Annotated in this window: 189 protein-coding genes, 14 tRNA genes, 1 pseudogene and 1 riboswitch (1 of these 205 running past the window's edge); of the genes and pseudogenes, 45 read left to right on the top strand and 159 right to left on the bottom strand. The window is 44.7% G+C overall.

Annotated elements, in window-relative coordinates; all coding sequences use genetic code 11:
• The 8 genes from sufD to coaD form a co-directional block, all read right to left on the bottom strand.
• Positions 1-974, bottom strand: the 5' portion of a protein-coding gene (gene sufD / locus HXT30_RS01280; RefSeq protein WP_422111641.1) for a Fe-S cluster assembly protein SufD. Its footprint begins 349 nt before the window's first position; 974 of the gene's 1,323 nt are visible here — the first part of the coding sequence; it begins with the start codon at positions 972-974; its stop codon lies off the left edge, out of view.
• Positions 974-2,548, bottom strand: coding sequence for a Fe-S cluster assembly protein SufB (gene sufB / locus HXT30_RS01275; protein ID WP_415705218.1), 1,575 nt, complete (start codon positions 2,546-2,548; stop codon positions 974-976). Before sufB ends, sufD begins: the two co-directional genes overlap by 1 nt.
• Positions 2,549-2,655: 107 nt before the next feature.
• Positions 2,656-3,804, bottom strand: coding sequence for a tyrosine recombinase XerC (locus HXT30_RS01270; RefSeq protein WP_422111640.1), 1,149 nt, complete (start codon positions 3,802-3,804; stop codon positions 2,656-2,658).
• Positions 3,805-3,846: 42 nt separating this feature from the next.
• Positions 3,847-4,809: a ribonuclease III gene (gene rnc, locus HXT30_RS01265; protein WP_422111639.1), complete on the bottom strand. Its 963-nt coding sequence runs from the start codon at positions 4,807-4,809 to the stop codon at positions 3,847-3,849.
• A 147-nt stretch (positions 4,810-4,956) separates the two neighbouring features.
• Positions 4,957-5,151, bottom strand: coding sequence for a 50S ribosomal protein L32 (rpmF, locus tag HXT30_RS01260; protein WP_004113441.1), 195 nt, complete (start codon positions 5,149-5,151; stop codon positions 4,957-4,959).
• Between the two features lie 451 nt (positions 5,152-5,602).
• The gene (locus HXT30_RS01255) at positions 5,603-6,250 is read right to left on the bottom strand and encodes a YceD family protein (RefSeq protein WP_422111638.1); all 648 of its coding nucleotides are present in this window, start codon (positions 6,248-6,250) and stop codon (positions 5,603-5,605) included.
• Between the two features lies 1 nt (position 6,251).
• A complete protein-coding gene (locus HXT30_RS01250; RefSeq protein ID WP_422111637.1) occupies positions 6,252-7,184 on the bottom strand; it encodes a hypothetical protein in 933 nt (310 codons plus the stop codon).
• A gap of 156 nt (positions 7,185-7,340) precedes the next feature.
• Positions 7,341-7,895 (bottom strand): pantetheine-phosphate adenylyltransferase, encoded by a 555-nt coding sequence (gene coaD / locus HXT30_RS01245; protein ID WP_422111636.1) that lies wholly within the window; start codon positions 7,893-7,895, stop codon positions 7,341-7,343.
• 505 nt (positions 7,896-8,400) lie between these two features.
• Here coaD and HXT30_RS01240 point away from each other — a divergent pair.
• The gene (locus HXT30_RS01240) at positions 8,401-8,748 is read left to right on the top strand and encodes a DUF3039 domain-containing protein (protein WP_422111635.1); all 348 of its coding nucleotides are present in this window, start codon (positions 8,401-8,403) and stop codon (positions 8,746-8,748) included.
• 47 nt (positions 8,749-8,795) lie between these two features.
• Here HXT30_RS01240 and HXT30_RS01235 read toward each other — a convergent pair whose 3' ends face one another.
• Complete coding sequence (locus HXT30_RS01235) at positions 8,796-10,202, bottom strand: nicotinate phosphoribosyltransferase (protein ID WP_422111634.1); 1,407 nt, start codon at positions 10,200-10,202, stop codon at positions 8,796-8,798.
• Between the two features lie 176 nt (positions 10,203-10,378).
• On the opposite strand from HXT30_RS01235, the gene cysS reads away from it, so the two are divergent.
• The 7 genes from cysS (at position 10,379) to trmD (ending at position 17,614) form a co-directional block, all read left to right on the top strand.
• Entirely contained in the window at positions 10,379-11,965 is a 1,587-nt protein-coding gene (gene cysS / locus HXT30_RS01230) for a cysteine--tRNA ligase (RefSeq protein WP_422111633.1), read from the top strand.
• Between the two features lie 50 nt (positions 11,966-12,015).
• Complete coding sequence (ffh, locus tag HXT30_RS01225; RefSeq protein WP_422111632.1) at positions 12,016-13,719, top strand: signal recognition particle protein; 1,704 nt, start codon at positions 12,016-12,018, stop codon at positions 13,717-13,719.
• A 22-nt stretch (positions 13,720-13,741) separates the two neighbouring features.
• Positions 13,742-14,824 (top strand): endonuclease/exonuclease/phosphatase family protein, encoded by a 1,083-nt coding sequence (locus HXT30_RS01220; RefSeq protein ID WP_422111631.1) that lies wholly within the window; start codon positions 13,742-13,744, stop codon positions 14,822-14,824.
• A gap of 595 nt (positions 14,825-15,419) precedes the next feature.
• The gene (rpsP, locus tag HXT30_RS01215; RefSeq protein ID WP_016636229.1) at positions 15,420-15,893 is read left to right on the top strand and encodes a 30S ribosomal protein S16; all 474 of its coding nucleotides are present in this window, start codon (positions 15,420-15,422) and stop codon (positions 15,891-15,893) included.
• A gap of 2 nt (positions 15,894-15,895) precedes the next feature.
• Positions 15,896-16,129 carry an RNA-binding protein gene (locus HXT30_RS01210; RefSeq protein WP_016636230.1) on the top strand — a complete coding sequence of 78 codons (234 nt, stop codon included), beginning with the start codon at positions 15,896-15,898 and terminating at the stop codon, positions 16,127-16,129.
• A gap of 8 nt (positions 16,130-16,137) precedes the next feature.
• The gene (gene rimM / locus HXT30_RS01205; protein ID WP_415680743.1) at positions 16,138-16,722 is read left to right on the top strand and encodes a ribosome maturation factor RimM; all 585 of its coding nucleotides are present in this window, start codon (positions 16,138-16,140) and stop codon (positions 16,720-16,722) included.
• Positions 16,723-16,753: 31 nt separating this feature from the next.
• Complete coding sequence (gene trmD / locus HXT30_RS01200) at positions 16,754-17,614, top strand: tRNA (guanosine(37)-N1)-methyltransferase TrmD (RefSeq protein ID WP_422111630.1); 861 nt, start codon at positions 16,754-16,756, stop codon at positions 17,612-17,614.
• Positions 17,615-17,964: 350 nt separating this feature from the next.
• Here the strand turns inward: trmD and rsmD are convergent, their stop codons facing one another.
• A complete protein-coding gene (gene rsmD, locus HXT30_RS01195) occupies positions 17,965-18,546 on the bottom strand; it encodes a 16S rRNA (guanine(966)-N(2))-methyltransferase RsmD (protein WP_422111629.1) in 582 nt (193 codons plus the stop codon).
• A 242-nt stretch (positions 18,547-18,788) separates the two neighbouring features.
• On the opposite strand from rsmD, the gene HXT30_RS01190 reads away from it, so the two are divergent.
• The gene (locus HXT30_RS01190) at positions 18,789-19,736 is read left to right on the top strand and encodes a nucleoside hydrolase (RefSeq protein ID WP_004131838.1); all 948 of its coding nucleotides are present in this window, start codon (positions 18,789-18,791) and stop codon (positions 19,734-19,736) included.
• A gap of 123 nt (positions 19,737-19,859) precedes the next feature.
• The gene (locus HXT30_RS01185; protein ID WP_020758532.1) at positions 19,860-21,281 is read left to right on the top strand and encodes an MFS transporter; all 1,422 of its coding nucleotides are present in this window, start codon (positions 19,860-19,862) and stop codon (positions 21,279-21,281) included.
• A 221-nt stretch (positions 21,282-21,502) separates the two neighbouring features.
• On the opposite strand, the gene HXT30_RS01180 is transcribed toward HXT30_RS01185, so the two are convergent.
• The 14 genes from HXT30_RS01180 to HXT30_RS01115 all read right to left on the bottom strand — a co-directional run bounded on the left by HXT30_RS01180 (position 21,503) and on the right by HXT30_RS01115 (position 37,207).
• Positions 21,503-22,651 (bottom strand): PfkB family carbohydrate kinase, encoded by a 1,149-nt coding sequence (locus HXT30_RS01180; RefSeq protein ID WP_020757721.1) that lies wholly within the window; start codon positions 22,649-22,651, stop codon positions 21,503-21,505.
• Positions 22,652-22,759: 108 nt separating this feature from the next.
• Entirely contained in the window at positions 22,760-25,174 is a 2,415-nt protein-coding gene (locus tag HXT30_RS01175) for an ATP-dependent DNA helicase RecG (RefSeq protein WP_422111628.1), read from the bottom strand.
• Positions 25,175-25,527: 353 nt separating this feature from the next.
• Positions 25,528-25,722, bottom strand: coding sequence for a 50S ribosomal protein L28 (gene rpmB / locus HXT30_RS01170; protein WP_004105392.1), 195 nt, complete (start codon positions 25,720-25,722; stop codon positions 25,528-25,530).
• A gap of 142 nt (positions 25,723-25,864) precedes the next feature.
• Positions 25,865-28,336, bottom strand: coding sequence for a type 2 isopentenyl-diphosphate Delta-isomerase (gene fni, locus HXT30_RS01165; RefSeq protein WP_422111627.1), 2,472 nt, complete (start codon positions 28,334-28,336; stop codon positions 25,865-25,867).
• Complete coding sequence (gene mvaD / locus HXT30_RS01160) at positions 28,329-29,459, bottom strand: diphosphomevalonate decarboxylase (protein WP_422111626.1); 1,131 nt, start codon at positions 29,457-29,459, stop codon at positions 28,329-28,331. Before mvaD ends, fni begins: the two co-directional genes overlap by 8 nt.
• 32 nt (positions 29,460-29,491) lie before the next feature.
• Positions 29,492-30,637 (bottom strand): mevalonate kinase, encoded by a 1,146-nt coding sequence (gene mvk / locus HXT30_RS01155; protein ID WP_422111625.1) that lies wholly within the window; start codon positions 30,635-30,637, stop codon positions 29,492-29,494.
• 525 nt (positions 30,638-31,162) lie between these two features.
• A complete protein-coding gene (rplI, locus tag HXT30_RS01150) occupies positions 31,163-31,609 on the bottom strand; it encodes a 50S ribosomal protein L9 (RefSeq protein ID WP_004112972.1) in 447 nt (148 codons plus the stop codon).
• A gap of 16 nt (positions 31,610-31,625) precedes the next feature.
• On the bottom strand, positions 31,626-31,874 hold the full coding sequence (gene rpsR / locus HXT30_RS01145) for a 30S ribosomal protein S18 (RefSeq protein WP_004105399.1): 249 nt from the start codon (positions 31,872-31,874) through the stop codon (positions 31,626-31,628).
• A 199-nt stretch (positions 31,875-32,073) separates the two neighbouring features.
• Positions 32,074-32,715 (bottom strand): single-stranded DNA-binding protein, encoded by a 642-nt coding sequence (gene ssb / locus HXT30_RS01140; RefSeq protein ID WP_004131823.1) that lies wholly within the window; start codon positions 32,713-32,715, stop codon positions 32,074-32,076.
• Positions 32,716-32,832: 117 nt separating this feature from the next.
• Positions 32,833-33,129 (bottom strand): 30S ribosomal protein S6, encoded by a 297-nt coding sequence (rpsF, locus tag HXT30_RS01135; RefSeq protein WP_004131822.1) that lies wholly within the window; start codon positions 33,127-33,129, stop codon positions 32,833-32,835.
• A 195-nt stretch (positions 33,130-33,324) separates the two neighbouring features.
• A complete protein-coding gene (locus HXT30_RS01130) occupies positions 33,325-34,341 on the bottom strand; it encodes a ribose-phosphate diphosphokinase (RefSeq protein WP_016794614.1) in 1,017 nt (338 codons plus the stop codon).
• A 67-nt stretch (positions 34,342-34,408) separates the two neighbouring features.
• Positions 34,409-35,431, bottom strand: coding sequence for a ribokinase (locus HXT30_RS01125; protein ID WP_422111624.1), 1,023 nt, complete (start codon positions 35,429-35,431; stop codon positions 34,409-34,411).
• 98 nt (positions 35,432-35,529) lie between these two features.
• On the bottom strand, positions 35,530-36,894 hold the full coding sequence (locus tag HXT30_RS01120; protein ID WP_422111623.1) for a PFL family protein: 1,365 nt from the start codon (positions 36,892-36,894) through the stop codon (positions 35,530-35,532).
• 19 nt (positions 36,895-36,913) lie between these two features.
• A complete protein-coding gene (locus tag HXT30_RS01115) occupies positions 36,914-37,207 on the bottom strand; it encodes an ACT domain-containing protein (protein WP_004131818.1) in 294 nt (97 codons plus the stop codon).
• Positions 37,208-37,668: 461 nt separating this feature from the next.
• Here HXT30_RS01115 and HXT30_RS01110 point away from each other — a divergent pair.
• Positions 37,669-46,609 (top strand): annotated as a pseudogene (locus HXT30_RS01110) (Rib/alpha-like domain-containing protein).
• Positions 46,610-47,041: 432 nt separating this feature from the next.
• On the opposite strand, the gene HXT30_RS01105 reads toward HXT30_RS01110, so the two are convergent.
• The 10 genes from HXT30_RS01105 to HXT30_RS01060 all read right to left on the bottom strand — a co-directional run bounded on the left by HXT30_RS01105 (position 47,042) and on the right by HXT30_RS01060 (position 54,171).
• A tRNA-Val gene (locus HXT30_RS01105) sits at positions 47,042-47,114 on the bottom strand.
• Between the two features lie 40 nt (positions 47,115-47,154).
• Positions 47,155-47,226: transfer RNA gene (locus tag HXT30_RS01100), tRNA-Val, on the bottom strand.
• A 31-nt stretch (positions 47,227-47,257) separates the two neighbouring features.
• Positions 47,258-47,328, bottom strand: a tRNA-Cys gene (locus tag HXT30_RS01095).
• A gap of 27 nt (positions 47,329-47,355) precedes the next feature.
• A tRNA-Gly gene (locus tag HXT30_RS01090) sits at positions 47,356-47,428 on the bottom strand.
• A 118-nt stretch (positions 47,429-47,546) separates the two neighbouring features.
• Positions 47,547-48,485, bottom strand: a complete 939-nt coding sequence (locus HXT30_RS01085) for an acyltransferase domain-containing protein (protein WP_016829317.1) — start codon at positions 48,483-48,485, stop codon at positions 47,547-47,549.
• A 42-nt stretch (positions 48,486-48,527) separates the two neighbouring features.
• Positions 48,528-50,054, bottom strand: a complete 1,527-nt coding sequence (locus HXT30_RS01080) for a DUF4127 family protein (RefSeq protein ID WP_016829315.1) — start codon at positions 50,052-50,054, stop codon at positions 48,528-48,530.
• A gap of 1 nt (position 50,055) precedes the next feature.
• Complete coding sequence (locus tag HXT30_RS01075) at positions 50,056-50,898, bottom strand: carbohydrate ABC transporter permease (protein ID WP_422111622.1); 843 nt, start codon at positions 50,896-50,898, stop codon at positions 50,056-50,058.
• Complete coding sequence (locus HXT30_RS01070; RefSeq protein ID WP_421778588.1) at positions 50,888-51,859, bottom strand: carbohydrate ABC transporter permease; 972 nt, start codon at positions 51,857-51,859, stop codon at positions 50,888-50,890. Before HXT30_RS01070 ends, HXT30_RS01075 begins: the two co-directional genes overlap by 11 nt.
• The gene (locus HXT30_RS01065) at positions 51,859-53,142 is read right to left on the bottom strand and encodes an ABC transporter substrate-binding protein (protein ID WP_016785565.1); all 1,284 of its coding nucleotides are present in this window, start codon (positions 53,140-53,142) and stop codon (positions 51,859-51,861) included. Before HXT30_RS01065 ends, HXT30_RS01070 begins: the two co-directional genes overlap by 1 nt.
• Before the next feature lie 75 nt (positions 53,143-53,217).
• Positions 53,218-54,171 (bottom strand): ROK family protein, encoded by a 954-nt coding sequence (locus tag HXT30_RS01060; RefSeq protein ID WP_422111621.1) that lies wholly within the window; start codon positions 54,169-54,171, stop codon positions 53,218-53,220.
• Positions 54,172-54,449: 278 nt separating this feature from the next.
• Here HXT30_RS01060 and HXT30_RS01055 point away from each other — a divergent pair, with 278 nt between their 5' ends.
• The 3 genes from HXT30_RS01055 to HXT30_RS01045 all read left to right on the top strand — a co-directional run bounded on the left by HXT30_RS01055 (position 54,450) and on the right by HXT30_RS01045 (position 58,979).
• On the top strand, positions 54,450-55,589 hold the full coding sequence (locus HXT30_RS01055; protein WP_016635536.1) for an ROK family protein: 1,140 nt from the start codon (positions 54,450-54,452) through the stop codon (positions 55,587-55,589).
• A gap of 99 nt (positions 55,590-55,688) precedes the next feature.
• Positions 55,689-57,719 carry a family 20 glycosylhydrolase gene (locus tag HXT30_RS01050; RefSeq protein WP_422111620.1) on the top strand — a complete coding sequence of 677 codons (2,031 nt, stop codon included), beginning with the start codon at positions 55,689-55,691 and terminating at the stop codon, positions 57,717-57,719.
• A 75-nt stretch (positions 57,720-57,794) separates the two neighbouring features.
• Complete coding sequence (locus HXT30_RS01045) at positions 57,795-58,979, top strand: GDSL family lipase (protein WP_422111619.1); 1,185 nt, start codon at positions 57,795-57,797, stop codon at positions 58,977-58,979.
• Positions 58,980-59,343: 364 nt separating this feature from the next.
• Here HXT30_RS01045 and HXT30_RS01040 read toward each other — a convergent pair whose 3' ends face one another.
• The 5 genes from HXT30_RS01040 to trxA all read right to left on the bottom strand — a co-directional run bounded on the left by HXT30_RS01040 (position 59,344) and on the right by trxA (position 66,213).
• Positions 59,344-60,534, bottom strand: a complete 1,191-nt coding sequence (locus HXT30_RS01040) for a hypothetical protein (RefSeq protein ID WP_422111618.1) — start codon at positions 60,532-60,534, stop codon at positions 59,344-59,346.
• Positions 60,535-61,387: 853 nt separating this feature from the next.
• Positions 61,388-62,179: a DeoR/GlpR family DNA-binding transcription regulator gene (locus tag HXT30_RS01035; RefSeq protein ID WP_016636371.1), complete on the bottom strand. Its 792-nt coding sequence runs from the start codon at positions 62,177-62,179 to the stop codon at positions 61,388-61,390.
• 511 nt (positions 62,180-62,690) lie between these two features.
• Positions 62,691-64,349, bottom strand: coding sequence for an MDR family MFS transporter (locus HXT30_RS01030; RefSeq protein ID WP_415701618.1), 1,659 nt, complete (start codon positions 64,347-64,349; stop codon positions 62,691-62,693).
• A gap of 227 nt (positions 64,350-64,576) precedes the next feature.
• Positions 64,577-65,581: a G5 domain-containing protein gene (locus tag HXT30_RS01025; RefSeq protein ID WP_415701616.1), complete on the bottom strand. Its 1,005-nt coding sequence runs from the start codon at positions 65,579-65,581 to the stop codon at positions 64,577-64,579.
• Positions 65,582-65,835: 254 nt separating this feature from the next.
• Entirely contained in the window at positions 65,836-66,213 is a 378-nt protein-coding gene (trxA, locus tag HXT30_RS01020; protein ID WP_415701615.1) for a thioredoxin, read from the bottom strand.
• A gap of 118 nt (positions 66,214-66,331) precedes the next feature.
• Between trxA and serS the strand changes: the two genes are divergently transcribed.
• On the top strand, positions 66,332-67,618 hold the full coding sequence (gene serS, locus HXT30_RS01015; protein ID WP_004131752.1) for a serine--tRNA ligase: 1,287 nt from the start codon (positions 66,332-66,334) through the stop codon (positions 67,616-67,618).
• Positions 67,619-67,784: 166 nt separating this feature from the next.
• Here serS and HXT30_RS01010 read toward each other — a convergent pair whose 3' ends face one another.
• The 9 genes from HXT30_RS01010 to pgi form a co-directional block, all read right to left on the bottom strand.
• Positions 67,785-68,558, bottom strand: coding sequence for an HNH endonuclease family protein (locus HXT30_RS01010; protein WP_116438229.1), 774 nt, complete (start codon positions 68,556-68,558; stop codon positions 67,785-67,787).
• Positions 68,542-71,115 (bottom strand): ABC transporter ATP-binding protein, encoded by a 2,574-nt coding sequence (locus HXT30_RS01005; RefSeq protein WP_422111617.1) that lies wholly within the window; start codon positions 71,113-71,115, stop codon positions 68,542-68,544. Before HXT30_RS01005 ends, HXT30_RS01010 begins: the two co-directional genes overlap by 17 nt.
• A 330-nt stretch (positions 71,116-71,445) precedes the next feature.
• Positions 71,446-72,129 (bottom strand): ribonuclease HII, encoded by a 684-nt coding sequence (locus tag HXT30_RS01000; protein ID WP_016636363.1) that lies wholly within the window; start codon positions 72,127-72,129, stop codon positions 71,446-71,448.
• Positions 72,130-72,216: 87 nt separating this feature from the next.
• Positions 72,217-73,170 (bottom strand): signal peptidase I, encoded by a 954-nt coding sequence (gene lepB, locus HXT30_RS00995; protein ID WP_016636362.1) that lies wholly within the window; start codon positions 73,168-73,170, stop codon positions 72,217-72,219.
• Positions 73,171-73,205: 35 nt separating this feature from the next.
• Positions 73,206-73,574, bottom strand: a complete 369-nt coding sequence (gene rplS, locus HXT30_RS00990) for a 50S ribosomal protein L19 (protein WP_004127473.1) — start codon at positions 73,572-73,574, stop codon at positions 73,206-73,208.
• 257 nt (positions 73,575-73,831) lie between these two features.
• Positions 73,832-75,364: a nitrate/sulfonate/bicarbonate ABC transporter ATP-binding protein gene (locus HXT30_RS00985; RefSeq protein WP_422111616.1), complete on the bottom strand. Its 1,533-nt coding sequence runs from the start codon at positions 75,362-75,364 to the stop codon at positions 73,832-73,834.
• A gap of 138 nt (positions 75,365-75,502) precedes the next feature.
• Positions 75,503-77,251 (bottom strand): ABC transporter permease, encoded by a 1,749-nt coding sequence (locus tag HXT30_RS00980; RefSeq protein ID WP_422111615.1) that lies wholly within the window; start codon positions 77,249-77,251, stop codon positions 75,503-75,505.
• 106 nt (positions 77,252-77,357) lie between these two features.
• Positions 77,358-77,501, bottom strand: a complete 144-nt coding sequence (locus tag HXT30_RS00975; RefSeq protein ID WP_162861482.1) for a hypothetical protein — start codon at positions 77,499-77,501, stop codon at positions 77,358-77,360.
• 113 nt (positions 77,502-77,614) lie between these two features.
• A riboswitch (M-box (ykoK) riboswitch) is annotated at positions 77,615-77,775 on the bottom strand.
• A gap of 507 nt (positions 77,776-78,282) precedes the next feature.
• Positions 78,283-79,977, bottom strand: coding sequence for a glucose-6-phosphate isomerase (gene pgi / locus HXT30_RS00970; protein ID WP_004131739.1), 1,695 nt, complete (start codon positions 79,975-79,977; stop codon positions 78,283-78,285).
• Between the two features lie 335 nt (positions 79,978-80,312).
• On the opposite strand from pgi, the gene HXT30_RS00965 reads away from it, so the two are divergent.
• Positions 80,313-80,385 (top strand) — tRNA-Thr (locus HXT30_RS00965).
• A gap of 36 nt (positions 80,386-80,421) precedes the next feature.
• Positions 80,422-80,502 (top strand) — tRNA-Leu (locus HXT30_RS00960).
• Positions 80,503-80,572: 70 nt separating this feature from the next.
• On the opposite strand, the gene HXT30_RS00955 is transcribed toward HXT30_RS00960, so the two are convergent.
• From HXT30_RS00955 to HXT30_RS00945, 3 genes are all read right to left on the bottom strand, one after another.
• Positions 80,573-81,256, bottom strand: coding sequence for a non-canonical purine NTP pyrophosphatase (locus HXT30_RS00955; RefSeq protein ID WP_422111614.1), 684 nt, complete (start codon positions 81,254-81,256; stop codon positions 80,573-80,575).
• A 97-nt stretch (positions 81,257-81,353) separates the two neighbouring features.
• Positions 81,354-82,118 carry a ribonuclease PH gene (gene rph / locus HXT30_RS00950; RefSeq protein WP_004112121.1) on the bottom strand — a complete coding sequence of 255 codons (765 nt, stop codon included), beginning with the start codon at positions 82,116-82,118 and terminating at the stop codon, positions 81,354-81,356.
• 85 nt (positions 82,119-82,203) lie between these two features.
• The gene (locus tag HXT30_RS00945) at positions 82,204-84,273 is read right to left on the bottom strand and encodes an ABC-F family ATP-binding cassette domain-containing protein (protein ID WP_422111613.1); all 2,070 of its coding nucleotides are present in this window, start codon (positions 84,271-84,273) and stop codon (positions 82,204-82,206) included.
• Positions 84,274-84,512: 239 nt separating this feature from the next.
• Between HXT30_RS00945 and HXT30_RS00940 the strand changes: the two genes are divergently transcribed.
• Positions 84,513-85,667 carry a quinone-dependent dihydroorotate dehydrogenase gene (locus HXT30_RS00940; RefSeq protein WP_422111612.1) on the top strand — a complete coding sequence of 385 codons (1,155 nt, stop codon included), beginning with the start codon at positions 84,513-84,515 and terminating at the stop codon, positions 85,665-85,667.
• 43 nt (positions 85,668-85,710) lie between these two features.
• Here the strand turns inward: HXT30_RS00940 and HXT30_RS00935 are convergent, their stop codons facing one another.
• The 5 genes from HXT30_RS00935 to HXT30_RS00915 form a co-directional block, all read right to left on the bottom strand.
• Positions 85,711-88,134 carry a transglycosylase domain-containing protein gene (locus HXT30_RS00935; RefSeq protein WP_422111611.1) on the bottom strand — a complete coding sequence of 808 codons (2,424 nt, stop codon included), beginning with the start codon at positions 88,132-88,134 and terminating at the stop codon, positions 85,711-85,713.
• An 88-nt stretch (positions 88,135-88,222) separates the two neighbouring features.
• Positions 88,223-88,942, bottom strand: a complete 720-nt coding sequence (locus HXT30_RS00930) for a Crp/Fnr family transcriptional regulator (RefSeq protein ID WP_116285544.1) — start codon at positions 88,940-88,942, stop codon at positions 88,223-88,225.
• 30 nt (positions 88,943-88,972) lie between these two features.
• Complete coding sequence (locus HXT30_RS00925; protein WP_422111610.1) at positions 88,973-91,549, bottom strand: S9 family peptidase; 2,577 nt, start codon at positions 91,547-91,549, stop codon at positions 88,973-88,975.
• A gap of 95 nt (positions 91,550-91,644) precedes the next feature.
• Positions 91,645-92,955, bottom strand: a complete 1,311-nt coding sequence (locus HXT30_RS00920) for an App1 family protein (protein ID WP_422111609.1) — start codon at positions 92,953-92,955, stop codon at positions 91,645-91,647.
• Positions 92,939-94,459, bottom strand: coding sequence for a L,D-transpeptidase (locus HXT30_RS00915; RefSeq protein ID WP_016782967.1), 1,521 nt, complete (start codon positions 94,457-94,459; stop codon positions 92,939-92,941). Before HXT30_RS00915 ends, HXT30_RS00920 begins: the two co-directional genes overlap by 17 nt.
• 246 nt (positions 94,460-94,705) lie before the next feature.
• Between HXT30_RS00915 and HXT30_RS00910 the strand changes: the two genes are divergently transcribed.
• The 4 genes from HXT30_RS00910 to rpiA all read left to right on the top strand — a co-directional run bounded on the left by HXT30_RS00910 (position 94,706) and on the right by rpiA (position 99,598).
• Positions 94,706-95,839 (top strand): diacylglycerol/lipid kinase family protein, encoded by a 1,134-nt coding sequence (locus HXT30_RS00910; protein ID WP_422111857.1) that lies wholly within the window; start codon positions 94,706-94,708, stop codon positions 95,837-95,839.
• A 30-nt stretch (positions 95,840-95,869) separates the two neighbouring features.
• Positions 95,870-97,543, top strand: coding sequence for a phosphoglucomutase (alpha-D-glucose-1,6-bisphosphate-dependent) (gene pgm / locus HXT30_RS00905; protein WP_422111608.1), 1,674 nt, complete (start codon positions 95,870-95,872; stop codon positions 97,541-97,543).
• Between the two features lie 125 nt (positions 97,544-97,668).
• Positions 97,669-98,766, top strand: coding sequence for a ribonuclease H family protein (locus tag HXT30_RS00900; protein ID WP_422111607.1), 1,098 nt, complete (start codon positions 97,669-97,671; stop codon positions 98,764-98,766).
• Between the two features lie 133 nt (positions 98,767-98,899).
• Complete coding sequence (gene rpiA / locus HXT30_RS00895) at positions 98,900-99,598, top strand: ribose-5-phosphate isomerase RpiA (RefSeq protein WP_016635466.1); 699 nt, start codon at positions 98,900-98,902, stop codon at positions 99,596-99,598.
• A 191-nt stretch (positions 99,599-99,789) separates the two neighbouring features.
• Here rpiA and HXT30_RS00890 read toward each other — a convergent pair whose 3' ends face one another.
• Together HXT30_RS00890 and HXT30_RS00885 are read right to left on the bottom strand one after the other, a co-directional pair.
• Positions 99,790-99,879, bottom strand: a complete 90-nt coding sequence (locus tag HXT30_RS00890; protein WP_004268639.1) for a 30S ribosomal protein bS22 — start codon at positions 99,877-99,879, stop codon at positions 99,790-99,792.
• Positions 99,880-100,015: 136 nt separating this feature from the next.
• Positions 100,016-100,648 carry a hypothetical protein gene (locus HXT30_RS00885; RefSeq protein WP_032817115.1) on the bottom strand — a complete coding sequence of 211 codons (633 nt, stop codon included), beginning with the start codon at positions 100,646-100,648 and terminating at the stop codon, positions 100,016-100,018.
• Positions 100,649-100,739: 91 nt separating this feature from the next.
• Here HXT30_RS00885 and radA point away from each other — a divergent pair, with 91 nt between their 5' ends.
• From radA to HXT30_RS00865, 4 genes are all read left to right on the top strand, one after another.
• Complete coding sequence (gene radA / locus HXT30_RS00880) at positions 100,740-102,173, top strand: DNA repair protein RadA (RefSeq protein ID WP_422111606.1); 1,434 nt, start codon at positions 100,740-100,742, stop codon at positions 102,171-102,173.
• Positions 102,174-102,206: 33 nt separating this feature from the next.
• The gene (locus HXT30_RS00875; RefSeq protein ID WP_422111605.1) at positions 102,207-103,712 is read left to right on the top strand and encodes an adenosylhomocysteinase; all 1,506 of its coding nucleotides are present in this window, start codon (positions 102,207-102,209) and stop codon (positions 103,710-103,712) included.
• A gap of 93 nt (positions 103,713-103,805) precedes the next feature.
• A complete protein-coding gene (locus HXT30_RS00870) occupies positions 103,806-105,227 on the top strand; it encodes an amidohydrolase family protein (protein ID WP_115756900.1) in 1,422 nt (473 codons plus the stop codon).
• A gap of 51 nt (positions 105,228-105,278) precedes the next feature.
• Positions 105,279-105,815: a cupin domain-containing protein gene (locus HXT30_RS00865; RefSeq protein WP_018642959.1), complete on the top strand. Its 537-nt coding sequence runs from the start codon at positions 105,279-105,281 to the stop codon at positions 105,813-105,815.
• A 19-nt stretch (positions 105,816-105,834) separates the two neighbouring features.
• On the opposite strand, the gene HXT30_RS00860 is transcribed toward HXT30_RS00865, so the two are convergent.
• Entirely contained in the window at positions 105,835-106,686 is an 852-nt protein-coding gene (locus HXT30_RS00860) for a nucleosidase (protein ID WP_422111604.1), read from the bottom strand.
• 385 nt (positions 106,687-107,071) lie between these two features.
• On the opposite strand from HXT30_RS00860, the gene HXT30_RS00855 reads away from it, so the two are divergent.
• The 3 genes from HXT30_RS00855 to HXT30_RS00845 all read left to right on the top strand — a co-directional run bounded on the left by HXT30_RS00855 (position 107,072) and on the right by HXT30_RS00845 (position 109,785).
• Complete coding sequence (locus HXT30_RS00855; RefSeq protein WP_415701589.1) at positions 107,072-107,941, top strand: ABC transporter substrate-binding protein; 870 nt, start codon at positions 107,072-107,074, stop codon at positions 107,939-107,941.
• A 144-nt stretch (positions 107,942-108,085) separates the two neighbouring features.
• Entirely contained in the window at positions 108,086-108,979 is an 894-nt protein-coding gene (locus tag HXT30_RS00850) for an amino acid ABC transporter permease (protein WP_422111603.1), read from the top strand.
• Positions 108,979-109,785 carry an amino acid ABC transporter ATP-binding protein gene (locus HXT30_RS00845; protein ID WP_016635475.1) on the top strand — a complete coding sequence of 269 codons (807 nt, stop codon included), beginning with the start codon at positions 108,979-108,981 and terminating at the stop codon, positions 109,783-109,785. Before HXT30_RS00850 ends, HXT30_RS00845 begins: the two co-directional genes overlap by 1 nt.
• Here the strand turns inward: HXT30_RS00845 and ribF are convergent.
• The 5 genes from ribF to nusA form a co-directional block, all read right to left on the bottom strand.
• The gene (ribF, locus tag HXT30_RS00840; RefSeq protein ID WP_422111856.1) at positions 109,771-111,051 is read right to left on the bottom strand and encodes a bifunctional riboflavin kinase/FMN adenylyltransferase; all 1,281 of its coding nucleotides are present in this window, start codon (positions 111,049-111,051) and stop codon (positions 109,771-109,773) included. The genes HXT30_RS00845 and ribF overlap by 15 nt on opposite strands.
• A 105-nt stretch (positions 111,052-111,156) precedes the next feature.
• Positions 111,157-112,386, bottom strand: coding sequence for a tRNA pseudouridine(55) synthase TruB (truB, locus tag HXT30_RS00835; protein WP_422111602.1), 1,230 nt, complete (start codon positions 112,384-112,386; stop codon positions 111,157-111,159).
• Between the two features lie 8 nt (positions 112,387-112,394).
• A complete protein-coding gene (rbfA, locus tag HXT30_RS00830; protein WP_415696542.1) occupies positions 112,395-112,955 on the bottom strand; it encodes a 30S ribosome-binding factor RbfA in 561 nt (186 codons plus the stop codon).
• Between the two features lies 1 nt (position 112,956).
• Entirely contained in the window at positions 112,957-115,854 is a 2,898-nt protein-coding gene (infB, locus tag HXT30_RS00825; RefSeq protein ID WP_422111601.1) for a translation initiation factor IF-2, read from the bottom strand.
• A 255-nt stretch (positions 115,855-116,109) separates the two neighbouring features.
• Positions 116,110-117,156, bottom strand: a complete 1,047-nt coding sequence (nusA, locus tag HXT30_RS00820; protein WP_004131711.1) for a transcription termination factor NusA — start codon at positions 117,154-117,156, stop codon at positions 116,110-116,112.
• Positions 117,157-117,412: 256 nt separating this feature from the next.
• On the opposite strand from nusA, the gene HXT30_RS00815 reads away from it, so the two are divergent.
• Positions 117,413-118,354, top strand: a complete 942-nt coding sequence (locus tag HXT30_RS00815) for a hypothetical protein (RefSeq protein ID WP_422111600.1) — start codon at positions 117,413-117,415, stop codon at positions 118,352-118,354.
• Positions 118,355-118,558: 204 nt separating this feature from the next.
• Here HXT30_RS00815 and HXT30_RS00810 read toward each other — a convergent pair.
• The 42 genes from HXT30_RS00810 to HXT30_RS00605 form a co-directional block, all read right to left on the bottom strand.
• Positions 118,559-118,644 (bottom strand) — tRNA-Ser (locus HXT30_RS00810).
• 101 nt (positions 118,645-118,745) lie between these two features.
• Positions 118,746-119,657 carry a tRNA pseudouridine(38-40) synthase TruA gene (truA, locus tag HXT30_RS00805; RefSeq protein ID WP_422111599.1) on the bottom strand — a complete coding sequence of 304 codons (912 nt, stop codon included), beginning with the start codon at positions 119,655-119,657 and terminating at the stop codon, positions 118,746-118,748.
• Between the two features lie 50 nt (positions 119,658-119,707).
• A complete protein-coding gene (locus tag HXT30_RS00800) occupies positions 119,708-121,012 on the bottom strand; it encodes an Mbeg1-like protein (RefSeq protein ID WP_422111598.1) in 1,305 nt (434 codons plus the stop codon).
• Between the two features lie 150 nt (positions 121,013-121,162).
• Positions 121,163-121,597, bottom strand: a complete 435-nt coding sequence (rplQ, locus tag HXT30_RS00795) for a 50S ribosomal protein L17 (RefSeq protein ID WP_004131707.1) — start codon at positions 121,595-121,597, stop codon at positions 121,163-121,165.
• Between the two features lie 78 nt (positions 121,598-121,675).
• Positions 121,676-122,671 (bottom strand): DNA-directed RNA polymerase subunit alpha, encoded by a 996-nt coding sequence (locus tag HXT30_RS00790; RefSeq protein WP_004131706.1) that lies wholly within the window; start codon positions 122,669-122,671, stop codon positions 121,676-121,678.
• A 79-nt stretch (positions 122,672-122,750) separates the two neighbouring features.
• Complete coding sequence (gene rpsK, locus HXT30_RS00785; protein WP_004105468.1) at positions 122,751-123,149, bottom strand: 30S ribosomal protein S11; 399 nt, start codon at positions 123,147-123,149, stop codon at positions 122,751-122,753.
• A gap of 79 nt (positions 123,150-123,228) precedes the next feature.
• Positions 123,229-123,606 (bottom strand): 30S ribosomal protein S13, encoded by a 378-nt coding sequence (gene rpsM / locus HXT30_RS00780; protein WP_004105472.1) that lies wholly within the window; start codon positions 123,604-123,606, stop codon positions 123,229-123,231.
• A 144-nt stretch (positions 123,607-123,750) separates the two neighbouring features.
• Complete coding sequence (gene rpmJ, locus HXT30_RS00775) at positions 123,751-123,864, bottom strand: 50S ribosomal protein L36 (protein WP_003842636.1); 114 nt, start codon at positions 123,862-123,864, stop codon at positions 123,751-123,753.
• 21 nt (positions 123,865-123,885) lie between these two features.
• Complete coding sequence (infA, locus tag HXT30_RS00770) at positions 123,886-124,104, bottom strand: translation initiation factor IF-1 (protein WP_004105485.1); 219 nt, start codon at positions 124,102-124,104, stop codon at positions 123,886-123,888.
• Positions 124,105-124,262: 158 nt separating this feature from the next.
• The gene (locus HXT30_RS00765) at positions 124,263-124,823 is read right to left on the bottom strand and encodes an adenylate kinase (protein WP_004131705.1); all 561 of its coding nucleotides are present in this window, start codon (positions 124,821-124,823) and stop codon (positions 124,263-124,265) included.
• Between the two features lie 65 nt (positions 124,824-124,888).
• On the bottom strand, positions 124,889-126,229 hold the full coding sequence (gene secY, locus HXT30_RS00760; protein ID WP_016635990.1) for a preprotein translocase subunit SecY: 1,341 nt from the start codon (positions 126,227-126,229) through the stop codon (positions 124,889-124,891).
• Between the two features lie 210 nt (positions 126,230-126,439).
• Complete coding sequence (gene rplO, locus HXT30_RS00755; RefSeq protein ID WP_004131703.1) at positions 126,440-126,895, bottom strand: 50S ribosomal protein L15; 456 nt, start codon at positions 126,893-126,895, stop codon at positions 126,440-126,442.
• A 2-nt stretch (positions 126,896-126,897) separates the two neighbouring features.
• On the bottom strand, positions 126,898-127,080 hold the full coding sequence (gene rpmD, locus HXT30_RS00750; RefSeq protein WP_004131702.1) for a 50S ribosomal protein L30: 183 nt from the start codon (positions 127,078-127,080) through the stop codon (positions 126,898-126,900).
• Positions 127,080-127,808: a 30S ribosomal protein S5 gene (gene rpsE / locus HXT30_RS00745; RefSeq protein WP_004131701.1), complete on the bottom strand. Its 729-nt coding sequence runs from the start codon at positions 127,806-127,808 to the stop codon at positions 127,080-127,082. The genes rpmD and rpsE overlap by 1 nt, the downstream gene beginning before the upstream one ends.
• Positions 127,805-128,176 carry a 50S ribosomal protein L18 gene (rplR, locus tag HXT30_RS00740; protein WP_004114376.1) on the bottom strand — a complete coding sequence of 124 codons (372 nt, stop codon included), beginning with the start codon at positions 128,174-128,176 and terminating at the stop codon, positions 127,805-127,807. The genes rpsE and rplR overlap by 4 nt, the downstream gene beginning before the upstream one ends.
• A gap of 1 nt (position 128,177) precedes the next feature.
• Positions 128,178-128,717, bottom strand: coding sequence for a 50S ribosomal protein L6 (gene rplF / locus HXT30_RS00735; protein ID WP_004133436.1), 540 nt, complete (start codon positions 128,715-128,717; stop codon positions 128,178-128,180).
• Positions 128,718-128,733: 16 nt separating this feature from the next.
• Positions 128,734-129,132: a 30S ribosomal protein S8 gene (gene rpsH / locus HXT30_RS00730; protein ID WP_004131699.1), complete on the bottom strand. Its 399-nt coding sequence runs from the start codon at positions 129,130-129,132 to the stop codon at positions 128,734-128,736.
• An 80-nt stretch (positions 129,133-129,212) separates the two neighbouring features.
• Entirely contained in the window at positions 129,213-129,398 is a 186-nt protein-coding gene (locus HXT30_RS00725; RefSeq protein WP_004114370.1) for a type Z 30S ribosomal protein S14, read from the bottom strand.
• Between the two features lies 1 nt (position 129,399).
• Positions 129,400-129,972 (bottom strand): 50S ribosomal protein L5, encoded by a 573-nt coding sequence (rplE, locus tag HXT30_RS00720; protein WP_004114368.1) that lies wholly within the window; start codon positions 129,970-129,972, stop codon positions 129,400-129,402.
• Positions 129,969-130,304 carry a 50S ribosomal protein L24 gene (rplX, locus tag HXT30_RS00715; RefSeq protein WP_004114367.1) on the bottom strand — a complete coding sequence of 112 codons (336 nt, stop codon included), beginning with the start codon at positions 130,302-130,304 and terminating at the stop codon, positions 129,969-129,971. The genes rplE and rplX overlap by 4 nt, the downstream gene beginning before the upstream one ends.
• A 1-nt stretch (position 130,305) precedes the next feature.
• Positions 130,306-130,674, bottom strand: coding sequence for a 50S ribosomal protein L14 (rplN, locus tag HXT30_RS00710; protein ID WP_004114366.1), 369 nt, complete (start codon positions 130,672-130,674; stop codon positions 130,306-130,308).
• Between the two features lie 90 nt (positions 130,675-130,764).
• Positions 130,765-131,031, bottom strand: coding sequence for a 30S ribosomal protein S17 (gene rpsQ / locus HXT30_RS00705; protein WP_004114365.1), 267 nt, complete (start codon positions 131,029-131,031; stop codon positions 130,765-130,767).
• Positions 131,032-131,033: 2 nt separating this feature from the next.
• Positions 131,034-131,285 carry a 50S ribosomal protein L29 gene (rpmC, locus tag HXT30_RS00700; RefSeq protein WP_004105502.1) on the bottom strand — a complete coding sequence of 84 codons (252 nt, stop codon included), beginning with the start codon at positions 131,283-131,285 and terminating at the stop codon, positions 131,034-131,036.
• Positions 131,285-131,704 (bottom strand): 50S ribosomal protein L16, encoded by a 420-nt coding sequence (rplP, locus tag HXT30_RS00695; RefSeq protein WP_004114362.1) that lies wholly within the window; start codon positions 131,702-131,704, stop codon positions 131,285-131,287. Before rplP ends, rpmC begins: the two co-directional genes overlap by 1 nt.
• A gap of 4 nt (positions 131,705-131,708) precedes the next feature.
• Positions 131,709-132,524 (bottom strand): 30S ribosomal protein S3, encoded by an 816-nt coding sequence (gene rpsC, locus HXT30_RS00690; protein WP_004131698.1) that lies wholly within the window; start codon positions 132,522-132,524, stop codon positions 131,709-131,711.
• A 2-nt stretch (positions 132,525-132,526) separates the two neighbouring features.
• Positions 132,527-132,886 (bottom strand): 50S ribosomal protein L22, encoded by a 360-nt coding sequence (gene rplV, locus HXT30_RS00685; RefSeq protein ID WP_004131697.1) that lies wholly within the window; start codon positions 132,884-132,886, stop codon positions 132,527-132,529.
• 16 nt (positions 132,887-132,902) lie between these two features.
• Entirely contained in the window at positions 132,903-133,181 is a 279-nt protein-coding gene (gene rpsS / locus HXT30_RS00680; protein ID WP_004114357.1) for a 30S ribosomal protein S19, read from the bottom strand.
• Positions 133,182-133,196: 15 nt separating this feature from the next.
• Positions 133,197-134,027: a 50S ribosomal protein L2 gene (gene rplB, locus HXT30_RS00675; protein ID WP_004114355.1), complete on the bottom strand. Its 831-nt coding sequence runs from the start codon at positions 134,025-134,027 to the stop codon at positions 133,197-133,199.
• 34 nt (positions 134,028-134,061) lie between these two features.
• Positions 134,062-134,358 carry a 50S ribosomal protein L23 gene (gene rplW / locus HXT30_RS00670; RefSeq protein ID WP_004114354.1) on the bottom strand — a complete coding sequence of 99 codons (297 nt, stop codon included), beginning with the start codon at positions 134,356-134,358 and terminating at the stop codon, positions 134,062-134,064.
• A 5-nt stretch (positions 134,359-134,363) separates the two neighbouring features.
• The gene (gene rplD / locus HXT30_RS00665) at positions 134,364-135,029 is read right to left on the bottom strand and encodes a 50S ribosomal protein L4 (RefSeq protein WP_004133440.1); all 666 of its coding nucleotides are present in this window, start codon (positions 135,027-135,029) and stop codon (positions 134,364-134,366) included.
• Between the two features lie 5 nt (positions 135,030-135,034).
• Positions 135,035-135,685, bottom strand: coding sequence for a 50S ribosomal protein L3 (gene rplC / locus HXT30_RS00660; protein ID WP_004116043.1), 651 nt, complete (start codon positions 135,683-135,685; stop codon positions 135,035-135,037).
• 15 nt (positions 135,686-135,700) lie between these two features.
• Positions 135,701-136,009, bottom strand: a complete 309-nt coding sequence (rpsJ, locus tag HXT30_RS00655) for a 30S ribosomal protein S10 (RefSeq protein WP_003808013.1) — start codon at positions 136,007-136,009, stop codon at positions 135,701-135,703.
• Between the two features lie 380 nt (positions 136,010-136,389).
• Positions 136,390-139,095, bottom strand: coding sequence for a bifunctional acetaldehyde-CoA/alcohol dehydrogenase (gene adhE / locus HXT30_RS00650; RefSeq protein WP_422111597.1), 2,706 nt, complete (start codon positions 139,093-139,095; stop codon positions 136,390-136,392).
• A gap of 376 nt (positions 139,096-139,471) precedes the next feature.
• Positions 139,472-139,960, bottom strand: coding sequence for a 30S ribosomal protein S9 (gene rpsI, locus HXT30_RS00645; protein WP_004131694.1), 489 nt, complete (start codon positions 139,958-139,960; stop codon positions 139,472-139,474).
• Between the two features lie 20 nt (positions 139,961-139,980).
• On the bottom strand, positions 139,981-140,430 hold the full coding sequence (rplM, locus tag HXT30_RS00640; RefSeq protein ID WP_004131693.1) for a 50S ribosomal protein L13: 450 nt from the start codon (positions 140,428-140,430) through the stop codon (positions 139,981-139,983).
• Positions 140,431-140,733: 303 nt separating this feature from the next.
• Entirely contained in the window at positions 140,734-142,902 is a 2,169-nt protein-coding gene (malQ, locus tag HXT30_RS00635) for a 4-alpha-glucanotransferase (RefSeq protein ID WP_422111855.1), read from the bottom strand.
• 90 nt (positions 142,903-142,992) lie between these two features.
• A complete protein-coding gene (locus tag HXT30_RS00630; protein ID WP_422111596.1) occupies positions 142,993-143,685 on the bottom strand; it encodes an AbrB family transcriptional regulator in 693 nt (230 codons plus the stop codon).
• Positions 143,686-143,797: 112 nt separating this feature from the next.
• Positions 143,798-144,439: an IMPACT family protein gene (locus HXT30_RS00625; protein WP_415701581.1), complete on the bottom strand. Its 642-nt coding sequence runs from the start codon at positions 144,437-144,439 to the stop codon at positions 143,798-143,800.
• Between the two features lie 150 nt (positions 144,440-144,589).
• Positions 144,590-144,883 carry a metal-sensitive transcriptional regulator gene (locus HXT30_RS00620; protein ID WP_004131689.1) on the bottom strand — a complete coding sequence of 98 codons (294 nt, stop codon included), beginning with the start codon at positions 144,881-144,883 and terminating at the stop codon, positions 144,590-144,592.
• A 224-nt stretch (positions 144,884-145,107) separates the two neighbouring features.
• The gene (locus tag HXT30_RS00615) at positions 145,108-148,761 is read right to left on the bottom strand and encodes a hypothetical protein (protein ID WP_422111595.1); all 3,654 of its coding nucleotides are present in this window, start codon (positions 148,759-148,761) and stop codon (positions 145,108-145,110) included.
• A 345-nt stretch (positions 148,762-149,106) separates the two neighbouring features.
• Positions 149,107-149,193 (bottom strand) — tRNA-Ser (locus HXT30_RS00610).
• A 119-nt stretch (positions 149,194-149,312) separates the two neighbouring features.
• Positions 149,313-150,251: an EamA family transporter gene (locus HXT30_RS00605; protein WP_422111594.1), complete on the bottom strand. Its 939-nt coding sequence runs from the start codon at positions 150,249-150,251 to the stop codon at positions 149,313-149,315.
• 127 nt (positions 150,252-150,378) lie between these two features.
• On the opposite strand from HXT30_RS00605, the gene dinB reads away from it, so the two are divergent.
• On the top strand, positions 150,379-151,710 hold the full coding sequence (gene dinB, locus HXT30_RS00600) for a DNA polymerase IV (RefSeq protein WP_422111593.1): 1,332 nt from the start codon (positions 150,379-150,381) through the stop codon (positions 151,708-151,710).
• Here the strand turns inward: dinB and fdxA are convergent.
• The 10 genes from fdxA to HXT30_RS00550 all read right to left on the bottom strand — a co-directional run bounded on the left by fdxA (position 151,707) and on the right by HXT30_RS00550 (position 158,736).
• A complete protein-coding gene (fdxA, locus tag HXT30_RS00595; protein WP_004131685.1) occupies positions 151,707-152,027 on the bottom strand; it encodes a ferredoxin in 321 nt (106 codons plus the stop codon). The two genes, dinB and fdxA, sit on opposite strands and share 4 nt — an antisense overlap.
• A gap of 154 nt (positions 152,028-152,181) precedes the next feature.
• A complete protein-coding gene (locus HXT30_RS00590) occupies positions 152,182-153,825 on the bottom strand; it encodes an APC family permease (RefSeq protein WP_422111592.1) in 1,644 nt (547 codons plus the stop codon).
• 200 nt (positions 153,826-154,025) lie between these two features.
• Complete coding sequence (locus HXT30_RS00585) at positions 154,026-155,321, bottom strand: FAD-binding protein (protein WP_422111591.1); 1,296 nt, start codon at positions 155,319-155,321, stop codon at positions 154,026-154,028.
• Positions 155,322-155,407: 86 nt separating this feature from the next.
• A complete protein-coding gene (rpmG, locus tag HXT30_RS00580; RefSeq protein ID WP_004114322.1) occupies positions 155,408-155,578 on the bottom strand; it encodes a 50S ribosomal protein L33 in 171 nt (56 codons plus the stop codon).
• A gap of 50 nt (positions 155,579-155,628) precedes the next feature.
• A tRNA-Met gene (locus tag HXT30_RS00575) sits at positions 155,629-155,702 on the bottom strand.
• Between the two features lie 4 nt (positions 155,703-155,706).
• Positions 155,707-155,778: transfer RNA gene (locus HXT30_RS00570), tRNA-Thr, on the bottom strand.
• A 1-nt stretch (position 155,779) separates the two neighbouring features.
• A tRNA-Tyr gene (locus HXT30_RS00565) sits at positions 155,780-155,861 on the bottom strand.
• Positions 155,862-155,989: 128 nt separating this feature from the next.
• Positions 155,990-157,084, bottom strand: a complete 1,095-nt coding sequence (gene hisC, locus HXT30_RS00560) for a histidinol-phosphate transaminase (protein ID WP_422111590.1) — start codon at positions 157,082-157,084, stop codon at positions 155,990-155,992.
• Positions 157,085-157,263: 179 nt separating this feature from the next.
• Positions 157,264-157,557: a co-chaperone GroES gene (gene groES, locus HXT30_RS00555; RefSeq protein WP_004131681.1), complete on the bottom strand. Its 294-nt coding sequence runs from the start codon at positions 157,555-157,557 to the stop codon at positions 157,264-157,266.
• Positions 157,558-157,713: 156 nt separating this feature from the next.
• Positions 157,714-158,736: a hypothetical protein gene (locus HXT30_RS00550; RefSeq protein ID WP_422111589.1), complete on the bottom strand. Its 1,023-nt coding sequence runs from the start codon at positions 158,734-158,736 to the stop codon at positions 157,714-157,716.
• Between the two features lie 235 nt (positions 158,737-158,971).
• Between HXT30_RS00550 and HXT30_RS00545 the strand changes: the two genes are divergently transcribed.
• Together HXT30_RS00545 and HXT30_RS00540 are read left to right on the top strand one after the other, a co-directional pair.
• On the top strand, positions 158,972-159,148 hold the full coding sequence (locus HXT30_RS00545; RefSeq protein WP_016636054.1) for an FmdB family zinc ribbon protein: 177 nt from the start codon (positions 158,972-158,974) through the stop codon (positions 159,146-159,148).
• A gap of 368 nt (positions 159,149-159,516) precedes the next feature.
• On the top strand, positions 159,517-160,245 hold the full coding sequence (locus HXT30_RS00540; RefSeq protein WP_422111588.1) for a hypothetical protein: 729 nt from the start codon (positions 159,517-159,519) through the stop codon (positions 160,243-160,245).
• A 39-nt stretch (positions 160,246-160,284) separates the two neighbouring features.
• Here the strand turns inward: HXT30_RS00540 and HXT30_RS00535 are convergent, their stop codons facing one another.
• The 6 genes from HXT30_RS00535 to HXT30_RS00510 form a co-directional block, all read right to left on the bottom strand.
• The gene (locus HXT30_RS00535; protein ID WP_116285502.1) at positions 160,285-160,488 is read right to left on the bottom strand and encodes a hypothetical protein; all 204 of its coding nucleotides are present in this window, start codon (positions 160,486-160,488) and stop codon (positions 160,285-160,287) included.
• Entirely contained in the window at positions 160,485-164,345 is a 3,861-nt protein-coding gene (locus HXT30_RS00530; RefSeq protein WP_422111587.1) for a helicase, read from the bottom strand. The genes HXT30_RS00535 and HXT30_RS00530 overlap by 4 nt, the downstream gene beginning before the upstream one ends.
• Positions 164,346-164,363: 18 nt before the next feature.
• Positions 164,364-165,683, bottom strand: a complete 1,320-nt coding sequence (locus HXT30_RS00525; RefSeq protein WP_422111854.1) for an FHA domain-containing protein — start codon at positions 165,681-165,683, stop codon at positions 164,364-164,366.
• Positions 165,684-165,775: 92 nt separating this feature from the next.
• The gene (locus tag HXT30_RS00520) at positions 165,776-166,681 is read right to left on the bottom strand and encodes a class C sortase (protein ID WP_415701572.1); all 906 of its coding nucleotides are present in this window, start codon (positions 166,679-166,681) and stop codon (positions 165,776-165,778) included.
• Positions 166,682-167,213: 532 nt separating this feature from the next.
• On the bottom strand, positions 167,214-169,031 hold the full coding sequence (locus tag HXT30_RS00515) for a SpaH/EbpB family LPXTG-anchored major pilin (protein ID WP_422111586.1): 1,818 nt from the start codon (positions 169,029-169,031) through the stop codon (positions 167,214-167,216).
• Between the two features lie 291 nt (positions 169,032-169,322).
• Positions 169,323-171,833: a hypothetical protein gene (locus HXT30_RS00510; RefSeq protein WP_422111585.1), complete on the bottom strand. Its 2,511-nt coding sequence runs from the start codon at positions 171,831-171,833 to the stop codon at positions 169,323-169,325.
• Positions 171,834-172,339: 506 nt separating this feature from the next.
• On the opposite strand from HXT30_RS00510, the gene HXT30_RS00505 reads away from it, so the two are divergent.
• Complete coding sequence (locus HXT30_RS00505) at positions 172,340-174,421, top strand: DUF6020 family protein (protein ID WP_422111584.1); 2,082 nt, start codon at positions 172,340-172,342, stop codon at positions 174,419-174,421.
• Between the two features lie 8 nt (positions 174,422-174,429).
• A complete protein-coding gene (locus tag HXT30_RS00500; protein ID WP_422111583.1) occupies positions 174,430-175,536 on the top strand; it encodes a helix-turn-helix domain-containing protein in 1,107 nt (368 codons plus the stop codon).
• 706 nt (positions 175,537-176,242) lie between these two features.
• Here HXT30_RS00500 and rplA read toward each other — a convergent pair.
• The 20 genes from rplA to HXT30_RS00400 all read right to left on the bottom strand — a co-directional run bounded on the left by rplA (position 176,243) and on the right by HXT30_RS00400 (position 198,567).
• Positions 176,243-176,938 carry a 50S ribosomal protein L1 gene (gene rplA, locus HXT30_RS00495; protein WP_115794021.1) on the bottom strand — a complete coding sequence of 232 codons (696 nt, stop codon included), beginning with the start codon at positions 176,936-176,938 and terminating at the stop codon, positions 176,243-176,245.
• Positions 176,939-176,953: 15 nt separating this feature from the next.
• Positions 176,954-177,385: a 50S ribosomal protein L11 gene (gene rplK, locus HXT30_RS00490; RefSeq protein WP_004112010.1), complete on the bottom strand. Its 432-nt coding sequence runs from the start codon at positions 177,383-177,385 to the stop codon at positions 176,954-176,956.
• 487 nt (positions 177,386-177,872) lie between these two features.
• The gene (gene rplL, locus HXT30_RS00485; protein WP_004112006.1) at positions 177,873-178,256 is read right to left on the bottom strand and encodes a 50S ribosomal protein L7/L12; all 384 of its coding nucleotides are present in this window, start codon (positions 178,254-178,256) and stop codon (positions 177,873-177,875) included.
• Positions 178,257-178,352: 96 nt separating this feature from the next.
• Positions 178,353-178,874: a 50S ribosomal protein L10 gene (rplJ, locus tag HXT30_RS00480; RefSeq protein WP_004112001.1), complete on the bottom strand. Its 522-nt coding sequence runs from the start codon at positions 178,872-178,874 to the stop codon at positions 178,353-178,355.
• 438 nt (positions 178,875-179,312) lie between these two features.
• On the bottom strand, positions 179,313-180,707 hold the full coding sequence (locus HXT30_RS00475; protein ID WP_248898950.1) for an NCS2 family permease: 1,395 nt from the start codon (positions 180,705-180,707) through the stop codon (positions 179,313-179,315).
• 308 nt (positions 180,708-181,015) lie between these two features.
• Positions 181,016-181,795: a phosphate ABC transporter ATP-binding protein PstB gene (gene pstB / locus HXT30_RS00470; protein WP_004131665.1), complete on the bottom strand. Its 780-nt coding sequence runs from the start codon at positions 181,793-181,795 to the stop codon at positions 181,016-181,018.
• Between the two features lie 69 nt (positions 181,796-181,864).
• Positions 181,865-182,890, bottom strand: a complete 1,026-nt coding sequence (pstA, locus tag HXT30_RS00465; RefSeq protein WP_421778632.1) for a phosphate ABC transporter permease PstA — start codon at positions 182,888-182,890, stop codon at positions 181,865-181,867.
• Positions 182,887-183,873 carry a phosphate ABC transporter permease subunit PstC gene (gene pstC, locus HXT30_RS00460; RefSeq protein ID WP_116438184.1) on the bottom strand — a complete coding sequence of 329 codons (987 nt, stop codon included), beginning with the start codon at positions 183,871-183,873 and terminating at the stop codon, positions 182,887-182,889. Before pstC ends, pstA begins: the two co-directional genes overlap by 4 nt.
• Positions 183,874-183,967: 94 nt before the next feature.
• On the bottom strand, positions 183,968-185,146 hold the full coding sequence (gene pstS / locus HXT30_RS00455) for a phosphate ABC transporter substrate-binding protein PstS (protein WP_422111582.1): 1,179 nt from the start codon (positions 185,144-185,146) through the stop codon (positions 183,968-183,970).
• A gap of 282 nt (positions 185,147-185,428) precedes the next feature.
• A complete protein-coding gene (mtnN, locus tag HXT30_RS00450) occupies positions 185,429-186,130 on the bottom strand; it encodes a 5'-methylthioadenosine/S-adenosylhomocysteine nucleosidase (RefSeq protein ID WP_020973538.1) in 702 nt (233 codons plus the stop codon).
• A gap of 40 nt (positions 186,131-186,170) precedes the next feature.
• Positions 186,171-186,662 carry a hypothetical protein gene (locus HXT30_RS00445; RefSeq protein WP_116285485.1) on the bottom strand — a complete coding sequence of 164 codons (492 nt, stop codon included), beginning with the start codon at positions 186,660-186,662 and terminating at the stop codon, positions 186,171-186,173.
• Between the two features lie 237 nt (positions 186,663-186,899).
• A complete protein-coding gene (locus HXT30_RS00440) occupies positions 186,900-188,084 on the bottom strand; it encodes a 3-deoxy-7-phosphoheptulonate synthase (RefSeq protein WP_116285483.1) in 1,185 nt (394 codons plus the stop codon).
• A 484-nt stretch (positions 188,085-188,568) separates the two neighbouring features.
• Complete coding sequence (locus tag HXT30_RS00435; protein ID WP_016636470.1) at positions 188,569-189,903, bottom strand: C1 family peptidase; 1,335 nt, start codon at positions 189,901-189,903, stop codon at positions 188,569-188,571.
• 114 nt (positions 189,904-190,017) lie between these two features.
• Positions 190,018-191,409, bottom strand: a complete 1,392-nt coding sequence (locus tag HXT30_RS00430) for a hypothetical protein (protein ID WP_016636471.1) — start codon at positions 191,407-191,409, stop codon at positions 190,018-190,020.
• A gap of 106 nt (positions 191,410-191,515) precedes the next feature.
• The gene (locus HXT30_RS00425) at positions 191,516-192,199 is read right to left on the bottom strand and encodes a pyroglutamyl-peptidase I (RefSeq protein ID WP_415701255.1); all 684 of its coding nucleotides are present in this window, start codon (positions 192,197-192,199) and stop codon (positions 191,516-191,518) included.
• A gap of 32 nt (positions 192,200-192,231) precedes the next feature.
• Positions 192,232-193,197, bottom strand: a complete 966-nt coding sequence (locus HXT30_RS00420; RefSeq protein WP_422111581.1) for a polyphenol oxidase family protein — start codon at positions 193,195-193,197, stop codon at positions 192,232-192,234.
• Between the two features lie 87 nt (positions 193,198-193,284).
• Positions 193,285-194,148, bottom strand: a complete 864-nt coding sequence (locus HXT30_RS00415; RefSeq protein ID WP_422111580.1) for an aldo/keto reductase — start codon at positions 194,146-194,148, stop codon at positions 193,285-193,287.
• Positions 194,149-194,288: 140 nt separating this feature from the next.
• Entirely contained in the window at positions 194,289-197,048 is a 2,760-nt protein-coding gene (locus tag HXT30_RS00410) for a polyribonucleotide nucleotidyltransferase (RefSeq protein ID WP_119529153.1), read from the bottom strand.
• A 472-nt stretch (positions 197,049-197,520) separates the two neighbouring features.
• Entirely contained in the window at positions 197,521-197,790 is a 270-nt protein-coding gene (gene rpsO, locus HXT30_RS00405; protein WP_004131651.1) for a 30S ribosomal protein S15, read from the bottom strand.
• A 120-nt stretch (positions 197,791-197,910) separates the two neighbouring features.
• Positions 197,911-198,567, bottom strand: a complete 657-nt coding sequence (locus HXT30_RS00400) for a teichoic acid transporter (RefSeq protein ID WP_415701251.1) — start codon at positions 198,565-198,567, stop codon at positions 197,911-197,913.
• Positions 198,568-198,706: 139 nt separating this feature from the next.
• Here HXT30_RS00400 and HXT30_RS00395 point away from each other — a divergent pair, with 139 nt between their 5' ends.
• Together HXT30_RS00395 and HXT30_RS00390 are read left to right on the top strand one after the other, a co-directional pair.
• Entirely contained in the window at positions 198,707-199,402 is a 696-nt protein-coding gene (locus tag HXT30_RS00395) for a DedA family protein (RefSeq protein WP_415701249.1), read from the top strand.
• Between the two features lie 95 nt (positions 199,403-199,497).
• A tRNA-Ala gene (locus HXT30_RS00390) sits at positions 199,498-199,570 on the top strand.
• 333 nt (positions 199,571-199,903) lie between these two features.
• On the opposite strand, the gene HXT30_RS00385 is transcribed toward HXT30_RS00390, so the two are convergent.
• The 9 genes from HXT30_RS00385 to HXT30_RS00345 all read right to left on the bottom strand — a co-directional run bounded on the left by HXT30_RS00385 (position 199,904) and on the right by HXT30_RS00345 (position 209,982).
• Complete coding sequence (locus HXT30_RS00385) at positions 199,904-201,997, bottom strand: serine/threonine protein kinase (protein ID WP_422111579.1); 2,094 nt, start codon at positions 201,995-201,997, stop codon at positions 199,904-199,906.
• A gap of 184 nt (positions 201,998-202,181) precedes the next feature.
• Positions 202,182-203,540, bottom strand: coding sequence for a UDP-N-acetylglucosamine 1-carboxyvinyltransferase (gene murA, locus HXT30_RS00380; protein WP_050566871.1), 1,359 nt, complete (start codon positions 203,538-203,540; stop codon positions 202,182-202,184).
• Between the two features lie 118 nt (positions 203,541-203,658).
• On the bottom strand, positions 203,659-205,107 hold the full coding sequence (locus HXT30_RS00375) for a serine/threonine protein phosphatase (RefSeq protein WP_422111578.1): 1,449 nt from the start codon (positions 205,105-205,107) through the stop codon (positions 203,659-203,661).
• Positions 205,108-205,830: 723 nt separating this feature from the next.
• A tRNA-Gln gene (locus HXT30_RS00370) sits at positions 205,831-205,902 on the bottom strand.
• A gap of 40 nt (positions 205,903-205,942) precedes the next feature.
• Positions 205,943-206,015 (bottom strand) — tRNA-Glu (locus HXT30_RS00365).
• A gap of 182 nt (positions 206,016-206,197) precedes the next feature.
• Positions 206,198-207,760 (bottom strand): glutamate--tRNA ligase, encoded by a 1,563-nt coding sequence (gltX, locus tag HXT30_RS00360; protein ID WP_422111577.1) that lies wholly within the window; start codon positions 207,758-207,760, stop codon positions 206,198-206,200.
• A gap of 27 nt (positions 207,761-207,787) precedes the next feature.
• A complete protein-coding gene (locus HXT30_RS00355; RefSeq protein ID WP_422111576.1) occupies positions 207,788-208,726 on the bottom strand; it encodes a hypothetical protein in 939 nt (312 codons plus the stop codon).
• Between the two features lie 90 nt (positions 208,727-208,816).
• Complete coding sequence (locus HXT30_RS00350) at positions 208,817-209,449, bottom strand: histidine phosphatase family protein (RefSeq protein ID WP_422111575.1); 633 nt, start codon at positions 209,447-209,449, stop codon at positions 208,817-208,819.
• A gap of 23 nt (positions 209,450-209,472) precedes the next feature.
• Positions 209,473-209,982: a GtrA family protein gene (locus HXT30_RS00345; protein WP_415701242.1), complete on the bottom strand. Its 510-nt coding sequence runs from the start codon at positions 209,980-209,982 to the stop codon at positions 209,473-209,475.
• A gap of 136 nt (positions 209,983-210,118) precedes the next feature.
• Here HXT30_RS00345 and HXT30_RS00340 point away from each other — a divergent pair, with 136 nt between their 5' ends.
• Entirely contained in the window at positions 210,119-210,466 is a 348-nt protein-coding gene (locus HXT30_RS00340; protein WP_016796989.1) for a phenylpyruvate tautomerase MIF-related protein, read from the top strand.
• Between the two features lie 128 nt (positions 210,467-210,594).
• On the opposite strand, the gene brnQ is transcribed toward HXT30_RS00340, so the two are convergent.
• The gene (gene brnQ / locus HXT30_RS00335; RefSeq protein ID WP_422111574.1) at positions 210,595-212,151 is read right to left on the bottom strand and encodes a branched-chain amino acid transport system II carrier protein; all 1,557 of its coding nucleotides are present in this window, start codon (positions 212,149-212,151) and stop codon (positions 210,595-210,597) included.
• A gap of 231 nt (positions 212,152-212,382) precedes the next feature.
• Positions 212,383-214,179, bottom strand: a complete 1,797-nt coding sequence (gene argS, locus HXT30_RS00330; RefSeq protein WP_422111573.1) for an arginine--tRNA ligase — start codon at positions 214,177-214,179, stop codon at positions 212,383-212,385.
• Positions 214,180-214,291: 112 nt separating this feature from the next.
• On the opposite strand from argS, the gene relB reads away from it, so the two are divergent.
• Together relB and HXT30_RS00320 are read left to right on the top strand one after the other, a co-directional pair.
• Positions 214,292-214,528 carry a type II toxin-antitoxin system RelB family antitoxin gene (gene relB, locus HXT30_RS00325; protein WP_016636007.1) on the top strand — a complete coding sequence of 79 codons (237 nt, stop codon included), beginning with the start codon at positions 214,292-214,294 and terminating at the stop codon, positions 214,526-214,528.
• Complete coding sequence (locus HXT30_RS00320) at positions 214,512-214,778, top strand: type II toxin-antitoxin system RelE family toxin (RefSeq protein WP_016636006.1); 267 nt, start codon at positions 214,512-214,514, stop codon at positions 214,776-214,778. The genes relB and HXT30_RS00320 overlap by 17 nt, the downstream gene beginning before the upstream one ends.
• Before the next feature lie 96 nt (positions 214,779-214,874).
• Here HXT30_RS00320 and valS read toward each other — a convergent pair whose 3' ends face one another.
• The 4 genes from valS to HXT30_RS00300 form a co-directional block, all read right to left on the bottom strand.
• Positions 214,875-217,631 (bottom strand): valine--tRNA ligase, encoded by a 2,757-nt coding sequence (valS, locus tag HXT30_RS00315; protein WP_422111572.1) that lies wholly within the window; start codon positions 217,629-217,631, stop codon positions 214,875-214,877.
• 69 nt (positions 217,632-217,700) lie between these two features.
• Positions 217,701-219,284, bottom strand: a complete 1,584-nt coding sequence (locus HXT30_RS00310; protein ID WP_422111571.1) for an ABC transporter substrate-binding protein — start codon at positions 219,282-219,284, stop codon at positions 217,701-217,703.
• A 125-nt stretch (positions 219,285-219,409) separates the two neighbouring features.
• Positions 219,410-220,036 (bottom strand): endonuclease III, encoded by a 627-nt coding sequence (gene nth, locus HXT30_RS00305; protein WP_422111853.1) that lies wholly within the window; start codon positions 220,034-220,036, stop codon positions 219,410-219,412.
• A gap of 43 nt (positions 220,037-220,079) precedes the next feature.
• Positions 220,080-220,895 carry a winged helix-turn-helix domain-containing protein gene (locus tag HXT30_RS00300; protein WP_422111570.1) on the bottom strand — a complete coding sequence of 272 codons (816 nt, stop codon included), beginning with the start codon at positions 220,893-220,895 and terminating at the stop codon, positions 220,080-220,082.
• A gap of 158 nt (positions 220,896-221,053) precedes the next feature.
• On the opposite strand from HXT30_RS00300, the gene HXT30_RS00295 reads away from it, so the two are divergent.
• Positions 221,054-221,779, top strand: coding sequence for a beta-carotene 15,15'-monooxygenase (locus HXT30_RS00295; RefSeq protein WP_422111569.1), 726 nt, complete (start codon positions 221,054-221,056; stop codon positions 221,777-221,779).
• A 212-nt stretch (positions 221,780-221,991) separates the two neighbouring features.
• Here HXT30_RS00295 and HXT30_RS00290 read toward each other — a convergent pair whose 3' ends face one another.
• Positions 221,992-222,486 carry an inorganic diphosphatase gene (locus tag HXT30_RS00290; protein WP_004105658.1) on the bottom strand — a complete coding sequence of 165 codons (495 nt, stop codon included), beginning with the start codon at positions 222,484-222,486 and terminating at the stop codon, positions 221,992-221,994.
• A gap of 647 nt (positions 222,487-223,133) precedes the next feature.
• Between HXT30_RS00290 and HXT30_RS00285 the strand changes: the two genes are divergently transcribed.
• The 4 genes from HXT30_RS00285 to pgl are packed head-to-tail and all read left to right on the top strand — an operon-like array spanning position 223,134 to position 228,858.
• Complete coding sequence (locus HXT30_RS00285) at positions 223,134-225,380, top strand: acyltransferase family protein (RefSeq protein WP_422111568.1); 2,247 nt, start codon at positions 223,134-223,136, stop codon at positions 225,378-225,380.
• 56 nt (positions 225,381-225,436) lie between these two features.
• Positions 225,437-227,017 carry a glucose-6-phosphate dehydrogenase gene (gene zwf / locus HXT30_RS00280; protein ID WP_422111567.1) on the top strand — a complete coding sequence of 527 codons (1,581 nt, stop codon included), beginning with the start codon at positions 225,437-225,439 and terminating at the stop codon, positions 227,015-227,017.
• The gene (locus HXT30_RS00275) at positions 227,014-227,994 is read left to right on the top strand and encodes a glucose-6-phosphate dehydrogenase assembly protein OpcA (protein ID WP_422111566.1); all 981 of its coding nucleotides are present in this window, start codon (positions 227,014-227,016) and stop codon (positions 227,992-227,994) included. Before zwf ends, HXT30_RS00275 begins: the two co-directional genes overlap by 4 nt.
• 42 nt (positions 227,995-228,036) lie before the next feature.
• Complete coding sequence (gene pgl, locus HXT30_RS00270; RefSeq protein ID WP_422111565.1) at positions 228,037-228,858, top strand: 6-phosphogluconolactonase; 822 nt, start codon at positions 228,037-228,039, stop codon at positions 228,856-228,858.
• A gap of 100 nt (positions 228,859-228,958) precedes the next feature.
• On the opposite strand, the gene gndA is transcribed toward pgl, so the two are convergent.
• On the bottom strand, positions 228,959-230,419 hold the full coding sequence (gndA, locus tag HXT30_RS00265) for an NADP-dependent phosphogluconate dehydrogenase (protein WP_422111564.1): 1,461 nt from the start codon (positions 230,417-230,419) through the stop codon (positions 228,959-228,961).
• Positions 230,420-230,686 lie beyond the last annotated feature (267 nt).

Raw genomic sequence — 230,686 nt, 5'->3', positions numbered from 1 at the left:
CGGTTCAACTCGTACGAATCCGTGCCTGGAGCTTCTGGCTTAATAAGCGCGTTTCCAACCCATGTAGAATGCGCTCCTTTGCCGTAAAGCGCGCCCTTATACACTACTCGCGACTTGCATTCTGGGTGATTGTGCACAACCATAGTGCGATGCTCAACATGCTCGCCTGGGTCCACAAAATACATGCCAAGCATGTTCAAATCGCCCTTTTCGCCGCCAAAATCCTGATCCATGCGGATTCGCACAACGTCTCCGCCAAGCGTGACCATTGTGTGGCGAAGCGAAGCACCCTGCCCAACGTGAATCCTATGATTTCCAACGTGTTTGCTGCCTGAATCCCACTCTTGAATGAACGTTGTAGAAACGTGCGCGTTCTCTCCAAGAATGATTTCTACGCCTTCAGCAAGCTTTGCAACTCCCGTGTGCTCTACAATAATATCCGCATTTGTGCAGGAATCTGCTTCTATCACTAAGTGCAATGCGTCAAGTGGCAATGCGTCAAGTGATTTCGCAGCGTCTAGCGACTGCAAGTTGTTCCCGTGAATTTGCAATATTACTGGCTTTGTAACTTCGCCACAAACATGCAAAACGTACGCAGACTTTGCAGAATTCCACGCAACAGCAGCCACGCGATCCGAAGGCTTCATTTCGGTATGCGGAGCCTCACTTTTCGGCAAAATTTGCAGCTTTGCGTGCGAATCGCCATCAACACCTTTTAGCTCTACCGTAACGTTATTAGACGGCTCAAAGCTATCAAAAAACTCAGAGATTCGCTCAACTGGCGTGTACCGCCAATCTTCCTGCTTGCGCGTTGGAATCGCAAAGTCTTGCACGTTAAAAGAGCGCACGGATTTATCTGCACTAGAAGGCATTGCAGCAGGAACAGCGTAGGGATCGTTAGGGTCTGCTACAGGAATATTAATTTCTTTTTCCGTCATTTTATTGCCTAAATTCTTTTTCAGATCTTCGCTCATCACCCCACGGATCCTTCCATTTGCAATTCCACAAGACGATTAAGCTCCAGAGCATACTCCATTGGTAGCTGGCGACTAATCGGCTCCACAAAGCCGCGAACAATCATGCCCATAGCCTCTTTTTCTTCCAGCCCACGGCTCATCAAATAGAAAAGCTGATCCTCAGAAACCTTGGAAACAGTGGCCTCGTGAGCCATCGAAACGTTATCTTCGCGCACATCAACATGCGGATAAGTGTCGGACCTAGAAAAATCGTCAACAAGCAAAGCATCGCACACAACCGAAGAGCTGGAGCCACTAGCGCCCTTAACAATCTTCACAAGACCGCGGTAGGCAGAGCGTCCACCGCCGCGCGAAATCGACTTAGCAACAATCGTAGAACTCGTGTGCGGAGCCAAGTGAATCATCTTCGCACCCGTATCTTGGTACTGACCGCGGCCAGCAAAGCTCAAAGACATGGTTTCTGCTTTTGCGTACGGCTCGGCGAGAATACAAGCAGGATACTTCATAGTTGCCTTGGAGCCAATGTTTCCATCAACCCACTCCATTGTGCCACCTTCGCGCACGTAAGCTCGCTGAGTTACCAAGTTGTACACGTTATTTGACCAGTTTTGCACGGTTGTGTAGCGCACGCGCGCATGCTTTTCTACAACGATTTCAACGTTTGCAGCGTGGAGCGAATCCGTGGAATAAATCGGAGCTGTGCAACCTTCAACGTAATGCACGTACGATCCTTCGTCTGCAATAATCAACGTGCGCTCAAACTGACCCATGTTCGGCGTGTTAATGCGGAAGTAAGCCTGAAGTGGAATGTCCACATGCACACCTTTTGGCACGTACACAAACGATCCGCCACTCCAAGCTGCGGTGTTAAGAGCCGCAAACTTGTTGTCGTCAACTGGAATCACAGTTGCAAAATACTTTTTTACAAGCTCTGGATACTTTTGCACTGCTGTATCTGTATCAACAAAAATCACGCCTTGAGCTGCTAAGTCCTCGCGAATCGAATTGTAAATAACTTCCGACTCGTACTGTGCTGCAACGCCTGAAACTAAGCGCTTTTTCTCCGCTTCTGGAATGCCAAGCCTATCGTAAGTTTTGCGAATGTCTTCTGGCAAATCGTCCCAAGTTTTCGCTTGATCGTGAACTGGGCGAACGTAATACTTAAAATCGTCTGCGTCAAAACCACTTAAATCCACGCCCCAATCTGGCATCGGCTTTTGCAAAAACGCGCGGTAGCCTTGCAAACGAAGGTTTAGCATCCATTCTGGCTCATGTTTGTCTGCAGAAATTGCGCGAACAACCGACTCGTCAATGCCCTTCTTTGCAGCCTCGCCTGCAGCGTCCGAATCGTGCCAGCCGTAATTGTATTCGCCAAATTCGGCAACGATTTGCTCGTCTTGGCGAATTTTATCTTCGTTTACGCGAGCGCGATCTGCTACGTACTGGCTCATTTCAACGTCTGCCGCGCTGGAGTCATTTTGATTCGCTACATTCTTATTCGTCGATGCGCTATTCGTCGACACGCTATTCATCAATGCGCTTGATTCAGGCTTATTTGAATCATCAACCACTGTTTTACCCTCCTATCAAGCTTATAAGTCGATTATACATTTAGCCACGCGGCGGCATTACGTGATTCAAATCACATCTTTTCATTCTCTGCATAAACCTTATTTTTCTAGGCACGCGGGAAGGCTTGTGAGTAGCGCTGCTTAAGAGCCTGAATAGAAACGTGCGTGTAGCGCTGCGTTGTGTTAAGCGACGAATGCCCCAAAAGCTCTTGAACCTCGCGAAGATCCGCTCCACCGTTGAGCATATGCGTTGCAGCACTGTGGCGAAGCGCGTGCGGTGCAACATCTGGCACGTTTGCAGCAGCTGCAGCCTCGTGAACAATACTCCTAACAATGCGCTGGTCAATGCGCTTTGCTCGCGCGCCCAAAAACAGCGCTTGCGAGGTTTCTGCGTGCTTTTCTAGCAGCTCACTTCGACCATGCTCAATCCACTCTTTGCAAGCGTTTGCAGCAGGAACACCAAACGGAACAACGCGCTGCTTGTTTCCTTTACCTGTAACTTTTACAGTGTGATTTTCAAAATCCATATCTTGCACATTAATGCTTGTAAGCTCCCCCACGCGCATGCCCGTTGCGTATAAAAGCTCTAGAATCGCAGCGTTTCTAAGGGCGAGTGCATGTTCTTGAGGGGATTTTTGAGGCGATTTTAGTGGCGTATTTTCTTTACGATCGGAAGCTTGCGACTTTTGCGCGCACGGCTTTTTCTGCTTACTGCTTTGCTCAGTTGAATCATGCTCAGTTGAATCATGCGCAAAGTTATCGGCGCAACTATCAGCGCAATTATCCGCGCAATTATCTGCATAACTATCCGCATAATCAAGCAACTTTTGCGCTTGCGCTTCGTCTAAAACAGTAGGAAGCTCATTAGCAATCTTAGGAGTTGAAAGAATTTGCGCAGGATTTGCGCTAATCAAACCAACATGCTTAGCCCACGCAAAAAAGCCGCGCACAGCTACCACTTTGCGCGCCAAACTCGAGCGCGCGTGATTCTTGTTAAGCCAATACATCCATTGGCGCAAAACACTCGTAGAAACCGCGCGCAAATCGCAAAAACCGTTGCTACTACACCACTCTAAGCACTGCAAAACATCAGCGCCGTACGCGCGCAAGGTGGCCCCCCCAAGGCCTTTGTTTGCGCGCAAATAGTCAACGTAGCGCGCACAGTGGTAGCGTAAGTCGCAAAAGTCGCCAGCAACCGTTGATGATGCTGAATCATCGTTAAATAATGAATCATTATTATTACGACTGCTAGCCATAGAACCGCCTCAAATCGCTTATATCACAGCAATCAGAAAGACCTAATTACCGCTTTCTTCGCTCGCGCTCGATTTACGCCTTCTATCCAACACATGCCAAGCTTTATCTGCAGCAGCAAGCTGAGCCTTGCGCTTGCTAGAACCAACCGCCTCACCCAGCAGCTCATCGCCGTTTTCGTGCGCCAAAACCGCGCGTGCACGGAACACGGGCGCGTAATCTGGTCCAGAAACCGACATTCTATATTGCGGCTCGTCAAGCCCCATCTCGTGCGCCAAAACCGTAAGCGAAGTCTTCCAATCCAAAGCTGGGCCTTCCGTAAGAACCTCCGCCAAAGTGTCGTCAATCAAGCGATGCACTACAGCGCGCGCCTCGTCAATGCCATGCTCAACAAAAGTCGCGCCAATAAGCGCCTCAACAATATCGCACAAAATCGAGTCTTTTTGAGCGCCGCCATGCTCCATCTCGCCATGACCCAAAAGAATATACGGTCCAACATGCAACTTATCTCGCGCAACCGCGCTCAAAGCCCACTCCGAAACAGCCTTAGCGCGAAGCTTAGCCAATTGGCCTTCCGTCATGTCTGGGTGAGCAGAAAACAGCGTTTCTGTAGAAACAAGCTCCAAAACGGCGTCTCCCAAAAACTCTAGGCGCTCGTAGTTTTTAGTGCCTGGATGCTCGTGTGAAAAAGATCGATGAGTGAGAGCCTCAACAAGCAAATCTGGCGAAATCGTAGTGCCAAGCGCGCGCAAAAGCTCCTGAGTAGGGTCACCATTTTGCGTGTGGCCATCTTGAGTGCGCGCAACGCCAATGCTGCTAGTTCTAGCGTCTTGTGGCTGATTTGGGTTCGTGCATGCGCCGTGCTGGTCGTCATTTTGAACGTCATTTTTGTCATTACTTTTGACGTCACTTTTTACATCATTCTGGACGTCACTTTTTACATCATTTTGAACGTCATGCTGATCTTTTGTGTTGTTCCCACTCATATTTTCAACATTATAGCGCAAGCATTGAAGTCATTGATTTGCGCTATTCGCTTCCCGACTTTGTTGCAAAAAACACCTAAATCACGTACATTTTCGGGAAACAACACAAACTAGGAAAAAACAAAAACCCTGCCACCCGTCGATGGCAGGGTTCTCTTAAAATACAACCTACTTGGTGTGCGCAGAGCGAATTGCTTCGCGATACACGCGACCGCGGAAGTTACCGCAGGTTGGGCAAGCCATGTGAGACAACGCTGGCGAACCGCAGTTCGGGCAGGTAATAGTCTGCACGGCAGAAGCCTTCCAATTGGCGCGACGCGAATGAGTATTAGCGCGCGAGGTCTTGTACTTTGGCAGTGCCATAATCTTTCCTCTATTTCGTTCAACCGATTGAGCTTAAGCGTTCTGTATATTACAGCAAGCGCCATACATTATTCGCAAACACACGCCTAGCTAGGTAGAGATTCGAGATTTTTCGCCGCTATCGAGGCGAGCCTCAGCGTCGCTAGATGGTGACTCGCCGAGAGAGCAAGAAAAATCGAGAATCTCAGGCGTTTAAGCAATACGCAATTGTTTAATCACGTAAGAGGGCTGGGTGATTCTTGGTCGAACAGTATAAGAGCGGCAGCCGATACCAAATAATCCAATGACTCACCCTACAAACAAACTTCAACCCAAAAAACAAAATCAAAGCCAAATCGGAACAACCGCAACAACAGAAAACACGTAAGAGGCGAAGCGTTGTGAGACAAGAAACACCCAGCCCTCAGCAACATTAAGCAGGAATCGCGCAACGCCAAATAAGGATTTTTATTCAGTCAGATTGTTGTGCTTCAAGCTTTTCCTTAAGACCTTCAAGCGCCGCAAAACGAATATCCGTAACGTCGTGATGATGATCTGGATGTTCGTTCAGATTCTCTCCGCACTGAGAGCAAAGACCCTTGCAATCTGGCTCGCACAAAGGCTTAAGTGGCAACTCGCTAACCATTGTGTCTCGAATCAGCGCCTCAATGTCGGCAAAATCGCCGCCACCAACCAGCGGATACACATTTCCAGAATCGTCGCCTTCGTCCCAAATATCAGCATCTTCTAAATCATCATTAGAGTTATTAGAGTTATTAGAACGCGCGCCGCCATTTGCACCCTTGCTGCCTTTGCCGCTTTCCACGCGCGCAAAAAACGCGCACACATCAACAGGCCAATCCCTATGCAACGGCATCAAGCATCGCGAGCACTCTGCATGCACTCGCGCTGTAATCGTGCCCTGGAACATAAGCCCGTCAACTACGGAATCGAAGCTGCCGTCTACCGTAACATCACTCCCTGGCTGCACGCCAATAACGCTGTCTCCTATGCCTTCTGGCGCTGGAAAAGCGCGATTCAATTGCATGCTACTTCCCGCTCGCGCCGCCATTTGCGCAACTGGAACCGCCCACAAAGACTGGGAGGGATGCGATGTCATTTTAATTCCTTTCTTCGCTTTTGCTTATTTCGCTGCTCTCGCTGTCAAATTCGTCATCTATCTTACTAGCAGCCTGATTTTGCACATGTGCAGCCGCGCGTCTACGCTCTTCCAAAACGCGCTGACCTGCTTGAACGTCTTGCTCAAGCTTGTCTAATTGCTGCTTTAAGCCTTCCATAACCGTGGCACTGTACTGATCCGCACCGCGAGTAAGCTTTTCGGCCTTTGCTTGCGCATTGTTTACAATCTCGCGCGCTTGGTTTCTTGCAATCGCAACAACATTTTCTTGACCTGCCAAGAATCTGGCTCGCTCCTGAGCTTCCTCAACCATTTGCGCAGCCTGACTTTGAGCCGAACTTACAACAGAATTTGCTTGAGCTTGAGCCGTTCGCAAACGCCTCTCTGCCTCTCGCATTAACGCACTAGCGCGCTCCAGCTGAACTGGAAGCATGTCTTTTAGCCTAGACAAATAATCGCCAAATTCTTCGCGATCCACCTTTGCCATTCCAGCAGCAAAAAGCACTCCCTTTGCGCTATTTAACGCCGTTTCCATCGTGTCGATTATGTCGTACACAGTAGTGAACTCTTCGCGCGACTTTGTGCGCACTTCTTCACTAACGGTTTGCGGATCCGCTGCCTTAAACACGTTTTCTTCTTCGTCGTCAAACGCTATTGCACCGCCGTCTTCGCGCTCGCGCAAATCTGGCATTGGGAACAAGTTTTGCGCACTATCGCCAGCAGCCGCAGAATTGGCAGCCTCATCGCCAGCAGCCGCATCATCATTAGCCTTACTTGCCGCAGGCACAGCGTCGTAAGCTTCAAAAGCAGCACTAGGCGAATCGTCATTGTTTGCAATCACTGGATTTAATGGCAACTTTTGGCTGCGATTTGCCGATACTTGGCTTTCCATTGTGTCGTCTTCGTTTTCGCTCATTTTCGCTCCTTCGCTAAGTAGCTGCTCTCTTATCTCTTAACAATCTTATTGTACGTATTTTAGTACGTATTTATTCAGTACGTATTTATTTTAGTAATATTGTACTTATTTCGGCGATATTTAACTTGCCATTATAATATTTCGCTAATTTTATGATTACGATATTGCATTTGTTTTAGAAAAAACGCTTTGCAAAAGTGGAATCACATTATTTGGCACCATTCCCGAAACATCGCCACCATGACGAGCCACATCTTTTACAACAGAGCTAGAAACATGCTCCAAAATAGGATCCGCTGGCAAAAACATGGTTTCAATGCCAGCCAGCTTGCGATTAACCAGCGCCATTCCAAGCTCCGCCTCGTAGTCGCCATTTTGGCGCAATCCCTTAACGATTACGGTTGCTCCGACTTTTTTGCAATAATCTGTAATAAGACCATCTGTAGAAGAAACAACTATTTTACACGCTGGCGATTTAGCAGCACCGCGCAAAGGTGGCGCAAACTTTCCGATTGACGAATCGTCTTTTAAGTCTTCCAGCGCCTTGCGAATAATATCCACGCGCTCCGACTCGGAAAACATGGGCGTTTTGGCCGCATTAACCGCCACTAAAACATGCACTTCGTTAAAAAGATGCGTACAACGTTGTATCACGTCTAAGTGCCCGGCTGTAACGGGATCGTAGGAGCCTGGGCAAACAGCTATAGTCATACTTTTAGGTTACCACGTGTCTGGCACGAGCTATACGCGAGCGCAGCTAACCTGCGCGAGCGACACGACACGCCGTATTTTAGGTACAAAATGATTACATCAAGCACTGTAGAGATTCGAGATTTTTCGCCGCGAGCGAGGCGTTTCGTTCGCGCGTCTAAGCGCGCGAACGTCTTCGCCGCACGTAAAGTCCACTGGACTTTACGTTTGAGCGGCTCAGCGCTCTATTCCTCGCGGCTATTAGTAGCCGCTCGGCTGATTTCGCATGTAAAGTCCACTGGACTTTACATTTGAGCCAAATCACGCTTTGAAGGAGCTTGAAACGCGCTATGCAATTTCAAGCTCAGTCAAAGCGCCTCTCGCGCTACACTCTAAGCGAAAAGGCAGGTCGTCGCGCATTTGTTGCGATTATGAATTATGCTTGTATAAACGTAAATCGCAAGCAACAAAACACGATTTATGCAAACATGATTTGTGTGAAAAGGATTTGTACGAAAGGGATGCAATGACGTTTTCAAATGATTCAAAATATGGCGATAGCTTAAACGCTGCTAATTTGAACGCTGTTATGGAAGACGATTCGCAAAGCCTCCCAGATTCTGGGTCTAGCACAAGCACAAGCGTGCTCGAAAAGCCAGAAGTAGACGAATCCGCAAAAATGGACGATGGCGGCGACGCAGACCGCTTTGCACACTACGTTTCCAAAGATCGCGTAATCGAATCGCGCTTGACTGGCCGCCCTGTTGTAGCACTGTGCGGAAAAGTGTGGATTCCAAAGCGCGAAGCAAACGACTACCCTGTTTGCCCAGAGTGCAAAAAAATCTACGAAGAGATGAACAATCTGGGCTTTTAGTGTAACTCAAATTAAAGCTGATTTATAAACTAGCAAAACTAGCCTAACTAGCCTAAAACGCTGATTTCTGTAGGAATCGCAGGGTCGCCACGCATAAGACTTTGAGCAGAAATCGGAAGCCTACTAAGCGATTTGGCACAATAATCTTGTGCGCGCATAATCGCATCATGACCCATAAACTCCGTATTAAATTCGCCATTTTGCACGTAGTCAACTAGCAAATCTTCCCAAGAATCTTGCGGCTTAAAAGTCGCGAGTGCGCTCTCCGAACCAGAAATTACGTGTTCGCAGTCAGCTACGCCATTGCCAGCGGCGCCACCATTTACTCCGCCAAAATCGTAGGAACGATACGCAAGTTTACGCCCTGGAACAGTCGCCTTATTCTTAGACTTCTTAGCAACAGGTTGCATAACACCATCCGCGCCCTCGCGCTCTGTAAGCTTATAAACCATTGCGCAAGTAGGCGCTCCCGAGCCCGTAACAAGCATTGTGCCAATGCCGTAGGAATCGACTGGCGCGTTTTGCAAAGACGCAAGAGCGTACTCGTCCAAATCGTTAGTAACTGTGATTTTAGTGTTTTTAGCGCCCAACGCGTCGAGCTGCGCGCGCACGCGACGAGCCATAACGCACAAATCACCCGAATCAATGCGAACGCCGCCAAGATCCGCGCCAGCAACTTGCACGGCGGTTTTAACAGCTTCTTCCACGTTGTACGTGTCTACAAGCAGCGTTGTGCCTTTGCCAAGCGCGGCAATCTGCGACTCAAAGGCTGCGCGCTCCGAATCATGCACAAGAGTAAAGCAATGCGCAGCCGTTCCAATCGCCTTAAGCCCGTAAAGCTTTGCCGCAAGCAGGTTTGCAGTTCCCTTAAAACCGCCGATTACCGCCGCGCGAGAGGCAGCCACTGCCGACCACTCGTTTGTGCGCCTGCCGCCCATGTCCATGCATGGCCTTCCAGCAGATGCGGAAACCATGCGTGCGGCGGCGCTTGCCACTGCGCAATCGTAGTTAAGCACGGAAAGCAGCAGCGTTTCTAGCAATGTGCATTCGCCGAAAGTGCCTTCAACTTGCAAAATCGGCGAATCTGGGAAGAACATTTCACCTTCCCTATAACCGCGGATTTTGCCGCTAAAATGGTAGTTTTCCAGCCATTTAATGGTGTCTTTGCTTACGATTTTTCGGTCTTGCAAAAATCGCAAATCCTCATCGCTAAAGTGGAATCGCGCCAACTCCTCTAGGATTCTGCCTGTGCCTGCTACCACTCCGTAGCGGCGACCTTGCGGAAGGTGTCGCGCAAAAATCTCAAAAACGCATTTTCGGTCTGCTGTTCCGTCTTTTAGCGCTGCGTCTAGCATTGTGTACTCGTACATGTCGGTCATGAGTACGGAAGAGTTTGTGTAGGACTTTACTTCAGACTTTACTTCAGACTTTGCGAAATCAAAAGAATCAATCATTTTCAATCCTTTCTTGCGATTTTAGTGGCGTGCATTCGGCGGGCGGTTAGTGGCCACTTTTCCGTAGCTGCGCTTGCGATTTCTATCTGCTTGCAATCATAGTCCTACACCTATCTCCGCATTTTGCGCGACGAAGACGTGAGCGTGAGTTATTAGCTAAACATATAATTGAGATTATGCTTGAAAATACGAACAGAACTCTTACAGCAGCAGCCGCGCGATTGCGCTTATATAACACAGCAACGCACAACACTAGTGAGTTTACAACCGTTACTCCTGGTCATGTTGGAATGTACGTGTGTGGCGCAACTGTGCAAAGCTCGCCGCACATAGGTCATATTCGCGCAGCAATCGCCTTCGACGTTGTTCGCCGATGGCTTTTGCGCCTTGGCTACAACGTTACTTTTGTTAGAAATGTTACAGATATAGACGATAAAATCATCAAAAAAGCTAGTGAAAATGGCCAAACTTGGTGGCAGCGCGCGTACATTTACGAGCGCGAATTCACTAAAGCTTACGACACTCTTGGAGTTATGCCGCCAACTGTGGAGCCGCGCGCAACTGGTCACATCAACGACATGGTGGAGCTTATACAGCGCCTTATTGATCGCGGCCACGCTTACGCAATAACAGACGCGAATGGCAATCCTACTGGAAACGTGTATTTTAGTGTGCCAAGTTGGCAAGATTACGGCGCGCTTACGCATCAAAATGGCAATTCAGATAGCAACAATGAAGCCAGCAAAGCCGACAAATACAATCCGATTGACCCTGCCGACGCAAGCCCAGATAAGCACGATGCTCGCGATTTTGCGCTTTGGAAAGCACCTTGCGATTTTGACCAAAAAGACGCGCGCTGGAACACGCCGTTTGGAGCAGGCAGACCAGGATGGCACATTGAATGCTCGGCAATGAGCCACCGCTATCTTGGCGATTCCTTCGACATTCACGGCGGCGGACTAGACTTGCGCTTCCCACACCACGAGAATGAGATGGCGCAAACACTCGCTGCCGGATGGAAAAGCGCAAACGTGTGGATGCACTCCGCTTGGGTTACATCTAAGGGCGAAAAAATGAGCAAATCTCTTGGAAACGGCCTTTCTGTTCCATCTGTTTTGGCTCAAAAATCCGCGTGGGTTGTGCGATATGCGCTAGGCGGCGTGCAATATCGCGCAATGCTGGAGTGGTCAGATCAATCTTTGAACGAGGCACAATCGGCTTATGATCGCATATCTAACTTCCTCGAGCGCGCTGGCCGCGTAATCGAAAATCAGCCAGATTATGCGGAAGTTCAAAGCGTTGATGCGGATAATCTTCCAGAAGATTTTACTAAAGCTATGAACGACGACATTAACGTTTCGGGCGCGCTGGCTGCGATTTTTACTGCGATTCGCTCTGGTAACGCGCTTTTGGACGACTATGCGCAAAGTCAAGATAACAGTCAAAACGATGGCATTAAAAACCTTATTAAAACTTGCGTTTTGCAAGTTCGCGCAATGCTAGACACGATTGGGCTAGACCCTTACTCCCCACAATGGCGCAGCAACGCGCAAAAATCGCAAGATTTGAGCGAAGGCGCGAATAGTGGCGCAAGCGCAGAACACAAGGCTCTTGAATCTTTGATTACAAATCAGCTGGAACAAAGGGCAATTGCGCGCGCGGCTAAAGATTTTGCACGAGCAGACGCGATTCGCGACTCTTTAACTGCCGCTGGAGTTGTAATCGAAGATTCCGCACAAGGATCATCGTGGCATTTGTCTTAAGCAAAAGCAACATAGAAAACATTCCAAACAACCTGTAGAATAGAGCAATTATGGCAGCATTTAGTTCGTTAACAGAAAGACTTTCTGGCGCATTCAAGCACTTGCGCAGAAAAGGCAAACTCTCCGATTCCGACATAGACGGCACGATTCGCGAAATCCGCCGCGCGCTTTTAGACGCAGACGTGGCTCTAGACGTTGTGCGATCTTTTACCGCTAAAATTCGCGAGCGCGCACTAGGCGAAGAGGTTTCTAGCGCGCTAAATCCTGCTCAACAGGTTGTGCGAATTGTAAATGACGAGCTTACAAACGTTTTGGGCGCAGGCGTTGAGCGTCCGCTGAATTTTGCAAAATACCCCCCAACCGTAATCATGCTTGCTGGTTTGCAAGGCGCTGGTAAAACAACGCTCGCAGGAAAATTGGGCTACTGGCTTAAGGATTCGGGCCATACGCCTTTGCTTGTTGCGGCGGATTTGCAGCGCCCTAACGCCGTTACGCAGCTTGAGGTTGTTGCCGAGCGCGCAGGCGTGGCAGTTTTTGCGCCAGAGCGAGGTGTGCAAAGTGATGGCGGCAGCGAAGTTGTTTCGGCTGGTTTAGCCACTGGAGACCCTGTTAAGGTTGCGCGAGATTCCATTGACTACGCGCGCGCAAAAATGTACGACACGGTTATTATTGATACCGCTGGTCGCCTTGGCGTGGACGATGCTCTTATGCATCAAGCGCGCGAAATTCGCGATGCTGTTAATCCGCAAGAAATTCTGTTTGTTATAGACGCCATGATTGGTCAGGACGCTGTTCGCACAGCTCAAGCTTTTAACGAGGGTGTTGACTTTACAGGCGTTGTGCTTTCTAAGTTAGATGGCGATGCGCGAGGCGGCGCTGCGCTATCTGTTGCAAGCGTTACGGGCAAGCCGATTTTGTTCGCTTCTACTGGCGAAGGTTTGAAGGATTTTGAGATTTTCCACCCAGATAGAATGGCCTCCAGAATCCTCGATATGGGCGATATTCTGACGCTTATTGAGAATGCGCAAAAGCAGTTTGACGAGGAAGAGTCTAGAAAAGCGGCCGCCAAAATATCTGAAGGAACTTTTGGACTAGACGACTTTTTGGATCAGCTTCAACAGGTTAAAAAGCTTGGTTCTATGAAGAAGATTCTTGGAATGATGCCTGGAATGGCAGCGCACAGGCAGGAACTTGAGCAGTTTGACGACCGCGAGATAGACCGCACAGAGGCGATTATTCGTTCGATGACGCCTAAAGAGCGCAAAGACACCAAGATTATTGATGGTTCTAGGCGCGCGCGTATTGCAGCTGGCGCAGGCGTTTCGGTTTCCGCGGTGAATGCGCTTTTGCAACGCTTTGAGCAGGCAGCTAAGATGATGAAGCGCATGAGCAATGGCGGCGGCGCAGGAATGCCAGGAATGGGCGGAATGCCTGGGTTTGGCGGCGGCGCTGGAAAGTCGAAGCGCAAAGACAAAAAGAGCAAGAAGAAGGGCGGAAAGTCTGGCAATCCTATGCGCCGCGAGGCCGAGGAGCGCGCGCTTAGAGACCGCTTGTCTGGAAATTCTTATGCAAATAATGCGAATGATGGCGATGACGCTGGCGAGTCTGCTTTTATGAAGAAGAAGCAGGATTTGCCTAATAATCTGCCAGAAAATCTTCAAAATCTTATGAGTGGCGAAGGTGATTTTGCTGGCGGAATGCCTGATTTGCCGCCTAATTTGGGTGGCGGACTCGCAGGACTTTTTGGCAAATAAGCTAATAACAGATAATCAGTAGATGATTTACTCGATTTTACTTGCGATTTTACTTATTTCGCTTGTTTTGCTTCTAGTTTGGCAGCTGCTTAGGTGGCTGCCAGCTGGAGCAGATAAGCTAAAACCACTGCCCTATGTTATTGCGTTGCTTCCGATTGCGCCTTTTTGCGCAGTGTTTGGGCTAATCGCCAGCGCTGTGGCTGCAGTTGCAACATGCTCGCAAAATGAATTTTATAAATCTTACGTATTTTTGTGCGTTGCATATGCACTGTTATTCGTAATCTCTTTGAAATCGTATACGCCGTATTTTGCAAGAAGATTACAGGAACAAACGCAGGAAAAATCGCAGACAAGATCGCAGGAAAAATCACTAGAAATCCGCGTTATGACGCTTAATTGCAGATATGGCCACGCAAACGCAAGTCAAATAATAAAGCTAGCAAAAACGCATAAAATCGATACGATTCTTTTACAAGAAGTGAGCAAAAAACTTGTAAAAAGTCTTGAAAAACTTGGGATTAAACGCGATTTTGCGCATGTGCAATTGGGAAATACAAACAACCACGAAAATGGCGGATTTAACGCGATTTATACGCGACTAAGCAATGTTAAATCTTTTGGTAAGTCGATTAAGATTGATGCAGCAAACGTGCCAATTGTTACGGCGGTTGCTTGCGACTCATCTTTAGAAGCTGGCGATTCGCGCGCGGAAAATCTTCTAATAACATTCGCTTCGGCGCATCCAAAATCGCCTATGCGCGGATGTGCGGCTTGGAGCAGCGGAATAATGGCGCTTGCAAAAATCGGCGAAAATCACAATGAAAGCAACGTCAAAAAAGTCACAATAATAGGCGGAGACTTAAATTCCACTCCAGACCACCCAAGCTTTAGAGCGCTACTAAAATCAGGCTTTTTCGACGCATCAATGCAAATTGGAAAGCGACTAAAAACATGGCCAACGTGGCAAAAATGGCCAAATCTTGCGCTTGACCATGTACTAGTAAAGTCAAGCGGATGCAGCGCTAAAGCCACAGAGCAACGCGCGATTCGCGTGGACGGCAGCGACCACTTTGCGCTAATCGTTTGCATTTCAATCCCCCTCTAGCTCCCCGCTTATTCACGCGAATAACAATTCTCTTTGCGTACATTACTCCACCAAGCAAGGTAGAGATTCGAGATTTTTCGCAGCGGATGAAGCGAACCTCAGCATGAAATGGTGATTCGCTGAAGTAGCAAGAAAAATCGAGAATCTCGGTGATTAAGCAATACGCAATTGTTCAGACTTGTAAGAGGGCTGGGTGATTCTTGGTCGAACAGTATAAGAGCGGCAGCCGATACCAAATAATACAAATGATCAACCACTACAAACAAACTTCAACCAAAAACAAAATCAAAGCCAAATCGGAACAACCGCAACAACAGACTACACGTAATAGGCGGAGCGTTGTGAGACAAGAAACACCCAGCCCTCGCGCAACAACAGATAAGGAGAATGTTCGAGCGATACGCTCTAAGCGAAAAGGTAGGTCCTGTCGTTCGCACGGTCTAAGCGCGCGAACGTCCACGCAATCAGTCATAATAGAAAAGTTATTCGCGTGAATCGAAGCCCTCTTATCGACCACGCGAGGAACAGTGGAACTCGCGAGGAGTGCCCCACACCCGAGCGAAATTCTACGACTCTAGTTATAAGGAGAGCCATTTTGGCAACCAAGATTCGTCTTAAGAGATTGGGCAAGAAGTTCTACGCCTTCTATCGCGTTGTAATTTCTGATTCGCGCAACAAGCGTAACGGCAAGTCCATCGAAGAGATCGGCATCTACGATCCAAACAAGCAGCCATCTTTGATTCAGATTAAGTCTGATCGCGCACAGTACTGGCTTGGCGTTGGCGCACAGCCAACCGAACCAGTGTTGAAGCTGCTAAAGATTACTGGCGATTGGCAGAAGTTTAAGGGTCTCGACGGCGCAGAAGGCACGTTGAAGACTTCTGAGGCTGGCCCAGATGCTCAGGCTCGCGTTGAGGCTGTAGAAGCCGAAGCTCAGAAGCTTAAGGCCGCTAAGAGCGAGGCCGCTGCAAAGGCTCAGGCTGCTGCAGAAGCCGCTAAGAACGAAGCCGAAGAAGCCACTGAAGAAGCTCCAGCAGCAGATGCTGAAGCCGAGGAAAAGGCTGAGTAATTATGCTGGCTCAAGCTGTGGAACATCTCATTAAGAACATTGTGGATTTTCCAGATGACGTATCCGTGCGTTCTCATTCAAACGCCCGCGGCGAACTTTTGCGCGTGCGCGTAAATCCAGAAGACATCGGTCGCGTTATTGGAAGAAACGGTCGTACCGCCAATGCTATTCGTATTGTTGTGCAGGCTCTAAGCCATCGCAACGTGCGCGTAGACATTATGGACGTACGTAAGTGAGATTGAACGTGGCTAAAAACCAACTTTTTGACAACCCTCAGCAAGGTGCAAACACCCTACTGAGGGTTTGTCGTATTGGAAAAGCGCAAGGATTAAAAGGCGAAGTCACGGTTCAGGTATTTACCGACGAGCCTTATAATCGCTTTGAACCAGGCAATGTGCTTTACACGCAAGACGGCGAGCGCGAGTTTACAATCGAAGCCTCTCGCACTTTCAAAAACCGCTGGATTCTGCTTTTTGAACAAAGCCTAAATCGTAACGACGCAGAGGCATTAAACGGCTTGGAGCTTTACACTAAGGCTCAAAGCGCGGAAGAATTAGAGCAAGAAAACGCCTGGTATATTAAGGATTTAGTAGGCCTTAGCGCGCGCATTTGTAAGAATAATTCACTTGGTGTTGCTCCTCGCGAAATCGGCAAAGTCGTAGACGTTGTGGACGGCGCTCAGTCTCTGCTTAAAATCCGCCTTTTGGAGCCAGTTGGCGATGATAAAATTGCGCTAGTTCCTTTTGTTCAAGCGCTTGTTCCAGAAGTAAATCTTAAAGACGAATATTTAACTTTAGACCCTCCAGGCGGCTTAATCCCTGGGCTTTAATGCGCAGGATTTAAGCTTAAGGCTTATAAAAATGCAAATCGACATAATCTCCGTATTTCCAGAATATTTTCGTATGCTTGATTTAAGCTTGCTCGGCAAAGCGCAAGATAATGGCCTGCTTAAAATCAACGCGTACAATCTTAGAAGATGGACGCACGACGTTCATCAATCGGTTGACGATACACCAGTTGGCGGCGGCGCTGGAATGGTGATGAAGCCAGAGGTGTGGTCGGAGTGCCTTGATGAGCTGCTTTTTAGTGGCAATAATATCGCAGATAACAGCGGCAATGGCTGCAACGTCTGCGACGACAATAACTGCATCGCAAATAATAGCGTTGATAACGGCACAATTCTAATCTTCCCAAATCCTTCTGCACCACTGTTTTCGCAAAAAGACGCAACGCAATTAGCAAACGCAAAGCGACTCGTGTTTGGATGTGGCCGCTACGAAGGCTACGACGCGCGAATCCCAGAATACTACAAATCGCGCGGCTTAGATGTGCGCGAGTATTCGATTGGCGACTACGTTCTTAACGGCGGCGAAGTTGCTGTTAGCGTTATGGTAGAGGCCATTACGCGCTTGATTCCAGGCTTTATGGGTAACCCTGAGTCGATTGTGGAAGAGTCGTACACGGGCGCGGACGCGATTCTTGAGCATCACCAGTACACGCGTCCAACAACTTGGCGCGGCATTAGCGTGCCTGCGATTCTTACTTCGGGCGACCACGCTAAAGTGGATCGATTCCGTAGAGATGATGCGTTGGAGCGCACAAGTCAAATTAGACCAGATTTGATTGAGAAACTTGATTGCAAGTCGCTTAGTAAGCAGGATAGAAAAACGCTGATTAGCCTTGGATGGGAGGTTTCTGGCGATTCGCCGAGGCGCCTATAAATCTAGCTATCGATAGAACGGCTCCCTATTGGTTGTTGTTGTGCAATTTCCCACTTAACGTTGCGCGAGGTTTGAGTATTTCTCTCCTCGCAAGTGACGCGCACTTTTATGTATAGCTTATGAACGTTAATATTCTAAGGCTCTAGGATGGCGCTATTTATTGCTCGTAGAGAAATACATCAAACCTTCTGAATATCTAGAACTTTTTCGTAGTTTTCATCACCGAGATTCTCGATTTTCCTTCTTCATTCGATGAATCACCATCAAAGATGCTGAGGTTCATCTCATTCAGGGCGAAAAATCTTGAATCTCTACCTCACTTGGTCACGCTCTAAGCGCAAACAAAGCCATCAATGCGAAGATTGAATAAACATTACGGCAGTCTCGCCATAGTTTCGCGTGTCGAAAATCTCCCACCCCGCGCAAATCTTAGGCGCAACGCTGCGCGCGCTACGCTCCAAAACAATCAACGTATCTGCAGCAGCGCTTACAACGCCGTTTTTAACCATGTTTTCAATCAAAAGCTCAACTTGCTCTGTTTCCAACGCGTACGGCGGATCTATAAACACCAAATCGAAAGCCTCGCCGCTGTAGTCTTGCACAAACTGCTCCGCGCGCTTTTTATTTACGCGCACGCTTAAATCCTGGCTCCACGCGCTTTGACTTTCTAGCACTTTAACGGTTTTTGCAATTAGTGCCGCCGCAGCCGCGTTCGCCTCTACACACACCAGCTCGTTTGCGCCCCTAGAAATCGCCTCTACACCCAACGCCGCGGTTCCAGCAAATAAGTCGAGCACGCGCGCTCCCTCGCACACTCCCCACGAGTCAAGTCTAGAAAAAATCGCCTCTTTTGTGCGGTCTGTTGTTGGTCTTGTACATGACTTTGCAGCGCATAATGGCGTGCCCTTAAATCTTCCTGCAATTACGTGCATATTTTAAGCATATCATTTTAATTTATTTTGACTTATGTATCTTTTTTACTTGTGTCAAATTTTATCCTTGTTAAAATTGTATTGGTCATTTGTTTATTAACATCAACAAATGTTGCTTAGCACTGGTTTCTGGCGATTTATCCCAAACTACGCTAAACAATGAAGTTTGCTAAAAAGCCTAAGCATAAAATATCTAAATCCCAAATACAACTGACATACAACTAAACAACTAAGGAGCAACAATGACTTCAATCATTTTAGATTGCGACCCTGGCCACGACGACGCGATGGCAATTCTTCTAGCGCTTGGCAACCCAAACATTGATTTGATTGGCGTAACAACAGTAGGCGGTAATCAAAGCCTCGAAAAAGTTACGTACAACGCGCGAGCAACGCTAGAAATGGCTCACGCAACAAACATTCCAGTTCACGCAGGATGCGATCGCCCAATGATTCGCCCGCTAGAAGTGGCTGCATCCATTCATGGCGAAACTGGCCTAGACGGAGTAACTCTCCCAAAGCCAACTCGCCCATTAGACGAAGGCCACGCAGTAAACTGGATTATCAACACGATTATGAACAGCGAGCCAGGCACGATTACACTTGTTCCAACTGGCCCACTTACAAACATTGCAATGGCTGCGCGAATGGAGCCGCGAATCGTTAGCCGCGTTAAGGAAGTTGTGCTTATGGGCGGCGGCTACCACGTTGGAAATTGGAGCGCGGTCGCAGAATTTAACATTAAGGTAGATCCTGAAGCCGCTCACGTTGTGTTTAATGAAGATTGGCCTATTACAATGGTTGGTCTTGATTTAACGCACCAAGCACTTTGCACACCGCAAGTACAAGCTAAAATCGACGCAATCGGCACACCTCTTTCTGCGTTTGCAAGCGGCTTGATGGACTTCTTCCGCAAAACATACCAAAACAATCAAGATTTTATTGACCCACCTGTGCACGATCCTTGCACGGTTGCGTACTTGATTGACCACAGTGTTGTACAAACTCGCAGATGCCCTCTAGACGTTGAAATTAAAGGCGATTTAACACTTGGAATGACGGTTGCAGACTTGCGCGGACCAGAGCCATCCGCAAGCGAATGCCACACGCAAGTGGCCACTAAGCTTGACTTTAACAAGTTCTGGGATTTGATTATCGACGCTCTAAAGCGAATCGATGGAATCAAATAAGTCAAGTAAGTCAAATAAACCAAATAGTCAAACAATATACATCAAACAAATAAATAAAAGATAATAGAGAAAATCCCTAACAAGAGAAGATCCCTAATAACCAAACAATATATAGGAGTTATTATGACTGAGGTTTCATCTCCAGCTCCACACATGTTAGACAAGGGCGGACGCTCAATCGTAGCACTTATGACCGCACTTCTAGTGGCCATTTTTGCGTTCCAGCTAAACGCATCCATGCTCTCCCCAGCACTCGCCACTATGACACACGAGCTTAAAACAACGGATACGCAAATCGCGCTAACACAAACCGTGTTCTTTACTGCAGCAGCGCTGTTTTCGCTATTCCTACCTCGCTTGGCAGACCTTGTTGGCCGCAAAAAAGTACTTACAGGCATTCTGATTTCAACCATTTTAGGATGCGTGATTAGCGCCATTGCACCAAATGTTACGGTTCTTATGATTGGCCGAATCCTTCAAGGCGCAAGCGGTCCAGTTGTGCCAATGTGCTTGATTATGCTGCGCGTGCGCGTTAGCGAAGAAAAGCGTTACGCAAAGTTGATGGCAATTTTAACGTCTGTAAATGGCGGAATTGCAGGCGTTGACGCACTTGCAGGCGGCTGGCTCGCAGGCAACTTTGGATTTAGATCCGTGTTTTGTACTATGGCTGTAATCGGCGTGATTGCAGTTCTTTTGGTTATATTCCAGACTGAAGAATCGCACGCGCAAGACACTCCTAAGATGGATTGGGTTGGTGTTGTAACGCTTGGCATCGCGTTCTTGGCTGCATATCTTGCGATTAACGAAATCGGCAAGCTTGCTAGCGCCAACTTGACTCTTGTGGCAGTTCTTGTAGTTCTTGCAATCGTTTTCTTTGTAATCTTCTGGAACGTAGAAGGCAAAAACTCCGCTCCGCTTGTTTCTACAAAATATATGAGCCAACGCCGCACTTGGGGATTGCTTTCTTGCACGCTTCTTACAATGACGGGCGTTTTTGCAATCATGAATGGCGTTGTTCCACAGCTTGCACAAGATGTTAAGTCTGGAGCTGCAATGAGCGCAAGTGTTGTGAGCTTTGCAACTCTTACACCTTACGCAATCATTGGCTTTGTGTTTGGCCCTGTTGCTGGCATGCTTGCTGCAAAGTTTGGATACCGACTCGTTTTGCGCGCTGGAATCCTTGTAAGCGTTCTTGGCGTTGTATTTGGAATGTACGTTGCCGAAATGCCTTCTGTTTGCGCTCTTGTAGTGCTTTCTTTGTGGCTTGGAATTAGCTACGCAGGTGTTGCAAACATTATGCTTAACGGCCTTGGAATTGTGCTTTCTCCTAAAGATAATCCTGGATATTTGCCTGGCATGAATGCTGGAGCGTTTAACCTTGGTGCAGGATTGAGCTTTGCGATTCTTTACGCTGTTATGACCAATTTTGCGCAGAACGCTGGAGCCACCACTGGCTACGTTGCTTCGATGATTGCTGGAATCGTGCTGCTTGCTCTCGCGTTTGCATGCTCGTTCTTGATTCCTAAGCCAGAAGATTGCGACTGATAAGCGCTTAGACTGCGCTTGCTCAGGCAGGTAAAATCGCTCGCGAGTTACAGCACACTGTAGCGCGCGAGCGATTTTCCGCTTTTTGTACGTGTTTTAGGTCAAAAATGGTACAAAATGCGGAAGTTTTTTCCGGAGTTTGTACCATTTTTAGGTGGAATGTGGTACAAAAAGCGTCACATCGTTCGCGCGCTCTAAGCGAATGCAGGTCGGAGCGAGTATCACGCACGCTCATGAATGCTTTGCATACGCTCCTCAACAAGCTCTGGCGTCATCGCCTCGTGCACCGCTTCAACAGACTCCATGTTAAGCGCAGCAGCAGCAACCGCAAATCGCCCAGTCTTAGAATTGTCAAAGTGGTTGTATCGCGCGTAAATCAAAGCAGCAGTCGCAGTATCGCTAGAACCGTTGTCGTTGCCAACAGCCTTAGCGCCTTCGGATCCGTTTCCTCTAGAAACAATCATTCTTTGAACGCGCCGCAAAGGCACAGGATAAAACGCAATGCCTTCCCCAAGTATTCCATACGCAACGCCTTCTCGCCCAGAATTAACAAACACGCGCTTTACTCCGCGCTTAAGCAGCGCCTTTGCGCATTGCACAGCTGACCTTTCGTCTACAGCGCAAATTCCAGTAAGTGCTTGCGATTCTGCAGTATCTAAAACAAGAGTATCAATGCAATTTAAGCGCGAAAGTATTCTCGTAGCTTTTGCATCCGTTATTGCGCGCACCATAATCGGCTTATGGTAGTTATCGCACACCCATTCAAATGACTTTTGCGAAATGTTTGTGTCGAGCGCAACAATGTCTGCGTTTTCTATGATTGATATTCTTTCACGCAAAAAGTCTGGCGTCATGTAATCGTAGATGCTCATATCGTCTAGTGCCAAAAGCCTTTGACCAGAAGCGTCTCCAACGTACATGTAAGACGCTGTCATTGCGTCTGGCAGCTGCTTTGAGTATCCTATGTCTAGTCCGTTTACAGATGCGTCGATTTTGAACAGTTCGCCATTGTGGTCGCCTCCGTACACAGAGACCAGACTTGCGCGCGTGTTCATCCTCTCTAAAGCAACTGCGATATTTCGCCCAACTCCGCCAAGCGCGTAACGCACTTTTGCAGCGTTCGACGTGTAGTCCATAAGATCTCCGCACGCGATTCCCAAAACATCCATGCTTATTCCGCCGATTACAGTCACGTAGCTTGGTGGCGTAACAATGTAACCTTTTCCTCTAAGGTATCCCTTGCGAATCAAATTAGAAATGTGCGCAGCCACGCCCGATCGCGTAATGCCAGCTAAATCTGCAAGCTCCTGCTGACTAATCATAGGATTCTGCTGAATCCACGACAATATTTGTTGTTCGCGTTCAGTCATCTTTGCCTCGTCTCTCGCGTTTTTACCTTATACTTCTAGAATATTCAAAAATTGTCTTTTTCGCACGTAAATTGTAAAAAATTGTGCGATTTTCTTCTCGATTTTCTTCTAATTGCTCAAAATCGCCGTGCTGCTTCCACGAGTAAAGTCTAAAACCGCTCCAGCGAGTTGCGTGTGATTTTGCAAAGTTGGGTCGCTTGCAAGAATCGAAGTTGCGCATTGCCTTGCGTCTGCAATAATATGCGCGTCTTTAACAACTCGAAGCAACTTTAAGCTTGATTTTCCGCCAGATTGACTATCTCCTAAAACGTCTCCAGCGTTTCTAAGCTCCAAGTCTTTTTGCGCTATTACAAAGCCATCTAGCGATTCTTCTACAACTTGCAAACGCTCTGCTGCCAACTCGTTGTCTTGAGCTGCCGATACCAAAAAAGCCCATGATTGCGTGCCAGAACGCCCCACTCGTCCCCTAAGTTGATGAAGCTGCGCAAGCCCGAATCGCTCTGCGTTAAAAATCACTATGCAACTTGCTTTTGCAACGTCTACGCCAACTTCGATTACGGTTGTAGAAACCAAGATTTGCACTTTTCCGCTTTCAAAGTCGCTCATAATTTTGCGCTTCTCGTCGTCGCTTGTGCGGCCTGTAAGCTCAGCAAAATTGACGCCACTAAATTGAGCGAGGTTTTTAAGGCGGGTTAAAATTTGCGATACCGTGTGAATTTGTGAGTTTACTTGCGAATTTTCTTGCGAATCGTTTAGTGGATTAGATGCGTATGCGCCAAAATCGCCAGCAACCGCGCAATCGCGATTATCACCATTATCGCCATTATCGCCATCGTCTATTCGCGCACAAACAATGTACGCGCGCTCCCCCGCGTCAATTCTGGAACGAATGTGACTAAACATTGCGGCCATTTTTGCAAAGTCCAGCTCGTTTATAACAAACGTGCGAATCGGCTTACGGCCGCCTGGAAGCTCCGTTAAATAAGACGCGTCTAAATCGCCAAACCAAGTCATTGCAGCGCTTCTAGGGATCGGCGTAGCCGTCATAACAAGAAGATGAACATCTGCATTATTGCTCATTTTTCGTACAAGCGAATCGCGCTGCTCAACGCCAAATCTGTGTTGCTCGTCGATAATCGCAAGTGCAAGGTTTATTGGCTTAAAACTAGCGGAAAATGCGGCATGAGTGGCCACAATAATCGCTGGCTCGCCGCTTGCTACTTTTGCCAAAGCACTTCTTCGATCCGCCAGCTTCATTCCGCCTGTTACAAGCGTAATTTCAACGTTTATATGCGCGCGCGCAATCATCTGGCGCAAATTTTCGGCGTGTTGATGAGCCAGCACTTGAGTTGGCGCAACAAGAACCGCTTGATGGCCCGAACCAACAGCTTGAAGCATTGCGCTCATTGCAACAACCGTCTTTCCAGATCCGACTTCTCCTTGCAAAAGACGACGCATTGGTTTTAATGGGGACTCTGCGGCTGCTTGCGATTCGCCTGATAGTGCGGCTGCTTGCGATTCGCCCTGCGCGCCTTGCAAGTGTTTGAGCGAATTGCCTTGCATATCTTCCGTAATCTCGCTAATAACGTTTTTTTGGCCTTCCGTCAACGCAAATGGCAAACTTTCTTCAAACTGCTGCCTTAAAGCGCCATTGTTGCATTTATAAGCAGATCCTAGACGCGAATTTTCGCGCGATTGCAAAACAGCAATTTGAGATATAAACGCCTCTTCAAAACGCATTGTGTTAATTGCACGCGCAAAATCCTCTTTGCTTTGCGGATTGTGGATTGATTCAAACGCATCCGTGCGGTGCATAAGATTTTTACTTGCGATTACGGATTGTGGAAGAATGTCTGGCAGGGATTCTGGCAGGGATTCAGGCGCAAAATCGCCACTATCACAACTCTTAAAAAGTTGCAATAATCCTAAAATCGTCTCGTGAATATGGTCGCTAGAAATACGCGAATTTGCGTGATAAATCGGCTGCGGAGCGCATAACTTTTCAAACGCTTCTTCAACACTTTGCGCAGCAAAATCGTCAGACGCGCTAGATTTCTCATCGTTGCTAGACTTGTCATCATTGCTCACCGCCGCCAAAACGCTTATAACTTGCGGATGCGTAAATTGCAAAACGCCATTAAACGCGCCGCTCGTGCCGCCCACAACAACGGTTTGACCAACGCTCATGCGGCTGCTAACCCATTGCGCGTATTGCTTGCTTTTTGAAAAATAGACGATTTGAGCGCGCGACGCATCTTGCGCAACGTTTACATCTAGGCGATACCCTCTTCGCGCATTCATTTGCACTAAGTTTATGGACTGTATAATCGCACAAAACGCAACTTCTTGACCTGGCAAAATTTGGCTTAAATGCGCGCGTTTTAGCGGATTTGTGACTCTAAACGGGTAGTACGTTAGCGCGTCTTTTACTGTGACTACACCTAGCGATTTTAGGGCAGAAACGCGGCGCTTGTTGCTTACGATTGAAGATATTGCTGTGTTAAGTGTTATGCGTGCTGCCATACTTCGATTATAATCGTTGCGCTAACTCTGGAAAAACAACGCTTTATGTAGTGCGTTTGTATCAAAAAACACGGAAATTCAGTACAAACACACTACAGTTTTATGTGTTTGTGTAGTGCGTTTGTATGACGACACGCCGTATTTTAAGTACAATCGCACTACAATGCAGGTCGTCGTTCGCGCGGTCTAAGCGCGCGAACGTATTCGCCGCCGTAGAAGCACACCGTGCTTCTACGCTAAGCGGCTCAGCGCTCCGAATTGCCTTTTCGCGCTACGCTCTAAGCGAAAAGACAGGTCGGAGCGAACAAAAAAAGCCCCGAGCACTGCTCAGGGCCTTACATTTAACACGCGATTCACGCTTCAACACGCTGAACCTTGCCTGCCTTAATGCATTTTACGCACACACGAAGGCGAACATTTTCGCCATCAATGGTGGTGCGAACTGGCTGAAGGTTCGGGCGGAAGGTGCGCTTATTGCGAATGTGCGAATGTGAAACACTGAAACCGGTCTGCGGTCCCTTGCCACATACTGCGCAACGAGCTGCCATAATGGACTCCTATTTTCTTTGACTTGCAAGTCTTGCGTCGCTCATCCATGCAAATCCAAACGCGACTAACCAATGTTAAATCGCATAAACAAATAAGCATGCCTGAACGCACAACTACACAAGTATATCACTACGCCAGACATTACAGCGCGCACGGCTTGCCATCAATCAAGATGCGCGAATTTTGGCGCAAATCCGCAACATTCTTACATCCAAGCAGCGCCATAATCACGCGAATCTGCGCCTTCCAATCCTCAATTTGATCAACAAGCGCATCCTGTCCACCGCAAGTGAGCGTATGCAAGAACTCGCCCGCAACTCCAACCGCACTCGCCCCAAGCTTTAGCGCGCGCACAACATCAAGCGGCGTACGCACTCCTCCGCTTGCAAACACTTGCATTTGAGCACTATCGCAAGCAGCCGCGGAATCGCAAGCAGCCGCACTATCGCAAGAATCGCGCAAAATCTCATCACATTGCGCTATGTCTAGTAACGATTCAACAGTGGTAAGCCCCCAAGAATCAAGGAACTCGTAGCCGCGCGCACCCCCACGCCTTGCATTTTCAATCGCAACAAAATTCGTGCCGCCGCGCCCACCAACGTCCACAGCGCGCACGCCCACATTTTGCAACCGCAAAACATCTTTTGCGCTCATTCCGCATCCAGTTTCCTTAACAACAACTGGTACTTTCATTGAATCAAGCGCGCGCACAACAGCCTCAATATTGCTAAGCCACGCGCTAAAATCGCGGTCGCCTTCGCTCATAACAAGCTCTTGCGCCGCGTTAAGGTGGATTTGCAACGCGTTTGCTTGCAAAATTTCAACAGCTTTAACCGCCTGCTCAACGCTTGCGCCTGCGCTCACATTCGCCATAACAAATCCGTGCGAATTAAAGCGCCGAATCACGCTAAAGGTTTCTGCAAGATGCGGATTTTTAAGCGCTGCGCTTAGAGAGCCACACGCCATTGCTACACCAGTTTTTGCTGCCACTCTAGCTAGCGACGCGTTTATATTTTCGCCATTCTTGCTGCCACCCGTCATTGCGTTAATGTACAGCGGAACGTCCCATTTTGTGCTTTTGTCAAGCACACTCACGCTTGTATCTACGTCGCTTAGCGCCAATTGCGGCAACGCATTTGGAATAAATCGCACTTGTTCAAAACCAGATTCCGCGTGCGCTTTGTATTGTTCGCACGCAAGTTTTATGTGATCGTCTTTGCGCTGCTCGATAAGCGAAGAGTCGCGATTTTCATCAAATTCTGCGACTTTCAGATTAAGCGCTTCAATCCCACTTTTTTGCCATTCGTCTTTAATGCGATTAGCCACTGCATCAAAATCTTGTGCGCGCGCAATCGCGATTCCGCAATCTCCTCCGCCTGCTCCGCTTGTTTTGGATGGCAATCCTGCACTGTTGGCAACTTCGATTAGCTGCGTAAGTTTTGGTGTTTCGATTAGCGTTCCCGTGATTTCGCCAAGATCTTTTAGCAGCACACGATTTTGCGCGAATCCGCTTAATAACTCGTTAAAATCCCCATTTTCTAGTGCATTTGCGATTTTTTGCACGCATTTTTCGCTTTGCACGCAAAAATCTTCGTAATTTTTAGCGTATGTTTTAGCGTATGTTTTAGCAATATTATTCACGCTTAAAGTGCCGCTTGCCTCAGATTTCACTCCAGATTTCACTCCAGCTTTTACGCTTCCAACAAGCTCCGCGCTACTGGCAGGGCTGCCCGTCCAGCCAACTAAAAGTCGCAAGCTTGCGCCCACTTTTAAGCGTTTTACCTCAAATCGCGGCCACTTTTTCTGCAACAACTCGTGTAGGCTTGAGTCGCCGTTTTCAATCATTTCCACTTCTGCTTTAAGCCATTCGCGATTGTATGCGCGGTACATTACCCACCCACCGTATGCGCTTGCAGCCACGTCTCCGCCGCTTCCCGACTTTTTTACTAGCGAAGACGCGATTATGGCCAATTTGCACAATTCTGGCGTTGCAAGCGTTAATCCGTACCATTTGCACAGCGCTCGCACAGCCGCCACCGTTACGGCTGCAGATGATCCAAGCCCGTATTTTTTGCCACTTTTTTTATCGTCTAAATCGCTTTCAATGCGTACGTTGTATTCGCGCGTTTCGCCCAGTGCTTCCGCCGCGCACAACACGCCCATCTCGCGCGCATATTCATCTACAACGTTCATTGCGGAAATTACGTACGCGTAGTATTTTTTAATTTTTTCTACATTAGTTTGTTCTAGCAAATCGTTGGTTGCTGGCGATTCTTCCGCTGGCAAATCGCAAGCAGCCGCGCGAACACCGCATCCGCATCCACAACTTTTATCTAAAATAAATTCCCTGTTATTGCCAAAACGCGCGCCGCCAAACTTCCAATATAATGGCTCAAAGTTTTTATCCTCACACGCAATTTTTCCGTAAAAATTCCTGCCGTAAAAATTCCTGCCACAGTCGGCATCTTCAGAAAAATCGCAAGCTCCAGCCGCGTCAACCGTAACTTTAACATAACGATTCACAGCTGCTACGATTGCCGCTCTTCCATCCACAACAGCGTATTCGCCTGCTATATAAAGCTTTCCAGGAGCTTCCGCTTGAAACTTAGTCATGATTTTCTCCGTACGCCGTTACGCTAACCGCATCGCCTGGGCGCGCAATAATAAACTGCGGATTGGATTGCGCTGATTCAACAGATTCCGCAAAATCCGCCGATTTCTGCGACTCGCGCAAACTCTTAATCTCACTCAACACGCGCAGCCTCAACTCGTTTTTAACGCGCAAAGCCTGCTCCGCGTTAGTTAAAACCTTAACATTTGGACCTGCGTCCATTGTAGCCCAAACAGGCCACCCCTCGCCGCGCATTTGCAGCACAACTCTAAGCACGGCGTGCGATTCTTCGCTAAGGTAGTCAACGCTAGGATTAGCCGCGCGCATAGCAGCATGCATTCCTAAAGCGTTTCGCTCCGAAACCTCGCCCAACGCCTCTAAATCGCAGTTTTTAATCGCTTGCAAAGCCGTTGCAATGTCATCTTTACAACTTTCAATCCAACTTTTATAAAGCGGCGATGTTTCAACCGTTTGCCGCATTGCATTGCGGCTCGAAATCTTCTTTTTGCTTGGATTCAAAACAACAGCCACCATTGCAAGATTCAAATCTTTTGGCGATTCAATTGGCTCCGCGTAACTTGTTTCGCTACTCACGCCCGCGTTCCACAACACCAATCCGCCATAAATCGACCTGCATGCCGACCCCGACCCTTTGCGCGCTAGAATCGAAAGTTCGCGCGCGTTTAACCTAAGACCAGACGCATACGCTGCAGCCGCCGCCAGCGCTGCAAAACCCGAGGCGCTAGACGCAAGGCCCGCTGCCGTTGGAACCGTGTTTTTGCTTACGACTCGCGCATGGCTTTCGATTCCAGCCATCTTCCGCACCATGTCTAGCATTTTTACGATTCGCGCGCGCTCTTCGCTTTGCAATAAATCGCCACTAAGCTCTGTGTTGTTTAAGCAAACGGAGTCTTCTTCTAGAGAATCGTCAAAATGCACGCTAGTTTTAGTGGAAAATCCGCCTAAAGTCAAAGATAGCGAGGAAGAATACGGCAAAATAAGCTGCTCGTCGCGCTTTCCCCAATATTTGATTAGCGCAATATTTGCGTTTGCTTCCGCGATTGCGCAATGCGTTTGCTTCGACTCGTCAAACGCTATTTTTGGCTCAATTTCAACGTTTTCCACAATAACCTTTCTATAACCCTTCTAAAACCTTTCTAACTGCCGATTTCCACAATCCACGTTTTGGCAGCACCTGCGCGCTCTAAAGCCAGCGCCACCTTAAGCGCATCATCGTAGTTTTGCGCAAGCGCTATAACGCATCCGCCGCCGCCTCCACCAGTCAGCTTTGCTCCCAAAGCACCACTTTTGCACGCAGCACTAACCAACTCATCTAATAGTGGCGTACTCACGCCTAATTGCGCAAGAATCTTGTGCGCGCGGCTCATCTTAAGCCCAATTTCCAGCGGCCGCCCAAGCTCTAAATCATCTTGCGCGCTAATAGCGATTTTCCCAAGCTGCTCCAGCATCGCATCAACCGCATGCGGATTCAAATCGCGCTTTTTTCGCAATGCTTCAACCGTATCGCGCGTTTGACCCTTGCATCCCGAATCAGCCAGCACAAGCCACGCGTGCAATCGTATATTTATGTTGCTAAATTCGCCGCACAAAAATCGCACCGCGCGCGCTGAAGCAGTAGCCTTAGCGTCTAATCCCGATGCCTTTCCATGAGCAACATTTTCTGCCTCCTGCGTAAGCGCAAAAAGCTGATCCTCGCTGGCTTCAATCGCGTAATAGTCTAGAATCGCGCGAATTACAGCGCCTGCAGCTGCAGCCGACGACCCCAATCCTCGCTCTGGCGGAAAATCGCAAGCTGTTTCCACTTGTAACGCTTCGCCGCGCCAATTCGCAAATCGCAAAGCCTTATAAATCGCGGTTTTAATGGAGTTCAAACGCTTTGGTGCATTTTTTAATGGCCCGCAAAAATCCAACGCTTTAAGAGTTACGCAGCTTTGAGCAAGCTCTTGCAAGCTGTTTTTATTAGGATTATTTTTGATTTGTGCAACTAGCTCGTCGGTTGCTTGCGACTTTTGCGCACCTGTATTTAATGCGTTTTCTGCGTTTTGTGCGATTGATGCGTTTTCTTCGTTTGCGCTACTAACTGTTGCGCGCATCTTAAGATTTTTCAGCGGAAGAGCTACTGCACTGTAGCCATAAACAACCGAATGCTCACCAAAAAGAATTACTTTTGCGCAAGTCTGCCCCACGCCAATGCGATTGTGTATGCGATTTTTCGCGCGCTCATTATTGTAATCGCACGGATTAGACGCGTGGCGATTCGCTAAAGTGTTGCAATCAGTCACTAATCCTCCTTTGCGACGCACTGGTTCACTTATTGACATTGCTTAATTATTGGCATTGCTTGTTTGATGCGCATTTAAGCTTATTTGCCCAACTTTTATAATTTAGTAGCTAAAGCGATTCAACACCACGATTTGCGCAATACGCACACAACACATTCACATTTCCCGAAAATGTTGCTCAAAACCACAAAATCAACAACATTCTCGGGAAAACAACTCCGCATTTTGTAGCTCAAAACCACAAAACCAACAACAAAACACGGAAAACAACTCCGCATTTTGTAGCTCTACACACGAAAATCAGCAACAAAAAGCGGAAGATAAAAAAGCTCTGCGCAAGTCGCAGCAAGTAAAACTCACCACAATTCGCACAGAGCCAATGCTTAAGATCAATCCAAATGGATTGCCTCCCATCGCAAATTTCGCAGAAATCCTGCAAGAATACGCAAATCCTGCAAAACTCGCAAAATCACAATAACTTGCAAGAACTCACAAAACCCGCGTGGGAAGCTGGAACACGTTTAACTACTCAGCTACAACCTTAACAGTAAAGGAAGCGCTGATTTCTGGGTGAAGAGCCACAGTTGCTGGGAATTCGCCAGTGGTCTTGATTGCAGCAACGCTAATAGCGCGTGCTTCAACGGCGGCCTTTGGTGCCAAAGCAGCAGCAATCTTATCGGCGGAAATACCACCGAAGAGCTTGCCAGACTCGCTCACCTTAGCAGCGATTTCTACAACAGTGCCTTCGATTGCGGCCTTAGCTGCAACGGCCTCTTCGCGAGTGGCCACAGCCTTAGCCAAGCGAGCGCGACGCATCGCTTCAATCTGGGAAGCAGCGCCCTTATTCCACGCAAAGGCCAAGCCCTGTGGAATCAAGTAGTTACGTGCGTAACCAGCCTTAACAGTAATAACGTCACCCGAGTGACCCAAGTTTGCAACGGTCTTGGTGAGAATAACCTTGGTTTCTGCCATGTTCTTATCCTCTCAATCAGCGACCAGTGGTGGCGTATGGGAGCAAAGCCATCTCGCGAGCGTTCTTAACGGCCTTCGCGATCTTGCGCTGTTCCTGTACGGTTACACCAGTAATACGACGGGAACGAATCTTGCCGCGGTCCGAAACGAACTTACGCAACAAAGCAACGTCCTTGTAATCAATTTCAGTAATCTTGGCAGCCTTCAAAGGATTTGGCTTCTTCTTAAAAGGCTTGACCGGTGGTTGCGGCCTCTTACGTGACATAGGATGTCCTCTCTTAAATGCGTTAAACTTTTGTTTTTGTTTATACGCTAAACTGATGTTTTTAATTGTAAAGTCGTATTTAGATTTTTACCAGCATTAGTTTTACAAGCAATAAGTCATATTCGCTAAACTATCTGCCCTAAAGCAGCGGCGGCTAGACGCCATTAGCGCGCGCATAAAACTAGAAAAACTAGAAAAACTAGAACTCTGGCTCTTCGTCTGATCCACCAAAATCGGAGCTAGCTCCAAACGTTGCAAATCCGCCGTTTGATGGAGCAGAAGCACTCCACGGGTCTTCAACGTTTACGCCCTGATTAGCGCCATTTTGCGCATTCATTCCAGCACCAGCAGCCGCATTATTCGCATAATTCGCGCCGCCAGCATAACCGCCAGTGTATCCACCAGCATTCATACCAGCTCCAGCACCAGCGCCCTGATTGAATCCGCCATTGTTCCCAGCAAAACCGCCCTTCGAGCTCAAACGATTAACCTGAGCGGTTGCAAAACGCAAGGATGGCCCAATCTCATCAATCATCAAATCAATGCTGTATCGTTTTTCGTTGCTGTTTTTATCAACGTAGTTGTTTGCACGCAACCTACCTTGAACAATAACGCGCATTCCCTTTGTAAGCGTTTGCGCGCAATGCTCAGCTAAGTCACCCCAAGCAACGCATCTAAGCGATAATGGCGTGCCATTAACGTAGCTGTTTGTTCTTCTGTCAAAAGTAGAGGAATTAGAAACAATCGTAAAAGACGTTCTAACACTACCGTTAGAACTGGTAGCAGTCTCTGGCTCTTTAGCCAAATTACCAATCACCGTTATAACAGTTTCTCCAGCCATCGTAGCCTCTTTTCTATTAAGACTTGGAACAATTTAGTAAGACTTGGAACAATTAGAGCAAATCCAAAATAATTTTGACTATTTTCAAATCTTGACTTTACTTTGCTTTACTTTGCTTTACTTTGCGTCCTTGCGAAGAATCTTCGTGCGGACTACAGATTCGTTAAGGTTCAAAACACGGTCAAGCTCGTCACTAAGAGCTGGCTCGGCAGTGTAATTCACTACAACGTAGTTACCTTCGTTCTTGCCATCAATCTCGTAAGCAAGCTTACGGCGACCCCAATAGTCGGTACCATCAACGGAACCGCCCTCTTTGGTGACAAGCTCAAGATACTGCTCGGTCAACTTCTTAAGACCGCGCTCGTCAAGCTCTGGATCGGCAATGAACATCAGTTCATACTTATGTGCAGACATCACCCACCTCCTTCGGACTATTCGGCTGCGGGCTTTCCACAGCAGGAGTGTGTTTGCAAAATCGTTCGTAAATCAAACTTATTACGCATTATTACGCAAATTCTCACGCAATATTTTTGAATATTTAATTTCACGAACAACCTACTAAGTCTACATCATGCTTGCGACTCACCGCCGCGCAGCTAATCAACCACACTAATGAGCGTAAATATTCCTATGCTTCATGTCTTCTGGAAGCGCGTTTCTAAGCGAAACAAGCGATCCAGACCTAAACACGGACCTAATTCCAGCAGCCAAAAGAGGCGCAATCGAAAGAACCGTCATGTTTTCTAAGCGCTTTTCTTCTGGAACAGGAACAGTATCCGTTAAAATGATTTCGCGCGCGCCGCAACTCTTAAGTCGCTCTACTGCAGGGCCAGATAGCAGCGCATGAGTTGCAACCAAAGTAACGGATTTCGCGCCCGCTCCTTTAAGAGTGCGCACAGCTTCGCAAATCGTGCCAGCCGTATCGATCATATCGTCTACAACAATGCAATCGCGGCCTTGAATGTCTCCAATAATTCCATGCGCTTCCGCGTGATTTGGCCTTGTTATATCGCGCGTTTTGTGAATAAACGCTAATGGCAATCCGCCAAGCTTTGCAGCCCATTGCTCCGAAACCTTAATTCGCCCTGCATCTGGCGAAACAATCGTAGTGTTTTCTAGGCTCATTGTGTTGCGAACGTAGTCAATAAGCACTGGCATAGCCGTTAAGTGGTCCACAGGCCCGTCGAAGAATCCCTGCTCTTGAGCCGCATGCATATCTACAGTCAAAATACGAGTAGCTCCAGCAGATCGGAACAAGTCAAACATAAGTCGCGCTGTAATTGGCTCGCGGCCTTGATGCTTTTTGTCTTGACGCGAATACCCAAAGAAAGGCGCAACAACGTTTATGCTACGCGCGGATGCTCGTCTTAAAGAATCCACCATAAGCAGCTGTTCCATAATCCAATTGTTGATTGGATCTGTGTGCGCTTGCAAAACAAAAACGTCTGCGCCTCTAACTGGCTGCGTAAAGCGCACATACATCTCCCCGTTTGCAAAATCGTAGGCAGTTGTTTCCAGCACGTCTATTCCAAGGTAGTTGGCGGTTTCTTCCGCAAGTTGTGGATACGCTCTACCCGTTACAAGCATCATTTGCTTTTTTGGAGTGCCTTCAAGAATTGTTGACATATTTGCCTTCCCGTTTGCAAAATCAGTAAAAACGCATACGCGACTAGTCTAGCAGCATACAGCGCCACTATTCAAACGCGCAAACAACCTGCTGCGCATTGCCGTACGAGCTTTGCGCTCCAAATCCCATTGCTGCATACGCCGAAACGTAAGTTGCAACTTGCGCGCTTTGATCCAGACTAAAGCCAGCGGCAAGTCCTGCTAAAACAGTTCCCATAAACGCGTCTCCGCAACCCGTTGTATCTACTGCTTTAACGCGTTGAGGGCAAATTCGCACAGCCTTCTTGCCATCTTGCGCAGCGTAGTCTAAAACAACCGAGCCTTCTGCACCAAGCGTTACAACTGCCTCATCAAAACCATACTCGTGCATAATGCGCGCAGCATCGTGCCAGTCAAAATCGTCCCAATTTCCGTCTTCTGGCTCGCTAATTTTAAGCAATTGCGCCATCTCGTGCTCGTTTACAAGAAGTATGCTTGCGTTTTCAATCAATTCACGTGGCAGCTCGCTTACAAAAGGCGAATTATTTAGCAAAACTTTTACGCCAGCCGCACGCGCAATTTTTGCCGCCGCCGTTACGGTTTCCATTGGGCTTTCTAGGCAAAGTCCTAAAACGCTTGCGCCGCAAATTGCTTGCTTAACATCGTTTTGATTAATGTATTCAACGCTCACTTTTGCATTAGACCCTGGAGCGTAAACGATTGTGTTTTCGCCGCCTTTTGCGTCTACTGTTATTACTGTTGCGCCACTTTTTACGCCTTCTACACGCAAAATTCTAGACGTGTCTACTCCTGCAGATTCTAGCGTGTTTAATAGGAATTTTGCATTTTCGTCGCTGCCTACCGCGCCAAACATTTGCACGTTTGCACCTATTTTTGCTGCAGAAACGGCCTGATTCCCCGATTTTCCGCCTGGAAGAACGCGCAAATCACTTCCGTTTACAGTTTCTCCAGGATTTGGGAGACGATCTGCGACTATTGTGTAGTCTGCGTTCATGGAGCCTACTACAGCAACGCGATTGCTTGATTCGCCTATCTTTTTTAGCGCGCTAGCAAGCATTTCGCCGCTTAGTGGCGTAGTCTTTTCCATCATAAATCCTTTCGTAAAATTCCATTAATTCGTGATTTAAGCGTGATTAAGTATTAATTCAAGCCGCAATCAAATCACAATTTAACTTACGATTAACTCGCCTAATTCTTAAAGCTATGAACAGGCGCTGGAATTCTTCCGCCGCGCGAAACAAACTCCTCGCAGCTTGCGGTATTTACTGGCATAATCGGAGCGTACCCCATTAAACCGCCAAAATTAGCCATTTGCCCAACGCTTTTGCCTTCCACAGGTATTATGCGCACAGCAGTTGTTTTTTGGTTTATCATGCCGATTGCTGCTTCATCCGCAATCATTCCAGATATTGTTGCAGCAGTTGTGCTTCCAGGAATCGCAATCATATCTAGGCCTACGGAGCATACGCACGTCATTGCTTCTAGCTTTTCTATTCTAAGGCATCCAGACTTTGCAGCAGCAATCATGTTTGCATCTTCCGAAACAGGTATAAACGCGCCAGAAAGCCCACCAACGTAGCTGCTGGCCATTATTCCGCCCTTTTTAACTTGATCGTTAAGCATTGCAAGAGCGGCTGTTGTGCCAGGAGCGCCAACAGTAGAAAGCCCGATTTTCTCTAAGACTTCGCCTACGGAATCTCCCACGGCTGGCGTTGGCGCAAGCGACAAGTCGATTATTCCAAACGGCATACCAAGCCTTCTAGATGCCTCTTGCGCAACAAGCTGACCGACTCGCGTAATCTTAAAAGCTGTGCGCTTAATCGTCTCGCACAAGAACGCAAAATCCTTGCCACGTGCCTCGTCTAGCGCGCGCGAAACCACGCCTGGCCCCGATACGCCAACGTTTATTACAGCGTCTCCCTCAGTTACACCGTGGAATCCGCCAGCCATAAACGGGTTATCGTCTGGAGCGTTGCAAAATGCCACAAACTTTACGCATCCGTACGAATCACGGTCTGCAGTCGCGCGCGCGATTTGCTTGACTACTCGCCCAAGCAACTGAACGCAATCCATGTCGATTCCAGTTCGCGTAGACCCCACGTTTGCGCTCGAGCACACAATATCCGTCTCGATCAAGGCTTTTGGCAGCGATTCTATAAGCATGCGATCGGCAGCTGTCATGGATTTTGCAGGCAGAGCGGAGTAGCCGCCAATCAAATCTACTCCAACTTTTTTTGCTGCTTTGTCTAGCGCGTGCGCGATTTGCACAAAGTCGTCTGGGCTTTTGCACGCTGCTGCTCCAACTAGGCTTATTGGCGTTACGGTTATGCGCTTGTTTACAATCGGGATTCCGTAGTCGCGCTCAATCGCGCAGCCCGTGCTGACTAAGTCTTTTGCAAGGCGCGTAATCTTGTTGTACACGTTTTCGCACACTTTTTGCACACTTGCGTCTGCGCAGTCTAGCAGATTTATTCCCATTGTTATGGTTCTAACGTCGAGCTTTTCTTGCTCGATCATGGAGTTTGTTTCGCTCACTTCCATAATGTTTAGCATGGGCTTCTCCTACTAATCCCTAGATTCTGTGCATGTTTGTAAAGATTTCCGCGCGCTGGCAGTGTATACTAACGCCAATTCCTTCGCCCAGCTTTGCCAATTCTTCGGCCAGCTCGCCAAATTCTACGCTTATTTCGTTTACGTCTACAATCATCATCATGTTAAAGAATCCGTTGACGATTGTTTGAGATATATCTAAAATATTCGCCTTGCTATTTGCTAAATGAGTCGTAACTTTTGCTATGATTCCTACAGCATCTTTGCCCACTACGGTGATTACGGCTTTGTTTTCATCATTATTAGTGGTGTTCATAATCACTCCTATTGGCTATATGTGATTTTTGCTGCGCAACAGCTGTTCTATCTATTCTGCTTGCCATTCGCGCGCGTTTTGCTCCTTATTTATACTATTGCCCGCCGCGTATAATCGCTTAGTTGTGCAACACGCCAAAATAACATATGAATAAATTTTCATAAAAGGTTAAAAATTTATAATAAAATCCTCTATATATCGTTATATCAACATAATATGCGTCAAATACCCCCCCCCCCCATCAGTAAATTTTACACTTATAGACAACGTCACGCTTAAAAAATTTCACTCAAAAAACAAAAATACGATATAATATCTTGAATTGATGAATATTTATCTGTTCATGTAATTGAGCAAAGCTTGAATGCATGCATGTTAAGCACAAATTAGCAATCGCAATGCATCGCATGCTCCATAAAGCGGACGAATAAAAGAAGAACACAAAAAGAACGGGGATTATTATGGTAAAGAGCACTCGTCAAAAGCACGCTCGCAATCAAGAGTATCGCTCATTTGCAAATGTAAGCGCCAATTTTAGTGCATCAACCGCACGCAAACTGTCACTTAGCGCACTTACAACAGTTCTTACTGCCGCCACTTGCTTGGGCGGTCAGCCAATCCTCGCATCCTCTAATATTCTTCTTCCTCCAACTACAGCGGCTTTTGCATCTCAAGTGAGTGATGCAAAAAATACTCCTTGGCTACATACGCCAAACATTCTTGAGTTCCAAAGGTATCGTTTTGTTAACAGCAATGGAAAAACTGGCTCAACAGCCGATTTGGGTGATTACGATAACACCACCAAGAAATCGGATATGTATGCACACGTTGAAGAAAACAACGGTGCTAAGTATTTAGTCTTCGATGTGTTCTTCAACAACGACGGCAAATCAATGGTCTCACTCATTCTAGCCAGCATCAATACGTGTGGCAGATTCCTTTTACAGTTGCAGACTTAAACAATGGAGGATATAAAAACGATACTATCAGCGATTTGAGCTTCGACTTCTATCAACGAAACAATAATTCTCCTCAAGCAACAAACGCGATGCTTTCGCGTGATATTAAATTGTTCAGCAAAGACGATAGCAAATCTTTTAACGTTAATTTCTTAAACAATGGTAAAGATCACGCAGGCTCAACATACTTATACACATTAGGCATAAGAGGAGGAAACAGCTACAATCGCGACTTAAGTGAAACATTCCACAATAACGCTAGATCAAATAACGGAAAAGTGGATCCTGTTATTGAAAAAGCAGTAAAACTTTATGGACCATATTCAGGAAAAAGCTACGGCATTGGCTTAAGAACTACTAATGCAAATTATGCTGTTCACATGCACTGCAAGTTGAAGCTGCGCCAAGACGCAACCATAGACGACATTCAAAACGCTTTTACTTGGGCAAACAGTAGCTCTTATGGTAAAACAACTAACTCTGCTTACACGTTTATTTCTGGTCGCACACAAGACGAGAACTTCCCTCGCACAAAAAGCGATAAAATCCCTCCAAAGCTGTATTTTAATGGCAAGGAAATTGGCGATAAGGACAACAACAGCATTACCGTGTATCAGGGCGAAAGCAACACCTTCACTTTCAGCACGTCCGACAATAGCGAAAAGGTGACGAAGTTCTCCGTAGGTGGATTCCCTAACGGTATAAACGCAAACTTTAATGAGAGTAATAAGGACGGCTTTGACGCGACTGAAAAGAAGCCTTACAAACACGAAATTAAAGACGTTAAGTTTGAGCACAAGGATGGCAAGACGCCAGTAAACTCCGACTACACGATTACTGTTTCTGCAACCGACGCTTCTGGCAACAAAGCAGAAAAGAAAGTCACTGTACATCTTAAGAATCTGAACCAGAAGTACAAGGCTCCAACCGCTACCCCACTTACTGTTGATTGGGGGCATGAGCTTACTAAAGACGAGCTTATAAAGCAGATAAAAGACAATGATGGAAATGGCGAAATAACTTTTATTGACAAGAAGTTGCCAAAGACAAATCTATCCGAAAGCCGTTTCAAACATTCTAAGAACACTCTGCAAGTCGCATCAAAAATCATATATGCAGATGGATCCTACCATCTAGTGAACATTCCTGTAATAGTTAAAAAGCCACTTGCTTTTGAGCACGCACCAAAAGGAAGCGAGAATACTGTAACCGTTGGGGATAAACTTAAACAACCAAGCGATTACATAACACTCGAAAATAATTCTGACAATAAAGTTAAGCCGCAAAAAGTAGAATGGTACGGCGGAACACCTAATTCCAGCACAATTGGCAACTTTAATAACACTGTCAGAGTGCATTACACAGACGGTAGCCACAAAGATACTACTGTAACATTTAACGTTAAGCCGAAAACACCTGTTATTGAAACAGATTTGAACGGTCGAGCAAAAATTAAAAACCAGAAAGTAGTAGTAAACGTCGGCACTGGGTTTATACCAGGTGCCACAAACAAAGTTACATTATACGATGCCAACAATAACGCAATTGGCTCTACTACCGAAATCAAAGACGGTAAGGCAACTATTACTGTAGCTAATAGCATACCTGCAGGAAATGTGTATGCGATTACAAGCAGTTCATACAACAATCATCAGGATAAACATACAAATACCTTCAATTTATCTTCCGATAGAAGTGACAATCACCAAGCTACAGAAGATAGACAAAAGCCAACACTTACAGCAAACGATGCAACTGCAAAAGTTGGAGAAAACTTAAGCTTTAATCTTGAAGCAACAGATGATATTAAAATTGACGACTTCAATATTGCAGCTCCATTAGCGGGACTTGTAAATAATGATTTTTCACGTTTGAAGATTGAATACCAAGGCAAACAAGATGATCCAAAAAATCGCAAAGTAAAAATTACGATACTTGGCATGAAAGCAAGTGAAGTTGGAGAACATAAACTCAAGTTCTCAGTTACTGATGCAGCTGGAAACAAAACTGAGAAGGAAGTTAAGCTAACAGTTAAGCAACCTTACGAGCTAAAAGCAAATCCTATTACCGTTGACTTAGGTCATGAACTTACTAATGATGACGCTAAGAAGATATTTGAAAACAGCAAAAATGTTCCTTCTGGAACAACATACACTTGGGTTACTAAACCTAAGACCGACTCAACTGGTAAAGAAAATCCTGGCACAGTAAGAGTCACCATTCCTGGAGAAAAACCTAAAGAGATTTCTGTAGCTGTAACAGTTCAAGATACAGTGAAACCAGTAATAAAGGTGTACAAGAAAGGCCCTGGTGACACTTGGACTGAAGTAACCGAAAAGGTTACTGAAGGCAAAACAAGTTACACAAAGATTGACACGTACCACGGTGACAAGTGCGAACTGAAAATAACAGCAACAGACAACAGTGGCAAAGTTACAGATTTGAAGATTGATCGTTTAATAACCGGCATGACTTCATCTGATTTTGCAACAAAGCAAGGCGTCGGTTCTGAAAAAGATCCTCGAGCTATAAAGATCGCAGGCTCTGTGCCGAATGGCACGGCTGCCGGAGCGTACTCTAGGACTCTTGTAGCAGTTGATGGCTCTGGAAATCAAACGAACTTCCCAATTCGCTTTATTGTGCACAATCAAGCAGATAAATTCGGCAAGATTACTCCAAAGGATATAACTCATAACATTCCTGAAGATGGCAACAATAATAATCACCCAAAGGCTGAAGATGGTATATCCGAAGCTAGCAAGAAAGATTTGCCAACCGGTACAACGTATTCTTGGGTTAAGGAACCAGATTGGAATAAGCCTAGCAAAGATACAACTGCTACAATTCGCATAACGTTCCCAGACGGTTCTCACGTAGACGTTTCACCAAAGCTTACTGTTACGGATACAATTAAGCCTGTTATTGAAAAGCCTGATTTAGGAACAGCAAAACATGGAAGCAAAGATCATTACTTACTGAAAGTTCATCGCGGTGAGAAGTTTGATCTTACACTGAAAGTTCACGACAACACTGGCAAAATAGTCGGCGCAATCTTGGATAACAATGTACCTGATTGCGGAATCACTAATACTAATTTAACAGTTGACAATGCAGGCAACCACAGTGTTAAGAACCCTGCTATTGTTCATATAACTGGTACAGCACCAACCAACGAAGGAACAAGCCAATATTGGAGCCGTACTGTTACTGTAACAGACGAGGCTGGTAATATCAGATTGCTGTATATACAAGCGCGGAGGAACACAAAGCCACATCAAAGCAAGTCCGAAAACCATTTAATACAGCAGTAACTGTTAAAGACATTCAAGATGCAATAACAACTGACTATACAAGCAAAGACCCAACTAAGAAACCAGTAGTTTCTGTAAAAACTGGCGAAAAATTACCAGATGGCACAACTTCTGGAAACTCTAAGGTTACAGCAATTGTTACTTATCCAGATGGTTCTACAACAGAAGTTGTAGTTCCTGTCACTATTGATACTGCTCTTAGTAGAACACATATTCCAACATCTAACATTGTAGAAAAGTCTTACGGCTCTACGAAAGACGATATAGAGAAATCTATAACAAGCACTTCTAAAGGCGGCGGAATATCTTGGCCTAATAACAAAGTTCCTACAGGAAATACAACAATTGAGATTTCCGACAAAACCAAGATTCCTAGAGGAACTGAGCCTGGCACATACGAAGTTCCTGTAAAGATAACGTATAGCGATAACTCTGTTGGATACGCCACAGTAAAAGTTAAGATTGGCGAGCCGCAGAGCAAGAGCTACAACCCACAAGGCAATACGCTTACATTTGCTTACAACTCGAAGCCAAAGACTGACAACATATCCGGTAAAATTACTGGTGTTGGAAACGGTAATGGCATTAGTTTTGGTAAAGATAAGCAGGGTAAAGATATAGCACTTCCTTATGGTGCTCATATTGCTATTGACAACCCAAGTAACATTCCAGACGGAACCAAATCTGGCGATTTCAGTATTCCTGTAACCATTACATATAAGGATGGTTCAGAAGATCATACAGTTGTTAAGGTAACAATTGGCGAACCACAAAGCGAAACAAATAAGCCAACTGTTACTGATATAACGAAGAAGTATGGCGAAAAATCTAATAAAGATGAAGTAAATAATCACGTTACTTTTGACAGTAGTAAGCCTAAACCAACCGTAACTGTTGAAAATGCTAACGATATTCCAAATGGTACAACTCCTGGCGACGTAAATATTAACGTTAATATTGAGTATCCTGATGGCTCCAAATCTCGCGTTACAGTAAAAGTTACTACTGGAGATCCTGATACCAAGACTTACGCACCAAGCGCAAACGAAGTTAAGAAAAACCGTAGGGATAAGATTACTGCTGCGGATATCACTGGTGCTGTAAAGACTTCTACAGTTGATGGCAAGACCCCGGATAAGAGCAAAACAAAAGTAGAGCTTGTAAACAAAAACAACTTGCCTGATATGACTAAGACTGGCACAACTAATGTTCCTGTTAAGGTCACATACCCAGATGGGTCAGAAGTTGTTCTTGAAGTTCCAGTGGTAGTTAGGGATACTGACAAGGATATTTACACGCCAACGTCTTCTACGCTAGAAAAGCCTTACGGCTCAACTATTAGCGAGAAGGATATTACTGATAAGGTTACGGTTCCACACTTTGTTGGAGATGCAACTAAAATCTCTTACAAAGTCAAGGACACTAAGAAGATTCCAGGAGGAAACTCAGAGCCTGGAGCTTACACAGTACCTATAACAGTAACTTATCCGGACGGCACAAGCGAAGATGTGGACGTAAACGTTACAATCTTGAATAAGGATTCCGACTCTTACGAACCAACCGCTAAAACTCTTACGAAGAAGCACGGAGAAACGATTAGCAATGACGATATTACCGGTCAAGTAAGTGTGCCTAATTATCCATCTGACACTGGCAAAGAGCAGCCGACTAAGACTGTGGAAACTGGAGCAACGCTTCCAGATACGAATACTACAGGTGAAAGCGATGTGCCGGTTACTGTTAAATACCCAGATGGTACGACCGACACTGTAAATGTTCATGTGGTTGTTAAGGATGCGGATGCGAATACGCATACTCCACAAGCTGAACCACTTGAAAGGAATATCAACGACGGAAAGCCTAACGATAACGAAATTACAAGTAAGGTTACGATTCCTACTTGGCCAGAAAATGAAACGCCAAAGCCAACTTACTCTATTAGCAATGAAGATGCTAAGAAGATCCCTAATGGAGATAAGGCTGGCAAGTTTGAAGTGCCTGTAACGGTTAAGTATCCGGATGGATCAACAACTGTGATCAACGTGCCTGTAATTATTAAGGCTCCAAAGCCAGAAGCGAAAACTGGTGTGACTGTGCCAAAGGGTGTTGAACCTAAGCCAGAAGACATGATTTCCAATAAGGATAAGTTCCCTGATGACACGCAGTTTGAGTGGAAGAAAGAGAACGGCAATGAAACTGACAAGCCAGACACCAAGACAGCTGGAAACACGCAAGGCACTGTTGTTGTAACAGTTCCAGGGCAAAAGTCTCAAGAAGTGACAGTAAAGGTTAACGTTGTTGAGCCAAGTGCATCTGAAGTCAACGTTCCACAAGGCACGGATTTGCCAGACGCTAAGGATGTTATTAAGGATTCCAACGATACGAATAAGTATCCTAGCGGAACTACCTTTACATGGAAGCCTGAAGATAAACCGGATACTAACAATCCTGGCGCAAAGAATGGCAAGATTATTGTTACCCTCCCAGGTCAATCTCCTGTAGAGGTGCCTGTAACAGTGAACGTTTTGCCAAAGCCAGAAGCGAATGTTGTGAACGTTCCACTAAATGGCACACTTCCAGAAGCTAAGGATGTTATTAAGGATTCTACCGATAAGAATAAGTTCCCTAAGGATACTACGTTCAAGTGGAAGACTAAGCCAAAAACAGACGAGTCTAGCAAAGACAAGAAAGGCGTAATAACTGTCACTATTCCAGGCGTAAATGGCAAGCCTGGAACTTCTGCTGATGTAGAAGTTACTGTGAACGTAACTCCTAAGCCTAATGACAAAGTTACCACCGTCGCACAGAACAGCGATCCAGATCCTAAGAACAGCATTGCCAATAATGGTGATTTCCCAGATGGCACTAAGTTCGAGTGGAGCAAGGACCAAGACGGAAAGTCTGGTAAGCCAGACACGTCTAAAACTGGCACTGGAAAAACTGGCACTGTTGTGGTAACTGTTCCAGGGCAAGCCCCTCAGACCGTTGAAGTCAAGGTAAACGTTATACCAGCACCTGAAGTAAATAACGTAACTGTGTTGCAAAAAACTGGCGGCAAGGACAATACTCCTCAGGCAGGTGACTTAATCTCCAATAAAGATAAATTAAATGGAGCAACTTTCGAGTGGAAGAAAGACGGCAGCGGCAACGAAACTGGCAAGCCAGACACGTCACACGTTGGCAACCAGCCAAGCGTTGTGACTATTACGGTTCCAGGAATGACTCCTGTAGATGTGCCTGTAAACGTGCTTGTTGTGCCAAATCCAAAAGGCAAGACGGTGAACGTGCCACAAAATGGCAATGTGCCTGAGCCAAAAGACATGATTGACAACAATGGTGACTTCCCACAAGGAACACAGTTCGAGTGGAAGAAAGACGGCGGCAATGAAACTGGTAAGCCATCAACATCTACTACTGGTGCGCAAACTGGCACCGTCGTGGTAACTATTCCAGGCCTAAAAGAACCAGTAAAAGTCAAAGTAACAGTAAACGTTACAGACAAGCCATTCATTAACGATGGTAGCGCAAAGAATACGCCAGATAAGCCTGGTAAGACCACTATTACGGGTAAAACTCAGCCAGGAAACACAGTAACTGTCAAAGAAGGCGAAAGCACTGTTGGTATTCCAGTAACAGCCGATGAAAAAGGCAACTTCACTATCGAAATCGATAAGAGGGATCCTGGAACAACACTCAAGCTTGTTCCAAGCAAGGGTGACGAGAGTGGCACTCCAGTAGAAGTAGCAGTTATTGCAAAGCCAAAAGCTCCTACAATCACCGTTCCTTCGGAAAATGAAGACGGAAAGACAGGAGACGGAAACGTAACAGTAACGCCTACAAAAGATGACAACGCAACAGTTGTTACGATTGTGATTACTGCTAAGCCAAATCCTCTTAACGGCCCAGAAAAGCCAGTTCGCACGATTGTTGTTAAGAAAGGTGATACCGACAACAAGTGGAAGATTGACGGCCCTGCTCCTAGCGGCGTAAAGGTTGATGAAGCTACCGGCGAAGTTACGATTCCAGCTCAAGACTTGGAAGACGGCAGCACGATTACTGCTGTTGCTAAGGATAAGGATGACCACTCTTCGGATAAAGCGGAGAAAACAACTGGCTTTAAGACTCCGCAGATTACCGAACAGTCTATAGCAGACGAGCCAAGCGGCAGCGGTAGCGAAAGCGGTGGAGATCAGGGCGGAAGCCATGGAAGTCAAAAGATTACTGGCAAAACCGATGTTCCAGGCGCAACTATTACTGTTACCGACAAAGATGGAAAGCAAATCGGAACCGGTAAAGCAGATAAAGATGGCAACTTCACTATTACTATCAACAAGCAAACGCCTGGCACGATTGTAAACCTTACTCCTACAAACGGCGAAGGTGATTTTGCAAAGACTGGAAACACTGTTGAAGTAACGGTTGGCGGAGATATTGCCGTTCCACGCATAGACACGCCTGCAGACGGAAGCGCCACAATAACACCAAATCTTACGGATACGCGCATAGATAAGGTTGTTATTACGTATACGCCTGAAGGCGACGGAAGCACGCCGCAAACTGTTACAATCACCGTTATCGCCGAGGGCGATATGCGCGTGTGGAAGATTGACGGCACTGCTCCTAACGGCGTAACTGTTGATCCAAATACTGGCGTTGTTACGATTCCAGCTGCAAACGTTAAAGACGGAAGCACGATCACCGCTGTTGCAAAGAATAGCACTGATAGCACTGCTGGAGGCTCGTCTAGCACTGTTACAGGCACGATTGCGCAGCCTGGAGGCAGCGGTAGCGGTAGCGATGATGGTAGCGGTAGCAGCGATGATGGTAGCGATAGCGGCGAAAGCGATAGTGGCACAAACGAAAGCGGAAGTCACATCAATAATGGCAACAACGCAAACAACACCAACAACGCAAACAAGAATGGCAACAAAAATGACGTAAGCGGCCACAATGGCGGCAATAATCATGGAAACCAATCTAGCAATAGTGGATCTAATAGTGAATCTAGACGAGATAAAGGTGCTCTAGGCAATACTGGCGTTGGTGTTGCATTAAGCGCTCTTGCATCTGCGATGCTTGCTGGCATGGGTGCTGCAGGAAGGGCTGTAGCTCGCCGCAAGAAGCGCAACTAGCTAGCACGCGCTAAGTAACTATAAACCGCAAGAAAAGGCCTGGAGCGATTGCTCTGGGCCTTTTCTTACCCGCTTTTTTGAATTCTGCAGCTAACCTGCCTGGGCGCGACGACCTGCATTCGCGCTTAGGTCGCGCTCACGACACGACCTGCCTTTCCGGGTTTTGTACCATATTCCACCTAAATTACGTACAAAACCCGGAAAAAATTCCGCATTTTGTACCATATTTGACCTAAAAATGGTACAAAGTGCGGAACAGCAAGTCGCGCGTGGTTGCGCCAAATGAGGTAGAGATTCGAGATTTTTCGCAGCGGATGAAGCATTTCGCTCGCGCGTTACAGCAAATAGAGAATGTCGTTCGCGCAGTTTAAGCGCGCTAACGTAAATGAGTAAAAAAAAACGCGGTAAAATACCGCGAAAACAAACATATTGTGGGTGATATAGGAATCGAACCTATGACCCCTTCCGTGTGAAGGAAGTGCGCTAGCCGCTGCGCCAATCACCCAAAATTTTTTTAATTATGCGTGAAAGGCAATCCTTTCGAGTGGGCGATACAAGGTTCGAACTTGTGACCCCTTCCGTGTCAGGGAAGTGCGCTACCACTGCGCCAACCGCCCAGGTTGTTTATTAAGCTAACACGCTCAATCGAGGTGGGTACGAGAGTCGAACTCATCTATACGGCTTTGCAGGCCGCTGCCTAACCGCTTGGCTAACCCACCACAAGGCCGATAACTCACCAGACCTAGAGCGGACAACGGGACTCGAACCCGCGGTCTCAACCTTGGCAAGGTTGCGCTTTACCAACTAAGCTATGTCCGCAATGCTTTCTCGCTAACTAATGCCAGTCCGAAGCACGAGTAACTACTATACCAGAAATATTTATAAATTCAAGTCCGCCGCCCGTTGGCGTGTCGAATAGCAAACACTGTTAAATTTTCTACCTAACATTCTTTAAAACTCCGTACCCAATCGCCATCCTTCCCCCATTTTCAACATATTCCCTAATATTTTTTTGCAAACTTGTTTCCGTCTTGCCACTTTCCATGCCACTTTCCATGTGCACTTCCCCACACGCTTCTACATTGTTTTCCTTGCCACAATTTACACCATTTTCACCACGCCCAAAAATCTTGCAATTTTCTCCAAAAACCCAACGCTTATAGTCGTCAGAATATGCAATTCCAAAAACTCGAAACATAGATCTAAATACTCGAATATTCGACTTTTCTGGTAGCAACTTATCTAAAGCAGGATCAAGCAGCCACGATATGCAATAAAAAGTGCAATTCTTTAACTCAGGAATGTACTTATCTATAAACTCATTAGCCAACATAAAACTTATCGTTAAATTTTCTATGCTTAACTTTGCATTAGACGGAATATGTACGCTTACCAGATTTTGCCTTTTGCAAAACTCAAATTCTAATTCACCTAATCTAAATATTTTCATAGAAAGAAGACGCGGAAACCAAAATTCTTCACTAAAAACAAAAGGATACTTGCCAACACGAATCTTCTTAACAAATCTTTTAATAAAACCAAAAGTACTTAAAAAGACTTCATCTTTAATTCCAGCTTGTTCATATCTTCTACGCACCAAAAGAACGCATACCATAAATATTGAAAGAATCCGCATTCCGCTATCATCAGCACAATATTCATTCAATTTTGCAACTGCTAGCTCTTGATTAAACCCGTCATTAAAAAGGTCTTGTATGCAATCCATCAAAACAGAAATATCTATATTTTTAAAAGATTGTACTATTGTGCGCGTTAGGCAATCATCAAAATGCAATTCGTTACACAGATTTTCAACATCTTCTTCAGTCTGCGAAATCAGGTATGACTTTTCATCTTCTTTTAACAAATCACACATTTTTACCTCACAATAAGCCTCACAATAAACTCACAACAAGCCTCACAACAAATCAAAATTAACTTCAAACATCCTTTTCCATGGAAAATCTACATTATTGATTTTCAAAGGAAGCGCTTTTGATAAATTCAACTTGCTATACTCTTTCTGCAACAAGTTTTTAGCTTCGCACTTAGCCCACGCTTCGCATGGCTTTACATCAAAATAATTACCACCATAATTATCAATCCTCTTAGCTATATTCCATCGAATATTTGATTGATATAACGCATCTTCGATTATTCTATATGCAATATTTTTCTTTATACTTTTTGAATCAATGCCTAAAATTGCTTGAGATAAAACTGTTCCCAAAGTATTGCAATTTGTATTCCATCCCGCATAACTAATAATTCTGTCTAAAACGTTATTATCATCTAGCAAAGTTAATAATTGCAAATCCCCACCATTTGAATACGCACTATCACATAATGCAACTTTCTTACCAGATTCAACTAGCGTGCAAATATGATTAGTAAAATAATTTAAATTTCTATACGTGTCATACGTTACATCATGATTAGATACAGAAAATTCTGCTTCTTGCATAACTTTTCCAGGAGCATTAATCATTAAACAAATGTTGTTTAGTCCACTTAAACCGCTTAAATCACCTAAATCGCTATCTTCCCAATTTTCTAAAAGCCTTGCTCCACAAGCTAAAACATGAGATTTTAGGCTTTCAAACATAGGCCTATCTTCGTAAGAAGGAACTATTGTTGGCCCTAATATAGACGAATATTCAACACTTATAGCAGGCTTTATTCTATGCGATTTACAGAACGCTCTTGCAAGCAGAGTCATGCCAACTTCATCTGATCCAGGATACATAGCAACTCTACTGTTTAACCTCTTAGAATAAACAGCTGATTGAAGTCTTCTTTGAGATACTGCAGTATATCCGTATGGACTAGAATCGTCTTGTGGAAAAATAAGATAATCAATAGTATTATTTGCTACTAAATCAAGAATTGATATATTAATACCAAGATTTTTATCACGACGATTTTCATAATCATCAATAACATATTGAGGGATATCAAAAGATTCTAACTCTTTCTCCTGCGATTGTGTTAGATCATTGCATCTAATCTTTTTATCACTCAGATATGCTCTTAAATAAAGACTCCTACCATATTCTGCGTAATAATCAGGCTCCTCATCGCTGCTGTTATACGCAGGCGCGCGCATAACAGTGCAAAAAACAAATAAAGTCATATTTGGATTAACTTTTTTGAGCTTTTCTAATACGCGCAGGCGACTTTGCAAACAATCGCTTTGTAAATTATGTACTCTTGAAGGAACCAATCCCCCATACACAAGCATGTCTGCAGATATTATAGCAATATCACATTTTTTGGCATTATCCATCAAGAAATCAACTATTCCATTAATATCTGCAGACTGTTTTTTATTGCCTAATAATTCCAACGGCACATTTACAAGGTCAAAATCACTACTTTTAGCTAAGAGTTCTGGGAACTTATAGTTACAAGGTCGCTCGTCTAATGGAAGAAATAAGACTTTCATTTTAACCTTTCAACCCACCTTCTTGTAATCCTTTGTAAAGATGCTTTTGGAATAAAGCAAAGAATACAACTATAGGAACAAGCGATATTATTGCACCAGCCGCAACTAATCTAGGATCCGTATAGAACGTTCCTTGTAAACGATTCAAGCCAACAGTAAGCGTATATTTATCGTCATCGCTTAATGCAACCAATGGCCACAAGAAGTCGTTGTAGCTTCCAACAAACGACAATATTCCAATAACAGTAAGTGTTCCTTTTACCTGCGGCAATGCTACATACACGAATCTTTGCCAAACATTCGCTCCATCTACTTTTGAAGCTTCTAGTAAATCTTGCGGAACAGATTTAAACGCATTTACCATAAGCAATACGTTTAACGGGCCAATCAAACCAGGCAAAGCCAAACCAAACAGAGTATTCGTTAATCCCATACCTTTTACTAGAAGGAATGTAGAAACAAGAATACCTTCGCATGGCATGATGATTGCTGCAACAAAAAGCAAATAACCGATTTTACTAAACTTAAACTTTAAGCACCCAAAAGCATATCCAGCCATTGAGCATCCGATTATATTCCCCAAAACATTCATTGCTACAACAATCAGGGTATTGCACAAATAGTGAAGTATAGGAACTGTTCTAAATGCTTTTACAAAATTTTGCACTGTAAAATCATGCGGAATCAAATACGGAGGCATTGCAAAAACATTGTCATTAGGGCCCTTAAATGCTAGTGCAATTTCCCATACCAATGGACCAGCTAGCAATATGAACACTAATACAAGAATGCAATATTGAACTATCGTTCCGATTCTAACGCGATGAGTGTTATTAGTTTTCATCTCCAGCACCCCTGTGAACAAATATTTGCTGAATAACTGTTATAAAACCAACAATAATTAACAGAACAACGCTTATTGCGCTAGCGTAGCCAGTACGAGCACTCAATCCTGTTCCTTCTTGCTGAATCAGCATTGTCATTGTTATGTCTTTTCCGCCTATTCCGCCTGTACCACGAGTAATTACATACACCTCGTTAAACACTCGGAATGCTGCTACAGACGAAAGCATCATTATTAGAGTCATTGTGGATCTAACTCCTGGTACTGTAATGCAGAAGAATTTGCGCATTATTCCAGCTCCGTCTATATCGGCAGCTTCGTACAATGATTTATTTATGTTAGCTAAAGCTGCTAAATAAATAATCATGTAATATCCAAGACCTAACCATATTGTTACAAACATTGCACTAAAAATTGTTAGCCATCTGTCTGTAAGGAATGGCAATGGCCCTGTTACTACGTGAATCATCTGTAGAATGGAATTAACTAATCCCCTTGTATCGAGCAAGTTAGTCCAGATAAGCCCTATTACCACTGCAGACAACACTACTGGGAAGTAGTAGGTTGTTCTAAAGAATCCTATTATTTTTGAATCTTTACTCACTAAAGCAGCAAGTATAAGAGGCAAAATAATCATAAACGGCACAACGCATACTGTGTATAAAGCAGAATTGAAAATAGCAGTTACAAAACGACTATCGCCAAATAGTTTTACGTAATTTGCAAATCCAACATTGTGCCCAGGTATAAGCATTCTAGCGTTTGTAAAAGATCTTAAGATAGTGTTTATAAACGGATAGATGCAAAACAATATAAGTATGATTAAAGCTGGCAGAACAAATAACCAAGATATGCATCCATCTTCGTTAAATTTTTTACGGAAGATGCCCCGAGGGGCAGGAGCAGCATTGCTGCTACTCACTGCCGACTCGGCTTGTGGATTATTCATAGGAGAAATCATTACTTTAACCTGTCGTTTAGTGCAGCAACTGCTTTATCAAGCGCTTCTTTAACTCCCTTTTCTCCTTGAATTGCCTGAGTTAATTCAGGAGATAGATAGTTTACGCCGTCAGTATCGGAGATCTCTGGTGGGAAGTTTGCAACAGTACCATTGTCAATTTCTTCCTTAGCAACTCTAAGAACCTTGCCTTCTATAGTAGATTCGTCAATGCTCTTAAAGAATGGATCATCCATTGCGCCAGCTGCAGAAGGATAAGTATTTGACTTCTTAGAAAACTCAACTTGATTCTTCTTGTTTGTTAAGAAGTTAGCGAGCTTCAAAGCCATTTTCTTATTCTTTGTTTGAGAATTTACTGCCATTAGCATTGGGTTAAGTGTATTCTTCTTGTTTGTTGCCAATGGTGCTACATCAAGTTGCTTATAGACTTGCGGAGCATTTGCCTTAAATGCGGCAACAGAAGAAGTTGAATCAAGCATATACGCTATGTTTCCTTGGAAATATAGTTTCTCTGCGTTAATTATGTTTGCGTTCATTCCATCTTTAGGAATAGCACCCTTCTTATAAAGATCTGCATAATGCTGAATATACTCAACACCCTTGCTAGAGTTAAAGGTAAACTTTGATCTGTCTTTACTCAAGAAGTTAACACCATACTCTTCAAACTGCGAAGGGAATACGTATGGAACAGCAATCATGTAGCTCTTACCACCGCATTTTTCATTAACCGTATTTGCCTGATCAAATAAATCATTGTAGGTTTTTGGCGGCTTATTAATGTCTAGACCGCAGTTAGCAAAAACATCCTTGTTCAAATAAGCAACATCAATATTCAAGTACCATGGGAATCCGTAGACTCCTTCGTCAATACCATTGCCCGAGAATTTAGATCCATCCCAAACCTGAGGCAAATAGTCCTTGGCCATTCCTGCAGCTTCTTTACTAAGATTCAGCAACGCTCCAGACTTTGCAAGATTGTATGCTTGCTGTTCGTTAACATTTACAATATCTGGCAATTGACCAGCTGCAGCATCCGTAGATAACTTTGAATCATAGTTTTCTGCAGGCTGATCAACCCACTTGACTTTTACTCCAGGATTTTCTTTTTCAAACTCACTAATAAGTTTTGTAAAATATGGAGTGTAAGTATCGTTCTTAAGGTTCCAAGTTTGGAAAGATACTGTAGAAGATTCGGAATTATTTGCAGAAGAACCGCATGCGCATAACGATAGTGCGGCTGCGATTGAGACGCATCCAGCAATAACACCTTTACCAATAGCATTCATAATGTTTCTCCTTTGAAATCAATTTATGTATTAACAGTTACGTATTAGCAATATCTAGTTGGAAAATGTATGTAATTAATTATTTCCCTCCTTTTTTATATCGTCATTGTGATTGCCGATAAGAGCTGCTCCTAACGCACCAAAAAACACCTCTTGATCTGCAATCACTAGACGATTAGATATATTTAATGAGGACAAAAATGGCGATTTTGTCTCAAGTTCACCAATAACTTTTTGTATATCCTTTAATAAAATTGTTCCTATCTTGCTTATGCCACCGCCGATAACAATAATTTTTGGGTCAAAAGTTACTGTGAGCATTTGTATTGTGCTTACAAGCGTGAATATGAATTTATTCCAGACTTTTTCAGCCTTTTCATTTTTATTGGAGACTTCTCTTAGTAACGATGCAATAGGATATCCATTTTTGGTAGGCCACATTTGCGCTAAAGCACTTCCAGATATTATTGTTTCTACACACCCACGCTGACCGCATGGGCACATTGCACCATCTTTGTCTGCAACTATGTGCCCTATCTCTCCTGCAATCCCAGTTGAACCGTGGAAAAGCAACCCATTAATAACTACTCCTGCCGAAACACCAGTGCCTAAATTCAAGAACACTAAGCTGCTTGAATTTGCTCCATAATAATGGTATGCACCAAAGGCTGCAGCATTAACATCGTTATCAATGTAGGCATTTATTCCAAATCTATTTAAGATTTCAGATTTGAAATCTAGATTATGCGATCCCAAATTCACCGATTCACATACGCAACCAGTGTTTTGATTCACTAATCCAGGTACTCCAATACCGATACTTAAATCAACTTCCTTTCCATATATATTGTTAACTTGCTTAATCACTTTTGATATGAGATTACACACCTCATCAACGATTTCTTTTTCTCCTTGATGAGTAGACACTTGAGAATACGCAATAGGCTTATTGTGCGTGTCGAAAGCTGCACACAGCACCTTTGTGCCACCAACATCTACACCTATACGTATTGGCGAATCAAGTGCCATAATAAACTCCTTACAATTACCTCTACCTTGAAGTAAAGTCCATATTTATTGGATTAAGTACAATTATTGCACTAAAAAATAAAAAAGCAATACCGTTTATAATATTTATCAAAAAACATTGAAAATAAAGGCGTTTCGCAATATAACTTATTAATACAAAAAACGTAAATTCAAAAAAATAATTTCTAAAAACATCTTTTAGTATATGTTCCAAACTATATATTTATCTGATAATATGTAACATATAAAAATAAAAGGGCTTGAAGATGGGATGCAATATGGAAGATACCCAAATACCCCAGTCGATGATAAATCAGCTGATGACGGTTTCTCAAAAAACAATACCCGCAGACGCAAGAATAAATAATAGAATGTTAGTATTCAATTATTTATTCCCAAAGCAAATACTCTCTAGAGCAATGCTTGTAAGAAAGACCGAACTTTCAAAAGCATCAATCTCTACCGTTGTATCTGAAATGCTAGATGACCACATGCTTATAGAAAGTGGGCATGAATCAAAAATAGAACGTGGTAAAAGAGGAACATTACTAGAAGTTGATGCAACTTATTGGAATATTATAGCTATTGACATTTCTCAACCATGCTTAATACAAGGCGCAATCCTCAACCTATGCGGAGATATATTAAAACGATCAGAAATATCACTATACAAAAACACAGATGTTAGCGCAGACAAAATAGTTGAATTATGCAAAACTCTTATAAAGCAATCGAACAATAATATATTGGGAATAGGCATTGCTGTTCCTGGAATTGTAGACAACAACGGGAAAGTTATACGTTCATTAAATCTTAAGTGGGAAAATATAAATCTTAAAGAAGAATTAAACAAATATTTTGACTGCCCTATTATTATTGACCACGATACAAATAGCGCACTTCTAGCAGAAAGATTTTTCGGCAACGGAGTATCAAACACTATATTTATACAATTATCACTAGGCGTTGGAGCATCTATATTAATAAATGACGCAATAATTACTGGCATAAACAATTCCGCAGGAGAAATCGGTCATATAACCATTGACCCTAATGGTCCAACTTGCACATGTGGAAAAAAGGGATGTTTAGAAACATATATATCTGCAGAAATATTGCATAAAAAAATGTTCACATCTAATCAAGCAAGAATAGACATACTAACAGAAGCTGGACATTATTTAGGAAAAGCTCTTACAACAACTATTAATCTTTTAGACTTAACAGATGTTGTTATTTATGGACCATCCGACATTGTAAACAAAGTCTTTATAAGCGCCACGGAAGAAGCCATACAAGAGTACGGCCCTTATAATCCAAAACATTCGTGCACAGTAAGACGCTGTACGTGTAATAACGACATAACTCTTATTGGAGAATGCATTTCTGTTATTCAAAACAGAATTATGCATCTTTAATATACGAAAATATACCAATATTCACCAATAAAAATCTTTAATCATATTGTATGTATTAAAAGATAAAACTTAAACAAAAATAGCAAAGAAGCATTAATCATGGATATAAAAGAATCAACAATCATACTTGTGCCTTATCCACAAAAATTAAAAATTACAGGAAATGACTCCATAACTCTTCCAGAGTCAAGCTATATTAGTTTCAAAAATATTAAACCAGATACAAGAATTACTACTGCTGGAAAACAGTTATGCGTAGACTTAAAAAATCAATTTAATTTTGATTGGAATGTTAGCTACGGGGATGGCTATAAAAGCGCCATAAATGTATCAATAAACAAGGATCTTTGCGCACAAGAATATAAAATTTATACGTCATTAGCAAATAATAAACCAAGAATAAATCGTGCAATAATCACTGTAGAAGCTAAAGACATTCAGAGTATTTGTTTTGCAATACAAACTATAAGACAGTTAATTAAACAATTTGGAACAAGTATGCCTTTAATAGAAATTGAAGACTTTCCAAAAATACCAGTCAGAGCATACTCTTACGACGTTTCAAGAGGTAGAATACCTAAGCTTTCTTGGCTAAAGATTTTGGTAGATCAATTGTGCTTATACAAATATAACCAACTACAGCTTTATGTTGAGCATACTATTGATTTAGAAAATACTATTGAATCGTGGATTAAACATACTCCACTTACATGCAGTGAAATTATTGAACTAGACGAATATTGCTACAACCGAGGAATTGAGCTTGTTCCTACTATGGCAACTTTTGGTCATATGTACGAAGTTTTAAGAAGTCCGTCTTATAAAAATCTTGGCGAATTCCCTAGCCAATCACAAAGGCCGTTTAGCTTTGTAGAAAGAATGCTGCATCACACATTTAATCCTGCAAACCCACAAACAATACCATTCATAAGTAAAAGAATTAAAGATTATGCAGCATTATTTAGATCAAATAAATTCAACATTGGTGCAGATGAAACCTTTGATCTTGGCTGCGGAGAAAGCAAAGAAATTGCGCAAAAAGATGGCGTAGCAAACCTATATTCATCTTACGTTCAAAAATTATGCAATACGTTACAAGAAATAGGATCACAGCCAATAATGTATGCAGATATTGCATTAAAACATCCAAATATGTTATGCGCCATTCCAAAAAATGTTATTTTTGCAAACTGGAATTATGCAGCAAACGTTACAGAAGATAGTGTTAAATTAATACATAATCAAAACGCACAGCAATACGTATGCCCTGGAACACAAACATGGAATAGGCTAATACCAGATTTTGATTGTGCAATTAGCAACATATCTAAAATGTGTAAATATGCTCACAAAAATAACGCTTATGGATTATTACTCACAGACTGGGGAGATTATGGTCATATAAATGACCCAATTCTCTCTTTGCCTTATTTGATTATGACTGCTCAATACTCATGGGGATCTAGCAAGATAAGTAAAAACAATGTAGAACACGATTTTACAGATATCAATTCGCTAAATACCTTATTAAAAGATATAAGCAATATTCTTACCGATAATGTTTGCCCTCAATTATGCAATATTCTTCAAGAAGCATCACACTCACAAGCATTTAGCTGGTCAGACGCGGTGCAATTTAAAGAGCTTGATGATAATGGCGATTCAAACAAAGATGTTTTATTCTTATTAGGATTCAAAAAAGACATATCTCTAAAAGAAGCAAGAAAACAGTTTTTGACTGATAGAAATCAACAAATATTAAATGCAGAAAAATACAACAACACATTGTACAAATGCATAAATGATCTTTATAAAACGTACTCTTGCTACAAATGCTACACACTCAAAGAAAGAATAAATAAAGACTTTATAAACACAACAATTTTAAGTATTCAAGGCCAGCAAATACTTAATAGCCTTGGATTGTATATTCTTAACGCAAGCGCAGAATATTCAAATAGCAGCAATAAAATAAGCAAAGACCAAGTAGCTTACTTTGTACAGACTATAAACAATTGGTTTGTTCAATATGCAAATAGGTGGAATTCTATAGGAAAATCTGCAGACTTGTACAGGATTCGACAAGTTTTTGATTGGCACATAGATTGGCTGTTAAAAAATTCCAATTAAATATATTACTTTTTATTACTGTTTATTATCCGATGACTATTTTACGAAAATTATAAATACAAGATGAAGGCTTTTATGAATAACACAAACTGCTCAATCAACGAACAAGCAATTCTAGACTCTGGATTAAAAATATCTAACATATTCGATGTAAAACATAGAGTTTTAGGAAGATATAATAATGTAAAAAATCCTTGTGGAAACAAAAAATACTATTCAACTTATTGGACTGGAAGCGGCGTTGAATTTTTGTATTCAGGAAACTCACTAAAACTTGTAATTGAGTCATCTTACACACAATATGAACCTTGGGTAAGCGTAGACATAGATGGATGCCAAATAAGCAAACAAGCACTTAACAATGGCATTAACTTAATCCAATTGTCTAATGATTTAGATGATAACAAATATCATAAAATACGTTTGCTAAAAGAAACACAGTTTATGCACGAAGACCCAACCCAAACTTTTGTTATAGAAAAAGTCATATATGATGGAACTTTTAGGAATCCAGAAAAACCATCTTTAACTCTTGAATTTATAGGAGACAGTATAACAAGCGCAGAAGGAGCATGCGCGAATGCGAGTATACAGAAATATTGCTCTGCCATTTTTAGCGCTTGGAATGGATACCCTAGAATAGTGTCAGACGCCTTAAATGCAGATTTTAGCGTAATATCTCAAGCAGGCTGGGGAATAGTTTGCAACTGCGAAAATAATCCTAATTGCACATTAACAAATATATACTCAAAAATTTGTAAACCTGCTCAAGGGAGAAACATTGAATTTGGTTGCAACGATAGCTATAAACCAGTAATCAACACTGATTTTATTGTTATAAATCTTGGAACAAACGACGCCACAGCTTGCCTTGCAAACGAGTGGGAAGACCCGAAAACGCATAAAAAATTCAAGTTAAGTTTAGATAAAAATGCTCTAAACTCAAGTGAAAATGACTTCTTAGATAATGAGTCTGCAAAGATAGTTAAAAACGGCGTAAATAACCTATTAGAAACAGTTAGAAAGATTAACCCAGACTCAACCATAATTTGGTGCTATGGGATGCTTGGAAATAGGCTGGAGAATCTTATTGAACAATCCATTAATGATTTCTGCAATAAAACGAGCGACAAGAAAATATTTTATATTGAATTACAAAATACTAGCGATAATAATCTTGGCGCATGCAGTCACCCTGGAAAAATAGCACATAAAAATGCTGCGCAAATCTTAATCAATAAAATAAAACAGTTGATGTAAAGGATGACAATCAAAAAAGAAAGTATGCATTACACAAAACTGTAGTGCGATTGTGCTGAATTTCGGTTTTTTGATGCAAACACACTACATTAGACTGGAAAACAAAAAGGCTTGTTAGAAACCTAACAAGCCTTTAATACTAAAGAACAGAATCCCGTCCCTAGCGGAAAACCATCTCTAGCAACAAGCATTAAGCACCCGCAAGCAGAATAAAGAACCTACACGGTAAGAAAAGGAAATTTCGGCAAACCGAGCAAACTCTAAACCCCGCGTGCAAGCTGCAGCACAAAACACGCGCCGCCGCCTAACGCAAGCCTATTTCAAGCGCGCACTCACACACTTAGCATAAGTGCGCGCGCAATGCTTAGTGACGAGCCTTGCGAACAGCAGCACCCATGCCAGCAAGCATAGTGGCAGCCAAAGCGGTCAAAGTTACGCCAACACCAGTACCAGTGTGGGTGTTACCGCGCTTGTCCCTGTCCTTCTTGTTCTCAACCTCAGCCTTAGCACCAGCAGCAGCGCCATTAGCGCCAGCCTTACCAGCAGCACCATTTGCACCAGCAGCAGCACCGTTAGCACCTGGCTGAGCAGGAGTCTTACCAGACAAAACTTCAGCAGCAGTACCTGGATCACCAAGGAAATCATTCTCCAATGGGTCTTCAGCAGTAGAAACTAATGGAAGCTTAGCTGGATCTACACCAAGACGAATTGCTGCATCGTAAGCATCATCATACGTCTTCTTAGCAGCTTTGAAAGCTGGCAACACTTCATAAGTGTACTTATTATGAACTTCGTCATAATCATGCGAAGCCTTACCAAGAGCCTTCTTAGCAGCATCATGCTTAGCCTCAGCGCGGCTGACCTTCAACTCAAGCTTGTTAAGGCGAGCAGAATCTTCCACACCGCTATCGTTAAAGTCTTTGAGCTCTTCATTAGCAGCATCAAGCGCCTTCTGCGCGCTCTTTTCGTTAGCTTCAGCATCCTTAAGAGCACGATACTTCTTCTTAACCTCGCTATAAAGCTTGTTCTTCTTCACGCGGAAACGATCAAGCGTGCCCTTTGCATTCATAACATCAGCAATAGCAGCATCCTTGGCATCATCCTCAGATGGGTCATCAGCATGACCTTCAGCAGCAGCCTTAGCAGTAAGATATGCGGCAGAAAGATCCTTTACCTTCTGCTCCTGATCGTTGTAATCCTTGACCTTCTTATTGTAAGTAGCCAAGTTATTTACATACTCTGTAGCTTTAGCTAGCAACTTAGTATCAACGCCAGTCGTTTTCTCGGTGTTAAGAACGTCAACACCATTCTCTTGCTTAATGTAATCATCAATGCCAGCTGGCTTCTGTGGCTTATCCTTATCCGCAGGCTTGGTCATCTTATCAAAAACAGCCTTAGCAGCAGCATAATTAGTCCAAGCATCCTTAGCAGCCTGAACAAGCTGAGCCTTAGTAGGAGCAGGAGTCTCAGCAGCGAATGCTGGGGTTGCCATTGCGAAGCCAGCAAGCAAAGTTGCGCCAGCAGCGAAAGCGGCGATAGCCTTCTTATTCATCATTTTATTTCCTTTCTTCTTCTCCTATGCGTTAGGGGCGCATAGAAAAATTTGCTCCACAATCCAAAAGCGGACTGTGGCACACGGCCAAACTAGGTGCGGCCATGTTTGCTATTAACATACCCCCCCCCCGTTTGAAAAAGTCAAGCCCCAGCCACACATGCTAAACCGAAAAAAATGATGTTATACACAAACTAATCCACAATTAAGCCACACTCGCCGTAAAATTTGTAGATAAACAACGCGTAAACCGTAAAAATACGCATTTCAAGGTTTTTGAAGAATTTTCCCAGGTTTTTTTAAGGAAAGACTTTTCGCGCGTGTCGCACGCGACGACCTGCCTTTTCGCTTAGAGCGTAGCGCGAAAAGGCAATTCGGAGCGCTGAGCCACTTAAGGCAGAAGCACTGCTTCTGCGTGGCGAAGACGTTCGCGCGCTGTAACGCGCGAACGATATTTCCCGAAAATGTCGCTCAAAACGTCAAAATCAACAACAAAACACGGAAAACGTTAGCGCGACCTAAGCGCAAAGGCAAGTCATGTAGTAAATCAAATGCAAACACACTACAGTTTTGTGTGTTTATGTAGTGCGTTTGTATCAAAAACACCGAAATTCAGTACAAACGCACTACAAGGAAAGTAATCGTTCGCGCAGATTAGCTGCGCTCACGTCTTCGCTTGCGTTGAAAGCACACCGTGCTTTCAACCTGAGCAAGCTCAGCGCTCCGAATTACCTTTTCGCGCTACGCTTTAAGCGAAAAGGCAGGTCGTCGCGCACTACAAGCTTCCGCATTTTGTAGCAATTCACGGAGTGTCATGCAACAAAAAGCGGAAATATCGCTCGCGAGCTTATGCAAGCTATTCACCAGTAACTGTTGGCGCAAGAACTAGATTCTTAACAAGCTCGCGAGTGCGAAGCTGCGAATCCGCATCTAAGCAATCGTCTGTAATAACAGTGTCAACCTGGTCAAATCGCGCAAAAAGCGAAAGCGACGTGCAAGTCCACTTAGTATGATCCGTTAATATAATCGTGCGATCCGCAATATCCATCAAAGCCATATCCGTAGCGGCTTCCAGCGAATTCGGCATAAGGAACCCGCGAGGCAAACTAACGGAATGCGTGCCCAAAAATACAGTGTTTACGCGCAAAGACGAAACAACTTTATCGGCAATAGGCCCAACCAACGAGTTGGAACGCGTAATCACACCGCCCGTAACAATAACCTCAATATCTTTAGATTCAAGCGCTTGAACAAGCTCCGCAACTGGAATTGAATTTGTTAAAATCGTGATTCCAGACGCTCTGCGAGACTCAAGAAGATGCTGCGCAAACACGTATGCGGTTGTGCCGCCGCCGATTGCAATCACATCCCCTGGCTGAACATAATCAACAGCCTTAGTAGCGATTGCATCCTTAAGACCCATGTCCATCTGCGACTTTACGGAAAACAGCGGCTCTGAAAGAAGCGTGTTAGTTGTAACAGCACCACCGTGCACGCGTTTTAGAAGACCGCGATCCGAAAGCTCCGCAATATCCCTGCGAATTGTCATTGCAGAAACGGCGAGTTCCTTAGAAAGAGCGGTAATACGCACGGCCCCCCTGGTGCGAAGGCGGCTCAAAATCAATTGTTGACGCTGTGAAGAAATCATGTGAACATTATCGCACAAGTAAACGCAAAAAACAAACGCAAATGAGCGTTTCTAGGCTCAAAACGTTAGGTATTTAACAAAAATCACATAAAATCTGGCAAAACGAACAAATGCTTACGCAAAATGCGCGCATTACCAAACACGGTAGAGATTCGAGATTTTTCGCAGCGGATGAAGCGAACCTCAGCATGAAATGGTGATTCGCTGAAGCAGCAAGAAAAATCGAGAATCTCAGGCTATTAGACTATACGCAATTGTTCAGACTCGTAAGAGGGCTGGGTGATTCTTGGTCGAACAGTATAAGAGCGGCAGCCGATACCAAATAATCCAATGGCTCACGCCTACAAACAAACTTCAACATAAAAAACAAAATCAAAGCCAAATCGGAACAACAGCAACAACAAACAACGCGTAAGAGGCGGAGCGTTGTGAGACAAGAAACACCCAGCCCTCCTACACACCAAATAGGAAGTCGCGCAACAGTAAGGTTGGCAAAGATTTGTGCGAGATATCAGTATTGATGATGCGTATGATCGTGCATAACGTCTTTATGCTCCGATGCGTGCGGAATGTGCAAAACGCGCATACGGTCAATCGCCCTGCGTGCAAGCTGATGAGCAGAACCTGCTCCTTCTCCCTTAACGCCAAAAATAACAATCAACGCCATAATAGCCGTAATAATCGCGCTAATTCGCAAAGTCCATTGCACGCCAAAAATACTAGCCGCAACATTATCCGCACTTCCAACACCCGTAAGCACGTGATGCCATTGCGTAAAGGTGGCCATTGTTACAACAAGCACAGGCGCGCCAATCGCACCCCAAAGCTGGCGCATTGTATTAGTCACAGCCGACCCATCGCCAAGCTCGCTTTGTTGCAAACAGTTTAACGACCACGTTGTAACAGGCATAAGCAAGAATCCCATACCAATTTGACGCGTAAATTGCCAAATAGAAATCCACCAAATCCACGTATGCATGTCTATAAGGCTCATCATTACTGTGCCAAAAAGCAAAATCAACGAGCCAGCCATTGCCACTGGCCGCACGCCAAAACGATCCAGCATGCGCCCGCCAAAGTATTGCGAAATGGCCATTCCAAACGCGCCAGGCAAAAGCACAAGGCCGCTCATAGTGGCGGAAAAACCGCGATCAGACTGAATATAAAGCGGAATAACAACCATAATCGAGCTAAACGCAAAGAACGTTAAGCATGCGCAAGCCGTTCCAATTGTAAAATAGCGATTTTTCAAAACGTTAATGCCAAGTAGTGGTTGCTTACCACTCGCGTGCGCGCGCAACTGCCTAGCAACAAACCACGCCACACCGCACGCACCAACAATCATAGGCACCCAAGAAAACGCGCTAGAAATTCCGTACGCTTCAATGTTTGTAAAGCCAAACATAACGCCGCCGAAACCAATAATCGAAAGACCAACGGAGAAAAAGTCGGCTTTCGCAGTGCGATCTTGCTCGCCAAAATTGTGCAAGAAGAACGCAGAAAGAACAATAGAAATTACGCCAATAATGCTAAGTGACAAAAAGATTGAACGCCACCCGTTGAAATCAGTTTGCATGCCTCCAACAGTTGGCCCGATTGCTGGCGCAATGCTCATAGCCATGCCAACGCTGCCCATTGCCATTCCACGCCGCGTTACTGGATACACAGAAAACACGGTGATTTGCAACACGGGCCACATAACGCCAGTACCAATCGCCTCTAAAGTGCGGCCAGCCAACGCCATAATAAAATCATTGCTAAGCCACGCCATAATCGAGCCAAGCGTAAAAAGAATCATAGACGATATAACGATTTGACGCGTGGAAAATCGCCTAGTTAAAAACGCGGTAAGCGGCACCATAATGGCCATAATCAACTGAAAAATAGACGTAAGCCACTGACCTGTAGTAACACTAATGTTAAATTCGCGAACAATCGTTGGCAGCGCGGCCGTAAGTTGCAATTGCGCAAAATTACCAATAAAAGTTATAAAAGTTAGAATTGCCAAAGAAACCAAGGCTGCTCGCGTAAGACGATTGTTCTTATACGCTTGCTCACCAACAAGAGCATGGCTAAGTTCACTCAAATTCCCAAAAGGCTTGCGCACATAAGACTTGCTAACAGAGTCACTACTCTTATTAAACCATGATTTTCTAGGCAATATTGTCACTTAAACTTCCTTCCATATTTGCAAAACACGCATAAAATAATCAGCGATTATTGCAAAACCAAGAAACATACTCGACTCTACAATAATCGCCTTAAAACAAGCCTATAAGTCTACTCCGTGAGTTTGTTGTTTACAAAGCTACAAACTACAAGCTACAAACACACGATTCTCAAAAACCCACGATTCTCTATAACCCACGATTCTCGAAAAAATAATTACAAGTCAAATCAGTAGCTTCTGTGCGATAGCCAATGCCTGTAGGCGCCTTGAATTGAGCCATAACGACCATTGCAATAATTCCAGAACCAACGAAGCTGAGTTTGATAATTAGTTGCCCAATCGGCTCCCATAGAAGACATCTTTCTTCCAGGCAAAGCTTGAGGCAAACCATACGCGCCAGAAGGATTCATAGCGTTTACGCGCCAACCAGATTCATGCGAAATAATAAACACGGTAGCAGTAAAATCAGCCTCGTTGTACCCATTTGAAAGCAACCACGAATGAGCCCACTCTTGCATCTCGCCTGCTGGAACGGTGGTTCCAATCGAAGCAGCAAAATCAGAATCTACACTAGCGCCGCCAGTTCCAACAAGAACAACCCTATCTTTTGGAGCTTGCTTAACAAAAGATACAAAAACGTTGGAAGACAAAATCTTCTTACCTGCGCGCGTAACAATTTTGCTTGTTTCCATAACACCAGGCGCGCCCTGCTCTTTAACCTTTTCCGTGCCTTTTGGAAGAGCAGATGTCTCTTTTTTAACCGTATTAAACGCAATAGGCTCGTCGGAAGTTTCTAACTTTGCTCCCGCACGCTTAATAGTTATAACTGTAGACTCGCTAACCTTTGAATCAAGAGACGGCGTAACAACGTCGTGCGAATCCAAAGTTATGTCTCCCGCTTCTAAAACGGACTTAACATTTGTAAAATCTGTTCCAAAAACCGCGCGATGATGGCCATTTATATTTACAGTAATATAAGAAGTTGCGCCCTTTTTAGATGGTTTAAGCGAGTTTCTGTATACACCACGAGAAACCTGATTTTCGCTATCTGTAGCCGAATAGGCGGTTACATAAGACTTTGCGGAATTTGATTTGGAACCAGAATAAAAGTTTCGAGAAACAATTCCAAGAACTACAACAGCCACAATACTAACAAAAATCACTGCGACTCTTGCCCATTGACGCATGCTCAATGAAGTAAGCGTAACAGTTTTCTTTCTGTGACTTGTCATAACTCTCCTTGATAGAAGTTAGTGCAAAGTGTAAACCTAAAACGTTATACGACTTTTCGTTATATAACTTTTAGTCATACGACTTTTTGCACAAAGTATATACAATTGTAGTCTTACGTAAAGAGAAGCCCTAAAAATCAAGGTTTTGTGTGCTATTCGCGAATCGCCTATTGTCTACTTTGATTTGCTACTTTGCTACAAAACATAAAATGAGCGGTTGCTTGCGACTATTCCCCGCAATCCTTAAATTCGCTTTACTCGCTTACAGAATCACCTTCATTATCTTTATTATTTTCATCATATTTACTAGGATCATAAGCCTTAGCTTGATTAACTAAATCTTCTAAATCAGCTGGAAGCAAAGCGCCAGCTTGACGATAAATAACATCTCCGCGCTTAATAACCATAACTGTTGGAACCGCTTTAATCGCAGCTGCACTCGCCAAATCTGGAGACTGATCAATGTCTACTTTAACAAACGGAACATCTTCAAACTTTGCGCTTACTTGCTCAAAAATCGGCCCAAAAGCACGGCAAGGACCGCACCAAGTGGCCCAAAAATCAACAACAACTACCTCGTTGGTGCTTGCAATCTTCTCAAAATCTTCTTGAGTAGCGTGAATAAGTGCCATTTTTACTCCTTAAAACAATATTTAATAAATTTTACACGTACACATGCTCATTTGCGTATGCCATTCGCACCATGCTCATACGCATTATCTGTCGCCTTACGGCACTAGGCTAGAAAACATGCTTGATATCCAATTTATTCGTGAACATGCCGACGTAGTTAAGGAGTCGCAACGCAAACGTGGCGAGTCCGTAGAACTTGTCGATGAAGTGCTTCGCGCAGATGATTTGCGCCGCACAAGCTTAAAGGCATTTGAGGCAGCTAGAGCCGATCAAAAAGCAATTGGCAAAAAGGTAGCTGCCGCAAGCGCTGATCAAAAAGCCGAACTTATTGCACAAACAAAAGAGTTAGCGCAAAAAGTTGCACAGTTTAAGGCTCAATCCGAGCAAGCTACTGCCGACTACACAACAGCAATGTGGAAGCTTTCTAACATTGTAGAAGACGAAGCTCCAGAAGGCGGAGAAGACGACTACGTTGTTGTTAAGAAGGTTGGCACACCTCGCGACTTTGCAGCAGAAGGCTTTGAGCCAAAAGACCACTTGACTCTTGGAACTGGCGTTGCTGGAATCGATATGCGCAGAGGCGTTAAGGTTGCAGGCTCTCGCTTCTACTTCTTGCGCGGAGCTGTAGCTCGCTTGCAAATCGCAATGCTTACAATGGCTGTAGACCAAGCAGAAGAGCACGGCTTTACGCTTGCGATTACGCCAACACTTGTGCGTCCAGAAGTTATGCGAGGAACTGGATTCTTGAATTCGCACGCAGACGAGATTTATCGCCTTCGCGAGCCAGATGATCAATACCTAGTTGGCACATCCGAAGTTGCTCTTGCTGGCATGCATGAGGATGAAATCCTTGACTTAAGCAATGGCGCTTTGCGCTACTGTGGCTGGTCGAGCTGCTACCGCCGAGAAGCTGGTGCTGCTGGAAAAGATACTTCTGGCATTATTCGCGTGCATCAATTCGATAAGGTAGAAATGTTTGTTTATTGCAAGCAGGAAGATTCTCGCGCAGAACATCAAAAGTTGCTTGGAATGGAGCAAGAGATGCTCGCTAAGGTGGAAGTGCCTTACCGCATTATCGATACCGCTGCTGGCGACCTTGGCTCTTCTGCTGCGCGCAAGTTTGATTGCGAAGCTTGGGTGCCAACTCAGGGTCGCTACCGCGAGCTTACTTCTACTTCTAATTGCACTGAGTATCAGGCTCGTCGCTTGAATGTTCGCGAGCGCATAGAAGATGGCGGAACTCGCCCAGTTAGCACGCTTAATGGCACTTTGGCTACTACTCGCTGGCTTGTTGCTATTTTGGAAAATCATCAGCACGAAGATGGTTCGATTGACATTCCAAAAGCTATGCAAGCATACATGGGCGGCAAAGAGGTTATTGAGCCTACTAAGTGGGAAGCCTAAAAGCCTAAAAGCCTAAAAGCCTAACATAGCTTTAAGCCTTTAATATTAACTTTGATTAATAAGTGTGCAAATCAGTTTTGGTTTGCACACTTTTTTATTTGCACAGCACAACAACGCAACAACGCAACAGCGCAACAGCGCCACAACGCAACAACACAGCGCCACTCTACTTTGTAGGCAACTCTTGCGCAGAACACCCGTGCAAAACAGACGCCATACTCTGCTTTTCGGCGCTTGTAACGCTAAGATCGTACTTATACTTAACAGCAATCTGCCTAGCTACATAACCGCATCTAAAAGACTTATTAGATGGAAGCCAATAGGCTGCGGAAGCAGAGCCTTTTTCTTGATTTGCTGCTCCTTGCACGGCAAGAAGGTTTAGCATATCGTTACCAAACTTAAGTCGCTTAGCACGATTCCACTTCCAAGCACCCGACTGCCAAGCGTTTTCTAGAGCCACAACGTGATCAATTTGAACAAGCGCGCTAGTTTTTCTGCCTCGCACAAAGTTAATATCTAATCCTGTATATGGGTCGTGTAAAAGCCCAGACGCCACTTTGCAAGATCCCGCATACTTAAAGCGAACATGCGTTAAATCACGCGCAAGAACGTCTTCTCGAACATCACAACCGTTTTTATCATCGTCTGTTGTTCTATACCCAAAAACGCTTCTGTTATATCCAGAAGCATGCGACTTATCTACTTTTAACTTGCTAAGCTTTTCTGCAGCATCTCCACTGGCAACGTATTCTCCAGTGATATTTCCAACATCTTGGTTGATTTTAGGCAAAACTAAGCCAATAACAATTCCTACAAGAATCGCGAGCGCAATAAGCCATATAAAAGACGTTACGCTCCTAGAGATTGGAGCGTTGCTATAGCGCGCATCACCTACTCTACGGTTACTACGACCGCTACGGTTACTACGATTGCGCAGCATGATTAATATCTACAACCCAAGGAATACGACGTATAACAATGTTGAGCACTTGCTGAATAAGGCTAATAAGAATAATGATTGCCATAACTGCGTGCACAACGTTCCATTGTGGATTCTTAGTTACAAGTGGGTGGATTGTACTAGAAACAAGCATTATTGCGTTTGCGATTCCAATAAGAGAAACCGACATAAGAATCGCTTGCATTCTGCCGACTTTGCGCGATAATCTTACGCGTTGCTGAGCCAACTTCCGCATTGAGTCAACAACTCGCTTAACGCAATAGTCTCCTTGACGGAATGCCAATACTTCTTGCAAACCAAGTTCCACATCGTCTACTTCTAGTTCAACCATTTTTTGATCTAGATGAACTTTATTAATAAAGCTTTTAAGGCTCAAACTAAACAATCCTGGGATTACAAACACGATTAGCAAACAAATCACAGACGCAAAAATCGCGATTTGAACACTAAAATAGCTTAGCAAAACGATTGCTGGAATAATCGAAAGAATCATTCCAACGCTCATACTAAGACCTGCCTTGTGTAAGTGAGCGTGATGAAGGTCTAGTCCTGCAAAAGACGCAACAAGCGTTAAGCATCTTAAGCATGCGCAAACAACTACAACAAGAACGTAGTCTTTAACACCTAAGCCAAAAAGCGGCCTGCTTGCTATAGCAAACATTGCTGCGATTGCGCAAACAGGAATCAGCAAAGCACAAACAATGTTTATTACAGTTGAGAAGGCACTGAGAATGGCAAATAATGCTTTCTTTAAGTAAGACACTTTTGATTTTTTGCCACTATTATGCGCAATATTCTCACGCTCATTTTCACGCTCATCGCCACTTAAATCGCCACTTGTATCGTCATTGTGCGCGCTCAAATCGCCATTTGAATCACCACTTAGTGCGCCTACAGATGCAGCTCGCGCACGCGAATCACTAAACACACTAACTTTAACTAAATTGTCTGCACTAGTGGCGTAGCTATCGCTTGGAAGAAACACAAGAATAGTTGCTTTTTTGGCAATTTTGCGCAAAATATCACATAAGTTTTTAGCTTCTTTAGCGCTAATGTTTTTAGAAGAATAGTCAAAAATGTATACAGGTGTGCGGCGAATCAGCGCGCGCGCCATAACAAGTCGCCTAAGAATGTCTTGCTTATTTTCGGCATGAATATTTTCTACGCGCAAGTCTAAACCGTTGTAATCTGCATAAACAACACCATCCGCGCGAGCGGCTCCAAGTGCCTGCCACATAGACGTTGTAGTAGCATTTTTAGACGCCATCAGTAAGTTTTCTCGCAAAGTGGCAGAAAACATGTGACTATTCTTGCGAACAATCGTTACAAGATCCGCCAATGCACCAGGATCTACATTATTTAGAGTTATATAAGAAGGATTTCCCACAATATCGCCAAAATCAGATGCCACAAATGGCGAATCCGCACCCAAATCAGGCAAAGCGTAACTATCACTGTAAGATAGCGCAACATTCGATTTAGAACTAAAAGTAACGCCATTAAGAACGTTATTCGCAACTAAATCGTAATACTCGCTTGGCATTACATTCAGTTTTCCACTAGAAACATTAAAAGATGCGCGCAAAGGACGATTATTCTTAACAAAATTACAACGAACATGAAGAGAAACGTTGCTAGCGCCATCTGGAATACTCAAAGACGACTTATTGTCTATTTTTTCTAGCACGGATTGTGAATATTCGGAATCCAAAGTAGATGAATTATTGGAAGAACCACCATTAGCAGCAACACTTTTGAACAAATTGCCAATATTATTTAGCCCCAAAACAGCACGATTTTTAATATGCATGCAATTAGCAACTCGGCGAATTGGATCCACGCTTAACATAAGCAGAGGCAAAGTTAGCATTGCTGCAGGAAGACCAACAGACCTAACTGAAAGAAGCCAAACCGTGCAAACAACAGCAACCGCAACCATAAAATACGCCAAAAAAGCGCACAAACAACGCAACAAAACACGAACGTTATAAAGCGCAGTACAAAGAGCTAAAGCAGAAAAAACGGCCGCAACGAGGCAAATACTCGCTAGATAAGTGTTGATTGAGAACAACGCAATGCTAACAGCAAAAGGCATAGGAAAAGCTGCAAAAATTTGCGGCAAAAGCAAACCAGCCCAACGCTGAACCCAAGCAATATCTTCATTTACGCAAATCGAAGAATATTCAACAGAATCATTACGGTTAGCCGAACTGAGCGAAATCATAGATCGCAACATCTTCGGTCGAAGCTTCATAGCTACGCGAGTGCCAATCTCGGTAGAAAAAATACAAGATTGATGGAAAGCAATGTATTTTATAATCAAAATACCAACAAGCGAAATCAAATAAGACGTTAACTCAACGGAGCTAAGCAAAGATTTACCAGTATATTTTGCTGGAATCAAAATAGGCGAAAGAATACCAACACAAACATACACAAAACCGATGTTTGCAAGAGAAGATATAGCAAGACACGCCGCTCTTAAGGCAACCAGATGTTTAACACCTGGAACAAAAGCAAAGAAACGACTAATCATTTAACTATCCTTTTCTTGTTCATAAAACCTACAAAATCAACGTAGTTATATTATGCATAAGAGCGAACACATTTAACCAGTGCAAACAAACACAAAAACAGCCAAACATCTAAATATCTAAACATCAAACATCAAACAAATCTAATACTCACAGCACATCTAACATCTAAACTCTTAAAGCACTATAAATCACTTTTCAAACCCGCAAAATGCACTTTTACAAGCACTCTCTAACACACAGATTCGCTACCTATTACAACACATAAGATTACGCTAAACGCCAGGCATCAACACGCCGAATTGTAGATTGCTAGCTACACAAAATGCGCACTACCCCAAATGCCAACTCAAACGGTGCAAATCGCTAGCGCCGTGCTCAAGAATCGCATCCCTATGCGCTTTAGAACCATAGCCCTTGTTATGCGCCCAATCGTAAACAGCATATTTTGGATTTTGCGCTAAATCAATCATCAACGAATCTCGAGTCACCTTTGCAATAACAGAAGCCGCAGAAACACTAGCACACTTTTGATCTGCCTTAACTAAAGTGTGAACTTTTACAGAAAATTGCATACTAGGCGCATCAAAAGTACCTAAAGCTTTGCCAACGTAATTGAACGGACCGTCCAAAATCGCAGCAATCCGCGCATCTTTAAGGCTAGAGCACATGCGATTTTGAACATCGTTAATTGCATTAATCGCAGCAACACCAAGAGCGTAACTAATACCCCACTCGTCAATTTGACGATTTGTACAAGAGCCAACAGCAAAAGCATTGCACCAATTTTCAATCGGATCCAGCAAACCCTCACGCTTATGCGCATTAAGAAGCTTAGAATCCGCTAAACCTTGCGGAAAACTACCCGATTTAATCTTTTGCGCACTAAAAAGCGCTGCACCAACCATAACAGGACCAGCAAGACTACCGCGGCCAACTTCGTCTAAGCCAATAACCCAGTCAAATCCGCTGCTTATAAGGTTTTGTTCAAAGTCAAAAGATGGAATAATTGCCAAATTTGCCTACTCTTAACTACTTATTTGCACTACTTATTTGCGATATCTACTTACGTTTACTTATGTTTAATTACATCTACTTACGTCTTATTTATTTGCAGATTTGGCTTTTACATCGTCAAAAGCATCGCTGTGGTTTTCAAAAATACCCATACGATTAAGTGGCCAAAAACGCATAAACGCAACGCCTTCAATTTTAGAAATTGGCACTAAACCGTCGTCTCCATCGTTCTTATGATACCTAGAATCCGCGGAATTAGCGCGATTATCTCCAAGAACAAAAACGTGACCTGGCTTAACTTTTACCTTAAACGCAAACGCGCTCGGACTTACACCTGGCCTAATGTAAGCAGATTCAAGAACTGGAACGCCATTAACCAAAATCGGGTCGCCATCTCCCTTGCACTCAACTGTATCTCCAGGAAGACCAATAAGACGCTTAATTAAATCTTTGCCTGCAAGAATGCCACCACTGCTGCTTTCTCCACTTAGCCAATTAGCGGGATCTTCGAAAACAACAATATCACCACGATTTAGCGGAAAAACCCTAGGAGTTAGTTTAGATGTAACAACGTAATCGCCTATATGAATTGTGTCTAGCATAGATCCCGACGGTATAAAATACACGCCAAGAATAAAAATACGCAAAAGAATCACAACAATAATAGGAACAAGATACCAAGCAATAAGCTCTTTCCAAGAAGTTTTGAAAAGCTTTACTGTTCTTGCTTTAGAGCCATTTTGCTCTTGAGAATTTTGACGATTATTTTGCTCCGAATTATTACCACGCAAAGCGTAATTCGTATAATCGCGATTATTCACGCAATTACCAGAAACGTGATTTCCCCTGATTTTGCAATGTTTAGAGTGCATACCAGCCCCAGCACTCTTAGAGCCAAAATTAAAAACGCTCATAACACCAAAGCCAGAAGCAAGATTACGCTTGACTTCTGGCTCGGGTGGAACAGGAGAAGGATTCAAGCCGTGACCTGCTACATTAACAATATGATTATCGCTATTTTGCAAGTCTTCGGAATGCATATTAATCCTTATGTAAATCCTTAACCTAAATAAATTTACTTAGCAGCGCTGTTGTCACGACGCTCGGCAATACGAGCAGCCTTGCCACGCAAAGCGCGCAAGTAGTAAAGCTTAGCGCGACGAACGCGACCACTACGAACCAGCTTAATCGAATCGATAGCTGGAGAATGAAGTGGGAAGCGACGCTCAACACCAGTACCAAAGCTAACCTTACGAACAACAAAAGTCTCGCGAACGCCAGCACCCTTACGAGCAATAACTACGCCAGTAAAAGTCTGAATACGAGTGTTGTTGCCTTCCTGAATCTTAACGTTAACGTCAACAGTATCTCCAGGACGGAAAGCTGGGATTTCTTCGGCAGCCTTAAGATGCTTAGCATCAAATGCTTCTACAGCATTCACCATAATAATTCCTCCATCGCCGCCGCATATCAGCGCAAGTTTTATCAAAGTAAATTGTCTAATTTTAATTTTGACTTTTTAACTTTACTTTGAACAATCTTTCCCAAAAAGTTTGCTCTTTGGGGCTTCCATCCGCCAATCTTCAAAAGCTGGCTAGACTACTAATAAGCAGACTATGCGGCATCCGCTTATTGAAAGCATACGAACATAAATTTATGCTCAATAATGGACATTATTTAGCACTATTTCGCACTATTTTATCACGCAACGCCATTAAGCGGCGCTGTTTCAACAGTACGCGTTAACTCGTCGTCGTCGGCATCGTAGTCAAAAAGCTCACCATAACGACCCCAGCTAATCGCAATATCAAATTGCTGACGAGCCAAAGCGTCCGTATGCTTACTGCGAAGCAAATCCAAAATCAACTCACCGCGAAGCTTGCCGTTGCGGTTTCGGCTCAAAGCCTGGTCAATCGCGTGAACAAGAGGCGCGTGCTCAATCGCAAGTCGCGCAAACACCTGCTTGCTGTGCAAAATGTCGGCATTATGCCACTCTTGACCAGCTTGCGTAATCGTAATATGGCCATTTTCTGCTGTGAGCAAATCAAGCATTGTTCCAGCATCCACAAGCGGGAACAAGTCATCGATTTCAAACGACAAATCCGCAGCCAAATCAGCCAAATCAATGCCATCTGGCTCTTCCGATATAACGTCTAGCAAACCAGCCATGCCTCCTGGCGTTGCATTAGGCAGCAAGCGCACAGCAACTGGCTCTGGCTTTTGCTCGCCCGCATCAGCTTGCTCTTCGTTTTGCTTAGCTTCCACTTCTGCATCGTGATGCTTTTGAATAAGCATATCGGCGATTGCAGCAGCCTCAGTTTCTTCCGCATCCGCTTGCTCCGCAGGCAAAGAGTCGCTAGCAGCACTAGACGAATCGCTAGCAGCCGACGAATCCGCATTTTGCGATTCAAGATCGCTTTCTGGATTCGAGCCAGTCAAAATAGCATAAAGATTATCTACCATCGCCTCAAATTCAGCACTATGCTTGTCTCTTGGTCGAGGCAAATCAACTTGCACGTCTGCAATCAAATGACCTGGATGAGACCCCAAAACTACCACGCGATCCGCCATTTGCACAGCTTCTTCAATATTGTGCGTAACGATTACAACCGACTTAATATCGCGTTCTTCGCTAGACCAAAGCTTAAGCACTTCTTGGCGAAGATTTTCTGCTGTAAGAACGTCGAGAGCCGAGAATGGCTCATCCATAAACAAAGCGTCTGGGCGCAAAACAAGCGCGCGAGCAATGCCTACACGCTGGCGCATACCGCCCGAAAGCTCCTTTGGGTACGCTGTTTCAAAGCCGTCCAAGCCGATTGCATCTATTGCTGCGAGCGCAAGCTCCGTGCGCTTCTCTTTACTAACGCCTCTAGCGCGCAAGCCAAGCTCCACATTGTCTTGAACTGTAAGCCATGGCATAAGAGCAAAGGTTTGGAAGACGATTGCAACTCCTGGGTTTGGACCAGTAAGCTCGCGTCCGCGATATGTAACTGTTCCCTCTGTTGGCTGAATCAAGCCTGCCATTGTTCGCAAGAAGGTTGACTTTCCCGCGCCAGAACGCCCTAGAATTGCAACGATTTCGCCTTCGCGCAGCGTAAACGATATGTCGTGAAGTACGTGCTGAGTAGTGCCACTATCCGAAGTAAAGCTCTGGCTTATGTGCTTTGCGTCAATAATGTCGCTTGTAATTGAAGACTGCGCAGCCTTTTGCGCGGTTCTGTTCAAAGTGTTCATAATTTTGCCAATCTTTTCGTAAAGTTTGTAAGTTTATAAGTTTAATTTTTGAATTTATTGATTTTATTTATATTGATTTAGCGATTAATGGCAACTAACAAGCAACTAATCATCGGTTACTTGCGATTAGCCAATCGTTTAATTCAACACGAATCTTTTTGCGGAGTACCTTTGCAAAGGCGCCCAGAACAGTCGATTACTTAACACAACTATTAAGCTCATAACCGTTACTCCCACAAGCGTTTTTACGGAATCACCAACGGTTGTTGCATTCGTAATATACGCGCCCAAACCTTGAGTTGCCATGTGATTCTTGCCGTATTCAACAATCTCTGCAACAATCGAAGCGTTCCAAGCGCCGCCAGCAGCCGTAATTCCGCCAGTGCACCAAGATCCAAAAATCGCAGGCAAAACAAGAGTCTTCCACTTAAGCACACGATTTAATCTAAAGCTTCTTGTCATCTCTTTTAAATCGTCTGGAATCGCACTAGCGCCTGCAATAACGTTAAACAGAATGTACCATTGCGTGCCAAGAGCCATCAAAATAATACTTCCCCAGCCAAGGTCAATGTGCCAAGCCATAAACCACATCATTGCAAATGGGAACACAAAGTTTGCTGGGAAGCTAGCCAAGATTTGCACAACAGGTTGCATAATGCGAGAAATCTTAGGATTCATGCCAATATACACGCCTACTGGCACCCAAATCAGCGAGCTTACAAAAATCAACACTGCAACGCGCACAAAAGTCAAAGCGCCTAACGCTCCAGCTGTAACAAACTCTTGCAAACCTGTGCGAGTTGCTACAAAGTAAAGCATTTGCGCAGCAGCAGCAATAATTAGAACAATCATTACAACGTTAAAAACTAAATCGCCAAGCTTGCGGGCAGACGCTTTACGAGGCCATTTTGCACCCGTGCGTCCGAATGGGCGCGTAGCTAATTCCAGCCACTCGCGAATAGGCGAAAACAGCTTGCTAATAACTTCGTCGGCATGAGAATGACGAATAAGCGTTAAAATCGCGCTCTTTCGCTCTTCATCGGACGCGCTTTGCGTTATGCGGAATCGCTCTGCCCACGCGGTAAGCGGCTTCCAAAGGAAGAAGTCGATTGCAAGCACAACAATAACCATGGATAAAATGGCCCACCAAATATTTCCAAGCTTGTTTTCTGCAGCAGATTGCGCAACAAAGCTACCAACTCCAGGCAGCGCATAAGTGTGATTGTTTACGGAAATCATCTCGGAAGCAGTAAGGAAGAACCATCCGCCGCCAACGCTCATCATGCAATTCCAAAGCAGCGGAATCATTGCGTTTGGCATATCCAGCACCCAGAATCTCTGCCAATGCGTAAGTTGCAAGCTGCGCACTGCCTCGTCTAACTCCTTTGGCTCACTTAAAAGCGAACGGTGGAATGAGAAAGTCATATTCCAAGCCTGGCTTGTAAAAATCGCAAAAATCGAAGCGGCTTCAACGCCCATCATCGATCCTGGGAAAATCACTAACCAAATCGTTACTGTAGCCGAAAGGAAGCCAAGAATTGGAACGGATTGCAAAATATCTAGCAACGGAATAAGAACCTTGCCAAGCCTACGGCTGCGCGCTGCAAGAGAGCCGTAAATAATCGTAAAAATCAGCGACGCAATAAGCGCAAGCATCATGCGGAACACGGATCTAAGCGTGTAATAAGGCAAATTAATCAGGTCGGTTGAAACCGCAGAAGGTATGCCACTAGGGCCAATTGGTTGGTTAATGCGCTGCAAAAGGAAAGCGCTTACTCCAAAAAGTGCGATTATGCCAACGCACACAATAATATCGGACCAAAAACGAGTGTTTTCGTCTACTTGCGCGCTGGCACTACTTTTTCCAGATGTTGTAAATATTGTCATGATAAGTCCTCTGGTAACGCGTATTTTCTTTGAGAGCCGCTTATCACCACTATTTTGCGTAATACTAATAAGGCTAGTAAGCCTAATCAGCTAAATCACTAAATCACTAAACGCAAGTATTTTGGCGGCGATTGCTGGCTTTTTTATATTCAGGAGGAACGTCCGTACTACTACTAACACTGTCTGAATCGTCACTAACAGCGTTAACAGTATTAGCACTTTGATTACAGCCCGTACTGTCATGTTTCACAGCAATCACCTCCTCTAGCTTGTGCGTGCCAACGCAAAACCGTACTATCGCATCGTCATTGAATCGGACGGCAAGCAAGAAGACACAATGTGATTTACAAATCAAAAGAAATCAACATTAATCTTGTCGTTCAAGCTTCAGCTTCGCAGGGCGATGGCGTTGCATTAGTCGAAGCCTTGAAATCGACAACGACTGTTGACCAACTTGCAGTGTCTCCACTGTGTTGCGGCAGCAACCCGTATCCCCGTGGTAGCCTTACCTACCGACCGTGCTCATTATAAATTATCACCACTCTTAAGTCAACCTATTTTTGAATTGATTTCTCGCGCTACGATTTAAGCGCAAGTAAGGTAGAGATGCGAGATTTTTTGCAGCGGATGAAGCGAACCTCAGCATCTTTGATGGTGATTCGCTGAAGTAGCAAGAAAAATCGAGAATCTCGGTGATGAAAACTACGCAATTGTTCAAGCATGCAAGAGGGCTGGGTGATTCTTGGTCGAACAGTATAAGAGCGGCAGCCGATACCCAATAGCCCAATGACTCACCCTACAAACAAACTTCAACACAAAAACAAAATCAAAGCCAAATCTGAACAACCGCAACAACAAACCACACGTAATAGGCGGAGCGTTGTGAGACAAGAAACACCCAGCCCTCATACAACACCAAGCAGAGAATGTCGTTAGCTCGAAAAGTCAATTCGGAGAGAAAAAGCCTCTTGACGAGTAAATACGCCAAGAGGCTTTAGATCAACAATCAAATAAGATTGCTACTCACTCACTTACTTGCGATGAGCGCGGTAGAAGCGAATCAAGCTCTGCGTAGAAGCATCTTGAGCTGCCAAAGCGCTATCATCCTTAGAGATTGCAGGAGTAATCTGCTTTGCAAGCTGCTTGCCAAGCTCCACACCCCACTGGTCGTAGGAATCCAAGCCCCAAACAGTGCCTTCAACAAAGGTGATGTGCTCGTAGAGAGCAATCAACTCACCCAAGCTAAATGGGGTCAAAGCATCGCCAAAGATGGAAGTGGTTGGACGATTGCCGCTAAATACGCGAGCTGGAACGATCTCCTCTGGAGTGCCTTCAGCGCGAACTTCGTCTGCAGTCTTTCCAAAAGCAAGAGCCTTAGTCTGTGCAAGATAGTTGCCCAAGAAAAGCTCGTGCACATCTTGATCGCCATCTTTAGTAGGATTTGGCGTGTTTACAAAGGCAATAAAATCAGCTGGAATAAGCTGAGTGCCCTGGTGAATCAACTGGTAGAAAGCGTGCTGACCATTGGTGCCTGGTTCGCCCCAGAAGATTTCGCCAGTTTCGCTGGTTACAGGAGTGCCATCCCAGCGAACCGACTTTCCGTTGGATTCCATAGTGAGCTGCTGCAAATACGCTGGGAAGCGATGCAAGTACTGATCGTATGGAAGAACAGCGTGGGAAGCAACCTTGTAGAAGTTGCGGTACCAAACGTTGAGCATACCAAGAAGAACAACAACATTCTTCTCGAATGGAGTCTCAGCAAAGTAGGTATCGATTGCGTGGAAGCCCTTCAAGAATTCCTCAAAGCGCTCTGGTCCCAAAACAACAGCCAAAGAGGTGCCAACAGCGGAATCAACGGAGTAACGGCCGCCAACCCAGTTCCAGAAGCCAAAGGCGTTGGTTGGGTTAATGCCGAACTCTTCAACCTTCTCGAGGTTGGTAGAAACAGCCACAAAGTGCTTTGCAACAGCTTCTGCCTTCTTTGCATCGCTGCCGTCGATGGCGCCGCTCTCCTGAAGCTTGTTAAGCAACCATGTGCGAGCGCTACGAGCGTTAGTCAAAGTTTCCAAAGTGGTGAAAGTCTTGGAAACAATGATGAAAAGCGTGGTTTCTGGATCCAAATCCTTGGTCTTTTCTGCCATATCGTTTGGATCAATGTTAGAAACGTAGCGAGCGCTAATACCAGCGTCTGCGTATGGCTTTAAGGCTTCGTAAACCATGACTGGACCCAAGTCGGAGCCGCCGATACCAATGTTTACAACAGTCTTAATGTTCTTGCCAGTAACGCCCTTCCAAGCGCCAGAACGAACTTCGTTAGCAAAATCGTAAATGCGACCCAAAACCTCGCGAACGTCGGCAACAGTATCTTGGCCGTCTACAATAAACTTGCCAGCGTCTTCGGCTGGGCGGCGCAAAGCAGTGTGCAAAACTGCGCGGTCTTCGGTGTTGTTAATGTGCACGCCAGTGTACATTGCCTTAGTACGCTCGTCGAGCTTTACAGCCTTAGCAAGGTTTGCGAAAAGCTTAAGCGTTTCTGGCTTAATCAAATTCTTAGAAAGATCGAAGTGGAGATCTCCAGCTTCGAAGCTCAACTTATCCACGCGATTTGCATCTTCAGCAAACCACTTCTTCAGGCTCACGCCTTCGGATTGCAACTCATCATAGTGCTTTTGCAATGCAGCCCATTCTGGGGTCTTAACGGCGTCAACTGGTGGATTGATGGCCATTTCTAGGTCCTTTCATCTTTATTAAGTGATGTGATGATTTATAAATGTTTTATATAAATGTTTTAAGTCTAAGCACAATCTTTGGCACACTTAAACACAATGCAAAATCATCATGAATCGTAAGCAAAAATCATAATGTAAACAAGTGTAAAAATGAGCTAAAGCAAGGCGCTTGCATCACATCTTCCAATTGCCAAGATACTCACAAAAGCGGACAGAAATACACTTTGACTAGAACACATGCGAACATTACGGCGCGGCGCACTAGACAAAATCGAAATATTCATATATAGTATTTGATTTGTGCGCGAGTCGCGAATGCTTCTCGGGCAATTGCCACTTTAGCTCAGTCGGTAGAGCGTCTCACTCGTAATGAGAAGGTCGACAGTTCGATTCTGTCAAGTGGCTCTTAAAAACCCATTTTTTGCCTGTTTAGGCGATTTTGCGCGAGTGGCGGAATGGTAGACGCGCAGGATTTAGGTTCCTGTGTCTTACGACGTGTGGGTTCAAGTCCCATCTCGCGCACATTTTGTAGTTTAATCGCAAGCTAAAATCGTGAGTTTATCACCACTACTAATCGCAAATTAAATCACAACTACTCAATAAACATAGCTTTTAATTCAGGCAAAAGTGCCCTCAAAGCGTTGCCGCGATGAGAAATCGCATTCTTTTCTTGTTGACTAAGTTGCGCGCTAGTTAAATCGTGCATTTGAACGCCATCCCTAACGGGCTGATTATTTGGCACAAAAAGCGGATCGTAGCCAAAACCGTTGCAACCTCTAGGCTCACGAATCAAGCGCCCAACCATTTCTCCAACGCGAACAGTCTCAAAACCGTTGTTTTTCCACATAGCGTTTTCCAAATCCGCATCAACGCAGTCTTTAGGAACAGCAAGAGCCGCCGCGCATCTAAATCGCGCCGTTCGGCATTCGTCTGGAATATCCTCAAGCTGCTTAAGCAAAAGCGCGTTATTGGCATTATCGTCTCCATGAACCCCGCTCCAGCGCGCAGAAAGTATGCCTGGAGCCGCGCCCAAAACGTCTACAATCAAGCCAGAATCGTCAGCAACCGCAGGTAATCCAGTTCTTTGCGCAACGTCTCTAGCCTTGATTAGCGCATTTTGCTCAAAAGTCACGCCTGTTTCCACTGGGTCTGGAAGCCCCAAAGAGCCAGCAGTAACAAGCTCAATATGCTCCGATATTTCCGCAAACTCTTCGTTAAGAATCCGCTTAATTTCAACGAGTTTACCCTCATTATGCGTTGCCACAACAAGTTTCACGCTCGCCACTCCTTAGTAATTTATCGAATAAACAGACATAAATTTTATCTAATTTTGAATTTTATTTAATTTTGGCTTAATTTAATTTTGACTTAATTTAATTTTGACTTAAAGCTGCACGCTGAGCCGCTTGAAGCTCGCGATTCCCCTTAGCTGCCAAATCAAGCAAAACGTTAAGCTCATCGCGATTAAACGGGCGATGCTCCGCCGTGCCTTGAATCTCAATAAAATTGCCCGAACCAGTCATAGCAACATTCATATCTGTCATAGCTTGACTATCTTCTACATAAGGCAAATCAAGCATTGGAGTGCCATTAATAACGCCCACGGAAACAGCAGAAACAGAGTCTTTAAGAACGTTTTTAGCGCTGCGAATATGCTTGTGCTTTTCGGCCCAATTTAGCGCGTCTACAAGAGCCACGTATGCACCCGTAATCGAAGCTGTGCGCGTGCCGCCATCTGCTTGAAGAACATCGCAATCGATTTGAATAAGGCACTCGCCCATTGCCTTCATGTCTATAACGCCCCTAAGGCAGCGACCAATAAGACGACTAATCTCGTGCGTGCGGCCGCCGATTTTGCCCTTAACAGACTCGCGATCAGTGCGCTCAGCAGTGGCCCTTGGAAGCATTGAGTACTCGGCTGTAACCCAACCTAAACCAGTGTCTCGCCTCCAGCGAGGAACGCCAATAGTAAAAGTGGCAGTGCACATAACGCGCGTATTTCCGCACTCAATAAGAACGGAGCCTTCTGGCACGTTTGTAAAATTGCGCGTGATTTTTACTGGCCGCAACTCGTCCACATCTCTGCCATCAAAGCGAATAGGTTTTACAGATTCCAACATATCCTTAATTTGAGCCATAATTCAACAATTTAGCACGCGGCATTAACTAGCATGCAGCATTAATCTTGAGCAAAATCGATCTGCAAAACCGTAGACTTTTGTATCAAATTTGCTCGCTAAGCGTAAGCCACTCTTCTTCTAACGCGCTAGACTCGCTTTGGTTCGCTTGTAGCTTCTCGTTAAGCTCTTGCAAGCCAACAAAATCGCTAGGATCGTGGCTTGCCATTTTTTGCTCAATCGCGCTTTTTTCTTCCTCAAGCTTTTCTAGCTTGCGCTCTATTGCCGCAACTCTTCTTGTAGCATCGTAGTACGCTTTTCCGCTTAATTTTGCTTCAGCTTTTTGATTTGACTTTTGATTTGACTTTTGATTTGAATCTAATCCAACACCTTCTGCAGACTCCGACTTTGACTCCGACTTACCCCCAGATTCCGCCGCAAAATCTGCCTTAGACTCTTGCATATTTGCACGCTCATAGTCTTCCATAATCTTTAGATACTCATCAACTCCGCCTGGAAGATGGCGAATTTTCCCGTCAATCAACGCAAATTGCTGATCAGTCACTCGCTCAAGCAAGTATCTATCGTGAGACACAACAATCAAAGTTCCTGGCCAAGTGTCTAGCAAATCTTCCATAACGGCAAGCATGTCTGTATCCAAGTCGTTTCCAGGCTCGTCCATTATCAACACATTTGGCTCGTTTAGAAGAATCAAAAGCAATTGCATACGGCGCTTCTGGCCGCCCGAAAGATCTGCGATTGGCGTCATAAGCTGCTCGGGCTTAAAACCAAGCCTCTCCATAAGCTGACCAGGAGTCACTTCTTTGCCGTCGATTATGTAGCTTGGCTTGTATCGACTTAAAACCTCTTTGACTTTATATTTTCCAAGCTTTTCCAGCTCTTCTAGGCGCTGAGATAGCACGGCAAATTTTACAGTTTTGCCAATATTTACATGACCTTTAGTTGGATGCAAAGAGCCGTCGATTATGCCTAAAAGTGTTGATTTTCCAGCGCCATTGGCTCCAACTATGCCGAATCGGTCTCCAGGTCCTATTAACCACGTTTGATTGTCTAAAATCATGCGGCCGCTAATCGTTTTTTGCAATGCTGCACATGTTTCTTTTAATGGCGATTCTTCTTGCGATAATGACGATTCTTCTTGCGATTCTTGCGATTCTACTTGCGATTCTTCTACAGAAATCGTAACGCTACCATCATGCGTAGGTTGCGAAAATGGCGATTTTACAATATCTGCATCGGCTACAACAGGCTTTGGCGAATCCTCAAAAATTTGCGTAACGTCAATCAAATCAACAACTTGCTTACCAAGACGAGAAGTTGCCATTCTTTTTAGCTCAAGAGTATCTCGCATTGGCGGAACGTCTGCTATAAGCTCGCGAGCTTGCTTAACGTGGAATTTTTGCTTTGTGGAACGAGCGCGAGCACCTCTAGAAAGCCACGCAAGCTCTTTACGAGCCAAATTCCGCCTGCGCTCCTCGCGAACATCTGCCTGGCGTTCGCGCTCAACGCGCTGCATCATATACGCGCTGTAGCCGCCTTCAAACGGGTCGATTGCACCATCGTGAACTTCCCACATAGAAGAGCAAACTTCGTCTAAAAACCATCTATCGTGCGTAACAAGCAAAAGAGCGCCCTGCCCGTCTTGCCACCTATGCAAAAGATGCTCCGCAAGCCAATGAATTGTAAGAACATCAAGATGATTTGTAGGCTCGTCCAAAGCCAAAATATCCCAATCGTGCAGCAGAAGCCTTGCCAAATCCGCGCGCCTGCGCTGCCCTCCAGAAAGCGTACCAACCTTAGCTTCAAGGTTGATTCCGCCCAAAAGAGCCTCCACGATTTCTCGCTGCTTTGAATCTGCAGCCCACTCGTAATCCTGGCGATTTTCTAGCGCAGCCTGGCGAACCGTAGCATTATCGTCTAGCGGATCTCGCTGGCTTAAAATGCCAAATGTTAGGCCATTTCTACGCGTAACTCTTCCCGAATCTGGGCTAATTGCGCCTTGAAGAAGCTTTAAAAGAGTGGATTTTCCATCTCCGTTTTTGCCTACGATTCCTATGCGATCGCCTTCAAAAACGCCTTGAGTTACGTCTTTGAAAATCGTTTTTGTTGCAAATTCAAGGGAAACATGTTCTAGTCCCAAATCATAAGTAGGCATAACTCACAAATATAGCTGTGCTACTATACTATGCGCGCGAACGGTTCTTCCGCACTTTGTTGTTCTAAACAGCGCATTCGACTACAAAAAGCGGAAATAGTTGACGCATTTTGTAGCTCAACACACCAAAATCAACAACAAAAAGCGTCATTTTCTCCCGAATTCGTTGTTCAACACACCGATTAGAACTACAAAACCCGGAAAGTCGCATAATATTGGATGTCGTATAGTATTGAATCATGAGTTACGTATCTGAAAATTCTTTACACAATGCTGTGAATCTTGCTGCAACAGACTTATTTACTTTTAGCTACAAGCACATTATTAAGCCACACTTAGTGTTTAACATTCCGCCAGACGAAGCACACGACCGCATGATTGCATTTTGCAAAACAAGCGAGCGCATTCCTGGATTAATGTGGCTTTTGCGACAAATGCTTGACTACACGGATCCAATTTTACAAACGCAAGTTATGGGAGTGGATTTTGCGAATCCATTTGGCTTAAGCGCAGGACTCGATAAAAACTGCGATTTGTGTACAGTTCTAGATAACGCTGGTTTTGGATTTGAAACAGTTGGCTCCACAACTGCTCGTCCATGTGCAGGAAACGCTAAGCCTTGGTATCATAGGCTTCCGCAATATGATTCACTTCTTGTTCATGCAGGTCTTGCAAACGATGGCAGCGAATTTGTGATTCCTAGAGTAGAAAAAGCGTGGACGAATGCTAAAAGCATGCAAATTTCTGTGAGCATTGCGCGAACTAACGATAATCTTGTTGGTGATTTAGACGAAGGCATTGAAGATTATCGCATATCTATGGAGCGCGCAAGCGGCAAAAGCTCGATGATTGAGGTTAATATTTCTTGCCCAAACACTATGGCTGGCGAGCCTTTTAGCAATCCAGATGCTTTAGATAAGCTTTTTAGTGTTTTAGACAAAGTAAGCAGACCTCAGCCAACTCTTGTAAAAATGCCTTTGAACTTAAAGGGCGGATGGCCTCAATTTAAGTCTTTGCTAGACGTTTTAAGCGAGCATAAGGTTGATGGCGTTAGCATTGCAAACTTGCGCAAGAATCGAGATGGGCTAGACATTCCAGCGGATTGGCAAGGTGGAATCTCAGGGGCTCCAACATTTGCCGCAAGCAACGATCTTATTAAGCGCACTAGAAGCGAGTTCGGGTCTCGCTTTGCAATTGCTGGAATCGGCGGCGTATTTACCGCTGAACAAGCGTATCAAAAGATTAGAAACGGCGCTGACTTAGTTATGTTCGTCTCTTCTCTTATGTACAGAGGCCCTCAACAAATTACAACGCTAAAGCGCGGTCTTGCAAAAATGCTTAGAAAAGACGGCTTTAATAGTGTTAAAGATGCTGTTGGAGTAGACGCGCTCTAGGCGACGAGTCACACTAGTAACAACACACACTAGCGACCACACACTAGCGAGTTCCGCCAGAATACGAGCTGGAGGTATCTCCACTGCTGGCGTTACCAGAATATTGGTCTTGCCTTCCGTCGCCCGTTGCGTAGCGTCCGTTTGTAGCAGCATCTTGTTGCGAGTTTTGATCACCTTGCGAATCCTGAGAGCCTTGCGCACTCTGGTCGCTTTGTGAATCCTGGTTTTGCTCTTGAGCTGCCTGCCTGCGCGCTTCTTCTTCCCTATCGCGCTGCTGTTGCAACTCATACTGCCTGCGCATCTGCTCGCTAGTCAACGGCATTTTTCCGCCAGCCATATACTTTGGATCTGGTTTTCCGTAATCGTTATCCATAGGCGTGTTAGATGCCTTTAGGTACGTATCCATAAACTTTTTCCAAGCAGGCATAGCAATGTAGGTACCATACCATGTGCTGTGGTAGACGCCATTAATGCGCATGTTGTTAAAGCTCTTTTGAACTTCCGCATTTCCAACCGCAATAAACGCAGATACCTTATTTGGCACAAATCCAGCTGTTGACATGTAAAAGTCTTCGTTAGTACCAGTTTTAGTAAACGTTTTTCGTCCACCTTCTAGCTGAGCCATGTGTGCAACACCAGTTGGCTGAACAACGCCTTGATTAATAGCGTATGCTGCCGTTTGAGCAACCTTCTTTGGTATTGCTTGATGGCAATTAGCGCTAGGAACACGCAAACGCTTACCATTCTTGTCTACTACACGCTTAATGGCTATAGGATCGCATTGAACGCCATCAGCTGCGATTGTTGCATAAACATTTGCCATTGTAAGCGGCGAAGCTTGCACAGCACCAATCAGCATAGGAGGATTGAACGAGTTCTTAGAAAACACATCTTCTTGACCCAATGGCGAATTGTGATACCCCAACGTTTTAGCTGCCTCCGCAACAGCGCAAAGCTTAAGCTGGGTTCCCATTGCTGCCTGAATAGTGTTATGAGAATGAACAAGACCCATTAAAGGCGTTTCTGGGCTAACACTACCGCCACCAGAGTTTTGAACAGACCAGCGGCCAATTCCACGATACCTTGCGCAAGAAAAATCAGTGTTGTTATAAAGCATGCTTGTTCTTAGAGGCTGATTAATCGACTTTCCAGCAAGCAACCAAGCAACAATGTTAATTGGCTTCCACGTAGAACCAATCTGCCAGCCTAAGCCGCCGCCGTCTCGCTCATCTACAGCGTAGTTAATCGCAGTGTGCGTAGGGTCTGATTTTGCTGCATCTGTAGCATCGTAAATACGGTTGCTTCCAAATCCAAGCACTTCTCCAGTTCCAGGTTTAATAGCAGCAATCGAAACTTCAAAACCGCTTGGATCGTGTATTGGAACAGTAGCCCTAGCTGTATCCATTGCAGAAGAGTTTGCAAGAATATCCATTGTTGTGTAAATGTCTAATCCGCCTTCGTTAAGAAGCTTTTGACGCGCAACAGTGGTTTTACCAAACTCGCGAGAATTCAATATTTTCTTAGTAACATAATCGCAAAAGAATGCAGCGTCTCCAGCAGCTTGGCATCCAACGTTTGCAACTTCGTGCTGAATATTAAGTGTATCTTTAATTGGAATTTTTACAGCATCATCATGTTCTTTTTGGGTTATAAAATTCTGCCTAAGCATTAAATCAAGAACAATATTCCTCTGCTTTTGAGATTCTGGCCAATTTTCTTCTATAGAAGGGTCATACCTAGAAGGATTTTTTGTAATCGCTGCAATCGTTGCAGACTGAACAAGATTAAGCTTTGATGCCGTAGTATTAAAGTAGCGTTTTGCAGCAGTTTCTACACCATAAAGGTTATTACTACCGAATTGCGCAACGTTTAAGTAACCCTGTAAAATCTCTAGCTTTGAGTATTTTTTCTCCATTTGAATTGCGATTAGCATTTCTCGCAATTTTCTAGCAACAGTACTTTCTGCAGCATGATATTCCGATATAGGATCGTTATCTTCCCTAGCTTTAATCATAAGAACGTTTTTAACGTACTGCTGCGTTAAGGAAGAACCACCTTGCATATCTGACTTTTTAATAAACGTTTGCACAAACGCACGCATAACGCCTTGAACATCTACGCCAGAATGTTCAAAGAATCGTCGATCTTCTCGAGCAACCATTGCTTGTTGCATATATTGCGATATTCGCCTAAGCGGCACAACAGTGCGGTTTTGAGCATAAAAAGTGGCAATAACAGTTTTGCCATCGGAAGCGTATAATCGCGATTTTTGCGGCAATGCAGTAACGTCAAAATCAATGCCATCTACCCTAAGAGAAGGCACAACAGACTTAACAACGCTGTTTATGCTCATTACCCCTGGAACAAATAGAATACTAGAAGCTACACCACCTGCAACACACAAAGTGATGTACGTAAGAAACAGTGCGAGTACTCTACGAGTTGTTAGGGATTTCTTTTTAGGCATGCGTACTATTCTAGAGGCTTGCCTCTACGTTGCGGCACGCAAAAATCGCAATTTATAAGATTTGCGCGATTTGCGCGATTTGCGCGATTTATCTTTCTGCTCGGCGAATCAACATTCCAGGCTCGTAAATAATAATCGACCTTCCGTGCCTTTTAATCCAACCTCTTTGCGCAAAATCCATCAACGCTTTATTAACTGTTTCTCTAGAAGATCCAACCAATTGCGCAAGCTCTTCTTGAGTTAAATCGTGAGGAACTAAAACGCCTTCTCTAACAGGCTCTCCAAATCTAGAAGCAAGATTCAAAAGCGTTTTTGCTAATCTTGCTGGAACGTCCATAAAAACAAGATCAGAAATATGCTCGTTATTTGCCCTTAAACGCGCCGCCAAAACTTGAAGCATGTCTACAGCAACTCTAGGATGGTGACCTAACCAGTTAAAAAGTACTTCATTTTCTAGCCACAGCACGCGAGTTTTATCTGTAATAGCAATCGCAGAAGCCGTGCGCGGTCCGCCATACGGGTCAAAAACAGGAATCTCCCCAAGAATTTCTCCATGCGTGTGAATGCTAAGCAATTGCACACGATTATCTCTAGAATGACGAACAAGCTTAACGCGGCCGCGCTCCAAAAGATACATGCGGCGATCCGTATCTCCTTCGTTAAAAATCGCCTGCCCTTTAGAAAAAACCGACTCATGCAAGTGTTCTAGCAGCTCCCTCGCTTGATCTAGCGGCACTTGCTTAAATAACGCTGTATGCGTTAACGGAAGGTCTTCCACGTAGGGCTTATCTGGCTTTACTATTACCACAATCAGCCTCCAATGTGTTTTAAAAATATTCTACGAAATACCCATGGCATCTAAACACCACGCGTTTTCATAGCAAACTTCTTCCCACTTTTTATACCTGCCAGAGCCTCCGCCGTGGCCACCTTCTGTTTCAATGCGCGCAATCGCATCCGCTCCAGCCGCCTGCAATCGCGCAAGCCACTTAAGCGGCTCTGTAACAAGAACGCGAGTGTCGTTAATCGAAGACGTTATAAGAATCTTTGGAAACTCTCCCTGCTCAATATACTCAGGCACATTCTCGTAAGGCGTGTAAGACTTTAGATACGCGTAATCTTGCGCATTGTGCAACGGGTCTCCCCACTCGTCCCACTCGGTAACAGTAAGCGGCAACGAGTCGTCTAGCATAGACGTAAGCGCGTCTACAAAAGGAACATCCGCTTCGATTCCTGCGTAGCATTGCGGAGCCATATTTGCCACAGCTCCCATAAGAAGGCCGCCTGCGGAACCGCCATTTGCAACAGTCTGATTCGCATCAGCATACCCTGCTTGTTGCAAAGCGCGAGTAACGTCTACAAAATCCTCAAAAGTGTGTTTTTTGTTGCGCCGCCTGCCATTCTCATACCACGCGCGACCCATTTCTCCACCGCCTCGCACATGCACTTGCGCAAAAAGCACGCCTCTGTCTAGCATGCTTAAACGCGCAACAGAAAAATACGGATCGCTGCTAATCTCGTACGCTCCGTAAGCGGTTATAAACATTGCGTTCGTTTTTGCAACAGCGTCTTTTTTCCAAACTAGCGAAACTGGCACACTCTCGCCGTCTCGAACTTTAACCCACACTCGCTTTTCTGCGTAGTCGTTTTCGTTAAAATCGCCTAAAATTTTTCCACGCTTAAGCAGAACGCTTTCACCTGTTGCTGGGTCTAGTTCTTTTAATGCTCCAAGAGTTGCGTAACTTGAGCAAGAATAACGTATTTTTGGCGCTTCATAACACGGATTTCCCGTTGCAACAATAAGGCTGATTCGACTATTTTTTGCTTGTTCAAGACTTATTTTAGATAATTCTTTGCGAGCGCTTGCGGAACGGAAGCTTGCGACTTTTGCGCAAGAATCGCTAGCCTCCAACGAATCGTTAAGATCCAAAGAATCGCAAGAAACCGCGCAATCGCAAGAATCTCCTACAAACCCATCTTCTTTTACAAGACGGAATCTCCATGGACAGCCTGCCTTAAAATCTTCAACGGCATTGCTTTTAGTCATAACTGCCAATTGAGGCAAGCCATTCGCGCGGAAAGAAAGAGCAACGTAGTTTTTATAAACGCTTAAACCATCCACACTTAAGCCGCGCAAACCTTGCAAAATCTTAGGATTTTGGCTGTTGTAATATGGCGCACTAATGGCTTTTTTGCTCGCGCCTTTTTCTATTAAATCACCATTTTGGCATCCGTATGGAGAACCTTGCGCAACGCAGATGCCTTCGCCAATGTTAAATGGCATTGAATCTGCAGAGTATTTTCGCAAATCTATAACATCAATTTGAAAATTAGGATTTTTAAGATTGTGGCTTACAAACATTAGTGGAATATCTTTGCCATCTTCTCCAGCATTCTCAAAGCACGCAAACGAAACGTCGTATTCCACGTTTTCTATAGGCTTAAGCACCATTCTAAAATCGCCTTCTGGAGTGCTTAGAGGCAGCATTAACACGCGTGAAGTGGTTTTAGAACTGCTGTTTATAATAACGCTTCGCTCGTCGAAGCTTTCGTACACGCTAACAAAAAAGCGTTCGTCTAAATCTTCAAAAACTTTAACGTCATTTTTTACACTTGTTCCAACCTTATGCCTAAACACTTGGTATGGCCTCCAAGCACTATCTAAAGTTACGTAGAAAACCCATTTTCCATCTGGTGTTAAAAGCGCAGAAGATATGCCTTTTATGCAATCCGAAAGTGTTACAAAACTATTGTTATAGCGAGTGATGTAATCGGCACTTTCGCTACCATTTTCTTCTATATTTTCGCCATTTTTGCAATCAAAATCGCCACTTTTATCCGCGCAAAAATCGCGAATATAAAAGTCAAATCTTTCATCGCCCTTAGAATCAACTCCAAACAGCATTCGCTTACCGTCTAAGCTAATATCCATTCCGCCAAGCTGAAAGAATCCGCCATTAAAACGGTTAGCTTCTATATTTGCGTCAAAAATAACCTCTTCGCATGGCGTTTGACCAGCATGAGCGCGCTCATCTATAACAGGTGGATTCCAATCATCTTCGCTTTTAATTTTCATACGGCATTGAACGCCATATTGCTTTCCTTCTTCGGTTCTAACGTAATACCAATAGCCATCCATGCGAGTTGGAACCGACATATCTGTTTCTTGAACACGACTTTTTAGCTCACTAAACAAATGTTTACGTAAAGACTCTAAACTAGAAACGCGTTTGCTAGTGTACTCATTTTGAGCATCAATATACTCGCGCAACTCCTTGGATTTAGTGTTACTCATCCACGCATATTCGTCTACAAACACATCGTTGTGGAACTTACGAACGTAGTCAACTCGTTTTGCAAGAAGTGGCTTTTTAGCAGTATTAAAATCACCAACTTTTAGCGAATTATCTTCCATTTATAACCTTTACAATCTTTATAATCTTTACAACACTTAAAACACTTACAACACTTAAAACACTTAAGACACTTAAAATCAGTCTTTGATTAAAATCATTCTTTGTAATTAACAGAATCCATAATAAACGGAATCATAATATCTTCTAGCAAATTGCCATTTTGAGCAGCAAAAAATGGAACACCTTCAAAAGTACCAGCTGCACCCTTAGCTTCAACAAAAATATCATTGCAAGTTTTAGCAACTCTAGAAGATGCAAGAGTCACACCAAAATTCTTAGACATGCTTCGCCTAAAATCAACCAAAGTTGCGTCTTTTTTAAGCTGACGTATGCCAACAGCAAGAACGCGATTTGGGAATTTTTCAATGATTTTTGCATAAGTCGAAGGGTCTTTTTGACCGTCATCTCCAATAAGAACAAATCGCATGTCTGGAAAATCATCCATAAGCTGTTGAGCAAACTCAAGCTTGTGCTGTGGTCCAGTTGGAACAAAAGTCTTAGGACGCGGGTCTAAATCCCTAAGAAGAAGAGGCCCCGCAGGAAAACCTTCGCGCAAAATAAAGTGTCGGATTGAAGCTTCCACATTCCAAGGAGAAGTGGAAAGGTAGAAGAAAGGAGTGCTAGGAATTGAATCCTTAATACGCTTAAAAAAGTGACTCATTCCATCAACAGCATGCCTATGCTCTGGATTCATAATAAGCAAATTGTAAGCAGCTCTAAGAGGCGAAGGCGCTTGAGTGACCATAATAGTATCGTCAACATCGGAAATAATACCTAAAGGCGTTTGCTCCGATATAACAAACATGCTTGCTTCAACAGGATTGCGATTATCAACCTTGTACGAAACCTTGTGTTCGCCTGGCAAAAGCGACCTTTCGGTAACCAAATCCAAGTAACCCGAACAATCCGAAACGCAATATTCTGCGCTGCTGTTATATGCAGAATCTGGCTTATCGTACACGGAAGAATCGCCAACTTGCGCCCATTCAACAGCAACGTTATCAATACTTAGAGCAACCTTAACACGAATTGCAGGAACAACAAGCATCGCGTAAATACCGCGCTTTAACGCGGAATGATGACCATTTTTAGGCGCTAAAACAGTTCGGCAAATCAAGCGCGCGTAGCGATCGGTACCGTAACCAATGTATGGCTCAACGCTAGGAAACCATCCAAAATGCCGAGCGATTTTGCCACTTATGCGCACCCAAAGTCCAAAGCTAGACGTTGCGAACTTTCTAGCAAATTGAACAATCGGAGGTTTTTTATCTAAGCGCTCTTCGCTAGAAGGAGCATCAAACAGCGTTTCTGTAACACGAACCTGAATCGGAGTGCTACTAACTCTTCTAGCTGCAGCAGGCAAATCGCCCTTCAAATTCGGTGCTTTATTAGCGAACTGGTCCATCTGGTTGTTCTCCAACAACTTCCACAACGGTTCCGCGAGGGCAGTTTTCAAACACCCACTTTGCGTCCTGCTCATACATGTTTATGCATCCATGAGAACCGTACTTTGCAGGGTATCCTTGAGATATACCAACATTGTTCCAAAGAGCGGTGTGGAATGAGATTCCGCCGTTAAAGTAGCTAACCCAAGTGATTCCAGGCAAGAAATACCTAGAGCCGTTTCGGTTAAATCCGCGCATATCTTGCACTCGGTAGCGCAAGTAAATAAAGTACGTTCCGTTTGGCGTTTCGTAATAACCATTTGAGCCACTGCAAACTGGGAATGTTTTAAGAAGCTGATCATCTTTGTAAACGCTTATTGTTTGGTTTGACTTGTTAACAACAACACGCATGTCAACAGTCTTTTTTTCAATTCCAAACTTAACAACATTTGTTGGAACACTAAGCTTTGCATCTGCCGACTTTTCTACAGCTTGAACAACCTTGTTTGCAAAATCTTTAGAATACTTAACTTCTATGCCATTTGCACCCTTAAGCGTTGTTAATATAAACTTTCCTTGCTTGTTGTACGTATCTTCTTGGTCTACTTTTTGCTGATTAAGATTCTTAGCAAGCTCTTTAGAAAGCCATGCGTCGGCAGCAGACGAATCAACCTTGTACGAAATCTTCTTTTTTGCACAATCTGCATCAATCTTAATCCAAGATGCTAAAACAGCCTTTGAAAGCGTAAAATCTTTTGAATCGCCATTGTCTAACGTAATTTTTTTAGATATCAAATTATTGAGTTGATCAACAGTTTTCTGCGCTACATCACGTTTAATTGGAGCTTCTACCTTACGAGAGCCAACCGTAACTTTTACTGTTTTACCAGGATTTTCTAGAACACGCTTAATAGCCTCGCGAACTGGCAAAGTTATGATTGTACGCCCTGGAACACCATCTTCTACAACATAAGAGTTAGAAGAAGAATCGAACTTAGCAGTATAAGGCATTGCCCTATCTTTTTCGCTAACAAACTTTTTAACAATGTACGCGTCCATGCTTTCGTTGTCTAGCTTGGCTTTAAGTCCAACGTTTTCTTGCAACCAAGGCATAAGCATTGTAAACACATTATTGTGCTTTGCGCGCATAATGTTTTGCACAGTTGCGCTTTTATCTACGCTTACCGATAAGTCTTTAAGTGTTTCAACAGAGCTTTTTCCAGAATCGTCTTTAATCTCAATCTTTGTGTTTTCAATCGCCCTATTTACAGCATCTGTGACTTTTTCAACTTGAGCGCCCGAAACTTCACTGCTGCCAGCAAAATGAACTCCAGGAGCAACACGGTCACGGAAGTATGCTTGCGACCCTACAAAAGCAGCAACCACAAGTATTAAGAAAATAATAAACGAGTAAAGCAATACAAGCGCTGACTTATTGCCTTTAACACGTTTTTTCGATACTTCAAATTGTTCAGTATCGTCGGATTCAAAAACGCTCATATTATTTTCTTGCGATTCAGACATAACCTTAAACCCCTGCTAGTTCTACGCGCAAAACGTGATGTTGCAAGCTTATCACTTGCGCGTCATATAAATAGTCATGCAAGTCGCATACAAATCGCCATATAAATCGACATATATTAGATACACAGTAAAAATGCGCAGTCAAAATGCGCTAAACACGTAATGAAAATGTGAAAATAATTAAATATTGGAAATTATTAGAAAAATAATGCCCCACAACTCGAATATATGTGCAAAAATGAGAATATGCCAGATATGCCAATTCAAGCAACAATTGCATTAATGGTGATTGTTTTTGCGCTAGTTTTTGCGCCATTCGTCATCATGATAGTTACGCGTACCCTGAAGAAGCATCATTTAGCAGAAAAACTGGCAGAAAGGCATGGAGACAGCGTTCACTATGCTTTTATACTAAATCCTTCTAAACCGCAAGCCGAAGAATACCGAAAAAGCATTAAAGATTACTGTGCTTCTAACGATTTTACGTACGAAATAATAGATACACAGCTTAATAAAGACGGGCGCGAATGCGCACTAGAAGCTTTGGAAAATGGCGCAAATGTTGTTGTTGCAGTTGGCGGAGATGGCACTGTTAGAACAGTTGCGAGCGCAGTTAGTGGCACAAACCACGCAATGGGAATAATTCCAATTGGAACGGGAAATTTGTTTGCGCGAAACATGGGGATTCCTGTAGACGATGTTCAAGCCGCGCTAAAAGTGGCAACTAGCCATGGATCTAGGTTTGTTGACGTTGGTCGCGTTTTTATACTCGACAAGCCGTACGAAGATCACGGTCATGCGTTCTTGATTATTGCGGGAATTGGATTCGACGCGCTTATGATAGACGACACTAATCCTGCGCTTAAAAAGAACATAAGCTGGCTTGCATACTTTGTTGCAGGCGTTAAACACTTATTTGCGCCAAAATACCGCGGAGACGTTACTTTTACGCGCAAAGATGGAACGGATTACACATCTAAAGCAATATCTTTCCGCACGCTTATGGCTGGAAATTGCGGACAGATTCCAATGTTTTCACTTATGCCAGATGCAGCTTACGACGATGGCATACTCGACTTTGAGATTATTGACACTTCTGGCGGATTAATTGGATGGGCTAACTTATTTGGAGATGTTGTGCACCAAACCGTTACCGGAAAAGCGCAACAAAGCCCACTTTCTACAAACTCCAAGATTGACCAATCGCAGGGGCTGGCAGCTACTGTAAAGCTTGAGAGATCGGCTCCCGTGCAAGTTGACGGAGATATTTTAGGCTACACAAAACACTTGCGTTTTAGTGTAGATAAACGAGCATTATGCGTGCGCGTGCCAGAGAGTTTGCAATCTTCTTTAACTCAAAATACCGCCGACTTACGTTAAAATACCGTCGCCGTGGCAAAATAAAAAATTATGGTAGCAAAAAATGCGGGAATGCCCGCCACCCCAGAAGATCTAGTAGACGTTGACGCTTTGATTGGCGCTTACTACGATGAAGTTCCAAATTCCAACATTCCAGAACAGCGCGTTATTTTCGGCACGTCTGGTCACCGTGGTTCTGCATTAAAAACTTCGTTTAACGAAGCTCACATTGTTGCAATCACACAAGCCATTGCCGAATACCGCAAGAAGGCTGGCGTAACTGGCCCACTTTATATTGGTAGAGATACGCACGCTCTTTCGGAGCCTGCTCAAAAAACCGCTATCGAGGTTTTGGTTGCTAACGGAGTTCACGTTCGTGTGGATTCTCGCGGCGACTTTGTACCAACTCCTGTTGTGTCGCAAGCTATTTTGACACATAACCGCGCAGCAGATGGCACTCAGCGCTTTAGCGGAGACGGCTTGGCCGACGGCATTGTAGTCACTCCTTCACACAATCCTCCAACCGACGGCGGTTTTAAGTACGACCCTGTAACTGGCGGCCCTGCCTCAGCAGACGTAACTAATGCGATTGCAAACCGCGCAAACGAATTGCTCGACAATTACAAGTCCATTAAGCGCGTGCCTTTCGAGGAAGCAATCAAGTCTGATTTGGTTGAAGGCTTCGATTACCGCGAACACTACGTTAGCGATTTGGCAAACGTTATTGACTTCGATGTAATTCGCTCTAGCGGCGTGCGCTTGGGAATTGACCCACTCGGCGGCGCAAGCGTAAACTACTGGCCACTTATGAACGAAAAGTACGGCTTAAACATTGGCGTTGTGCGCCCAGATGTTGACCCAACTTGGCGATTCATGACAATTGACCACGATGGCAAGATTCGTATGGATCCAAGCTCCCCTTACGCAATGAAGGGCTTAGTTGATCAGCTTAACGCTGGCGCTTGGGATAAGTACGATCTGGTTGGCGGCACCGATCCAGATGCCGACCGCCACGGAATTGTGTGCCCTAACTGGGGTGTTATGAATCCAAACCACTACATTGCAGTGTGCGTGGAATACTTGTTCGGCGGCGCTCGTCCAGGTTGGCCAAAGAATACTGCAATCGGCAAGACGCTTGTGTCTTCTTCTTTGATTGATCGCGTAGCTGCTTCTATTAACGCAAAGCTTGTGGAAGTTCCTGTTGGCTTTAAGTGGTTTGTTGAGCCTCTCTTTAGTGGCGAAGTTGCTTTCGGCGGCGAGGAAAGCTCTGGCATGAGCTTCTTGCGCAAGGATGGCCGCGTGTGGACCACCGATAAAGATGGTTTGATTCCTGATTTGCTCGCTGCAGAAATCACTGCAAAGACTGGCAAGAATCCTGCTCAGCTTCATCAAGACCAGGTTGCTCGCTTTGGCGAAAGCTGGTACAAGCGCGTGGATACTCCAACCACTCTTGAGCAAAAGCAAAAGTTTGCAGCTCTAAGCGGAAACGACGTTGAAGCAACTAAGCTTGCTGGCGAAGATATTACAGCAAAGCTTACGGAAGCTCCTGGAAACGGCGCTAAGATTGGCGGTTTGAAGGTTACAACTAAGAACAATTGGTTCGCTGCTCGCCCATCTGGTACCGAGAACATTTACAAGGTTTATGCTGAATCCTTCGTTTCTCCAGAAGCGCTAGATAAGGTGCTTGAGGAAGCTACTGCTGTAGTAGACAAGGCTTTAGCGTAACGCTTAATTGCGATTAGTTAAAATTGACTGAGGCTAGTCGAAGTTGATTTACGATTAGTCGAAGTTAACAGCTTCTATATGCGCTGGTTGCTATGCTGCCAGCGCATTTTTTGAAAGGTTTTACAATGATTGTTGTTTCTACAGACGGATCTGCTCTGGGAAACCCAAACGGATCAATGGGTTGGGCCTGGGCAGACCACATAGACGAAGCAGGCAACGCTCACGAGCACAATCACACTGGAAACGCAGATGCAGGCGGAGCTACTAACGGCACGAATCAAATAGGCGAATTATGCGCAGTTCTAGAAGCTTTGCGAGCACACCCTGGAAGCGAGCCTTTAACGATAGAAAGCGACTCGCAATATGCGATTAATTGTGCAACAACTTGGATTCACGGTTGGAAAAAGAACGGTTGGAAAAACTCCAAAAAAGAGCCTGTAAAAAATGCAGAACTTATTCGCGCAATTGACGAAGAGATTTGTAAGCGCAAAGGCTCCGTTAAGTTTGTTTGGGTTAAGGGACACGCTGGAAACGCTGGAAATGAGAAAGTTGACGAGCTTGCTAGAACTTATGCTGAAGATTGCCGAAGCAAATTGAAGGATGGATATTTGCCATTAGAAGGATGGAAATCGTTGATTTCTTCTGCATATTCAGATGGCGTTGACGTTCCGCAAGACGCAAAAATGCTATTAGACGGCACAATTTCTAGTAGCGAATACCACATTGGCAGATGCGTTGGAGAAGATATTAATCCTGATTTTAATGGCGATAATACGCGTGAAACAAGCCGTGAAACAGAGTGTGAAACATTTAGCGATGCTGCCACCACTCACCACGCAAACAACAACGCTGCTTGCGATTTAACTACAAAAATCATTAATGCAAATGATGAATCGCCAGCCACAGAAGAATCAAAAGACACAGACAAACCAAAAGGCACAGACGAATCGCAAGCAACCGAAGATTTGCATGAAAATAACGAATCACAAAATAACGAATCACAAAATAAATCAGAACAAAAATATAAAGCAGTTCCAGGATTACGCGTATGCGGAACATTGCAATTCACGCCTGCTCCAAACACAAGCCCAAGTTTTAACGGGAATCCACGATTTATAACAGGCACAATACAGTTAAGCGGATACGTTATGCCAGATGGCACTTTTAACCTAGAGCCAAGCGAGTTTTATATGCAAACAAACGCAAACAAATGCGAAAAATAACAAAACAAAAATCTTAAAGCAGACTAATATGTAATATGTATGGAACAGATGCGATTAGCAATCGCTAAAAATCGCACACAATCGCGCAAAATAGCGTGGTAATAACCTGCCAAAAGCAAGAAAGTAGGCACAAATGGATAAAGCACAACAAGACGCGCTAAAGAAAGCAGCTGGCATTGAGGCCGCAAAAATCGTACAAAATGGCATGATGGTTGGACTTGGCACTGGCTCTACAGTGCGCTTCTTAGTAGACGAGCTTGGCCGCAGAGTTAAAGAAGAAGGCTTGAGCTTTACGGGAGTTACAACTTCTCGTCGCACGCAAGAGCAGGCAGAAAGCTACGGAATTAAGATTCTAGATATTAACGATGTTGACCATATTGACGTTACGATTGACGGATCAGACGAAGTTGATAAAAACTTTAACGGCATTAAGGGCGGCGGTGCAGCTCTTCTTTGGGAAAAGATTGTTGCAATCAACTCCGATCGCATTGTGTGGATTGTTGACGCAAGCAAGGTTGTAGACACAATCGGCAAGTTCCCACTGCCTGTTGAAGTGATTCCATTTGGTTCTGCTCAAGTGATTCGTAAGTTCGAGAAGCGTGGATACAAGCCAGTTTTGCGCTTGGATGCAAACGGCAAAGAAGTGCGCACAGACGAGAACAACTTTGTTGTTGACTTGCACTTGGAGCGCATCGACCACCCACAAGAGCTTGCTAAAGACTTGATTGAAACTGTTGGCGTTGTTGAACACGGACTGTTCCTTAACATGGTTGATACTGTGATTGTTGGAGATCCAAACGGCCCGCGCACGCTTACAAACCCAAATAAGTAAACGGCATATCTAATATTTAACCAATCATTTCCCGAGAGTGTACGTAAAATCCACTGTTTTACGTACATTTTCGGGAAATTTTTTGCATTCTTCAATCATGGTAATTTTCAATCGTAATAAAAAAGCGCTGGAAAAATCCAACGCTTTCAAAAGTATTACGTGCCCAAACGGGCAGGCGCGCCAAACAGCTATTACTTACGCTGATGACGAGTCTTACGCAGCAGTTTGCGGTGCTTCTTCTTGCTCATCCGCTTGCGGCGCTTCTTGATGACAGAACCCATCTGAAGCCTCCATTCATATGTAAAGTGTGCAACTTGCCTAATGTTACACCGTTTTGACGACTTTGGAAAATCCTAAAGCAAAGTTTTACAAAAACATATACAAAACACATGCAAAACAGCTTATATTTTGCAAATTTTACATTGGGAATTGCTTATAGAATCTTTCAACAGATTGCTTTGATCCAGTTAACTCAAACACAGCTGTGTCGTTTTGCCAAATGGCACTAGCTTTAGCTTTATTTCCCGACTCAGTCTTTAACACATAGCTGCCAGTGGTTTTTCCAGAAACTTGAATTTTTCCAGAAGCAACATCTACTCCACTTAAACCATCTAGCAAAAGCTCATATTGTTTATTCGCTAAGTCACGACTGCTCCATTGAGCAACAACAAGCGAAACATCACTTCCAGATTCTCCAGTTGAATACTTAACTGTGTATTCTTCTAAAGGAGAAGCCGAAGACCATTTTGCACTAGCAGAAGCATCAACACGCGCAAAATCAAGAACAGTATCTGGCATAGCTTTTAACAGCGCAGTAGATGTGCTAGGCAAATCTTTAGCCTTAATAGATGGCGTTTTTGCAGAAGGCACTTGCGTTTTAGCAGGTTGCGCATTTTGCTGGTGATTTAACGCCCAACCTGGCCAAACAAACGCGGAAACAATTGCCAAAACAACAACTATTAATGCAACAATAAGCACTTTTCGTAAATTGTTATGAGACGCAGAAAATCCTTGCGAAGAAGTAGAAGAATTATTTGTATAAGAATTCATTTTTTACCCCACATAACACTATTAAACATACTTGGATTATCTCACAAAAGTATGACGGTAAAATGTCTACAAATGCAGCTAGCGTCAAATCATGGCTGCAAAATCTTCTACTTATTACTTATGCTCCGAATGTGGTTGGAGTGGGTCAAAATGGTACGGCCGCTGCCCAGAATGTGGCGAATGGGGTACGCTAAGCGAGTTTAGCGAGCCAAAGTTGCAAAGTGGCGTTTCTAAAACTTTAAGATCGTCTAGAAATTCAAGAAGCGCAAAAGCTAACGCAATTGCATCATTAAGCCTTGATTCTAGCGTAGATGCACAGCCTATTAGCAATATTCAAGCAGATAATGGAATTAGAATACACACGGGATTTAGTGAATTTGACCGCGTTTTAGGTGGAGGTCTTGTTCCAGGGTCTGTAACTCTTATAGCAGGCGAGCCAGGAATCGGAAAATCCACTTTGCTTTTAGAAACAGCTGGAAAAGTGGCCAAAAATGGTGGCGAATCCAAAGAAAGCATAGTCCTATACATTTCTGGCGAAGAATCAAAATCGCAAGTAAAATTGCGCGCATCACGCATAAACGCCATAAGTCAAAATCTTCTTCTTGCTAGCACAACAGACTTAAACACAGCTTTAGCACTAATCGAAAAATATAAGCCAACTCTTGCAATTGTTGACTCAGCACAAACCATTGTTTCTAGCGATGTTGATGGCATTACAGGAGGATCCACTCAAGTTAGAGAAGTAGCTAGCGCGCTTATTGACGTTGCTAAAACTTGTAATATTCCAGTGCTTTTAGTTGGTCACGTTACAAAAGACGGCTCGATTGCAGGCCCGCGCACGCTTGAACATCTTGTAGACACGGTTTGCCAATTTGAAGGAGACAGTCAAACGGCATTGCGCATGCTTCGTGCTGTTAAAAATCGTTTTGGACCTACAGACGAAGTTGGCTGCTTCGACATGAGCGGATGCGGCATTGAGGAAGTTCTGGACCCTTCTGGCCTATTCTTGTCTTCTAACGAGGATTGCAAAAACGAAGGCACATGCGTAACTCTTACATTAGAGGGCAATCGAAGCCTTGCTATTGAAGTTCAAGCGCTTGTTACAGACTCTGTTTTGCCAGCTCCTAGGCGCGCAGTTTCGGGAGTAGATGCAAACAGAATCGCTATGCTTACAGCTGTTTTGTATAGGCATGGCGGATTGAATCTTCTTGCTAAAGACATTTACGTTTCTACGATTGCTGGAGCAAAAGCAAAAGAGCCGGCTTGCGATTTAGCAATAGTGGCGTCTCTTGCAAGCGCTGCAAAAAATAATCCAGTTTTGCCGTTTACGTGCGCAATTGGCGAGATTAGCTTGACTGGCCAAGTTCGCTCGGCTTCTAGAATGGAAACTAGACTTAAAGAGGCGGCCAGAATTGGCTATAAGCGTGCGATTGTTTGCAGTTTGCAAAAAAAGATTCACGTTGAAGGAATTGATGTAGTTGAAGTAAATAATCTTAAAGAAGCATTGAGCGCGCTGGGATTGTAGGAGATTAATTAAAGGGTTAATTAGGAGATTAATATGGTTGACTTTAGCAAATGGGCTTCGTTTACTTCGCAAAAAACTAATCGCTCGCTTGCTGGTTCGCGAGTGTTTATTGAAGATGTAATTGATGAGAATAACTGCGATAACATCAACAGCAATGCGCAAAAATTCTTGCAAAACGCACAATCTTGGGGAATAATTCCTGTAAATTCTAAGGAAGACGCTGATTTTTGCGTAAAAATATGCGCAAAAAACCTAGAAACCACTATAGACGCGCCTAATTTAAGTGGAAAAGATGCCATTGACTACGCACAAAGCCACATGCCAGTAATGCGCACACTACTTAACAATTTACAAGAAAATGGTCTTAATTTAGAAGGCGTTAGAATAGCTGTTTGCCTTGTGTTAGAGCCAAAAACAGCCGTTCTACTAAGAGAGTTACACGCACACGGCGCGATTGTTGGCGTTTTTTGCGGCCCAGACGAAACCGACCAGAGAGTAGCAGATCAACTTAAAAAAGAGGGCATTTTAGTACAAGCAAACCGCGATTGGTCTCCTGAACAAACGCACGAAGGCGCTCTAAAACTTCTAGACGAGATACAGCCAGACATAATAATCGACGATGGCGCTAGTTTTGCGCGCCTAGCCAGCCTGGAACGTCCGCAAATCGCAGCAAATCTAATAGGCGTTGCAGAAGAAACAACAAGCGGAGTGCGCGCTTTTGAAGCAATGCAAAAAGCTGGACACTTGCACTACCCTGTAATCGCAGTAAATAATAGCGCTCTAAAAACCGATTTTGACAATCGTCATGGAACTGGAGAAACATGCGTTACAACAATGCAACAAATTCTTGGAAGCGAATGCTTTAACAATGCCAAAGTAACTGTTGTTGGATACGGACCAGTTGGACGCGGATTTGCCTTAAGAATACGCGCTTTGGGCGCGAAAGTTACGATTTGCGACACAAATCCTGTTCAAGCTTTACGCGCAGTTTTCGACGGATTTGAAGCTAAAAATCTTGAATGCGCTGCTAGTACAAGCAATATGATTGTTTCTGCGACTGGAGTTCGTCACACTATTACATTGCAACACATGCAAAATATGCAAGAAAACGCGATTTTGGCTGTTATTGGTGGAATTGCAAACGAGATTGCACTAGACGAAATCCCTGATTTTAAGCCAGTTGTTGGAACCGCGCAAAGAAAAATCCAAGTTCCGTGCGGTCCTCAAATTACGCTAATAAGCGAAGGAGACGGCACAAATTACACTACAGGCGGCGGAAATCCTATTGAGATTATGGACTTTAGTTTTGCTGTTCAAGTGAGCGCAGTTGCGTATTTGCTAGAGCACAATGGCAATAAAAATGGCGATAAAAATGGCGAAAATCGCCTTAATTCTGGAATCTACCAACTTCCAGAAAACTCCGATAAGCAAATAGCAAGCATCGCATTAGCAAAACGCGGATATAGCGCAAGCGAAGCCAACAAAAACAATGGCTACAAGTGGGATTTAACGCGATTCGCAGAAGAAGAAAACATTTAGCATAAATCAATTAACCAAAACATAATAAATCTAAGCAATAATAGAATAAAGATAAAGCAAAAAGTAGTACAACGTAATTCCTTAAGGAACACAATGCTTACAGACCCAATACGCAAACTTGCACATCCAACACCACTTAGAGAAGTCACACTATACAGTGCATCAATGGTTATTCCAGTAACAGGGCCAATAATCCCCGAAGGTGCAGTCGCAGTATCTAACGGACGCGTTGTGCACGTTGGAACGCGTCAATGGGTGCTTAATATTCTAAAAGACGATATGCCAAGTGATTCTTATATGCAAATGTTTAGAAACGAGAAGCATTGGCACGGTCTTATGACGCCAGGTCTTATAAATGCGCATACGCACTTGCAATACACAAACATGGCAAGCGTAGGGCAGGGAGAATATAGGAATTTCCACGATTGGGAGCAAGGATTTAACGTTGTTTACGACAAGTTGCAAGAAGATAAACAAAAAAATCCATCGCTAACAACTTGGAAGACTTCTGCATACGAAGGCGCAAGAATGATGGTGGAGGCAGGCACAACAGCAGCTGCCGATATTGTAACCGATATTGAAGCGGTTGGAGCGCTTGCAAGCCAGGGAATGCACGGAATTGCCTATTGGGAGGTAATGGGCTGGAAAAACGTTGACTGGAAGGAAGAAGGCTACGCTAAGCTGCTAGAAATGCTTGAGCATATGATGAAAAACGGCAGCATACCGAGTATAGGTATTAGCCCGCATGCGCCTTATAGTCTAGAAACAGAGCCGTTTGTGGATTTGCCAGACATTGCGCGCCAGCTAAACATGCGCTTGCACATACACTTAGCGGAAACACCAATGGAGGCAGGAAACCACGCAGATACCTTAACTACGTATTCTGCTCCAGATTGGAATAGCAATGTTTGGGAAAGCTATAGCGAACTTAAATCGCACGGAATGACAGCTTCTGCAATTCAATTTTTGGATCAGCTTGGGTCTTTGGGGCCAGACGTTCATATTGCGCACGGCGTTTGGGCGGACGGCGAAGACCGCAGGATTTTACGCCAGCGCGGAGTTGGAGTGGCACTTTGCCCAAGATCCAATCGCATTACTGTTACAGAGCGAGACGCGCCAATTCGCGACTATATGGAAGAAGGAAACTTACTTGCGATTGGTACAGATTCACTATCTTCTTCCCCATCTTTAGACGTTTTAGACGACGCTGCAAAAGTCTACGACTTAGCAACAGCACAGGGCTATAGAAAAGATGATTTAACGCATCGAATTATTCGCATGCTTACTTTAGGCGGCGCAAGCGTTATGGGCTTGCACGTAGGGCCACACAGAATTGGTCAAATTAATGCTGGAGCAACGGCCGATCTTGCATTCTTTAACATTCCAACAGACACAAGCTCGCCGCAAGGAGTTGAAGAGACTTTGCACAATTTTGTTCGTCACGGCGCAGGCAGTGCAAAAGCAACAGTAATATCTGGAAATCTTGTGTACAATAATGGCGCTTTTGCGCAATAAGTCTTGACTAATAAGTCTCGCAAAATAAATCAGAAAATATCAGGAGATATTATGAGCATTAAATTAGAAGATATGAGCGATTACGCAAAAAATCTTGTTAAAGAATTGCACTTAGAAGCCCACCCAGAAGGCGGATGGTACGCTCGCGATTGGCAAGCATCGCAACTGTATAGCGCAAATAACAACGAAAACGCGAGCGCAAACTTAAGTGATACTAAAGTTGACGAAAACTCTAGTTCAAACGCTCCAAGGCCACTAGCATCGCTTATTTACTTTCTTTTACCAGCTGGCGATTCAAGCGCGTGGCATAAAGTTGACGCAGACGAGATTTGGCTTTGGCATGGGCCAGCAAATCTTACGATTGAGCTTGGCGGTTGCGGAGTAAATCCTTGCGCGGAGGCGGATTTGCAACGTTTTACGCTTGGAAACACTAAAGAACACAACGGCTTATCTACGCGCGGTCACCTTGTGATTCCTGCTGGAACATGGCAGCGAACTGTGCCTAGCAACGCAGACGTTCTAGTGTCTTGCGTTGTAAGCCCTGGTTTTACTTTTAGCGGATTTAATTTAGCGCCTAAAAACGAGTAAGCTATTTAACAAGCGTAAGCTATTTAACAAGCGCGTTCAAAACACTCAAAGTCAAACTTGCAGCGCGATTTGCAGCAAGAACTAAATCGTCTTTATGCGCATCAAGCGATTCGTATGATTCTCCGCAACGATTACTCATTGCGCGAATCGCAAGGAATGGCACGCTATTTTTAGCTGCAATATGCGCTACTGCAGCGCCTTCCATCTCTTCGCAATCACCAAAAACTTCTTCGCGAACTGCGTCTAGAATCTTTGGGTCTGTGTTAAATTGGTCGCTTGTTGCTATGTTTCCACAAACATAAGCAACGCCATTTTCGCTCTTATTAGACGCGCTTTGCTCAAATCCCGCGGAAGAATCGCAAGCAGCCGAAGATGATTCTTGCAAAGACTTTTCAAGCCTAAAGCCTAATAACTTCGCTTGATTTGCCGCTAAATCGCATAACTTTGAATCCGATTCAAAAACTTCTTTGTATGGAGCACAATCTGCAATAATTTGCGTATTTGTTTCTAAATAGTGAAGATTCTTGCCTATAACAATGTCTCCAACATTAAGACGCGGATTTAATGCGCCTGCAATTCCGCTAAAAATCAACACTTGCGGCTTAGCTTCGATTATAAGCGCCTGAGCCGCAGCAGCTGCAGCACACTTTCCCATTCCAGCAATACATATTGTAAGAATCGCGCTATTTTCGTTGTTGTTAGAGGCGATTTTACCTCGAATAAAAGTAACACCGTAATCTTGCCAAGACTTATATTCGCCACTAAACGCTTGCAAAATAGGCTGAGCCTCTTTTTGAAGTGCCACTATAATCGCAAGTTTTGAAAGATTGCTAAAATCGCCAGAATTACCGATTGAAAATTCCTTTTGCATAGTCTCCCCTAAAATAAGTTCAATAAGTCTAATATAATAAAATCTAACAAAATCAAATATAGTCAAATACAGTTAAATACAATCAAATGTTTATGATTCTAAAATCGTAAAGACACACCGCAACACACAACACGCCGCAACACACCGATTGTAACCGTTACTTAATAATCACAAAATTGAACATAAATAGAGCAAATTTACGCCATTAAATCAACAAAATATAGCGCGTTATAAACAATCGCAATAACAATTCTGTAACAATTAAGCCTTAAATGCGTCCATCGTCTTATAAACTATCAAATGTACGGCCGCAAAACCTACTTAAATCGCTTAAAAAACTAATAAGCGAAAAATTTTAAGGTTTTAGCAAAAACAAGGAGAAAAAATGGCTATTTTCGTACATAACAACTTGCATACTAACCGCGTAGCAATCGCAGCTACAAAAATCGCTGCAGCAGCATTAGCCGTTGCATCAATGGTTAGCACAGCGGCATGCGGAAGCCAAAACGCACAAGATTCAAACCAAAAGACGATTACTCCAGGCGTTTTGACAATCGGCACAGCTCAGCCAACTTACACACCTTGGATGTACGACAACAAGCCAGAAAACGGCAAAGGATACGAATCTGCAGTAGCATACGCCGTTGCAAAGAAACTTGGATACAGCAAAGACAAGGTTAAGTGGGTTCGCACAACCTTCGATTCCGCAGTAACTCCAGGGCCAAAGGACTTTGATTTTAACCTTCAGCAGTTCTCTATTACAGCAGAACGCAAGAAGGCAGTAGACTTTTCGCCAAGCTACTACAACGCAACTCAAGGCGTTGTTGTTAAAAAAGACAGCAAGTTTGCCAACGCAAAGACTTTAGCGGATCTTAAAACCGCGCAGATTGGCGCAATGGTTGGAACAACAAGCTACAGCTTTGCTAAAGATAAGATTAAGAGCGATATTCAAACCTTTAACGATAACGACGCATTGGTTCAGGCTCTTGATTCTAAGCAGATTGACGCACTTGTTATAGATACTCCATCTTCTGTGAATATTGTACGCAGCAAGCAGGTTAAAGATGGCGTTGTTCTTGGACAGATTGCAGGATCGGAAGATAAGGAAGGAACTGGCCTTGTTCTTCCAAAAGGATCTAAGCTTACTGCAGACGTTACTAAGGCTGTGAATGCTCTAGAAAAAGATGGCACTTTGAAGAAGCTTCAAGAAAAGTGGCTTGCAGATTACACAACTAACGTGCCAGTTCTTAAGTAAATAAAAATAAATAAAAATCGTACCAACGTCATTACCAATACGCATTATTGTAAGCAATTTGTAACCCAATCGTCACATAAAAGTGCTTACAATAGTGCGTATCATTCATTATGTTGATTATGTCGAAAGGCTTGAGTGCCGCCAATGACAATACTTAACGGCAATGCAAAAACCCGCGAATCAAACAACGCTGGAGAATACGTTTTAAGCAATATCGAGCTTGAGCGCAGAGCAATCCGCAAAAAACAGAATCTTAAATCTGTTTTAACAAGCATAATAAGCACTTTAGTATTACTTGGCGTGTGCATTGTGGCACTTGCAATGAGCCCTGGTTGGCCAAGAGTGCGCGAAACGTTCTTTTCTGGCAAATACTTTATGCTATCTTTGCCATCTGTTTTGCAAGGATTAATTCTTAACTTGCAAGTGCTTGTATTTGCTGTAATCGGAGTTGCAATACTTGGAACTTTAATCGCAGTTATTCGCACAAGCGTAAGCCCAATGCTTTTTCCGTTGCGAGCTATAGCGCAATTCTACACAACCATTATGCGCGGCATACCAATGCTTGTTGTTCTTTACTTAATCGGCTTTGGCATACCAGGATTACAGCTTTTTGGACGCATTCCACCAGCAATACTCGGCACAATCGCTATTGTTATGAGCTACTCCGCATACGTTGGAGAGGTATTGCGCGCAGGATTTGAAGACGTGCATCCGTCAATGCGAGCATCTGCAAGGTCTCTTGGCTTAACATCTGGTCAAACTGTGCGATTAGTGGTAATTCCTCTTGGCTTAAGAAAAGTGGCTCCTGCTTTAATGAACGACTTTATATCAATGCAAAAAGACGCAGGGCTTATATCTGTTTTGGGCGCTGTAGACGCAGTTCGAGCAGCTCAAATATCTGTTGCAACTTCTTATAACTTCACTCCGTACGTTGTAGCAAGCGTTGTATTTATAGCGCTGAGCATTCCGTTTATTGTTCTAAACGATTGGTATACAGCAAGACTTCGCAAGCGCGAGCTAAACGGAGGAACTGTGTGATGAATAACGTAACAAATCAAAAGGTAAATCAACAAATGAGTGATTACACGAACACAAGCAACCAAACGGATTCAACTCCGGTTTTGCGCTTAAGCAATATTAGAAAATCGTATAACTCAACACCTGTTCTTAAGGGTATTTCTTTTGATATTGCGCCTCACGAAGTGGTGGCTCTTTTAGGGCCTTCTGGAAGCGGCAAATCTACTCTTATGAAGTGCATTAATTTGCTTGAGAGAGTAGACGACGGCCAAGTTTGGCTTGGAAACACAGATATTACAGATCCACGAATAAATCAAGATCAAATTAGGTCTCAAATCGGAGTTGTGTTCCAGCAATTCAATCTTTTTACACATATGAGTGTTTTAGATAACGTAACTCTTGCTGCGCGAAAAGTTCATCATTGGAGCAAAGACCGCGCAGAAAGCCGCGCAATGGAGCTTCTATCTAGGATTAAGCTAGAAAATAAAGCGAAGTCCTACCCAGATCAGCTTTCGGGCGGACAGCAGCAGCGAGTGGCGATTGCTCGCGCACTTATGACAAGCCCACAACTCCTGCTTTTAGACGAGATTACTTCTGCTCTAGACCCAATGCTTGTTGGCGAAGTTTTAGACATGGTTGCGGAGCTAAAGCAGCAAGGAACAACCATTTTAATGGCCACTCACGAGATGCATTTTGCGCACGAAGCTGCCGATAGAGTGGTTTTGCTTAGAAACGGCGTTGTTGCAGAAAACGGCACGCCGTACGAAGTTATGGACGCTTGCAGCGACCCAGAAACGCAAAACTTCTTTAAATCATTCCGACACTAGCGCGCGCGTTTGCTCAACGTCTTTGCTAATAGCGTCCTTAAGCTGCTCTTGCGAGTCAAATGCTTGCTGAGGGCGCAAGAAGCGCGCAAACTCAATGCAAACCCTATGCCCGTATAAGTCTTGAATCTTATCTGTTAACGCGTATGCTTCAACAGTTCGATTAGACGATTGCTCTTCTAGAGTATCGTCGTAAGCATCCGCGCTATTTGATGAGTTTGATGAGTTTGATGCGTCATCTTCAAAAGTAGGATTAGTGCCAACTGAAATCGCAGCCGCCCAACGCCAAGGCGAATGCGATCCAAGATGAAGCTCATCTTTACGCAAAACACCCACGCTAGGAATGTTTCTGCTATACGAAGCGCCATTTTGCTCGTCTGCGTCTAAATCAATGATCCAACCAGCATACACACCATCAACAGGAATATATCCGTCAATTCGCTCTCCAAGATTCACAGTTGGGAAGCCAATTTGATGGCCGCGACCAGCTCCGTGAACAACAATGCCTTCTACTCTATGCGGCTGGCCAAGAATATCTCCAGCATCTCGAACCCTACCATTTGCAAGCATCCATCGCACATTTGTAGAGCTCCAAGCACGAACCTTTTTATTCGGCATACCCTTGCTCCAAGCGCGATATTCCGCCTTATTCATGCCATCTGCAGGGTCTTTTGGCTCTCCGCCTTCTAAAGGAACCTCTGGAACAATCGGGTCTGGAATACGAACGTCTCCTGGCCCAAAATCGTCTACAACAACAAGACTAAAAACGCCTGTAGCTTGAGAAAGCTCTTTAATAGCATGAACGTTTCCAGCTCTTTTAGCGCCCAAAGCTGCATCCGACCCCAAAACAAGCGCGCGCATGCCAAGCTTTCCAACCAGCTGACCAAGGAAGAATCTGTACGATTTTGCAGCAAAAGCAAGGCTATATCGAACTATAATAACGTGATCAACGTCTAACTGCTGTAAAACTCTAAGCCGCTGGCGAACGCTTGTCAGCGCTTGCGAATCTACTGGAATTTGCGCGTCATCGCCAAAATCGTCGAATAAATCTGGATTTTCGTGCACAACGCTTGGACGAGGATCAAACATTATAACAACCGAGAACGCATTGTTTTTACGCGCAATCTCCACTGTTCGCTCAATAACTTTACGATGCCCAAGATGCATTCCGTCGAATACACCTATTGTAACAACTGACTTACGTTGAGCGCTCAACGTTGGCCAACTAATCATACCGTTGGCATCTGGTCGAATGTCTATGACCTTCATCATATCCTTACTGTTCGCAAGAGCCGCAAATATTGGTATCGCTTTATTTTAGACGCCACTTTGCCGCAACCCCATTTTCACACTAACATCTATTTTACCAGCAAACTAGCTTTGTACAAATACTACAATTGGTTTAGCTTCTATTTGATTTGTATTTTTTTCGATTTTTTCGTTTGTTGTTGTAATTTTGGCTTGAGATATAGAAACCGTTCTGCTTAAATCTGCGGTTGCTTGACGCTTTTGTGCTGTCTGCAAAACAGCAACAACATCGTTTTGCTCATCTTTTGTGGCTTTTACGTATGCAATCGCGTTTTTTGCAGCATTTTTTGCACTAATAGCAGAAATCGTGATTTTTCTGCCAAATCGCAAGTCTTTAGCTTGATTCTCACTTACTTCAACTACTTGCATAGTCAATTTTGCAGATTCAAACATGCTTAGCAAGCGTTGATTAAGAGTGTTTTCTAGAGGCGATGAGGCTGGCAAAGCAGATGGCGAATCGCCAGAAACCAGCGAATCGCTAGCAGCTTGCGATTCGTATGAACCTTGCGAATAGTATGAATCGTCTAAAACAGCCTTCGCGCGAGACTGTACAACACCATTTTTGTCTGTAAATGTGCGAATAACACTTTTAAGCTTAAGTACGCGACTATCTTCTATAGAAAAATCGCCAATACGCGTTCTTCTAAGGCTCACTAAGTGTCCTCCAACTCCAAGAACACGCCCCAAATCGCGTGCTAGAGCGCGAATATACGTGCCACTAGAGCAAGAAACGCTTGCGCGCACATCAATAACTTTCGCGCCGCTTACGCCCACACTAAAATGCGCATATAGCAAAGAAAAATCGTAAATAAAAACTTCTCTAGGCTCTAAATGAACATCTTTACCTTCACGCGCTAAGTCGTAAGCGCGAACGCCGTTTACTTTTATAGCAGAAAAAGATGTTGGCGTTTGCATAATCGAGCCAGTAAAATTCTTTGCTATTACAACGCGCAATTCTTTAAGAATTTCATCAATATTTGCAAAGTTTATAATGCCATTTTCATCATCCGCGCTTGAAACAACATCACCATCTGCGTCGTCCGTATTAGTTGACTCGCCAAGACGAATCACAGCTTCGTACGTTTTATTGTGACCGAGCAAATAGTTAAGCAAGCGCGTGGCGTTACCAAAGCCAAGAATCAGCAAACCTGTTGCCATTGGGTCTAAAGTGCCAGCATGACCCACTCGTTTAGTGTGCAACAGGCCGCGCGCAAAAGATACAACATCGTGACTGGTAACGCCTTTTGGCTTATCTACTAGCAAAATGCCAGAAGATGGTAATTCAGGACTACTCATTGCCCTCGCTAAAATCGATCGCTATTTACATCGCTATCAAAGTCGCTAGAATCAGCAGAATCGCTAGAATCAGCAAAGTCGTCGTCTTCAAAGTCGTCGTCTTCGTCAAATTCCTCGCCGTCAAATTCCTCATCTTCACGCGGCTTTTTATACGGATCGGCTTCTCCAGCGTATTGAGCTGTTTCTCGAGCTTTAGCCAGCTCCTCGTCACGCTTACGCGCAGCAACCAAAATGTCTTCAATCTCGTGAGCTTCGCTAGGAACTTCATCGTAAACAAATTGGATTTGAGGAGTTAATCGCAAGCCTGCTTTAGCTCCAACTAAAGTGCGCAAACGACCCTTAGCCTGCTGCAAAGCCTGGTTTGCGCGCATACGCTCGCCCTGCTCTTTTCCAGCAGTGCCAAGCTGTGTCCAATACACTTTAGCGATTTGCAAATCGTTAGTAACTCTCACTTCTGTAATCGTTACGTTAGCAAGTCGCTTATCGTGCAAATGCGATTCCATATTGGACGCAATCACTCTGTGAATCAAAGCCGCAATTCGCGCGGCTCTAGGGTTTGTTCCAGCCATATTACTTGCGCTCAATCTGCTTCATTTCAAAGGTTTCGATTACGTCGCCAAGCTCAATATCGTTAAAGCTTCCAAGGTTAATACCTGCCTCGTAGCCTTCGCTAACGGATTGCACATCATCCTTAAACCTACGCAAAGTGGAGATTTCAAGATCATTAACAGTAGCAACGCCGTTTCGCAAGATACGGCACTTGGTTCCGCGCTTAACTTCGCCATCTTGAACCATAACGCCAGCAATATTGCCAAACTTGGACGAGCGGAAGATTTCGCGAATCTCGGAATGAGATGTAACAACCTCTTCAAACTCTGGCTTAAGCATACCCTTCAAAGCAGCTTCAATATCTTCGATTGCCTTGTAAATAACCGAGTAGTACTTAACTTCCACACCTTCGCGATCTGCCAAGTCTGCAACCTGACGATTTGGACGCACGTTGAAGCCAATAATAACGGCCTTATCAACTGTTGCAAGGTTCACATCGTTTTGAGTAATTGCACCAACGCCGCGGTGAATAACCTGAATTCCAACTTCGTCGGAAACCTCAATCTTCATTAAGGAGTCTTCCAAAGCTTCAACAGAACCAGAAGAATCACCCTTAATAACAATGTTGAGCATATCCACTTCGGACTTAGCAAACTGTTCCTTAAGGCTTTCAAGAGACACAACCTTACGACGCTTTGCAAGCTGAGCCGCGCGCTCTGTAGCCTGGCGCTTTTCGGCAATTTGACGAGCAGAACGATCGTCGGAAGTAACCAAGAACAAGTCACCTGCAGTTGGAACAGAAGTCAAGCCAAGCACCTGAACTGGCGTAGAAGGACCTGCCTCTTGCAAGTGATTGCCATTTTCGTCGAGCATTGCGCGAACGCGACCATAAGACGTGCCTGCAACAATGGAATCTCCGACTTTAAGCGTACCTTGCTGAACAAGGACAGTTGCAACCGCTCCGCGACCCTTATCCAAACGAGCTTCAACAGTTGCACCGCGAGCATCCATGTTTGGATTTGCTTTAGGATCAAGCTCCGCATCTGTAGTCAAAAGAACAGCCTCAAGAAGCTTATCTACGTTAGTTCCCTGCTTTGCAGAGATATTCACAAACATTGTGTCGCCGCCGTATTCTTCTGGCACAAGACCGTACTCTGTAAGCTGACCGCGCACCTTATCTGGGTTTGCTCCAGCAACATCAATCTTGTTTACTGCAACAACAATAGGCACGTGAGCAGCCTGTGCGTGGTTGATTGCTTCAACAGTTTGAGGCATAACGCCGTCGTCTGCTGCAACAACAAGAATTGCAACGTCTGTAAGCTCCGCACCACGAGCACGCATAGCTGTAAACGCTTCGTGGCCTGGAGTATCCAAGAACGTAATCTTGCGCTTGTCGCCGTCTAAAGTAACTGTAACCTGGTAAGCGCCGATTCGCTGCGTAATGCCGCCAGCTTCTCGAGCTACAACATTCGACTTACGAATTGTATCGAGCAAGCGAGTTTTACCGTGATCAACGTGGCCCATAACAGTAACAACTGGAGGGCGAGTTACAAGATTATCGTCTTCTTGAAGCTCTTCTTCGTCTAAGTCAATATCGAACTGCTGAAGAAGCTCTTTATCTTCCTCTTCTGCAGAAACAAGGCTAATATTCCAGCCGATTTCTTCGCCAAGAATTTGGAATGTTGTTTCATCCAAAGACTGAGTAGCTGTAGCCATTTCTCCAAGATGGAACAAAACAGTTACCAAAGCTGCTGGATTTACATCAATCTTTTCTGCCAAATCCGAAAGCGTTGCTCCCTGACGAAGGCGAATCGTAGCGCCATTACCCGAAGGAATACGCACGCCACCAATAACTGGTGCTTTAAGCTCTTCGTATTCCCTGCGCTTTGCAAGACGATTCTTGCGAGCCTTAGAGGACTTTCCACCTTGGCGACCAAACGCACCTGCGGCTCCTGCGCGTCCGCGACCGCCCCTAGATGGGCCTGCGTTTGGAGCACCTGCAGCCGCTGCTTGGAAGCTTGCAGCTTGATTTGCGTTAAAGCGCGACTCTGCCGATGGGCGCGATCCTGCCCCACCATTGCCGCCGCCTGAACGATGCGAACCTTGCCATTGGGAACGACTTGCTCCGTTACCACCGTTGCCATTGCCGCCGCCTTGACGGTTTCCGCCGCGACCACCGCGTCCGCGACCACCGCCATTGCCGCCGTTGCCATTGCCAGATCCTGGCTTTGAGCCACGAGCATTCTCTGCAGCTGCGCCTGGGCGCGACATTGGGTGTGGGCGTGGAATGTCTCCAGGTGTAGGCGCGCGCATACCCTGCTTTCGACTAAACGGATTGTTTCCTGGACGAGGAGCGGCTCCCGAGCCAGAGCCTTGGTGTGGTCTAGGGCGTGGAGGCATTTGCGCAGAACGCTCTTGCTTAGCAGATTTAGATTCTGCACCACTGCGCTTTTCTGCGTTGCGCTTTGAATCACCAGACCTAGAAGCATTATTAGGCTTTGCGTTTCCAGCCGAAGGCTTAGGAGTTGCAGTGGTAGTAGCATGCGCGTTAGAAGTCTTAGATTCATGATTTTCATGCACTTTTTGCGCAGAATTCTGCTTTGCAAAAGACTTTTGTTCTGGCTTTTGATTAGCCTTCTTTTCTGCATTTTGACCATGCGATTCTGGCTTGCTATTAGACGCAGAATCCACAGATTTATTAGATGCATGATCAACATTCTTAGACGCAGAAGGCTTCGATTCGCTCTTTGCAGCAGAATCCGCAGGCACAAATTCCGTCTTTAGACGACGCACTACAGGAGCTTCAACGGTTGAAGATGCGGACTTTACGAATTCGCCCATGCTCTTCAAACGTTCCAATACGGTTTTACTATCTACGCCAAATTCTTTGGCCAGTTCGTATACGCGCTTTTTTACCACTCAGTGTTCTCCTCAGTCTGTGGCAGCGTAAAACGAACGCAGCCACTTTATATTGTTATAAGATTCTTACTCTTATGCTTTTTATTTAGATATCTCATAATGCGATATCTCATCGTGTAACCATGATTTCAACCATGATTTTGTACCTCGTTCCCTAGGCAAAAAGCTGTTAATAAGCCCAGATTGCAGCTTTCAGCTTACTCGAAACGTTGGATTCTCGGGAGTGTCGCAAGTTTGCTAAATGCTAGCAAAATCTTATTCCGCCGAATTAGAATCAGCGTTCATTGCTTCTTGCTTTTTAGCATGCTCTTCCGCAGACTCAATTCCAATCTTCCAACCAGTCAACTTTGCTGCAAGTCGCGCGTTCTGTCCCTCCTTGCCAATGGCAAGAGAAAGCTGAGAATCGTGAATAAAAGCAACAGCAGTCTGACTTTTCTCACTAACAACATGAACTTCAGTTACTACTGCTGGAGACAACGCCGCAGAAACAAACTGTGCTGGATCTTGCGACCAATCAACAATATCGATTTTTTCTTGACCAAGATTTTCCAATACAGCACGAACGCGCGAACCACCAGGGCCAATCAAAGCACCCTTTGGATTAACGCCATCTGTGTTAGCGCGAACAGCAATCTTAGTGCGAGCGCCAGCTTCTCGAGCAATTGCCATAATCGAAACAGCTCCCGAAACAAGTTCTGGAACTTCTCGCTCAAAAAGTCTGCGAACAAGATCTGGGTGAGACCTAGAAACAACTATTTCTGGTCCTCGCAATCCGCGAGCAACGTTTACAACATAAACGCGAATACGCTCGCCGTGACGATACCTTTCGCCAGGAACTTGCTCTCTTCTAGGCAAAATGGCTTCAACGTCTCCAACAGCAACGTGAATATTAGAAGGATCTTTAGAATCCTGCTGCACAATGCCGTTAATAAGCTTTCCTTTTTGACCAGAAAAAGCTCCAAATACGCGGTCATCTTCCACTTTGCGGAAAAGTTGAGTAATAACTTGGCGAGCTGTTGCTGCAGCAAGACGCCCAAAATCTCTAGGTGTATCGTCATACTCCTCGCCCAAAGTAAATGCTGGGTGAGGATTATCTTCTGTAGGAACACCCGGAATCTCATCTCGTGCCCATACAGTAAAGCAGCCAGCACGCTCATCTAGCTCAACTCGAGCATGCCTTGCTGGGTGGGAAGTCTTCATGTATGCAAGACGCAAAGCCTCGGCGAGTGCCTCGTCCAGCTCATCGGCATTAATCCCCTGCTGAGCCGCAAGCTGATGCATTCCCGCCAAATCCAATTCCATCGTGCACGTCCTCCTGTGATTCATTTATAAATTTTCACTTATAAAATTAACTTATTCTTCTTTTATACGTTTTACGCATAACAAAACGCTAAAATCTAATTTTAACAAGTACGTAAAGCGCAAAATCTTATGACTATGATTAAAAATGTTAAGCATAAAATGTTAGACACAAGGCAAGCCAACATTGGTCACAGTCACAGACTATTTTAGTAGATTATGCAGACACGTTTTGTTTTGTCCTAAAGCCTTGCAAGGCGTGCAAAATATTATCAAACGCGTAGCAAAAGGTGTTCTAATGCGCAAAAAAAAGTTTGTTCTAGTATTTGCATCACTTATTGCTGTATTAATGGCTTTTAGCTCTTGCTCGGGATCAAGGCAATTTAATAACGTTAACAACACTGCGGTTCGTTCATCTAAAAGCAATAATGAGTGCTACCAGGTTCTACAAAGCGCAAAGCACAATCAAAAAATCGTAGATAAACAAGAAGCAAACGTAACTAGAAACGACTTGCAAAATGCTGCGGATTCTTGGAAAAACGTTGCAATACAATGCAACGCACGATTTGCTCAAGGCGTTGTTTTTAGCGCGCAAAACACTTGGAAATTGGCCAACTTAAGTCAAGGTAACGAGAGCGGAGCGGAAAACGCCTCTAAAATCGCAAATCAAATGGAATCAAGCGTTTACAAAAAATTGTATGACTTTGCAAATAGTACTAGTAACTTGTATTGGAATCACGACCCACTTGCAAAAGCGGCATTAGAACAAGACAAACTAGCTTTTATGTTACAAACTTTAGCTGCAAAAGATGTTGATAATGTTTCGTTAAGACAAAGCGATATTACAGCTACGATTGCTAACACGCTTATGCACTTTGCTTCAAGCGGAAGCGACTTGCGACAAAAAGTATACGAAATACCACAAAAGAATCTGGATTCTGGCGTTGCAAAAGACGAAGCTAGCGCAAAAGACTTGCCAATAGTTGCAATAGCGTATATGGATTGTGCACGCGGAGAACTAGATGCGCTAAATCAAGCCATTTTCCCTACAAACAAAGACGGTAGCGTTAATAATAGCGCACTTTCTAGCAGAACAAATCAAGAGTTTATTGAGATTCTTGCAAACATTACTATTTCGCATATTATGAGCGCGTACGCGTATGGATACCCTAGCGATTCTTCTATGATTTATGCGCTTTGACTGAGCTTGAAATTGCATAGCGCGTTTCAAGCTCAGTCAAAGCGCTGAGCCACTCAAGGCAGAAGCACTGCTTCTGCGTGGCGAAGACGTTCGCGCGCTTAGACCGCGCGAACGACGACCTGCATTTTCACTTAGAGCGTAGCGCAAAAAGGCAGGTCGGAGTATGAAAAAGGGTTTCTAGCGATTTGCTAGAAACCCTGCTTGCGGATGAAGCGAGATTTGAACTCGCGGAGGGTGTAGCCCTCACACGCTTTCGAGGCGTGCTCCTTAGACCGCTCGGACATTCATCCTTTGCGCCAATCGCAAATACGCAAAACGCAAATGCAAAAAGAAACGCAACTTTTCAATTGTAAAACAACCCTAGAATATACAAGCGCATGGCGCGTTGAACTCACCCAAGCTCCTCGATCGTGCGCTTAGCACGAATCGCGTTTGCTCGCGCACCAAGCTCCTCGTCTTTAGGGTATTCAACATATTCCAAAGTCAAGCCATTTGCTGCAATCGGCCCAGTAGAGCCTTCTCGAATAGGATTTTCAATCTTATTTTTGAACCAATCAACAGAACGCTTTGCACACCCAACTTGCACGCACGCTCCAACAAGCGAACGAACCATGTTATGCGCAAACGCGTCTGCAACAATAGTAAACTCAAGCAAACCGTTCTCAATGCAAGGAATTTTTCCAGTTGATTTAGATAAACAGCTCCCCACGCAAACGCGATTCCAAATAGCCTTTTTAACGCAGCGAATCGTAGTTCCACCAGGATTTGGCCGCGCAAAAGAGCCAAAATCGTGCAAACCAACAATCAAAGACGCCGCCTGATTCATTGCATCAACGTTTAAGTCGTAGTCAAGCTGCAACACAAAACCACGCATGCGCGGATCCAAATTCGCGCGATTTGCAGCATCACTAATCCTATACACGTATGTGCGATCCAACGCAGAAAAACGCGCATCAAAACCGCTTGGCGCAATGCTTACACTGTGAATCGAAATGTCTTTAGGCAAAACACCACAAAGCCTATATTCCAAGGCTTTTACTGGCGTAAGATTTGTGTGACCGACGCAATTTTGCAAAACGGATTCCGAAACGTCTAAATGGCAAACTTGGTAAGATGCGTGAACGCCCGTATCTGTGCGACCAGCAACGCTAAGGCGCAAAGGTTCGCTAGCATCGCTTTTATTCACGCGCAAAACCTTGTGCAATGCGTCTTCTAAAACACCTTGAACGGTGCGCAAAGTAGGCTGCTTTGCCCAACCATAAAAATCGCCGCCATCATACGCTAAATCCAAACGAAGACGCATTCAAAACCTTTCCAAACAGACTTACAAACAGACCTACAAACAAACTTACACTAGTTTTCCTTATCTGAAGGCACACTAGCGAGCGCAAAAGCACTCATAACGCTACGAATCAACTCATGTGTCTTTGAATCCATACGCATTGCAATCTTCAATAATGCAGGAACAACCTCCGACCAATGCGCAGACATCTCGTCGAAAGTCGAGTACCCTAAACTACTAAAAATGCTGTAAACACTATCAATTCTGCGTTTTCGCTCTTCAAATGGCAAATTCATCATCCACTCGTTTGCAGCCTTAGAAACGGCCAGAGCGCGCGGAGTTACACAATCACAGTAGTCAAAATCACCATCTTTAACTTGCCAATACATGCCAAAATGTTGCATTAATCCAATCGAATCAGCAGCTGTAACCTTATACGGCACTCCAGTATCCATAATCAATCCAATAAAAGCAGATTGCGGAACAACTTTTTCGATTCTGGAAACAACGCGAGAAAAAACCTTTGGATCAACAACATCCGAGCCAAAACTAGGGCCGTCCATTGAATAGATTTTATTAATATGGTTTCCAAGGCTTCGATCTTGCGCGTCTAATCGCATTGCCGCGTATGCAGCCATATTCCCGCCTTTTGAATGACCCACAACAAATATTTTAGGATTATCACTTAAATCGCAATCACTTAAATCGCAATCATTGCTATTTGTGTTATCGCTATTATCTAAATCACTATTCTTAAAATCACTCTTCTTATTAAACAAATTCGCAAAATAATCACCAACACTGCTAAAAATCCCACGAATACCGCCACTTTTGCAAGAATCTTTACATGCGCGCCTAGATATAGAGAGCAAATACTCCGCTGCCGACTCCTGCGCTGGAACTGGGCAACGAAACGCCATGTTAAAGTCTTCCTTCCAGCCAACAAGCGTATTGTCTGTTCCCCTAAAAGCAACAACAAAGCAGCTAGACCCAACGCAATCTGTTAAATCAAAAGTAACAGCCGCAAATTGCTGTTCGCAAGAGTCATCAATATTCGACTCATCAAAACGTTCAAGAACCTCACCAACACGCATGCCCCTATAACGCGGGCTAGACTCAACAGCCAAAAGTAGATTCTTGCGAAACTCATCTACCTTAGTAGAACCAGAGCTAAACATTGAAGAAAAATCCTCGCCGCGAAGCAATTCGCTTAAAGGAACGGTTGCTAGTGCGTTAGAATCGTCATTATACTTTGGAATCGATTCAGGCATGCAAATATACGCCAACTCACATAAAATAAGCGAATCTACGGCGTTGAATTTTCGCTCTTTAAAGTTAGTAAAATCGTTATTCAGTAAATCGAGAATATTTGGCATAGTTCAATAGTAATTGATACCAGATATAGAAAAGATATGTCAGATATAGAAAAACGGGCTGGAGATATCTCCAACCCGTTTAATAAACCTTTATACTTGCGATTAATCGCAAAAGATTTACTTACCGATGCATCAAGATGCTAATCTCAACTACTCGGCTGCTTCTTCTTTAGCAGCAACCTTAGTAGCAGACTCAGCTTCCTTAACAACAGCCTTCTTTGGGCTTACTGGCTCAACAACAAGCTCGATAATAGCCTGTGGAGCAGTATCACCACGACGAGGGGCCATCTTAACGATGCGAGTATAGCCACCTTCACGCTGCTTCATCTGCTCAGCAATCTGAGTGAAAAGCATGTGAACAACGGACTTATTGCGAATTACGCGCAACACGCGGCGGCGCGAATGCAAATCGCCACGCTTAGCGAATGTTACCAAACGCTCAGCAAGTGGACGAAGACGCTTTGCCTTTGGCAAAGTAGTCACAATACGACCGTGCTGGAAGAGGCTGGTAGCCATATTGGCCAGCATCAGGCGCTCATGCGCTGGGCTAGAAGCCAGACGAGGCCCTTGTTTCGGTGTAGGCATTATTACTCCTTATTGCCGCGGAATTCAGGTGGGCAAAAACCCGAACATCCAAAAACCGCGACGATTTGCGGTGGTTGTTTACTCGTCTTCTGGCGAGAAGAATGTGCCACCTTCGAGATTATTGGCGTCAAAGCCAAGCGGTGAAGGCTTAAGAGACAATCCCATGGATTGCAACTTTTCTTTAACCTCATCGATGGATTTCATGCCGAAATTACGAATATCGAGCAAATCCTGCTCAGTGTGAACTACCAGCTCACCAACTGTGTGGATTCCTTCACGCTTCAAGCAGTTGTAGCTGCGCTGCGTTAGGTTCAAATCCTCAATTGGAGTGGCCATTTGGGAATCAGCTTCCGCCATGACTGGAGCTGGACCAACTTCAACACCTTCAGCATCGACGTTAAGCTCACGGCAAAGACCGAAAAGCTCAACCAAAGTCGAACCTGCGGACGCAACTGCGTCGCGTGGTGTAATAGCTGGCTTAGTTTCCACATCCAGGATGAGCTTATCGAAGTCCGTGCGCTGTTCCACGCGGGTAGCTTCGACCTTATAGCTCACCTTCAAAACTGGCGAGTAGATCGAATCCACTGGAATGCGACCGATTTCGCTGTTTTCCTGCTTATTCATTTGAGCAGGCACGTAGCCACGACCACGCTCCACAGTGAACTCAATTTCGAGCTCGCCATCTTCAGCAAGTGTAGCGATATGCATCTGTGGGTTGGCAATAGTGACGCCAGCAGGAGGAGTAATATCTCCAGCTGTTGCCTCACCCTTGCCGCTCTTGCGTAGATACATCACTACTGGCTCGTCATACTCACTTGTAAGTACGATGCCCTTGATGTTCAGCAGGATTTCAGTGACATCCTCTTCAACACCTGGCAGAGTCGTGAACTCGTGTAAAGCACCAGAGATGCGTACCGAAGTAACGGCCGCACCTGGAATGGAGCTCAACAAGGTACGACGCAGCGAATTGCCGAGCGTGTATCCGAAACCTGGTTCCAACGGCTCAATAGTAAAGCGAGAACGCTGGGGATTCAGTGATTCCTCGGTAAGTGTTGGACGCTGTGCGATAAGCACTTTTGTATCCTTTCAGCTTCTGGTCGGTGGTGCACTCGCCGCCCATAAGCGGGTTGGATGGATGGATTCGTAAGAGTGCTCAGACGCGGCGACGCTTTGGTGGGCGAACGCCGTTATGCGCTTGTGGGGTGACGTCGGTAATAGAACCGACCTCAAGACCCGCGGACTGAAGGGAACGGATAGCGGTTTCGCGACCGGAACCTGGACCCTTAACAAACACGTCGACCTTTTTAAGGCCATGTTCCATTGCCTTACGAGCAGCAGACTCAGCGGCCATACCTGCAGCGTAAGGAGTCGACTTACGGGAACCCTTAAAGCCGACATCGCCACCGGAAGCCCAAGAGAGGACTGCACCCGATGGATCGGTGATGGAAATAATCGTGTTATTGAATGTTGATTTAATATGCGCCTGCCCAACCGGTACCGACTTGCGGTCCCGGCGACGCGGCTTGCGCGAGGCTTGCTTTGCAGCTGCCATTGACCCTCGTTTCCTATGACGAATTAGTTGGTATGTCTAGGCGATGAGAATTAACTCGTGGCCTAGAGCCGACCACCGACTATCGGGTGGCCTTCTTCTTCCCGGCGACAGTACGCTTTGGACCCTTACGAGTACGAGCATTAGTCTTAGTACGCTGACCACGCACAGGAAGACCCTTGCGATGACGCTGGCCTTGATAGCAGTTGATCTGAATCTTACGACGGATGTCAGCGTCGATTTCACGACGCAAATCGCCTTCAATCTTATAGTTGGCCTCAAGATAATCACGCAAAGTGATTAATTGTTCATCCGTAAGATCCTTGACGCGGGTATCCGGATTAACACCGGTCGCGGCAAGCGTTTCCTTAGCGCGAGTGCGGCCTACACCAAAAATATAGGTGAGGGCAATCTCAATGCGCTTCTCATTGGGAATATCTACTCCGGCAAGACGTGCCATTGTAATTCCTTTACTATTACGCAGGTCGTGCACCAAGTCTCCCGCAATAATATCGATTATTTGCGGCCTGGGCCTGCGCACCCAGGGTTCAGCTTAAGCTGCGACTTAGCGCCTTATTCCTTTATATTCGCGGTGGAGATCCACTCAGCCCTGACGCTGCTTATGACGTGGGTTGATGCAAATCACCATGACGCGACCGTGACGGCGGATCACGCGGCAGTTTTCGCAGATCCTCTTCACGCTAGGGCTGACCTTCATGGTTTTCCTTTGCTTGTACCTTTACTTATAACGGTACGTAATACGTCCGCGGTTCAAATCGTAAGGACTCATCTCCAGCACAACACGATCTTGCGGAAGAATGCGAATGTAATTCTTACGCATTTTTCCCGAAATCGTCGCTAGTACGATGTGCTCGTTCTCAAGCTGAACGCGAAACATCGCGTTAGGTAGTGCTTCTACTACCGTGCCTTCGACTTCAATCACACCGTCTTTTGCCATGAGCCTCGTTCCGTTCCTTGGATATACTACTTTGCGCATCCGAAGACACGCCAATCTTCTATGATACAGTAAATGCGCCCAATACAACACTCGGCGTGTCGCAAGGGCGCATTATTAATATGAGAAAATCTAAATCTTAAATAAATCTTAAATAAATCTCATACCAAGGATTCAACTATGCGATTGTTGATTTCGGCAATATCTCCAACGCCATCAACTTCAACAAGCTGACCGCGGCTTTCGTAAATATCCAGCAAAGGAGCTGTTTCCTTCTCGTAAGTTTCCAAACGCTTAGCAATAACTTCTGGAGTATCGTCGGAACGACCCTGCTCTACAGCACGCTTTTGCATACGCTCGAGCAAAACCTCACGCTCTGCTTCGAGAGCAACAACATGATCTAGTGGAGTACCAAGCTCTTCCAACATGCGATCAAGCGCCTGAACTTGAGAAGCGTTGCGAGGATATCCATCTAGAATCCAGCCATTCTTTGCATCATCTTGAGCAAGACGATCTTTAACAATGCTATTTGTTAATTCATCTGGAACAAGCTCTCCCTTATCGAGATAACCTTGAACCTTCTTGCCAAGCTCCGTTTTATTCTTTAAGTTGTAACGGAAAATATCGCCAGTAGAAATAGCAGGAATATTGTAATGCTCTGCAAGCAAAGCGGCTTGAGTACCTTTACCTACTCCTTGCGGACCCATAATTAACAATCGCATATTAATCTCCTAGTTTTATGCCAATGCAAATCCAATGCAAATATTAAACAAAACCTATCTAAATACTACTTGGCAACCTGCTTATTATTGCTGTGATCAAACAGGAATCCAGCATACTGGAATTGCTCAGTTTGAGCCTTAGCTTGACGCAAAGTATCCAAACCAACACCAGCAATAATCAGAATTGTTGTACCACCAAATGGAAGCTTCATATTAAGATGCAAAGACATAATCAAAACCGTTGGAATCAAAGCCACAAACAGCAAGTAAATAGCACCAACTGTATTAAGCCTATTCATAACGTAGCTAAGATAACGGCTTGTAGCGCTACCAGCGCGAATACCAGGAATAAATCCGCCGTATTCCTTCATGTTGTCTGCAGTCTCATCTGGATTAAAAGTAATCTCGGTGTAGAAGAAGCAGAAGAACACGATCATAACGGTGTACAACGCTATGTACCAAGCAGAAGTAGAGTTTGCTAAATTGGCATTAATCCAACGCACCCAATCCTTACGACTATCTCCAAATTGAGCAAGAAGTGTTGGAATAGCAAGAATAGAAGACGCAAAGATTGGTGGAATAACGCCACTCATATTCACCTTAAGAGGCAAGTATGTGGAAGAGCCGCCATACATCTTGCGACCAATCATTCGACGCGTGTACTGAACAGGAATTCTACGCTGAGCAAGCTCCACAAAGTCAACGAAAATAAGAATCACAAGGAAAACGCCAGCAACAATGGAGAACTTAGTCCAATCTCCATTAAGGCCATTCGTACCCCAACCGATTTCCCACAACTTTGGAAGGAATCCAGAGCAGATAGACATAAAGATTAATACAGACATACCCTGGCCAATACCCTTATCTGTAATAAGCTCTGCCATCCACATTATGAGGCCAGTGCCACCAGTCATGATTAATACCATTACAATAAGGCTCCACATAGAACCGTCTGGAATAACCTGGCCGCATTGATAGTTAAATAGCGCGCCAGAACGAGCCGTAACCAAAATGGTAGTTGATTGCAAAACAGCCAAACCGATGGTTAAGTAACGGGTGTACTGAGTAAGCTTTGTTTCTCCAGATTGACCTTCTTTGTGAAGAGCCTCAAAGCGTGGAATCACAACTCTAAGCAACTGAATAACAATGGACGCCGTAATGTATGGCATAACACCCAATGCAAAAATCGAAAGCTGCAAAAGAGAACCGCCAGAGAACAGATTCACCAACCCAATAAAGTTCTCGCTAGAAGAAGCCAGCTTAGCGGTGCAAGCTCGAATAACTTTGTAGTCAACTCCAGGAATCGGAATAAATGAGCCGATTCGGTAGATAATAATCATTGCGAAGACGAAGAGGATCTTATTCCTCAACTCCTTCGTCTTGAAGGCCTGGATTAACGTTTTCACCTGGGTCTTCCTCCCTTTTTTGCGCTACGATCTAGGCGCACCAGTAAAAAACAAACTCTGAGACAATAGTTTATATCACGGTACATACTGAAACAATAATTGAGTGAGTTTTGCAATAAAATAATCCCCCCAGCGCAAACTAGGGGGATTATTAAACAGTTAAATCACTGCGTTAATTAGCATTACTAGCTTAAGTATTACTACTTATTACTACTCTTCGCTAACAGAGCCACCAGCAGCTTCGATCTTGGCTTTAGCGGATGCAGAAGCCTTAACTCCCTTAAGAGTCAAAGCAACCTTAAGATCGCCATCGCCCAAAACCTTAACTGGGTAACCATCACGCACAGCGCCCTTAACTACCAAATCAGCAACAGTGACTTCACCACCCTTTGGGAAGAGTTCTGCAAGGGCTGCAACATTAACAACCTGGAACTCCTTCTTGAATGGGCTCTTAAAGCCACGAAGCTTAGGCAAGCGCATGTAAAGTGGAAGCTGGCCGCCTTCAAAGCCTGGACGAACTTGGTAACGCTTCTTCGTACCTTTGTCTCCACGACCCGAAGTTTTACCCTTAGAGCCTTCACCACGACCCACGCGGATGCGATCCTTCTTAGCTCCTGGAGCTGGACGCAACGTGTGCATGTGCAACATTGGTTCTTCATTAGCCATAATCAGTCAACCTCCTCAACGCTCAGCAAGTGGCGAACGGCCATAACCAAGCCACGATTGACTGAATTGTCCTCGCGAACAACGCTTTGACCAATCTTGTGAAGGCCAAGAGTCTTAACGTTAGCGCGCTGACGCTCGGTGGAATGAACCAAACCGTGCACCAGAGTGATCTTTAAGTTAGCCATCACTCACCATCCTTTGCCTGGGCAGCCTTAGCAGCCTGAGCTTCTTCACGAGCCTTGCGTGCTTCGGCAATGCCAGCAGCGCGCTCACGAAGCAATGCGTCTGGTGCAACTTCCTCGAGGGAAAGTCCACGACGAGCGCAAATTTCTTCTGGCTCTTCAAGCTTCTTCAAAGCATCCACAGTAGCGCGAACCACGTTAACAGCGGTTGCGGAGCCCATGGACTTGGTGAGGATATCGGTAATGCCAGCGCACTCCATAACAGCACGCACAGCGCCACCAGCGATTACACCAGTACCTGGAGCAGCTGGACGAAGCAAAACTGTACCAGCAGCATCGTGACCCAACACAGGGTGAGTCACGGTACCACGAATGCGTGGAACAGTAAACATGTGCTTCTTAGCGTCAAGCTGACCCTTAGCGATAGCTGCTGGAACTTCGCGAGACTTACCGTAACCAACACCAACAGTGCCCTTACCGTCGCCAACAACAACAAGTGCTGCAAAGCTAAAGGTACGGCCACCCTTGTGGGTCTTGGAAACACGGTTAATAGTAACTACGCGATCCAAAAGCTCTTCGCCGCGGTTTTCTTCACGACGGCTACGACGTTCGCTACGCTTACCTTCGCCCTTAGAACGACGGGAACGACGATCGTCGGTACGCTCCTCAGCGGATGCCTGAGTGTTCTGAGTTTCTTCAGCCACTTGGGTTTCCTTTTCGTTATCGCTCACAGTGCTAGACCTCCCTGACGGGCGCCTTCAGCTACGGCTGCGACGCGACCATGATACTTATTACCGCCACGATCGAAGATAACAGCGGTGATTCCCGCTTCCTTCGCCTTGGCTGCGATTAACTCGCCAACCTTGGTAGCAGCTTCAGTCTTCGTACCAGTAAAACCAGCGAAGTCAGAAGTCAAGGTGGAAGCGCTTACAAGGGTAAGACCCTTAGTGTCATCCACAATCTGAGCAACCATGTGACGGTTAGAACGAGAAACTACCAAACGTGGGCGCTCTGGAGTGCCAGAGATGCGCTTACGAAGGCGGGCGTGACGACGCAAACGTGCGACTTTGGTACCCTTACCGAAAATCTTAACGCTCATATCACTTACCAGCCTTTCCAGCCTTGCGCAAAATACGCTCATCGCTGTACTTAATGCCCTTGCCCTTATAAGGTTCTGGAGCACGAAGCTTGCGAATGTTAGCGGCAGCCTGACCAACGGCCTGCTTGTCAGTACCCTTGACGATTACCTGATTTGCGTTTGGCAATTCAAACTCAATGCCCTCAGGTGGCTGAACGGTAATAGTGTGCGAATAGCCGAGCGAGAACTCAATGCCCTTGCCCTTCATTACAGCACGATAACCAGTTCCAACAATGTCTAGAGTCTTGGCGTAGCCTTCGTGCACACCCTTAACCATAGACGCCACGATTGCGCGAGCCAAGCCATGCTTTGCACGAGTTGGACGCAAATCGTCAACTGGGGTCAAAACGATCTTGCCATCAGCAACTTCAGCGGTAATACCTTCTGGAATTACATAGGAATCAGAGCCCTTAGCACCCTTAGCGCTAAAGGACTGACCTTCAATCTTAACTTCCACGCCTGCAGGAATGTCGACGGGGAGCTTACCAATATGCGATGCCATTTTCAGCTCTCCTTTCTCACCATACGTAGGCGACGATTTCGCCGCCAATGCCTCGATCGAGGCATTCCTTCTGAGTCAACAATCCCGAGCTGGTCGAGATAATAGCGATACCGAGACCGCCAAGAGGCATAGGCAAAGAATCAGACTTTGCGTAACGACGCAAGCCTGGCTTAGAGATGCGCTTAATGCCCTGGATGGAACGCTGACCATTGGAGCCGTACTTTAACGTAACTTCCAAAGTCTGTCCAACCTTAGCTTCTTTAGCAGCAAAGTCTTTAATGTAGCCTTCGCGCTTAAGAATCTCGGCGATATTCGCCTTGAATTTGGAGTACGGCATTTCCACGATATCGTGCTTTGCCGCGCTCGCATTACGCAGACGTGTCAACATGTCTGCGATAGGATCTGTCATTGTCATGTTGGGCTAACGCCCTTTCTCGCCGTGGTTTCCACCGCCTGTTTGTTATTTATAAAGCAGTGGACCTTCAGCGTCGATATTTACCAACTGGACTTCGTAACACCCGGCAACTCACCGCGATGTGCCTTTTCACGAAGGCATACACGGCACAGACCGAACTTGCGATACACGGAGTGAGGACGACCACAAACCTGGCAACGCGTATAAGCGCGCACCTTGAACTTCGGCTTAGCGGCCGCCTTGTTTTTCAGAGCGGTTTTTGCCATATCAGTTCTCCTTGAATGGGAAACCGAGGTGCTTAAGTAGCGACTTCGCTTCCACATCGTCCTTGGTGGTGGTCACCACGGTGATGTCCATACCACGCTGATGATCAATCGAATCAGGATCAATCTCGTGGAACATTGATTGCTCCGTAAGACCGAAGTTGTAATTACCCTGACCGTCGAACTGGTTGCCATTGATACCACGGAAATCGCGGATACGTGGCAAAGCCAGAGTGAGCAAACGATCCAAGAATTCCCACATACGATCACCACGAAGAGTTACGTAAGCGCCAATAGCCTGGCCTTCGCGCAAATGGAACTGCGCAACAGACTTCTTAGCCTTAGTAACCTTTGGCTTCTGACCAGTGATCAAAGTGAGATCCTTAATCGCACCTTCGATGAGCTTGGAATCGCGAGCTGCAGCGCCAACGCCCATAGAGACGACGACCTTCTGCAAACGAGCCACCTGCATAGGATTAGTGTGGCCAAATTCCTTTTCCAAAGCTGGAACGATTTGATCATTGTATTGCTGCTTTAAGCGCGGAGTTGCCGGCGCCTCAACTGTAGTATCGGTCATGCCAGCTCCTTTCCGGACTTCTTAGCTACACGCACGCGCACGGTCTTTACTTTGCCGTCGCGAGCTTCTTGCTTAACAATCACGCCCACGCGGGTTGGTTGCTTGGTCTCTGGGTCAATCACCATCACGTTAGAACGGTGAATTGGAGCCTCAACAGAGACGATGCCTGCCTGCTGACCCTGCTGGGTAGCACGCACGTGCTTCTTAACAACCTGAACACCCTCGACGATCAAACGGTCTTCGGCGAGTACACGAAGTACTTTGCCTTCCTTACCGCGATCCTTGCCGCGGATAACCTTTACCTGGTCGCCGGACTTAATCTTGGCTACCATCTCAGATCACCTCCGGGGCGAGGGACACAATCTTCATGAAGCGCTTATCGCGCAATTCACGACCGACTGGTCCAAAGATACGAGTGCCCTTTGGTTCACGGCCGGAGCCGAGAATAACAGCGGCGTTCTCGTCGAACTTAATATAGGAACCATCAACACGACGATGTTCCTTGACAGTACGGACGACGACAGCCTTAACTACGTCGCCTTTCTTGACCGACCCGCCAGGAATAGCATCCTTAACGGAGGCGACGATAATGTCGCCGATGCCGGCATAGCGTCGCTTCGATCCACCGAGCACGCGGATGGCAAGTAATTCCTTAGCACCCGTGTTGTCGGCGACATGAAGCCGCGTTTCCTGCTGAATCATTGATTCTCCTTAGTCGAGCTGGTTCTCCCCGCTCACCCGTACCACTCAAATAAGCAGCACAGGTGAAGCGCGGAGCCTTGCTGAACTTGTTTACTTGGCGCGCTCGATAATCGAGTCGAGACGCCAACGCTTGGTCTTGCTCAAAGGCCGAGTTTCCATAATACTCACGAGGTCGCCAATATGCGCCTCATTGTGTTCATCATGGGCCTTGACCTTGCGGGTGGAGCGGACGACTTTACCGTAAAGTGGGTGTGTCGAACGCTGCTCCAACTCCACGGCAATCGTCTTGTCCATGGCCTCGGACACGACGTAGCCGCGACGAACCTTGCGGAAGTTGCGCTCTTGGTTCTCAGCCATGCTTACTTCTCCTTGACCTCAGTGGCGCCAGGCTCTTGGCTGATGCCGAGTTCACGCTCACGCAGGATAGTATACATCCTGGCTATGTCGTGCTTGACCGCCTTGAGGCGAGCGCTGTTTTCAAGTTGACCAGTTGCTGCCTGGAAGCGCAAGTTAAAAAGCTCTTCCTTAGACTTCTTTAAGAAGCCTTCGATTTCAGCATTAGTCTTCTCGTTTAAATTCTTGATGGTGTAGTCTGCAGTTCCGACTGGCATCAGATGTCACCGCCTTCACGCGCAATAACACGGCATTTCATTGGGAGCTTGTCGATAGCGCGGCGCAAAGCCTCGCGAGCGACGTCCTCAGAAACACCACCGATCTCGAACATTACACGACCTGGGTGAATGTTGGCAATCCAGAATTCTGGAGCACCTTTACCGGAACCCATTCGTGCACCAAGCGGGTGCTTGGTTAATGGACGATCAGGGAAAACCGTAATCCACACGCGACCACCACGCTTAATATAGCGGGTCATTGCGATACGGGCTGCCTCGATCTGACGGTTAGTGATGTACGCCGGAGCCAGCGCCTGAATACCGAAATCGCCGAAAGCGATAGCGGTTCCACCCTTAGACATGCCGCTACGGGTAGGACGGTGCTGCTTGCGATATTTAGTCCTTTTTGGGATAAGCATCTGCTCACTCCTTCGTTTCCGTTGCGGCAGGAGCTTCAGCAGCTACAGCCTCGGCTGGCTTTTCAGCCTGTGCCTCGGTAGCCTTCTGCTGATTGGCAGAGCGTGCGCCACGACGTGGACGACGATCGCCACGGCGACCTTCACGCTTACCCTGCTGAGCCTGCTGCTCTTCAAACTCACGCTCAGTCATATCGCCCTTGTAAATCCAAACCTTTACGCCAATACGGCCGTAAGTGGTCTTGGCCTCAAAGAAGCCGTAATCAATAAGGGCGCGCAAGGTCTGCAGTGGAACGCGACCTTCGCGGTAGAACTCAGAACGGCTCATTTCGGCGCCACCAAGGCGACCGGAGAGCTTAATACGGATACCCTTGGCACCTGCACGCATTGCGTCTTGCTGTGCCTTACGCATAGCACGACGGAATGTAACGCGGTTAGTCAACTGTTCCGCAATTCCCTGAGCAACTAATTGAGCGTCAAGTGCAGCGTTCTTTACTTCAAAGATGTTGAGCTGTACTTGCTTACCAGTGAGCTTCTCAAGCTTTGCACGAACACGCTCGGCTTCTGCGCCACGACGACCGATAATAATACCTGGACGAGCGGTGTGAATATCCACACGAACGCGGTCACGGGTACGCTCGATAACAATGCGGGACACGCCTGCACGTTCGAGGTCATGGCTCATTTCCTTGCGAATCTTGTCATCCTCAAGGACGAAGTCACGGTAACGCTCGCCGGCTTTAGTAGAGTCGGAGAACCACCTAGAGCGATGATTCTCGGTAATGCCCAGGCGATAGCCGAAAGGATTGATCTTCTGACCCATCTTTAGCGATCCCCTTCCTTAAGCGAGACGATAACAGTGATATGGCTTGTGCGCTTGTTAATGCGCGCAGCGCGACCCTGTGCACGAGCGCGGAAACGCTTAAGCGTTACACCCTCATCCACATAAGTTTCCTTGATGACCAAGTTTTGCTCGCGGAATGGTTCTCCAGCTTTCTCAGCCTTAACGCGAGCATTAGCGATCGCGCTTTCAAGAACCTTGCGCACCGGCAACGATGCGTCTTGAGGAGCAAACTTCAAAATGGTAATAGCTTCGCTTGCACGCTTGCCTCGGATGAGGTCGACCATGCGGCGAGCCTTGCGCGGCGTCACACGTACGTGACGAGCGATTGCTTTAGCTTCCATGTGTCCTAACTCTCCTTTAGCGGCGTGCTTTCTTGTCGTCCTTCACATGACCCTTGAAGGTCTTGGTTGGGGCGAATTCACCGAGCTTATGACCAACCATTGCTTCGGTAACGAATACCGGCACATGCTTGCGGCCATCGTGTACGGCAAAGGTGTGTCCAATGAAATCAGGAGTGATCATCGAACGACGCGACCACGTCTTGATGACGTTATGCGTGCCCTTGTCGTTTTGTTCATCGACTTTCTTCTGTAAGTGGGCGTCGACGAAAGGGCCCTTCTTGATGCTACGAGTCATCTGTTCGACACTCCCTTACTTGCGGTTCTTACCATTCGGACGACGACGAACAATCATCTTGTTCGAAGCCTTCTTCGGACGGCGGGTACGAACCTCGCCCTTGCCCCATGGAGAAACAGGTGGTTTACCACCACGGGTACGACCACCATGAGGGTGATCAACAGGGTTCATAGATTCGCCTCGGGTGATTGGCCTGCGACCAAGCCAACGAGCACGACCTGCCTTACCAAGCTCGATATTAGCGTGGTCGGAGTTGCCAACCTCGCCGATTGTAGCGCGGCAACGAGCGTCCACGTTACGAATTTCGCCAGATGGCATACGCAACTGAGCGTAAGCGCCATCCTTAGCTACGAGCTGAACGGCAGCACCTGCGGAGCGTGCAATCTTTGCGCCACCAAGTGGACGAAGCTCGATTGCGTGAACCACGGTACCAGTTGGGATGTTCTTAAGAGGCAAGTTGTTGCCTGGCTTAATATCAGCCTGGGCGCCAGTCTCAATAACATCTCCCTGGGAAATGCCTTCAGGAGCGATAATGTAGCGCTTCTCACCATCTGCATAATGCAACAATGCGATGCGAGCGGAACGGTTAGGGTCATACTCAATATGAGCGACCTTTGCTGGCACGCCATCCTTGTCCCAACGCTTAAAATCGATGAGACGATACTGACGCTTGTGTCCGCCGCCGCGATGGCGGGAAGTCATGCGACCGTAAGAGTTACGACCGCCAGTTTTGCTGAGTTTGCGTACCAACGACTTTTCAGGAGTGGAACGCGTAATCTCGGAGAAGTCCGAAACCGAAGCGTTACGACGTCCTGCAGTCGTAGGCTTATAAACGCGGATAGCCATAATATAGTATTCCTTTACTTTTCTCGGCTAGCCTTCAGTTACCAAAGATATCGATTGTCTGGCCTTGTGCCACGGTGACAATAGCGCGCTTTTGATTCACACGACGACCGAAGCCGGTGCGAGAGCGCTTGAGCTTGCCAGCGCGATTCAAGGTGTTAACATTCGTTACCTTGACTTTGAAGATTTCTTCGATAGCCTGCTTGATCTGAACCTTGTTAGCGTTTGGAGCTACAACGAAGGTGTACTGGCCACGATCGGAAGCTGCATAGCTTTTTTCAGAAACAACTGGCTTTAAAATGATGTCATGTGCTGGGTTATGGACTGCGACCATTTGAATCAGGCCTCCTTAACTTCAGGCTCGGTCTTAGCTGCAACGAAGGCTTCGAAACCTTCCTTGGAGAAGACGACGTACTGAGCGGTGATGACATCGTAGGTGTTGAGCTGATCAGCGAAGATCACATGCACCGTAGGAATGTTACGAACAGACATCCACTCGTTAATGTTCTCACGAGAGAGAACAACAGTGGTGAACTGATCCTTAGTTACTGGTGTGAGTGCTGCAACAGCTGCCTTTGTGGATGGAACATCCTTAATGCCAAAGTCCACAATTGCAATGCGACCAGCATTTGCACGATCCGAAAGAGCATAACGAAGAGCAGCTGCCTTCATCTTCTTTGGAGTACGCTGATCGTACTTGCGAGGAACTGGACCGTGTACAACGCCACCATGTACCCACTGTGGAGCACGAATGGAGCCTTGACGAGCACGACCAGTGCCCTTTTGCTTCCATGGCTTCTTACCGCCACCAGATACGTTAGCGCGATTCTTAACCGCGTGAGTACCCTGGCGAGCAGCAGCAAGCTGAGCAATAACGACCTGATGAACCAATGGGCCGTGAGCTAAAACGTCTTCGTTGGAGATGCCGAAAATCTCGGCAGGAGCTTCAACAGTGCCGTTTGCATTACCCTTGGTGTCAGTTACGTTCAGAGTTACGTTTGCCATTTAAATCAGGCTCCCTTCACTGCCGAACGGACTAGAACGATAGCACCCTTAGGTCCTGGAATAGCACCCTTGATAGCTAAAATACCGTTCTCAACATCCGAAGAAACGATTGTGAGGTTGAGCGCAGTAGAAGTCACATGACCCATGCGACCAGCCATACGCTTGCCCTTCAAAATGCGGCTTGGAGTTGCACATGCGCCCACAGAACCTGGACGACGTTCATTCTTGTGCGAGCCGTGAGTACGACGGTAAGACTTGAAGCCCCAACGCTTGATTGTGCCAGCAAAGCCTTTACCCTTTGTAGTACCCGTTACGTCAACTTCTGCACCTTCAGCAAATACTTCAGCGGTCAATTCCTGACCTGGCTTGTAATCTGCTGCATTTTCAGTGCGCACCTCAGCGAGGTGACGACGAGGAGTCACGCCAGCCTTTGCAAAGTGACCAGCCAATGGCTTGGTAACCTTGGTAGGATCAATCTGGCCATAACCGAGCTGTACGGCGCAATAACCGTCAGTTTCTTCGGTCTTAACAGCGGTAACTACGTTGGTAGCAACCTCAACCAGAGTTACGGGGACAAAAAGGCCGTTTTCATCCCAAACCTGGCTCATGCCCAGCTTACGGCCGAGCAAAGCAGTGCGATTCTTATTTTGCGACATTATTTACCCCCCTTCCTACAGCTTAATCTCGATATTTACATCCGCAGGCAGGTCAATGTGCATCAAAGAATCCACAGCCTTTGGCGTTGGATCAACGATGTCAATGAGGCGCTTATGAGTGCGCATCTCGAAATGCTCGCGAGAATCCTTGTATTTGTGAGGAGAACGGATAACAACAAACACGTTCTTCTCGGTCGGCAGAGGAACCGGACCCACTACTGTGGCGCCCGCGTTCGTCACCGTCTCGACGATTTTCTTCGCCGATTGGTCGATGACCTCATGGTCATAGGACTTAAGCCTGATGCGGATTTTCTGTCCCGCCATTGCCGTCCGCCCTTTCTAGCGATTCGTTTACTGTTTACCAACCTGTATTAAAGGGCACCGGGAGAATAGACACTAAAGGCCATTCCACATCAGTGCGCAGCCTACAAAAATCAACAAAAAACTGCGATTTCTGCTTCTGCGCTCGCTTTTTTGAATTACAATATGCGAGCCTTAAAAACAGGCAACTAAGTAATTAAACCATCAACCTTGGATTAACAAAAATCGGGCGTGTCGGCTATTTTCCAACGAAAAATGGCAGAAACTACAGCTAGTGCAGCCTCTGCCATTTGTAACTAAATATGCAATAATCATTCAATAATTACCTAGATAATCACTTAGATAACCACTCAAATAATCATGCAATAAATTTTACTTAAATTCTACTTCGATTCACGCTGTAGGCGCATACGATGTCCTTCTTCTTGAGAAACACCATAATACGCGGCAATCGCAATATCCTTCATATCTTCGATTTGAGGAATACGCGGATTTGCAGGAGCGCACTGATCTTCGTAAGCACGCATACCAATCTGATCCAACAAAGACCAGTAGTATTCTTCGTCCACACCGCACGCCTTAAACGAAGCGTCCATGCTAAGAAGATTATCCCTATAATTTTCAACAGCGCGCGCCAAATTCTCAACGCCCTCTTGAGGAGTTTTACCAGGATTTACACCAAGATTCTTAGCAAGCTGCTGGTAACGCTCTGGAGCAATGTAGCGATTGTACTTTGGCCAGCTTGTAGGCTCTTGTGGAATTTGACCATTGTAGCGAATTACATAAGGAAGCAAAATCGCATTTGTGTGGCCGTGCGCAACGTGGCACAAAGCTCCGATTGTATGTGCCATTGCGTGGCACATTCCAAGGAACGCCGAGCCAAACGCCATTCCAGCCATCGTAGCTGCATTATGCATCTTCTCTTGAGCTTGAATCTTGCGCTCAGGGTCATTAGCGTTCACAGAATCGTTAAGATTCTCCCAAATCAACTTTGCTGCATGCAATGCCATTGCATCCGTAAAGTCGTTAGCATAAACAGATGCAAAAGCTTCCATAGAGTGCGTCAAAGCGTCAAAACCAGAATCGCAAGCAAGTTTTCTAGGCTGCGTACGCGCCAAAACTGGATCCACAATTGCAACCGAAGGCGTAATCGCGTAATCCGTAATCGGGTACTTGTAACCAGTCTTATGGTCTGTAATAACAGCAAACGGAGTAACTTCCGATCCTGTTCCAGAAGACGTTGGCACGCAAATCAAGCAAGCCTTTTTGCCAAGAGGCGGAATCTTAAACGCACGCTTTCTAATATCAAAGAACTTCTCACGCAAATCAGCGAAGGAAATTTCTGGGTGCTCGTAAAGAAGCCACATAATTTTTGCAGCATCCATAGGAGATCCGCCACCAACAGCAATAATCGTGTCTGGCTGGAATTCTTCGCGCATCATTTCCGCGCCGCGCTCAACAGTTTCAACGCTTGGCTCTGGCTCAACGTAATCAATAATCCTAAACGTTACGCGATTGTCTCTAGCGCGAAGCTGATCAATCACCTTGTCTATAATGCCAAGCTGTTCCATCACTTTATCGCACACAATAACAGCGCGCTCAATTCCATACATGTCTCGCAAATAGCGAACAGCATTCGGCTCAAAATACGTTTTGGCCGGAATCTTGAACCATTGCATATTGTTATTCCTTCGCGCTATGCGCTTTATATTAATAAGATTGACTGCTTGAACGTTTCCAGAAACAGAGTTTCCACCATAAGAACCGCATCCCAAAGTTAAAGAAGGCGCGATTGCGTTGTAGATGTCTCCAACGCCACCCAAAGATCCTGGGGAGTTCCAAATGATTCGGCAAGCATGCATGCGGCTGCCGTATTCGCGAGCAAGCTGCTGATTATTGGTGTGAATCACAGCAGTGTGGCCAGCTCCGTGCACAAGCATCTTCTCGCACATTTCAAAGCCTTGCTCTTTATTTTCTGCTAGAAGCAAAGCGTGAACAGGAGCCAACTTTTCCATTGTTAGAGGCTCCATCTCGCCAACTTCTTTGCACTCAGCAATAAGAATCACGGCATCTTCTGGAATCTCAAATCCTGCTTGATGAGCAATAAATTGAGGCGACTTTCCAGGAACAACAGAATTAAGCTTTGGATTTTGGCCACTATAAGACGTGCAACCAAACATGTACTTTTCGAGCTTTGCTTTTTCTTCTTCGTTTACAAAGTAAGCTTTACGGCGCTTTAATTCGAGCTTCAAAGCATCATACACATCTTTATGCGCAATAATCGCCTGCTCTGTTGCGCAAATCATGCCGTAATCAAAATGCTTTGAAAGCACCAAATCGTTTGCAGCGCGCTCAACGTCTACATCTGCATCAACGTATGCTGGAGCGTTTCCTGCACCCACGCCAAGTGCTGGCTTACCAGAAGAATAAGCAGCTTTAACCATTCCTGGTCCGCCTGTTGCAAGAATTGTTGCAACATCTGGGTGCTTCATTAAAGCTCCCGTAGCTTCGATTGATGGATGCTCAATCCACTGAATGCAATTTTCTGGCGCTCCTGCTTCTATTGCTGCATCGCGCACAATCCTGGCCGCTTCTGCAGAGCACTTTTGAGCAAATGGGTGGAATCCAAAAATAATTGGGCAGCGAGTTTTAAGCGCGATTAGCGACTTAAAAATGGCTGTAGACGTTGGGTTTGTTACTGGCGTAACGCCTGCAACAATGCCAACTGGCTCAGCGATTTCGTCGATTCCAAGAACGTCGTCTTCTCTAATAATGCCTACAGTGCGCTGGCCTGCAAGATAATGCGTAATATGTTCGCATGCAAAAATGTTTTTTGTAGCTTTATCTTCTACTAATCCTCTGCCTGTTTCTTCAACAGCCATTTTTGCTAATACTAAATGCTTGTTCAGAGCTGCAATCGATGCTTTTGCTACAATTCTGTCTACTTGAGTTTGATTTAACTTTTCAAATTCATCTAAAGCGACTTTTGCTTTTTTAGCTAACTCATCAACTTCTTGTTTTGCAACTAATGCCGCTTGCTCTTTTTCATCGAGCACATTTTCTTGCGCTGTTTCTTGCGCTTGCGCCATTTGGTCCTCCTTGATCTTTAGATTCCTTACGTACTTCTACGGTTTTTGCACATCAACATTTACATGCATAATCTTCTATAAAAGACGCATCATAATGCTGGTATGTGATACATTTCACAATTTACTTGAATTACTGTACTATTTTGGCTTTGCAGCGAGTTGCGCTATTTATGAGCGAGGTTTATCCTCTAATGTTCGTTATTTGTTCTTATTTGTAATGATTTATGTGCGATTTGCTGAAAAATTTTCTAGAATGTTAGATTTAACTGTTACTTGCAAACGATTAATAACATTTAACTTAATTCTCGATTACACACGAATAAAAAATGGCTCCCAGCATAAACCAGGAGCCATTGAAGTTGTAATTCTTCGCAGCTTAACGCTTCGAGAACTGAGGTGCACGACGTGCCTTGTGCAAACCAGCCTTCTTACGTTCCACAACGCGAGCGTCGCGGGTCAAGAAGCCAGCCTTCTTTAGGGAAGCACGGTTTGCATCGCGGTCAATAGCGTTCAAAGCGCGGGCAACGCCCAAGCGAATTGCGCCAGCCTGACCAGTGGTGCCGCCGCCGTCTACCAAAACGACAACGTCGAACTTACCTTCAAGCTTTAGAAGCACGATTGGGGAATTAACTTCGCGCTGCAATAAGCGAGATGGGAAGTATTCCTCAAGAGTGCGGCCATTAATAGTCCACTTACCAGAACCTGGAACCAAGCGAACGCGAGCAACGGCTTCCTTACGACGACCAGTGCCATAGCCTGGAGCGATAGCGGAAGTACCAGTGCCTGCACCAGCGTTGGTTTCGGTGGTGTAGCTAGTCAGTTCTTCTTCGTTCTCAAGAACCGCGGAGTTGTTGTTATCTACCATAATCATATTCTCCTTACGATTCACTTAGCCTGCTGGCTAACCTGAGAGATCTCAAAGACCTGTGGCTTTTGCGAAATATGAGGATGCTCAGCGCCAGTGAACACACGAAGGCGATCAAGCTGAACCTTAGCAAGACGATTCTTTGGAAGCATTCCCCTAACAGCGGAAACGATGATGCGCTTTGGATTCTTCTCCAAAAGCTCAGCATAGCTATCGCGGCGAAGTCCGCCTGGACGGCCAGAGTGGGAATACAATTCCTTGCTCAACTTATTGCCAGTCAAAGCAATCTTATCTGCGTTAATAATAATAACGTGATTGCCAGAATCAGCGTGAGGAGCATAAGTTGGCTTATTCTTACCACGAAGCAAAATAGCTACCTGGGAAGCCAAGCGACCAAGCACCACATCAGTGGCGTCGATAATGTACCAGTCATGAGTTAAATCTGCTGGTTTCGGTGTGAAAGTCTTCACAATCGTACCTTTTCTCTATTGTGTTTCGAGCTTTGCATCTTCTTGGTTTATAGAAGATACTCTACTCATAATCCGTGGGCTCCCTGAAAGTCCTCGATGGCGAGTGGGAAAAGCGCTTTGAAGGACCCCTTAGGGAAACACAACAATCTGCAAGTATATCGCCATATGACGACTATTTGCAAATTTCTATTTTACATACAATGCGGACTACAACGCTATACAATGCGGACTGCAACGCTCGCCAGTAAAAAACAAACGCTGCAGCCCGCAATTAATAATGCATCTACATCTATTTATTCATCTTTACTTATTCATGATTTGCGCTAAAGACTTAACTCTAGGCAAGTCGAATAAATCGTCCAAAAGAACAGGATTGCAATCAGCATCTGCCAAAGGAATACGCCAATTTGGATATTCGTCGTTAGTTCCAGGCTGATTTTGCGCGCGATGCTCGCCAGCGGCGTCAACAATAGACGCAGCAAGCAACTTAGAAGGCGCAGCTTTAAGCGCTTTATACAACGCTTCAACAATCTCTTGCTCATGCTGCGACTCGTCCTCTAGCGCACTTTCGTTTAAGAATCCGCTAGAAACAAGCATCTTAAGCATTGCATTATGCTCTTTAACAGCATCAGCGCGGAACTCTTCTACAGATCCAGTAAGAAGATTCAAACGCTCACGAATATTAACGTGCTCGTAGTTTAAGTACCCTGCAGCAGGTGGCATATCGTGAGTATTTACAGATGCAAGCGTCATTTCGCGCCACTTATCTGGAGTACGGAATACGCCGCCACTCTGTTCAAACCACTCAACTGTGCATCCAAGAACCTTGTTTTTAGCCAAAACTTCTAGAGCTTCAGCTGGCACAACGCCAAGGTCTTCTCCAACTACAACGCCATTTGCGCGCGTGGCTTCAATCGCAAGAATGCCAAGCATAACGTTTGCATCGTAGTAAACATAAGCTCCGTCTCCTGGAGTAGATCCTTCTGGAATCCACCAAAGTCGGAAAAGTCCAAGAATATGGTCGATTCGCACAGCTCCTGCAGAAGCAAACATGCCATGAACCATATCTCTGTAGGTCTTAAAGCCTGTGCGCTCAAGCTCAAATGGATTAAGCGGAGGCTGAGACCAGTTTTGACCTTGCTGATTGAAGTAATCAGGAGGCGCACCAACGCAAGCACCATTGGCGAATCGCTCTGGATTCCACCAAACTTCCGATCCTGCTGGATGCACGCCAACAGCCATATCCGACATAATTCCAATGCGCATTCCTGCTTTTTTAGCTGCCATTTGCGCATCGTGCAACTGGCCGAACGCAACCCACTCAAGCCAACGATAAAACTCTAGCGTGTCTGGGAATTGCTTTGCTAAAGCGCTAATCTCATCGGAATCTTTAGTAAGATGCTTCTCCCAGCAATCATCGCCATTAGGCGCACCCCACTTGTCGTAGCAAAGGCACCAAGTTGCGTAGGATTCAAGCGTGTCTCCCATATCTTTCTTAAACGCTTCAAACTTTTGCGCGCGCTTATCTGACATACCCGACTTAAAAATAATCCACAAAGCGTGCATTTTTACGCGCCACATTGCGTCGCGATCAATAATTTGCGCATCATTATTAAGCGGCTCTACTTGATTGTGCAAATCGTCAACGCTTTTGCGATCTTGCTCGCTAAGAAGATTATATTCTGGAATGCTTTCTGGGCGAATATACGTAACGTTTACCATAGACCTAGCAACAGGCAAATATGGCGAAGGCGTTAACGGAGCAACTGGCTCTCCAGCGTGAAGCGGATTTACAAGAACAAAGTCCGCTCCCGACTTTTCTTTAGCTTTAACAAGCAAATCCGCCAAATCTGCGTAATCGCCAACTCCCCAAGACTTAGAGGAGCGGATTGAATAAAGCTGAGCCATCCAACCCCAAATTTGCTTGCCATCTTTTTCTAGTTTCTCAATAGTATCAATGCTTTCTGGCGCACTAATAAGAGTGGCCTCTTCTACGCGGTTCTCAACACTAACACGCAAAGTGTGGTAGCCCATTGGAACGTCTTGCGGAATCTTAAGCAAAGAAGTTGCTACAAACTTGCCGTCTACTGGAATTGCAACGTCATTTTTAGAAGGCAAAATCTGCAAATCACCCTTGTATTCACTGCCATCTTCCAAAATAAGTGTTGCTGTAGGATACTCCAAAATCCCAGTGTTTACGCTTACTTCGCTTTCTTTACCAACAGTGTGCAAAACTGTTGGAGCAACTAAGCGAGTGTGACGCTCATTAAGAATTTTTTGAGTTGCTTCTTCGATTTGCTTATTGTTTTGAGCCTCTACGCATAGTGATTGCAATACTTTTACAAGCACGCTATCTGCTATTTTGTGCTCTACGCCATCCGATCCAACAAATTTGGAGCGAACGCCCATTAGTTCAGCCAAATGTATTAACGGACTTGTTGGCTGCACTGTTTCTTCATTTTTAGTGTTCATATTTTCCATCGAGTCTATTTGTGGGGTTTTAATGCAAACGTATGCAATTATTATTCATTTTACTTTTATACTCAAGACTTATTTTTATATTTAAGACTTATTTAAGACTTTTGACGCAGCAAGCGAGACATCCGAGTCCTTATCTTTAGACAAAGCAATCAAAGTTGGCTGCGACACACCAGTATTAAGAGCCACTGCTCTTCTTACCATTGCAGAGAGCACAGGAGAATCGTCACTTTCTTCGCTTGCACCAAGAGAAGCCAAGTAACCCAACGTTTTTGTGCTAACACCATTTGTTTGCGCACCTTCTAATCGCATTTTCCAAGATGTTCGCGGATTGCACAAAGCGGCATCTCGAACTTCTGCACAAGAATCTTTAGTAAGCCTTCCAACTAGCCAATTCTTAGCATTTTCGTTCTTTGCAACAGCTAAGCGAACATTACTTGATTCGTCTTGAGAAAGCTTAACCAAGATATTCGGGAATGGCATTACTGTTGCTAAGTGAATGCGATCTTCTTCTGGAGTGTTTGAATTGCCTGCTACAGCTTCCAAAAGTGCAGTCGCTCTAGAAAATCCTGCCTGATCAGACCTATCTGGCAACTCTTTTACAGCAAATTCATGCAATTCTTTAGAATCACTGGAATGCCTTAAATGCTCATACACCGCGGTTAACGGCTCATATAAATTGCTAGAATCATTAGATTCAATAGATAAATCGCGGCTTGCACCATTGCCTAAATCATCGTTTTGCTCAACGCCATTAAGCTTTTGCGCATCATTCATAAACGACTCACCAACCTTTGCTTAATCACTTATATAATCTACCAGCTTTGCAACACAAATCTTAAAACCAAGAATCAAACAAGTGTCAAACAAGAATCACTAAAAATAAAAATCAGCAAATTCTAGTGCAAACACCACAAAAATCTGGAATTATTACTCCAGAAAACGTATTTTTTACTGCTTCAAGGAATCTATCTGATTCTTCACGCGGCAAACTCACTGTTAATTCAATAGAAACGCCGTATTCTTCGCTTATAATTTCCGCATTATTTTTTAACAATAAATGCTTAAACATTCTTAAATGCGAGTACTCAACCTTGCAAGAAAAACAATTGCACTCTACAATATCCGCTATTTTACTAGACTTTATAGCACCTGCAGCCGAAGCAGAATACGCTCTTATTAAACCACCAGAGCCAAGCAAAATCCCACCAAAATAGCGCGTAACTGTTACAACTGCGTCTACAACATTAGAAGATCTAATAACATCTAAAATCGGCTTACCTGCAGTGCCAGATGGCTCGCCGTCATCGCTCATACGCTCGCACAATCTGCCATTTTTATCTGCGTAAATCGCAGCGTACGCAACGTGCCTTGCTTTGGGGTGAATCATCCTAATTGACTCTACAAACTCAAGCGCTTCTTCAGCACTAGAAATGTGGCACGCGTCCGAAATAAACTCTGACTTCTTTTCCACAAAAGCAAAGTGCGCAGGATTCTCATATAAATCAGTTACGGTTCGCATATTCTTCATATTCGATATTCAATATTATTCGACATTCGATATTCAATATTCAAATCGTTTTCAATTCAAACAGTCTTAAAGCTACAAAAGATTATATGCAACCGCTAGAATTACAAATCACAAGCCACAAATCGCAAATCACAAATTACAAGTCACAAGTCACGACTTATCGTAACGCATTAAGTGATCTACAACGTCTACAAGCTCTGCAACTTTCTTATCTGTAACCTTTTTATTTCCAGCGTCTTGTGCTTCTTCTAATGCCTTTGATATTTCTTGATGAGCAACTATAAGCGCAACTGCCCTAAGAGCTGCCGTAGATGCAGAAAGTTGCATAAGAATGTTGTTGTAGTCTTCCCCTTTTTCAACCATATTTTCAACAGCGTGAACTTGCCCACATACTCTATGCAAGCGAACCAACATCTTTTCTTTATCTATGTTGTAGTCACTCATAAAAAACCTCATTTAAAAACAGTGCTTTTATATACTATTTACATAATAATTGTGCGTTGTATAGTACGCAAAACTATAAGCGCCAAAAAGCTATGTTTATAGAATAAATTATGCATATTATACAACGCAACTATTTTTATCTGTTTTAATACTTTATTAATATATCCCAACATACATGTTTTACAAATTTATGCACATATTAATCAAATATTTTATGAGAGATTTTATGCAATGTAACTTGCACGTTTTGCCAAAATCACAGATCCTGCAATAAGCAATATAGCCAGAGAGAACATTAATGTTGTTTCAACTTTTACGCCAGTTGTTACTAAATGCCCAACATTAGCACCTAGACGAGCATGGCGTCGTTTTGAATTCTTTGTTCCACTTGCATATTGATTATTTGACTGCGAATTCTGCTCTACATTAGAGTCGCTTACTTGTTGATTATCTCCATACTGAGAATCTCCCTGCTGAGTAGCACTTTGGTAAGTATCAACCTTCTTAGAATCACCTCTCTGAATAGCACCTGATTTAGTAGCTGTATATTTACCTTCCTTGCTATCTTCCTTGCCTTCAACATGCTCAGATTTATGCTGAGAATCCGTATTAACATTACTTTGACCATCTTTTTTATTGTTTTTTTCACTAATTTTATCGTTATTAGCATTACTCTTAGCATTACTCTCGCCAGTCGCATCTGCATTTTGATGAACTGTATTATTGGTTCCAGCATCTACTTGCGCACCGAGCGTATTATTATTCGCTCCAGCGTTTACACCAGATTGCGCATTGTTACCAACTTGCGCGCTGCCAGACTGTGTGCCAGCAACTTCATTCTGCGCACTAGAACCTTGTGTACCGCCAGGATTTTCGCTAGAACCACCAGGCTTTTGCACACCAGGCTCACTCTTCACAGGATTCGCACTACCAGACTGCTCTTTTCCAGGATTCACATTACCAGGCTGCTGTTGTTTACCAGGATTATTTTTCCCAGAGCCCTGTGTGCTACCAGACTGATTATTATTGCCAGCTTGCACACCAGAACCCTGCGCCCCCTGCTGACCCTGTGGATTCTGCGGATTTTGAGGACTCTGCGGATTCTGCGGATTCTGCTTTGAAATAATATTATCTACAACGCCACCACTAGGAGACGTCTTTGGATCAACTTCACTACCCGTAACATTTCCACTACCAGCAGGCTCACCCGATGACTCTCCACTTTTATTACCATTCTTAACATCGCTTGCACCACCATTTTGGCCACTACTTGCGCTGCCATTATTCTGCGTTCCACCAGGCTGCAAACCGCCAGGATTTTCGCTAGAACCACTAGGATTATCCTGCTTACCAGACTCACCAGTCCCAGACTGCTTCTGATTACCAGGCTTTTCGCTAGAACCACCAGGCTGCTCTTGCTTACCAGGATTCACATTACCAGGCTGCTCTTTTCCAGGCTCCTGCTTACCAGGCTCGCTTTTACCAGAACTCTGTGTGCTACCAGACTGATTATTATTGCCAGCTTGCACACCAGAACCCTGCGGATTCTGCTTTGAAATAATATTATCTACAACGCCACCACTAGGAGACGTCTTTGGATCAACTTCACTACCCGTAACATTTCCACTGTTTGTATTTTCACTCGATGATGTTCCACTCTGATTGCCATTCTGATTTGTGTTCTGCTTTCCATTTTGAGTACCATTTTGAGTGCCATCATTTTGCACATTCTCACCAGATTGCTTACCACCATTTTGAGCATTACCACTCTGCGATTGACTACCAGGATTGACACCACCAGGATTAGTCTTACCCGGATTAGCCTCACCTTGCTTACCTGGATCACTCGTCTTACCAGGCTCACTCTGCTTACCTGAATGATTAGTCACATTTTGCTTGTTAAACACGCTCTTGCTATCTACATCGTTAAATGCTGTTTTAAACGCTTCTGCTCTAGAAGAACCAGGGAAATCATACACAAACACATACATTCCGCTTTCGCCAGAATTACCAGACTTCAAATTAACAATATCGGCAACTTTCTTTCCAAGATCTGACCCTTCTTTTCCATTACCAGTTTCAGTATTGCCAGCAGCACCACTAGCACCAGCAACATCCGCATAAGCTTCCTTTAGCATCACTTTTCCGTTAGCAATCGTATAAACGCCATTTCTAAGCGGAACTGACCATTCACCAACTTTCTTGTGATTATCGTCTTCCTCAGGCTCTTTATCTGATTTTGGATTTAACTTGCTCATAGACTCTTTATCAACAGTGCCATTTTCATACCCAATCCACCACAAGCGAACTTTCATATTTTCATCGCCATCAAATCCATACTCTTTATTACCTTTAAACATTCCGTAATCTTTTGGCGCGCCACTAACAACAATTGTGTCTGATACTTCATTTGAATCTTTATTTTTATCATTTTTAACATGTTTTATGTTTACTTTTGCAATATGAGTTAGAGTAGATTGTGCTTTACCAAAACCTTCAATAAAATCACTAGAAACAAAATCTTTAACGTCATTATCTTGCTCGTTTTTAGCAATAGTCCAAACCCATGTACCAAATAGTCCAGCATCTTGTTCACCAACTTTATATTCTGTTGCTTTTTCAAGATTTTCTGGTTTCATATCTCCATTTGTTACATGAACAACTGCTTTAGCTTCTTCGCCTGATTTGGTAAAGTAAACGTCACTTGCACCTACTTGTCTAATGTTAGAATCAGCGCGCAACTCTTTTAGGTAGTCATCTACATTACTACCCGCTGCACGTTCTTTTAGAATATTTTCATGCGATCCTACAAAGTAGTATCCGCGCGCACGAATCTTCTTATCTTTAATCCAAGGATTATTATCTTCGTAGTTAACGCCACTTTTTACATTGCCTTCTACAGAATCGCCTAGTTTTAACTTTTTAACTTCAGATTTTGATGTAACAGTTGGGTAGAAATTTCTATGCGCATCAATAGAAATCGAACTATCAATATTATATTTCACAGGAGATTGCGACAATCTAAGCAAGTAGCAACCGTTTTTTGTGTCACGTCTATCCAAGTTTGGAAGATAATATTCGCCATTAATATCAACTTTGCCTTCTCCAGTTGCAACCCAAACAAAATCATCTGAATAATCTTTGTCTGTACGTATAAAACCTTTGCGTTCTTCTTTTAATTCACTATTGTTGTAGTAGGAATTATCTTTGAACTTAATATTTTCATTCGATGCAGTTATTTTAAAATCAACACCGTTATTACCGCTATATGCTGTTCTTGTAATTCCTTCTGCTTTTACTTTTATTTCACCAGAACTGCCTGAAGTACCATAATTATTTTCGAATAAAACTTTTGTAGGAATTTTGCTAGCAGCCTCATTCCAAAGTTCATCAGCTTTACTAGCTATTTCACTAAAATCTTTAGTATTGAACGAATCCTGCTTCGCCTTATTCCATTTGTCTTTATCTTCAAAATGTTCATGAATAGCATAAGCAATTGCGACTCTATCTCTATAATCACTATACCCAGATCTTCCGCTAACATTCAGTTTTATCATCATTGCTGCAATCGCAACATCACGATTATTTATTACAGGACCCCAAGTAGTATCTGTAATCAAGCTTCCACGATCATGAGTATCAACGCAGTATGTAATGTCATCATCAACTGAAAGCAATCTTCTATAGTTACCTACAGCTCCACAACCAGAGTAATCGCTTATATACGTAGGAATATCGTCAAACGCATACGCTCCGCTAATTACACCATTCCCAACAACAATTGCAATAGTCGCCAGCAACGCTGTCAGTAAAGAGAACATTCGCGTGCGCTTATTGCGTAAAAAGATTGGAATCCCTTTACATCCATGTTTTCCCATATCAACTCCTTAAAACGTTGTTTTCTCTAACGTGACAAACGTTTTTGCTAGCCACGATGAACAAAAAATTCGCTCATGCTCTAACTATGATTTAGGAATTTCAATCTGTAAATAAAAAACTTTCAATGTGGTTAAAGGCTATTTTAGAGGGCAGTTATCCACATTGTTATACACAATTGTGCACAATTACACACAATTATGGCGGTTTTTTGGCGATTGGCAGCGATTAAGTGGTAATACAGGGAATCCAGGTTATAGGCCAAAAATAGCAACCATGGTGCTATTGCAAAATCAAAACAAAAAAGCTCTAAACCGCTGATTTTCAACGATTTAGAGCTAAAACCGCGGAGTCAGAGAGATTCGAACTCTCGAGCCGCTTACGCGACTAACACCTTAGCAGGGTGCCCCTATCGGCCACTCAGGCATGACTCCACTTTGTAACTATTCAAGATAGCAACAGATTCAGACTATATCACCTCTTGAGGACGTGCACAATGCTTAAGCGACACACCAAAAGCGCAAAAGTGGATTTAATAGCCAAACAGCAATATTTATGCGGGATTATGATCTCCCGAAAATGTAATCACAACAGCCAACATAACTAGAGCCATTCCGCAAACGTCAATCAACGTTGGCATTTCGCCAAATCCCATTCCAACAATTGCAGCAATTGCAGGGTAAAGCGCTTGCATAACTGAATATCGTGCAGAAGACACACGCTTTAGCAAAACCTGGTCTAAAAGCGTTGGAATAAAAGACGCACAAGTTGCAATAACAACCATTAATCCAAGAAGTTTCAAAGATCCGTAAGGCTGAGCAGCCCAAGTTGCACTCGATTTAGGATGCGCAACATGCAAAATTGCAGGAACACCAAGAACACTCGATTGCAAAAGCCAACCGATTAAAATAGCTATACTAACTCTGTCAATTGCATTAGAGCCTCTTGCAAGCATGCGCCCAGATACAATGTACATTCCCCACATTGATCCGCCAATAAGAATTGCCACTAATCCAACAAGAAAATGCGGGCTTTCGTTAGAACGCATAGACGCGCTTGCAAGAAGCACAATTCCACAAGCAGCAATAACAATTCCAACGCGCTCTCGCCATGTTTTACCCGTTATAACAGCAACCATTAGCGGCCCTACAAACTCAATAGTTACAGCCACTCCAACAGCCATACAACTAATAGCTAAATAAAACATTGTGTTCATAAGAACAACAGAAATGCCAACTGCAACAACAATTAACCATTCTTTTAATGTTTTAGGAAGAGAGTTGCGAGCGCGCTTTTTACGCGAAAAAGGTCTTCTCCAAGCAAGCAAAAACAAAGACATAAACCCAACGCGATACCACACAGAATATAGCGGATCGAGCTGGCTAAACGCGACCTTTGCTATAGACGTTGCTAAATAGACCGTTGCAGCTTCTACAACAACGATTAGCAAAACAGGCATGCGATTTAGCGCGTTTACTATGATTTGTTTCATAAAGCATACCCTACACGGCAGTAGTTATATTTGCCAGTAGTTATTTTGCGTATTTTACACTTATTTTTCGTAAACTTATTGCGACACGCTATTGTACAAAATCGAACGTTTGTTCTACTATAAATTCATGAGCACAGCACCGCGAGTTAATGCAGCTAAACGCGATTGGGGGCGCAACACGTCTGGCTGCACAATACTTCATATCGATATGGATGCATTTTATGCATCACTCGAGGCGGCGCGTAATCCTAGGTTACTTGGCAAACCTGTGATTATTGGTACAGGCTCGCGCTCCGTAGTTTCGGCAGCCAGCTACGAAGCACGTAAGTATGGCGTGAATTCCGCTATGCCTACAGCGCGAGCACGAAGCTTGTGCCCTAATGGCATTTTCCTGCCGGTAGATATGCCATATTACGTTTCCATTTCATCTAGGATTTTTAAGGAGGTCTTTTCAAAGATCACAGATAAGGTTGAACAAGTTTCTGTAGACGAGTGTTACATGGACGTTAGTTCCGCGTTGTTGCGCTGGAAAACGCCCATCGCCATAGGCGAGTGGATAAGAAGCGAAGTCGCGCGCAAGTTTCATATCACTTGCTCTGTGGGGATTGCATCAAATAAGCTGATCGCAAAAATGGCGTCAACGAACGCAAAGCCAAACGGAATGCTGATTATCCCCCAAAATCGCAATGCCGACTTTGTTTCAATAATGCCATTACGAGCAATACCAGGAATTGGACCCGCGCTTGCTAAAAAACTAGCTACGTGGGGAATAAATAGCATTGAGATGCTTAGAAGTGTAGACGAGAAGACTTTGGAACGAGTTGCTGGGTCTAAAGTTCTTGCGCGAATGCTTTATAACACTTCGCGCGGAATTGATGCACGGCAAGTAACGCCCCACGTTCCAGAAAAATCCATTGGAACAGAAAGCACTCTTGATAAAGACACCACGGATATTGCAGCAGTGAAAAACCTGATCAGGCACTGCTGCAACGAAGTGGCGCAAGAATTACGCAATCGCAACACAATGGCAAAAACAATAACGTTAAAATTGCGATTTAGCAATTTGCACTATGCAACAAGATGCAAAACATTAATAAACGTAACCGATTGCGCTCCAGAGATTTATAAGCATGCTTGCGATTTACTAGAATCAGTAAACCCAACAGTTCATGACCATAAGCTAGGCGGAAGTCATGTTTGTTTACTAAGCTCCGTTAGGCTTGCTGGCGTTAGCGTAAGCAATCTTGTAGATAAAAGCAAAGCAATTGTTCAGCCTACAATTAGCGACATCTTAGAAGAGAACGAAAGAGAAAACACTATAAGTAGCATGCGTAAAAATTCAACAGAAATTGCGCAAAACGCAATAAAAAATACGCATGCAAGAATAAGTCACGCAGAACACGTATTAGATGCAGTAAGAAAAAAGTATGGTAAAAATGCTGCTCAAATGGGCATTTAAGCATCTTTTTTAGGAAGAGCAGCTACGCGATCTTCATCCCAACCAGATGGGCCAGCTTCTTGCGCACCACCTAAATCTCCAAGCTTGTTAAAGTATTCAACAGCAGCGTCTTTATACCATTCCCACTCTTCTGGAACATCGTCTTCGTAAAAGATGGCCTCTACTGGGCATGCAGGCTCGCACGCACCGCAATCAACGCATTCGTTAGGGTTTATGTAAAGCGTGCGATCGCCTTCGTAAATGCAATCAACAGGGCACTCGTCAACACACGCTTTATCTTTAACGTCAACGCATGGCTCTGCAATAACGTAAGGCATAACAAACGCACCCTTTCACACTCAAAATAAACTAACTCTTCTATTATAGTTCACATTACGAGTGCAAAACGCATTGAGTCGGCATGCGTAATCACATACCGACTCAATACAGTTAAATTAACGTCTCAAGAAATCAACGTCTCAAAGCAAAAGCCTATTTAGCATCCTCTTGAGCAGACCCAACAGTCGCCTCTTGAGCTACCTCTTGAGCAGCTTCAGCTCGCGCTTGGTCTTCCGACTCGCCTTCCGCAACTTTTTCGGCAGCAGCAGCATCTTGTGCAAACAAGGTTTCTACTGGAACGCCAAGCTTCTTAGCTTTACGAATTTGTCTTCCAAGCAAAGAATTGCGGTAAGAATAGCCAAAGTACACAGTAAAGCCGATTGCAAGCCAGATTGCAAAACGAATCCATGTAAGCACAGAAAGGTTTAGCATAAGCCAGAATGTAGAAAGCGCGGCGAAAATAGGCAAAACTGGATTCCATGGAACCATAAAGGATCGATGCAAATCAGGCCTACGCATACGCATAATAGGAACGCCTGCAGAAACAAGCAAGAACGCAGAAAGCGTACCAATATTCACCATATCGGAAAGAATTCCAATATCTAATGTAGAAGCGATTATAGCTACAACAACGCCAGAAACAATCTGAATGCGTGCAGGGATTCCTCGCTTGCTAACCTTAGAGAAGCTACGTGGAAGCAAACCATCTCGGCTAACAGCAAACACAATACGTGTAAGGCCCAAAAGAAGAACCATAACAACAGTTGTTAAGCCGATTACAATACCAAGAGAAATAATCTTAGCAGCCCAAGTTGCGCCTACAAGCTCAAAGCTCGTAGAAAGAGAAGGAGCGTCTTGCTTAGCCAAATCCTTGTAAGAGACCATACCAGTTGTAACAACAGCAACAAGAATGTAAAGAACAGTCACAATCAAAAGACCAAGACCAATGCCCTTAGGAATGTTCTTGTGCGGGTCTTTAGTTTCTTCTGCCGTAGTTGCAACAACGTCAAATCCAATAAATGCAAAGAACACAAGTGCTGCACCAGAAAGAATACCCGTAACGCCGTAAACAGCTGGCTGCATGCCAGTAACCCACTGCCAAAGCGGCTGGCTCATAGTGCCAGAAACGTGAATTCCCTTAACGCTAGCAACGTCTGTTGCAGGTGGAACAAATGGAGTGAAGTTAGAAGCCTTAATGTAGAAGAATCCAACAACAACAACAAACAGAACAATGCCAATCTTCAAGATTGTTAAAGCGCCGTCAAAACGAGCAGAAAGCTTTGTTCCAACAACAAGCATAATCGTAAAGAACGCAACAATAGCTACTGGAGCAAGATCAAAAGTAAAACCGCCAATATTTACCGAAGTAGATACGTTAAGACCAAACAAGTGCATTAAATCGTTAAGATAAACGCCCCAATATTTGGCTATAACAGATCCTGCCATAAGCATTTCCAGAATCATATCCCAGCCAATAATCCAAGCAACAAGCTCGCCAACTGTTGTATACGTAAAGGTGTATGCAGATCCTGCAACAGGAATCATCGAAGCGAACTCAGCGTAGCACATTGCAGCCGTTCCGCAAACGATTCCAGCAATAATAAAGCTAATAATCACCGCTGGTCCCGCATGGAATGCAGCTGCTTGAGCGCCAACGGAGAAGATTCCAGCGCCAACAGCAACCGCTACGCCCATAACCGCAAGATCCCAAGCATTTAGCGTGCGCTTAAGATGGCGATCACCATCCATTGTTTCTGCAATAGTCTGTTCAACAGACTTTTTTCTCCATATTTGCATAATCCAACCTTCTCTAAAACTACGTCTAAAACATTCCATATAAGGGGTTATATGTTATAAATCGCAAAAAATACGGTTCAACACACATTAAGTGTCATCAAACAATAATTTTTACGATATTAAAAGAGCATAGTACTTTGTCTAGCGGAAAATCACAACACAAATCGCAATTTATTATGTTAAATTATGCTAAATTTGTGTTAACAATGTCTTAAACAATCCACACTAACGCCGATTAAAACAGGTTCTGGAACAAGTTTTACGCCGAACAAATCGTAAACACCTTCTATGATTTTGCGCGCTAAATCAACAATATCCTTGCATTTTGCACAACTGCGATTAGTCAACGCCAAAGTGTGTAAAGAAGATAATCCAGCTTTACTTTTTTCGCCATCACTTTGCGTAAGTCTAAATCCTTTATTAAATCCAGCATGGTCAATAAGCCAAGCTGCAGAAGTCTTAACTCCTTTAGATCCATCTGGCAAAGTGGCGTCAAAGCGCGGAGCATCTTCTGGTAGCAAATCTGCTTGAGCTTTAGTCAAAATCGGATTCATAAAGAAGCTTCCGCAACTATGGCGGTCCGCATACTTGGAATCGCCTTCTAGCAAATCACCACAAACATAGTCTTCATTTTGAAGACTAATAGCATGCTCAACGCCCTTTTCGCTTTTGGCGTAGCACATCCACTTGTTTGCGTAGCGCATAGCATCTTCGAGCATACCCTTAGATGCTCTAACGCGCAAAACTTCGCGACGAATCTTAGACGTTTCCATCCTGTCTCCAACTTGCACACCAAGCGCGTGAGCAAGCTGCGAATGAGCCACAACTCCCGTTTTTGAATGCTTTAAGCAAAAAGTAACAGACAAAACAACGTATCTAGGCGTTGGGAAGAAGCAATCCGCAGCAAAGCCAGGAGTATTATACATGCTTTTTTTGAGAACAGACATGCGGTAGCCAAATTTAAGATCTTTTAGCTCCATATAAAAAGTTGTTTTATCTTTACGATCCCAAACCTCTACAGATTCAACGCTTTGCGCAACTTCCGCACCGTATGCGCCGATGTTTTGTACAACAGACGCTCCAACCGTTCCAGGAATCCCAGATAGCGCTTCTACGCCTTGCAATCCAAGCTCAATAGTGTGAGACACAAAATCATCCCAATTGCAGCCAGCTTCCGCACTAACGTGAACCAAAAAATCTCCGCTAGTTTTATCAACGCCGTCTATGCCAGGAGCTGCCTCATCTAAAACGCAAATCTCGCGACGAGCATCGCGCACAACAACTCCGTTAAACGGCTCGTCGCTTACAAGCATGTTAGACCCGCCGCCAATAACACAAAGCGGCAATCCAGCGCAATCTGCGTCTTCTACAGCTTCGATAACAGCTACTCTGCTAGTAGGCTCTACAAAACGAGCAATAGAACCGCCAACACCAATTGTTGTAAGATTTGCAAAAGTTGGATTATCAGATTCCAATAAGGATGATTGCATACTCATACGATTAATCCTAACAGCAATAAATAACAAAAACCCCGCAAAACGCGGGGTAATAAAGCTATAAAACTTCGCCGAAGTTCACGCTTTTAGCGAGTCTCGCGATGGAGAGTATGCTTGCCGCAGCGTGGGCAGAACTTGCTCAACTCAAGGCGATCAGGCGTATTACGACGATTCTTCGTCGTGATGTAATTACGCTCCTTGCACTCCGTGCATGCAAGCGTAATGCCTGGACGGATGTCTGCGCTCTTACTTGCCATTTTGTTCACCTCTAGAATATTGTATGTTGACCAACTCCTGCTGGCCATTGTAGCGAGGAAGAGACTCGAACTCTTGACCTTACGATTATGAGTCGTACGCTCTAGCCAGCTGAGCTACCCCGCCAGAGAGCCTCGAGTGAGAATCGGACTCACGACCTCTTCCTTACCAAGGAAGTGCTCTACCACTGAGCTATCGAGGCGTGGCGGGTAGTGGATTTGAACCACTGAAGCACGAAGCAACTGATTTACAGTCAGTCCCATTTGGCCGCTCTGGTAACCCGCCAACGTTTCCGCGCGGAGAAGAATATCTCCAAACGGCAACTTTGTTATTTTGCCACGAACGCGCGACTAATGCAAGTTCAAGACACGCCGAAAGCAAAAATCACATCTAAATGCATCTAAAAAATGCAATTATTTAAGCGAAAAACCATCTTTCTTTAAAGATTCACACACTTTAAGCACGCGATCATTTGCCTCAGTCTCCGCAATCGTAATGCGAATACCTTCTCCAGCAAACGCGCGCACAGAAAGACCTGCATCAACAAAACGCTGATTAGCTCGCTCTGTATCTTCACCAAACGGCATCCAGAAGAAGTTTGCGTATGGCTCGGCAACATTCCATCCTTGCTCACGCAAACCGCTTACAACGCGCGCACGCTCCTTAACAAGCGCATCTACGCGATTGCGCATCTCTACAAGCGCTTCATTCTCCAAAGACGCAAGAGCAGCCACTTGTGCAATTTGGCTTACACCAAACGGAACAGCCACTTTTCGCATGCCTTCTACAACATCTGCTGCAGCAATAGCGTATCCAATACGCAAGCCAGCCAATCCGTAGGCTTTAGAGAATGTTTGAGCAACAACAACGTTTGGATATTCGCGGTAAAGTTGCATACCATCCGCCGTACCCTTTGCGTTGTTAAATTGCACGTAAGCTTCGTCAATAAGCACCAAAACATTGCTTGGAACAGCATCCAGCACTCGTCTAGCTTCCTCGTCTGAAAGCGATGCAGATGTAGGATTGTTTGGATTGTTCAAAATAACAAGACGCGTGCGCTCATTAATCGCATCAATCATTGCGTCTACATCGTGCGACCCATCTGCGCGATTAGGGATTTTAATGCTTGTAGCGCCAGCACCCGTAACAATAATCGGATACGCTTCAAAGCTTCTCCACGGGTATATGACTTCGTCTCCAGGGCCTGCAACAAGATTCACAAGTTGCGTAATAACCTCTGTAGAGCCGCATCCAAGAACAACCTCGTCTGGAGTAACGTTAAACTTTTTAGCTAACTCTTCTACGACTTCTGTTCCGCGCATGTTTGGATAACGATTAATAACCCCAAGAGCACGGCTAGAAATGGCGCTTTTCACGCTTTCTAACGGCTCAAATGGGTTTTCGTTGCTAGAAATCTTATATGCGCGAATGCCGTCTAATGCGGGCGCTGGTTTGCCTTGCTTGTAATTTGGCAAACTATCTAAAATACTGCGATGTTTGTAATCCATGATTTTATAATAGTCGCGTCTTAAACAAATTAAATAAATTATTAGACGTATTAAAACAAATCAGACACACTAAACGATTAAACAAAAACGCTGAAAACAGCGGTAAACCGTCATTTTCAGCGCTAAATAGCTTTATATTACTTGACTAATACAAGTGATTAACCAAGCGAGTAATAAAATCAGCCAAGGATTGCAAGAACGTCACGAGACGAAACGATTAAGTAATCTTCGCCTTCGTAATGAACTTCTGTGCCACCATACTTGGAGTAAAGGATCTTGTCTCCAGGCTTAACATCCATAGGGATGCGCTCGCCCTTATCGTCGCGGCGGCCTGGGCCAACAGCCAAAACCTCTCCCTGCTGTGGCTTTTCCTTAGCATTATCTGGAATGTACAAGCCAGAAGCAGTTTGAGTTTCTGCCTGAGCTTGCTTAACAATAATCTTATCTTCCAAAGGTGTGAGTTTAATCGACACTTCGGTACCTCTTTCTAGAGAAATGTAACCTTTGCGCGAATAATGTTGACGAGGCTGACGATCACGTCAAAACTATCGAGCACTGAACCTTATAATAGCGCGTTTTTAGCACTCTACCAACTGGAGTGCTAAAATTTTAGAAAATTTTTACAAACTTTAGGCAGCGCGACGAGCCAAAACATCCCTTAAATCGGCTTTACCAAGCGAGTCTTTTGTGCTAACTGGAGGCTCTACAGTAGATTCAGATACTTCAGACACTTTGCTTGAATCGAAAGCCGCCGCCGATTCGTTTGAATCGTCTGTTGAAATCGCTTTAGTAACTTGCTTAGTAGACTTTATCTCTAAGCTTTGCGGACCCGCATTTTTGCCATTAGCACCAAAATCACTAGAATCATCGCCAAACGAGAACGATATAAGATCTTGATTAGAGTTGGAGGCATCGGCTTGCGAGCGCGCATCATTAGCAGCGGAAAAATCGCCAGCAACCGCGCTTTTTGCCACCTCTTTACTGCTTGATCCAGCTAAAGCCATGCTTATATCTCGCTGTTGCATAACTGAAGTCTCTGTGTTGTCTGGATTTTCGGCATGCTGTGAGTCTTCTGCATTTTCAACAACTGAGTTTACAGCAGCGTCAAAAATTGGCTCCACAACAGAATCATTAAAAGCTGCAGAACGCTTGTTATACAAAGCAACTTTTGCTTCCCACTTGCGCGCTTGCTTAGCAGCCATAGAACCAAAGTAGAGAACAGTGCAAACAGCAGCAAGAGGAATGATTGCAAACCACGCACTATAAAGGCCAGAAAGACCCGCAACAAACACAACAAGAGTTAAAAACGCTAGAGAAAGCACCAACGCACGGCGACGGCGGATTGCTGCACGACGAAGCGCGCGAATACGGGCAACGTGTGCAGGCGTAAAAGCACCATTAAACTGCTTAGCGCACTTATGTTTATTAGCGTTCACGCCATTGCGACTGAACTTGCCATTATTAGGCTTTGTATTCGCTTGCATCTTCGACGGCTGCATGCCAACCCCTTTCGCCATCGTGCCGTTACACGCGTGGAAAAGCGAATCACTGCTATAATCCACAATGTGCAACGAAGGTGAATACCTATCTTCGCTGTGCTCCAGCATTGACTTCATGCTGTTTTCAGTGCGTTTAGGCAACCAACCAAACATTAAGGCTACGATGATGATCAATACCGTTAACGCGCTCACCGATTCATAACCCATACGTACAAATATAAAGTGCATTAAGGATGTAAAGGCTAAAAATAAGTCGGCGTGTCGAATTTTTTGCGATTGTTTCGCAAAATTTTACAAACAAAAAGCGTTTACGATTAGCGATTAGCCGCTTTAACGAGGCGGCATTATGAGCTAGGATATGTGATGGAATTATAGATTGGAGGAACCGTTGCCTACTTATCATTACCGCTGCAAGCAATGCGGATATGATTTTTCACAACATCAATCGTTTGAAGATGAGCCAATTACCGTGTGCCCAAAGTGCGGAAAGCAAGAAGTTCGTAAGGTTTTTAGCGCACCACCAATCAACTTTAAGGGTAGCGGATTTTATCGCACCGATAAGTAACGTGCAAATAACCCATTAAAATTTGTGCATAAGTGCATAAGTGAAAAAATATGACGCAACTTATGTGTGTATGTGAATAAATTGAAAATTTATGACGCCACTTATGTGCTTATGTGCGTAAGTGGCGTTTATTTTGCTGCGCTTATGTGCGTATGTTAGTAATCACTTATATTGATATATGTTGATATGTGTATTAATACCAATCAAAAATGGCTATTTATGTGAATATGTGCGTAAGTAACTATTAAACTTCATCAAAAATGTTTATATGTGAGTAAAATCCTTGTAAAATCCCCATCTAAGCTAGCCTTTAACCACATTGCACAAAAAAGCTTGCAAAAGCGCTACGCGTGATAAATGATGCTTATATGAGTACATCATTTTTACTAAAAACAGTTGGCCACAACACGGAAAACAAGATGCCAGTAGAGCTTATAAAGCGCAGAAAAAGGGCGCAAACCTTAAACATGCTTTCAATATTTTTTATAAGTGTTGCAACATTGTTTTCAATACACCTTATTTCAACGTTTCAAGCTACTCAAAGTGTGCCAGTAGCCATTAGAAACATAGCAAAAGGCAGCGTGATTAAACAAAGTGACCTGCATTACGTTAACGTGCCTAAAAGCAGCGTTTTTAACAATGTTCTTAACCAAACTTCTATAAACAATTCCGCTAAAAACGCTATTATTGCTGCGTGCAACATTAAATACGGAACGCCGATTTTTAGCAATCAAGTTACAAAGCAAACAAAAATTCCGCCTGGCTTTACAACAATTTCGGTTAATCTTGCAAGCAGCAGCGCCAGCCTTGCACCAGGAGACGTTATTTCTATAGCGTTTAGCAAAGTTCCAAACAGCTTAAATACGGCCAATCATTCAACAAATCCAACACAAATAGAAACATCTAGCGACGCCAGTTTTTCCGATAACATTACTTTGCAAGACAAAAACATTTCGCTTGTTCACAACGTAATCGTTGTTAACGTAAATAATTCTGCACAAAGCGCACTGCTAGCAATGCCAGCAGAAAACGCGTTGCAAATCATAAACACGCAAGCGATTATTCCAAACCTTGCGGTAATAGCTGTGCAAAACTAGCAAGCAATAAATAAACGCATGCCAGCAACTATGCAAAGTTTATCTACCGCGTTCGCTAAAAACCGCCCAATGCGGAGGAAGCTCGCCAAGAATACGATTATCGTCGTCTTTTGCGCGCTGCTCAATCGTTTGAACATCACCTGGCTCTTGCTTTACGCCATCCGCGTCAAAAAGCTCCGACCCTTTACGAACCACGCGCGAATGGCCCCTAGAACACCTGCGATTAGCGTTGTATTCGCTCATTGCTGCTCGCCGCTTTTATAAAGCTCGCCAATTCTAGAAACAATTCTCTCAACTTCTTTTTCGGGATTAACGAATGCTCCAACGCTCCAAACGTTCATAACAGACCAGCCAAGATACTCCAAATCTTGAGCGAGTATGCGATTGCGCTCACGAGTAGACTCAAGGCTCATAAAACTCGCGTCGTCGGTTAGAACAGCCAAAGCAAACGGCTTATCTGGCAAACCAACAACAAGAGGAATGCTATGATCTTCACTAAAACCGTAGTTTACTGCCACATTAAGGCCGCGAGAGCGAATTCGTTCTGCCAAATCCGCAAACAAAACGTTGCTAAAGCCGTTTGCGGAAAAATCGCCAGCAGCTTGCGATTTTGCAGCTTCGCCCGCGTCAGCAGAATCAGCAGAATTAGCAGAATCACCAGTATCGCCAGCAACCGCTGCATTTGCTGCATTTACTGTATCTACTGGATTATCGTCCAAATTCTGCGCCCAAGTAAGCAAATCCTTAAGAAGCTTAGGTCCGTCTTGATGCAAACGATCATCTTCCATATCGCTAGACTTAAATGCGCAAACAATGTCCAAATTCCTTCGAGCCAAAGCCAAGGAGTCAAGAAGCATGGACTTTCCGCCTTCTTCTTCCAAAACTCCAAACTGCTGCAAAAGCCTTCCGTGCGAAGTCTTTGCGTAGCACAGCGAAAGAATAACATCCGTTGCGTATGCACCAACAGCCTCGTTTACGCTTACAAGTCGAACATGTCTAAGGAATCTACCCATGTTTTCGTCTTTAACAGCCAACGCCTTAAGCTCCGCTCCAAGCCTGTTTCTAAACACGCTTGTAAGAGTCACAACTGCAAGCACGTAGCTAGAAGGAACAACGCTAAAAGTCTTAGCGCGCTGCTTAATCAAAGACACAACTTCGTCAATCTCGCGCTGGCTGCTTTCAATAAGACCAGTTGCCATAACTGGAACGCCAGCGGCTTCTACTTGATGAAGCTTAACCTTGCCTTGCATTTTCTCTACAGGAACATCGTGTCTAAGCGCGCCGTAGCCGTGGTTTTCAAGGAAATCGGCAAGATACGCGGAACGCCTGGTTGCTCGCGACTTAACGCAAACAGTAGGCAAAACGCTAATAAGGTCACTTACGCTTTGCGAGCTAACAGTTTGCTTGTGCGCAATAACAACGACTTGGCGTGCGCGCGCAAGAATGCTAAGCAGCTCAATGTTGTTAATATGCTCTGCAGAATCAATGATCACAACGTCTACAATCGGCTTAAACTCAGTCATCATAGTTAAAGTAGACGGCATTGCAACCAGAATCGGCTTAGCAGCAAGCAGCAAATCTGGGTAGGAGTTCATCAACTTAGCAAAAGTTACACCCGAACCATTGCTTGCAAGAGCAGTGTGAAGCTGATTTGCCTCTTGCGAACGCGCAAAAAGCAAGTCGCAAAGCTTTTTAAGTGCTTCTTGCTGAACCATTGGTCCTACAGAACGCACGTGCTCTGTGTCTACTTGCACAAAACGATCGGAAGCGTCTTGCAACGCAGAACCATCTTGATTAGATATAATCTCGGAAGAATTAACAATATCTTCAAAAACGGTAGTCCACCAAGCTAGATGAAGCTCGCCATCTAAGGCCTGGCCCGTAACTTTACGCCTACGCAAGTCGCAAACAAGATCTTCTAAACCAACGCCGCGCAATTCACGCTCAATAACACACCTACCTGGTAGCGTATCTAAGGATTCGCGACTATCGTGCAAGGCTTGCAAGCGCTCGTCAAGCTCAGTAAACTCAATGTTTTCAAGGTCTGCGCCAAGTCGCGTTGTAGAAAGCACAGCGTTAAGCGCTACAAGATTACGGTCTAAAAGCTCCTGCGTACTAACGATTTCGTCTAGCTTAGGAGGCAATACTGGCCAACCGCCATGAGGCACAAAAGTACGCCATTGCGCAGCTTGCGCGGCAACAATCTTTAACGCTTCGTGAAGATCGTCCACCTTTGCGCCAACACGCAAAAGGCTGCGCGCTTCTTTAATGTGATGCCTGCGCTCCCAAAAGCCCATTGGCGTGCCTTCGCGCTTGCGAACAGCTTTAGGCTTACTCGCCTCAATCATTGCGTTAAGATCGCGCTCAAAAATATCTGGCTGGAAAACGTCTAAAACGCGGCGAAGATTCTTTAGAACCGTAACCTGCCTACCCCATTCTCGCGCCGTAGAAGGAATAGGGAAACCGCAATTTTGCACAGTTGACTTAACGTGCTCGCGCGCGGCTGGCAAAAGCTTTGTAAGAACGTCTACAACGCGCTGATACACTGTTACAGCCTCGTTCTCGCTAAACAGCGAAGCACCAAACCACGGCGTATCTTCGGCATTAGTAGTAAATTCACCAAGAGAATCTGCCTCGTGCAGCTTTTGTGCCCACTCGTCTAAATGACCAGAAAGCGAGCGCGCAGCATCTACACTAAGACGAACATGCGTGCAAGGATGCGTAGGCAGCATGGCGATTCCTGCAAGATTTTGCATAGTCTGATAAGCGGAGACACCCCATCGCTCGTTTACTCCGTGCAAATCTCCCAAGTAGCGGTTTAATCGCGTTTTAACGCCAACAAGCTCGTCGCAAACTTGCTCAAAGCGGCTAGAAGCAACGCTTTGGCGAGACCCAACGGCCGCTATAAGCTGCGCATCAACGTGCTTTGCAAGATGCGAATCCGAAACGTCTAGCGAAAGAGAAGAAATCTCGTTTGCGCTAAGAGCGTGGCGGAATCTGCGCTGCTGCTCCATAACGTTTGGAACGTACAAAACGGACTTTCCTGCAAGAACGCAGCGCGAAGAGATCGCAGCTGCGATTAAAGCGGAATCACATCCAGCATCTGCGTCTATTGCCAAAGAAGCGCCATTTGCCGCCATTCCTGCAGCGTATCGCACAGCGTTACTAACGTCGCCAACTTCGTATTCGTAGTGTGGGTCTGCATCTAGTGGAGAATAGTCGGAAGTAGCTTTTGCGCCCAGCGATTCAACGGCAATATCATCTCCCGCAATCGCGTCAATCATTGTATTTCCAACGTTCCCCAGCTTAAGCGCGCGCAAAATCTGGCCGCTTTCTGCTAAGAATCTAGATCCCGAGTCCGTAAAACAACCGAGCACAATATCTCGCTCAATGTCGAAATCTGGGAAGACTCTTTGCGCAGCAGCACAAATCGCGTCAAAAACTGCGGATGTTTCTGGCGTGCCGCTCTGGTAGTTTGAGCCATCAAAAAGCGCGTCTTCGCTAAGGTTTACGCCTCTTTCTTGCAGCCTAAGAACAAGAGCGTGGTTTAGGCGAACGTTTCCCGAAAAGTAAATCGTTGCAGCCGTCTCGTCTTTTCCAGCTTCTCGCAAAACGCGTACCGGGTATGTTAAAACCGGCACATGATTGCCGCTCCACGACGCAACTCCAACAACAAGCGAAAGCTCCGAAACGCCATTTTCGTGCGCCTTGTTGTCTCTGTCTTCAAAAACTCTGTCTAGCCTTCTACCTGCCGCGCGCAGCATTCCCGAATCGCGGAAAAGCGCTTGAAGAGTGACCTTTCCACTGGCAAAAAGCTGGGCGATTCCCGAAGGATGCGCATGAGTCAACTCTAATTGCGCACAAAGTTTTGTTATGTCTTCTAGCGGAGATGGAGCAAGCTGCGACTTATATTTTTCATGCCATTTGTTCATGCGCTCGAGTTTCTCGGCGCGCAAAGATTGTGCAGATTGGCGAGGCGCATGCTGGTCTAGCTGTTCTAACTGGTCTGGCTTATCTGAAAGATTTTGCTGATTTTGCTGGCTTAACTGACTTGCCTGGCCTTGCTGGCTGTGCATAAAGTCATTTTGATTATCGCTCATACTACTCAACTCCCTTGTTTACAAGCCGATTGCATTGCGATACGCGCTGTATCCGCTATTTTGCGCCAACGCTTGATCCACGTCTGCATTCCCCTGCGCAGAAAGCCACGCATACAAATCGTCGTACAAATTTGTGTTCATTGCCAAGAATGGCAGTAACTCTTGGTACTTTGCCATCTCAAATTGCTCGGCAAAATCGTCTGTTTTTTGTGCTTCTTCCGATGTAAATCCTCCAGCGGAAACCACTTCTTTGCGAGCGCTAAATTCGCCATTTGAAACTTTTTCAAACACGGATCCTGGCTCAAAAGCTGGTGTAAATTGCGCGGAATCGCTTGCGATTGTAGCGCTTACATCGCTTATGTTGTTAGCATCACTTACATCGCTAGCATCATCGTTACTAGCATCATCATTAGTAACAGCATCGTTAGTAGATACATCATTATTTACAGCATCGTTATTTACAGCATCGTTATTTGCAGCATCGTTATTTGCAGCATCGTCAAATAAATTGCGCGGTTCCACAGGCGATTCAAACTCATCTCGAACAACAGGCAAAACAACCTGACCCGCAATAACAGGCTTAATTTGCTCTGCAACGCTTTCTGCAACGCTTGCAACATCTAGAACGCTTGCACCATCTAGAACGCTTGCAACATCCGCAACGCTTGAAGGCTCAACACTTGAAGACTCAGCGGCAGTTACAGCAGAAGTTACAGCAGAATTATCATTATCATCCGCATCCGCACCAGCATCCGCCGCCGAAGCACTACCAAGGTCATCCGCCGCAGCAGCATCATTAAGCCGCTTTTGACTATCCCAAACCAAATCAGGCCGCGAAACCGACTGCGCATGGAACACGCCCGTTGGCTCCCCCGCACGAATGTCAAGAATATCATCTACCGACAAATCCGCAGCGTCTGGCTCCTTAATATCATTATCTGGCGCGTAAGAGAACAAATCGCGCACTGGCTGCGCACTCGCATCGCTTCCCTGCGGCGCCTTTTCTTCAATGCGCACAAAATCAACTGGAACATCGCCAAATTGCATGCGAACAATGCTGTCTGGCATGTGAAAATCAACGCCTGGGTCTAGTCGCAGCAAATCGCCGCTTTCGCTAACCAAGTAAGTTCCGTTTGTAGAGTTTAAATCGCGAATCGTAGCCGCGCCGCTTGCATCAACAATAAAAAGCGCGTGCCTTTTAGACATAGAGCGCTTATTGTCTACAACGTCTACGCGCATAAAACCGTCTTCGCGCAAAGGGCGTATAGGCTTCCTGCCAATTTCTACAGACCGACCCGCGCCAACGCGTGCCTGCTCCACTCCACCTACCGTAATCATCCAGCGCTGCAAGGTTTGTTGAACACTCACGGAACCTGCTCCCTTCAAAAAACACACTACACACTATTGTGTCATGCTTTGTGTATATTGCGCTAAATGCTAATCAAATGCTTAGCGTGCAAATCAAGCTTTCCGCGCTTTCTTTTAGCATCTGCAACAACCATAGTCGCAAGAATCACCGCGCACCCAACAAGCGCAATAACAAACAGCGTCATCCAAAGCGGCCACTGCAGCTTATCGCCCGGCACTAAAACTGGATCCGGTAGCACGCGATACCCCGTAACCAGCAGCCTTTGCGAGTTCACACCGTACGGCGTGCAAGTAAGCAGCGTTGCCAAATCGCGCCCCTTTTCGCGCTGCAACAACCTAATATCATGCGGATCAACAACGCTAATACGGAACACCTTGTATCGCAGCGTCTCCCCTTGCACGTCAAAATAGAAATAGTCGCCCTTCTTCAATTCCACCAAATCGTCGAACATGGTTGCGTTTGGCAAACCAGTATGCGCCGTTACAACCGAGTGACGAGTTTTGCCACCAACTGGCAAATCCGTGCCATACAAATGACCAGCACCATACGCCAGAACATCTTGCGAACTACCGTGATAAATCGGCAGCTTAACGCCAATCTTCGGGATCTTCACGATTCCCATAATCCCCATTGGCTCATCCAGCTGCTTCGCATAATCCTTATACTCTGGCGTTTTCATATAATCCGTTGTGCCGTCGTACGGATCGGCCGTAATAATCGACTTGTGGCGCGCATTATAGCGGCGAGCCGCGCCCAAAATCTTCTCTCTAGCGCTAGCAGTTTGCTTACGACTCAAGCGATCATAAGCTACAGAAACTTCTTTCGAAACCTTGTTATTCCACAGAGTTGACGCCACTGGGTACGTGAAGCACAGAATTGCTGCAAGCGCTAGGGCGATTGGCTCTAAGATACGACGCAAATGCGATTTTTTGCGTTTTGCTTGCTTTTCCTTCTTATTAGGCTTCATTCCTACTCCAACATATTTTCATGCTTCACTACTATCAAGTGTTGCGAAAGCTGTCTATTCCTCTATTTGACGTTGCGAGAGGGCTGGCTAATTCTACGCTCGCGCGTTACAGCGCGCTCACGCCCCCGCTTGCGTTGAAAGCACACTGTGCTTTCAACTTTGAGCAAGCTCAGCGAATCGAGGTGACTTCTCGCGCGCTATGCAGCTCGAAGTCGTCGATTCGCACAACGCTCCTCTTTTATTGCTCGTAGAGAAATACATCAAACCTTCTGAATGTCTAGAACTTTTGCGTGATTTTCATCGCTGGGATTCCCGAGAATGTTGCTCAAAACCGCAAAATCAACAACAAAATCGGGAGATTTTTCCCGAAAATGTTGTTCAAAACGGCGTGTTGAGCAACAAAAAGCGGAAATAGCTAACGCATTACTCAGCTAAAATATGCGCGAGTCTAGGGCTTACATATAAACCCTAGACTCACACACTTTGCTTTTAGACTACTAGATTACTTAAGCAGTTACTTTGCAAAAGCGCATCAGGCTTTTGCCTGCTGCTCTTCTTCCTTGCGATTACGCATGTAAAGGAACACGCTAGCTGCAATCAAGCCCATGCCAGCAAGCGCAAACAGAATCACGCCAGCGGCACCAGTTGCAGGAAGGTTGAACCAGAAGCTCTTGCCGTCAATGTTATACTCTGGAATATTCGGGAATTCTGCAACAGTAGGATCAGCTACAGTACTTGTTGATTTAACCGTAACTTCCTTTATAACATTAGAAAGCTTATAGCCTGTAGGAGCCTGGACCTCAACAACATAGAGTTTTGAACCAGCTACAGCCTTATAAGGAGCTTTGAACTTACCGGTAGGCTTACTATCTGTATCGGTTCCGTCAGTTTTTCCATCAAACGAAGATGCAGCCTTGCAAGCATCAATATCTGCAAGCTTTTCACCCTTAAAGAGCCCATCTGCACAGCCTTGAGCTTTCTTTTGATCGCTAAAGATCTTGAACTCTGCATCTTTAAGATTCACATCAGGGTGCTCTGCCTTGTACTTATGAACCTGCAAGTATCCAAACTCTACTTTACGCGCGCTTTGAGTACCATCACCCTCAGGAATAATTGGCGGCAAATTATTATCATCACTACCAACAGCCTGGAAGTAACCGGACTTGTTCAAAAGCTCTTTATTGTCTGTATCTGTGGATGTAGCTGGAGACTTCTTGTATGCATCACTAAGAGAGAACTCAAGATCAACAGTTACGTGGTGGCTTGTTTTAGTAGTATCCTTCAATGCAGTAAGAAGCTTTTTCCTACCAGCATCAGTGAACTTAACCAAAACTCGAGTGCGGTTACCTTCAAGGTTCATTTTGTCACCGGCAACAGTAATTTTATTCTCCGTAGAATTAGCTTCCGGTGTCACTTCATATTCCTTAGTAGTGCTATTAGTACCATCTGTAAGTGGAGTACCATCAACTTTAACTCCAGTTACAGCACCAGCAGCAATATCCTTAAACGCAGCGGTTGGAGCATCATCGAACACCGCGAAACCTTTAAGGTCATCTGCAGTAAGATCTCGACCAGCAGGCTTAGGAACATTCAACTCGGCAGTAATTGTGAAAGGAACCTTATCACTCACGCCAGTGAAAGTCTTAGAATCATCAACCTTCTTCGTAATTGTTTGAGAAAGGTTCTTATTCTTAGGCTTTACAATTGGCTTGTAGTCGTACGTGTTTTTATTTGCATCTGTAGAAATCATTGGCAAAGTCATGTAGAAGTACTGCAAATCAGAAGCACCGTAGCCAGTAGGAGGCGTTACCTCTTCTACCTTATACAAGCCGAGATCAAGATCACCAGACGTTGTTTTACCGTCACTGTCAGTACCATCTAGCGTAGTGCCATTCTCAGCAAGAGTAATCTCAGAATTCTTGCCGCTTTCAACAACGGTATGCTCATTCAACTTGGTAATAATATTCGCAATATTCTGCCAAGACTTAAGCTTTGTAAGATCAATATCTTCCGTGCCAATCTTTGTGACCTTGGTTACCTTAAATACTGCACCTTGAAGCGGATTGTGATTAGCAGGGCACTTAGATTCCGTGTTTTCTGTACCTGGATTATAATCGCCTTTAGCCGCATCGCACTTAAGGATGGTGAGGGTGCCGGTTGTCGGAGCGCCAGTCTCCCACGGAGCCTTAGAAGGCTCAGAGGACTTCTTACCACCACCACCTTGATGAATACCTGGCTTAGGACCAGCCCACGCAACGCTTGCCATTGTTACAGCGCCAGCAACGCACAGCGTGCCAGCCATCGCAAGCGACGCAATCGCCGCAACGCACTTTCTTGTTAACTTATTCATATTTTCTCCTTTTCTCGATGCTTCTAAAAGCAGTTGAGTTAAGTTGTTTTGTTTTTGTGTTTACTGTGTGTTTGCGCGCCGATTGAGCCTTGTTTGTACTTGCTAAGCACTTGTTTGTACCCATTCGGCACTTGTTTGTGTTTGTGTGTTTGTGTGTTTGTTTTGTTTTTTGACTACCTGGAATATCTTCTGGAAATATCTTGGTTTAGTTAATCTAATTATGTTTTTATTTTTGCTACGCGCACTGCACTAATACGCGAGCACAACTTGATTACGTAGGCAGCTTTCACATTAGCATCGCCGCCTTTCGTAAAGCAGCTTTCTGCATGCTTCACTTTGACTTATAACGAATCCAGCGGCGAGCACGCTCACCATAACGGCAGCTACAGCGCCCAACTGCAAGTTCCAATTGCGCTCGCCCGCGTTCGGCAAAGTAAAATTGCTCACCGAATCAATATTGAGCGTAAAAGCAGCAAAATCCTTGTTTTCTTTAAAAGCCGTAGTAGAAGCCTTGGTTAGCTCAGATTTTATTGAATCAGGAGTTAAGGTACTGCCAGATTGAGTAGCTTTGCTTATTACATCATCAAACTTAGTAAGAGCGTCATTCTTCAGAGCAAACACAACGCACTGGTAATTGCCAACATCAGTCGGCTTTATACTCACTTCCATAGAAGTTTGCGCAGCAGCATTACAGTCCTTATCACCTTTTTTGCATCTATTTTGCTTCGTATCCTCAGGCACACTCAACCCAAGATCGGCAAGATTGCTGCTCCAAGTTTTGTATTCAAGAGGCTCCTCAGCTTGCGACGGTTTAGCAGGTTGCGATGATCCAGAAGGCTGAGTTTGTTGCGAGCCAGATTGCGCACTACTAGGCGAACTATCTCCAGTTGAAGCACCGCCACTTCCAGCAGAACCACTTCCAGTCGAGCCAGCACCTCCGGTAGAAGTACCACTACCACTGCCAGTAGAATTATTCTTCTTCTCGCCCTTCGAGCAGAGCACGCGCAACGTAATCTTATTCGCGCTATCCGCCGCAGAAGTAGCATCAACAAACGGCTTAAGACTCATACCGAGCATCGCAGAAATCTTGTTATTGTCGCTAGTCAACGCTGTTGTAGAATCCTTAAACGGATACACTTTCAGCGTAAGATCGTTATCGCCAATTTTTGGCTCTTGCGGCTCACTCGACTTCACTTCAATCGTAACTGACTTATAAGCCCAGTCGATGGTTTTTTGAGGCTTGTACACGGACTCATCTAACCCAGATGTATTAGGTATATGAGCAGCATAAATCTTAGTATCAGGATCACTAAATACTTCACGAGTCTTATCTTTTAATCTATCTGTGACATATTTTGCAAAATATTCAGTTGAGAATGTTTTACCAAGATTCTCACTGTAACTTATATCAACATCCTTAATAGCAAACACTTTACACTCAAAAGTTCCAGCTTTTGTAGGCGTACCAGTAATCCAACTTTGAGAGCGCTCAGTATAATCATCATTCAAATACACAGAATACTTATCCGTACCGGTTTTACTTTCTATATGAGTGAACTTAGTCTGCTTATCCGTAGTAGAACCATCTTTATTACTTAAGTTCAAACCATTAACACTGTCTAACGTATAACTGGCATTATCACCACTACCACTTTTACAAATCATATGGTGATGAATAAAACCAGGCTTATCCTTCGACTGCGAATCAATAAAAAGCTTATTATTAATAGGATCGTAAACGTCTTTCTTACCAGTACCGCCAGTATCACTTCCGCTAGAATCTGAACCTTTAGACTTTGGATTTATAATAATTTTACTATCTTTTATCGCAGTATTATCTTGCGTTTTCCCAAAATCGTACAAGCTCAGCGATAAATCATTTTTTGATATATCAGGTACATCAACTTTTACACTTATTGTAGCGTATATTTTTTCGCTTTTCTTTTTGTAATATGCAAAAACTTTAAATTTATAACTACCGTAATCCCACTTACTATTTGGACTCAAAGTTATAGAACCGTCAAAACCTGTTTGATTTTCAGTATCCTTAACTTTAGTGACTACATCACCTTCTGTTTTTTCAAAATTCACCCAACTTGGTACAGGATCTTCACCATCTTGTTCTAACTTAAACCACAAGCCTTCTTTTAACGTAAAGGTTGGTGTTTTCCCAGATTTTAAGTCGAACTTTGGAGTAATAACTCTAGCATCACCACGCTTTATTAAAATAGTCTTACCCTTATTATCTACAGTAGGACTACCAATATTGTAGCTAATCGTGTAGCATGCACTTAATCCGCTACACTTCTTCGGTTTTTTCGGTTTTTTGTTCATTTTGAGAGCAGCTTCCGTAGAAGCGACTTTCTTTTTTGCACCTTCAACTTTTTTCTTTGCATCAGTCTCATCTGCCAACTTTTCAGCATTAGCCTTATCAACACCATTGTTACCAGCAGTCTTCGGCTTCTCAACAGGCTTCGATTCCTTATTATTATTCGTTAAAGTACTTGAAGTATCAGTATTATTCTTATTAAGCTCAGTATTATTAGGTTCACTCTGCTCAGGATTCTGCTTCTCACCTTCACTCTTAGCAGAATCAGACTTAGCACCAACCGTCTCCCCAGTGCTAACTTTCTCACCAGTATTCTCACCAGCGCTTAAAGCATAAGTCGGAGCAATCATAAAAGTAGCAAGAATAGTAGCAACAACAAAAAGCGCAACAATAGCGCGACGAGCACACGCAGTTTTAGAGCAAATTGAACGCAAAAATCGAAGGAAACGGCCACCACAATGTAAATTACGCATCGGCACACCTCCCTCTCCGCGTATTTACTAAGCTTGCAAAGCAAAATGCAAAACTTACAGATTAAATAATCATCTGCTAACTACGGCCAGTAAATGAGCACTTATCATAAGCCTTTAATAATATACCCCCCCCCCCTATGAAAATATCAAGCGCGATTGCGCGACGACATGCCTTTTCGCTTAAAGCGTAGTGCAAATCGACGATTTCGAGCTGCATAATGCGCGAGAAATCACCTCGATTCGCTGAGCCGCTCAAACGTAAAGTCCAGTGGACTTTACGTGCGGCGAAGACGTGAGCGCAGCTAACCTGCGCGAGCGACACAACACACCGTAAATCACTACAGAACCCGTCAACCTTTTCCGCGTTTTGTTGCTCTAATCGCTGTTTTGAGCTACAAAGTGCGGAGTTATTTCCAGCGTTTGCGCTAAGGCAGGTCGGAGCGAAGCATAGCGGGTATAATTAGAGTGCAAGAAAAACACAAATGTATAGAGCGTATAGGTGGAACATGAAACGAATTAACACGAGCATAAAAGCGGCAAGCAAAATCGCCGCAAACTCGCTAATCGTTTTTACATGTATCTTTCTTGCAACCTGCACAAGTCTGGGCGTAATCTACCGCGCGCAAGGATCTTTAACAGATTTTAATTGGCTAAATGCGCTGATTTTTGTAATCGCATTTTGCGCATATTACGCAATTTTGAGGGTTCTTATTTATTTTGGCAAAAACGGAGTTATGCCAAAAATCGTAAGATTTATGCGCGCAGAATCATCGCCAGAAAAATCAAAAACAAAATCAAAAACAAAACAATCACAGCCAAAACAATCACAGCCAAAACAATCACAGCCAAAAATCGCAACAACCCTACGCGCCGCATTTTTTAACGTAAAACACGCCCTAAAGTGGTGTTTTTACCACTCAACCTGCCGCAAACGAAACATTTTTCTAACGCTGATTATCGGCTGGCTATGGGCGCCCGTAACGCTGCTCGCCGCATACGGAGCCGACATTTGCTCGCAAATCCGCGAATACAGCTGGGCGTGGAATCAAGTAACTGGCCTAAAACAGCCATACATTGGCTTCTTTAGCTTTGTTCCAGCAGACATTTACCCTACGGCGCACTACCTTTGGCCCGCAAAACCAACGTACTTAAGCGACCAACACAACATTGTTTTAACGCTCATTTACGGCGCTACAGCCGCAATATCGCGCTATTTTACAGAGTCGAACGACGCAGGAATCGTGTTTCTTGCAGTTATGCAATTTGTGCTCGCGGCATTTTGTTGCGCTGCAACAGCAAACCGATTCTTAAACACGCCGTGGGCTAGTGCTAAAACAGGCGAATCGCAAGCTGGACATGCGCCATGTGCAACAGCATCAATCCAAACAACACCAATCGCCCTGCGCGCTGCCGTAATAATCACATTTTTATTCAGCCCACTCGTAGTATTTTCAACTATTTCGCTTACAAAATCGCCGCTGTTTGCGTTTGCATTTGTGTGGTGGTTTGGAATAATGTACGAGCTTAATTGCCTGGAATTCAAGCAAAAACCCGCCGCACACACAATCGTCGAGTTGATAATCAGCGTGTGCATTATGCTGATTGCTGCAAAATACGCGTGGTACATTCTTGCGATTCAATTTGTGTTGATGATTATATCTAGCAGAAAACGTTGGAAAATATGGGTTTTATGCATTCTGCTACCAACAATTCTTATACACGGCGCAATTATGCTTGCCATTTCTAGCGGCGCGATTATAAATGGTGATCCAATCGAAAGCCGCGGAGTGCAACTTCAGCAAATCGCCAGAATCGCAAAGCTAGACCCCAAAAGCATACCGCATGCAGCAAAGCGCGCAATATCGCCAATTTTCAATCTTAGTCAAACTGCAGAAGCGTACACTCCTCAAGACGCGGACCCTGTAAAATCTTCTGGCTTGCAATCTAAAAAAGTGAGCTACCGTTGGCGTTATATTACAAAAGACGACATGAAAAAGTTTAACCACGCATGGTTGCTTATGATTACACACAGCCCGATTGTTGCAACGGATGCGCTGCTAGCAAAGTCGTACGGCTACTTCGACATTCTAGACGTGCCTTATGTTGGCCCCGAATACTACGTAAACACCGAGAATATAAAGAATTCTGAGTGGATTCGCTACTGGCTGCCCGAGTGGCGTGGCGCTGTATCGAGCAGCGCGGAAGCGTGGAGCAATACGCCGATTCTTGGGTGGATTATTCACGGAAACTTGTATGTTGTTGCAACGCTGCTGATTGGCGTTGCCGAAATAGCATTGCGCAGGTGGAAAACGCTGGTTTTGCACGCGCCTCTTGCGCTTTTGATGGGCGTAATGGTGTTGGCTCCAGCAAACAATTTTGAGCGACACATGCTGCCTATTGCGTTTGTGTCCTTCTTTACGGTTCTAATGTTTGTAAGGGATAGCGTTTGCATCTCATGCCGTAATACGTGCGATAACAGATGCAGTAACACATGCCGTCAAAGTGATAAAATAAATTGCGATTTGGTGCATGATAGTACGCGCGACAAGACGCATGTTAGTTCGCACAAGGATTCGCACAAGAATTGAGGGAGTGAATGGACGAAAACGCTGACTTTCTTACAATTCTTACAGGCGTAAAGCCAGATGACGAACGCAGCGAAGCATGCGAATCTGCCGAAGAATCTAGCGCACAAGGTTTTACGCCAAGTTTTACGCCAAGCTTTACGCCAATGCCATGCGCTCCAAAAAGCGAAGATGCACTCGGAATTTTTGACATTCGAGACGGCAAAATTTTTGACGCGGCAACACGCTTGCGATTGCACGCGCTAATCGGAACGTGCCTTATGAACGGCATTGCAGACAGCCGCGTAAGCGCGCTAATGCACCTATTGCAATGGCAAGAAAATACGCGATTTGTGGCGATTGCAGGCACGTATAAAACGGAATCGAACTCAAACGACGACAACCCAAATCCAACACCGCAAAACGCGGGCGCACATGCGGCGCAAAACAACACAGACTCTTTAAGACGCGCAATATGGACGCAACTCGGCGCATGCGGAGCATACGATGCGATAGTTGACAGCGTGCAGCTAGACGCCATTAGCGCGCGTGCAAAAACGTGGAAAATCGGCGGAAAATCGCAAGAAAGCGTCGACGCGAGCAAACGCAAAGATGCAGCGCCTTCGCACATAATCATTCTTGCGCTAAGAGAAAACCCAAATCCAACAGCATTAAACAAGATGTGCGAAGTGTTTGCAAAGTCGGGAAAACCCGTTTGCATAAGCGAAGTTGTAGTCGGCGCGCAAAAAATATGCAAAGAAATCACAGCAACACTTGCAGCGCTTGCCGTTGCGCCGTCTGTAACACATTTGCCGCAAATAATCCGCTGCGACGACGTTCTTCCAGAGCGCGCACTTATAGGCGATGAAACCGCCGTAGAAACCTTATACACTAAGGTGTATCAAAGCTTGGCGCCGTACAACCCAGACGACCCGACTTTGCAAACAGTCGACGCTTTCTTGCGATTTGGCGGCGCGCTGGATCAAACTTCGCACAATCTTAACGTGCATCCAAACACAATACGATACCGCTTGCGCAAAGTTGCGCAAACAACAGGATGGGACGCCACTGACCCTAGAGAGGCGTACGTTTTACAAACTGCGATTACGATTGGGCGAATCCGCGATTCTGCGCTCTAAAGCATTGACGTATTTTGTTGAGATTTTCGGCGCGCCATGCAATACACTCAGCAAATACTTACATGATTGCTTTCCTCGCTTGGTATTGCGCGAGGTTTGAGTATTTCTCTCCTCGCAGGCGCGACGACCTGCCTGAGCGCTCAAAGCGTAGCGCGCGAAGGCAATTTGGTGCGCTGAGCAGCTCAAGGCAGAAGCACTGCTTCTGCGCTGCGAAGACGTGAGCGCGGCTAATCCGCGCGAGCGAAACTCCTTTACGGATATCTTGTGAACGTTAATATTCTAGTGTTTTAGTATGGCGCTATTTATTGCTCGTATAGAAATACATCAAACCTTCTGAATGTCTAGAACAATTGCGTAGCGTTTATCACCGAGATTCTCGATTTTCCTTCTTCATTCGATGAATCACCATCGGAGGACTGCGAATCGACTTGCATGAGCGCTTAAAGCGTAGCGCGCGAATGCACTTCGATTCGCTGAGCCGCTCAAACGTAAAGTCCAGTGGACTTTACGTGCGGCGAAGGCGCGAGCGCGCTTAGACCGCGCGAGCGAAACATCTCATTCAGTGCGAAAAATCTCGAATCTCTACCTTGCTTGGTGACGCTGTTTGAAAAGAATATAAAAAACAAAAGCGCTGAAAACAATGCATTCTATAAAAGAACACACTATTTTCAGCGCTAAAAAATTACTCAGCTATGCTTGGCTAAAATCACGCAGCAATGCTTGCAATATCCACTGGAACGCCAGGAGCCATTGTAGAGGTAATCGTTACCTTAGTGATGTAACGACCCTTGATGGTTGTAGGCTTCAAGCGGCGAATCTCATCGGCAACAGCCTTGAAGTTCTCTTCAAGAGCCTTATCGTCGAAGGAAAGCTTGCCAAACAGGAAGGAAAGATTGCCCTGACGATCAACGCGGAACTCAATCTTACCACCCTTAATATCGGCAACAGCCTTTGCAACATCCATTGTAACGGTGCCAGTCTTAGGATTTGGCATCAAGCTACGAGGACCAAGCACACGACCAAGGCGACCAACCTTGCCCATCATGTCTGGGGTTGCAACAACGGCATCGAAGTCAAGGAAGCCACCGGCAACCTTCTCGATAAGCTCGTCATCACCAACAATGTCTGCGCCAGCTTCTTGAGCCTCAGTAGCCTTTGGGCCACGAGCAAACACCAAAACCTTAGCGGTTTTACCAGTGCCATTAGGCAAGTTCACAACGCCACGAACCAACTGATCCGCCTTGCGAGGATCCACATTAAGGCGCATAACAGCCTCAGCAGACTCGTCAAAAGCGTACTTTGGCATGCTCTTAAGCAAAGCAATAGCCTCAGCTGGGGTGTAAAGGTTGTTGCGGTCGATCTTCTCAGCCGCTTCACGATACTTCTTAGAACGCTTCACCATTTTTTCCACTCACTTTCAGTCGGTAACGGTAATACCCATCGAGCGAGCAGTGCCCGCGATAATCTTCATACCAGCTTCAACATCTCGTGCAGAAAGATCTGGCATCTTGATTTCGGCGATTTCGCGCACCTGAGCCTTGGTTACAGAACCAACCTTGTGGGTCAATGGGTTCTCGGTGCCCTTAGGAATGCCAGCAGCCTTAAGCAACAAAGCAGCAGCTGGTGGAGTCTTAAGAATAAATGTAAAGGAACGATCTTCGTAAACAGTAATTTCTACTGGAACGATCTGACCCATCTTGTCCTTCGTCTGGTCGTTATAGGCCTTGCAGAAGTCCATGATGTTTACGCCGTGGGAGCCTAATGCAGGACCCAGTGGTGGGGCTGGATTTGCTTTACCAGCCTGAATCTCGAGCTTAATAAGCGCAGAGACTTTCTTTTTTGGAGCCATAATATGGTTCTTCTTTCTTTTGAAGCGGTTAAATCGGCGCCCTAAAACGTTGATATTAAGCCGTTTTAAGGATCCTCCCGCAACTTATATTGCTGTGCTGTGCTAGCGGATTACTCCTCCAGTCACAAGCTTTCCTATTATGCCACTTTGCCGCGACGATTTGGTGACACAAGATGTAGTGTGATTGTACTGAATTTTGGTGTTTTTGTCGTTAGCGCGGTCTAAGCGCGCTAACGTCTTCGCTTGCGTTGAAAGCACACTGTGCTTTCAACCTTAAGCAAGCTCAGCGCTCCGAATTGCTTTTTCGCGCTACGCTTTAAGCGAAAAAGCAGGTCGAAGCGAAAAGCGGCAAGGAATTCGTGATAACCACAAAAACCTTGCCGCATTCAAAACGCATCCGCGACTAATGCGCTAGCAAATCGCTAACTAGCAAATCACGCTAGCAACCAGCCGCATGCGTTAACAAAGTTAACAAAAGAGCCTAGAACTACTTAAGTTCAACAGTTGCGCCGGCTTCTTCAAGAGCAGCCTTAGCCTTGTCGGCATCTTCCTTCTTAGCCTTCTCGAGGACTGGCTTTGGAGCATTGTCAACAATGTCCTTAGCTTCCTTCAAGCCGAGGCCAGTCAAAGCCTTAACAGCCTTGATGACGGCAACCTTCTGAGCGCCTGCAGAAGCGAGGACAACGTCAAACTCGTCCTTCTCTTCCTCAGCAGCGCCAGCGGCAGCGGCTGGAGCAGCAGCAACAGCAGCTACAGGAGCAGCAGCCTCAACATCGAACTTCTCTTCAAAGGCCTTGACGAACTCAGAAAGCTCGACGAGGGTCATTTCACCGAAAGCTTCAAGAAGCTCTTCGCTAGTGAGCTTAGCCATAATGGCTTCCTTTCTTACTTGGCCAGACACACCTTGTGCCTTAGAGCCATAACATTTTTATTATTTTTTGGTCTCATGCAGCAAGCTGCAAGGGAATCAAGCGGCCTTTTCCTGCTTCTCGCGCAAAGCGTCGATAGTACGCACTGCCTTGGTTGGCAAAGCGTTGAACAGGTAGGCGGCCTTGGACATGGTGCCCTTGAGCGCGCCAGCCATCTCGGAAAGCAATTCTGGGCGAGACTTGAGGTCTGCCAGCTGCTTGGCGCCTTCGGCATCGTAAACGGTTCCATCTGCGAAACCGCCCTTAATGACGAGGGTCTTATTCTCTTTGGCAAAATCACGCAAGGTCTTAGCAGCCTCAATGAAATCGCCCTTTACAAAGGTGATTGCAGTTGGGCCAGCAAGAAGCTCATCAAGACCTTCAATGCCCGCTTCCTTAGCGGCAATGCGAGCAAGCGTATTCTTAGCCACAGAGTAGGAAGTATCGCGGCCTAGCTTTTCGCGCAGAGAAGAAATCTGCGGAACTGTAAGCCCGCGGTACTCGGTAAGGTAGACAGCGTCGGCGTTACGGAACAAATCCGTAAGCTCTGCAACTACCGCTTCCTTTTCGGGCCTCTTCATGGCGTTCCTTCCTAAATTGGCCGCTGGAATGGAAATAACATATCAAAAAAGCCCTGCGCACGGCAGAGCATCCAAAAAACACATAGTGTTAAAAAGTTTGTGAAAAATCGCAAATCAACTGCAACAATCACTGCTCAACCTGTGCTGGCATGACACATCATTTTCAGGAATCTTGCGACTCCACCAACGGTCTGTGGTTTACGTTGGGCAAGTTTAATACCCACGCGCGACAATGTCAATATTTTTTCGCAAACTTTATAATTTATTTTTATTTAGGATTATTTAAGAGCGCACTCAACACGCGCGGTTGCTGGCGACTTATCCCAAACTAACGCGGAAAAATCGCAAGCAGCCGTACGCATCAAATACGCTCTTAAAATAATTAATTAAATTAATATCTAACTAATATCTAACTTAACTAATATCTAACTAACAGATTTACAAAACTGCGTTAGCAACAAAGTCAAGAATGAACAAAAGCGAAACAATCCAAAGCATTGGATGAACGTCTTTAGCACGCTTCTTGCAAGTCATAACTAAGCAGTACATGATGAATCCAGCGGCAATGCCGTAAGAAATCGAGTAAGAGAACGCCATAAACACGGCAGCGAAGAACGCAGGAATTGCTTCGGAAATATCGTCCCAAGCAATCTCCTTTAGCGAGCTTGCCATCATGCAGCCTACAACTACAAGCACGCCAGCCGTAGCAGCTGCAGGAACAGCGCTAGCCAAAGGCGCAAGAACAATCGAAAGCGCAAAGCACACGGAAACAACTACAGAAGTCAAACCAGTGCGGCCACCAGCACCAATACCAGCAGCAGACTCAACGTAAGTAGTTGTGTTAGAAGTACCGCAAATTGCGCCAACCGAAGTTGCAATCGAATCAGCAAACAGCGCGCGATCCATCTTGGAGCTAAAGCCAGAGCCGTTTTCCAAAGCCTTCTCATCTGCCTCCGAGAAAATGCCAGTTCTGCGGCCGGTACCAATAAACGTTCCCAAAGTGTCGAAAGTATCCGACATAGAGAAGGCGAAAATAGTTACCAAAACAAGCGGAATGCGTGCTGGATTAGAGAAGAGAGCAGGGAAACCTTGCGGGCCAAAAATAGCACCAAAGGTGGTTGGAAGCTGGGCAAAAGCATCCGTAACAGAAACGGCATTATTTAGCGAAGTTAAGCCAAGCGGAATACCAATCAAAGATGTTGCAATAATCGTAATAAGCAAGCTTGCGCGAACCTTAAGAACAGTAAGAACAATAGCCAAAACAAGTCCAATAAGGAATAGCCACAAAATAGGATTATTAATAACAGCAAGGCCTGGAATAGCAGCGGTTGGCTTACTCTTAGCAGCGGCAGCAGGATCCTTGGAGGTAAAGGTGATTAAGCCAACGCTCATAATGCCAACGTATGCAACGAATAAACCAATGCCACCACCAATCGCATGTTGCAACGAAGTTGGGATGGCACGAATAATCATCTTACGAATCTTGGTAACGGTAATAATAATGTTAATTAAACCGCACAAGAACACCATACACATGGCTTCTTGCCACGTAAAATGCAAGCCAAAGCACACTGTGTATGTGAAGAATGCGTTAAGACCCATGCCAGCAGCTTGAGCGTAAGGCACGTTAGCAAACAAGCCCATAACGAGTGTGCCAATAATTGCTGCGATGATTGTAGCGAGGAAAACGCCACCCTTAGGCATGCCAGTTTGGCTTAAAATCATTGGGTTTACAACAATAATGTACGACATTGCAAAGAATGTAGTGAGACCTGCAGTGATCTCCGTTGATACATTCGTGCCGTTTTCTTTGAGATGGAAGAACTTTTCCATAAACTCTCTGTTCCTTGGTTTTACAGCGCAAAAGACCATAAAAAGCGTGGCGATAGCACTTGAGCAATCGCGGACGCAATTACATTTGGGCATTCACGCAGAGGTTACTGCGACTCGCTCGGCGCGCAAAGCACAAGCCGAATAAACACTCTAGAAAACTCGCGAGAATTAGAAACGACTTATAGAACTTTGAACAACCGAACAGGTTCGACCTTACGCGCACGTGCTGACCAAAGAAAAATCGCGCAAAAATTATGCAAAAATCGCCTAAAAATCGCGCAAAAAACACACAGAAATCGCTGCAAAAATCACCCAAATCGGCCAGAAATGTAGCGCTCCGCCTCCGCATTGCGCGGATTGTTGAACATAGTGGTTGTATCTGCAAAATACTCAAGATGCCCTGGTTTTCCAACCGCCTTAAGGTTAAAGAACGCAGTGTAGTCGGCAACGCGCGCCGCCTGCTGCATGTTATGCGTTACAATCACAATCGTGTAATCGCGCTTAAGCTCGTTAATCAAATCTTCTACAGCAAGAGTAGAGATAGGGTCAAGAGCAGAGCAAGGCTCGTCCATAAGAAGCACTTGCGGATGCACAGCCACGGCTCGCGCAATACAAAGTCGTTGCTGCTGACCGCCAGAAAGCCCGATTCCTGGCTTATCGAGTCTATCTTTAACCTCGTTCCACAAATTCGCGCCACGCAAAGCCCACTCAACTAGGTCGTCGGCGTCTTGCTTTGAAATATGGCGATTGTTTAAGCGAACTCCTGCAAGAACGTTTTCTCGAATAGACATTGTTGGGAAAGGATTTGGGCGCTGGAACACCATTCCAACATCTCGGCGAACGGCCACAGGATCCACATCTTTGCCATACAAATCGCGGCCTTCAAGCAACACCTGACCTTCTACGCGAGCGCCTGGAGTAATCTCGTGCATGCGGTCTAGAGTGCGCAAAACCGTTGATTTTCCGCATCCCGAAGGCCCAATAAAAGCCGTAACCTTGTTTGGCTCAATGCTTATGTTAACGTCTTCTACTGCTAGAAAATCACCATAGTAAATGTTCAAATGCTTAACATCAATGCGCTGACCCATTTGCGCCTCACTTTCTAAAATCCTTCGTCTTACTTTGCTTTACTTTGATTTACCTTGATTCACTTCGCTTTATTTCGCCTTTACTGAGAACACGCGCGCTACAACTCGCCCAATAATATTCAGCAGCAAAACAACCACAATCAAAGCAAGCGCCGCCGCCCACGCACGCTCCATCGGAATCGTAGTAACGCACGAAGATGGCGCGTTAGCTGGGCAATTCGCCGAAAGCTTGGAATATTCCTGGTAAACGTACACTGGCAAAGTAGTCATTTGCCCGTCAAAAAGATTGAAATTCGTGGATGCAATAAACCCAGCTGCCATTAAAAGCGGAGCCGTCTCTCCAACCACGCGCGCAACCGCAAGAATACAGCCAGAAACAATGCCAGGCAACGCGGTTCGCAACACGATTTTTGTAATCATGCGCTGCTTTGTAACGCCTAGAGCAAGCGCCGCTTCACGCAGATCGTTCGGCACAATTTTTAACATTTCTTGACACGACTTAACAACAGTTGGCAGCATAAGCAGCGAAAGCGCAACCGACCCTTCAAAACCGTTGATTGTTCCAGGGCCTACAAAAATCGTAAAACTAGAAAACGCAAACAAGCCAGCCACAATCGAAGGGATTCCGCTCATAACGTCTACAACAAGATTAATCACCCTAGCTAAGCGGCTGCCTCGCGCGTACTCAATCAAATACACGGAGCACATAATTCCAATCGGAATCGAAATTGCCATTGCGCCAAGCGTAATCTCCAAAGTTCCAATAATGGCGTGCAAAATACCACCGTAGCCGCCCGTACCAGTAGCAGCGCCACCAACAACATAAGTCATATTATGCGTTAAAAAGTCAAGGTTTAATCGCTTAATGCCGTTTACAATAGTCGTAAAAAGCAAAGAAAGAAGCGGAATTAGCGCAACTACAAAAGACAAAAAGATTAGCACGCGCATAAACAAGTCTTTTCGCTTGCGACTTGCGATTCTAGAGCGCGTTGGGCGAAACTTGTTAAAGTCAATTTTTGGAGATTCGCTGCTTGCGCTAACAGTCTGATCAGAGCCAGCAGCGCCAACTTGTAACGATTGCGAATTTTGCATCATGCACTCGCCTTTCCCGTGATTTTGCGCGCAATAAGGTTTACAGCGAATGAAATAACAAACAGCACCAAGCCTGTAGCAATAAGCGCACTAACACCCAATCCGTTTGCTTCTGGGTATTGCGCTGCTATGTTTGCTGCAATCGTTTGGTTTTGCGAAGCTTGCAAAATATTGAATTTAAAGGTGAATCCTGGAGACAAAATCATAAGAACTGCCATTGTTTCGCCCAAAGCGCGACCAAGACCAAGCATAGATGCGGAAACAATTCCCGACTTTGCAAACGGCAAAACCGCTAGCTTTATCATCTCCCACTTTGTTGCACCAAGCGCGAGCGCGCCTTCTTGTTGCAATCGCGGCGCTTGCTGGAAAATGTCTCGCGCCATAGAGGTTATAATCGGCAAAATCATAACTGCCAGAACAATGCTAACGGTTGCAGCACTACGAGAAGGGCTTGCAGCAGGGCCTGCAAAAAGCGGAATCCAGCCAAAGATGTGAGAGATAAACTTCCAGAACGGGTATATTGATGGCACTAGCACCAATCCGCCCCAAAGACCGTAGATTACGGACGGAATCGCAGCAAGCAAGTCGACTACACCACTTAAAAGCGGCACCATTTTTGGCGGAGCATAGTGGCTTATAAACAGCGCGATTCCAATCGAAACAAAGAAAGCAAGGAGCAGAGCGAGCGCAGACATAAGAACAGTTCCAAAAACCATTGGCGCTACGTAGCCTAGAAAATCGTGCGCTTTGCCGCCAGTAAAGTCCAAAAATACTTGACTTACTTGGTTTTTGTTTGCGCCTATAATAGGCCACGCTTGAAACAGCAGGAACAATGCAACAGCTGTAAGCACCATTAAAATCAGCAATCCGCAAGCAAGAGCTACGCTTTTGAACAAGCGGTCTGCAAAACCACCTGCAAAACCACCTGCAAAATGGCCACTTTTGTGCGCATCTTTACTGATTTCAGTTCTTTGTTTAGAACTCACTCATGCTCCTTTTGTAGTCATTATATAAATGCTATCAGCAGCAATATATTGACTACTATATTAACTACTCTAAAATCTTTGCAAAATGCTATTTTTACTTGCCTATCGACTGAATCGACTTGTTAATCCTTCCCATAAGCTTTTCTGGCAAAGGCGCAGTTCCAGCAGCATCTTGAGACGCAGCCTGGCCATCTTTGCTAGTAACGTAGCTAAGCCAAGACTTTGCAAATCGTGCAGTTGCAGCATCTTTGTAAGCACCGCACACAATATCGTAAGAAACTAGCACAATCGGATAAGCGCCTTTTTCTTCCGTTTTGTGGTTTATTTTAACAACAACGCGGTGCTTTGATTTTGCTGCAGCATCTTCATCAACCTTTGAATCGTTAATGGTTATAGAGCCACCTTCTGGGCTAATCTGGTTGTAAGAATCTCCCACTTTTACTGCCACAGTTCCAAGCTTTCCAACTTGCGAAAAGTCCGCGTATCCAATTGCTCCGTCTGCCATGCGAATTGTGGAAACAACGCCAGACGTGCCTTTTGCGCCCTGACCTACGCTATTTGGCCAATTTTCGCTAAGATCGTAAGCCCAATCGCTTGGCGCAACGTCTTTTATGTAGCTTAAGAAGTTCTGCGTTGTGCCAGACTTATCAGACCTGTGAACAACTGTAATCGGCTTATCTGGTAGCTTTAGCTTTGGATTTTGCGATTTAATAGCATCGTCATTCCAACGCGTAATCTTGCCGTCGAAGATTTTTGCGATTGTAGAAGCGTCCATATTTATGTGTTTTCCAGCATCCGAAACGCCCTTTAGATTAAAGATTACTGCGATTGGAGAAACATATACTGGAACATCGAAAGCCGTAGTGCCATTTGCGCAAACCGACTTTGACTTTTCTAACTCGTCGTCGCTTAACGATTTATCGGATCCAGCCCAAGCTGTGGCTCCCGTCATAAACGTTGTAACTCCTGCACCCGAGCCAGTTGGATTATATGCGATTTTTGCGCCAGGATTTTTGGATTGGAATCCTGCAATCCACGCTTCTACAGCAACCTGCTGGGAAGACGCACCCGAGCCTTGGAAGTTTCCTACGATTTTTGCGCTAGTATTTGCAGACGATTGCGAACTGCTTGCAGGAATATTATCTCCGCAAGCCGCAAAGCTCACTAAAGTTGCGGACGCTAACAATCCTGCTGCAATCGCGCGCATATTCCACTTTGTGTTAGACTTTATTGATTGATTTTCTACTGCATTATTTACTGCATTTTTACGCATATTCTTCATTTCCTTTCAAGAAGAATTGCCATTATGCCAGTCAATCTGCGTTTCTCGTATAACCTACCGCAAATTTTCCTCTTAACTATTTAACTAATGTTTAAAACTGGCATCTTTTATTTCTTATTACCTTTTTTCTTCTATTAACGATGCCAATCTTAAGAGTGGGGTAAAAACCTTGCCGCCAAAATCTGATTGCACTCAAAAAATGGCGGCATTTAGCGCTACTCGCCTTTTGTTTGGCGATGCTGCGCGTCGGCGACCACATCGGCGTGTTGAACTCTACAAATTCCTAACAATATTTACTGTCATTTTTGCAGCAGTATCCGCGTATTCCGATATGTCGAAAGTGTGGAATTCCTCGTATTTTGTGTCTGCATTGTCGCTCATTGCGCGCACAACTAGCGCTGGAACGTCGTTTCTTGCAGCAACGTGAAGAATCGCAGCGCCTTCCATTTCTACAGCATCCGCTTGAGTCGCCTCAATAACTTCCGCCACTTTTTCGGGCGTGTCTACAAAATATCCGCCAGATGCGATTGTTCCCAAAATGTGGTTAATGCCCATCTTTGTTAAAACGCTGTCTGCTGTTTTAAGAAGATAATCGTCTGAATGATATTCGTTTGTAAACGGCTTCCACTGATTAATCATGCGCATGTCAGTGTCTAAATATCTTAATGTTTTTCCAAGAACAACATCATTTGTATGCAAATTTTTATTAAGATTTCCCGCAATTCCCGAAAAGATTACGGCCTGCGGCTTGTACGTATCAATTAAATACTGTGCGGTTGCAGCGGCATTTACAAGTCCCATTCCGCCAACCGTTGCAGCCACTTCGATTTTTCCGCCATCTTCGCATTCAAGCACGCCACAAGATACGTCTAAGCTGGCTGCCTTATTATGCTTAACATTGCTAAGAGAAGCGGCAATGTGCGCAACTTCTTCTTCCATAGCGCCAATAATGGCAATTTTTGTAAACTTAGGCATTCGTCAAATCATCCTTTAGTCTTAATCGTATGTGCTGTATTTAATCTCGCGCGTTGTATTTAATCTCGCGCGTTGCATTGCGTCTAATCAAAAATACGCTTACACAACACATAATAACAAAAGACACGGTTGCAATTTTTAGCGAAGCGCTGCACGTGAATTCAAACCAAGGATTTGTAGCGGGAACATTCAAAAACTCCATGATTTGATTTTGAAGCGCAATAAACCCAAAGAAAGACGCTATTAGCAAAACGCAAATCGTAGAGCCAACAACAAGACGCCACCCGCGCACAAAAACGCAAAGCACAATCAACGTAATAAACGGAACAATAACGCTAAACCATAGTGCAGAACAGGCAACAACAGTGTAGCCTTTGCTGTGAGTGCCGCGATACCACGCAAACGCCAGAAGAAATGCGCCAGCAAGCAAAAGCGCAAAAATCGCGTATCGCGCAATTGGCAGAGCGCGGCTTAAAACGCCATCTTTATCTTGGGGAATATTGTTGTACTCAGGGGCTGGCGATTCGCACATTTTGCACTCCTTTGTTCAAAAATGCTGACTATTTGAGGATTTATTGTAATGGTTTACACCTAAAAAAAAACACGGCGTGTCGCCATACAATCGCACTACAGTTTACATAGATTACGCCAAGTGCGGTAGAGATTCGAAATTTTTCGCAGCGGATGAAGCGTATCGTTAGCGCGGTCTAAGCGCGCTAACGCAGAAACACCCAGCCCTCCTACACACCAAATAGGAATCGCGCAACACTCAAGACTTAAGTCGGCGAGCAGAAACAGACTGCGCAAGCGTGTTAAGCAATCGCGCAGTATCTTCCCAAGAAATGCATCGATCTGTAATAGACTTTCCGTATTCAAGCTCGCTCAAAGGCGCAGGATCTTGGTTTCCGCCTTGCAAGAAGCTTTCCATCATAACGCCTTTAATGCCCTTTTCGCCGTGCGCAAATCGATCCGCAATATCTTGCACAACTTGAATCTGGCGATTCTCATCTTTGCCTGAATTTCCGTGCGAGCAATCGATTACAACGCCATTAGACGCCACGCAATCCGCGCCGAGCCTCAAACGAACCGATGCAACGGCCGCTGCAACAGAAGCCGAATCGTAGTTTGGACCCTTGCTAGATCCGCGTAAAACAACATGGCAATCAGGGTTTCCAAGCGTTTGTACAGCGCACGCGCGTCCAAGATGGTCAATTCCAAAGAAAGTGTGATGCTGACTAGCAGCTAGGCAACCATTGACGGCGGCCGTAACAGAGCCATCCGTAGCGTTCTTAAATCCGACTGGCATAGAAAGACCACTAGCAAGCTGGCGGTGAATCTGCGATTCCGTGTTGCGCGCGCCAATCGCCCCCCAGCTAACCGCATCCGCAATAAACTGCGGGCTAGTCGGCTCCAAAAACTCGGTTGCTGCAGCCAAACCAGCGTCCAAAACGCCAAGAAGCGTGCGACGCGCCAAAAGCAAACCCTTGTGAATATCGTGCGTGCCGTCAATATCTGGGTCGTTAATCAAGCCCTTCCAGCCAACTGTTGTGCGCGGCTTTTCAAAGTAAACGCGCATAACAATCAAAAGCTCGCCTTCGAGCTTTGCGCGCAAATCAGCCAAACGAGACGCGTAGTCAAGAGCTGCAGCGGGATCGTGAACCGAGCAAGGTCCAACGATTACAAGCAAGCGATCGTCATCTCCGTTAAGGCATTCGCGAATCTCATCGCGTGACTCGGCAACAATATCTTGCGCATACGGAGAAAGTGGCAACTCGCCAAGAACTTGAGCAGGAGTGGGAAGCGGCTCCAACTCCAACACGCGACGGTTGATTATACGATCTACTCCAACCTGGTCTTCCCAGCGCTCGAATTTAGACGAGTCAAGCGGATTCATGCCGTTTTCAACAGCTTGCTTGACTGCGCTTGAAATGCGCTGATCAGGCGTAGATTCCATTTGTCACCATCCTATAGAATAAACTGCGCTCAATGCGGCAAGATTTGACGCAATTACAAAGCACTACAAGTTTATGTAGTCGCTCAGACCTGCCTTCGAGCTTAGAGCGTAGCGCAACTCTCCTATTTGATGTTGCGCGAGGTTTGAGTATTTCTCTCCTCGCAGGCGCGACGAACCGCCTTTCCGCTTTTTGTACCAAATTTGGCCTAAAACACGTACAAAACCCGGAAAACAACTACGCATTTTGTACCATATTTGACCAAAAACACGTACAAACTCGGGAAAAACTTCCGCTTTTTGTACCAAATTAGGCCAAATTTGGTACAAAAAGCGGAAAATAACTCACGCGGCTCGGGCGCATTAGAGTAGGCCACAACAGTCGCGCGGTCTAAGCGCGCGACTGTCCTCGCTGCAGCAGAAGCAATGCTTCTGCTCTAAGCAGCTCGGGCGCATTAGAGTAGCTTGAAATTCTAATGATTTCAAGCTAGGCTAATGCGCCCATTGGGTCCCACGCCGGCAAAACAATTGCTGGTTCTTCCAGTGCTTTCTTATATTCCTCTGGCAAAAGAGCCTTAGGCACAGCAACCTCGTACACGTACTCAGTGAACCAATCGTCACTCATCGTAAAGTAACCCTTGTCCGCAATATCCGCGCCCCAAGAGTTCTCAACACGCCAGCGGCGAGTAGTCGTGCCGTCATCCGCAACGTCAACTCCAGCAAACGCCATAGCATGATTCATAGCCGAATCAGCAAAACGCACGCGCTGCTCCTTGTTCAAGTCAAAATCAACGCCATAAACGCGATCATACTCAAACAAATCCGTAGCCCAAGCGCCATTATCGCGATCCATCATAGGGTGGCAATCTGCACCAAACCAAACTGGAATACCCTGCTCAACAAGAATCTTACGCACGCAATCCTTCATAAACTGGTTTGGCACGTTCAAATATTCAGTAGCATCTCCGCCAGCAACATTGCCCAAGTGCTCAATCGCAATCTTCTTGCCCTTTGGATGCTCCGCACGCGGATCGTCCACCAAGCAAACGTAGTCTTCCAAACCAGCAGTAACGTACTTCTTCCAAAACTCAACTGGAGTAATTTCGCCATCACGATGGAACTTTCCGTCCTCGTCTGTCCACTCCCAATCGAAGCTCTTTGGTGGCTCACCCAAGTGAATTGTAAGAATCCTATGACCTGCAGCCATAGTCGTCTCAATAATATTGTCAATATCTGCAGCGTTAGCATACATATGAGCCACAGCTGTGTGCAAGAGCTTTTTAAGCTGAGTATTCATATCTCCAGTGTCTTTAGAAGACTCTGTTTCTGGGTACAAATCCTTAGGAACAGCACCATATTTCTTGTAGATGTTCATAGCCATGGTCCACTGGCCGCCGTCGCCCATAACGTCACTGAGCAAATGCTGCAACAAACGCGAATCAGAAGGTTCGCCAGAGCGAACAAGAGCCGCAACGTCATTTAAGAAGTAGTTGATTCGCTCAAGCTTGTCGAAGTACATTGCGTAGTTCTGCGAGAACTCAAAATCCTTAACTTTAAGCGATTTTTTAGCAACAAATCGCGCAACATTCAAAGAGCTAAATAGCCAGCAGCGACCAGAATGATCTTGATGCCTTGCGTCGCCATTATCCACAACCGTTGAGAATCGGCGCTGCAGCAGGCGAGCGCGGTCGTAGTTTCGCGCCACTTTATCGATTCCTGCAGCCGTAACGCCGTTCATTGCCAAACGATTCAATGGATTTGCGTCAAAATCGTCACGCAAATTTTGCAAAGCTTCGGCACTTAATTCGCAGATCTCAGTCACTGTATAACCTTTCTTGTTTTTCTTGTTTTATGTTTATTTTTTATAGTTTATTTTAGCTTTTTTCGCAAATCTTGCGTCTGCTTGCGACTTTTCTGCGCAAATCACGCCAGAAGCTCACGACTCCTGCGCAATTGCCTCTTCCACTTGAGCCTGAGCATCTTTTCTAGCCTGCTTTTGAGCATCCGCATCTCTATGCTCCGAAGCATCCGCATCTGCAGAATCGCCAGAATGCCCCTGTCCAGAAGCAGCATCTCCAAAATCAAATCCCGAGAATGCGTTTGCAAACAAAGACCTAAGCTCAGTAACGCGCTGCGTGATTTGCGCTTCCCTATGCTGCAACTGCGTTAAGCGCGCCGTCATGCCGTCAAGCTCCTTTTGAGCTGCCGCCCTGCGCTCTTCCACCTGAGCCGTAGCATCTTGCATAGCTTTGCGAACGATTTGCGCAGCTTGAGCATCCGCATCTTTATGCGCTTGAGCAGCATAATCATCCGCATCTTGATGCACAGTTTTTGCGCGCGCAACAAGCGCGTCTGCCTCTTCTTGCGCAGCACGCTCACGCTCTTTTAGACCAGAAATAAGCTCGTTCACCTTTTTTGTGGCCTCTTCTTGTTGAGCTGCAATGTCGTTTCTAATTTGCTCAACTTCTGCACTAACTTGGCTCAGTGTACGCGTACGCTCAACTTGCGCTTCGTCCGCAATCTCCTGGGCTTTTGCAGCAGCCGCATCCGTGATTTCTCCCGCCTTGCGCTGAGCATCCGCCATCATCTTTGTTGCGCGCTCTTGCATATCTGCAAGCTTCTTGTTCGCTTCTGCTAAAGCAGACTCAATTTGATCATTTGTTTCTGCTTTAGCATGTGCGATTTCCGCGTTGGCAGCCGACCTTTGTTCTGCGATTTTTTGCGCTGCATCCGCCTTCAGCTGTGCGATTGCGCGCTCTTGCTCAGACTTTTCGGATGCCATTCGCTTCGTATGTTCTTCACGCGCATTGTTGATTTCTAGCGTTGCAGCATCTTTTTGTGCATTAACATCTTTGCTCGTTGTTTCGCGCAAACGCTCTGAATCCTCTTTCGCAGCGCTCGTCATTTGATTTGCCTTATTGCTGGCTGTAGAGAGTAGCGTATCTGCCTTGGTTTGCGCCTCTTGAAGCAAATGCTCCGCGTCTAATTTTGCGTTATTTAGCAAAGTTCCTGCCTGCGCTTGAGCCGTTTTTTTAATCGACGCAGCGTCTTGCTTTGCGCGCTCAATCAATTGCGCACTCGTTTGTTCTGCCGAAGCAAGTAATTGTTGCGCATTTGCGCCCAAAGATGCAAAAGTATTACCGCTTTTTGCACGTTTTACATTATTTTTTTCTTCTTGCAATTGTGCTTGCAATTGCAAAATTGACTCGTCACTAGATCGCACTTGTTCACGCAACCGCGATATTGTGCGCTCATAGTTGGTAAAGGCTTCGTTGACTTTATCTTTGTCGTACCCTCGCAAAGCAGTTGGGAAACGATCTGGCACCATGTTTATTCCTTTCACAAACCCCCGCACGACTCTACTTATCGTGCACACTCCATCAGCAATAACGCTATCACTTTAGTTGCTAAAACACTCGAGCGTGTCGCGCGAATTACTTGAGCAATATTCCCGAAGATGAAGGTTTCATATAGTAATTTACAGCTTCGCAAATTATGCTTTTTCCAGCTTTTATTTGCGCGTCTAATGGCAGCCCGTGGCGTGCATCATGCAACGCAACCACTGGCGGAAAACTTACAAACCCTGCGATTATGCGCTTTTTAGAATTATTCGACGCCCAATCTAGCAATCTATAAAACAGCGAATTGCAAACGTATGTTCCTGCATCCGAGCTTAGCGTAGACGCAATCCCACTATGAGCAAAATCGTTTAGAATCATTCTTAGCGGCAGCCTAGTCCAGTACGCGGCAGGCCCATTTTCAACGATTTGCACGCTTTGAGGAGTGTGGTTATCTACGTCTGGCTTATTCGCATCCATTATGTTTGTAGCGCATCGTTCTAGTTGCACTCCACGAGCCGCGTGTTTTACGCCTGTTGCAATCACAATATCCGCGTCTTGCGCGTTAATCGTTTCTAAAAGATGCGGCCAAGCGTTTGCAAAGCTGATTGGCAACATTACAGACGTAATTTTTACGCTAACATCTTCTGGAAGATTAAAATCCGATGCTAAATCGCCATTTTTGGCGTGTTCGAGCGCCAGTGGCACTTCGTGCGACGGGTTTACTTCTAAATCCTCGTATGGCCCAAACCCAGAAATCACTACGTTAATTTGATTCATAACAATAGCTTTCTACGCAATAGCTTTGCTTTTTACTTGTCTTTGACTACAAGCGCAAGCAATCGTCCTTCGTGAGATTTTCCTGCAAGACCAGCGCGTCTGTGAGAATACCATAATGGATTTTCCAGCGTACACATTGGGTTTTGCAACGCCTGCAGGCGATTTTCCAGCGCTTCGCCTTCGCCGTCTACCTTACAAATCGTTTGCAACTCTTCATCTTTAGCCAAATATTGTGTGGCAGCAGTAACACGCGGCAAAGCGTCAACAATGTTTGCAACTCCTGCAAGCGCTAAATCAATGCGAGCAGCTTCTGCAATATCAATTCCAAGTCCACCAAAACGCGTTTGCGTTACAGTTTGTGGGTATCGGCGTTCAAAGTCGCGCGCGATTTCTTCGCCAACTTCGTAGCAATCACCACAAATGCATGGCCCCAAAACAGCTGTTATATTCGAGCGTTCGGCTCCCTTTTCGCACATTGCTTCAATAACAGAATCAAGCACGCCATCCATTAAGCCTTTTCTGCCACAATGTGCTGCAGCAATTACGCCAGATTCACTATCTGCAAGCAAAACTGGCAAGCAATCTGCAGCAAACATTCCTAAAGCAAGCGAGCAAGCAGTTGAAACTTGCGCGTCTGCTTCGATTCTAGCGTGTGAATCTGCAAAACCTGTAGCATCAAATCCGTACGGAGTGTTCCACGAATCAACTATTGGATCTGCATCAAATACGCTATTTCCGTGAACTTGGCTAACAAGGCACAAGTCAGATTTAAGCGCGCGTTGCAAAGCACAACGGTTGCTAAACACAGATTTAGCATCGTCACCAGCCTTGCCTCCTAAATTAAGCGAAGCAAACGCACCTTCGGAAATTCCACCTAATCGCGTTGTAAAAACGGCATGAGCGCGTGCGCCAAGTGGCACTGGAATCGTCACTGGAATCGGCAAGCCGTCTTCGTCTTCGTGCGCAAGCGGCATTCCTGCTACGCTAGTTTCTTGCATATTATTCGCTTTCGTTTTGTCTTATTTTATGTAACAAATTATTTGCAATAACAACTTATTCGCTGTAATAAGTTAATCAAAATTAAGTTAACCCAAATAAGCTAATTCTTCGTCGCTTAATTGCAAATCTGCAGCCTTTAAGCTATCTAAAATCGTAGCTGGCCTATGCGCACCTGGAATAACAAAAACGTTGCTGCCCTTTGCAAGCTCCCAAGCCAAAACAACCTGTTGATAGCTAACGCTGTGATCATTTGCCACTTTGCGGAATGGGTCAAAAAGATGCTCGTCGTACGGGTGACGGAACCCTCCAAGAGGACTCCAGCAAACAAACGCAATTCCAAGCTTCTTGCAATATTGCAAAGTGTCTTCGTTTTCTAGATGCACTGGCGAATACTGATTTTGAACAGCAACAAGCTTTTCTCCCAAAATCCCACGCGCAATGTCAATCTGCTCAACAGATGCGTTAGAAATGCCGATTTCTCGCGCGACTCCCTCATCAAGCAGCTGTTGCATTGCTTCAATCGACTCGTTGTATGGAACTTCTGGATCTGGCCTGTGGAAGTAAAGCAAATCAATCGTATCTACACCAAGAGCCATTGCCGACTCTTTAGCGTGCGCAATCAAATGTTCTGGCTTTCCATCTTTACCCCACGTTGGCTTGCCATCTGTAAAGTTGCGGAAGTGACCGACTTTTGTTGCAACAAGAATCGAAGACTTGTCTCCATTCCAGCTTTCCAACGCCTCACGCACAAGCTTTTCGCCAGTTTGTTCCTCGCCGCCCGAGCAATAATACGCCCATGCCGTATCTATATGCGTGCAACCAGCGTTTAGAGCAGCGTGGATTGTTTCAATGCCCATACTGTGCCCAAGATTGTTTTCAATCGTTAGAGGCATCTCGCCAAAACCGATAGCTGTAGTGTTGAACGATCCTAGAGTGCGATTCATGGCCATTTTTGCTCCTGTTCAAATGTTTTAAAAACTGTTTCAAAATGCCCCCAAGCGCAAAAAGCAACTTGAAGGCATTTAGATTTTTTATTTTATATGACTAGGCGCTTATGCGCTTGCATCTTTATCTTGCGATTATCTTGCGATTAGTCCTCGTCAAATGGGTCAAAATCGCGGCGGATTCTGCGACGAGGGCGTTCTGCGCGCTCCTCGCGAGCAGCGCGGTACTCATCGTAGTGGTCGTCGTCTGCAGCGTAGCGCAAATTGCGGTCGCTCACTCTGCGATCCGAGCTGCGACGAGGACGCTCTGCGCGGTCGTCGGAACGATCGGAACGCTCTGCGCGCTCACTTGCACTATCATCTCGCTCGTCGTATCGGTCGTCGCGAGGAGCGCGGCGGCGAGGACGGTCTTCATAATCGTTGTTATCGTAGCGATCGCTTCTGCGATCATCTCTTCTAGAAGAGCGCTCATCGTAGCGGCTGGAACGATCCGAACGATTTTCCCTATCGTCATAACGCGAATCGCGATCATCGCGAACGCTACGGCGGCGAGGACGATCATCTCTATCTCCTCTGTCTCCACGATCATCCCTATCGTCGCGCGGAGCACGCCTACGGTCACTTCTGCGATCATCCCTATCTTCACGATCTTCGCGAGATCCACGACCACGATTTTCACGAGGCGCTGGCGCCGAAGACTCTTGATTCTCAAAACCTGGAATTGCCAAAGAAATCTTGCCGCGCTCGTCTACGCTTTGCACGATTACTTCTACGGTATCTCCCTCTTTAAGCACATCTTCAACGGTGTCGATGCGCTCACCGTTAGCAAGATTACGAATCTGGGAAATATGCAACAGGCCGTCGCTTCCAGGAGTCAAGTTTACGAAAGCACCAAAGCTCGTAGTCTTAACAACCTTGCCAGTAAAAGTCTCGCCAGCCTTTGGAATACGTGGATTTGCAATAGAGTCGATGATTTCCTTAGCCTTTTGAGCAGCTTCGCCACCTTCGGAAGAGATGTACACAGTACCGTCATCTTCAATAGCAATCTCGGCACCAGTTTCTTCTTGAATCTGGTTAATCATCTTGCCCTTAGGGCCAATCACTTCGCCAATCTTATCTACAGGAATCGTAGTTGTAATAATGCGTGGAGCAAATGGGCTCATCTCTGCTGGGCAATCAATGCACTCGTTAATCACTTCAAGAATAGTCGTGCGTGCCTCGTGAGCTTGCTGCAAAGCGGCAGCCAAAATGTCTGCTGGAATGCCATCAAGCTTAGTATCAAGCTGCAAAGCAGTAATAAATTCAGACGTACCAGCAACCTTAAAGTCCATATCTCCAAACGCATCTTCTGCGCCAAGAATATCGGTCAAAGTCTTAAAGATGTGCTTGCCATCAACGTCTCCCGAAACCAAGCCCATAGCAATGCCAGCAACTGGAGCCTTCAAAGGAACGCCAGCAGCGAGCAAGGAAAGCGTAGACGCGCACACAGAGCCCATAGACGTAGAACCGTTGGAACCAATAGCTTCCGATACTTGACGAATGGCGTATGGGAACTCTTCGCGACTTGGCAAAACTGGCACCAAAGCCTTCTCTGCCAAAGCACCATGACCAATCTCGCGGCGCTTTGGAGAACCAACGCGACCCGTTTCGCCAGTGGAGTATGGAGGCATCTCGTAGTTGTGCATGTAGCGCTTGGTTTGTGGGCCAGAAAGCGCATCCACTTGCTGCTCCATCTTAAGCATGTTCAAAGTAGTTACGCCCAAAATCTGGGTTTCGCCGCGCTGGAAGAGCGCAGAACCGTGAACGCGAGGAACAATATCAACTTCTGCACTAAGCGTACGAATATCGCGCAAGCCGCGGCCGTCAATACGGTAATCTTCCGTCAAAATACGACGACGAACAATCTGGCGCTGCAACTCCTTGAACGCATTGCCGAGTTCCTTTTCTTTCTCGGCTTCGTCCATATCGGTAAACTCTTGCGCAATCGCCTCGCGCACGCCTTCTTTAATTTCCGCAATGCGGTCTTGGCGTGGAAGCTTTTCTGCAATAGAAAGAGCCTCGTTCAAATCTGCATGAGCAATCTCATCGATTCTTGCATAAAGCTCATCCGTATACTCTGGGAACAGCTGGAATTCCTTGGTTTCCTTAGACGCAATTCGCTTCAACTCATTTTGCGCTTCGCAAATAACCTTAATGAACGGCTTTGCGGCTTCTAAGCCTCCAGCTACAACTTCCTCATCTGGCTTAATTTGACCCTCATTATAAATCAAATTCCAAGCATTCTTACCAGCGCCAGCTTCGATCATTGCAATCGCAACATCGCCATTTTCAATAACGCGACCAGCAACAACAATCTCAAATACAGCGCGCTCACGCTCACTCCAACGAGGGAATGCAACCCACTGGCCATCAATCAAAGCCAAACGCACACCAGAAACTGGACCTTCAAATGGCAAACCAGAAATCATAGTAGAAGCAGATGCAGCGTTCAAAGCAATAACGTCGTAAGCATCATCTGGATTAATCGCCAAAATCGTTTCTACAACTTGCACTTCGTTACGCAAAGTGTGTGGGAAAAGTGGGCGCAATGGGCGGTCAATAATACGGCACGCAAGCGTTGCCTCATTTGACGGGCGTCCTTCTCTGCGGAAGAAAGATCCTGGAATCTTACCAGCAGCGTACATTTTTTCTTCCACATCAACAGTCAGTGGGAAGAAGTCATAGTTTTCTTTTGGACTAGATCCTGCAGTCGTCGTCGACAAAATCATGGAATCGTCATCCAAGTATGCGGCAACAGCACCATCCGCCTGCTGAGCGAGGCGACCTGTTTCAAAACGCAGCGTGCGCTTTCCAAATGAACCATTATCAATAACGGCTTCTACAGCCTTAATTTCGGGACCCTCCACGGGTTCCTCCTTTTCTTAACTTACCTAATCAACCAACATGCGTCGTCATTGGCAGACTCGCTTTTTTGTTACCTTTGCCTAACATCCGCGCGAATCTTTGCAAAATGCATAACCAACATTTCGTAGTTTTTTGTTTCGGTTACTTCAATCATCCATATTCAATTATGTTTTATTCTTCAGTTATAAATCCTGCAAACTTAAGAACTTGCTAAAACTAAATCGCTTAAATCTTAAATCACTTAAATCTTAATCGTTTAACCTTAAATCAATTATTCTTAAATTATTTAGCTTAGAATCTAAATCGTTAATCCTAAATCTTCAAACTTAAATCTTCAAACCTCAAATTCAGCCATTTAATCAAGCTTTTTAATTCTACTTCAAACACACTAAATTCACTAGAATTGCATAAACAATACGTATAAATACAGATGCATAAATACAAAAGCCCGAGCTTATGCTCGGGCAAAAAGACTTATCGACGCAATCCGAGTCGATCAATCAAAGAACGATAGCGATTAATGTCTACGCGCTTCAAGTAATCAAGAAGACGACGACGGTCACCAATCATGAGCATCATACCACGACGAGAGTGGTGATCATGCTTGTGCTCCTTCAAGTGATCGGTAAGGTCGGAGATGCGCTTGCTGAGCAAAGCAACCTGAACCTCTGGGGAACCCGTGTCACCCTCGTGCGTTGCGTATTCGTTGATAATGTTCTTCTTATCTTCAGCCGTTAATGCCACGGCGTCCTCCTTATGTAGTTACTGCGCGGTGCCGCATCCTTTAATACAGCGCTTGCAAATCCGCGGGCGTTACACGCCGAGTTTCAATGTTACAACTATGCCCAAACAAGCTTATAAAGACTACATAGCAGTCATGAATCCACCAAAAATCACAACAAGAATCGCAAGAACTTCAATAGCGTAAAACATTATGAACGAAGCCCAGCTGCGAGTCAAAACGTTTAATCGCGATTTTTTAGGAACCGTTACAAGCAATCCAACAAATAAAATCGCATAAACAGCAACGCCAAATCCAGCAGAGATTATTCCAAGATTTGCTGCATTCGCAAGCCCACTTGCTGGTCCGTAAACTACGTATGTTGAATACCAAAAACTTAAGCGCAATAAGCATAATCCGCTAATAAATTGTTCAATCGCTAGAAAAACAACAAACAAGAATCGCCAAAGCCATCTACTAGACTCAATTAGCGCCATTGCCAAAGCTGTAGCAGTTGCAACTGTTGTAACCCAAGCAATAAACACAACTCCCTGTGCAGATAATCCAGAAAAATTCTTAACAACCCAAGCAGTATGCTGAACTGCCAAAGTTCTACCCGCCCAATAAGGAACAACAACCGCTACAAGAAGAATCGCAAAATAAAGCACCCAGCGCTTAGGATTTGAGTGGCGTTTGGAGATATCTGCTATAGACAGCTCCGACTCCAATTCGCCAGGCGACTCAAGGGGTTCATCTGCGTTAGCATTAGCAGCATTAGCGTTTGCTTTACACTGAGCCATCTCTTGCATTCTCCTTTAACGTGCTAAATTCTAAATGAATACCTTACCAGCCACATTCCCCTATCTAAAGCGTGCAATATAATGATACTCCACGCGATTGCAACAAAATTCGCAATCACAAACAGATTTAGGTACACACATGGGTTTTATTCATTTTATTCTTAACCTTCTTAAAGATCCGCGCTCTGCTATAGCTGGCTGGATTGCTATGGGAACTGCACCCGCACTAGGATTGATTTTTCTAATCATCTTTATTGAAACAGGCGTTGTGTTCTTCCCATTCTTGCCTGGCGATTCCTTGCTTTTTGCAGCTGGATTCTTTGCAGCTCCAGATGCACAAACTGGTAAAAGCTCGCTTCCACTTGCGATTTTGCTCGTAGCTGTTTGGCTTGCACCAATTATTGGCGACCAATGCAACTACTTTATTGGCCACTTTTTCGGCAGGCGAATCGTTGAATCAGGCAAAGTTAAGGCCCTAACGCCAGAACGCATTGCTAAAACAGAGCAAATGATTGATAAGTGGGGACCAATTGCAGTGTTCTTAGGCAGATTCTTCCCATTTATTCGCACATTTATGCCTTTTATTTCTGGCATTTCTGGCATGCGTTGGACTCGTTTTACTCCTTTTTCTGTTCTTGGTGGAATAGTGTGGTCGTCGCTTTTTACTCTTCTCGGCTACTTCTTTGGCAACATTCCTTTTGTTCAAAAGAATTTTGAGCTTGTTATAGTGGCGATTTTGCTGATTTCTCTTGTGCCAACTTTTATTGGACTTTATAAAGCTCATGCTGCAAACAAAGCTAAAAAGCAATCGGAAGGCAAATCGCAGCAAGATTAACCAAAGAATTAGCAACGTTTTACAACACTCCAACGCTGTTAGCGTTGTACTTTTACGCATTTTGTAGTACAGTGTGCAGAGTTGTGTAAAACATTGGGGCTATAGCTCAGTTGGTAGAGCGCTTCGTTCGCATCGAAGAGGTCGTGGTTTCGATTACCATTAGCTCCACTAAGCCCACTGCATTCATTCCACCGCAGTGGGCTTTTTCTTTGCAAATCCCCCTTATTTACAGCTAACAAGGTTTGAGTATTTCTTTACTTGGTATTGCGCGAGGTTTGAGTATTTCTCTCCTCGCAAGTCCCGTCGCTACGCTCCTCTTTTATTGCTCGTATAGAAATACATCAAACCTTCTGAATATCTAAGACTTTTGCGTAGCTTTCATCACTGAGCTTCTCGATTTTTCTTCTTCATTCGATGAATCACCACCTTCGGCGCTGAGGTTCATCTCATTCAGTGCGAAAAATCTCGAATCTCTACCTTGCTTGGCGAAATCTTTAAATCCTAAACGCCGCTGTTATCAAATGTGTTTTCAATCGAATCTATAAGCGGAGCTGCCTGACTCATTATGCTCTTAACTCTGTTATCAACGTTTTTATTTTGCGACTTCAAAGACCGTGCTAAATCCAACGCATCGTCAAAAATCTTTTCAACAATATCTTGATTTACGCCATCTGCCTTAAATTGCGCACTCCAAGAGTTCAGTGACTCAAACACAATCTCACTTGCATCTATTTTTACAATCTCATTTTCGTTTTTCTTTGCATTTTCAACAAAAGCGCGCAGCTTCCCAGCATACTCTCGCACTTTAGGCGTTGGCTTACCTTGCGAATAGTTTGTAAGATCTAAGTAGCCTTTACCAAGCGTAGAATACATTAACGCCGACTCATAATCCTTTGCTTTAACACCCTTTAACGCCTCTTCAAACCACTTTACAGACTGTTCAATTCGTTCCTTTCTATTCGCACTGCTTGATTCTTCTTTATCTTTAACCCCGTAATACCAATACGCTTTTCCAACAGATAAGCATAATTCATACCAATCTTCGGATTTTTTAAGATCCGACTTGTACTTATTAACAAACGACGTAAAATCTTCTCTTTCGCTTGCGCTCCACCGAAAATCTTCAATCTGGTTTACTAAAAGTCGCAACGCTGGCTGAATAGACATAGGCTGAACATTTGCGTTAAAAAGCTTTACTTGTAAAAACATAGCTTTATTAACGTATTCAACAATCTGCTTAGAATCTGTTGATTTTGCAGCCTTAACCATGTATTTTTTATACTCTTGCACACTGCTTGTTATATTGCTCGCATGCTTGTTTTTTGTAGAAATATTTCCGCTTTTTACATATAATCGCGACTCTATTACTTTCACTCTGCCTGCATTTGTTATTACAGATTTACAAGCAAATGCAAAAACAACACATCCAATAAATGCCATTAAGACGCAACAAACAATCTTAAAAATATTTTTCTTGCCATTTTTAACACCATTTTTAACACCATTTTTCTTGTGTCTTTTGCCAATATTTTGATTACCACTTTCTACGCGCAATCGCGCTCTAGCACGGCTGCTACGACTTGCATCATATTTTTTGCGCGTTTGCGCACCTCTTGCACGCCTTTTATTGCGCAAAACAAGACCAGATTCTCCCATATTTGATTCAACTTTTTCGCCAAATTCTAAATCTTCTAAACAATCTTTTAGCGCTTGAGAAAACTCCGCACAATCTTCGTATCGATCCTTTGGATTATGCGCCAATGCGCGCATTAACACATAGCGCACACCACTATCGCAATCGTCGCAGCTCAAGTCGAAGTTAGTAAGCGGATGAGATTTATTAGAATCCTTAAAATCTAAAGTCTGATTACTAGAAAAACTAGAAAAATTGGAATTGTTAAAACTTAAAGAGGAATCAGAATGATTGGAACTCTCGCAATAGCACGTACCCGTAAGCGCGTAAAACAACGTTGCTCCAAGCGCATAAACGTCTGTAAAAACGCCGATTTTAGCATCCTGCTCAAAAAGCTCGGGAGCTGCAAATCCACATGTTGCAAAACGCGCATCTTGCTTAAATCGACTTGGTTGCACCAAAACACCATCTTCGCCTTTAAGCTCTAATGCAGAGCCAAAATCAATTAGATGCACACTAGAATCATTAGAGATCATAACGTTAGAAGGCTTTAAGTCGCAATAAACAACAGCTGGATTTAACGAGTGAAGGTATTGCAATAATTCGCATAGCTGGATTCCTAAAGCGCATACTTGACTAGGAGTAATAACTCCGCTTTGCGCAATAATCGTTTTTAGCGAACTTCCCTCAACATAGTCGCGAACTGCGTACGCTCTGCCATTTTCTTCAAAGAAATCAACGATTCTAGGAATACTAGGATGATTGCAATGATTCAAAACCTCGACTTCCGCTCGAAGCGATTGCAAAATCAAAGCTTTTTTATCACTATCTAAATTCTCATTAGACGTTTCTTTAACAGCCCATTTTTTGTGTAAAACATTGTCTACTGCAAGATAAACGCTAGAAGTTCCGCCCGAACCAAGCTTTCCCAAAAGCTGATATTTTCCACCTACACAAACCATATTTACCGCACTTTCATAAAATCAAACCGATAATAATCCTGTGCGCTAAACTCTATGCACTAATTCGTGCAAAGAAAAGACTTAATGGAAAATGTGTACCAAAGCCATCAAAGCCCTAGAAAAATAAGGGAAAAGTTATCCACATTGCTTACATTGCTTACATTGCTAGCATTAATAACACTAATCAATCAATGTCTGCACCAAGAGCAGTGAGCTTGCCTCTAAAATCTGCATAACCGCGGTCAATAAGCGAAATGCCCTTAACATTAGACGGTCCTTTTGCTGTAAGAGCTGCAATAAGATGACTAAAGCCGCCACGCAAATCTGGAACATCAATATCTTGACCAGTAAGAGGCGTTGGCCCAAAAATCACAGCAGAATGCTTGTAATTGCGCTGCTGGAATCGGCAAGGAAGCGAGCCAAGGCACTCGCGATACAGCTGAATCATTGCGCCCATTTGCACAAGCGGTTTTGTAAAGCCAAAACGATTCTCATACACTGTTTCGTGCACAATGCTCAAGCCTTTAGCTTGCGTTAAAGCAACAACAAGTGGCTGCTGCCAATCTGTCATAAAACCAGGATGAACGTCGGTTTCAATAGCAACTGGATGCAAGTCTCCGCCTGGATGCCAGAATCGAATACCGTTATCTGCAACGTCAAACTGACCGCCAACTTTGCGGAAAACGTTTAAGAATGTCATCATTTCTGGCTGAGTTGCGCCTTTAATAAACACATCTCCGTGAGTTGCGAGCGCAGCGGAAGCCCAAGATGCCGCCTCAATCCTATCTGTTAAAGCAGTGTGATTGTAACCTTGAAGCTTATCTACGCCCTCAATCCTAAATGTGCGATCAACGTCTACAGAAATGATTGCGCCCATTTTTTGCAAAACGGCCACCAAATCCATAATCTCTGGCTCGATTGCAGCTCCAGAAAGCTCCGTTTTGCCTTCTGCAAGAACAGCTGCAAGAAGAGTTTGCTCAGTGGCACCAACCGAAGGGTAAGGAAGATGGATTTTAGTTCCGCGCAAACCGTTTGGAGCAGTAATATGAATACCATCTTCGTGGTCTTTGTTTACATTTGCGCCAAGCTTGCGCAAAGTTTCAAGATGGAAGTCTATAGGACGACCGCCAATATTGCACCCACCAAGCGCTGGAATAAAAGCCTCGCCAAGCCTGTGAAGAAGCGGGCCAGAAAACAGAATAGGAATACGAGAAGACCCAGACAGCGTGTCTACGTCTGCAACATCTGCAAGTTGAACATTGCTTGCGTCAATGCTAACAACGCCTGCAGCGCCATCAACGTTTACGTTTACGCCGTGCAATCGAAGCAAATCCGAAACAACATGAACATCTCTAATCTCTGGAACATTCTTTAACACGGATTTTCCAGGAGCTAGGAGCGCTGCAACCATTGCCTTGCTAACAAAGTTTTTTGCGCCACGAACTTTAATCGTTCCGTTAAGCGGCTTGCCACCTTCTACATGTAAAACGTCTGCAGCGTCGATGCCACTTTCGTTATGTTCAGCCGTGTTTTGCGCAGACACATTTACCTCTTTCGTTTGCAACTAAAACTAATTAACTATAATACCGATACGCGTGCCAATCGCATGTAAATTACGTTGCAATCGCGCTCAAATTCGCGCCAATGCTAAATAATCCGTGCTATTTTGCAACTATAGACCGCCATCTTCTTAAGATCCTTGCAAAAAGTGAAGGCTTTTGTAATAAATCGACTTCTGGCAAATCGTGGCTACAATCCGCGTTTAATCCATACGTGTACGCTTTCTTAGACGATGCTTTGCCAACTAAATCGCCAAATTCCAGCATTTGCGTTCTAGGCTCGTAAGGGTGACGAATGTCAAACTCAAGAAGCCTTGCTCCGCATTTAGAAGCCACTGGCCCGTAAGACGCAAATCCGCACGTTGCAGTGGCCATTAGAAGCATGCCAGAATCCTCGCACCTGCCCGCAAACACGTTTCTGTGATCGTGCCCTGCGCAAAAAGCAAAAGCACCAATCTTTTGCAAAATATCGTATTCACCGCTGTCTTTATCTGGGCAGCTCACGCCTTCTCCAAGATATCCATCTGGCAAAACGCGATTATCGTCTAAAGCGTAGTATTTTCCAGCAAAACGCCTATATCCTTCGATTGCGTGTTCTTTAGCAGCGCAATCTTTAGGAACTTCGCGCAGCAAATCGTAGTATTGCGGAAGCGGAAAATGCTGAAAAACGCAAAATCTTGGTGGCAAAAAGTTTGGCAAATCCGATAAAAAGTCAAGTGCCTTACTAGAAGGGCTTCCGTAGCCGCCGCGCTTTTCGTAATCGCCAGAATCTACAAGAACAATAGAAAATACGACTTTTTCTTGATTTACGTCCATAACAGGCAAAGCGAATGTTCCTGCTTTACAAGGAAATATGATTTGATTTGGCAAAATGCTTTTTGGAAGAGACATTGCGGATCCGCTAGAAAATTCTCCATCGGTTTGCTGGCGATTCAAGCATCCCGAAAACTCTTGATACAAAGAATCCAGCTCCGCGTTGCTTAATCCGCACTGAAAATCGTGATTCCCGTACGTTAGCGCCCAAGGAATTGAGCGATCTTCTAAAGGCTTTACCATGCATTTAATATGATCTAAGACTTTTTTGCGCGTATTTTGCAAATCTTTTTCATGCGCCTTGCGCGCATCTGCTCCACGGTTATCTTGCGACTCATCCCAGCGTCTTCGCACAAATGTGTTCGCAAAATCTTTAGCATACCCTGCAATTTGATTGCCACTAAAAATCACAATATCTGGCCTAACTGCATCGCAAGCAGACTCTATAAGCTTAATCGTGTCTTTGCTGATTTTTGGCGCATCTTGAACATCTGCAAACTGTAAAACGCGGAATTTTCCCGAAAGATGAAATTGCAACTTACCTAATCTTGCAGAGACGGATGTTGGAAGCTTTGACGAATCAGATGCGCTATACGAATTAGACAAATTAGACGTATTAGATGCATTAGACGACTTAGCAAAACTTGACGACTTAGCATTTTGAAAAGTCTCCTGCTCATTTAGGCTGCTTTTCAAAATCTTAGAGTCGCTTTTATCAGATTCTGCAATTTCTAACATAGTTCAAGCATACGGCACAGCATCTGGCGTATCAACAAAACACGGCAAAACACTAAAAATCATTAATGATTATTCAAGATGACGCAAAACAAGGCAAGATGACGCAAAACACCGCAAAACACCGCAAAAATAGCGTTTTTTTACAATATTTTAAGATAACTTTAAGCTAATAACCTATTCGCATTAAGAAAAGAGTGGTTAGATATAAAGCATAGACGGAATAAATCACAATAATCAGTGATTTAGAACTAATAACTGAACCTCTCTTCTTCTCTTCTTTCAAACCCCCGAGCCAATCACTCGGGGGTTTTGTTTTGCGCAAGACTTGCACAAGAGGCACGTAAGATTCGATTACCGCCAAACGCTTGTATGGCAACGCGTGAGTTATGATTTCTTACACACTTTTTGGCCTATAACACAAAAAGGTAGGTAATCGTTAGCGCGGTCTAAGCGCGCTAACGTCTTCGCCGCATGCAAAGTCCACTGGACTTTACATTTGAGCGGCTCAGCGAATCGAAGTGCATTCGCGCGCTACGCTATTCCTCACGGCTATTAGTAGCCGCTCGGCTGATTTGGCATGTAAAGTCCACTGGACTTTACATTTGAGCCAAATCACGCTTTGAAGGAGCTTGAAATGCATTATGCAATTTCAAGCTCAGTCAAAGCGCCCATGCAAGTCGATTCGCGAACAAAAAAAGCCCCCGCTATTACGAGAGCTATTCGCTGGGGTACCTGGACTCGAACCAAGAATGGATGAACCAGAATCACCTGTGTTGCCAATTACACCATACCCCAATTGGCAGGCTTCGCGGCTCTTGGAACCGTTCCGTCTTTGTACCCCCGACCGGATTTGAACCGGTGTTGGCGCCGTGAGAGGGCGTAGTCCTAGGCCGCTAGACGACGGGGGCTTAATTTATTTGCTACGCCTCTAGACGCAACAAATGTCGACTTTACAACATAACGCAAGTATATGCAACTAGCGGCGTGTCGCACAACAACCAAATCAACAACAAATCATATACAAAAATGCTCCAATGCAAGCAAAAATCAACAAGCATTGGAGCAAAACAGCATTAAAGCTTAATCATTTTTACAAATGCTCACGCAATCCAGCTAAACGAGCCAAAGTCACGTCTTTGCCAACGATTTCCATGGACTCAAAAAGCGGAGGTGAAACTCTGCGGCCAGAAAGAGCCACTCGTACAGGGCCAAACGCCAATCGCGGCTTGTAACCAGCTTCTTCAACAAGCTTCTTGTTCAAAAGCTCGTGCAAAGAATCCGTATGCCAATCAGAAGAATCAACACTTTGCAAAGCAGAAATAGCCGCATCGAGCACATCGCCAGCAGATTCCTTAAGCTGCTTACGCGCATCGTCATCTGGCTCAATGTAGCCATCTTCGCTTAACAGACTACCGACCATACCAGCAACTTCACCAAGCAAGCGCACGCGAGACTGAACAAGAGGAGCAGCAGCGCTAAGCACTTCGCGTTCGCGACTAGTCAATGCATCCCAATTGTCCGCACTAACTACGCCATCCTTATGCAAGTAAGGCACAGAACGATTCAAGAAGTCTTGAGGCTCAAGCATGCGAATATGTTCAGCGTTAATGGAAATTGCTTTGTCTAAGTCGAAGTGTGCAGGGTTTGCCTTAACGTCTCGTACATCAAACTTTTCAATCATCTCGTCCATAGAGAACACATCGCGATCAGGCGCAATCGACCAGCCGAGCAAAGCCAAGTAGTTCAGCAAGCCTTCTGGAATAAAGCCGTTATCTCTATGCAAGAACAAGTTAGACTCAGGGTCTCGCTTAGAAAGCTTCTTCTTACCTTCGCCCATAACGTAAGGCATGTGGCCGTAAAGCGGAGTTTCCTTAGCAATACCCATTTCCATAAGGTAACGGTAAAGCACAATCTGACGAGGTGTGGAACTAAGAATATCCTCACCGCGCAAAACAACGTTCACATCCATTAATGCGTCGTCAACAGGGTTTGTAAGCGTATAAAGTGGATCGCCATTCGGACGCACAATCACATAATCTGGAACAGAACCCGCCTTAAACGTGATTTCGCCACGAATCAAATCGTTAAAAGTAATGTCTTCATTTGGCATCTTTAAGCGAAGCGCAGGCTTTCTGCCTTCATCGCGGAAAGCTTGCTTCTGCTCCTCAGTAAGGTTTCTGTCGTAACCATCGTAGCCAAACTCAGCTGGGCGCCCTGCAGCAATATTGCGCTCTTTAATCTCTTCTGGAGTAGAGAATGATTCGTAAGCGTATCCTGCTTCAAAAAGCTTTTTTGCTACGTCTTTATAAATCTCCATACGTTGAGACTGGCGGTACGGGCCATTTTCTCCGCCAACATCAATGCCCTCGTCCCAATCAATATTTAGCCAACGAAGAGCCTCAATAATCTGCTGGTAGCTTTCTTCGCTATCTCGCTCATTATCTGTATCTTCAATGCGGAAAAGCAACTTGCCATGAGTGTGGCGAGCCTCTGCCCAGTTAAACAGCGCGGTACGAACCATACCTACGTGAGGCGTACCAGTTGGCGAAGGGCAAAAACGCACGCGAACATTCTTTGGAAGTTCAGGCTTTGTGGATTTTGTTGCATTATTAGCAACTTCTTGAGTTTCCTCTGTATCAGTCATAGGTTCCATTGTGCCGCGCGTTACGGACGTGCCTATCTAGTCAAGAGCTTGAGTTGATTCCTTATTACCTTCCACATGCGCAAACTTTGCTGCCAACGCTTCTCTGGACTTTCTATCGTCTTCTTCTTTTGCAAGCTTCTTAGCAACTTCTGGATCCCAAAGAACGTCTTCCTTATGCTTTGACCATTCACACTCAAGCAATGGAGCCGCAAATTCAACCATCGCGCTCATACTATTTTCGCCAGTTTCGCCACCATCGCCACTTTTTACGCAATCAACAAGCTCACGCCACTGATTATCCTTAAACATCATTCGAGGAATTCCAGCACACTCACACACTTCGTTAATATATAGGAATATAGGCAAAGTTTCGTAAATGTTGCTGGTTTTTTCAATAAGACTTTTAAGAATAGACAGTATTGCAGTAATTTTTTGCGATTCTACAGAATTAAGTCCGCAAAAATCACACTCTTGTTTTGCGAATCTAAACGCATCTTGCAAGCTATCAACACTCCAATTACCAGCAACACTTAAAGAATCCGCAGCACCATTGATTGCGTTAACATCGTTAGAAAGATTGGATTCAAGCTTGCTAAAAATAGCGCTAACATCATTCGTGTTATTTTCTAGCTCTTCTTGCGATTCACTATAGTCTGGTTCGTAGCATAAATCCATATCATCGTAAGCGGTTGCAGCAGCCAAAAGCGCGTCGACTATCTCTTGCGGGCGTCCTGGAATTTCGTCTGCACCTTCATACACAAACTCTGCATCTGGAACAGTAACGTCTAAATCCGTAACAATTCGAGCAATAGCGCGAATCGCCCTAACCTCAAGATTTTCAGCATATTTTGCGTCATTATCTAAATGGCGAGCTTCGCTTAAAGGCCACAATTTAGTTAAATCCGCGGCCGACTTTGCAGCAGACTCAAGCAGACTCAAAGCCTTTGAATCCAGCTTTTCTACAGAATCACCCATAATAACGCTCCTTCGCATTAGCTGTAAAAAACAGTTTCTACGCATCTTTTATGCATATTTTAAAGTCTATTGCTTATTATTCCACACGTTCTATTGCACACGCGCCGCAGGATCCATATATGTGATGGAAAGCACATTCATATTTGCGCAATCATACGTAATCGACGTAATCGACGCCAAGGCCGTTTTGCGCAAAAGCATATTGTGCTCCGCGCGACCCGTTTCTAGCAAATGACGATAAGACCATATTGGCGATTCGTGCGTTACAGCTACGATTTGCTCGCCTGGGTGATTTTTCACTTGCTCGCACGCAAAATCACCAACGCGCGCAGCAATACTCTTGTAGGATTCTCCCCAACTTGGCTTCCACAAGTTAGATACAAGCTTCCAATTATTGTTTTTCCACAAAGCGCCTTCGCCATAGCCGATTCTTTTCCCTCGAAAATTGTTTTCCGCTTCGATTAGACGATTGTCTAGAATAATAGGGCCGATTTGCAAAGCGCTCGCGATTTGTTGCGCTGTTTCTTGCGTGCGCTCCAAAGGAGACGAATAAATAGCACTAATTCCGCGCATTTGTGGAACAGTCGCAATATATTTTGCTGTAGCGCGAGCCATTTTTAAGCCGCGATTAGATAAGTGAAATCCTGGCAATCTCTCGTAAAGCACGTGATTTGGATTTTCCACTTCCCCGTGGCGCACAAAATGAATAGTCGTAGCTTGCATATTTTATAAACCTACTTCCAAACCTACTTCCAGCCTTTTGGAGTGTGACTTAACGACCATTCACCCAAATTATGCGCAAAAGTATTGTCTTTAGCGGCATCATAATCAGGTTTTTGCGACTTTGTGTCGTCTAAAAGCCACTTTCTAATAACAAAATTCCACACAGCTACAACAACTGTTGCAATAAGCTTTCCAATGTTTGTGCGAAGCATGTAAATCGCAGTACCGCGCAAAGCTTCAACCATTCCAAGCGTGCTAAGCCAAATAATCGCATCGTTAATAAGCAAACCAATAACTGCAGAAATAACAAAAATCAGCAATTCCATCCAACGAGCCATGTCTTCGCGGTGCTTAAACACGTACTTCATGCTGGCAATGTAGTTAAAAATAAGTGAGATTATAAAAGATATTGTTCCAGCAACAACGTTATTAAGATGCACAAGAAGAAGCAGGTTTAGCAATACTACGTCAATAATCAGCGCAATGATTCCTACGATTCCAAACTTAACAACCTGTTCAATAAGTTTTTTCATACATTCAATTAAACACGCGGAGGCTAACAATTTACTATAATTATTGCGTAACACAGGTTTATTATTGCGTAACATAAGTTGCGCAACACAAGTTTATAAACTTAAAAAATTCATAAAACTTAGCAAAGGAGCGATTATGCCAGTTATTCACACTCATGTTTCTGTAAGCACTACACCTGCTCAGCGCGATGCATTAAAAGCAGCATACGGCAAGGCGATTAGTGCAGTTCCAGGCAAAAGCGAACATTGGCTTATGTGCCCATTCGAAGACAATATGCCAATTTATTTTGCTGGAGATAATACTAAGCCTGCAGCATACGTTGAAGTGAACGTTTTTGGCTCTAGCGTGCCTGGTTCGGCTTGGGAAAAGTTAACTGAGCAAATTATGGCGGCTTTGGAGAGCGAGCTTGGAGTGCCACAAGACCGCACTTACATTCGTTACACTGCAACAACTGACTGGGGTTGGAACGGCGGCAACTTCTAGTCGCAAGTCGCAAGCCTTAAGCCTAAACTATCAACTCGCAATAATCGCCATATCGCAGCTCATACGAGCAGTAATATGGCGATTATTTATTATTGCAACTATCTATACAAATAAATATGAATTAGTCACTAGGATTGATTGCCAAAATTAGGCTTGTCAACAGTAGACTTAGCAGATACAGCGAACACATCCGACTCGTCAAAATCAGCATCGCTTGAAGAATAATCATCGCTACTAGCAACGCTGCCTTCAAGATCTGGGCCAGCAGCTGCACGAGCAACCTCTTCCATACCTTTGTTGTCACATAAAACCATACGAACATAGCCAACAACAAATCCAACAGCAGCAGGGCAAACCCAAGCCATGCCATATTCCGAGAACGGCAACCAGTTTTGAGCAACAATCAACATATCGTTTATATGCAATGCGTCGCGCAAAGCTGTTGGCAAACTATTCAAAAAGTCAAATACAGCTGCAACACCAGTAAAACCAAGCGTCCAAGCGTACACAACTTTGGAATTTCCAAAAAGTCGACCGCACAAAGCCAAAAGAATCAGTACGATTGAAAGCGGATACAAGAACATTAATACTGGAACCGCATATTCGATGATTGCGCTCAAACCAAAGTTTGCAAGGCCAAACGAAACAAGCGTAATCAATACAGACCAAACTCTGTAGCTAGGACCTTTAGGGAATAGCTTAGAGAAAGTTTCCGAACAGCTTACGATTAAGCCAACTGCCGTCTTTAAGCATGCAAGAGTTACAGTTGCAGCAAGCACAAATAAGCCAACGTTACCAAGATGATAGCGTGCAACTTGCGCCAAAGTCACGCCACCATTTTCCGCAGGTGGGAACAGCGCGCGGCTACGCACACCAACAACAACAATCGCAACGTAAATCAACGCCATAAGCAAGCAGCTAAAGAATCCAGAGCGAGCAGTATTTACTGCCACATCTTTAGGATCTTTTACACCAAACTGACGAATGGTGCTAACTACAACAATTCCAAATGCCAAGCTAGCTAAAGCATCCATTGTGTTGTAGCCATCTAAGAATCCTGTAAAGAATGACTTATTAACATAATTTCCTATAGGAGCAGCATCTGAAGAAGCACCGCTTATAGGGGAAAATAGTGCGGTAAACACCAAAATCGCTAGGAACACAAGGAAGATTGGCGTAAGAACTTTACCAACCCACGTGAGTATGCCGCTTGGTTTCATAGCAAAGAAGAACGCGAGCGCAAAGAATACTACAGAGAACAAGAACAAGTACAATTGCCCGTTTCCATCTTGCGGAATAACTCGCTCCAATCCAACAGTGTATGAAGTTGTTGCGCATCGCGGAATTGCAAAGAATGGGCCGATTGTTAAATAAAGAACGCACGTAAAGAACATGCCGTATTTTTTGCTAGCTTTGCTTGAAAGCTCAAAAAGGCCATTTGCGCGGCTCATTGCAAGAGCCGTAACACCAAGTAATGGCAAACCAACGCCAGTAACAATAAAGCCGATTGTTGCAGGAGCAGAATTGTTTCCTGCGTTAGCACCAAGAAATACTGGGAAAATAAGGTTTCCAGCGCCAAAGAACATGCCAAACAACATGACCGCCACGTATGCGGACTCAATAATTGTCAAGTTCCTTTTTTTCGGGGCACTGTCTGTGCTGACACTTTGTGTTGTGACGCTCATGCTTACACCTCCTATATGGTGAAAAATTGTTTAAGCATATTATTTAACGCATTGAATAACAAAACTGAAACCGAAAAATAATATTAGGGGGTATATTAATAAATCGCATGTACTTAATCGGCAAAAATTTGCAATTTCGCGCGTGTCTCCTAATCAAAATAAAAGGACGCTAGCGTAAAAACTAACGTCCTAAATAAAGGGCAAATGCGCAATAATAGCAAATGCGCTAAATCACATCTTGTCTGGAGCAGAAACTCCAAGCAAATCAAGACCAGAGGCGATTACTGTGCGCACAGCAGCGTTAAGCTTAAGTCGAGCTGCTGCACGCGCAGGCTCTGGGCACTTTGCAATGCGAACCGCTTCACGCTCCGCTTCTGGCAAGCGATTTTCTGGGTCGCTCAACTCCATTGGTACTACGCGCTCAAGGTTGTACCACTTGTGGTAGCTTGCAGCCAAATCCTCAAGATAATGCGCAACTCTGTGCGGAGCGCGCAAATCGCCAGCTTGTGCAAGAGCTGCAGGCCATTGTGCCAAAGCAGCCAACACTTCGCCATCTGCCTCAGTATTAAGCAAGCTTAAATCGGCTCCATCTGCACTAATTCCAGCATCTGCAGCGTTACGAGCCACATTGCAGCTGCGTGCGTGAGCGTATTGCACGTAGTACACAGGATTATCGTTGCTGTGAGAAGCAAGCAAATCCAAATCAATATCAACGCTTGTGTTGTAGTCGGTGCGCGCAAGCGAGTAGCGAGAAGCATCAACGCCAATTGCATCAACTAAATCGTCAATAGTAATAACGTTTCCAGCACGCTTACTCATGCGCACTGGTTTGCCGTCTTTCATAACGTTTACCATCTGACCAATAAGAATCTGCATGTTTTCGCCTGGCTTGTCTCCAAAAGCCGCGCACATTGCCATCATTCGGCCAATATAGCCGTGATGATCCGCGCCAAGCATGTAGATTGCTACGTCTGCAGGATTCTGATCACGGTGGCGCTTATTGCGATAGTACGCAATATCTGCAGCAAAGTAAGCGTAATTGCCGTCGGACTTAATAATTACGCGATCTTTATCGTCGCCATGCTTGGTGGATTCAAACCAAGTTGCGCCGTCTTTTTCAAAAATGTCTCCGCGAGAACGCAAATCTGCAATAGCGCTCTCAACTTCGCCGTCCTCGTACAGGCTGTTCTCGTGGAACCACACGTCAAAACCAACACGAAAATCGCGCATTGACTTACGAATTTCCGCAAACATCATTGGAACTGCGCGCTTTCGGAACTCTTCTCGCTGCTCGGAATCGCCTTCGCCAAGCGGCAATCCTTCCTCGTCTTTTCCAAGATCAATTCGCGGCAATGAGAGAACGTCAACGCCGTCTGCTTGCGATTCTTTTATAACAGCATCCGCGATTTCGTTAATATACGCGCCTTTGTAGCCGTCTGCAGGCGTTTCTTCGCCGTGAGCTGCCGCAACTAAAGACTTTGCAAAACGGTTGATTTGCTCACCGTGATCGTTGAAGTAGTATTCACGCACAACTTTTGCGCCGTTCGCTTCCAAAACTCGAGCCATAGAATCGCCAACCGCCGCCCAGCGAGTGCCACCAATATGAATTGGGCCAGTTGGGTTTGCGGAAACAAACTCAAGATTCAAAGTTTTGCCGCTCAAATGCGTATTTTTGCCAAAATCCGCGCCCTGATTTAAGACTTCTTCTACAACAGCAGCGGCAGACGCAGAATCAAGCGTTATGTTAATAAAGCCAGGGCCTGCCACTTCTACGCGCGCAATACCTTCCGCATCTTGCAAGCGCTCTGCAAAAAGTTCCGCTAAATCGTGAGGCTTCATACCAGCTTTTTTAGCGAGCTGCATAGCAACGTTCGTAGCCCAATCGCCGTGTGCGCGATCTTTTGGCCTCATAACTGCAAGTTTTTCGGCAGCAGGAATCAAATCTTCTGTTAGATTGCCAGCTTTACCACTTGCTACTAAATCTTTAGCAATTTTTTCAATTAATTCACTTAAGCTTTCTGGATTCATGGTTTACAGTCTAGCGTTACCGCGCGATGCTTCGCGATTATAACGTATTGGATTGCGTTATTCAGCATATAAGGTAATATATGTTTTACATGTTTTACAATGGAGATTAGAAATGGCTGCAACAATTACAGGATTAAGAGTACCCTCCAACGTTTTAGATCGTTATGATCAGCTCGCTAAAACCACTCACCGCACTCGTTCATTTTACATGAATCAAGCGCTAGAAGCCCAAATCGATGAACTTGAACATGAATATGGACTAATGGCAGATATTGAAGCATACAAACGTGGAGAATTAGAAACGTCTCCACTCGACGACGTGGTGAAGCGCCTTGGTTTGGAAGATTAATTTATCTAAAAGGGCTGAAAAACAGCTAGGGAAAATTGACAAAACAATTGCTAAGCAAATCGTTAAGGAACTTCGCGAAATTAGCAATCTCGACAATCCTCGAATCAGAGGCAAAGCGCTAACTGGCAACTATTCGGGGTTTTGGAGATATAGAGTAAGGGATTACAGAATAATTTGTGCAATTGAAAATAATGTGCTGACCGTTTTTGTTGTAGATATTGATCATCGCAGCAGAATCTACAATAAGTGATTATTACTAAGTGCTTAAATACACAAAAAGCGCTGGGGTCGAAGGTTGACTTCCAGCGCTTTTGTTTTGCGATTAACTATTTGCGATTACTGGCAATTACTTCTTTTTTGCAGGAGCTTCACCGAGTTCGCTTTGAGCAACAAAAACGTTTACGTTAGTTGCATCAGATTCCGCAGATTCAGATTCAGAAGAATCTCCAGCATCTGCAGCCTTAACAGCGTTAAGCTTTACTTCTCCAGTAACGCGTCCCGCTTCCGCAACGTCGTCCAAAGTCTCCTCAACAGCCTTATAAGCATTTTCTGCAACGTTCAAAGTCACTTGCAAAATAGGAGTCTTCATAGAAACCTTTGCTTCAGACTTAATCTTGCGCAAAGTAGCCAAAGCCTCGCCCGCGTAAGCCAAAGTATCCGCAGAAACACCGTTTGCAGCAGCCTCATACGCCTTAGCGCATGGCCAGCTAGCGCGATGCACAGAGCCTTCGCCTTCGTGCATCCAACTCCACACTTCTTCCGTAGCGTAAGGCAAGTAAGGAGCAAGCAAGCGAGCCAAAGCGTCGAGCGCAAGACCAAGAGTTGTGCGAGCAGACTTTACAGCAGCTTCACTTGGAGTACGTCCAGTGGACTCTGCAGTACCATAAGCACGATTCTTTGCAAGCTCAATGTAATCGTCACAGAACTCCCAGAAGAAGGTTTCGATTGCTTCCAAAGCCTTGGAATGCTCGTAAGATTCAAGCGCATCAGTTGCGGTACGAATAACGGATGCAAGCTTTGCCATAACAGAGCAATCCAAAACTTCCGTAACGTCTGCAAAATCCCAATCCGCGCTGGCAGACTCAAGAACCTGATGTTCCTCGTCTTCTCTGCCAATCGCGAGCGCAAACTTTGTAGCGTTCAAAAGCTTAATCGCAAGGCGGCGGCCAATCTTCATCTGACCTTCGTCGTAAGTTGCATCCAATCCAAGTTTTGCAGAAGTCGCCCAGTAGCGCACAGCATCCGCACCAAACTCTTCGATTGGCTTATTTGGCACAACAACGTTTCCCTTAGATTTAGACATCTTCTTGTGGTCTGGATCAAGAATCCATCCAGAAAGCGCAGCGTGCTTCCAAGGCAAGCATCCGTTTTCAAGATGCGCGCGGTCAACCGTGCTAAACAGCCAAGTACGAATAATATCCTGGCCTTGTGGACGCAAATCCATTGGGAAAGTAGCCTTAAACAAAGCTTGATTTTCTTCACCTGGCTCTTCCCAACGAGTAACAATTTGTGGAGTTAAGGAAGATGTAGCCCAAGTGTCCATAATGTCTTGCTCAGCAGTAAAGCCGTTTGGCTGATCTCGCTGAGATTCGTCAAATCCTTCTGGAACATCGATAGTTGGGTCGATTGGCAAACGGTCTTCGCTAGGAGTCAAAGGATGCTCGTAATCCACTTCCCCGTTTTCGTTTACTGGGTACCAAAGTGGGAATGGCACACCAAAGAAGCGTTGGCGAGAAATAAGCCAGTCACCATTCAAGCCATGAACCCAATTCTCGTAGCGCACGCGCATAAAGTCTGGGTGGAAGTTAAGCTCCTTGCCGCGCTCAATAAGCTCAGCGTTCAACTTTTCGTCCGTGCCGCCGTTCTTTAAGTACCACTGGCGAGAAGTGACGATTTCCAAAGGCTTATCGCCCTTTTCGTAGAAGTTCGTCATACGCTTTGTTGGCTTTGGATCGCCTTCCATATCTCCAGCAGCTTGCAATGCTTCAACAACTTCCTTGCGAGCAGAGAATGTGGTTTTGCCAGCAATTTTCTCAAACATTTCGCGGCCAGACTCGTCCGTAATCCAATCAGGAGTAGTCATAACAATGCGGCCGTTACGCTGAATAATTGGTCGAGTTGGCAAACTCAAGTCGCGCCACCACTCAACGTCGGTTACGTCACCAAAAGTGCAGCACATTGCAATGCCAGCACCCTTGTCCATTTGAGCAGCAGGATGAGCCAAAATCGGCACCTTCACCTTAAACAGCGGCGAGTAAACTTCCTTGCCAAAATACTTCTTGTAACGCTCATCGTCTGGGTGTGCAATCAAAGATGTGCAAGCAGCAAGCAATTCTGGGCGCGTAGTTTCAATGTAGATTGGCGTACCATCTTCAAAGCGGAAAGCAATCTTATGATAGAAACCAGGGTATTCGCGCGCTTCAAGCTCAGCCTGCGCAACAGCAGTCTGGAATGTAACATCCCACAAGCCTGGAGCGTCTTTTTGATAAGCTTCTCCGCGAGCAAGATTGCGCAAGAATGCTTTTTGCGCAACTCGGCGAGGCTGCTCGCCAATAGTGTGGTAGGTTTGCGACCAATCAACAGAAAGACCAAGCCTGCGCCACAAAGCTTCAAAAAGCTTCTCATCTTGGGAAGTTAGGCGCTCACAAAGCTCAATAAAGTTCTGCCTGCTTACAGGAACCTGGTCTTTTGCCTCAATCTTCTTGCCTTCAGTGCCTTCAAATGGCGGCTTAAAATCAGGGTCATACTTAAGCGAAGTATCTACGCGCACGCCGTAATAATTTTGCACGCGGCGCTCTGTTGGTAAGCCGTTATCGTCCCAACCCATTGGGTAGAACACATCAAAGCCTTGCATGCGCTTATATCGCGCGATAACATCCGTATGCGTGTAAGAGAATACGTGACCAACGTGCAAGTGGCCACTAACTGTTGGAGGCGGCGTATCGATTGAATATACGGCCTTACGGTCGCGAGAATTGTGGAACGCATAAGTCTTAGCTTCGTCCCAATTACTACGCCATTTGTCTTCAAGACCATCAACACCAACCTTATTAGGCAATGGTGTTAAATGTGCGTGTTTTACTGTGTTATCCTGTTCACTCATGAACTGAATATTAGAAACTCACTGAGACATCGCACTATAACAGAGCACTAAGAACTCACTAAGCCAGCACTATTTAACAGTCACATCATGCAAAGGAAGCAGCTGATCGGTCATGTTAGTAGGGTATCCACTCACATTATTCTTTGCAACAACAACGCTATTCCTTGCGTACAACCATCCAGAAACCGCATAATCGCACAATTCTTTAGCGTACTTTTTAATGTTTTCTTCGTACTCTTGCGGGCTTGTGGACTTCATTGCGTCTGCAAAATACTTTTGCGAAGCATGGTCTTGGAACAAGTAGTTAGACTTAGTGTCTGCATACATTCCAGAATCCAAAGTGTGATTAGTCCAAGTAAGAGCTAAGTCGTATTTACCTTCGCGTATTCGTTGATCGATTACACTTTGGTCTAATTCTTCTAGTTTTACTGGGAATCCACCTGCATAGCTTAAGTTTTTTGCCATTTGATCGCAAACACTAGCCATTCCAGTCGGAACAAGCATTGTGATTCCGCGCAAATATCCTGCAACAAAGTAGTGGTACATGCCGTAAGCTTTTTGAACGTCGTGAGGATACGTGTTACTAAAATCTTCATACCCAGGAGACATAGGGTCGATTGGCCCGCCAACAAGTTGGCCTCCAAAAGGATCGGAAGCAAGAATAACATTTGGCTCAATCACGTGTCTTGCAGCTCTACGAATTTGCTGATCGCAGAACATAGATGACATTCCCGTGTTAAAAGCAAACATTCTTAATCTTGTGCTTTTTCCCTTTACCAACTTAGTGTTTGGCATTGCAGCCATTCGATTGTTTTCATTTCCGTCTAGTGGAATTGCCATTTGCACGCTGCCATCTTTAACAGCGTTTGCTAAAGACGTGTCATCGTTAAAATACTTAAGCGTTATGCTTTGGCATCCAGCTTGCCCTGCCCAGTAATTGTTGTTTCTAACAAGAACGAGATTTCCCCCCTTGTTGTATCCCTTTACTGTAAACGGACCTGTTCCAATAGCGTCGGAAGCGTAGTTAACAAAAATGTTTGTGTTGTAAACAATTCCAGCTCTTCCAGCTAATCGCCTTGGCAAAAGTGGGTCTGGAGTTTTAAGAGTTATATCTAGAACGTTAGGCCCAGAATTAGAAACGCTTGTTATGTTTGTTAGCTTTTCGTAGCCAGGATAATTCTTTGTAATGCCTTGCTGAAGCGATTTAAGAACGGAGCTTGAGTTCATTGGGTCTCCGTTAGCAAACTTAATTCCGCTGCGTAGTCTAAATTTATAATTCAATCCATCGTTCGAAACGCTCCAAGATTGCGCAAGTCCTGGGTGTAAAACATTGTTTTCGTCTCGTTTTACAAGTGTTTCGTAAACGTTCTCTAAAAGTGCCTGTTGTAAGGAATCACTATCGTCTGTTCTAATATCTAGCGAAGCTGGAGCCGTTCGTAATCCTATTGTTAAAGTTGAATTTGACGCTGGAAAAATGTTTGTAGGTATTAAAGATCTTCCATCTATAAACCGCCATCCGCCCCAAATTATTGCAGATAGAATGCCGATTAAAACAATAAATACAACCCATGGTTTATCGCTTCGTCTAGTTTTATGCGCATATCTTGCACTACGCACATGTGAAGCAGATGAGTATCTTTCAAATTCAGGCATGATTAAAAGTTTATATCACCGTTTGAATTTGATTGCCGAATTTATGCACAAAATAGTCTAAAAATATTCTAAAAATATTCTAAAAGAGTTTACTAGACGCCATTAATATTGTGCAAATTTATTTTCTACAATCTAACAGAAGGGCACAAAAACCTAAGCGGGCAATCGCCGCAGCGAGGGTTTCTAGCATTGCAAATCATTCTTCCGTGCAAAATAAGACGATGTGAAAGATTAGTCCATTCTTCTGGAGCAAAACAAGCTGTGACTTCTCTTTCGATTTTCGCTGCATCTTTAGCCTTAGCGCTAGACTCACTCACCCAGCCAAGTCTTGACGTAACGCGCATAACATGCGTATCTACTGGAAATCCTGGAATCTTAAAAGCGTTCCCTAAAACAACGTTTGCTGTTTTTCTTCCCACTCCTGGTAACTTTGTAAGATCAGCCATATTATTTGGAACAATGCCATTAAAATCTTTAACAAGTTTTTGCGAAAGCTCAATAATATGTTGCGATTTTACTCTATAAAATCCAAGCGAATGAATTATTTCTTGCACGTTGTATATTTGCGCTTTTGCCAAATCGACTGGCGTTGGGTATGCCTTAAAAAGCTTACTCGTAACAAGATTTACGCGCTTATCGGTTGTTTGCGCGCTAAGAACAGTTGCGATTAGAAGCTCAAATGGGTTCGTAAAATTTAGCGCACATTTTGGATTTGGGATTTCTTCGCATAAAATCCTATATTCTTCGCGCATTTTGCGGATTTTGTTTATTTTATCTATCTTAGACAATATAAGCCTAGTCTAAATCGTTGGAAACGCTTGAATCATCGGCACGCGAATCGCCAGCAGCCGCACTATTGCCATTTTGTGCGTAATCGCCATTTTCAACTTCGTCAACTTGAGCTTCTAATGGGTCGAAACGATATCCAACATTTCTAACTGTTCCAATAACATGCTCATATTCAACGCCCAACTTTGCGCGAAGCCTACGAATATGAACGTCTACAGTTCGCGTTCCGCCGTAGTAATCGTAGCCCCAAACCTCTTGAAGCAAATGCGCACGCGTAAAAACGCGACGAGGATGCTGAACAAAATACTTAAGCAGCTCAAATTCTTTATACGCTAAATCAATAGGCTTTCCGTGCAAGCTAACTGTATAGCTTTGCGTGTCTACAACTAAGTCTCCAGAGCACATTTGACCGTTGCTGTTAACTTCAACACTTGTGGAATCGGCAACAGTAGAGCCAGAAGAAGAATCGGTAGAAACTGCTCTTTTGGCGGCTAATCGCAATCTTCCTTCCACTTCTGCAGGAGAAGCGGTTGTTAGCATAACGTCGTTAACGCCCCAAGATGGGTTTACAACTGTAAAACCGCCCTCTGTAAGAATTAGAATAATAGACATTGTTAAATTAGACGCGCGCACAAGAGAACACAGCGATTTTGCTAAAGATAAGTCTTCTCTAGCGTCAACAAGAAGAATAGTATCTTCGGGCATTTTAAGCATGCTAGAAGGTTCCATTGGCACTACGCGCACGCGATGCGAAAGAAGTGTTAGTGATGGCAAAACTTTTGCAGGCGCGGCACAAGAGGTCATCAATGTAATATCCGTCATATTGACACCTCCATAGCGCATAGAATTGAATGAAAATTCAAAATCAAGCTGTTATAAAAAAGAATTGTAATCCATGCTTAAGAAGAATCAAAAAGCGCAAGTGTACGCTTACATATAAAATGGTGTAAATCACAGTGTAAACGCGATAGGAGCGTACAATGAGCAACAATATTCAGCGCAACAAAATGTATGGTCACATTACGATTGCTGTAACTCAATTTGTTGCTATAGTTCTTTTAGCATCTGCTGCAATGCTTCCGTTTGCAACAGCAAAAGCAGTTTTAACTGTTTGCATTCTTATTCTTCTTGCTCTAATAACTTTTTGGCCACTCAAAGGTTCCACAGCCGATAAAGCTATTCCTTTTCTTGCATCATTAGCGTCTATGTGGTGCGCAACTCTGGCCTTAAAAGGATGGCTGCCAAGCAGTGTGATTGATGGCGAATCAGAAGTTAGTATTCACAAATTTGTTGCTGCTATTAGACCATACGAGCGATGGGCAGTAAACTTTGCGCTAATTCTTGTTGCAGCAACATTTGTTAGCTTTGCTAGACAAATGTTTAGAGAAGATAGGTCTAATCTTGTACGAAACCTATCTCATTGCCTTACTGCAAGCATTGCATGCGCAGCTTTGCCTGGATGGCTTTTCTTGCCGTCAATTATTAGATTCACTTTTTCTGTGCGCGTATTGGAACTTGGCGTGTTAGTGGCAATTCTTGGATTGTTTGTTGTGATTGTTTTGGCTGGCCTTTCTCACCTTTGGATTAAAGACGCGCAATACAATGCCGGAACAGTTTTTCCGCAAATTGGAACAGCTTTGATTCCAATTATGATGTGCGGAATGGTTGTTTACGGAGCTGGATTGGCAATGTTGCTTGTAGCGTAAGCGATTAAAGTTAATGCTAGTTGTTTCACACGTTGTTTCACGCACTGTTTCACGCAATATGTTTTATAGATAGCAATGTTTTATAGATAGTAATTACTTATTAAGATATTAAAAATATTAAAGATATTAAAAAGTGTCTAACACATAAAATGCGTTAGACACTAATAGATACGTTGTTAAAACGTTCGGAAGCTTGCGACTAATCGCAAGAACTACTTTTCGCTTTCTTCCAAACGCTTGCGAGCTGCAACGATTTCCTTTTCGGCTTGCTCAACTCCAGCCCAGAAGTCTCCAGGAAGAACTTCCTTGCCTGGCTCCAAAGCCTTGTATTGCTCAAAGAAGTGCTTGATTTCTGCCTTGTGATACTCGTTAACGTCATCAATATCTTTAATGTCGTCAAAGCGAACATCTGCTGGCACGCACAAAACCTTGTCATCTCCGCCAGCTTCGTCAACCATGTGGTACAAACCAACGGCGCGGCATTCAACAACGCAACCAGGGAATACGGAATTTGGAATCATAACAAGAGCGTCAAGAGGATCGCCATCTTCGCCCAAAGTGCCATCAATGTAGCCGTAATCATCTGGATAGCCCATTGCAGTGAATAGAGTACGATCCAAAAATACGCGACCAGTTTCGTGATCAACTTCGTACTTGTTCTTAGAGCCGCGTGGAATCTCTACCACAACGTTAAATGTTTCTGCCATTTTTACTCCTTAACGTAAAACTTAATGCTTAAGTACATTAGCACGTTTAAGCATTTGTTTATCAATCTAACGTTTGTACATCTAACTTAGACTGTTCAGTCTAACTTTAGCGCGCAGCAAAGAGTATATAAAACACTACGCGCACGATAGCGATTCAGAACCAGTTAGATATGCAGACTATATGCGGACTATATGCGAGACATATTTGTGTAATATATTTGCTACATGTGGAAAATAGTGCGCAATACGCTTTACGATATATGCACAAGCAAATCGAAGCAAAACGCAATAATGCGCGATTTAGATAAGACACAGAAAGTGTCAACTAACCGATGCGAAAAAAACATAAAGAAAAATATTAATAAAAAATATTAATAAAAACAGTAAAACATTTGAAAAATATTTTAGCTCACATTAAAAAAACTCTCGTGAATCAGGCAAAAATACGCGAAAAATCAAGGAAAAACTAAGACACGCTATAGGCGTCTTTAGTGTCTTAATACATAGATAATATGACTACGTTTTGGAGCGATACTAATGGAAAAAATCGAACATAAACACTTGTAAGACTGAACAAAAAACTTAACACAAAAACTGAATACAAAAACACAACAAACACAACAAACACGTATTAAGTTGTAGGCAAGATGAAAGAATTGAACAACGCAACAAACGCTGCAAGTAAACGCAACGCTGCAATAGACGGCATGCGCGCGATTGCAATTATTGGAATTGTAGCGTTCCACTTGCGTCCAATTGTATTCAACGGCGGCTTTTTAGGCGTAACAATGTTTCTTGTTATGGCAGGGTACTTTAGCACCGTGTCTTTGCTAAAAATGTTCAGCGAGAAAAACGATAAAAATTCGCATTTAGATGGCAACCAAGAAAGCCAGAAGAAAAAATCAAAACTTATCACTTACTTTAAGTACCTACTTAAACGCATAAAACGAATATGGCCTTCTACGCTGGGCGTTATTGCACTAAGCGCACCACTTATGTGGCTGTTTTCTCCAAGCCTTTTAACGAAGTTGCAATCAGATGCTCTAAGCGGAGCAACATTTAGCAGCAACATGGCGTATGTTTTGCGAAAAGTCTCGTATTTTGAACAGTCGGGACTACCTTCTCCTATTAAGCATTTGTGGTACTTAGGCCTTATTATGCAAATGTTTATTTGCTGGCCAATTATTCTATGCGCAATTCTTAAAATAGTTAAATCAAAGTTTGTGCGAATGCTTGTTACTGCAACGCTTGCGATTGTGTCTGCGCTTACAAGCATTGCAATAACAATTCTTTATGGAGAAGGACAAACTATTGCACGCGTGTACTACTCTTTAGATACGCGCGCATGTGAATTCTTAATCGGCGCGCTTCTAGCAATGTATTGCACGTGGTTTAGTGGAAAATCTGCTATAAAAATCATTTCAGACGCGTGCCGCTACATTGTTGGAAGCAAAAGCGAAAAAGAACAAATTGAAAATCAAGAAAACGATTCGCAAAATGGCAAAAACAAAGGCAGACAGCCAATTTTAGAATCCATTGTAGGATTTGCTGCACTAGCGTTTATTTTGTTCTGCTTTATTAAACAAGACGGACTAAAAACGTGGATTGTGTACGGAGGTTACGCACTTTTTGCAATAGTTTGCGCGATTTTAATGCACGCTTGCATGCTAAAAAACAACATTTGTGCAAAGATCCTTGGCACTAACATATTAAGCTACTTAGGCAAGAGATCTTTTGCGATTTATCTTGTTCATTTTCCTATACTAGAAGTCTTAAATCCTGCAACTAGAACTACTCACATAACGCTATTTGAGCAGATTTTGCAATGCGTGATTGTTGTTGCAATAGCTGAAGTTTTTTACAGAATTTTTGAAATGCCATTTGCAAGTAAATATATGACTTTTAGCATTAGCAGTGTTAGCGCAAAATCAAAAGATGAATCGAAAGACGGCTCAAAAGACGAAAATAAAAACCTTGATCTTTCTAGCGATACTTTAAGCGTTAAAAGCAAGAACATTAAGCTACCATTTGTTCTACGAAGGCTTGCGATTACTGTGTGTGCAGCGGCGTGCTTAGTGATAATCGCAGCTCCACTAAATTGGAGCGCCATTGCACAAGAAAGGTCAATACAATTAAGGCCAGAACTAGCAAGTCAAGAACAAAACAATAAACCTCATTCGCAAAATGGCAAGAAAAAGCCAAAGACAGATCAAAGCTCAAAGTCAGGAAACAAGTCAAACACAAAGTCAAACACAAAGTCAAAGCAAAATCAAAAAAGAAAAGTGGGCGGAAAGCGCCAAAATATAACAAAACAAACACTTCCAACAAAGCCAAGTGCGCATAGAGTTCTAAACCCAATCGCAGAAAAAGTGCCAGCAAACATAAACACAAAACCTTGGAAAATTGACTCAAAACAAGACGTTTGCACGGCAGACATAACAATGGTTGGAGACTCCGTAACCGAAGGCGCAAAACCGTACCTTATAAAAGCTCTACCAAACGCTTGGATTGACGGAAAAGTTAGCAGGCAGATTTTCCACGGAGCCGAAGACTACCAAAAAGACATAGCCGAAAAACACCCTGGAAGCGTTGTAATCTACGAACTTGGAACCAACGGGCCGCCTAGAGATGAGTCAGTTTTACAAAACATGGTGAATATTACTGGCGGAAAGCCCGTGTACTTTGTAACAACTCGCGTGCCTCAACCTTGGCAAGACGAGACGAACGCAAAATTGCGCGCATTTGCATCAAAGCGCAAGAACGTTGGAATTATTGACTGGAATGGCACGAGCGCAGGCCATAGCGAGTTTCTAACAGACGACGGAATACACTTAACGCCTATTGGCGGGCCACAATACGCACGAATGATACGACTAGCCGTGTGCGGCGGATGACTTGCGCATAGCAAAACAAACCGCCCAAATCACGTCAAAATATTACGATGGTACATATGAGTGAGTTAATAACCCCATTTTCCCAAAGCAATAAGGGCGATTCGATTGCAGAATGGAAGAATCCTCTGCGAGACACGCGCGACTTGCGACTAGCCAAAATCGCAGGCCCGTGCAGCCTTGTTATATTTGGAATCACGGGCGATTTAGCGAGAAAAAAGCTAATGCCAGCCGTATACGATTTAGCAAATCGCGGACTTTTGCCTCCTGGCTTTGGCCTTACGGGATTCGCCAGACGCGACTGGACAGATGAGCATTTTGTAAACTTTGTGCGAGAAAATATTCAACAACATTGCCGCACGCCATTTTGCGAATCCACTTGGATTAATCTTGCAAAAGGCATACGTTTTGTTCGCGGAACATTCGACGACGCAAGCGCTTTCGAGCGATTAAGCAAAACAGTAAGCGAGTTAGACAGAGATCGCGGAACTCGCGGAAATCACGCATTCTACATGTCTGTTCCACCATCCAGCTTCCCTGTTGTAGCGCAGCAATTGGCTGCATCGGGGCTTTCACACTCCTCCGAAAACGCATGGAGACGAGTGATAATCGAAAAACCTTTTGGTCACGATTTAGCAAGCGCACAAGAGCTGGATCGCGTAGTTTCCGAGGTTTTTGACCCTAATTCCGTGTTCCGCATAGACCACTATTTAGGCAAAGAAACTGTGCAAAATCTGCTTGCATTGCGCTTTGCAAACGCAATGTACGAGCCAATTTGGAATGCTAATTATGTTGACCACGTACAAATCACTATGGCAGAAGATATTGGCATAGGTGGCAGAGCTGGATATTACGATGGCATTGGCGCTGCTCGAGATGTTATTCAAAACCACTTGTTGCAACTAATGGCACTCACTGCTATGGAAGAGCCTGTAAGCTTTAGCGCTGGCGATTTAACAGCAGAAAAAACTAAGGTCTTGTCGGCTATACGATTGCCTAAAGATTTAGCTGCAAACACTGCAAGAGGCCAATACGCAGAAGGCTGGCAGGGGTCATATAAGGCTATTGGATATTTGCAAGAACAAGGAATTAGCCCAGATAGCACTACAGAAACGTATGCTGCTGTGCGATTAGACGTAGACACTCGCCGATGGGCTGGAGTGCCATTCTACTTGCGAACTGGCAAACGCTTAGGTAAGCGAGTTACAGAGATTGCTGTGATTTTTAAGCGCGCCCCACACTTGCCTTTTGAGACTACTGCTGTGCGCGAACTTGGAAACAATGCTATTGTGATTCGCGTTCAACCAGACGAAGGCGTAACAATGCGATTTGGCGCAAAAGTGCCAGGCGGAACGTCTATGGAAGTTCGCGATGTTTCTATGGACTTTAGCTATGGAAGGTCTTTTACAGAAAACTCTCCAGAAGCATACGAACGCCTTATTTTAGACGTTTTACTTGGCGAGCCACCACTTTTCCCAACAACACAAGAGGTTGATTTAAGTTGGAAGATTTTGGATCCGATTGAAGATTTTTGGGCTTCGCTTAACACGCGTCCGCAACCATACCGTGCTGGAACTTGGGGACCAGCGGAAGCTGACGCTATGCTTGCTCGCAATAATCGCCATTGGAGGCTGCCATGATTATTAATCTTCCTAACACAAACACGTCTAAAATCTCTGCAAAAATCGACGAACTTCACGAAGAACGAGGCGAATCCGCAACTGGACGCGTGCTCACTCTTCTTATTGACACCACTCTTAAAGAGCTTGAAAACGCACTGGGCGCAGCAAATGCAGCTAGTCGCGAGCATCCTTGCAGAGTTATTGCGATTGTTCGCGATTGGCAAAGCGCTAATGCAAGTTTGCATAATCAAAATCAAGGTAATCAAGAAGAAGAAACGCCAAACTTAGACGCTCAAGTGCGATTTGGAGCAGATGCTGGCGCAGGCGAAATCATTATTCTCTACCCACATAATGACCTTGTTCGCCACCCAGATACGCTTGTTATTCCGCTTCTTGTGCCAGACGCACCGATTGTTGCATGGTGGCCTACAAACGCGCCCGAAAATCCTGCTAAAGACTTGCTTGGAGCTATGGCAAGTAGCAGAATCACAGACGCTCAACGCGCAAGCAACACTCTTGAAACTGTACAAAATCTGCGCAAAAATTGGTCTTCTAAAGACGTTGACCTTTCTTGGACGCGCATTACGTCTTGGCGCGCAATGCTTGCTTCTATGCTTGATCAGCCGCCGCACTTACCGATTCTTAGTGTTAAAGTTAGCGGCCCTAAGCATTACGTTCCGTTGCATTTGCTCGCGCAATGGCTAAAAATCTCACTTAATGTTCCTGTAGAAATTGTTGAAGATTCAAGCGCACATGCAATTACAGAAGTAAGTCTTAAGCGGCAAGATGGCGAGCTTTCTTTAACGCGACCTTCTGGCAGCAGCCAAGCAATAATAAGTCTTCCAGGGCAAGCTTCTCAGCCTATTTCTATGCCGATTCGTTCTTTGCAAGACTGCTTAAGTGAAGAATTACGCAGAATTGACCCAGACGAGATTTATGCGCAACTTATTCACGAAAATTGTTGCAAAATGCAAGATAACGAACTTGCAAGGTAACGAACTTTAATACAACAAGTAAAAATAATAAAAGGATTCATTATGGCTAAAGATTTTAGATTTGCGCATAACGCAACAGTGTACGGCTACGATAATCAAGATATTATAGCTGCTGTTGCTGCACAAAAACTTGTGACTTTGATTATGCAATGGCAAAACAATGTTGAAAATCTTAATAAGCCATTCCATCTTTTGCTAACAGGTGGAACAGATTCGATTCGCATGTTTCAAATGTTAGCTAGCAACCCATTGCTTCCAGCAATCAATTGGTCTAATGTGCATATTTGGTGGGCAGATGAGCGTTTTGTAGCTTATAACAGCGAAGATCGTAATGCGCGCAAGGCTCGCGAGTTGCTTCTTAACATGCTTAGCGATCACAAAGTTTTGCAGGAGTCTCATATTCACGAAATGCCTGCAGATGAGCGCAATGCGGAGGAAATTGCAAAAGCCAGCGACGCTGAAAATGACGCTATTTTAGACGCTGCTGCACGCGAATACGAAGAAGAAATTATAGGATTACTTGGATCAGAGCCAGTGTTTGATTTGGTGATTCTTGGCATGGGACCAGACGCGCATATAGCTTCACTTTTCCCAGGATTGCCGCAAATTCATAATCGCGATCGCATAGTTTTAGGCGTGAACCACTCCCCTAAGCAGCCGCCAATGCGATTAACGCTTAGCGTTCCCGTGCTGGCTCATAGCCGCCGCACTTGGTTCTTAACTGCTGGCGAGCAAAAAGGAAAAGCTTTAATGAACGCGCTTTCTGGGAGCAATAACCCAGACTATCCTGCGTCTTTTGCCAACGGCACCGACGAAATCGCATGGCTAACTACTGCCGAAACTTTGCAAGCAGCAATCCAGTAATCTGCATAGCCTTCTAACATCGTGCATAATATTTAGAACAATAAAATACAGGCCTTTGCATTGTTATGCAGAGGCCTGTTAGTTCTAAAGATTATTTGATTTAATCTTGCTTTACTTCTGGGCGATTAGGCTCTGCCCACAAAGTGTGAAATACTCCTAGCTCGTCAATGCGACCGTAAGTGTGCGCGCCGAAGAAATCGCGCTGAGCTTGAATAAGCGATGCTGGCAAACGCTTGGATCGCAAGCCATCGTAATATGCAAGCAAACTGGAGAATGCTGGAACAGGCACACCATGCTCCACTGCGCGCGCAATAACACGGCGCCAAGCAGCTTGCGACTTTTCAATAGCATCCTTAAAGTACGGCGCAAAAAGCAAGGAAACACTTGCCTGCCCAGATTCAAACGCCTCGGAAACGCGGTTTAAGAATTGCGCACGAATAATGCATCCGCCTCGCCAAATGCGAGCAACAGCAGCCTGGTCAATCTTCCAATCATGCTCAATTGCAGCAGCAGCAATCTCGTCGAATCCTTGAGCATAAGAAACAATCTTAGAAGCGTACAAAGCTTGGCGAATATCCTCAATAAACGCCTTACGCTCAGAATCGCTAAAATCAAAATGCATATCTGGACCAGTCAAACCCTGGTTTTCTGAGGCTTCTCGCAAAGCAACTTGGCTAGAAAGTCCGCGAGCAAACACAGCTTCTGCAATACCCGTTACAGGGATTCCAAGCGAAAGCGCAGATTGTACAGTCCAAGTACCCGTGCCCTTCATGCCAGCGTGGTCTACCATCATCTCCACCAAAGGCTTACCAGTCTTAGCATCCTTCTGTCGCAAAACATCCGCCGTAATCTCAATCAAATAAGAATCAAGCTCGCCCTTATTCCACTCGCTAAACACGTTTGCAATGTCTTCAGACTTCATGCCCAAGCCGCGAAGCATTAAATCGTAGCTTTCGGCAATAAGTTGCATATCTGAGTACTCAATGCCATTGTGAACCATTTTTACAAAGTGACCAGCGCCATCGGTGCCAATATGCGTTACGCAAGGCTCGCCTTCTGCAACAGCCGCAATCGACTTTAAAATAGGGCCGAGCGTCTTCCAAGACTCCTCCGTGCCACCTGGCATCATCGAAGGACCGCGAAGCGCACCTTCTTCTCCGCCAGAAACACCGCAACCAACGTAGTGAAGGCCGCGCGCGCGAATGTTTTTCTCTCGGCGAATTGTGTCTTCAAAGTAGGAGTTTCCGCCGTCAACAATAATATCTCCTGGCTCCATAGCGTTTGCAAGCTCTTCAATAACAGCATCTGTAGGAGCACCAGCTTTTACCATAATGATTGCAGTGCGTGGGCGCTTAAGAGAAGCAACAAATTCTTCAACGGTTTTAGCAGGAACGAAAGCACCTTCGCTGCCGTGCTCATTCATCAAGGTTTCTGTGCGCGAATAATGACGATTATAAACAGCAACAGTATTTCCGTGATGCGCAAGATTACGCGCTAAATTCGATCCCATTGCAGCCAAGCCAACAACGCCAATATTTGCTCTAGCTTGAGTTTCCGCCATTTTGCACCTCTATCTTTTAATATTTATAATCGTAATATTTATAACCGTTTTATTATTTTATGATTGTTTTATTTTTAACACTTAATCAATCAAAACACACTTTTTAAAGTTTATCTGCCTATATGCACAAGCATTTTTGTTGCGATAACAAGGCGTACTGCATAGCGCGCGCATTAATGGCAATTTTGTGATAAAGATTACATTTTTACTTTTATTAGTCGCTATTTAGAAAGCATAAATACCGCTTAAATCTTATAGACACGCGTG

The organism is Gardnerella sp. DNF00571G (assembly GCF_049262695.1).
GTDB classification, from domain to species: Bacteria; Actinomycetota; Actinomycetes; order Actinomycetales; family Bifidobacteriaceae; genus Bifidobacterium; species Bifidobacterium piotii.
Note: the sequence above shows the minus strand (reverse complement) of the source record. Positions and strands in the feature narration are given on the sequence as shown.

What these genes read in the sequence shown, in the direction of transcription:
- HXT30_RS01270 (WP_422111640.1), bottom strand. Translation starts at nt 3,804, where the DNA reads ATGGCTAGCAGTCGTAATAATAATGATTCATTATTTAACGATGATTCA.
- rpmF (WP_004113441.1), bottom strand. Translation starts at nt 5,151, where the DNA reads ATGGCACTGCCAAAGTACAAGACCTCGCGCGCTAATACTCATTCGCGT.
- HXT30_RS01255 (WP_422111638.1), bottom strand. Translation starts at nt 6,250, where the DNA reads ATGACATCGCATCCCTCCCAGTCTTTGTGGGCGGTTCCAGTTGCGCAA.
- HXT30_RS01250 (WP_422111637.1), bottom strand. Translation starts at nt 7,184, where the DNA reads ATGAGCGAAAACGAAGACGACACAATGGAAAGCCAAGTATCGGCAAAT.
- coaD (WP_422111636.1), bottom strand. Translation starts at nt 7,895, where the DNA reads ATGACTATAGCTGTTTGCCCAGGCTCCTACGATCCCGTTACAGCCGGG.
- HXT30_RS01240 (WP_422111635.1), top strand. Translation starts at nt 8,401, where the DNA reads ATGACGTTTTCAAATGATTCAAAATATGGCGATAGCTTAAACGCTGCT.
- HXT30_RS01235 (WP_422111634.1), bottom strand. Translation starts at nt 10,202, where the DNA reads ATGATTGATTCTTTTGATTTCGCAAAGTCTGAAGTAAAGTCTGAAGTA.
- cysS (WP_422111633.1), top strand. Translation starts at nt 10,379, where the DNA reads ATGCTTGAAAATACGAACAGAACTCTTACAGCAGCAGCCGCGCGATTG.
- ffh (WP_422111632.1), top strand. Translation starts at nt 12,016, where the DNA reads ATGGCAGCATTTAGTTCGTTAACAGAAAGACTTTCTGGCGCATTCAAG.
- HXT30_RS01220 (WP_422111631.1), top strand. Translation starts at nt 13,742, where the DNA reads ATGATTTACTCGATTTTACTTGCGATTTTACTTATTTCGCTTGTTTTG.
- HXT30_RS01210 (WP_016636230.1), top strand. Translation starts at nt 15,896, where the DNA reads ATGCTGGCTCAAGCTGTGGAACATCTCATTAAGAACATTGTGGATTTT.
- trmD (WP_422111630.1), top strand. Translation starts at nt 16,754, where the DNA reads ATGCAAATCGACATAATCTCCGTATTTCCAGAATATTTTCGTATGCTT.
- rsmD (WP_422111629.1), bottom strand. Translation starts at nt 18,546, where the DNA reads ATGCACGTAATTGCAGGAAGATTTAAGGGCACGCCATTATGCGCTGCA.
- HXT30_RS01190 (WP_004131838.1), top strand. Translation starts at nt 18,789, where the DNA reads ATGACTTCAATCATTTTAGATTGCGACCCTGGCCACGACGACGCGATG.
- HXT30_RS01185 (WP_020758532.1), top strand. Translation starts at nt 19,860, where the DNA reads ATGACTGAGGTTTCATCTCCAGCTCCACACATGTTAGACAAGGGCGGA.
- HXT30_RS01180 (WP_020757721.1), bottom strand. Translation starts at nt 22,651, where the DNA reads ATGACTGAACGCGAACAACAAATATTGTCGTGGATTCAGCAGAATCCT.
- HXT30_RS01175 (WP_422111628.1), bottom strand. Translation starts at nt 25,174, where the DNA reads ATGGCAGCACGCATAACACTTAACACAGCAATATCTTCAATCGTAAGC.
- rpmB (WP_004105392.1), bottom strand. Translation starts at nt 25,722, where the DNA reads ATGGCAGCTCGTTGCGCAGTATGTGGCAAGGGACCGCAGACCGGTTTC.
- fni (WP_422111627.1), bottom strand. Translation starts at nt 28,336, where the DNA reads ATGACTAAGTTTCAAGCGGAAGCTCCTGGAAAGCTTTATATAGCAGGC.
- rplI (WP_004112972.1), bottom strand. Translation starts at nt 31,609, where the DNA reads ATGGCAGAAACCAAGGTTATTCTCACCAAGACCGTTGCAAACTTGGGT.
- rpsR (WP_004105399.1), bottom strand. Translation starts at nt 31,874, where the DNA reads ATGTCACGTAAGAGGCCGCAACCACCGGTCAAGCCTTTTAAGAAGAAG.
- ssb (WP_004131823.1), bottom strand. Translation starts at nt 32,715, where the DNA reads ATGGCTGGAGAAACTGTTATAACGGTGATTGGTAATTTGGCTAAAGAG.
- rpsF (WP_004131822.1), bottom strand. Translation starts at nt 33,129, where the DNA reads ATGTCTGCACATAAGTATGAACTGATGTTCATTGCCGATCCAGAGCTT.
- HXT30_RS01130 (WP_016794614.1), bottom strand. Translation starts at nt 34,341, where the DNA reads ATGTCAACAATTCTTGAAGGCACTCCAAAAAAGCAAATGATGCTTGTA.
- HXT30_RS01125 (WP_422111624.1), bottom strand. Translation starts at nt 35,431, where the DNA reads ATGATGGAAAAGACTACGCCACTAAGCGGCGAAATGCTTGCTAGCGCG.
- HXT30_RS01120 (WP_422111623.1), bottom strand. Translation starts at nt 36,894, where the DNA reads ATGCTAAACATTATGGAAGTGAGCGAAACAAACTCCATGATCGAGCAA.
- HXT30_RS01115 (WP_004131818.1), bottom strand. Translation starts at nt 37,207, where the DNA reads ATGAACACCACTAATAATGATGAAAACAAAGCCGTAATCACCGTAGTG.
- HXT30_RS01085 (WP_016829317.1), bottom strand. Translation starts at nt 48,485, where the DNA reads ATGTGTGATTTGTTAAAAGAAGATGAAAAGTCATACCTGATTTCGCAG.
- HXT30_RS01080 (WP_016829315.1), bottom strand. Translation starts at nt 50,054, where the DNA reads ATGAAAGTCTTATTTCTTCCATTAGACGAGCGACCTTGTAACTATAAG.
- HXT30_RS01075 (WP_422111622.1), bottom strand. Translation starts at nt 50,898, where the DNA reads ATGAAAACTAATAACACTCATCGCGTTAGAATCGGAACGATAGTTCAA.
- HXT30_RS01070 (WP_421778588.1), bottom strand. Translation starts at nt 51,859, where the DNA reads ATGATTTCTCCTATGAATAATCCACAAGCCGAGTCGGCAGTGAGTAGC.
- HXT30_RS01065 (WP_016785565.1), bottom strand. Translation starts at nt 53,142, where the DNA reads ATGAATGCTATTGGTAAAGGTGTTATTGCTGGATGCGTCTCAATCGCA.
- HXT30_RS01060 (WP_422111621.1), bottom strand. Translation starts at nt 54,171, where the DNA reads ATGGCACTTGATTCGCCAATACGTATAGGTGTAGATGTTGGTGGCACA.
- HXT30_RS01055 (WP_016635536.1), top strand. Translation starts at nt 54,450, where the DNA reads ATGGAAGATACCCAAATACCCCAGTCGATGATAAATCAGCTGATGACG.
- HXT30_RS01050 (WP_422111620.1), top strand. Translation starts at nt 55,689, where the DNA reads ATGGATATAAAAGAATCAACAATCATACTTGTGCCTTATCCACAAAAA.
- HXT30_RS01045 (WP_422111619.1), top strand. Translation starts at nt 57,795, where the DNA reads ATGAATAACACAAACTGCTCAATCAACGAACAAGCAATTCTAGACTCT.
- HXT30_RS01040 (WP_422111618.1), bottom strand. Translation starts at nt 60,534, where the DNA reads ATGATGAATAAGAAGGCTATCGCCGCTTTCGCTGCTGGCGCAACTTTG.
- HXT30_RS01035 (WP_016636371.1), bottom strand. Translation starts at nt 62,179, where the DNA reads ATGATTTCTTCACAGCGTCAACAATTGATTTTGAGCCGCCTTCGCACC.
- HXT30_RS01025 (WP_415701616.1), bottom strand. Translation starts at nt 65,581, where the DNA reads ATGACAAGTCACAGAAAGAAAACTGTTACGCTTACTTCATTGAGCATG.
- trxA (WP_415701615.1), bottom strand. Translation starts at nt 66,213, where the DNA reads ATGGCACTTATTCACGCTACTCAAGAAGATTTTGAGAAGATTGCAAGC.
- serS (WP_004131752.1), top strand. Translation starts at nt 66,332, where the DNA reads ATGCTTGATATCCAATTTATTCGTGAACATGCCGACGTAGTTAAGGAG.
- HXT30_RS01010 (WP_116438229.1), bottom strand. Translation starts at nt 68,558, where the DNA reads ATGCTGCGCAATCGTAGTAACCGTAGCGGTCGTAGTAACCGTAGAGTA.
- HXT30_RS01005 (WP_422111617.1), bottom strand. Translation starts at nt 71,115, where the DNA reads ATGATTAGTCGTTTCTTTGCTTTTGTTCCAGGTGTTAAACATCTGGTT.
- lepB (WP_016636362.1), bottom strand. Translation starts at nt 73,170, where the DNA reads ATGCATTCCGAAGACTTGCAAAATAGCGATAATCATATTGTTAATGTA.
- rplS (WP_004127473.1), bottom strand. Translation starts at nt 73,574, where the DNA reads ATGGTGAATGCTGTAGAAGCATTTGATGCTAAGCATCTTAAGGCTGCC.
- HXT30_RS00985 (WP_422111616.1), bottom strand. Translation starts at nt 75,364, where the DNA reads ATGAACACTTTGAACAGAACCGCGCAAAAGGCTGCGCAGTCTTCAATT.
- HXT30_RS00980 (WP_422111615.1), bottom strand. Translation starts at nt 77,251, where the DNA reads ATGACAATATTTACAACATCTGGAAAAAGTAGTGCCAGCGCGCAAGTA.
- pgi (WP_004131739.1), bottom strand. Translation starts at nt 79,977, where the DNA reads ATGGCCATCAATCCACCAGTTGACGCCGTTAAGACCCCAGAATGGGCT.
- rph (WP_004112121.1), bottom strand. Translation starts at nt 82,118, where the DNA reads ATGGCTCAAATTAAGGATATGTTGGAATCTGTAAAACCTATTCGCTTT.
- HXT30_RS00945 (WP_422111613.1), bottom strand. Translation starts at nt 84,273, where the DNA reads ATGCCTACTTATGATTTGGGACTAGAACATGTTTCCCTTGAATTTGCA.
- HXT30_RS00940 (WP_422111612.1), top strand. Translation starts at nt 84,513, where the DNA reads ATGAGTTACGTATCTGAAAATTCTTTACACAATGCTGTGAATCTTGCT.
- HXT30_RS00935 (WP_422111611.1), bottom strand. Translation starts at nt 88,134, where the DNA reads ATGCCTAAAAAGAAATCCCTAACAACTCGTAGAGTACTCGCACTGTTT.
- HXT30_RS00925 (WP_422111610.1), bottom strand. Translation starts at nt 91,549, where the DNA reads ATGGAAGATAATTCGCTAAAAGTTGGTGATTTTAATACTGCTAAAAAG.
- HXT30_RS00920 (WP_422111609.1), bottom strand. Translation starts at nt 92,955, where the DNA reads ATGGACCAGTTCGCTAATAAAGCACCGAATTTGAAGGGCGATTTGCCT.
- HXT30_RS00915 (WP_016782967.1), bottom strand. Translation starts at nt 94,459, where the DNA reads ATGTCTGAATCGCAAGAAAATAATATGAGCGTTTTTGAATCCGACGAT.
- HXT30_RS00910 (WP_422111857.1), top strand. Translation starts at nt 94,706, where the DNA reads ATGCCAGATATGCCAATTCAAGCAACAATTGCATTAATGGTGATTGTT.
- pgm (WP_422111608.1), top strand. Translation starts at nt 95,870, where the DNA reads ATGGTAGCAAAAAATGCGGGAATGCCCGCCACCCCAGAAGATCTAGTA.
- HXT30_RS00900 (WP_422111607.1), top strand. Translation starts at nt 97,669, where the DNA reads ATGATTGTTGTTTCTACAGACGGATCTGCTCTGGGAAACCCAAACGGA.
- rpiA (WP_016635466.1), top strand. Translation starts at nt 98,900, where the DNA reads ATGGATAAAGCACAACAAGACGCGCTAAAGAAAGCAGCTGGCATTGAG.
- HXT30_RS00890 (WP_004268639.1), bottom strand. Translation starts at nt 99,879, where the DNA reads ATGGGTTCTGTCATCAAGAAGCGCCGCAAGCGGATGAGCAAGAAGAAG.
- HXT30_RS00885 (WP_032817115.1), bottom strand. Translation starts at nt 100,648, where the DNA reads ATGAATTCTTATACAAATAATTCTTCTACTTCTTCGCAAGGATTTTCT.
- radA (WP_422111606.1), top strand. Translation starts at nt 100,740, where the DNA reads ATGGCTGCAAAATCTTCTACTTATTACTTATGCTCCGAATGTGGTTGG.
- HXT30_RS00875 (WP_422111605.1), top strand. Translation starts at nt 102,207, where the DNA reads ATGGTTGACTTTAGCAAATGGGCTTCGTTTACTTCGCAAAAAACTAAT.
- HXT30_RS00870 (WP_115756900.1), top strand. Translation starts at nt 103,806, where the DNA reads ATGCTTACAGACCCAATACGCAAACTTGCACATCCAACACCACTTAGA.
- HXT30_RS00865 (WP_018642959.1), top strand. Translation starts at nt 105,279, where the DNA reads ATGAGCATTAAATTAGAAGATATGAGCGATTACGCAAAAAATCTTGTT.
- HXT30_RS00860 (WP_422111604.1), bottom strand. Translation starts at nt 106,686, where the DNA reads ATGCAAAAGGAATTTTCAATCGGTAATTCTGGCGATTTTAGCAATCTT.
- HXT30_RS00855 (WP_415701589.1), top strand. Translation starts at nt 107,072, where the DNA reads ATGGCTATTTTCGTACATAACAACTTGCATACTAACCGCGTAGCAATC.
- HXT30_RS00850 (WP_422111603.1), top strand. Translation starts at nt 108,086, where the DNA reads ATGACAATACTTAACGGCAATGCAAAAACCCGCGAATCAAACAACGCT.
- HXT30_RS00845 (WP_016635475.1), top strand. Translation starts at nt 108,979, where the DNA reads ATGAATAACGTAACAAATCAAAAGGTAAATCAACAAATGAGTGATTAC.
- ribF (WP_422111856.1), bottom strand. Translation starts at nt 111,051, where the DNA reads ATGAAGGTCATAGACATTCGACCAGATGCCAACGGTATGATTAGTTGG.
- truB (WP_422111602.1), bottom strand. Translation starts at nt 112,386, where the DNA reads ATGAGTAGTCCTGAATTACCATCTTCTGGCATTTTGCTAGTAGATAAG.
- rbfA (WP_415696542.1), bottom strand. Translation starts at nt 112,955, where the DNA reads ATGGCTGGAACAAACCCTAGAGCCGCGCGAATTGCGGCTTTGATTCAC.
- nusA (WP_004131711.1), bottom strand. Translation starts at nt 117,156, where the DNA reads ATGGAATTGGATTTGGCGGGAATGCATCAGCTTGCGGCTCAGCAGGGG.
- truA (WP_422111599.1), bottom strand. Translation starts at nt 119,657, where the DNA reads ATGCGTCTTCGTTTGGATTTAGCGTATGATGGCGGCGATTTTTATGGT.
- HXT30_RS00800 (WP_422111598.1), bottom strand. Translation starts at nt 121,012, where the DNA reads ATGCCAAATATTCTCGATTTACTGAATAACGATTTTACTAACTTTAAA.
- rplQ (WP_004131707.1), bottom strand. Translation starts at nt 121,597, where the DNA reads ATGCCTACACCGAAACAAGGGCCTCGTCTGGCTTCTAGCCCAGCGCAT.
- rpsK (WP_004105468.1), bottom strand. Translation starts at nt 123,149, where the DNA reads ATGGCAGCTGCAAAGCAAGCCTCGCGCAAGCCGCGTCGCCGGGACCGC.
- rpsM (WP_004105472.1), bottom strand. Translation starts at nt 123,606, where the DNA reads ATGGCACGTCTTGCCGGAGTAGATATTCCCAATGAGAAGCGCATTGAG.
- rpmJ (WP_003842636.1), bottom strand. Translation starts at nt 123,864, where the DNA reads ATGAAGGTCAGCCCTAGCGTGAAGAGGATCTGCGAAAACTGCCGCGTG.
- infA (WP_004105485.1), bottom strand. Translation starts at nt 124,104, where the DNA reads ATGGCAAAAGACGGTGTGATTGAAGTCGAAGGCACGGTAGTAGAAGCA.
- HXT30_RS00765 (WP_004131705.1), bottom strand. Translation starts at nt 124,823, where the DNA reads ATGCGATTGTTAATTATGGGTCCGCAAGGAGTAGGTAAAGGTACTCAA.
- rplO (WP_004131703.1), bottom strand. Translation starts at nt 126,895, where the DNA reads ATGGCTAATGAAGAACCAATGTTGCACATGCACACGTTGCGTCCAGCT.
- rpmD (WP_004131702.1), bottom strand. Translation starts at nt 127,080, where the DNA reads ATGGCTAACTTAAAGATCACTCTGGTGCACGGTTTGGTTCATTCCACC.
- rplR (WP_004114376.1), bottom strand. Translation starts at nt 128,176, where the DNA reads ATGAGCGTTAAGATTTTCGGTAAGGGTACCAAAGTCGCACGTTTGCGT.
- rplF (WP_004133436.1), bottom strand. Translation starts at nt 128,717, where the DNA reads ATGGCATCGCATATTGGTAAGCTCCCCGTCGACATTCCTGCAGGCGTG.
- rpsH (WP_004131699.1), bottom strand. Translation starts at nt 129,132, where the DNA reads ATGACAATGACAGATCCTATCGCAGACATGTTGACACGTCTGCGTAAT.
- HXT30_RS00725 (WP_004114370.1), bottom strand. Translation starts at nt 129,398, where the DNA reads ATGGCAAAAACCGCTCTGAAAAACAAGGCGGCCGCTAAGCCGAAGTTC.
- rplE (WP_004114368.1), bottom strand. Translation starts at nt 129,972, where the DNA reads ATGACCGATACTACAGTTGAGGCGCCGGCAACTCCGCGCTTAAAGCAG.
- rplX (WP_004114367.1), bottom strand. Translation starts at nt 130,304, where the DNA reads ATGGTAGCCAAGATTAAGTCCGGCGACCAGGTAAAGGTTATCCGCGGC.
- rplN (WP_004114366.1), bottom strand. Translation starts at nt 130,674, where the DNA reads ATGATTCAGCAGGAAACGCGGCTTCATGTCGCCGACAACACGGGTGCT.
- rpsQ (WP_004114365.1), bottom strand. Translation starts at nt 131,031, where the DNA reads ATGGCTGAGAACCAAGAGCGCAACTTCCGCAAGGTTCGTCGCGGCTAC.
- rpmC (WP_004105502.1), bottom strand. Translation starts at nt 131,285, where the DNA reads ATGCCAGTCGGAACTGCAGACTACACCATCAAGAATTTAAACGAGAAG.
- rplP (WP_004114362.1), bottom strand. Translation starts at nt 131,704, where the DNA reads ATGCTTATCCCAAAAAGGACTAAATATCGCAAGCAGCACCGTCCTACC.
- rpsC (WP_004131698.1), bottom strand. Translation starts at nt 132,524, where the DNA reads ATGGGTCAGAAGATCAATCCTTTCGGCTATCGCCTGGGCATTACCGAG.
- rplV (WP_004131697.1), bottom strand. Translation starts at nt 132,886, where the DNA reads ATGGAAGCTAAAGCAATCGCTCGTCACGTACGTGTGACGCCGCGCAAG.
- rpsS (WP_004114357.1), bottom strand. Translation starts at nt 133,181, where the DNA reads ATGACTCGTAGCATCAAGAAGGGCCCTTTCGTCGACGCCCACTTACAG.
- rplB (WP_004114355.1), bottom strand. Translation starts at nt 134,027, where the DNA reads ATGGCTATCCGCGTTTATAAGCCTACGACTGCAGGACGTCGTAACGCT.
- rplW (WP_004114354.1), bottom strand. Translation starts at nt 134,358, where the DNA reads ATGGTCGCAGTCCATAACCCAGCACATGACATCATTTTAAAGCCAGTT.
- rplD (WP_004133440.1), bottom strand. Translation starts at nt 135,029, where the DNA reads ATGGCAAACGTAACTCTGAACGTAACTGACACCAAGGGTAATGCAAAC.
- rplC (WP_004116043.1), bottom strand. Translation starts at nt 135,685, where the DNA reads ATGTCGCAAAATAAGAATCGCACTGCTTTGCTCGGCCGTAAGCTGGGC.
- rpsJ (WP_003808013.1), bottom strand. Translation starts at nt 136,009, where the DNA reads ATGGCGGGACAGAAAATCCGCATCAGGCTTAAGTCCTATGACCATGAG.
- adhE (WP_422111597.1), bottom strand. Translation starts at nt 139,095, where the DNA reads ATGGCGCAAGCGCAAGAAACAGCGCAAGAAAATGTGCTCGATGAAAAA.
- rpsI (WP_004131694.1), bottom strand. Translation starts at nt 139,960, where the DNA reads ATGGTAGATAACAACAACTCCGCGGTTCTTGAGAACGAAGAAGAACTG.
- malQ (WP_422111855.1), bottom strand. Translation starts at nt 142,902, where the DNA reads ATGAACACTAAAAATGAAGAAACAGTGCAGCCAACAAGTCCGTTAATA.
- HXT30_RS00630 (WP_422111596.1), bottom strand. Translation starts at nt 143,685, where the DNA reads ATGAATGATGCGCAAAAGCTTAATGGCGTTGAGCAAAACGATGATTTA.
- HXT30_RS00625 (WP_415701581.1), bottom strand. Translation starts at nt 144,439, where the DNA reads ATGAAGAATATGCGAACCGTAACTGATTTATATGAGAATCCTGCGCAC.
- HXT30_RS00620 (WP_004131689.1), bottom strand. Translation starts at nt 144,883, where the DNA reads ATGAGTGACTACAACATAGATAAAGAAAAGATGTTGGTTCGCTTGCAT.
- HXT30_RS00615 (WP_422111595.1), bottom strand. Translation starts at nt 148,761, where the DNA reads ATGGGAAAACATGGATGTAAAGGGATTCCAATCTTTTTACGCAATAAG.
- HXT30_RS00605 (WP_422111594.1), bottom strand. Translation starts at nt 150,251, where the DNA reads ATGAAACAAATCATAGTAAACGCGCTAAATCGCATGCCTGTTTTGCTA.
- dinB (WP_422111593.1), top strand. Translation starts at nt 150,379, where the DNA reads ATGAGCACAGCACCGCGAGTTAATGCAGCTAAACGCGATTGGGGGCGC.
- fdxA (WP_004131685.1), bottom strand. Translation starts at nt 152,027, where the DNA reads ATGCCTTACGTTATTGCAGAGCCATGCGTTGACGTTAAAGATAAAGCG.
- HXT30_RS00590 (WP_422111592.1), bottom strand. Translation starts at nt 153,825, where the DNA reads ATGCAAATATGGAGAAAAAAGTCTGTTGAACAGACTATTGCAGAAACA.
- HXT30_RS00585 (WP_422111591.1), bottom strand. Translation starts at nt 155,321, where the DNA reads ATGAGTATGCAATCATCCTTATTGGAATCTGATAATCCAACTTTTGCA.
- rpmG (WP_004114322.1), bottom strand. Translation starts at nt 155,578, where the DNA reads ATGGCAAGTAAGAGCGCAGACATCCGTCCAGGCATTACGCTTGCATGC.
- hisC (WP_422111590.1), bottom strand. Translation starts at nt 157,084, where the DNA reads ATGGATTACAAACATCGCAGTATTTTAGATAGTTTGCCAAATTACAAG.
- HXT30_RS00550 (WP_422111589.1), bottom strand. Translation starts at nt 158,736, where the DNA reads ATGTTTGGTTGGTTGCCTAAACGCACTGAAAACAGCATGAAGTCAATG.
- HXT30_RS00540 (WP_422111588.1), top strand. Translation starts at nt 159,517, where the DNA reads ATGAGTACATCATTTTTACTAAAAACAGTTGGCCACAACACGGAAAAC.
- HXT30_RS00535 (WP_116285502.1), bottom strand. Translation starts at nt 160,488, where the DNA reads ATGAGCGAATACAACGCTAATCGCAGGTGTTCTAGGGGCCATTCGCGC.
- HXT30_RS00530 (WP_422111587.1), bottom strand. Translation starts at nt 164,345, where the DNA reads ATGAGCGATAATCAAAATGACTTTATGCACAGCCAGCAAGGCCAGGCA.
- HXT30_RS00525 (WP_422111854.1), bottom strand. Translation starts at nt 165,683, where the DNA reads ATGATTACGGTAGGTGGAGTGGAGCAGGCACGCGTTGGCGCGGGTCGG.
- HXT30_RS00520 (WP_415701572.1), bottom strand. Translation starts at nt 166,681, where the DNA reads ATGAAGCCTAATAAGAAGGAAAAGCAAGCAAAACGCAAAAAATCGCAT.
- HXT30_RS00515 (WP_422111586.1), bottom strand. Translation starts at nt 169,031, where the DNA reads ATGAATAAGTTAACAAGAAAGTGCGTTGCGGCGATTGCGTCGCTTGCG.
- HXT30_RS00510 (WP_422111585.1), bottom strand. Translation starts at nt 171,833, where the DNA reads ATGCGTAATTTACATTGTGGTGGCCGTTTCCTTCGATTTTTGCGTTCA.
- HXT30_RS00505 (WP_422111584.1), top strand. Translation starts at nt 172,340, where the DNA reads ATGAAACGAATTAACACGAGCATAAAAGCGGCAAGCAAAATCGCCGCA.
- HXT30_RS00500 (WP_422111583.1), top strand. Translation starts at nt 174,430, where the DNA reads ATGGACGAAAACGCTGACTTTCTTACAATTCTTACAGGCGTAAAGCCA.
- rplA (WP_115794021.1), bottom strand. Translation starts at nt 176,938, where the DNA reads ATGGTGAAGCGTTCTAAGAAGTATCGTGAAGCGGCTGAGAAGATCGAC.
- rplK (WP_004112010.1), bottom strand. Translation starts at nt 177,385, where the DNA reads ATGGCTCCAAAAAAGAAAGTCTCTGCGCTTATTAAGCTCGAGATTCAG.
- rplL (WP_004112006.1), bottom strand. Translation starts at nt 178,256, where the DNA reads ATGGCTAAGCTCACTAGCGAAGAGCTTCTTGAAGCTTTCGGTGAAATG.
- rplJ (WP_004112001.1), bottom strand. Translation starts at nt 178,874, where the DNA reads ATGAAGAGGCCCGAAAAGGAAGCGGTAGTTGCAGAGCTTACGGATTTG.
- HXT30_RS00475 (WP_248898950.1), bottom strand. Translation starts at nt 180,707, where the DNA reads ATGGAAAAGTTCTTCCATCTCAAAGAAAACGGCACGAATGTATCAACG.
- pstB (WP_004131665.1), bottom strand. Translation starts at nt 181,795, where the DNA reads ATGGGTCAGCGCATTGATGTTAAGCATTTGAACATTTACTATGGTGAT.
- pstA (WP_421778632.1), bottom strand. Translation starts at nt 182,890, where the DNA reads ATGATGCAAAATTCGCAATCGTTACAAGTTGGCGCTGCTGGCTCTGAT.
- pstS (WP_422111582.1), bottom strand. Translation starts at nt 185,146, where the DNA reads ATGCGTAAAAATGCAGTAAATAATGCAGTAGAAAATCAATCAATAAAG.
- mtnN (WP_020973538.1), bottom strand. Translation starts at nt 186,130, where the DNA reads ATGCCTAAGTTTACAAAAATTGCCATTATTGGCGCTATGGAAGAAGAA.
- HXT30_RS00445 (WP_116285485.1), bottom strand. Translation starts at nt 186,662, where the DNA reads ATGTGCGAATCGCCAGCCCCTGAGTACAACAATATTCCCCAAGATAAA.
- HXT30_RS00440 (WP_116285483.1), bottom strand. Translation starts at nt 188,084, where the DNA reads ATGGAATCTACGCCTGATCAGCGCATTTCAAGCGCAGTCAAGCAAGCT.
- HXT30_RS00430 (WP_016636471.1), bottom strand. Translation starts at nt 191,409, where the DNA reads ATGGTGCCAGATCGTTTCCCAACTGCTTTGCGAGGGTACGACAAAGAT.
- HXT30_RS00425 (WP_415701255.1), bottom strand. Translation starts at nt 192,199, where the DNA reads ATGAATCAAATTAACGTAGTGATTTCTGGGTTTGGGCCATACGAGGAT.
- HXT30_RS00420 (WP_422111581.1), bottom strand. Translation starts at nt 193,197, where the DNA reads ATGCAAGAAACTAGCGTAGCAGGAATGCCGCTTGCGCACGAAGACGAA.
- HXT30_RS00415 (WP_422111580.1), bottom strand. Translation starts at nt 194,148, where the DNA reads ATGGCCATGAATCGCACTCTAGGATCGTTCAACACTACAGCTATCGGT.
- HXT30_RS00400 (WP_415701251.1), bottom strand. Translation starts at nt 198,567, where the DNA reads ATGGCTCAGTGTAAAGCAAACGCTAATGCTGCTAATGCTAACGCAGAT.
- HXT30_RS00395 (WP_415701249.1), top strand. Translation starts at nt 198,707, where the DNA reads ATGGGTTTTATTCATTTTATTCTTAACCTTCTTAAAGATCCGCGCTCT.
- HXT30_RS00385 (WP_422111579.1), bottom strand. Translation starts at nt 201,997, where the DNA reads ATGGTTTGTGTAGGTGGAAAATATCAGCTTTTGGGAAAGCTTGGTTCG.
- HXT30_RS00375 (WP_422111578.1), bottom strand. Translation starts at nt 205,107, where the DNA reads ATGTTAGAAATTGCAGAATCTGATAAAAGCGACTCTAAGATTTTGAAA.
- gltX (WP_422111577.1), bottom strand. Translation starts at nt 207,760, where the DNA reads ATGGAACCTATGACTGATACAGAGGAAACTCAAGAAGTTGCTAATAAT.
- HXT30_RS00355 (WP_422111576.1), bottom strand. Translation starts at nt 208,726, where the DNA reads ATGGGTGATTCTGTAGAAAAGCTGGATTCAAAGGCTTTGAGTCTGCTT.
- HXT30_RS00350 (WP_422111575.1), bottom strand. Translation starts at nt 209,449, where the DNA reads ATGCAAGCTACGACTATTCATTTTGTGCGCCACGGGGAAGTGGAAAAT.
- HXT30_RS00345 (WP_415701242.1), bottom strand. Translation starts at nt 209,982, where the DNA reads ATGAAAAAACTTATTGAACAGGTTGTTAAGTTTGGAATCGTAGGAATC.
- HXT30_RS00340 (WP_016796989.1), top strand. Translation starts at nt 210,119, where the DNA reads ATGCCAGTTATTCACACTCATGTTTCTGTAAGCACTACACCTGCTCAG.
- brnQ (WP_422111574.1), bottom strand. Translation starts at nt 212,151, where the DNA reads ATGAGCGTCACAACACAAAGTGTCAGCACAGACAGTGCCCCGAAAAAA.
- argS (WP_422111573.1), bottom strand. Translation starts at nt 214,179, where the DNA reads ATGAATCCAGAAAGCTTAAGTGAATTAATTGAAAAAATTGCTAAAGAT.
- relB (WP_016636007.1), top strand. Translation starts at nt 214,292, where the DNA reads ATGGCTGCAACAATTACAGGATTAAGAGTACCCTCCAACGTTTTAGAT.
- valS (WP_422111572.1), bottom strand. Translation starts at nt 217,631, where the DNA reads ATGAGTGAACAGGATAACACAGTAAAACACGCACATTTAACACCATTG.
- HXT30_RS00310 (WP_422111571.1), bottom strand. Translation starts at nt 219,284, where the DNA reads ATGCCTGAATTTGAAAGATACTCATCTGCTTCACATGTGCGTAGTGCA.
- nth (WP_422111853.1), bottom strand. Translation starts at nt 220,036, where the DNA reads ATGCGCGAAGAATATAGGATTTTATGCGAAGAAATCCCAAATCCAAAA.
- HXT30_RS00300 (WP_422111570.1), bottom strand. Translation starts at nt 220,895, where the DNA reads ATGACGGATATTACATTGATGACCTCTTGTGCCGCGCCTGCAAAAGTT.
- HXT30_RS00295 (WP_422111569.1), top strand. Translation starts at nt 221,054, where the DNA reads ATGAGCAACAATATTCAGCGCAACAAAATGTATGGTCACATTACGATT.
- HXT30_RS00290 (WP_004105658.1), bottom strand. Translation starts at nt 222,486, where the DNA reads ATGGCAGAAACATTTAACGTTGTGGTAGAGATTCCACGCGGCTCTAAG.
- HXT30_RS00285 (WP_422111568.1), top strand. Translation starts at nt 223,134, where the DNA reads ATGAAAGAATTGAACAACGCAACAAACGCTGCAAGTAAACGCAACGCT.
- zwf (WP_422111567.1), top strand. Translation starts at nt 225,437, where the DNA reads ATGAGTGAGTTAATAACCCCATTTTCCCAAAGCAATAAGGGCGATTCG.
- HXT30_RS00275 (WP_422111566.1), top strand. Translation starts at nt 227,014, where the DNA reads ATGATTATTAATCTTCCTAACACAAACACGTCTAAAATCTCTGCAAAA.
- pgl (WP_422111565.1), top strand. Translation starts at nt 228,037, where the DNA reads ATGGCTAAAGATTTTAGATTTGCGCATAACGCAACAGTGTACGGCTAC.
- gndA (WP_422111564.1), bottom strand. Translation starts at nt 230,419, where the DNA reads ATGGCGGAAACTCAAGCTAGAGCAAATATTGGCGTTGTTGGCTTGGCT.